Genomic DNA, 230,686 nt, shown 5'->3' with positions numbered 1-230,686 from the left:
CTCACTTTTCACAGCATCAGTCTCTCTCTGAAGAGATGCGTTCTTTATAAGAAGAACGATACTGAAAGTAAGCGTCATGATAGCGACAAGGCTCATAAAAATAATAGACAACGTATTACGGGCGCCGCTTGCTCCCTTTTTTTCTCTTGAATCCGGAAGGTTATTACTCATAATCTCTACATTCTCTCATCAAAATAGCTCTTATAGCCTTCTCCGAAAATCTCGCTAGCACTCGTAACGATCATGAATGCATTTGGATCTTCATCTCTGACGACATCTTCCGCCATAGGTGAAAGCCTTTTTTTAACTGCACACATAATAACTTTTTTCTTTTCTCCGCTATACGCTCCCTGTCCGAAAACGTGAGTCGCACCTATATCAAGTTCCTCCAAAAGCCTTGCCGTTATGGCATCCGGGTTGTCCGAAATAATATAGATAAGCTTTGCTCCGTCTCTTCCGTAAAGCACAATATCAAGAATAAAGGACGTGATCATTACAGAAAGGAAGGAGTACATAGCAGCGGCTACATCATTAAATACAATCGCCGCAACAAACAATACTCCGATATCTGTAAGAATATACAAAGCGCCCGTTTTGACATGCGGATACTTAAGTCTGAGAATCTTTATAATTACATCTGTGCCTCCGCTTGTTGCATGGCATTTAAAAATGAGGCCTATTGCAATTGCAGTCAAAGCACTTCCGAATGTAACACCAAGAATCTTATCTCGGATTACATAATCAAAAAAAAACTTCGTGCAAAAATCGGTGAAAATTGAGATCATCGACGTTGCATAGATTGTTGAAATCGTAAACCTCATTCCAAATTTCCAAATAGCAAGAATAAGGATCGGAATATTCATCAGCCAGAACCAAAGACCTGTTCCGATTCCCACAACTCGGTTAAGAACAATGGCAAGTCCCGTAAGACCACCCGGTGCTATATCGTTTGGATCGATAAGCATACTTGTTCCAACTCCGTAAAGCAAAGCCCCAAAGGTTATTATCAGATACTCAATGCACCTTCTTTTTGCACTAATTGTTTTACTCATTTCTTTATATATTTGTCCTTACAATTTTGGGTTTGAAGCCTTTCTCGGTAAGAGCACCAAGAATCTGCTCCTTATGCTCGCTTCCGAACGCTTCAAGTGTTATACGAAGCTCAACCGCAGCGTTTCTGTTTATTGAAACAAACTGGTTGTGCTCGAGTTTAATAACGTTTCCGTTCACCTCAGCGATAATACCGGATACTCTTGAAAGCTCACCCGGCTTGTCGGGAAGAAGTACAGAAACGGTAAAGATTCTGTCTCTCATGATAAGACCCTGCTGTACAACGGAAGACATTGTGATAATGTCCATATTTCCGCCTGAAAGAACGCAGGCAATTTTCTTATCCTTACAATCAAGCTGCTTAAGCGCTGCAACAGACAAAAGTCCGGAGTTCTCAACAACCATCTTGTGATTCTCGACCATATCAAGGAAAGAAACAACAAGATCTTCATCGGGAACAGTGATGATTTCATCGATATTCTTGGTAAGATAAGGGAATATCTTCTCTCCCGGTGTCTTAACCGCAGTACCGTCGGCAATAGTATTTACACCCGGAAGTGTAACGACATGTCCCGCCTTCATAGATTCCTGCATGCAATTTGCTCCCGCAGGCTCAACACCGATTACTTTAATCTTGGGATTAAGGAGCTTTGCAAGTGTTGAAACACCTGTTGCAAGTCCGCCTCCGCCAATGGGAACAAGAATATAATCAACTGTGGGAAGTTCTTTGATGATCTCCATTGCAATGGTTCCCTGACCTGTCGCAACATCAAGATCGTCAAAAGGATGCACCATTGTGTATCCATGTTCTTCCGCAAGCTTACAAGCATGCTCATAAGCTTCGTCATATACATTTCCATGAAGAACAACTTCCGCTCCAAGTGCCTTTGTTCTGTTAACTTTGATAAGAGGAGTCGAAGTCGGCATCACAATAGTAGCTTTTACACCATAGCATTTTGCAGCATATGCAACACCCTGCGCATGATTTCCGGCAGAAGCTGTTATAAGCCCTTTCTTTCTCTCTTCATCGGAAAGAGTCGTAATCTTATAATAAGCACCTCTTACCTTATATGCCCCGGTTCTTTGAAGGTTTTCGGGTTTTAAATAAACCTTGTTACCAGTACTGTTGCTCCAGTAATCACTGTAAATAAGCTTAGTTTCAAGTGTAACTTTTTTTACAGCTTCATACGCTTCTTCAAATTTTTCAAGTGTCATTTTTGATTCTTCAGCCATTTCTTCTATCTCCCAACTTAATATTTATGAAAATAATGCATCTACAAACTGATCGGAGTCAAATCTCTCCAGGTCGTCTATAGCCTCACCAACACCGATATACTTGACCGGAATGTTGAGCTCGGAAACTATAGCAACAGCAATTCCTCCCTTTGCAGTGCCATCAAGCTTGGTAAGTATAATACCCGTAAGGTCTGCGGCTTCGCCGAATTCCCTTGCTTGCATTATAGCGTTCTGACCTGTGGTTCCGTCAAGAACAATAAAGTTCTCCCTGCAAACATCACCGAGTTCCTTATCAAGGATTCTGTTCATCTTTGACAATTCATCCATAAGATTCTTCTTGTTGTGAAGTCTGCCGGCAGTATCAACTATCAGAATATCGCAATCCCTTGACTTAAAAGCGAAAGCGGCATCATAAATAACACTTCCCGGATCTCCGCCTTCTTTTCCGCAAATAATCGGAGTTCCTGCTCTGTCAGCCCACTCCTTTAACTGCTCTGTAGCGGCCGCCCTATATGTATCGGCAGCTGCGATAAGAACTTTTTTGCCCTTATTCTTATAAATAGCCGCAAGTTTTCCTACAGATGTAGTCTTTCCGACACCGTTTACGCCGATAACAAAAATAACCGTCTTCTTATCTTCAAAATCATAGGCATCTTCGCCGGTTCTCATCTGTTCTCTGATATTTTCCACAAGAAGCTTCTTACACTCCGCAGGATCTGAGACATGCTTTTCCTTAACCTGCTTGCGCAGGCTGTCAATGATCTTACTGGTTGCATCGATACCAATGTCACCCATGATAAGCGTCTCTTCAAGCTCCTCATAGAATTCATCGTCTATATTTGAAAATCCGTTAAAGACATTGTCTATACCCTTAGCGATATTTTCTCTTGTTTTGGACAATCCATGCTGTAATTTTGCAAAAAAACCATTAGCCATCAGTTACTGAGCTCCTTATCGATAAGATTTACGCTTACAAGTGTTGATACGCCTTTTTCCTGCATCGTAATACCGTAAAGTCTGTCGGCACTTTCCATTGTACCACGACGGTGCGTAATTACAATGAACTGTGTATTGGAAAGCTTGTGCAAATATTTTGCAAAACGTACAACGTTGTTTTCATCAAGTGCCGCTTCAATCTCATCAAGAAGACAGAATGGCGAAGGTTTGAGGTTCTGAATGGCAAAAAGAAGCGCAATAGCGGTAAGTGCTTTCTCTCCACCGGACATCTGCATCATGTTTACAAGCTTCTTTCCGGGCGGCTGAGCGTTGATCTTGATTCCCGCTTCAAGGATATCTTCATCCTCCGCAAGTTCAAGAGTTCCCTTTCCTCCACCAAACATTTCCTTAAATACCTGGTCGAACTCAGTATTTATGAGCTTAAACTGCTCCATAAACTGCTTTCTCATAGACTCATCAAGATCGTTGATGATCTCTTTGAGCTGTCTCTCAGCTTCGATAAGGTCATCGTGCTGAGTCTTCATAAATGTATATCTCTCCATGAGGTTCTTGTAATCCTCAATGGCATTTACATTGACATCGCCAAGTTTTCTGATCGAATCCTTCAAAGAGTGTATCTCTCGTCTCATAGAAGGAACATCATTCATTTCCTCATCGCGAAGTTCTGCTGCATCGGACAATGTGATCTCATACTCATTCCACATGTAATTGATCTGTGACTCGATCGCCTCTTCGCATTTTTCCTTCTTGGAAGTAAGTCTTATAACTTCTTTATCAAGATCGGACATCTGCTTATTCAGATCTTCCGTCTTTCCAAAGAACTCCTTCTGGGCCTCGGAAAGATTATTCTTGATTTCTTTCTTCTCCTCAAGTTCCTTGGTGGCATCCGACTGAACATCCAAAGATGCCTCGATCGTCAGCCTGATTTCTTCAATATCTTTCTTATTCTGCTCAAGAAGTCTTGCGTTCTCATTCATGGATTCAATGATCTCAGCAAGAGCTTTCTCTTCGGTCTCGATATCTTCATTTACACGATCGACATTCTGCTGATAGAACTCCTGCTTCTGATGACTCTTCTCGTATTCAATCTCTTTTACGGAGACAGCATCATTTTCACGTTCTTCAACAGCGTGCAACTCTTCAAGCATAGCCTTGAACTTCTCAACCTGTTCGGTACAGGTCTTCTCTGTATTCTCAGACTCTGTGAGAGCAGAAAGAGCTTCCTCTTTCTCAGCTTCAATCTCTGCAACCTTTGTCTCTATCTCATCGTTTTCAGCCTTAAGGTCGCTGTAGTTACCCTTTTGTTCTTCCTGTCTGGCTTCCTCGTTTTCAACGTTAAGTCTTGCCGTATTCTGAGCAATAAACTTACCCTGAAGTTCTGTACGAAGTTCCTCGGAAAGAGTACGAAGTTCATTTCTCTTTTCCTTGGCCTTGGCAATCTCAGCCTGGAGTCTGTCAATCTGTTCCTTATAATTCTTAACATTAAGCTCCATATCGTCCATCTCACGACGTCTTCCAAGGAGATTACTGTTATTCTTAAAAGCACCACCACTGATAGCTCCGCCGGGAACAAGAAGTTCACCCTCAAGAGTTACCATTCTGACAGTATATCTGTATTTTCTGGCTATCTTTACGGCATTGTCGATATTATCGACTGCGACGATTCTTCCAAGCATAGCCTTTGCCACACTCTTGTACTTGGGATCCGTGTTTACAAGTTCATCCGCCATACCAAGTACACCCTCTTCGTTAAGAGCTTCCTTAGCCTTTAATTCAGGGGGATTATCAAGAGATGTAAGAGGTAAAAATGTCGCTCTGCCTGCCCTTGATTCCTTAAGGTATGCAATCATCTTCTTCGCAGTCTCTTCATCGTCGGTAACAATATTCTGAATATTACCGCCAAGAGCAACCTCAATAGCGGTCTCGTATTTTGGCTCGGTTTTGATAATGTCGGCAACAACACCGATAATTCCGGGTACGGTGTCTTTCCTCTCCATTACCTTCTTAACGCTTCCGCCGTATCCTTCGTATCTCTCGGTAATATTGGCAAGAGCATCAAGTCTTGATTTTTCCTGCTGATAAAGTCCCTGTGTTTTTCTAAGCTCAGCATCCTTGCGGGACATTTCTTCTCTGATAGCCACGATTTCCTGATCCGTAGCTTTCTGTTTCATGTTCATCTCAGAAATCTCAGCGGTTATCGCATCGAACTCATCCCTTAATTTTTTGATTGTTTCTTCCTGTCTGGATTCATCGGACTGCGCACGAACAAGCTTTCCGGTAAGTTCAGCCTTTCTGATATTTACCTGTTCCTTCATTGTATCAAGGGAACTAAGCTTGGACTTAATGGTAGCTCTTGTATTAAGGGTTTCTATTATAGTGCTCTTGCACTCTTCAATCTGTTCGTTGATCTCGCCGATCTGATTAAGGACTTTATCAAGCTCTTTTCTTGCTTCATCCTTACTTTCAAGGAGTCTTGCAACTTCTGCGTCAATCTCCTCTTTTTCCTGTAAATACTTCTCTTTTTCTTTATTCTTATCAGCAATCTTAGCCTGCTCATCATTAATTCTCGTTTTGAAATGAGCATCGTTTGAGGATGCGGAATTGATCTTCTCATTAAGGATTCCGATCTGACCCTCAAGCTTTTCTTTTTTTACAGAAGAATCCGTGATCTTTGCCCTTGCTTCGTCTATCTCTGCATCAATCTGTTCAAGCTTCTTCTGGATATTTTCATATTCTTCCTTAGCCTTCTCATAATTGTTCTTTGACTCGCTCAAAGACTCTGTTGCTATAAGAAGGTTCTTTCCTGCTTCTTCAAGCTGTTCCTTCTGATTCTTATTCTCAACAAGGAACATATTCACATCGAGAGTCTTAAGTCTCTCTCTGTATTTCAAATACTCTTTGGCCTTTTCGGACTGTTTCTCCAAAGGCCCCGTCTGTTTCTCCAGCTCAGCGAGAATATCGCTTATTCTGGTAAGATTTATCTTTTCTTCGGCGAGCTTTTTAACCGCAGTTTCTTTTCTGGATTTAAACTTAACGATACCTGCAGCCTCGTCAAAAAGATTTCTTCTGTCCTCAGGCTTACTTGAGAGGATCTGATCGATCTGACCCTGTCCGATAATGGAATATCCCTCTTTACCGATACCGGTATCCATAAACAGCTCGTTTACGTCCTTAAGACGACATACAGAGCCGTTGATCATATATTCACTCTCTCCCGAACGGTATAAACGTCTGGAAACAGTAACTTCATCATAATCTATTGCAAGTGAATGGTCGGAATTATCAAGTGTGATGGCAACAAAAGCATAGCCCAGCGGTTTTCTGAGCTCTGTTCCCGAGAAAATAACGTCCTGCATGGATCCGCCTCGGAGCTGCTTGATACGCTGCTCACCAAGAACCCACCTTACGGCGTCCGCGACGTTACTCTTTCCTGAACCGTTAGGTCCGACGATTCCGGTAATGCCGTTGTGAAAATCGAATTTTATTTTATTGGCAAATGATTTAAAACCATGAATCTCAATACTTTTTAAATACATTATTTCTTTTTGTTCAAAGTAAGAACCGCCTGATATGCCGCCTGTTGTTCAGCACTTTTCTTGGTTCTACCAGTCCCTTCTCCCATATTCTTATCTGCTACAAAAACACGAACCTTGAACATTTTATCATGTTCAGGACCACTTTCGCCACAAGTTTCATATCTCACAGTGCCAAGCTTCTGACTCTGCACAAGCTCCTGCAAAGTAGACTTGTTGTCATTGTACATCTGATAGGATTCAGCATTGCTAAGAACATACTTATCAATAAACTTCTTTGACTCATCAAAACCGCCGTCCAGATAAAGAGCTCCGATAACAGCCTCCATAACATCGGCAATAATGGACTCCTTATTTCTTCCACCGGTCGCCTCTTCGCCTTTTCCAAACTGAATATAATTTTTAAGATCAATCTGAAGAGAATCATGATAAAGAGCAGGCTCGCAAACAAGTGCAGCCCTTATCTTAGACATCTCGCCCTCTTTCTTTTCCGGAAATGTCTTAAAGAGATATTCACTGGAGATCATCTCCAAAATGGCATCTCCCAAAAATTCAAGGCGTTCATAATCATGCTTCTTATTGATCTTGTGCTCATTCACGTAAGAGCTGTGTGTAAGAGCCTCGATAATAAGAGCTTTGTTGTTGAATTTATAACCGATAGTCTGTTCCAGTCTGCTGATGTCATTTTCCGTTAACATAGTCACCTCGAAAAGTGTTTAGAATAAAATAGAAAAGAGGCAGTTATAATGCTGCCTCAGATAATACAAACAAAAATCAATTGAGAATTACTTAGTTTCTATTGCAGCCTTCAAAAGCTCAACAGCTTCCCCAACAGTTTTGATATTTTCAGTCTTCTCAGGCTCTATCTGAACATCAAATTCGTCCTCAAGGCCCATAATAATCTGAAAAAGATCGAGAGAATCAGCTCCGAGATCCTCTGTGAATGTTGTCTCCATCTTGATTTCCTCAGGATCAACATTGAGTACGCTGGCAATAACTTCTTTCATTTTCTCAAATTCCATAAAACTTTTCCTCCACTGCATGGCAGCTTTTTTATTTCTTTTTTAAGCGACTTCACAACAATCTAAGCAGGTAAATATCATACCTGTGAAATCTTAGCGCTGATCTTCTCACTTATTTTTTGCTCTGTGAAAGTTACACACTGTAATATTGAATTCTTAATCTCAATATCACTTGAACTTCCGTGAGTCTTAACGACAAGCCCCTTTAATCCAAGCATGGGTGCTCCGCCGTGCTTCTCAAGACTGTAATTGCCAAGAGTCTTCTTAAGGTCGTCTTTGATAAGAAGTGCTCCTATCTTGCTCTTAAGACTTGACATAAGTCCCTTCTTAATAACGTTGACGAGAGATTTTGCAACGCCCTCGTACATCTTAAGAATAACATTTCCCGTAAAAGCTTCGCAGACAATAATATCGGCATAACCAGCAGGAATGTCTCTCGCCTCGATACTTCCGATAAAATTGATATCGGGACAATTTTTCAAAAGAGGGAATGTCTCCTTAACAAGTGCATTTCCCTTCTCCTCTTCAGCTCCGATATTGACGATTGCAACCGTGGGATTCTTGATTCCCATGATGTTCTCCATATAAACGGTTCCCATCTTAGCAAACTGAACAAGATGATTTGCTCTTGCATCAACATTTGCTCCGCAATCGATCAAAAGAGAATTACCCTTCTCTGTAGGAATAAGTGGAGCAAGGGGTGCTCTGTCTACTCCCTTAAGTCTTCCGACAATTATCTGGCCGCCAACTAGTGTGGCTCCGGTGCTTCCCGCAGATACATAAGCATCCGCTTCACCGTGATTCACCATATACATAGCCTTAACTATTGATGAATCTTTCTTGGTCCTGATAGCCAAAACCGGCGGTTCCGCCATCTCTATGACTTCTGTTGCATCAACGATTTCAATTCTGTTTTTATCGTAGCTGTATGCAGAAAGTTCTTTCTCCAGAACCTCTTTCTTACCGACAAGAAACACTTTGAGAGCATCGGATTCGGCTACTGCCTCAACCGCTCCCTTGACCGTTGCAACAGGTGCATTATCTCCACCCATAGCATCAACGGCAACACGTACAAGTTCCGACATATTCGGGACCTCCTATTAAATTGAACTTATTTTAATATACTAGAGTGAATGACAAAAATCAAGGCTTTCCGACATAGCCGGAAAGCCTTTAAATTCTGACTTTATGAGGTCATACCAAAAGTATATCAAGCCTCAGTCTCAACAATACTCTTCTTATTGTAGTAGCCACACTTCTTGCAAACCTGATGAGGCTGCATAAGAGCTCCACAATGACTGCACTTTACCAAAGTGGGAGCTGTCATTTTCCAGTTAGCTCTTCTCTGATCTCTATGGCCTTTTGATGACTTGTTCTTAGGGCAGATTGACATTTGAGTAACACCTCCTTACAGTAACCGTATAAGAAACTGCCTGTTTACAAAGGCAATTGTTTACGTTTATTCATTAGCATACCTATGTAGTATACTCATAGGTTTTTTATTTGTCAACAGTTTTTTATATGCTATCTATAGCAGTTTTGTGAGTATTTCTTCGGTGAAATTCCCACGGATTTTGTAAATGCCTTTAAGAAGTTGCTATAATCCGAAAAACCGCATTCCTCGCAGACTTCGCTGACACCTTTTCCCTCCGCCAAAAGCGACTTTGCGATAGAAATCCTTCTGGCTGTCATATATTTGTTTATCGTAGTTCCTGTAGCCGACTTGAAAATTCTGCAGATATAGGACTCACTTATGTAGAAATGCTTTGCAAGATCACCAATACTTACGGGGTTCTGAATATTGTTGTTAAGATACGAAAGAATTGCATCCACCTGCTCGTTATATGTGGCAACTTCCTCTTCCTGCTTATTGTTGTCTCTGTCGATCACAATCTTGTTTATCATCAAAAAGAGTTCTATAAATGTTGCCTTTTCAAGAAGATCATGTCCGTAACCGTTACTTGTAAGTATCTTATTTACAAAATAAAGAAATCTCTTCTGCTGTTCCTGATTGAGGCTGATCTTATGTGAGAATTCCTCTCCCCGATGCTCAAAACAAGCATTGAGATTAGTTTCTTCACTCGAAATGCTCTTCATAAACTCAGGATCTATCATTATAACAATTCTTTCATGAAGCTCTTTGTCTATCTGTGTAAGATAATGCGAATCATACTGGCTTATAAGAAAAATATCGCCAGGTGCCACATCGTAAAGCTTATTATCTATAAGAAATTGCTTTCCGCCCGAAATTGAATAATACAGTTCATAGCAATCATGGATATGCATATCCATTGCCTTTTCATCCTTGTAAAGATGTGCGATGGAGAAATATCTTTTCTCCATGCTTTCAGCCATAGCCTCTTTGCAAGAGTTTAGTTCTTTCATATCAAGTTCCCTCTCATTTAGAAAATCTCCAAACGGGCACCTCATAAACCTCATCAACCATTTCCATATTGATTCCCGGCCCGTATTTTTCATTCAAATAAACATATATATATCCGGCTTTTTCGCCCCCGCCGATAAAAAATACATCGTCTCTCTCAACAAGAGCTCTTGCAGGATTGGCAATTCCAACCAGATTAGCGTGATACAGCCCTATGGGTGAAGGCATTATCCAACCACCAAACTGACAAACATTGGCATAAAAATCGCGATATTTCGCATCAATATCGAAGATATTTCTCGCCCCGCACAGATTGCTGTACAAAGTATCAACATCTACGATATAAAATCCCTCTAACTCCGTTATCGCTTTTGCCTTGCCGTACATCCAGTCATCTTCAGGAATAACACGACAATGCTTTTGATTTACAAACGTATCAACCTTCCCCGCTCCAAAAATTATTGTAATAACAGTCGATAAACCGATTGCGCATATGCCAAGTGTTTTTTTCACTTTATCTGAGGTTACTTTGGCATAAATCTTATCAAAACATCCCTCATATATTAAAAACATCAGTGTGAAGAATAAAGCTGAAACCCAAATGCCACATTCTACCCTCCACATTATTCGTCTGAAACACGTCAAACCATAATACTCAGAAATCACAAAAAATGTCTGCAAAATCACGAAAAATTTGTATCTTTTCTCGAAAAAGATTAGCGCAAATACTACGATCAGCAGAAATGCAGCGGAATAAGCCCCGTGTTTCCAAGACTCTCCCATCTTTTCAAGTGAATCCGTAAGCACCCCTATGTCCAGTTTAAATCCATCAACTCTGGTGTTCTTACCGATTTCTTTCATCGTCTTAAGCCTGTCCAAAGTGAAATATTCGGTATCGTTCCAAAGCCACATATCCATCAGCTTAAAATCAATCTCGGTAAAGCCCGCAGCAAGATACTCATCTTTATTCCATGAAAAATTGAAATTTCCAAAGTCTCGTTTTTCCGACATTATATTGTTCCAGTCAGTGAAATATCTCCACTCCGGATTCATATAATATGCGTAAAAATTGGCCGCCAGCATCAGCACAGAGACAATTATAGGCATAAGGAAAAAGATTGCAACCTTTTTTATCTTATTTTTAAGATCACCTTTGTAAAAAAGAAACGCGGCTAAAACAAATGGTGCAACCATGCCTACGCCTACTACTCTCGCGCCGACACCCATGCCAATTATCGCGGTTGCAATAACCATGAGGATCACTGACTTCTTTTCATAAAAAAGCTGTGCCAGAATAAGTGCTACGCCTGCAACTCCATATAAAGTCGAACTCTGTGTAAATTGAATATTCGAGTAAAAATCATAAGCCAAAAGAAGATTAATAAGCACCGTAACAAGAATCGATGCTTTCATCGGAAGTCTGTCTGTGATAACGACACAGATAACGATAATACTCAAAAGATTAAAAAACAGATAAAGCCAGAGATACCAGTTCACAAACGGTATCACGGCATACATGAATTTCAGAAAATATCCGATGACAATATTATTAAAAATAAGGTACTGTGAAGGACTGCCAAAAGCTCCGGCAGCTATCAGATTCATGATAGCGTCATCGCTTGTAACATATTTCAAACAACCAATTACTATACACAGAATAAAGTACAGTATACTTATTCCGGACAGTACCGCCCATTTTTTTCTACTATACATAACCTCTCTCCATAAAATCGATCGCAGCGCCAAGTATAAAAAAACAGAAAAAGCCGACTAAAAAGCCGGCTTTAAAAGTCATTTGCAAAGAGCGTATGTGTCGCGAGCGATCGCAAGCTCTTCATTTGTAGGAACAACCATAAGTGTTACCTTGCTATCAGGATTAGAAATAATCTCTTCCTTACCACGTACAGTATTAGCCTCTTCATTTAATGATGCGCCGATAAATCCGAGGCCGTCAATTATGATTTTACGAGTAAAGCCACTATTCTCGCCCACACCGGCTGTAAAACAGATTGCATCAACTCCGCCCATAGCTGCAGTATAAGCGCCAATGTATTTTACAACTCTATAGGCGAATGTGTCAACTGCACGTTTAGCGCCTTCATTTCCGTTTAAGTATCCGTCCTCTAGATCTCTGAAGTCAGATGAGAGCTCATTTGAGAGGCCGAATACACCGGACTTCTTGTTGAGAATATTGTTTACTTCCGCAACGGAAAGATTCTCTTTTTTCATAATAAATTCTACGACAGATGGATCAATGTCACCTGTTCTTGTTCCCATGATAAGTCCTTCAAGAGGTGTAAGTCCCATTGAAGTATCGATGCACTTGCCGCCCTTTACAGCAGATACCGATGCACCGTTTCCAAGGTGACAAACGATAAGCTTAAGGTCCTTGATGTCCTTACCGAGGATCTCGGCAGCTCTCTTACTTACGTAAGAATGGCTTGTTCCGTGGAAACCGTATCTTCTGATTCCGTACTTCTCGTAATATGAATAATGAAGTCCGTAAAGGTAAGCGTTCTCAGGCATTGTCTGATGGAAAGCTGTATCAAATACGGCAACCATAGGTACGCCTGGCATTGCCTTCTGGCAAGCTTTGATTCCGATAAGGTTTGCAGGATTGTGCAAAGGAGCAAGATCGCTTACATCCTCAATAGCCTTGATTACTTCGTCATTTATAACAACAGACTTTGTAAACTTCTCACCACCGTGAACGATACGATGTCCTACGGCTCCGATCTCATCAAGAGAAACAACACCGTTCTCCTTGTTTGTAAGTGCTTCGATCACAAGCTCGATAGCCTTGTTGTGATCGGGCATCGGAGTTTCAACAGTAATCTTATTCTTTCCTTCGGGAGTGTATACTATTCTGCTTCCGTCAATACCGATTCTCTCGCAGAGACCTTTGCAGATAACCTGCTCGCTCTCTGAATCGATAAGCTGAAATTTAAGTGAAGAGCTTCCACAGTTAATAACTAAAATTTTCATATCAAATTGCCTCTTTTCAAATGTAATATAATATATCATGATACTTATAATACTATTTCATAACAATAGAAAAAGTGTACAAAATTTTTGAATTTTTGAAAGCGTTTACACCAAGATGAAAACTGTAGGAATCATTGCTGAGTTTAATCCGTTCCATAACGGCCATAAATATCTCATCGAAGAGAGCAAAAAAAGAACCGGTGCAGACTACTGTATAGTAGTTATGAGCGGTGATTTTGTGCAGCGCGGAGCACCCGCAATAACAGACAAATTCACAAGAGCCAAATCTGCCCTTGATTCAGGCGCTGACCTTGTTTTGGAACTTCCGTCCTACTACGCTTTGGGAAGTGCCGAATACTTTGCATCTGGCGCCGTTTTCCTTTTAAACAAATTAAATTCCGTGGATTATCTGTGCTTTGGAAATGAATCGGAAAACATAGATTTATTGTTCAATATTGCAGGCATTTTGAACGAAGAATCAGATTCATTCAAACGCAATATAAAAGAAAATATAAAAAGTGGAAAAAGCTACGCCGCTTCCCGTGAAAGTGCAGTATTTTCCGAGCTTTGCACGATCAATTCATCAATATGTGAATGTGACAAGAAAACTGATGTCAAAAAAGCGCTTACATTACCAAACAGCATTCTTGCAACCGAGTATCTGCGCGCATTAAGAAGAACAAACAGCCGCATCACACCGGTAATGATAAAAAGAATCGGTGAAAACTACCATTCAACAGATATCACCGAATACTCTTCCGCCACAGCTATAAGAAACAGCATCACAAAAGATACAGACGGCAGGCTCACTCTAGAGGGCTCTGTAAAAAATGCCATGCCCGAAACATCTTTTAACTTACTAAACGATAAACTTGTCCGCGGAGAATATGTAAAGGAAGACATCCTCGATAGCCTTCTTTATTACAAACTCATGCAGAACAAGGGCGATTTCACGGCTTTCCTTGATATAAACGAAAGCCTTTCAAACAAGATAAATAAAACCATAGATAAATACGAGACTTTTGACGGATTCTGCAACATCCTTAAGTCAAAAGACCTCTCCTACACGCGCATAAGCAGATGCCTTATGCACATTCTTCTTGATGTCAAAACCGGCAACATGCAGAAATACAAGGATGACGGCTTCACCTCATTTATCAGGATCCTCGGGCAAAAAAAGAGTTCTTTTCCCTTACTGGCTAAGATAGGCGAAAACTCAGATATCCCCGTGATCAACAGACTAAAAGATGCCGGGAAGATTCTTGATTCCCTGTCCATGCAGCTTCTAAGCGAAACTCTTGCAGCATCAAAGGTATATAATCTTTTATGCGGTCAGAAAAATGTCAGTGAATTCAGCCTTCCGCCGATCATACTCTAGGGGAAAAGCCTAAAAACGGCGTTTTTCGGATTGCAGATGCTATTTTATCGTGCTAACATATACATGTAGAATTTCATAGTTATATAGTTTTAGTGTTTTTCATGCTTTTCTTTAAAAATATTTTTCAGACCGGCTTTGAGGAGATTTTTAATGGGACTTGTTACATTAACCAAAGGACAGATCGTGCACAAAGCGATGTCCGATACTGTAGGTACTTTAGAAATTCTTGTAAAAGGAAAAATCAGGGCAACCGATCAATTCACTTCATTTGTAATAAATGTTGGAGGAATCATCGGTCTTGTTGAATCCCCTTCAAAAGAATACCAATACACATACGAAGCCCTGGAAGACGCTTCCGTCTACACTTATCCTTACGAAGGCACAGATGATATTCTCGCAATGCTTAAATGCAACGAAAAAATCACATCGGTTCTCGCCTCGCAATCCGTTTTTATAACTCACGAACTATTTTCAGAATACGAAAGACTTTTCGAATCGGCTCTTTTTGAATTCAAAAAAATAAAATCAGACTACGCAGACTATCCCGAACTTTGCATAAGGGCAGGCGAAGTCCCGACAAAATTCGAGATGCTCGATCTCATAGTTCCTCCCGTAAAAAATAATATGCTTTCAAGTTGGGAATACGGCTATTACAAGAGTCTTAAGGAACACGAAGCGGCTCTGGGAAAGTCCTATTACGCACTAAGCCAGGACATAGCTATCGGAACGATCATGATCGCGGAAAAGAACCAGAAACTCATTTCCGTTTCAACCAAGTTCCTCACCGCGTACAAAAAGCAGCTTGGCAGAAATACCGCAGATTTCACCACTACCTTAAAAATGATACACGCAAAGATTGAAAACAACGAAAAGACTGCGGAAGGAAATGAAAACGAGCCTGTAATCACCAACGCTCTTGCCGTTATTCTCACATACTCAGGCGTAGATTCTGAACTTTCCGCCAAATTTCAGGATGAGATTGCTGCATTTAAAGCAAGCGAAACCCGCTATGACACAGCTGACGAAGCGCGTCTTCTTAGAAAGAACATCTCATCGTCTTTTTATAAAATATACAAGAAAGTCTTCTTAAAGAGCCTGTCAGACAAAGACATACCGATAGAGGTCAGGATGTTACTAATGTTTGGCTTTGTCGATGAAGAACTCGCCGGCGAAAAGAACACTTCCATCCTCTGTAACATCGCAAGATCCTACGTTCCCGATCCCGAAGGCAATATTCTTCTTCTATCGGAATGGCTCAAAAAAGTCTACAAACTCCAGGCTAATCCTTCAAGAAACGAATTTGACCAGGACTGGGAAACATATCTTCGCGAGCAAAAGGCCACGGGAGTTCTTAAACAGGAACAGATCGACGCCATGATAAACAATCCGGATAGCCGACTTGATTTCGAGATTAACAATCTCTTTTCACTCGGAAACAGGATGACGTTCGGCAGGATTTCCGTATTCGTTCCCGTGTTCGATTCAATGAATGTGCTAAAGCCGCTCAATCTCGCATATATGACTTCGTCTAAAATCAAGGAGCACATCTCCAAGATTAAAAGCATCGACTTTGGTGTATTCTGCAGGCAGGCCGTGTATTCCAACACCGACATCGGGATCACGCAGGTTTATTACGCAGAAGAAGTCGAGCCCTATATCATACTTATGCCAAACGCAGGAACCAGAGCCACTTTGTGGCAGGAAATCGAGGGTAAAAAGAGAAACACAAAGGCCAGAATGCTCATCTCCATATTCAACCTCGAAAACACCGAAGACTGCATGATCAAGCTCCTTGGCGAGTTCAGATGGGAAATGTGCAAGACGGAACAAGGCGTACACTGGAACGATGTCACAGACCCGTCGTTAACTTCCATGTACTGCGACTATCTTCAGTTCTTTAAGAAAAACCAGACTCTTTCTTCCGAACAAAAAGATAAGCTTCGCCTTGATCTAAAGAAATATAACAATAATTACAAGAGCATTTTCATAAGCGACTACCTCGCATACCTGAAATATGAGGCTACAGGGTCACTGAGACTAAACAAGGTCGCAAGAGAGATTTTGTTTAACTCATGTCCTTTTTCAAAACAATATCGCGAAGCGGTTTATGACAATCCGCAGTACAAGGAGCTCATAAACCATTACACAGCGCACAACGCCAATGTCTCAAAGCCTCTTCAGAACCTTGAATTCAGGCTAAAAAAAGAAGGTCTGGAAGTTCCTCATGAACTCACAGACCAAATCGAATATCTTGCCAAATAAATACAGTAATTACAATGTAACGCCGCGCTTCCATATTGCCATATCGTGGAAGCCGGCTATTTCACTCTTAAGTTTCTCGCCGGATGCCGCATTGAGTATCATATCAAAGAGCTCCTCGGCAAGCTGGTCAAAGCTCTTTCCCTCAATAACATCTCCCGCAGAAAAATCTATCCAGTTATTCTTCTTGTCACGGATTCTGTTGTTACTTGAGATCTTAAGCGTAGGTACAGGGCATGCAAACGGAGTTCCTCTTCCTGTTGTAAAAAGAACTATCTGAGCGCCCGATGCTGCAAGTGCCGTAGCTGCGCAAAGATCGTTTCCGGGTGCACAAAGAAGGTTAAGCCCTGTAGTATCGGTGGTCTCACCGTAGTCAAGAACGTTCATAACAGGAAAACTTCCTGATTTCTGGGTACATCCAAGTGATTTATCCTCGAGCGTCGTAATTCCGCCTGCCTTATTTCCGGGCGATGGATTCTCATATATTGGCTCTCCGAGCTTGGTAAAATACTCTTTGAAATTATTTATCATATCAACGGTATCATGAAAAGTATTTTTATCCTTGCATCTGTTCATAAGGAGCGTCTCCGCCCCGAACATCTCGGGTACTTCGGTAAGGATCGATGTACCGCCGCGTTTAATTATCATATCGGAGATTCGTCCGACAAGAGGATTTGCCGTAATTCCCGAAAATCCGTCACTTCCACCGCACTTAAGCCCGATAACAAGCTTTGACGCGCTGACTTTCTCTCTTCTGTCTCCGGCTGTCGCATCGATTATTTCCTGCAAAAGCCTGATACCGTCTTCCATCTCATCATCCGATTCCTGACAAACAAGAAACTTGATCCTGTTCTCGTCAAAATCACCGAGATAAGGTTTTAATACATCTATATTGCTGTTCTCACAGCCAAGGCCTACTACAAGCACACCTCCTGCGTTGGGGTGTCTTATAAGATCTGACAAGATAGTCCTTGTATACTCCTGATCGTCACCCGTCTGCGAACAGCCGTAATTATGCGTGAAAGCAACAACTTCGTCGATGCTTCCCTTTATCATATGATTTCCCTCTTTTGCCAGAGCCGTCGCAATGTTATTTACGCAACCAACTGTAGGGATTATCCATATTTCGTTTCTGATTCCGACTCTTCCGTCGTCTCTTACATATCCGTGAAAAAAGCTCTTTTCTTTCCCCATCATCTTGAGCTTCTCGGATATATCCTCAGCGTCCGGCATATACTCATATTGAAGAATACCGTTAAGCTTAGTCCTTGTATTATGTGTATGGATCCATGTTCCGGGCTCAATATTCTCCGTGACACAACCTATCGGAAAACCGTATTTGACAACTTCCTGATCGTGTCCAATAGCTTTGACGGACATCTTGTGTCCCGAAGGAATGTCTTCTCTTGCCTTGATTACAGATCCGTCGGAAAGCACGATCTCATCCCCCGCCTTTACAGGCTCAAGACAAACAACAACATTGTCCTTCTCATTGATTTTAAGAAATTTATTCATTTGCTACCTCTTTTTACCCTCATCCTAATGTAAGCATTTACAAACTCATCATATATTCAATATGACCACTCGTCAACGAATTTTTTCTATTGTATTTAATATATGGCTCTTGTATAATACTTTTGAAAAATATGAAAAGGCTTACATATTTAAAGAATAAAAAATTACGTTTATAAACGGAGGGTATTTAATGAAAAAATTCATGGACAAAGATTTCCTCTTACAGAGTGAAACCGCTAAGACACTTTATCACGACTACGCTGCGAAAGTGCCCGTACTTGACTATCACTGCCACATCAATCCCAGAGAGATTGCCGAAGATAAGCATTTCGACAACATCACTCAGGTTTGGCTCGGCGGAGATCATTATAAATGGCGTCTCATGAGATCTTTCGGTATCGAAGAAAAATATATCACAGGAGATGCTTCCGACAAAGAAAAATTCCTTGCATTTGCAAAATGCCTCGGAAAAGCTGTTGGACACCCCATCTTCCACTGGGCACACCTTGAGCTTAAGAAGTACTTTGGATATGACGGAGTTCTCAACGAGAGCACAGCCGAGGAAGTTTACGATATCTGCAACAAGGTTCTTCAGGCTCCTGACATGGGCGCAAGAAAGCTCATCAAGATGTCAGACGTAACACTCATCTGTACAACAGACGATCCGGTTGATACTCTTGAATGGCATGATATGATAAAGAATGACGAGACATTCGATGTTAAGGTTCTTCCCGCTTGGCGTCCCGACAAGGCTAAGAACATCATCAAGCCCGAATTTGCTTCATATATCAATCAGTTATCTGAAGTAAGCGGCGTTAAGATTGATTCATTCAAGGCCTTGAAAGAAGCTCTTAAGGTTAGACACGATTACTTCGAGCAGAAGGGATGCAATGTTGCAGACTTCGCTCTTGAGTACGTTATGTACAAGCCTGTTTCTGAAGAAAAGATTGAGGAGATCTTCGCCAAGAAGATGAACGGCGGAGAAGTTTCTTACGAAGAGTACCTTCAGTACCAGACAGCATTCATGCTCTTTGAGGGTGAGGAATGTGCTAAGAGAGATTGGGTTATCCAGCTCCACTTCGGATGCAAGCGTGACAACAACACCGCTATGTTTAATAAGATCGGACCCGATACAGGATTTGATGCTATCGATGCTTACTATCCTATGGGCGAACTTGCAGACTTCCTTGATGCACTTAATTCAAAGGATGCTCTTCCCAAGACGATCATTTACAGCCTTAACCCCAACGATCTTATGATCATCAACACTATGCTTAACTGCTTCAACCAGGCTCCTACAGTTGCTAAAATCCAGCAGGGAAGCGCATGGTGGTTCAATGATACTAAGCTCGGCATGGAACAGCACTTAAAGGCAGTTGCAGAATCAAGTAACCTTTCAGGTTTCGTAGGAATGCTCACAGATTCAAGAAGCTTTACTTCTTACACAAGACACGAGTACTTCCGCAGAATCCTTTGCAACTTCCTTGGATCACTTGTTGAAAACGGCGAATATCCTGCAGAGTGCATCGATACACTCGGACAGATTGCCGCTGATATTTCATATAACAATGCAGTTAGATACTTCAAATTTCCTTTAGAAACGAGATAAGTATGAGCAACCAAATGACTATTTACGATATATCCAAAAAAGCCGGAGTTTCAATCGCTACAGTTTCCCGTGTACTTAACGGAAGCTCTAACGTTAAGCCCCGCACCCGAAAGAAGGTACTGGATATAATTGAACAATGCGGATACAAGCCAAATGCATTTGCAAGAGGACTCGGTCTCAATTCAATGAAAACCGTTGGTATTCTTTGCGCCGATGCATCCGATCTGTATCTTGCAAAGGCAATTTACTACATTGAGCAGAACCTTAGAGAAAACGGTTACAATTCAGTATTATGCTGTACCGGTTACGAGATTCCATCTCGTAAGAAATGCCTTAATCTCCTACTCTCTCAGCATGTAGATAGCGTAATAATGGTCGGTTCTAACTTTATTATGAACAATGCTGAAGATAACCAGTATGTTATTGATGGAGCTGCTTCGGTACCTATCATGCTTCTCAATGCAGACTTTGATTGCCCCAATGTATATTGCACACTCTGCGATGACTACAAGGCAACCCAGGATGCTACGGAATGCATGCTCGATGCAGGAATAAAGAATATTCTGTATCTCTACAACAGCACAACATATTCCGGATTAAAGAAGCTTGCCGGATTCCAAAATGCACTCTTAACACATGACATTCCTCTCAGAAAGGAATATCAGCAGTGCTTCCCCGGAAGTCGTGAGGATATCGACGGAGTAAGGGATTTTGTCGATAAGCTTTACAAAGAAGGTCTTAAGTTTGACGGAATTGTTACGAGTGAGGATTTCCTTGCTATCGGTGCCATGAATTTTGCGAAAGCAAATAAAATTGATGTACCGGACAAGCTTCAGATTGTAGGATATAACAATTCTATCCTGGCTCACTGTTCAGAACCCAACATATCTTCTGTCGACAATCGTCTTGAAGATATGTGCATTCAGCTTGTTAAAACACTTATCGGAACTCTCAGTCAGAATGAGATGCCTCAGAAGACAATCTTCTCGGGCGAGCTCATCAAGAGGGGATCGACAAACTTCTAAATATCAAAGGGCTATGCCGTGATTTACGGTATAGCCCTTTATTTACAAGGGGATGTGTGAGAATATACGGTGTTGCCCTTTATTTACAAGGGGATATGCGAGAATATACGGTGTTGCCCTTTATTTACAAGGGGATATGCGAGAATATACGGTGTTGCCCTTTATGTATACTTTCCATGCGGGACTTTGGTTATTTTTTGGTTGTCTGCGCAGTGATTTTCATTAATTTATAAAAAACAGGAGATGCTTCCTTTCACGTTGTTCAGAGAAGTCAGCATCTCCTGTTTTTATAAATTTTGAAAATCATCTTGCTCGTACAAATAAAAAATAGCCAAAGTCCCGCATGGAAAGTATATTATGAATCTCATACGGAAATTATTCGGCACGGATCTCCGCCTAATTATATAAAACTCTAAGCATACTTTTTCATTCTTTTGAAGTGCACAGAGATAGTCTGCAGGTTGAATTTATACGATTAACTTCAACTTTATCACACCATGCACCAGCAAAAATGGAATCCATAAAGTAGCGACATACTATGCTAATTCGATAAGCTCCATTTTACCGGTTTCATATGCAAATAATCATAAGTTTCGAGGCTCATTTAATACTATTTCACCTTCGAAAACATCTTCTATATTGCAATCTTCTCCAAGAGAAACTGTAATTCTGCTGTCGTAAGTCTTCCATTCAAACTGTGACCAATCGACGCCTTCTACATTTCTATCGGGTGTTTGATCATTATAATTATCTATTATAAACTCCTGTTTTTGATGATTTTTCTTCATCGCCAATGTGCTCATTGCCATGGCATATAATTGCGGATCATACTTCATGAGTTTTTGAGCTTCAACGGTTGTTATAGATCTTCCGCTTGATATTTTTGCGGCAATTTCAAAAGCATCCGATGCGTCTTTTGCAGCTTTCTTCCATGCTTCGCTTTGCTGCTGTGCAACAGCCAGTTCATGTTGCATGATATAATTATTAAACGCGCTCATCCTATCCGCTTCTGCTTTTTTATCAGTTTCTAGCAGTTTCTTTTTGATCTCAGCCGATAATTCTATATTGATTCCATTGACTGTAATATAGCCACGCGAAACAGCTCTGTTCACCATAGCCGAATCTGCAAAGTGAACTATAAATGTATTTTCCTTATCTCCCTTTGATGCTCCCAATATGTCTTTTCCGGAAGTCGCAGATATATTATTGTTCTGCTGCGCCGCATAAGCTTCATCAGATATCTCTACAGTGTCTTTCTTGCTTGATGCGCTTTGGGCAATATAAGAGCTTTGGCTTTTATTATCATTACCATAATATTCTATTTTGGCTCTTTTTTCTCCGAAAACACCTGCTATATTCATTAGATGCATCCCCCTATGAAGAATCCGTTGTCAAATACTTTTTCCTACATAGATTTTATCGGCATCAACAGATAAACATTTTACTAGAAAAACTATTTTATCTATGCAATCACTCATTTGTGATGATTCCGCCACCGAGGACGATGTCGCCATCGTAGAGAACTGCGGATTGACCGGCGGTGATGGCACGCTGAGGTTCGTCGAAAGTGATCTTGGCTTTGCCGTCACTGAGGGCCTCGAGGGTTGCGGGTTGTTCCTTATGGCGATAGCGGATTTTGGCGCTACAGCGCATTGGCTCAGCCGGAACATCGCCTGTTATCCAGTGAAAATCGCGGATTATAAGTTCTTTCTCGAAAAGTTCTTTGTTGTCGGCGAGGATGACTCTGTTGTTCTTTACGTCGAGTTGCTTTACGTAGAGTCTTCTGTCTGCGGGAATTCCGAGACCTCGGCGCTGGCCGATTGTGTAATTTATAATTCCTTCGTGGGTACCGAGAACGTTTCCTTCAGTATCTACAAAGTCGCCTTTTTCATACTCTTTGTCTCTGTAGCGTCTTATCATTGCAGCATAGTCGCCGTCAGGAACAAAGCAGATGTCCTGGCTCTCGCTTTTATGTGATGTTACAAACTGCTTCTTCTCTGCAATTGCTCTTACTTCGTTCTTTGTATATTCCCCGAGTGGGAAGAATGTATGCGCGAGCTGTTCCTGTGTAAGATCGTAGAGAACGTAGCTCTGGTCTTTATTGAGATCTTTGGCTTTGAGAAGGTAGTATTTGCCGTCTCTTTCCTCGATTCGCGCATAGTGTCCGGTTACGATATATTCGTAGCCAAGTTCTTTGGCCTTATTGTAGAGGCTGTCGAACTTAAGGTATCTGTTGCATCTGATACAAGGGTTTGGTGTCTCACCATTTTCATAGCTACAGATAAATGGCTCGATAACTTTCTCCCTGAATTCAGCTTCGTAATGGTAGATGTTATAAGGAATTCCAATCTTCTCGCAGACTGCTCTCGCATCCTGAGTATCGTTAAGACTGCAGCAGGTTCCGAAGAGATCCTCACCAATAACGTCATTTTCATATAATCTCATGGTGCATCCCATGCAATCATAACCTCTGTCCGCAATAAGTGCAGCCGCGACACTACTGTCAACGCCACCACTCATCGCTATCAAAGCTTTCTTATTTGATTTATTATTTAAAACACTTTCTGACATAAAAACTCCAAAAAAATGAACTACAATGTTATTTTAGCATCTTTAAGACACGAATACACATAATCCATATCCATGCTCTGCCTTATTGTATCAGCAAGTATATCATACTGGCTCTCTTTAAATTCTTCATAAGAAAATTTCTCTGAGTCCGATTTGCCCAGAGCCTTCAATATACATGCAGCAATATTCCCCTTATCAAAAAGACCGTGTACATAGCTTCCATAGACATTCTTTCCATTGCTGACCACAAGATTGCAACCATCACCTTCAATCGCATCATTTCCGTTATCTGCATCTCCGCCGGCTCCTGTGCCTACTTGATCTGCTCCGCCTCCGGCACTCTCGCCCATGTGGATCTCATATCCTGAAATCTCCATATCTTTAAGTGATTCAAATATTCCTTTCGGAAAAGAAATCTTAGCATCAACCTGTTTTCTGACCTTTTCCTCCCGAATCTGCGTATCGATATCAAGAAGTTCCATTCCCCTGATTGCTGAACCAATTCCGCTTTCGGCACCGGAAGGATCGATTATCTTATTTCCAAGCATCTGGAAACCTCCGCAGATTCCGAATACGGGCTTTTTCATTGAATAACGTTTTATCACAGCTTCAATGCCCGATTCCCTGAGCCATTTAAGGTCGGCTATCGTATTCTTGCTTCCGGGCAGGAAGATAATATCGGGGTCTCCGAGATCGTATACAGAATCAACGTATCTTACAACCGCATTACTTAGAGCGTCAAAGCAGTTAAAGTCTGTAAAATTGGAAATCCTGGGATACCTTATAACGACGATATCCGCAGCGTTTCCGCTCACTTCTGCTTTTGATTTGTCATTAAACTTATCGGTAAGTGAATCCTCGTCATCAACTTTGATGTTCATATATGGGATAACTCCGGCCGTCTTAATGCCTGTTTTCTCAGTGATCATATCAATTCCTGAATCAAGCAAAGAAACATCGCCTCTGAATTTGTTGATCACAAAGCCTTTTATCCTGTCTCTCTCCCCATCTTCAAGAAGCATTGTTGTTCCAAAGAGCTGGGCAAAAACTCCGCCCCTGTCTATATCACCGACAAGAAGAACAGGTGCATCGACCATCTTGGCCATTCCCATATTTACGATGTCATTTTCTTTTAGGTTTATTTCTGCGGGACTTCCCGCGCCTTCTATCACGATAATATCAGCTTTCTTGCTAAGCTGTTCAAATGCCTTGATTATATCGGGAACAAGTTTTTTCTTATATGCAAAGTATTCGCGTGCACTCATATTTCCGATTACTTCACCGTTAACGATAACCTGAGAGCCAACATCGCTTGTAGGTTTTAAAAGAATAGGATTCATGCAGACCAAAGGCTCAATGCCTGCGCACTCAGCCTGCATAACCTGTGCTCTTCCCATCTCAAGACCCTCTGAAGTAATAAAGGAATTAAGCGCCATATTCTGAGATTTGAAGGGTGCTGCCACATAGCCATCCTGCCTGAATATTCTGCACAAACCGGCTACAAGAAGGCTTTTTCCCGCCCCCGACATAGTTCCCTGAACCATGATTACTTTTGCCATCTTTTTATCCTATAAAAAGCTTTTTATTGAAAAAAGAGCCGCTCGCGACTCTTTTTCCAAAACTATTATAAACTAAAGAATAATATACTATCAACCCAATTCGGATGTACAATGAGGGCATCTTGTTGCCTCAATGTTGATCTCAGATTTGCAGTGAGGACAGATCTTTGTAGTAGCTGGTTCCTCTGCCTTTTCTTTTTCAAACTTGGAACTTACTGAGTTCATTACCTTAACAAGTGCAAAGATTACGATTGCCATCAAAAGGAAATTGATAACAACGGTAATAAATGTTCCGTAGTTAAGTGTTACGGCTCCAGCTTCTTTAGCCGCTTCAAGAGTTACATACGTGTTGCCGTCAAGGCATACAAACATATTGTTGAAATCAATGCCGCCTGTGATAATACTGATTACCGGCATGATTATGTCATCAACAAGAGATGAAATAATCTTCTGAAATGCTCCACCGATAATTACACCGACTGCCATGTCGAGAACATTGCCGCGCATAATAAACTCGCGGAATTCATTTGCAAGACCTTTGCCTTTACTAGTAACTGATTTAACTTTGTCTGTCATGCTTTTTCTCCCCTTATCAATATGAAATTGTATTGTTATCATTCAAGCATGAACAATAACAATTTGCCAACAATACAATGAGATTATATCATATTTCCCCAATAATTAAAGGATTACACATCAATAAAAACAGACTCACAGAGTAAAATCCATGAGCCTGTCTATATTTAATCCTATCTTTATCAGGTTTAATATTATCAAGTGTCTTTTCTGTTTCTTGTATTCTTCTTTTTGGTATCTTTACTGTCTTTAGAATCCTTATTGCCATCTTTATTCTTTTTTAGATTACCAAATAATTTATCGAGGAAATTTTTATCTTTAGCGTCCTTTCCCCGACTCCCTTCTACCGTCACGATAGTCTTCATCGGAGTACTCGTCTCCGTAGCCGTCATCGTATCCGGATTCATCCTCGTTATCAGTTACACTCTCCTGTTTTGTATGTTTCTCAGGATTAGCAATGTGCTCCTCATGCACAAACCAAGCAATATTGTTTAGTAGCATCACAACCACGCAAATTGCAAGCGCGATCAACATTCTTCTGTTGCCTCTTTCAAGCCTTGACAATGTTGCCTCATGGACAACGTAGGGTACATTTTCATTCATAATCTTCTTATCATCCATTTCTTCATTTTTCCTCCAGAATGTATTATATCACTCGGAAGAAAAAAACTCATTAATATTAATCCATAAAGATAAAATTAACCATATAACGTACCGGCTTTTACAGTTTTTAGTGACGCAAACTCACTGTTTTTCTGCGTTATAACGCTCACGATTTTGTAAGCTTGCAAATGTTTGCTGTAAACTCCGATCCACCGGGCATATCAGCAATAATCTCTTTATCGCTCACAATTACGGCGTGATTTAACACGATTCCTGCAACGTCGGGGCTCATTCCCGATCCGGGGAAATCTACAACCTTCACTGCTTTGCCAGCCTTGCTGTCATATCCGTAAAGTGCCTCGGTGTCTGCCGCATAGAAATCATAACCTTCTCCCGAGAAGAAATCATAATAATTGTCATTAAACACTCCGAGCGGATCGCTGAGTTTCTTATTATCAAGATCGACCTTGTAGCACATATATCCCTCACCTTCGACTCTGTATATCGAAGCAAAAAGCTGATCGTCCGCTCCCTTAAAGAGAGTGCAATATCCCTCGTATGAATCGCCAAAATCTCCGCGCTCCATAACAGTGTTAAGACCGCTGTTCTCATCAAATTTCATTATTCCTTTTGTAGTATTGAACAAAAGACCGTTCTTCTGAGTCCAGACAAGACCATTGACACTAAAGTTTTCTTCTCCCGAAAACGCATCAATGATATCTTTATTAAGCACTTCTTTTCCTGTAGTATCGAACTTCACAAGAAAAGCCTTGCTTACCTTGTAAGAAATATCTTCTACGCCTTCTTCGGTTGCAGGTGCTGAATCTCCGACGCTTGCATCATCATTCTCACCCTCACCGCTAGCCTCAAGGCTTCCGTCATTTTCGCCTGCGTGAGCAACACCTTCTTCGTCCTCTGCACCTCCTTTTTCTTCGGAGAATTCCTGATATTGCATATAGAGATTTCCGTCCTTGTCAGCAGTAAAAAGAGCTGACATGCTGTTTCCATCGCCTGCAATGTCAAAAGATTTTATATCGGATCCGTCAGGTTTAAAAGAAACACATCTGCGTTTTCCGTCTTGACCGTGAGCTACGGCAATTACCCGTCCGCTTTCATAATCAAAGAATTCCAGATACTCACCTTCTTTGGTGATTCCCTCAAGATTTGCCTGTTTATAAATGCCGCTGTCTGCCTGCTGTGGAACTTTTTCCTCCAAAACAGTCATACCGTCGGCTGCTTTTTTCCCGCATCCCGTAAAAGCTGTAGCACATAAAGCCGTTGCAAGGATGCCTGTTACAACTTTTTTTGATAGTTTTTCTTTTCTCATACACTAATCTCCACTTTTAATCTTTATTATAGCATAGGAGGATACGCAAATAGCGCGCACCCTCCTATAAAATCAGCTATTCTCATTAATGTATACATTAACTCTGTTCTGAATTATCTCATCATAGGAAAAAAGTGTCCTCCCCATGATGCAAAATGTATTTAAGTATTAGCTGTTTTCATTAAGATATGTTGTAACTCTGTTTTGTATAACTTCGGCAACCTGTTCGGCAGTCTTTTGCCCACCAAAGAATGCTCCCGTTTCTTCCTGAACAATATTGTTTATTTCTTCGTCATAGCAATCCAATTTGTTTATGGAAAGAATATAATCATGTAACTTCTTAGCTTCCTCTTCAGATAAAGGCTTTATTGTAACGTGCTTTCCGGTTACGGGATCTACCCAGTATGTCTGGTCATCCTTAGGTTTTTCCTTTGTCGCCTCCTGGAACTGCGCTTCAAACTTAGGCTTAATTGTCGGGAATCCATACCATGAATCCTTCTCATCTGTCAAAATACCCTTAATGAGATCCAAGATAACGTCCTTATGTTCTGTTTTGTTGTTTACAGCAAACATAGAACCATCAAGCGAAGCAAGATTCTCACCGGAGTTATTGGGAAGACCTACCATTTCAAAATCTTCTCTGAATGCCAGCTGTTTATAACGTGCATAATCACCGGGGTCCGAGAAAAATGTCCTGTAGAAAATAGTTTTATCCTCTGCTACAAATTTATCATCATCAACCCATTCACCGTTTTCCTTACCCTCATTTTGATGTTCCTCATCGGGAAACTTATTTACAAAATTCAGATATTCAATAAAATCAGGTGAGTTAAAATTACACTTCTTATTCTTCCAGTCAACAAATATATCGCCATAACTTGACCATAAAGTTGCGCCCATATTTTCTTTTGAATTATATGTTCCCATAGCAAGATCGTAGTTTGCTCCGCTATTTTCAATAATATCCTGCCACTCCTTAAATGTAAGAGTTGTTTTTCCATTAAGGAATTTTGATTTGGCAGCATATGAATTAACATAAAATGAAGGCATAAATGTGTATGTTTTGCCGTCGACCTTCATCATTTCAGCCACATTTGGAAGAAACTCAATATCACCGAGCGGTCCCCCCTTTTCAAATGCAGGTGTAAGATCCATCAAAATACCCTTATCAACATACTTACGAATAGCCGCTTCGCTTCCGGAAACACTTATGATATCGGCAGCTTTTCCTGACGTAATATCAAGATTAAACTGCTTTTCTATAGTCTCCCAATCATCAGAATATAATTCATTGTAGTTGATCATTTTAATCTGGTACTTATCATTTGACCTGTTGAACTTCATGATGGCAGTTCCGATCTCTGAATCATTCCACTCTGACATAAGCGTAATAACAGTCTTATCCGCTACATCTTCAGGATTGACTTTGGTAAGTCTTGCGAGAGAAACCTTGCTATACTGCTCATCCTCAGGAATGCTTGCAATAAACTCCGTATCACTTATCGCAACCATCTCAAGCCACATGTAACCACCTGTGCCGATATTGGAATCTTTAAAATCAAGAATTTTATTTAATTTAGAACCCTTGAAATCATACTTATATACTCCGCTATCATTCGATGCAAACAGGTTTCCTGCATTGTCCGAGAAAAATGTATAATTGCCATACTTATCAAAGCCTTCAAGCGGTTTTCCGACTTCTTTTTTGTCAAGGTCGAGTATAGCGTTAACTTCGCCATCATCTCCACCATAATAAGATATAATCATCTCATTCTCTGACAACTTGATAAGATTATCGATCCAACCGTCTTCACCGCAAATTTTCTTCTTTTCAATCAGCATCTGCGGACCGTTCTTCTCATCAAAGGTTTGAACTCCCTCTTCCGTAAGGCAAATAAGACCGTATTTCTCAGTCCATGTCAAATTATTAATATTGAACTCAACGCCTTCGTCCTGATTATCTTTAGGAGCAAACTGCGCAAGGTCAACCTTGGCAATTTCCTTTCCGCTTGGATCAAGCTTTACAAAATAATTTTTGCCATCCTCTGATGCTCTGTCTTCGCCATCACCGGAAGACTGGGATTCATCAGCCGGAGTTTCTTCTGCAGAAGTGCCTGCAGAAGAAGCATCTGTATTAGAAGAGTCTGCAGACGAAGCGTCCAAAGAAGCTTCATCTGCTGCACCTGATTCTGAATCCTCAGTATCATCGGGCATTCCTTCTATATTTCTCTTGCCTTCATAGACATCCAAATATGCATTTCCGTCTTTATCAAAAGAACCGTTAATTACATAAAAATTCTTTTCACTTCCGACATCGACAGATTGAACATCGGATCCATCCGGATTAAATGTAATTAATCTGCATTTTCCCATATCGGACCTTGTAAAGACCTTTATCTTATCACCGACACATTTGATAACAGCAGCTTCTTCGCCGGGTTCAAGAATGCCCTCCATGTCTTCCTGTTTAAAAATTACATTTTTATCAATTTTCTTGGCTTCTTCCAATGAGACGCCATTATTTTTCTTTTTACCGCAAGCGGTAATTGATGTTACACAAAGTAACAGAACAAGAATACTACAAACAGTACTCTTTACTGTACCAACTTTTCTCATTTCTCTTCTCCGTAAATCTTGACTGAACATTCAAGTCGTTAGCTGTTCTCATTCAGATATGTAGTAACTCTGTTCTGAATAACTTCAGCAACCTGTTCAGCCGTTTTCTGTCCACTGTAGAATGTTGCAGTCTCTTCTTCAACAATCTTGGACACTTCCTCGTCATAACATTCAAGCGACTTGATACCAAGGATATAATCCTTCACAAGCTGCGCTTCCTCCTGAGTAAGAGGTTTTGCCTTTACTTCCTTTCCGGTAACCTGATCCCACCAGGTCGATCTATAATCATCTTCAGGCTTTTCTTTTGTAGCCTCAGCAAATTGTTCTTCAAACTTAGCCTTAACCGGAGAGAATCCATAGAAAGCATCCTTTTCCGCAGTCAAAATACTCTTGATCAGATCATAAATAACATCCTTATGTTCTGTTTTGCTGTTTACGGCAAATGTAGAAGGATAAATTGCTGCCAGATTCTCACCGCTGTCATTAGGAAATCCTATAAATTCAAAATCTTCTTTAAAGGTGAGCTGCTTAATACGTCCATACTCCTCAAAGCTATTGAGGTATGTTCTGTAGAACAATGTTTTATCTTCCTGGACATATTTTTCTTCAGGAACCCACTCTCCGTTTTCTTCACTTTCGTGTTGATGTTCCTCATCAGGGAATTTACTTACAAAGTTCAGATATTCAATAAATTCCGGACTGTTAAAGTTACACTTCTTATTCTTCCAGTCAACGAACTTGTCGCCGTAATATGTCCATAAATATGATCCGACATTTTCTCTTGAGTTATACGTTCCGAATGCAAGATCATATTTTGCACCGTTGGCGTTAATAATATCATCCCAATCCTTAAATGAAAGAGTTGTTTTTCCATTAAGGAATTTTGTCTTCGCTGAACATGTTTCAACATAAAACGAAGGCATGAATGTATAGAATTTACCGTCAATTTTCATCATTTCAGCCACATTGGGAAGATACTCGATATCTCCAAGCGGACCGCCTTTTTCAAATGCAGGTGTAAGGTCGAGCAATATTCCCTTATCAACATACTTACGTAATGCAGCTTCATTATTTGAAACACAGATAATATCAGCAGCTTTTCCCGAAGTGATATCAAGATTAAACTGCTTTTGTGCAGCTTCCCAATCATCCTGATACAAAGTATCGTAATTGATCATCTTGATCATATACTTATCGTTTGATCTGTTAAATTTCATGATCGCATTTCCGATATCACCATTCATGTATTGTGACATCAGTGTAATAACGGTCTTATCAACTACATCTTCAGGATTAACCTTGGTAAGTCTTGCCAAAATCGAACCACTGCCTCTTTCATCATCCGATCCGGGAATATTTGCAATAAACTCCGTATCACTTAGTGCAACGGCATCAAACCACATATATCCACCGTTACCTATGTTGGAATCTCTAAGATCAAGAAGCTTGTTGAGCTTACCTGCGTTCATGTCATATTTAAAAATACCGTCTTCGTTTGATGCGTACAGATTTCCCTCGCCGCCTGTAAAGAAACTATAATTACTGTACTTACCGAAGCCATCAAGCTTCTTACCGATTTCTTTTTTATCAAGGTCAAAAATCGCGTTGATTTCGCCACCTTCTCCCGAACCATCATAATATGTCAAGAGAAGCTCATTCTCGGAAAGCTTAGACATATTGTTGATCCATCCGTCATCGCCGCAGATCTTCTTTTTCTCGATCAGAACCTGAGGTCCGTTTTTCTCATCAAAAGTTTGAATTGCTTCTTCCGAAAGACCGATAAGACCATATTTCTCAGTCCAAATCATATTGTAAAGATCGAATCCTTCATCTTCACCGGCTCCTTCTTTAGAAAACTGGTCAAGATCAACCTTTGCAAGCTCTTTTCCTGTAGGATCGAGCTTTACAAAATAAGATTTTCCTTCCTCCGACGCATCACCTTCAGACTTACTGTCTTCAGAAGCATTAGCTTCATCAGCTGATGTTTCTGCTACAGAAGCGTCTGCTGTAGCAGTATCAGCCACTGAAGCGTCTGACGCAGAAGAATCTGCAGATGAAACTTCTTCTGCAGAAGCATCTTCAGAATCATCAGCTTCTACGCTCCCACCGTACATCATATCTCTGTCACCTACGTAGACTCTCATATAAGCGTTTCCGTCTTTATCGAATACGCAATTATATACATAAGTATCTTTTCCGCTTCCGACATCTACTGATTGAACATCGGATCCATCAGAATTAAAAGAGATCAATCTGCACTTTCCATTTTCAGTATTTGCAACAACCTTGATCTTATCTCCGGCACTTGTAAGAACAGATACCTCTTCGCCCGGCTCAAGAATACCTTCAATGTCTTCCTGTTTAAAAATACAGTTTTTATCAATTTTCTTGGCATCTTCCAATGAAACGCCACTATTTTTCTTTTTACCGCATCCGGTCATCGATGTTGCCAAAAGTACGGATACAAGCAAACAACTTACTGCTCTCCCGACAAATTGTCTTTTTCCCATTTACTTATCCTCTTTTTCTTCTTCCTGTCATTAATTTTCACTTCAAGTTCATACTTCTTATCAGCCAGTTTTTCCATTAAGCCGTGAAGATCAGTCTCCCTATGCGTATAGCAATTCTTTACAAAAAGGATGACTGTCACAACAACGCTCACTTTCAAAAACAGTCCAATAATAAAAAGGACAGATAAAACATCTTCGTATCCTCTGGCAATGTTTTCCCAATAAGGGTAATATATTGCCTTTTGCCACATACTTCTTGTACCAAAAGAAGCTGCAACTTCGAGAAGCGACATAGGTTTAAACCTCTCTGAATTCTCGCAGATGTGCACCGATCCGCCATCCAGACCGCAACTCTCAGTTATATATTTGCAAACAATCCCTTCTACAGGATTGGGGCAAGCAATCTCATAACAATTAATCCCACCGAACTTCGCTTTCTGTCCGGTTTCGGAAATCTCTTTTTCTACTGTTCTGCCGCTGTAAATATCTCCAAATCTTGAAAGGCTTTCATAGGACATATAGATAACAGGTTCTTTAAGTCCCGCAGCATCACTAAACCTTCCCTCTTCTCTGTCTACAACACCTGCAATATAGTGCGGAAAATTATTGATATAAACAACTTCTCCACATATATCGCTGGATCCAAACATATCCCACGCTATCTGCTTATCCAACACAATATAATTGGACATCGTGGGATCATCTTTAAATGCATTACCCGTCACAAAATTAAGCGGGTGAAAAAGAAAAAACTCTCCTCCGACTCCTATGGCACGAGTCTTATACGGCTCCTTATCTTTATCGTAGCTAATGCCTACAGATCCCTGAGCACTGTAACAACTGCTGAAATTCAGCTTTTTTTCATTGATTCCGCCCTCGTCAACCATCTTATTCTTAAAATCATATTCAAGCTTCTTGATGGCATTTTCATCAATACACTGATTCTGGGCATAAAAAACACTCACATGCGTCCATTTATCATCAACAGATAACCTTCCTATAACATTCTGATCTGGCATACTCCCAACCATAAATCTTGTTATAATTCCCAGAATAAGATCTATCAAAAGCAGTATCGTAATGAGTATAAGCGGTACTTTTGCCTCGATTAAAAAAGTCTTTATTTTATTTTTTGCTTTTTCATTAAACTCTGATACTTTTTCTTTATCCATAATTATTTCTCTGCAAGTCTTACCTGATCTCCGGGCTCTATCGCTTTTGAAGCTGTTGTTATAATACTGCAATATTCGGGAAGATTACCCTCAATAGCTGTATTCTTCGAATCTGAATCAAGAGTATTTACTTCAACCTTTGTAGCAATATATCTGTTTCCAAGAGGGGAACTCTTCTCTGTAAGAACAAGTACGTAGTTCCTGTTATCTGCGCCTTTGATCGCATTATTGGGAACAATCAGATCATAATGCTTGGGCTTTTCACCCATCTTAAGAGATACTTCCTGTCCCGGAGTAACCTCGGAACTCTGGATCTTAAAAGTCAAAACCTTCATATTTGCAGGATCTTTTTTGTCATTTCTAATGGACTTAAGTATCGCCTTAAATTCCTCAGGTTTTTCAAAGCTGTACGGATTTGTAAGTTCGGCAACGTTTCCGACTTTTACTCTCTTTGCCTGCTCAACTTTTACGGAGCACTCAAGTGTCATGTCCTTTCCGTCAACCTGAATAACCGCAACGGGTTCTTCTGCATTTGTCTTTTCTCCGGCAACTTTATTTATGCTGGAGATTATTCCGTCAACGGGTGCCTTAATGGTTGCTCCTGTTGATTCAGCCTCAAGCTTTGCAAGTTTTGCCTTTGACTCAGCAATCTTATCCTTTAGATCCGTAAGACCTATCTCTGATCCCAGGCTTGCCAAAACTTTTTCCTTTTCCTTTGTAGCTGTCTCAAGTTCTGCAGCAGTCCTAGCCTTCTCCGCCGTAGCCGCAGCAAGTTTTTTCTGATTGTCCGCATCAAGCTGCGTTCCGAGATTAGTAAGTTGGCTCTGATCTTTTGTAAGTTCGTCTACCTTTTTCTGTAGATCCTCTACTCTGTCCTCATCTCCACGAGCCTGCGCATCAGCAAGATCTGCCTGAGCCTGTGCAAGAGTATATCCGGGAGTTGCTGCATTATAAGCACTGTCAGCGCTATCTGTAGATGCCTTCTGAGTAATTGCGTCAATCTGCGCCTGAGCCGCGCGGTCTGCATCAAGTGCCGCATCATATCTGTCAGTTGCCGCCTTCAATTCACTCTGAAGTTTATCATGTGATGACTTTTTTCCTTTACGAACATTTGTAATAACATCATCCGGAACATTTCCCGAAAAAAGCTCTTTATCATATGCAAGTTCAAGATCATCCAAATTCTTTTTTTCTGCAAGAAACTCTTCCGACTCTATATCATCAAGGTAAAAGAGAATGTCGTCTTTCTTTACGTGTGCGCCTTCCTTTACGGCAACACCTGAAATCTTTCTCGATTCTTTTACTGTAACTTCATACGGGTCTTCTGCGACAATTTCTCCGGATATAGGAATTTCCTTGATTATTTCTCCGCTATCCACCGCAGTGGTCGCAACCTGTGCAAGCGAATAATTCATGATGGTATTTGAAAAGAATGTCAGCGCAAGCATAATGCAAAGAAAAACAATTGCTACGTTCTTTACAATATCTTTTTTATCCCTCTTTTTGTCCTTCTCTTTGTCTGTATCCTTATCTTCAACGATAAGCTGATTTTCATTACTCATCCTTTGACTCCTCCTTGGTAGGAAATACCTTCCACCAAATAATCTTCGCCGTACAAGAACAATAACAACGGCGGAATTAAATATATTACCGCAACTGCAAACGCAAGACTTATCTCACCTTGATTGATCTTTGACAAAAATACCGACAGCGGATGTTTATCTACATCCTTTAGTAAGATAAGAGGTTGCTCAACCATATTCCAATAGTCGAAAAATACCAATATCATTATTGAAGCGATCCCGCCCTTGCACAGCGGAAATTGTATCCTTGAAAAAATCTCCCATTCACCGGCGCCGTCTATCTCTGCCGCTTCTGTAAGTTCCTTGGGAACTCGCTTCATAAATTTGGTTAGCAGATATATTGCGAACGGTGAAAAAAATCCGGGAAACCATATTGCCCACTTTGTATCCAGAATTCCCAGAAAATCCGAAACCAGATAGTTCGGAACAAGTGTGACCTGATATGGCATAAGCATCAGAATGACATAAACGAAAAATACCACATTTTTTATCCTGCTCTCATGCCGCGAAAAACCGTAAGCCGCAAAAGATGCAAGTGCAAGCTGTACTATAACTATCGGAACCGTATATATCATCGAATACCAGAACTTCAGAAGATACTCCGGACTCTTTAAAAGAACCGTGTAATACTGATCAAAAGTAACCATATCCGGAATAAACTTTAGATTTACAGTCTTTGAAATGTATGTCCTCGCTCCATTTTCGTTTTTGCCGTAATTATCAAAAATTGAACCGTAATTCGCATTTATCTCTGTCGCAGCCATAAACGAATTGGTAAGCGTAAGAAGTGTCGGCATTATGAAGAAAAATGCGAATATAATTGCCGAAACTGTTACTATGATCTTCTTTGTTCTATCTTCAAGTTCTTTTTTCTGTTTTATTCTTTTTCTGTATATTTTGCTAAACTCATTTTCCATAAAAGCTATTATCCTTCGACGTCTTTACCGTATGAGTCCTCAAACTTTATCAAAAAGTATATGAGTATCGAAACAATTATGAACATGATTATCGCCGCCGCAGAAAGCATCTGATAGTCGAGCGATGCGAATTTATTGTTCATGTAATGTTGCAGCATATAAAGCGTGTCATAAGGATAATCTCCGGTCAGCAGGTATATCTCCCTAAAAACCTTAAATGAATTGATAAGCGACATAATAGTCACAAACATTATCGTAGGTGATATAAACCTAAGCTTCACATGCCAAAATATCTGTAATTTACCGGCACTTTCTATTCTTGCAACCTCTATAAGTTCCTTTGGAATTCCTGCAAGCGCAGACATGAACAGGATCATGTTATATCCAAGGTTCTTCCATAAAAAAAGCGTAAGCAAAACAACATATGCTTTATCTGACTTAAGCCAGTCTGTCTTGGATGTATCCCCAAGCGCTGCAAGAACATTGTTTACAATTCCGTTCTGATGAAACATTACCTGCCAGATAAGTACTATCGATGCCGTCGGAACCATAAGCGGACTTAAGAACGACGACCTGAAAAAGCTCTTAAAAGGAATCCTTGATTCCATCACTGCAGCAAGTATCAGCGATAGTACAACCGCAAGCGGCACCGCGGTAAAGGAAAAATTAAGAGTATTAAGTCCCGCTTTCCTAAACGCGTCATTATTCCAAACATTCACAAAGTTACTAAATCCGACAAACTCTTTCTGTATCGGGTTATTCATAAATGAATAACCTATAATAACCATGAACGGTGCCACAAAAAATACAAATACTCCGATCAGCGAAGGGAGAAGAAAGAACCATGAAATAAGTTCTCTCTTTCCTACAGTCTTTACTCTTTGTTTCGGTTGTTTAGTTCTTTCAGTAATCAAAGACTTTATCTTCACTTATTAAAATCCTCATAAACAAATTTAGGAACAGATCCTTTCTTGAAGCTATAGTGATATGTAAAAGCATCTTGATATTTGTCATCAAATGATACATTAAACTTCTTGTCTACCTTATCAAACGGATTCTCCCACTCAACATAGTTCTCAAATATACAGTTTTCCATGATTTCTTTTATCTTGTCTTTATCGGTATATGTTTCTACGTTAAAACCAAAATCTTTTCCGTCATAATACCATTTGTCATAGACTTCTCTTTGTTCTTCCAAAGACATCTCATTAAAGTTATACCCGGGAAAATTATCAGTAACCGTAAGTTCCTGTATTTTGTCAACAGGATACTCTTTTCCTTTATAAAGACCATTCTTTGTCAGCACATCTATTACACGTGTAAAATTCTCAAATACAGGCATATAATAAGAAGTATAAGGATCATTATTAAAATCCACTTCTCCGATAGCACTGGTATCTTTTATATAAGAGAATTTGTAGTGTTCCAGAATATCCTGCTTGTATGCTTCTATAAAATCTCCCATAACCGATACATCTGTTGTAAATTCATCTCCCCCGGGGAAAGAACACGTCATTGACGCCTCTCCGGTTGATATCTGTTCTGCTCTAAAAAAGTCATCGCCAAAACACGGAACATGTCCCTTTATAAATTCTTCACTGCTTGTAAGCTTATCCATAAGCGCGGGATCAATATCATAAGGAATCACAACATCACGATAAACTTTTCTTCCGTCTTTAAGATTATAGAGAATTTTCTCTTCCCACCCGTATTTATAATAATCACCGTCAGCTTTTCTGGCACACTCCATACTCTTTTGGGCAATCGGAAGAAATGTATCCATATCCGTAATCTTCATATTTTTGAAGGAATAAGTGTGCCAATCTATTGAGGAATTAAAACCATGAATATATTCACTTTGATAATAGTATCCGAAATCATTATTAAAAAGAGCCACACTCTCAACAGATGACGCATTCGGGACATAACTGTCATAGCCAAGAAGGTCACCTCTGTATATAAAAAAAATCAGTAAAAGTATAGCCATTGCCATGAAAGTCTGACGTTTTCCTTTAGCAAAGCTCTTTACATCCGAGTCGAGACAGATTTCAATAATCGAACCAGTAAAAGCACATATTGTAAGCATTGCAATGCAGAGCAAAACATAAAGCTTACGATTCCATGTCATATCAAAAATCGTATGAAGAACAACCATTCCGCCAAGCGATGTTATTACACAAACAAGAACCTTACATGCCCATCTTACAAGTCTGAAGATAACAGTCTTTCCTACATGTTCTGCTCTTCTGTACTTGTACACAAATACAACCAACGCTGTTGCTATGATTGCAGTAACGATCATATCTATGTCATATCTGATTAAACGAAGATAATTACTCATAACGCTTGAAATATCAAAAGACTTATCTATCGAATAGTATTCATATCTGTGCATTATGTTATTTGCAAGGTTTTTTACATCGTTACAAGGTGACAAAATGGCCGTATTTTCCGACATATAACTTGCTGTTGAAAAGAATACTCGATTCAGATAATGGAATTCTTCACCGATTATATATGGGAAATACAGCATAATAGCTGTCAGTATAAGTGCAATAATCCTTGTTCCGCACAGCAATATGGCAAGTGTGGTTATAGTAAAGCATGTGTAGAAAAATATTATCATTCTGACTGTCTGAATAAGAACAGCAATGATAAGAGCGGCGTTTAACGCCCCAAATGCCAATGCGGTAAGAATTGCAACAACTTCTACGCCGAGGAATATGGTTATAAAATTGGTAACCGCAACGAAATAAGCACTCTGCATTCTTCTTGCACTTGTAGTAGGAAGGCTTAAATAAAAATCAAGCTTACTCATACTAAAGAGATAAGAAAACTTAGTAAATGCATATATTATTCCAAGAGCACCTATCAAAAAATAAAACATTGAGCCAAGTCCGATAGTATGCATAACTACTACCTGCTTTTCATACAGCATCCGAGCTGCTTCCTGCTCATGCTCAATTCCAAAGTGATGCGATCTGATGAACAAAAGCACCATCGGTACAACAAAAGCGATAAACATAACCGGAGCGACCATTACATATGACCACAAACTCTTGTTGCTCATTATATTTTTATTTGCTTTAACTTTATCAACCCATGATGAATTTGCGGATGTCATATCCAACCACCTCCGTCTCACTAATGAAGATCTCTTCCAATGTAAGAGCCAATATCTCAAAGAAAATCATATCTGCACGCTTAAATGCAGCCTCTATATCCGCCCTCTCACCCCTGACGGTAATAGTATGAAGTCTTCCGCGCCTGTCATGTATAAGCACATCAAGTCCTTCAAGTGCCTTTTTCTCATCTTCTTCAGTCTTAAATACACACTGAATTTTCTGCATATTAAGTTTCATGTCGGAAATATCTTCAGACAAAATAACACCGCCCTTATGAAGAAGTCCCACATGATCGCATATATCTTCAAGTTCTCTTAAATTATGTGAAGCGATTACGGGAGTCAAACCTCTGTCTTCCATCTCGGCTGCAAAAAGGCTCTTTACTCCCTGTCTGACAACAGGATCAAGTCCGTCGAATGTCTCATCACAAAGAAGGTACTTGGTTCCCGCACATAATCCCAACAGGATTGATACCTGCTTCTTCATACCTTTGGAAAAGGTATTTATCTTTCTGTCTTTATCAAGGCCAAAGCCTGTCAAAAACTTATAAAACTTTTCTTTATCAAAATTTTCATACACCGATGCATAAAAACCTGCCATATCATTAGGTGTACTGTTAGGGAAAAAGTACTGATCATCAGAAATATAAAACACATCCTTCTTTACGTCAGGATTGTCGTATACAGGTCTGTTATCAACACATACAACACCGGAATCCGGTTTGATAACTCCTGCAATAATCCTAAGCGTAGTACTCTTTCCTGCCCCATTTGTCCCAACAAGGCCAAAAACTTCACCGTCAGCAATCTTCAGTGAAACATGATTGACAGCTTTGATGTCATCAAACGCCTTGTTAAGTTCAATTAACTCAATCACGCCTTTCCTTCCTCCTTCTTAAGTTCGGCTAGCCTCTCTTCTATCTCCGATAATACTTCGTCATAGGCAATTCCTATAGCGTTGGCTTCAACAAACAGTTCCATGATTTCATCTATCACTTCCTGCTTCTTGGTTATTTTAAGAGTATCGTCTCCCTTGACAAAGTTTCCCCTACCTTTAACAGTATAAATAAACCCCTGCCGCTCCAGCTCCGTATATGCACGCTGAACCGTATTGGGATTAGTGGAAAGTTCCATTGCAAGACTTCTGACAGAAGGCATTTGCTCATCAGCCTGGAGTATACCTTTAAATATCTGTAATTTAAAACTCTCGACTATCTGCTCATAAATAGGTCTGCTGTCTTGGTAGTCTATAATTTTCATAGTTCTCCCATCCGTCATTTAATTTATGATATAACTTAGTAACAAACAATAAGTGTACTATTCAACTTAGTACACTAAAATAATATCATCTCGTATCCAATATTGCAACTACTTTTTTTCTACAAAAAAAGTCATAAAATCGACATTGATAAACCCACTTATAATACCGATTTTATGACTTTTTCTTTGTGATTTTCTGTCTGCAAAATATACGGTCAGAAGTTACCACCTAGTCTCCATATCGAAAACTTTTCACATCCGGCATCTTTGGCTGTATCAGTCCAAACTTTAAGCGTTTCCTGATCTGCGTACCACACCTCGTGCTTATGTCCCGCATCATCGGTGTATTCAAAATGTAACGCACTGCTGTCAGGATCTCTGGCAATTTCGCCATTATATTCTTCACAAAGAGTCACAGCATTTCTGTAATTAACCTGTTTTACCGATCCGTCTTCGGCAAAATCAAATCCTCCCGTGGCAAACGCCAAATTGATCTTACCTTTAAGGACAGTCATCTTTTCATACATATCCTTTATGAATGCCACATCCGCTTTTGGCCCCGGATCAGTACCGTAGCCCTTTAAGTTGTAACACATCATCACATATTCCGGATACTCAGGCCATTCATAGCTGCCTATTGGCGCTGAAGGCTCAAATACAACCCTGAGCAGGAGTCCCTCTTTTGAAGCCTTTTCTGACAACACCTTAATGAATTCGTTAAAGTGTCCCCATAGCTCAGTGTCTTTTTTAATAGCCTCATAATCAATCTCAACTCCACCAAGACCGGATTTCTTGGTAAGTTTTATTACATTGTCCGCATGCTTTTCCGCAAGGTCGCTACTCCCCAATATCTCATACAAAAGCTCAGTGTCTTTCAGGGATGAACCCTCATCAAGCAACTTATCATTAACTATTGTAAGAAATGTTGTCTTTCCTTTTAAATAACCCGACTTATCGAACTGTCCTATCTTGTCCGTGATATTATCGGGAATAAACATATTGCTGTTCTTGTCAAAGTACGCTGCAAAGAAGCAGATCGTACCAAGGTCATCGCCAATAGCGGCAAGTTCCTCATCAGCAGTTGCATTATCCCAATATGGATACCAGACAGATGCATCCTTGGCTTCTTCCCCATTTCCGCCGGTGATCACAGTAGCATATTCAGCTTCACTTCCTAAAGCGGTGTCTTTGTCATTATCTGTAGTGTCCCCACAGCCACAGAATGTTCCAATACATATTGCCGCCATCAAAAGCACTGTATAAGCTCTCTTCTTCATAGTATCCCCTATCTGTTGTCAGGCATCATCCAATCAAATATTTGTAATAAACCAGTTTATTACTGAATTAAATGTCTGCTCAGCTTTTCTCTGAACATTCTGTACACCTGTAAGGACGTTTGTGTACAGTACAGTGCCATTATCAAGGTCTTTAACGGTTAATTTTTCAAATACTCCGTCGTAAACATCATCAGCAATGTTTCTCTGGCTATAACCGTACTCAGTCCAGGCACTCTTCAAATAGATTGCTCCGTCACCGATCTTCTTAAGCTCGTAATTCTCAAAAACAACTTTGCCATCAAGCTTAACAGTGATCATGTTATCAATAAGCGTTATGTCAAGTTTCCTGTTTCCTTTATCCCCGATCTGGAAAACAGGTCTGTACTCTTCGCCGCCATCCTGCAAAGTCTTGACCTTAGCCTTTTTGGCTTCGTTCGAAAGCTTTGTGTATTCTTCGGCTTCCTTGTGGCTTGTAGCATATCTGGCAAATGCAGCATACTCACCGGCAAGTGAATTTCTCATGTCCTCTTCAACTGAAGTTTTTTCTCCGCCGTCAAAATCATAGAGATCGATATCCTCAAGAATATCCTTACCGTTTACAAGGTAAAGATGATTGTTCATGAGTCTTACTTCCACTCCGGCATCAAGCTTACTGTCAGCCTTAAGAAGAACCGACTGGCAACCAAGTACATTTCCTTTAAGCGTTGCAGACACTTCAACATTTTTACTGTTTTCACTGCCTTTTAATTTTAAGATACCCATTTCCTGAGGAAGTGATGTAAGCGCGATAGCTTCATCATTCTTCCTGTACTCGGCAGCTCCTTTTTCGAGCTCCCAGGCATTCTTTGAGTCACCATCCCCATTGATGAACTCTATATTTTTCTGATCCTCCTCCGGAAGATCAGCCTTTATCCTCATAAGAAGATGGTTTGTATACCAGTTCGGCTGAGGCTCAAGGCGTGTAAGATCGTAAATACTGCTCTTCTTGTTATTGAGTGCATATCCTTCTCTGTTAAAGTTCATAGCGAAGGTATTTCCGATAGCCCTCTCATTTACAGCACTTACTTTGTCGTTTTCACCAAACTTTCCTGTATTTGAGTGAAGAAGCACATAAGCACCGGGCACTTTGCCAAGTCCCTTTTGGTACTCTTGTTTCATGAGTCCGTACTCACCCAAGATTCTCTTTTGCATCTCGTTGTAGGATTCCTTCGGAACATCGTTCTCATCTCTTATGTAGTCCATAAGATAATGATTGTAATTTCTTCCGAAGTACTTACTCATGGAAGAATATTCTTCACTTGAAAGTTCTCCGATATATCTGTCGTATCTGTCAAATACATTTATGTATCCAAGTCTGTATCCGTTACTTCCCAGCTCCCAGTAGGTGCTCTCTTCAAGTCTCTTAAGCTCATCAGGCATAAGAAAAAACGCATCTTTGCTTCTGAACTTCTCGGCATAAGTAAACATCGTTGCCTTGAAGTTGTATTTTTCCATTAACTTCTGTGAAAAGATGGCCGTGTCATTTCTTCCATCCTCGTACATAAGGAAAAGAGCTTTGTCAGGAAGCGCAATACCCTTGTTGTAATAATTATCGATATCATTCTGCGTGATAGTAACATATCCGCACTTCTGAAGCGCATTCAGATGTTCATCAAGCCTGTCGACACCGATTCTTGAACTACTTCCATCTCTTGCCACACCGGAATATGAAACAGCGATAAATCCATGATCCATACGTGAAACCACATTTGTATCCAACGGATTGTACGGTCTGTACGTTGTAGAAGTAAGTAGTGCATTCAATACAAAAGCCAAAAGCGAAAGCAGAAGTACAAGCTCTAATATTGAACGTATCAACTTCTTTATATCTTTTGATGATTCAATCTTATACATATTTCCACCTTATTCCACGTTATTATTATCTGACGACTTATTTTTGCTATTCTTTTCCTTGCGAAGGCGCTTCTTTTCAGCTTCCTCCAGGTCACTTGGCGTCATTCTGGTTCCCCATGTGGTTTTCCAGAACGTGAACCATGCAATAGGCATCTGCCACAAAAGAATAAGCTCATAATAAATGCAGAATAAAAGGCCGTACGCCCATGTTGAGCTCTTTCTGAGAAGCATCTGCGACATACTCATCAAGAATGACATCAGGAACAATCCCAGTAAAAATGCGGTCGGGAAAATGTGTTGTGTCAAAGGTACATATACAAGGTTATAAAGAACAACCAGCGGAGCAACTACAGGAACCACAAGTCCCATATAGAATCCGATAACCGCAAACGGTTCCTTCTTCCACATAAAAGATGCTGCAATAAGTGATTCTCTAAGCCACGATCTCTTCCATCTCATCTGCTGTTTAAGAAAGACAGAATGTTTATTGGGAACAATCGTAGAACAAACCGCCGTATCCTGATATGTCGTCCTGTAATGCCTGAGGATGAAGTTTGTCATCGCTCTGTCATCACCAAATGTAGCCTTGTGTCCAAGAAATCTCTGATTCATCCACGCTTCTTTGTTTGCAAGGATTATCTCCTTCCTGTAGCAGGAAAGCGGTCCCGAAAGACATGTAACCGCATCAAAGAGCCCTTCAGAAGCTTTCATAACCCTGAAAGCAATGTAATATCTGACACTCTGCATCTTGGTAAGTGCATTTGTGTAAGTATTTGCAACATCGGTTCTTCCTGCAACGCCGCCCATCTTGGGATCTTTAAAGGGCTGAACCAGATGTCTTATGGCAAACGGATCGAGGAAGCTGTCCGAATCAACAAAGACAACAAGCTCATGTTTTGCAAGTTCCGCTCCCCTTACAAGAGCATCTCTCTTTCCGGCATTCTTTTCCTGTACGCAATAAGAAATTCTGCCTTCAAGATCATACTTACCGTTTGCTTCTTTCTTTAATCTTTCTATTGTCTCTTTTATCTTCTCAACAGAACCATCGGTTGAGCAGTCATCTATTATGATGACTTCAAGCTTTTCTATCGGATATTCCTGATTCACACAGCTCTCTATGGTTCTTCCTATCCATTCTTCCTCGTTGAAGCATGGAATAAGGATTGAAACACCCGGTGTAAAATCGGGATCAACTTTCTTTGGTCTGTAGAAAGCTCCGAAGATATATCTGCTCAAAAGATACACTGCTGTGACCATACTGTACAGATACAGGAGCTTATTAAACTTAAAGTAAATGATGCTCTCCGCTCTCATAAGGATGACGCATGCGATAGTAAACGCTATCAGAATGACCGAAGATACAAACATGAATCTGTCTTTATTTGCGGCAGCATAATTGTGAAGCTCTTTGCCAAAGTTTATTCCGATCATGAACTTTCCGTCGGAAGTAATGAAAGTACGGACTACTTTCACTTTCTGCTTAACCCGCATTTCATTACCTTCAGGCATACTTCCCGGAACAACCCTGAAGTCAACTTTGAGCATCGTCTTGGTGCTGAGAGCGCTAAATTCCTCTCTTCCAACTTCGACGAGCATACCGGTGTTTGATATATCAACTACCTTCCCGACTCCGCTGACTTTCGGGCCTTCTTTGGAGTAGCTTCTCATATGTACCGGGAAACCTGTAACATATCTTATGCCTGACTTACTCTCCTTAAGAAAAGCCTCATAATCATTATTTTTATTGTCGTTACTGTTTCCTCTTCGTTCTGCATTTGTTCTTTTATTTGAAGAATCCGGAACATGTGAAAGAACTCGTCTGTCTTTCTTTTCAACAGTCATCACGTCTTCTTTGTTTACAGAACCTTTTTTCTTTTTTATCTTATCCAGAAATTCCATCTTTTACCCCTCAATCATCTTAGGTAATCGTCAAGTCTGCCAAAATTGTAGCCCTGAGCTTTCCATTCCGGAATCATGATATCGAGTGCCTCGGCAGTATACTGTGCATTGGGCGACATATGCAATACGATACATGAACCATTTCCTATAGTTGCATTTCCGTACCATGCTTTCTTGCCGTTTCGTAATATGTTCACAACTTCATCAACAGAACTGCAATTGTAGTCCCCTGAGCTAAAGTCTCCGCTGACAATGTATGAGAATCCTACATCCAAAATATTTTCCATAGCGATTCGGCTCATTGCAAGGGTCGGTGGTCTGTAGATTGTTGAAAGCGCTCGTCTTCCGTCTACGACTACATCACCGCAGTATTTATTAAGTGTTGAGTAGCTGTTAACTACATCTGCTCTAAGTCTCTTTCCGGCATCCTCACTGATTGATTCGTAACTATATGTTCCGTCTTCGTTCTGGGTAGCATTCCATGCAACCATGTGTGAATTGGAATGTGATCCTATCATGTGTCCGTCAACCGCGATAGCTCTTAAAAGATTCGGGTTGTCGGCAACATTGTTTGTTCTTACAAAGAAGTTTCCTTTTACTTTGTACTTATCAAGGACATAAAGAAGTTCATTTATATCCTGCTCGTATCCCCAGTCATCAAAAGTAAGGAAAATAACCTTATTCTTTGATATCTTACCGGTCTTGTCATAAGCTTTCATCTCATCATCGGTAAATCCGGGAATGTATGTAACATCGGGATTTCCAATGTAATGTCCGGCCATATATGCATTCTTTGTTGCATTATCCGGAAGTGCTTCAACAATGTTGTTATTGTTTGAAACAATCTTCTGTGAATTCTTGATAGGTGCATATACATACTGTGAAGAAGCAAGTTCACTGAAAGTCTTAACCGTATATGATGTTGAAGGCTGTGACTTTCCGTAAACATCCTTATATGTAAGTGCATAAATCTTTGTCTCAATGAACTTATTCAAAAGTTCCGCAAGAAGTGTTGTTCCGTCACCGCTTGCAGCATCCTGGTCTGCGGTATAGTAATTCATATTAAAGTAAATAATGCTTCCTCTGTGTGCTTCAACCTTTTTGGCAAGTGTTGTGTAGAAGCTTAAGTCTACAGCACTTCTGTCCTTAGACTGAACCATTGAATACTCATATCCTGCAAGCGAGCATCCGCATGAAGCGACAGCTTCCTTGGTATCCTTGGAAGGAACGCCGTAAGGCTGCATTACAACAGAAATCTTGGCATCATATTTCCACTCTGCATACTGCTGGGCACCAAATATATATCCGGCAACTTCATCATAACTCTGATCGATCTGTGAATTGCTAACATATGCAATACCGATCTCATTTCCGCCGTTAAGGATCTTGGTAATTGACTCTCCGCATCTACTGAGTTCATCAGGTGTTACAAAGAAAGTTCCCTTGTATCCGTTCTGCTTAAGTATTGAAAGAACATCATTAAGAACCGCTTTATTTGAGATTCCGTAGAATGTCATGGTCACAGCTCTTTCAGATGTATATATATTCTTTCTCTCCTGAGCAAGTCTTGCATGATTTTCCATTCTAAGGTGCGCAAGTGTCTCTTTATCGGTAACAGGCTCACATGTAGATGATTTGACAAGTTCTGTGATATCTACAACTTGCTGATTTTTACCTGCCGTGGATGAAATATAAGCATTGAGCTTAGCCATATCGAACTCTCTTGTAAGATCGAAACAGCTGATGTAGCCCTTCTCAGGAACTGCTTCATTCTTGGGTGAAACAACATCAAGTCCCGCAACCTTTGCTGCGATTCTGAGGTTCTCCGTTATCTCGCTTGCATCTTCAGGCATGTAGTATTTTGCCTTAAGACCGTAGTTCTTCTGAATGCTTCTTACAGAAGTCTTGAGATCAACATATATATCATAGAATTCTTTGTTACTGATATTTCCACCCGTAGTGCCTCTTGTTGCGATTGAAAATCCTGAATTTACAATCTTCTCAACAGACTTGGGGTTCTTCTCTATATCCTCTGAGCTTACAAAGAAAGTGGCTTTTGCATTGGCTTTAATAAGCGCTTTTGTAATAGCATCAACGCTCTCGGCATTCTCGGGAATTCCGTAGAAGCAAAGACCGGTAACATCTTTCATTGTTGCTACTTCTTCATATACTTCGGCAGAATATCCGCCTGTCTCTTCATACAACTGTCTTACGTACTCTTCATCATTAAGAGCTTTAAGCTTATCAAGCTTAACGTTCTGAACATTCTGAGATTGCATTGCATCAAGAAGCCATCCAACCATGGTGACAACGTCTCTTTCATCTTCCTTCTCTTTGCTGTCGGCTGAAGGAACTATAGTCGGTTGTACGTCAATAGCAGGGTCCTTGTATTCAACCTTCGGATCAACCTCGAGAGATTCAACATACTCATCAAGCTTGATAACGAGGATCTTACCGCTTCCCTGTCTTAAAACATACTCAGAAGTATTCTGAGCATCTCTGAAACTCTTCTCATTAAGGTAGCTTCCGGAACTGGGTGAAACCAGTTTGTTGTAACCTGAAGCAGACGCTGCCATACATATCGTGTCATTATAATATGTAGTGTTAAGCATCATCTTATCGGGTGGAACATCCATTAATGTGGAAAAAACTTTTCTGGAATCAGAAAAATTGCTGACCATATCTTCATCTGACAATACATCTATAGAAGAATCGCCGTTAAGGCCATTGTCGATAATGTCATGTCCTTTTTCAATAATAAGGTCGATCAAAGCATCGTCTTCCGCAGCTGTTGCCGCAGTAATAGCGAATGTAGCCTTGATATTCTTCTCATCAAGGATCTGCAGTACCTTTTCTACGGTAACTGAATCCTTTGCGCCTTGAAAAATCAGACAAAAGTTCTTTTCAGGCTGTGACTTGTCGTCACGAATAATCTTGGCAGGTTCACAACCTTTATTGAATTTCTCCAACGCAATTTCGTGCTCGTCTGTTGCATCATAAGAAAGTCTCTGAATCTTGGTAAGATCGATATCAGAAACCGATTCGGTGTTATCTCCGCAGCCTACAAGACTTGTAGTGCCGATGACAGCAACGAGAGCGAATACAAACAGATTTTTTAATCTTCTAAACATAAGTGCCCCTCTTTGCATAAGTTTATCGCTCAAATTTAGTCAAACCGTTTGCCGTTGACGTATAAAATTTTATTGTCAACGCGATTTCGAAGCAATATTTATGTCATAAAATGTTTTTTTTTGGCATAAGATGCATTATAATATTATAATCTATTATGAAATATTTTTCAAAACGCTAATTTTATGACGGGGAATTATAGTTAAATGAATATTGCAATTGTTGACGATCTGCGTTCTGATGCGGATCAGCTGAGAACTATTCTGATGAGTTACGCTTATGAGAACTCACTCGATCTTTCTATCGAAGTCTTTTCGGGAGGCGAAGATTTTCTTTCCGAGTATAAAAAATATAATTACACTTTGATCTTCATGGATATTTATATGAATGGCATTTCAGGAATCGAAACTGCCCAAAAAATACGAGAAACCGATACCGATACCGCTATCATCTTTCTTACAAGCAGCAATGAATTCATGCCGGAAGCATTTAGTATCCATGCCTATGATTACATTTCAAAACCTGCCGAGATTGGCAAGCTCTATAAGGTTATGGATGATTTCCTTAAGAAAAAAACAATGGCCGAAGATGTTCCGTACCTTTTCTTTACTTATGAAAAAGATAAAGTATCCGTGCCCTATTCAGATATCGCACTTATAAGATCCATCGGCCACTACAACGAGATTGTCTTAAAGAATCAGAGGACATATAAAGTCAGAATGACTTTTTCAAGAATCTCGGACATTCTGACCGAAGACATCAGATTTCTTCCTGTCATGAGAGGAATCCTGGTAAATATGGACTATATCACTTCCTTAAAAAACGGAAGCTGTTTTATAGCCGGTGACATGCAGACTCCCATCACGCTCAGAAAAGAAAAACAGCTTGAGCAGATCTGGAAGAATTATATCTTTAATAAAATTAGAAATGAAAGTGAAGTTATCTGATGAACGCCTTTAATTTTTTGAATATGTTTTTTTCAAACCTCATTCTTATCCCGGCACTTATCATGTGCTACCTGCCGTTTAAGAATCATCTGAAGTACCGAACCAAACCGCTTTTTATCGGAATGAGCGCCATAATAGTAATCCTGTCCGCGCTGTTTTCGTTTATTACACTTACACTTGATGCAGATAAAGCTTTTACATTTCTTTTATTGGTTTTTATCTTGTATTTTATCTATGAGCAAACTCTTGTTGCAGATCTTGCAAAATCCCTTGCGATCTACCTTTGGATGTGTGCCTTGATGTCGATAATAATAAACGGAGTCTACGGATACGATGCAATTGTCAATCCCGCATCCAATTCCGACACATATAATATAGAAACAACATTTATCCGTGTTACCATAAGCTTCTTCATCGTTGCTATCTTCTGGTCTCCTCTTTACGATCACGGAAGCAACCTTGTTGATATGCTCACAATTCCTAAGATATGGATTATAACAATGCCCGTATCCATCATATTCGTGGCTATCAGTTTACTTATAATGCCCGGCAAATACAGTTCTCTCTACGTTGATGATATATTTGCCACTTATTGGGGACTTCTTATAGGAATGTTCTTTGTCTTCATTATTCTTACTATCATTTTTTACAACATAGTATTTGAGATAATGAACGCAGTTAAATATGAAGAGAAATATCATATCCTGCAGATGAAAGAAGCTCAGTACTTAAGTCAGCAGAGCTATATTGAGAATACAGCAAGGGTAAGACACGATTTCAAGCATACCATCTGCCTGCTCGATTCTCTTGCAAACAGCGGTGACATAAGGTCTATCAGAGAGTACCTCAGCAATTACATCAGTAATATGCCCGAAAGCGAGATCAGATATTACTGCAAGAACAATTCGCTCAACGCACTCCTCAATCACTATATGAGACAATGCAAAAGTGAAAAGATACAGTTTAACTGCAAAGTTACTCTTCCGGTAAAAGAAATATCGATATCAACCATAGATCTTTGCAATATAATAGGAAATCTTTTGGAAAATGCCGTTCTTGCCTGCAGGGAACTTCCCGAGGAAGACAGAAAGATAGATATCAAGATCCTTGAAAGAAACATGAGTAACCTTTATATAGTTACGACCAACAGCTTCAACGGCTTTGTTAAGCAAAAAAATAACACCTATATCACCACCAGACGCGCCGGCAGTGGTATAGGCTTAAAATCAATCAAGTCTGCAGCTGAAACCTATGGTGGTTCAGCAGATTTCAGAAACAGTGAAAACGAGTTTTACTCAAACATCACCATTCCGTTCAGTGCAGTCAAATAATTCTTAAAAATCATTAGTTCTTAAAGCTATGTACGGGGGCGGGAATTCTTCCGCCTCTGTTTACGAAAGCGTCGCAAGAGAATCCGTTTACAGGCATAATAGGTGCATATCCCAAAAGTCCGCCAAATTCAACAGTCTCTCCCACTCCCTTTCCGATAACGGGAATAAGTCTTACTGCAGTAGTCTTCTGGTTGATCATTCCGATTGCCATTTCATCCGCAATAACTCCGGCGATGGTTGTATCCTTTGTATCTCCGGGAATCGCGATCATATCAAGACCAACAGAGCATACGCATGTCATTGCTTCAAGCTTTTCAAGTGTAAGCGCTCCCGCTTCAACGGCGTTGATCATTCCCTGATCTTCACTTACAGGAATAAATGCTCCCGAAAGTCCGCCAACGTAAGAAGAAGCCATAACACCGCCTTTTTTAACCTGGTCGTTAAGAAGTGCAAGAGCTGCCGTTGTTCCGGGCGCACCTGCATGCTCAACTCCTATCTCATGAAGAATATCGGCAACGCTGTCTCCGATAGCAGGTGTGGGTGCAAGTGAAAGGTCGATTATTCCAAAAGGAACGCCAAGTCTCTTTGATGCTTCCCTTGCAACGAGCTGACCAACTCTTGTAACCTTAAATGCTGTCTTCTTTATAGTCTCGCAGAGAATCTCAAAATTCTCTCCTCTTACTTTTTCAAGTGCAGTCTTAACAACACCGGGTCCGCTGACACCGACATTGATAATTCTGTCTGCCTCCGTAACGCCGTGGAATGCTCCCGCCATGAACGGGTTGTCATCAGGCGCATTGCAGAATACTACGAGCTTTGCGCATCCAAGAGAATCATTCTCTTTGGTTGCTTCAGCAGTATCTTTTATAATTGTTCCCATAAGACGAACAGCATCCATGTTGATACCTGTCTTGGTTGAACCTACATTGATTGATGAACAAACAAGATCTGTCTGAGAAAGAGCAAGCGGAATTGACTCAATGAGAAGTCTGTCTGCCTGTGTCATTCCCTTACTTACAAGCGCTGAATATCCTCCGATAAAGTTTACTCCGATTTTCTTTGCAACTTCATCAAGAGTCTTTGCTATCTCCGCAAAATCTTCTTTTGTCTTACAAGCTGCCCCACCGACAAGAGCGATAGGTGTAACGGAAACTCTTTTGTTTACGATAGGAATACCGAACTCTCTTGAGATCTGGTCTCCGGTCCGAACAAGGTCTTTTGCAGACTCATAAATCTTATTGTATATATTCTTCTTGAGAGTTTCGAGATCTGAATCGATACAGTCAAGAAGGCTGATACCCATTGTAATTGTTCTTACATCGAGATTTTCCTTCTCGATCATTTCATTGGTCTCGATGACTTCTTTAGTGTTTATCATTAGGTTGTCTCCTTAAATTCTATGCATGGAATCAAAAATTTCTTCTCTCTGACATTTAATTACAACACCGATATCTTTACCAATTTTCTCAAGATCATCGGCAACAGTGTTGAAATCTTTTGATGTCCCTTCCATAGATGCGATCATCATCATATTAAAATATCCGCTTACGATAGTCTGAGAGATATCGAGGATATTGATCCCTGAATCTGCAAGATAAGTACATACCTTAGCAATAATTCCCACTGTGTCTTTACCAACAACTGTAATAATAATCTTGTTCATATTTCCTCCACTTATTTAAAATTCGATAACAGGCGAAAGCTCTGCTCTGTTTGCAACCATTAAAGGGAAATCTCCGCTTGAATACGGATTGTCTCCCATATCTATCTCGACGCTGACCGTCTTATAGGCAAGATCCGGATGATTATTATCCTTGGAAAGGTGCCCAAGGAACACACCTTTTATCTTATCGTTCAAGATCTTACAAAGAAGTTCTGCACTCTTTGCATTTGAAAGATGCCCCTTATCGCCCAAAATTCTTTTTTTGAGCATGTAAGGATAACGCCCCGCCTGAAGCATCCTCTCATCATGATTGGCTTCAATAAGGAGCGCATCACAACCGGAGAGGCTTTCAACGGTGTAATCCGTATAGCAGCCAAGATCGGTCGCAACTCCTATCTTTTTATCCCCGCAGTAAATTCTGTATCCGCAGGGATCAAGAGCATCGTGTGAAATTGTCATGGGATTGATTATCATATCTCCGACACACAGACTCTTATCCGCTTGAACCGGACAGAATACGGAACCTGTCATCTCATTCTTTTTATCACTGTTTCTTATTCCCTGTATTGTGCCTTCAGTGGCGTAAACCGGTATGTTATGCTTCTTAAGTATCGTATGAAGAGCAGCTATATGATCAACATGTTCATGTGTCACAAAAATCGCATCGAGGTCGTCAAAGCACAGATCAAGCTTATTAAGTCCTTCCCCTATTCTCTTCATACTGATTCCTGCATCGATCAGGATGTGAGTGTTGTCAGATCCGACATAGGTACAGTTACCACTGCTTCCACTGGCAATACTGGTAAAACGCATCAAATAGTCCCCTTACTTCCAATATACTTCTATCTTGTCGCCTTCATGGATAGACTGCAAGTAATCGGGAGTCTTTCCGTTTAAGGTCGTAACGATTGCCCTACCGTTTGGCTTGGTAAGGTCGAAATCAATGGAATCAAATATGTCAACAAACACGTACTCAGGCTTACCGTGAAGTGTAACGGCATCGTTGTTCACCATAATATGAAGGTCTCTTGCAAGAATATTTTTTACAGACTCTTCGCTTCTGTGGTACTCTCCGTCATCATCGGGAAGATCCTCATATCCCATCTCATCGCTTCTGCCTTCGAACTTCCTGATATCATAATCATCGCTTTCGTAGGCTTCTTCATTGGCCTGGCTTACAGCAACTTCATCTGCATCAGGGAAATCTCTGTAATATTCCATGATAGCTTCTTCTCTGTCCTTGAACTCCACTTTGAAATTCTCATAGACAGGAGTAGTCTTATCGCCGTGTTCATTATTTACGATTATATACGTATCTTCAGTAATTTCAATATCCATTAGAGCCGCAACCTGCTCAACGGTATTGTAATCAAGTATCTGAATGTCATCGCCGTTCTTAATGCTGTAAAGGGCAGTCTGAGGCTCTCCGTTTACAGTTGCGAATCTTGATGCCTCAACATTTACGCCATTTACATTCACCATGAATTTAGTCTTAAATTCAGGAATGTTCTCAATAACAGCTTTTCCTGGTTCACCCGCGGTTGAAGGTGTAACCTCTATGATATCGTTTGCACGAATCTTGGAGTGAATGTCCGCACTCTTTCCGTTAAGGCTGATAACTGCTGCCTCGCCGGGCTCACCTCTTGCAACTCTCTCTTTTCCGTTAACGAGATATCTAAGTTCCTGTCCTCTCTTGGGGAAAAGATCTTCATTCTGGAATGAAGCCTGCATAGCCGCATCAATGATCTGAAGTTTGCCGTTATCGTAGATTCTTGTCTGTTCGCCGTTGAATGAAACAAAGATAATATTGTTTGCTTCTTCATAGTAGCTGATACAGATACCAAGCGGTGTTACAAGGAGTGAATCTCTCTCGATACCGTCATTATTAAGGAAAGTAATGCTCTTCATTACCTCCTCACCACGAAGGGCAACACGCTCTTCGGGAATATCCATTTCTCTGGCAATAGCCTTGGTATATCCGGGCACGCATCCACCGCCACCTACTACGAATACAGCGCTTACGGGCTTATCACCGTTAAGTCTTTTGATCTCTTCTGCTGCCTTTTTTGCCATCATATCAACCTGAGGTCTTATGATCTTGGCAATGTCCTTGGCTGTTATGGTCTTACGAAGACCCATGATATCAATGAAATCAACTCTGTCGTTGTGACTTGCCGCGATCTTGATCTCGTCGGCCTGATTAAAGTCAACAAGGCAGTGCTGAGCTATAATCTCTGTAATATCATCACCGGCTATAGGAAGCATACCGTAAGCCGTGATAGAACCGTCGTTGGTTACACAGATATCGGATGTACCCGCACCAACGTCAACAAGTGCAAGATTGAGCATTCTGAATCTGTCGGGAATCGCAACCATCATAGCTGCAATAGGCTCCAGAGTCAGGTTTGCAACACTAAGCCCCGCTCTCTCGCACGCTTTGTAAAGTCCGTCTACGCAATCATCCGGAAGGAATGTAGCGATAAGCTCAACGCTTACCTTACCAGCATTATGACCTTCAAGATTAGCGATCTGATATCCATCAAGATAATAATGCATTACGGAATATCCAACCAGATAGAACTTAAGATCTGATGTGTTCTTCTGAAGGAATTCCGAATAAGCCTGCTGAACCGCAGCAGAATCAAGGTTATATATATCTTCATCCGTAATATCATGTGATTCCGGATACTCATACTCATATGTAGTTCTGACAGTACGAAGAACTCGTCCGGCAGCCGCTATGCAAACATCAGTAAGATGTATGTCGGTCTGCTGCTCAAGCTTTTCTTTGACAACTCTTATAGTAGCGCCAACCTTACCGATGTCGTGAATCTGTCCGTCAAGCATAGCTCTTGTTTGGTGTTTCTCAACCGCCTGCGCAATAACATTAAACTGTCCGTCATTCATGTATCCGACAGTTCCCACCACGCTTCTTGTTCCGATATCAAGACCAAATACTACTTTCTGATCTGTCTGTTCCAAACTTGCCATCATTCTCTCCACTCTCCAAGTTTCTTGTTAATTTGTTCCGATGCTGCTTCTAAATCTCTGCTATTATCAATCACAAAATCCGCATTTAGTCTGTATGTCTCATCATCAAGCTGCTGAGCAAATATTCCGTCAATCTTTTCGTCTGAATAGCTTCTTGTGTCTTTGAGCCTGTCTCTTCTGGTATCTTCATCGGCATAGATATACCAAAGCTCATCGACAATATTTTTATATCCGTTTTCGATCAAAAGAGCCGCTTCAACAAAAACAAAATCGATTCTGTTTCTGAGTTTCTCTTCATCTATTATATTAATAATAAATGTATTTACTGCAGGATGCAAAATTTTATTCACTTTTTCAAGTTTTTTTGCATCTTTAAAGATCGCATTTGCCATTTTGGCCTTATCAATCTCGCCGTCATCGCCAAGAATTTCCTGCCCGAGAACTCTCACAAGCTCGTCATATGCGGGATACCCCTTCTTCTTGATCTCATTTGCAACGTCATCCGAATAGACAACCTTGCAGTTATAGTTATCATTTATGTATTTAAGTACGGTGCTCTTGCCGGCTCCAACGCCGCCCGTAACACCTATAATATTTGTTTTTCCTTTTTGTAGTTTATTCTGCATCTTACTTTGATTCATACCAGTCGTTTCCGATATGGCAGTCAACTTCCATTGGAACCGAAAGATCTGCCGCACTCTCCATCTCTTGTGTAAGTATATTTGTTACTGTATCTTTCTCATCAGGTGCCGTCTCGATCACAAGTTCATCGTGAATCTGAAGTATCAGCCTTGATTTAAGCTTCTCTCTTTTTATCCTGAAAAAGACATTTATCATGGCTATCTTCATAATATCCGCAGCGGTTCCCTGAATAGGAGCATTCATCGCAACTCTCTCACCAAACTGTCTTAAGTTAAAGTTAGATGCTTTGAGCTCGGGGATAGGGCGCTTTCTTCCAAAGAGTGTGTCGCTCACGCCTGTTTCCTTGGCACTTGCGATCACTTTGTCCTGATATTCCTTCACACCGGGATAAGTCTCAAAATATTTGTCCATATACTCTTTTGCTTCGCTTCTTGAAATGGACAAGTCCTGGGACAAACCAAAAGAGCTGATTCCGTATACGATACCGAAGTTAACAGCCTTGGCGTTTCGCCTCTGAAGCGGTGTTACATCCTCAAACGGTACATGGAAGACCTTTGATGCCGTAATCCTGTGAATATCTTCGCCCTCGTGGTATGCCTCGATAAGCCCCTTATCTTCCGACATGTGAGCGAGTATCCTAAGCTCGATCTGGGAATAATCCGCATCTGCGAAAACATATCCGTCTTTCGGAACAAAGACCTTACGGATAAGCCTTCCCTCTTCAGTCCTCATGGGGATGTTCTGAAGGTTCGGTTCTGTAGAACTGATTCTTCCCGTCGCTGTAATTGTCTGATTAAAGCTTGTATGTATCCTTCCGTCGCTGTCGATATAAGCCGCAAGCCCGTCAGCGTATGTTGACTTTAATTTCGCAAGCCCTCTGTATTCGAGAATGTCCGCAACGATCTTATTATCGGGAGCCAGCTTCTCAAGTACGTCAGCCGCTGTTGAATATCCGGACTTTGTCTTCTTCTCAGCAGGAAGTCCGAGTTTTTCAAAAAGAACTTCTCCAAGCTGCTTGGGACTGTTTATATTAAACTCGCATCCCGCAGCCTCATATATTGCCTTTTCAAGCTCTGCAATCCTGACCGCAAGCTTGTCCGAATATGCTTTGAGCTCATCTTTCCTTGCTATGATACCTTCTTTTTCCATTGCAAAGAGTATGTATGAAAGAGGCATCTCAATATAGTAAAAGAGATTCTCCATGCCGGCTTTTGCAAGCTTTTCTCTTATAAGAGGAGCCGAAGCCTTGCATATATAAGCCGATTTGCATGCGTAGTCCGCAATTTTGTACGCATCCGCTTCTTTAACACTCATCTTACCGAACACGTCACTTCTTTTATCAAAAGGAATCTTTAAATATTCTTTGGAAATATCTTCGATTGCGTAGTCGTTCTTGATAGGATTACACAGATAAGCTCCTATCAGAGTATCAAAGCACTTCGGTGAAGTAAGATAGCTTGTATCTTCCGCATCATACCCTGATGTCCTGTCGCTTATCTCATAAGGTTCGAAAATGTCATATCCGTCCTTAATGTCAAATGTCACAAGCGCGCAGTCTTTACTCAGCTCTGCAAGCTTATTTCCGATATAAGACTCTGAAATGAAGTTCTCTACAGGAATATATACAGCACTCTTTTCATCAAAGCAAAGTGCGATACCGACTGTATCTTTTTTCTTGGAAGATGTATCTTTATTTCCCTCTCTCATGAGGAAATATCCGATATAATTATCCTTGCTCTTAGCGCCGTACTCATGCGCATTCTTGAAAATCTCCTCAACCTCGTTAAGATCCGAAGTCTTAATAATATTAAGTTCAAACTGTGGAGTCTTGATTACCTTACCTGTGGGCGACAGCTTTACAAGTTCGCTTTCAAGATATGCAATAAGTTCAGACGAGCCGGCCGCTCCCTTTGATACATCCAGAAGTTCGGGTACTCCGGCATTTGATAGAATATCTTTAAACCTGTCTGTCTGATAGAGAACCGCAGGTGTATATTCAGATTCATTATCTTTTTCAAAAGAAAAAGCAAAAAGAGCGTCTTCACTTCCGGGAAGCATGCTCTTTAACTTATATATTGCACCGTAAACGCCACTGATGCGATTTCCCTCAGCATCGGAAAAATCGGGCATGGCGTAGAATGCATCCTTTATAAAATTTGTAGCGTCAATAACGTGAATACTCAATGACTTTTTTCCCCAACATAGTGCTTATTTTGTGATCTTATAGTAAACCCGTTCCTATCTTTTTTCATAAAAACAGTGCGAGAAAAAGTGCTGTTCCTCCGAGAGCAAGAACCACAGCCTGCAAAAGATAGCTTGATAGCACCAGATATTTCCTGGTTGTCAGTCTTTTATTTGCATCAAGTAAAAGAGCATCAAGTTCATTTCGAAGATTGAAGGTATTACCGTCTTCAAGCCTCTTCATACCGACCTTAACCAAAAACTGAATGGTCAGTTCTTCCTTACATCCGGGACAAGTCTCAACATGACTGAGAAATTCGGAAAGTTCACGGTTATCAAGATCATCGTCTAAAAATAATGGAATAAGTTTATCCGCTTCTTTACAGTTCATGTTCGGCTCCGCATAACAAATATCAAAAATTCCAATATGTTGTATAACATAATGTACTCTCAACAGCCATTTCTACAACATAAAGAATACTACAAACAAATTTCATTTACAATGATTTAAATAACGGCAACAATAGACAGGCTCTTGTTTGATGAAAGATCTACATAGTTCTCTCCGCACTTTACAACAGGACGCGAAAGGTGCTCTGCGTTGACAAATATGATCTCGCCCGTCTGGCCCGTATTAAGCATAACTCTGTTGGCAATGAATGTATTTGCGATATTGCCAAGGAATGTCATGATTACGTTGGGATCGAATTTGTTGATTCCTTCTTTTTCAAACTGTGATATCACGGTAAACGGACATATCGGTGCTCTGTAGGTCCTGCGTGATGTCATCTCATCGTATATATTGGAAACTGTGACGATTGAAACCACCTCATCAATCTTGTCTCCGCTAAGATGAAGCGGATATCCCGATCCATCCTTGAACTCATGATGCATAAGAATGCAGTTCTTTATCCTCTGATCGATATCCTCGTTCTTAACAAGCTCATATCCCTTGGTTACGTGATCTCTCATAACGCGCTCTTCATATTCTGTAAGAGCCGCTTTCTTGTTAAGAAGTTCCGAAGGCATAAGCATCTTGCCTATGTCATGAAGAAGTCCGCCTGCTGTTACAACCTGAACCACATCCTCAGGAAGTCTCATCCATGTTGCAAGCGTGTTGCTTATAAGAGAGACATTCAAGCTGTGCATGAATACCGCATCGCTGTTATCTCTAAGATTATGGAGCATATCGAACACTCCTGCCGTGCCGCCAGCCTCAACAAAGAGATGGAAAACTGGTTCTGTAAGCTTCTCTACGTCAAGAGGCGCTCCGTCATTAGCGATCATCTTAAAAGATTCTTCGAGTTTTTTGGCTTTCTCTTCTATGTCGCGCTTAAATCTGATGAACCCTTCAGAATTCTTGAGTTTTTCTGAGTATGATAAAAAGTCCTCAGGATTTGTTTCTTCTTTTTCCGTACGTTCAACCGGCTTGTCGTCTTCAACAAAGATGTTATAAAGGGAATGCGACTTGATTCTGAGTATATCCTTCTCATCAAGAACGGTTCCCTTCGCCAGAACAAGTCTGTCGTCAATCGTATATATATTCTCCGAAACAATCAGTCCGGGCACAAGTTTATCAACTGCTAGTAGTTTCATATTATTACACCGCCTCATAAATAGAAATAACCATACCTACGAAATATTATATCAGTAAAAACCTGATTTGTGATAAAATACATTGCGTAAAATTTAGAAAAAAAGAGGTAATTTATGACCAATTTTGAGAAAAAACTATACTGGGAATTAAAAAATGAAGAACATATCATCCAGGATCAATGGATTGACTTTAGAAGAAACGAATACAAACTCCCCGACGGACAGACGATTTCACCCGTATATAACTACTCAAAGCACAGCTTTTCTCTTGTTGTAGCAACCGATAAAGACGGAAAATACATCTGTGTCCGCCAGTACAGACACGGAATCGATGAAATTACTACGGAGTTTCCTGCCGGCGGGATTGAGTATGCGAAGGAAGGGGAAGCTGCAAATATTGAGGATATGGCGAATGCGTCACACAACCGCATGTCTAAGCCACCCATTCAACAAGATAATAATAATAAAGAGCCTATCACCAAAGAAAATATTATCGCATCCGAAGACGAAGCCTTTGAAGCCGCAAAGCGAGAACTCCGCGAAGAGACAGGCTACACCTCAGATAACTGGACACACCTTCTCACAATTCCCGCAAATGCCACAATTTCTAACAGCAATGTGCACATCTACTGTGCCACAGATTGCACACTCTCCGCTTCCCAGGAACTTGACGCAACCGAGTTTCTGAATGTTGTGACTTTAAGTGAAACTGAGCTATTGTCAGCAATCAACGGCGGTGATTTCAAGCAAGCCCTGCACGTGCTTGCGTATTACTTATTCAAAGATAAAGTCATGAAATAAACTTAAAGAAACCATGTTGCACAAATAAAAACCGACAACCACGCGACTTTAAATCAAACTGCGTTGGTTATCGGTTTTAATAATTTAGTGCCGGCAGTGGGACTTGAACCCACACGTGGTTACCCACAACAGATTTTGAGTCTGCATCGTCTGCCATTCCGACATGCCGGCATTCTTTCTGTGCCTGTACTGACGTACAGCTTTATTACTATATCATAGAGAATATTTATAATCAAGAGGCTTATTCATTATTTGTCATAAAAAATCATTATCGATAAGTATCAAAAGCTTGCTCAAACACTAACTTTTTTATCAAAAACAAAAGAACCGCCACTTAAAGCGACGGCTCTCCGTATCATATATATTACTAACACAACTAACTCTCTGCACAACACGATCAGTTCTGAATCGCTTCAACAATCGCCGGAAGAAGCTGCTTCTTTCTCGAAACAACGCCGGGAAGTGTTGCTTTGTCGCCGGAGACGTTTATGCCAAAGGCGCTGTTGATGGTATACTGCGACTTTGCGCCGGTGAAAAGAACTTCAGAAGACTCGTCGATTATGTTGGTAAGCATGAAGAACAGCATGTCGAGGCCATCATCTTCCGCAGCTTTCTTAAGTTCAGGTTCAACCTTGTCTTTTATATCAAGAAGTTCTTCAGAGCTCATTGAGTTGATCTGGCCGATTCCGATGTTCATATCATCGACTGTAAACTTCTTAAAGTCTTGATGAAGAATCTCGCTTGCAGTCTTGCCGCTAAGATTGGATCCCGCATGGAACATCTCTTTTGCAAATCCCTCGTAATCAACGCCCGCTATCGAAGCAAGTTCCTCTCCCGCTTTCTTGTCAATATTAGTACAAGTCGGCGATCTGAACATAAGCGTATCGGAAAGGATTGCAGCAAGAAGAAGTCCCGCTGTAACCTTATCAACATCAACTCCGTACTCTTTGTACATCAGATAAATGATCGTACATGTTGAACCAAGGGGCTGGTTTCTGAAAAATACAGGTCCCGATGTTTCAATCGTGCGAAGCCTGTGATGATCGATAATCTCCAGAATATCCGCAGAATCCGCGCCGTTAACAGCCTGGTTCTTTTCATTGTGATCTACAAGAATGAGCTGCTTCTTTTTCGCACCAAGGAAATTTCTACGGCTGATCATTCCGACATAATGCTCATTCTTATCAAGCACAGGGAAATACCTGTGTCTCATGGAAGCCATAACTTCCTGAATATCTTCGATGTAGTCGTCCATATGGAAGCAGACGACATTATCTCTTTTCATAACGTAGCTTATAGGCATGCTCTGATTTATAAGCCTTGCCACAACAAATGTGTCATGCGGAGTTGTAATAATCTTGGTTCCGTGCTCTCTTGCCTGAGTCCTAATAGTCTTGGCAACATCCGCGCCCTCGCAGACTATGATACATCCGGCATTTAACTCAATCGCACAAAGCTGTGACTCATATCTGTTTCCGAGAATAACAACATCGCCCTCCTCAATGAAATTCTCCATCATATCAGGGCTCGCCGCAGCGATAACAACTTTTCCCTTATCAAGGGTATCTCCGATATCGCCCACGATCAGCTCACCGTCAAGAGTCTCGACAATATTCTGGTACGATGTTTTTGCAGAAGACAAAATCCCGGGATCTATAACATCCATATATGTCTCAACAATATCATTCGTCGTTATTATTCCGCTTACTTCATCATTTTCGGTAACGCACAAAGTCACAACCTCAGCGTCACGCATTTCAGCCCAGGCTTTCTTAAGAGAAAGATCCGCTCCGATTCCGTTGAGCATCCTGATCTCCATGTCTCTTACCTGAGTTCTGACATCCTTAATATAAACAGGAATCTGCACGCCAAAATGAGACAGCACAAACTGCGTCTCTTCGTTTAGGTGCCCCGCTCTTCCTGCAATATACTCATCACCTGTTATCTCGCTCTTAAGTTTCGCATATGTAATCGCAGCACATATAGAATCCGTATCGGGATTCTTGTGTCCGATAACAAAAACAGGTCTCTTTATTTTCTTTTTTGATTTCATATATTCCCCTCATATTTAAAGCATCTATACTAATTCTATTACATTGTTCGAAAAATAACTATAAAATATTGAACCATAGTAAATATGTGCTATTTCAGCTTCTTCGCACAACAATTCCGGTAACAAAACAAGTCATCATCGCAAATCATTGCATCAAACACCACATTTTACGCGAATTGGCTATTGTACAATTCATAATAAAAGCCCTTCTTACCCAGAAGTTCCTCGTGTTTACCCTGCTCAAGGATATGTCCGTCCTTCATAACAAGGATCACGTCCGCTTCGACTATGGTCGAGAGTCTGTGTGCAACGATGAAACTCGTCCTGCCCTTCATCATCTTATTAAACGCCCTCTGTATCCTCATCTCGGTATGCGTATCGATTGAAGAAGTCGCCTCGTCAAGAATCAGCATCGGAGGAATATTGAGCATAACTCTGGTAATGCAAAGAAGCTGTTTCTGACCCTGCGAAAGATTTCCGCCATTCTCCGAAATCACTGTATCATACCCATCAGGAAGCTTCTTTATAAAGCTGTGCGCATGAGTCGCTTTAGCCGCCGCGATTATATCATCATCACTAAAATCTTTTCTTCCGAGAGTAATATTATCCCTGACAGTTCCGTGCCGCAGCCACGTCTCCTGCAAAACCATTCCGAAATTATCTCTAAGATCAAGCCTCTTGATATCCCTGATATCATAGCCGTCAATCTTAACACTTCCCTTGTCAACATCATAGAATCTCATAAGGAGATTAATAAGCGTTGTCTTTCCGCTTCCGGTAGGTCCTACTATCGCAACTCTCTGCCCCTTAACGATACTAAGGTCAAGGTCTTCAATAAGCTTCTTTTTCTTATCGTAGGAAAAAGAAACATCACTTATATCCACAACACCCTCAGCGGTAAACTTCTCCGGAGCCGTCTCTTTATCCTTCTCCTCGCTTTTTTCCTCAATAAGGTCAAAGACACGTCTTGCGCAGGCAAGCGCATTCTGAAGTTCGGTAACAACGCCTGAAATCTCATTAAACGGCTTAGTATACTGATTTGCATAGCTCAAAAAGATCGTAAGTCCACCAACCGTCATTCCGCCGCTGATACAAGCAAACGCACCAAAAAGCGCAACGAAAGCATACACGAGGTTATTGATAAATCTGGTTCCCGGATTGGTTATTGCGGAAACAAAAACCGCTTTAACCGAAGCATCCTCAAGTTTTCCGTTCACCTCATCAAAATACTCCATATTCTCGTCTTCATGAGCAAACGCCTTAACAACCTGAAGATTGCCTATCATCTCGTCAACAAACGAAGTCTGATCTACTCTTGCTTCGCTCTGAAGTTTAAAGAGCTTGAACGACTTATCCGCAATTACTCTCGCAACAATAAGAGATAGCGGCGTAAGAGCAACTACAACTATAGCAATCCTGAAATTCAGATAGAACATGAATACAAGCGTAAAAAGAATAGTCACTATCCCCGTAAAGAGCTGCGTAAAGCCCATAAGAAGCCCGTCCGCAAAAAGATCTATGTCCGCCACTATTCTGCTCACTATTTCGCCCGTCTGTACTTTATCAAGATATTCGAAAGGAAGAATCTGAAGCTTATCGAAAGCCTCCGCCCTAACGTCTCTGACAACCTTAAAAGTGATCGCATTATTTGCTTTGTTCATCACCCACTGGCAGATTGCGGTAAATACGATAGCTGCAAGCATCTTCATAAGAACCGCCATCACTTTGCCAAAATCAACGTCCCCCTTTCCAACCAAAAGATCTATCGCCCCTCCGGCAAGAATAGGAATATAAAGCGCAAGTGCCGCCGTGATAACAGCAAGTATCATTGACAAAAAGACAAGTCCACGGTACTTTCCCGCGTAGTGAAGCACCTTTCTAAGCGTTCCTTTTTTCATACCGCTCCCTCCTTCTTGTACTGAGATTCATATATTTCCTTGTATAAGTCACAAGTTTCAAGGAGCATATCATGCGTTCCCATTCCGACAATCGCGCCATTTTCAAGAACAAGTATCTTGTCACAGTCGTGAACAGCGGACGTTCTCTGAGACACAATAAAAGTAGTCGGTGCATTTTTCATCTCGCCGATTGCTTTTCTCAAGTTCTTATCAGTAAGGAAATCAAGCGCAGAAGCCGAATCATCAAGAATAAGTATCTCAGGTTTTCTTACAAGCGCTCTCGCAATGGTAAGTCTCTGTTTCTGACCGCCTGAGAAGTTCTTTCCTCCCTGCGATACCATATGATCAAGTCCGTTTTCTTTTCCCTTAACAATCTCTTCAGCCTGCGCAATGCGAAGAGCCTCATAAATCTCTTCATCCGTCGCATCATTCTTGCCCCAGCGCATATTGTCCCTGACGGTTCCGTGGAAAAGAACCGCTTTCTGAGGAACGATACCGATTCTCTCTCTAAGGGCATCAAGCTTATATTCTTTGACATTTCTGCCGTCAATTACAACGCTTCCCTCGCGGGCATCATAGAATCTTGGAATAAGATTAATAAGCGTAGACTTTCCGCTACCTGTTCCTCCGATAATTCCGATTCTCTCACCTCTTTTTACCGTGAGATTTATCTTCTCAAGCGAATCCTCACTGTCACCCTCATATCTCATGTACACATCGTTAAACACAACGTGTTCATCCGTTTCATCAAATGTATCAACGTTTCCGTCAGCCATGGAAGACTTAAGCTCGATAAGCTCCTGAACTCTGTTCCCTGATGCGATCGACTTGGTGATGGTAAGAATAAGATTCGCAAGCTTAATAAGCTCTACGAGAATCTGGGACATATAGTTATAAAGCGCAACAACTTCACCCTTTGTCATCTCGCCCGCTTCAACATAAACTCCGCCCTTATAAATTAGGAACAAGAGCGCAATGTTAAGGATTGCAAAAGTAACGGGATTCATAAGCGAAGAAATTCCGCCGACAAAGCTCTGAAGCTCCATAAGCGAATCGTTGCTCTTATGAAATTTATCTTTTTCCTCGTTCTCAAGTCCAAATGCACGGATCACCCTGACTCCCGTATGATTCTCTCTTGTGAGCCTTAATACGGTATCAAGCCTACTCTGAATCTCGCCGTACTTCGGGATGCTCCAACCCATGATCGCGCCGACAACCGCAAAAAGCAGAATTATCGTCACAAGAAAAATAAGCGCCTGCCTGACATCGATCGTAAACGCCATTATCATTGCGCCAAAGACAATAAAAGGCGACCTCAGCAAAAGCCTAATAGTAAGATTAACGCCCTGCTGAACCTGATTTATGTCGCTTGTCATCCTCGTCATCATTGCAGATGTGCCGATCCTGTCCATATCTGAAAACGACAGCGATTGTATATTGTTAAAAAGAGCTCTTTTTACCTTCTTTGCAAAGCCGGCCGCAGCCTTAGCTGCATAGAACTGTGCAGTTATCGCACTTATACATCCGATAACGCACAAAAGGATAAGTATCATGCACATTTTAATTACATATGACTTATCCCCTAATTCAATACCTTTATCTATCATAGCTGCGATGACAAGAGGCACCATAAGTTCAAAAGATGCCTCCAACAGCTTAAACAAAGGTCCTAGCGCTATTTCTTTTTTGTAATCTCTAAGATATACAAGAAGTTTTTTCATTCTTAGATTATTCCTTCTGTTTTATTTTAGTAGTTAATGCGAAGCCCCTTCGGATAGTGGTTCTTGAGCATTCCGCCGGCTTCCTTCGCCCAGCCTATACTATATCCGTCCGTTGTGATAAGACACCATCCCTTATTACCCGTTCGCGATACGCGAAGTGTCTGGCCGTTCAGATACTGTTTGATATTGTCATCATCGGATGCGATCTCATATGACAGTTTAACATCTTCCGGCTTTGAAAACAGTGCCAAAGCATGTGAAGGCTCAAATCTATCCTTCTTAAGAGTTCCCAAATGAAGACCCGGACGTAATACTTTAAGCCCTTCAAAAGATGGCATATCTTTTGGAGCCGCATACATCTGATCTCCGAACATAAATATAACTTTGCCGTCAAAGAGCCTGTCTATAGCATCCTTCGTAATAGTCTCTCTAAGGAAATCATCAAGAATCTTTACCTGTTCTTTCCTTGCAGGCACTATCCTGCCTCCCGGAACATAGCCGTTCTTAACCGAAATATTCTCACCGTCTCTTTTAAGAACGCACAGAAAATGTCCTTCCCCCTTAACTTCATGAGGAAAGAGTCTCTTAGTAAGTTCGCACTTAAAATCATTATGCCTGTTCAAAAACGCTTCAATGTTATCCTCATTCTCTTCCCTTGAGAAAGTACACGTTGAATAGATAAGCGTACCTCCGGGGACAAGCATTGCAGCAGCATTATCAAGTATTTCCGCCTGCCTCTCAGCACAGAGAAGCACATTATCTACGCTCCATTCATCAGCCGCGTTATCATTCTTCCTAAACATACCTTCGCCGGAACATGGAGCATCCACCAATATTTTATCAAAATAACCGTAAAAATAGTCTGCTAAATGTTCAGACGTTTCATTTAAGACCATCGCATTGGAAATGCCAAGTCTCTCTATATTCAAAGACAGTATCTTCGCTCTGTCTTTATTTATCTCGTTTGTAATTAAAAGACCTTTGCCCTCAAGTTTGCATGCAATCTGAGTGGATTTACCACCGGGTGCAGCGCAAAGATCAAGGATTTTCTCCCCGGGCTTTGGGTCAAGGAAATGCACAGGAGCCATTGCACTTGGTTCCTGAATATAATAAAGCCCCGCCTCGTGATACGGATGTTTACCCGGCGCAAAGTCGGCACTGTAATAATACCCCGTTTCTTCCCACGGAACCTGCTCTGTTACACATTCGAGCTTATCAATAAAATCTTCCCGAGCCTTTAAAGTATTGAGCCTTAAAGCATGATATCTGTTATCAGCTTCAAACGCCTCAATAAAACGTTCATAATCTTCATCACCCAGAAGATCTTTCATTCTGTTTTTAAATTCAACAGGCAACATATATATTTAATTCTCCATAAGTGCTCTACTCAAAAAGAGGCTATCTTGCTTTCGCAAAATAGCCTCTCCACTACATTTACCCAATAATGTTCAGAAACAGCATTACTTAGCGTAATCAGTTGCTCTACTCTCTCTGATGATATTAACCTTAATCTGTCCGGGATATTCCATTTCATCCTCAATCTTCTTAGCAATATCACGAGCCATGAGTATCATGTCTGAATCTGAAACCTGCTCAGGAACAACCATTACTCTGACTTCTCTGCCGGCTTGAATAGCGAAGGAGTGATCAACACCCTTAAAGCTATTGGTAATATCTTCGAGTTCTTTAAGTCTAGATGTGTAAGTTTCAAGAGTCTCTCTTCTTGCGCCCGGTCTAGCTGACGAAATTGTATCGGCAGCCTGAACAAGGATAGCAATAAGTGACTGAGGCTCAACATCACCATGATGAGCTTCTACTGCGTTAATAACAGTCTGTGATTCCTTATACTTTTTACAGATATCTACACCAAGCTGAATGTGTGAGCCTTCAAGCTCATGATCAACAGCTTTACCGATATCATGCAAAAGTCCTGCTCTCTTAGCAACTCTGACATCGAGACCCAGTTCCGACGCCAAAAGTCCACATAACTGAGCAACCTCTACAGAATGTTTCAAGCAGTTCTGGCCGTAGCTTGTTCTAAATTTCATACGACCAAGAATCTTGATAACTTCCGGGTGGAGGCCGTGAACACCGGCTTCAATGGCAGCATTTTCACCTTCCTCTTTGATCTTGGCAGCAACTTCTTTCTGTGCCTTTTCAACCATCTCTTCAATCCTAGCGGGATGAATACGACCGTCAACGATCAATTTCTCCAGTGCAATGCGCGCAACCTCACGGCGGATGGGATCAAATCCCGAAATAACTACAGCTTCAGGTGTGTCATCAATAATAAGATCAACACCGGTCATTGTTTCAAGAGTTCTGATATTTCTTCCCTCTCTACCGATGATTCTACCCTTCATCTCATCATTGGGAAGCTGAACAACGGAAATTGTTGTTTCGGAGACGTGATCAGCGGCACAACGCTGAATCGCGTTAACAACGATTTCTTTCGCCTTTTTATCAGCTTCTTCCTTAGCCTCAGCTTCCATGGTTTTAATCATGACAGCTGATTCGTGTTTTACATCATCTTCGACAATTTTCAAAAGATACTCTTTAGCCTGCTCGGAGGTTAAGCCAGAGATTTTCTCAAGTTCCTGTACCCTCTGTTCGTTAAGCTTAGTAACCTCTTCATTCTTCTTGTTTAAAGCGTCCTCTCTCGCATTTAAACTTTGCTCTTTCCTTTCGATCGCTTCAGATCGTTTCTCGACGTTTTCCTCTTTCTGCTGAATACGCCTCTCTGTACGCTGGACTTCATTTCTTCTGTCTCGTACTTCTTTCTCGAGTTCATTACGTGTTTTAAGTGCCTCTTCCTTTACTTCAAGAAGTTTCTCACGCTTCGTTTCTTCGGCAGTCTTGAGTGCTTCGTCAATAATTTTTCTTGCCCTCTCTTCAGCGCTTCCGATTTTTCCCTCTGTTACCTTTTTCTGATAAGCAGAAGAAACAATCCAAGTTAAAATCGCAGAAAGAACAAGAGTTACTGCTGCAACTATAACAGTAGTCATTACAGGAGCACCTCCTTATTCAATTTTCATTGTACAATATTTTGTATAGTGCACAAAAAAAATGCACACTTAAATACAATTTTACAACACTTAAATTTTACATTCTATAAAACGCAGTGTCAAGTTATTCCGCTATCCATAGCCTTTTTAATCATAGAGAGGTCGTACCCTCGCCTCATTAGAAAGGCAATAAGTTTCTGCTTTTCTTTATGGTCAATCGTTTGCGCATCATATTTTTTCTTGATAAGAAGTTGTTTGATCTGAGAAATTTCAGCCTCATCTCCGCACTCAGAATACAGTTCTTCAAGCTTTTGCAGGATAATATCCTTGGAAATCCCCTTATTCATCAGGTCCATTATAATTCTGTTCCTGCTTCGCATTGACATATGATAAGTTATATAGTCACCCGTGTATCTCTCATCATCCACGTATCTGAATGACTTAACATAATCTATCGCAGTATCTATGCACTCCTCCGGATACATACCGTCAGAAAGCTTATCTCTTAGCTGTTTCTCCGTGTAGTCCTTTTTTTGCAATAAATTCATAGCACGGAGCTTCGCCCTTTTGGGCAGAAGTCCGCGCATAATCTCATTGTATTTTTCTTCGGAAAGTTCATTGCCGACTTTAATATCAAAGTCTCTGAGCTCACCGTTGTATAAGACAAAACCAAATTCACCGTCTAGGAATACTTTGGATCTCTTTTTATCCAATGCACATATATCTGAAACGATCATTATTTCGCTGCCTTAGTCTTCTTTGTTGCAGGTTCCTCAGCAGTTTTCTTTGCTGCCGATACATCTACGGGAAGATTGTAATATGCTCTTACCTTAGCATCGATATCTGCAAGAATCTCAGGGTTGTTCTCAAGATAGAGCTTTGCATTCTCACGTCCCTGTCCGATCTTCTCGCCATTGTACTGATACCAGGCACCGCTCTTGTTAACAATATCTACGCTTGCAGCAAGATCAAGGATATCTCCTGTAACAGATATTCCCTTACCGAACATAATGTCAAACTCTGCCTCTTTGAAAGGAGGAGCGATCTTATTCTTAACGACCTTAACCCTTGTTCTGTTACCTGTGTTCTCACCGTTCTGCTTGATTGCTTCAATACGGCGAACATCCATACGAACGGATGAATAGAACTTAAGGGCACGTCCACCTGTTGTAGTCTCGGGATTACCGAACATAATACCAACCTTCTCTCTGAGCTGGTTGATAAAGATTACTGTACAATTTGACTTGCTGATAACCGCAGTAAGCTTACGAAGTGCCTGAGACATAAGTCTTGCCTGAAGTCCGACATGAGAATCTCCCATATCACCATCAATTTCTGCCTTCGGAACAAGCGCAGCAACCGAGTCAACAACAACTATATCAATAGCACCCGAGCGAACCATGGTCTCTGTGATCTCAAGAGCCTGCTCTCCGCTGTCGGGCTGTGAAATATAAAGATTATCTACATCTACACCGATGTTCTTGGCATATACAGGATCAAGTGCATGCTCAGCATCGATAAATCCTGCGATACCGCCTCTCTTCTGAACTTCAGCGATCATGTGAAGAGTAACCGTAGTCTTACCACTTGATTCAGGTCCATATATCTCAACAATTCTTCCCTTGGGAATTCCACCAAGGCCAAGTGCAATATCAAGGCTGAGTGAGCCTGTGGGAATTGTTTCGATATTCATAGTATCTGATGAATCACCTAATTTCATTACAGCACCTTTACCAAACTGCTTCTCAATCTGACCAAGTGCTGCCTCAAGTGCTTTTTGTTTTTCTTCTCTCTCCATACGGGTCTCCTTTTCTAGAACATCTGTTCTAACTAAAATTTATAATAAAACAAACGTTCGTTCTTGTCAATAATTTAATTTTATAATTTTTTATTTTGGAATCTATGGCGAAAATGCCATCATATAAGCTTTTGTCCGGCACAAATACATGACGGAACAAAATATCCCCGAAAACATATACAAGCCATTGTTCACAGACTGAACAATGACTTGTTTACATTATCATATATTGTGATAACAAACAACTTAAGATTTTATGAAGACTATATTTAGTTAATCATGCTAACATCATAACGTCTGCACAATTCACTGTACTCCTGATTGATAAGCTGGACCATATCCTGGTCTCCGCTTATATTGTCAGGATGAAACATTTTCATCAGGTCTTTGTATCTCTTTTTAAGAGCAAGTGCGCTATTGACTCCTCTAAACAGACAATCAACCGCATCATACTCAATTTCACGCTGGTAAGTTCTCTCCCTCTCGAGTCTTACAAACTCACTCTGCAGCTTTTTCTTGTCGCTGTTAAGCTGATCAAAGCCATTATTAAGAATTTTGAGTCTCTGCTCAAACAGTGCCTGATCGTTATCAAGGCGCTTTGTAGCAGTTTCCAACTTTCTCTCTGCCGCATCGACTCTGTTCTTGAATGAAAGCTCATCGGCTTCAAGTCGTGCGTAACGGTCAGAAAGTGAGCTCTCCTGATTCTCGAGTCTTACGCTTTCTTTGAAAAGCCAAAGTCTGAGTTCCGAAAGTTCGTCCTTTGTCCCGTTAAGAATAATGTCTTCAATGTCTCTCTTTTTTTCCATTAGGACCCCCCTAGCCTAAGACTTACTCTCCCTTATTCTTGTTCTCGGGAAAAGCAATGTCTACTGCCGCGTTATCATCCATCATGTTCTCTTCTTTTTTGGAAAAACGATCCACAATATCGGGCACGAGATCCAGAACCTTTGTTACAGCATCTTGGTTCTTGATATTAACTAGTTTAGTAGATCCATCCTTGATCACCAATACGGCACTTGGCGACATCTTTGCACAAAATCCGCCTGCTCCACCGTTCTTCTTGTCCGCATCGCTGGAGCCTGCTCCAACACCGAAAGATACGTCGACAAGTGGTAAGATCACTGTGTCATCAACCTTAGTTGCCTCTCCCACGACAGTTTTTGTCGCAAGAATTGAATTCATACCTTTAAGCAGCGAGTCAACCACGCTGCCAAAATTATTGTCTCCCATTTACTCCTCCGGGTGATAAAGAATTGCCTTATGAATTCATTATCTTCTTGAATCTGTTTATTATTTTTTTTACATCCTTGTTGAAATAGCAAACAGCGACACAATATATAACCGTAAAAACAGTTATATGCCCCTTTAGATCCAGATCCGCACCGAGTGCCCTGTTCTCAAAATCGGGTGTAAACTTAAGCTTGTCATATAAAACAGGATACAAAATTCCGTAAACAGACATAAGTTCCGCCTCAGTAGCGGGATCCCCCATTCCCAGATACAGTTCAATACTGCTCTTGTCGGGAAGAATCATTTTTAAAAGTCGCGCAAGCTTTTCCTTAACAAGACTGTAAGCTCTCTTGAAAATATCATTTTCCAGAGTATTTTTTATCATTCTTATCTTATCACAAACTCTAGATATTGTATATCGATTTTTTTTAAACACATGTTTTGGCTTTTTTATCAGCTCCAAAGCCGTTTCCGCGACTTTTTTCAGTTTGTCGAAAAAAGTGTCTTTATCGTCATCTTCGATATTTTCTTCTGTTATTTCATTATCTTCTTGATAAAATTCCGAAACATTGTTTTCGATATGTTCACCTAAAGATGTATTTTCGTCATTAAAGTTCTCTTTTTTATTAACAAAATTCTCTTTAAAAATAATCTTCTCTTCATTCTTATTTTCTTTATCTTTATTTTTCTTCTCTTTTATCTTTTCCGGCTTTTCTTTTCGCGGAAAAAACTTTATCCCGAATATCCTTATGACAAACTCGGGCCTTTGGGGATACAGGAACTTTCCCGACAGCACATGCAAAAGCCAGGAAAAATTCACGGACAAATACGCTTTATCCTTATCAAATCCCTGCCCTTCCTCAAAGATACTCTTTGGATAATTCCCCTTTATTCTGTATCTGACAGGCACAAAAAGAACCAACAGAACCAGCAATACAGCTATAAGAAGCAGCACAAGCAACACGATGCCGACCACTTTCAATACCGATAAAAAAACCGCCAACATAAACTTCTCCGTTTAATTTATTTTTTGTCCAGATAATCCAAAAGATTCCCGGGCTTCCCCACTTTCTGCGCTTCATCCGAAATTCTTATAACAATATCGAGTGCCTCCGTATAACCTGATGCGATACCGTAGATGTACACCGGATGTTTTCTGTAATAGTCCTGAGATAAAAAAGCATTGTGAATAATCTCAAGCTGATCGATCCCGTTAGTAGCTCTCACAACGCAGAAAATCGTGAGTTGCTTTCTGTTATGGCACAGACGCCACTTAACTAAATTTCTGTTTTTAATGGTATCATCCCAATACAGATTCTTATAAAATTTACAGAATCCATTTTTTATCATAAATATCATAGCTCCCTAAGATAAATAAATTGACCTTAATAACATGAAAAAGTATATTATTATTAAGCGCTATAAATCCTTATTATTTTATCATAAGGGCGGCGTTTATGGAATTATGCACAGGAATGTGTGACGGGAGGTCACTAAAATGAAGTACGTTGCCAGGATGGAATTAAAACCCGGTATGGTAGCCGCAGAAAATATTTTGAATTATAGGAATGAGATAATTGTTGCCGCAAACACGAAGATAGATGCAACGATCATCGAAAGGCTCACCAGACAGTCCATTATGGCTGTACCGATAAAAGAAGAAGCCGACTTTGCTACAACGCACAATGATAAAGTTCGTATTTCAGAAGGTTTTAAAAAATTTGAATCAATATATAATGTTTATTTTCCTGTATTCAAGGGATATGTGATGGGGGCGATCACATCTCATCAGCCTATCATCATGCAGCAGCTCATAGATGTTTACAATTCGGTCATCTCTTCTGTTGCAAGCGGTGAGCAACTCCTTGAATATCTTTATAATCTGACACCTGCGAATGATGAGGATATGATTCTTCATCACTGTTTAAAATCAGCTCTTATTGCGGGCGTTTTCGGATCTTTTATAGACCTTTCCGCCGAAGATCAGCTGCTTTTTATTCAGTGCGCATTTGTTTATGACATAGGTAAATTCAGTATTCCCACTCAGATTCTGACAAAACCGCAGCGTCTTACAAGGGAAGAATATATGATAATCATCCAGCACACCGTTATCGGATATGATTTCCTTAAAAATATGGGGGATTTTAATGAACATGTTTTGAACGCTGCAATGCAACATCACGAAAGATGTGACGGAACAGGCTACCCTGCAGGTCTCCACAGTGACAGTATCGACAGATTTGCCAAGTACATCGCAATCGTCGATTCATATGTTGCGATGACTTCAAAAAGAAATTACAGAAGAAAATTAAATGCATTTCAGATTATTGCAAACTACGAAGCGCAAGGTTTTCATAAATTCGACTACGAAGCACTCAACGCGATTCTTTTGCGCATTGCAAATTCTCAGCTTGGATTTAGCATTAAATTAAATAATGGGAAGAGAGGAACCGTGATCCGTATAAATGAACACGCGCTCTCCCATCCCATAATACTTTTAAATGAAAATAATGCTCCACTCGATCTTTCGATGGATTACAGATTTGCAATTGAAGAAGTTTATTGATGAATTATCATCTTAATTTGAAATATGCATCAAAGATCTTTTTAGCGATAGGTACGGCAAAGCTTCCGCCGCTTCCCGCATCCTCAACAATGACGGTAACACATATCCGGGGATTCTCGGCAGGCGCAAATCCCGTAAACCAAGCATGCGAATCAGAACTTGATGAATTAAATTCAGCAGAACCGGTCTTTCCTGCCGCAGTGTAGGAAAGGCCTTTTAATTTGCTCGCAGTTCCCTTCTCAACAACCTGTGTCATCATCTCTGTAAGAATTTCCGTCTCTTCTTCGCTCATCATTCTCTTAACTTCTTCGCCGTCATAAGACTCCAAAACCTTGCCGTCGGCAGTTCTGACCTCTTTGACAAGATAAGGCTTCATAAGAATTCCTTTGTTAGCGATTGCAGAAGTTATCATGTTCATATGCATGGGAGTAACCGTTGTAGCACCCTGACCTATCGCAAGCTGCATAACATCTCCCTTTGACATTCCGTCCTTATACCTCGCTTTACTTCTTGAATATGTAAGGTCAAGAGGAAGCTTATCATTAAACATAAGACTTTTAAGAACATCATTAAACGTATGCTGATCGATATAATTAACTCCTATATTCGCATACGAAGAATTACATGATTTTGCAAAAGACGTATAAAGGTCAAGCTTTCCGTGCTTTTCTCCGTGGTAACACGATATCGTGTTCTCTCCCTCGGAAACCCTGCCTTTACAGGTAAACATATAATCATTGTAATCCTTGGGATGGTCCCTTAAATATGCAAGCGAAGTAACAATCTTAAAAGTGGAACCCGGAGGGTAAAGACCCTGAGTTGCCCTGTTTACTAAAGTTGCATCGCCTGAATCGTCTTCAAGATAACTCTTCCAATCATCCTGAATGTTATTTGGATCAAAGTCAGGCTTTGATACCATTGCAAGTATCTCACCGGTCCTTGGATCCGATACAACTATCGCACCCTTTCTAGGTGAAGGAATTGCATCACTGCAGATTTGCTGAAGCTCAACAGAAAGAGTCGTCGTAACATCGTTTCCGGGAAACTTCTTCTTTTTGGCATCATATATTGCCTTTTGAGAAAGATCTATCCCCGAATTTATCAGATAATAATTGGAAATAAGCTCAACACCGGCTTTTCCGTGTGATGAATACCCCACAACATGCGCAAAGTCTTTTCCGTAAGGGTACTCTCTTACTTCCTTGCCTTTTTTGTCCGTTTTGGTGGACGCAAGAACATCACCGTCTCTTGATAAGATCTTGCCTCGTGTATTCTGGGCAGTCAGTATCTTCTGTCTGGTATTAAAGTTGTTATTCATGTATTTCTGTTTATTTACAGTAGCGGAATACGCGATAAATACAAGCATTGACACGAACAACGCCAAATAGATAAATGAAAGTACAATTATCGAAGTCGGTTGCGACGCCCTTGTATCTCTAGTAGTCCTCTTCGTATCTCTCGTTTCTCTCATCGTAATAATAATCCCTCTTGTTTCCTCTTGATCTGTCGTGTCTCATGTAGTCTTCCGCTTCCTCGAAATTCCGCACAAGACAAATCCCCTCAAATATCATCACCATGATAACCGTAACCATTACGGACGATCCGCCGTAACTTACAAGAGGAAGTGTTACACCCGTAAGAGGAATGAATCTGGAGCCTCCTCCTATAGTTAAAAACGTCTGAAAAATGTATGACACGCCTATTCCGCATGACAAAAGTCTGTAATACTTGTCGTGCATCATGTAACCTTCGTACATGATATGCATAAATGTACTCAGGCATATAAGTGTCATTATAACCGCAAATACGATTCCGAATTCCTCCGCGATTGCCGAGAAAATGAAATCCTGCTCAACGAAAGGAATCGACTGTGGCGCTCCTCCGTATAGTCCAAGTCCGAAAGCACCGCCGCTGCTTATTCCGAAAAGTGACTGTGCCAGCTGGTATCCGGCACTTTCAATATTTCCGAACGGATCGAGCCATGCCTTAACTCTCACCTGTATATGTGAAAAGAGTCCGTAAGCAATAACGCTCGCCACCGACCCGAATCCAAGTCCCAGAATAAGATATCCGATATTATTCGTCGCAATATATATAAGTGCAAGAAAAACAATAAAGAACAAAAGCGCACTTCCAAGATCTTTTGACAGCACAAGGATAATTACATGGACTCCTGCAACCCCCGCGATCTTGATCAGATCCGTCAGTTCTTTTGCCCTAAATAACGCTCCCGCCAAAAAGAGCAGATAAATAATCTTCGTAAATTCCGAAGGCTGGAAGGTTATTCCCGCAATCGTATATGTGATCTTAGATCCGTTTGTTGCGGTTCCGAGAACCAGAACTATACCGATCATCGTAACGCCTATTGCCGCAAATACCCATGCGTAGCGCTTTATGACATTTAATCTGAAAATCAGTTCCGGAATAAAGAAGCCTAACACTATAGATGCCGCAACAACAACAAACTGCTTTATCGCTTTCTCATAAGAAAGCCTTGTAAGCATGATGATTCCGATCATCAAAAGCATACACATATTATTGATAACAAGCTTGTTTGCGTCCGGATAAATAATATAAAAAAGCATGATCACCGAAGCAAATATAACTATCTGAAACAGAAAGAACAAAAGATAGGATACTTTTCCCGTTCTTGCCAATATCTGTATAAAGCAGGTTATCTGAACTCCGAACATACAGCCTATCTGCCTGGTATATATAAACTTCCTGTCGCTCTCATACGGTTTTGCAAGCGCGCCGAAGGAATCGGCGGTATAAAAAAGAAGTAAAAGAGCTATCAAATATTTAGCTATCTCCGTAACAAAAAGTTTCATTAAATCATTCCACTCCGCGTTTATAGTGACCCGTGGTATAGTTCTTTTTTTCAAAAGCTTTATCATTGATAAAACTTTCAAGAACATCCCTCGTATCATTTCCGGATTCAATCGTAAAGTCAATCCTGTAATGATCGAAGATGCCTATATCATCAATAGTCTTCATTTTGCCCAAAAGAACTGTCGGATCCGTATTCCATATGACATTGTAGCAGTTCCTGCAATCAGTCGTAACTGTCATGTCATTTCCCATCCTGTCGATCATATGCATTTTCTCGCTATGTACGCTTCCGTTCTTGCCGCTGCATCTATCTGTAGTCTTCTTTACACAGCCGGCGCTTATCATCATGGGAACATGTCCGTAGATATTATACGTAACAGGAACATCACAAATAGACTTAACCGCTACTGTAACATCTTTTGCCTCATGAATAGTAAGTTCGTATGGAACAGAAATCTCATCAACACTGAAATCTCCCTTCGTACACTCAGAAAGGAGCTTAAAACTCTCAACATTCCATACATAAACTCCGTAATCGCAGATTACTTTCCCAAGATAATTATTATCTCTCAAATATCCCAATTGCTCAAGGTTTCTTACAAGCAAACCGCACAGATTACCTGCCTTGCAGATATTTATGAGCGTTATAATATCAAGTGTTCCGTCAATCTTCTCTTCTCTTGTGACATAAGGAAGAGCCGCGATCACCTCTGTGCCTGCATCTGCGGCGATCTTTAAATCTTTTAAAACACTGTCTTTTTCTTCTCCGAGAAGAAGTTTTGAATCAACATAAATTCTTTCGATTTTCTTTTTGTGCGAATCTCCTGCAAGATATCCGAGTGCAACGCCAAGCTGCTCTTTACTACTGACAAGCACATGTATATCCGCCTTTCTCTTTTGTACCTTCAGATGATTATCTGACGATTCAGCACTATCGATATTTTTATCCGCACTTCGATCATATGCTTTTTCCTTGGCATCACCCGAATCAAGGAGTATCTCAAGCATCTTATCGCAAAGACTGCGTCTGTACTCATTAAGCTCGCTCACAGGGATAAAGATTCCGCATCCTGCCCCGTTATCATCTATTGAAACAACAACATCATCCGCTTCAAAAGGTGTATTTCCGAGCTTTCTAAGCTGCTTTTCAATATTCTGCGCATCCATCGGTCTGTTAGAAGCCGTCTGAACTTCTTTTCCCGTAATCTCACAGACAACTCCGCTGTTATCCTTTAGAAGCATTGTAAGCTTTGCAGTGCTCCCCGCGGTAAGATCACAGTAAATATCACACTTTATCTTCTTCTCGTAGCCGAGATATTTTTCTTTTATCATCTTGGAAACTTCTTCAGAAGTTCCGTTATACGCAGGCGATGAAACGGTTACCATTTCTCTTCCGTTATGCCTGTGATAATATCCGTCGCTTATACCCGTTCTGAGATAAAGAGCCTTCAGAATATCCATATCCTCTTTGGATACCCTGTGTTCCTTATCGGGCTCTTTATAGTACAAGTCGATGTATTTTCTGTAAAGCGAAGTTACGCCTGCCGCATACTCAGGCTTTTTCATACGTCCTTCTATCTTAAAAGAATCGATTCCGGCGCTAATAAGTTCCGGAATCAGATCTATCGTGCACATGTCCTTAAGGCTGATAGGATATTCCTCTTTTCCGTTTGATCCGGCAGTCTTATAAGGAAGTCTGCACGGCTGCGCACAACGGCCTCTGTTACCGCTTCTCGTTCCAACCATACTGCTGAAAAGACAGGCCCCCGAATAGCAATAGCACATCGCTCCGTGAATAAATGCTTCAACTTCAATATCAGCCTTTTCGCGGATTGCCTTCATTTCAGAAAGGCTGAGCTCTCTTGCTGGAACAACTCTGCAACATCCAAGCTCTTTTAAAAGCTTTGCTCCGTAAACTCCCGTAACGGTCTGCTGCGTGCTTGCATGAACCTCCACATTCGGAAATTCGTCACGCAAAAACTTCATTACACCAAGATCCTGCACGATAACACCGTCAAGATTCTTTTCGGCATAAGGAAGCATAAAGTCATATACTTCGGAAAACTCTCGCTCTTTAACGAGAGTATTGACTGTCATATAAATTTTTTTATGGTGTAAATGGGCATAAGAAATAGCATCCAGAACCTGGGCCTCATCAAAATTGTCCGCATACGCCCTTGCTCCGAATTTAGAGCCACCAAGATAAACGGCATCGGCACCTGCATTGAAAGCGCCTACCATTGTTTCATAGCCCCCGGCGGGAGCCAAAAGTTCGACTTTTTTCATATTCATATAAAAGGCTGTCCCTAAAGACAGCCCCATTAAATCACCTTTTATTACCTTTAACCTGTGTTTCTAACTGAATTATCTTTTTGGAAGAATCATCAAGTTTACTCTGAAGACTCTTGCTGTTCTTCTCGGTATTCTCAAGCTTTATCTGCGTGGCGATAAGCTCATGCTTAAGATCATAGAGCTCTTTTTCCTTCTCGGTAAGCTGCTCTTCCATAAGTTCTATCTGCTTCTTCAACTTGAAATAGTCATCCGCAATATTAAGCTGTAACAAAACATTCTGCGTATCTACCGGCTGCCTCTTAAAGCTGTCTAACTTGTTATATTCCGCAATCTTATTGTTAATGTACGAAGCTACTTTCTGAAGATACTCCTCGCCTTCGTAGCCGCTTAAGGTGAATACTTTTCCCCCGATAATTACTTCAGTATCCGTTTTAGAAGCCATAGTTTTCTCCCTGCATAAAAAATCAACCAATAAGCAAATTTGTACTTTTAAATTATATATCGGTATCGACGGGGTTTTCAAGTCCCAAATGAGCATACGCAATATCAGTAACCACGCGTCCTCTGGGAGTTCTGTTTATAAAACCGTTTTTAATAAGATAAGGTTCGTAAACATCCTCGATGGTTCCGGGATCCTCTCCTATCGCAGCCGCCAAAGTATCGAGTCCGACAGGCTTTCCCGCAAATTTGTTTATCATGGTAAAAAGAAGATTTCTATCCGTATGGTCAAGTCCCATCTTATCAACATCCATAAGATCAAGAGCTGTCATTGCAACTTCGCCCGTAACTTTTCCGTCAAACTTAACCTGTGCAAAATCCCTGACGCGCTTAAGTATCCTGTTGGCAAGTCTCGGCGTTCCTCTGCTTCGCCTTGCCATCTCAACTGCGCCGCCTTTGTCTACATCGACATCAAGGAGCTTTGCAGACTGCAAAATGATACTGCAAAGTTCGTCAATATCATAAAACTCCATTCTGTGGATCATTCCAAATCTGTCTCTTAGAGGGGCAGAGAGCATTCCCGCTCTGGTTGTCGCTCCTATAAGCGTAAAATGAGGAAGATCCAGTCTTATAGATCTTGCAGTAGGCCCCTTTCCTATCATGATATCAATAGCATAATCCTCCATAGCAGGGTAAAGAACTTCCTCAACCTGCCTGTTGAGACGATGTATTTCATCCACAAAAAGGATATCACCTTCCTGAAGATTATTTAATATAGCCGCCATATCACCGGGCTTTTCGATAGCCGGTCCGCTTGTGATCTTGATATGTACGCCCATCTCATTTGCAATGATTCCTGCAAGAGTGGTCTTACCAAGTCCGGGCGGTCCATAAAAAAGAAGGTGATCGAGACAATCTCCTCTTTTCTTCGCAGCCTCAATATATATCTTAAGACTCTCCTTGATCTTCTTCTGTCCGATATACGAATCAAGGTTTTGAGGACGAAGAGATCCTTCGATCTTTATGTCTTCCCGATTTGCTTCCGGTGCCATTCCTCTGGCGTTTGTTACAATCTTTTTCTTTTCCATGGCTGTTTAAAACATCTCCTTAAGAGCAAGTTTAAGCAGATCTTCCGTATCTGCGGCTGCGCCTGCATCACTTCCGAGAACTTTTCTGACTGCTCTCATGGCATCGGATTGATTGTAACCAAGAGCCACAAGTGCAGCAACCGTCTCATCCTTTGCAGACGAGTTCTCACCCGAAAGTTCTTCTCCAAGTGAATCTCCGCCCTGTGAAAGCAATGAATCCTCCGTAACTTTTATCTTGTCTTTGAGTTCAAGAGTTATTCTCTCTGCAGTTTTTTTGCCGATTCCGGGAGCCTTTGCAATAGACGCACTGTCACCTGCTATAATTGCAAAACGAAGATCGTCCGGCGACATGACAGACAATATTGCAAGTCCGCCCTTAGGACCTATTCCGTTAACTGTAATAAGAAGTTTAAAAAGACCCAGCTCATCCCTTGAAAGGAATCCGAAAAGTGTAAACGCATCCTCTTTGACATTCGTATAAGTGTAAAGCTTTACCACTTCACCAATTCCGGGCATTCTGTCCATGGTAGAACCGGAAATATTTACGTTTATTCCAATGCCGTTAACGTCTACAACGGCATTTCCCTCCTCGATACTCTCAAGAATACCATTTACATAAGCAACCATATTTTCTGTTCTTTCCGTGTTTTTTATAGATAAACGCTGATCATATCAGTATTTATATAGATTAACAACCGTCACCCGATAACGGGTGACGGTGTTATGTCAATATTTTCGTATATATTACTTGTTCTGAAGATACTCATCAATACCCTTTGCGGCAGCTTTTCCTGCACCCATGGCAAGAATAACTGTAGCAGCGCCTGTAACAGCGTCACCGCCTGCAAATACACCGGGCTTTGATGTCTGTCCGTTGTCTTCTGCAACAATACATTTTCTCTTGTTGATATCAAGACCTGCTGTTGTTGAAGAAATAAGCGGATTAGGTGATGTTCCAAGTGACATGATAACCGCATCGCACTCAATCTCAAACTCAGAACCGGGCACCTCAACAGGACTTCTTCTTCCTGACTCATCAGGCTCACCAAGTTCCATTCTGATACATGTGATTCCTGTTACCCAGCCGTTCTCATCAGCGTGAATCTCAACAGGATTGCAAAGAAGATCGAATATGATTCCTTCTTCCTTAGCATGTCCTACTTCTTCCTTACGTGCAGGAAGCTCTTCCTCACCACGACGATATACAACATGAACTTCTGCTCCAAGACGAAGTGCTGTTCTTGCTGCATCCATAGCAACGTTACCGCCACCTACAACTACGCACTTCTTAGGTCTCATGATAGGAGTTCTTGAATTCTCATCAAAAGCTTTCATGAGGTTGCTTCTTGTAAGGAACTCATTTGCTGAGAATACACCCATAGCCTGCTCGCCGGGAATATTCATGAATCTGGGAAGTCCTGCTCCTGAGCCGATAAATACAGCCTCAAAGCCTTCCTTCTCCATAAGATCGTCTATAGTAACAGACTTGCCGATAACAACGTCTGTCTCAAGCTTAACGCCAAGTGACTTAACGTTCTCGATTTCCTTTTTAACAACAGCGTCCTTGGGAAGACGGAACTCAGGAATACCGTATACAAGAACACCGCCTGCTTCATGAAGTGCTTCGAATATAGTTACATCGTAGCCCATCTTTGCAAGATCGCCTGCGCATGTAAGACCTGAAGGGCCTGAACCGATGATGGCAACTTTCTTGCCCTTCTTCTCCTTTGCGCCCTCGGGCTTAATACCCATCTCTCTTGCTGTATCAGCAACATATCTCTCAAGCTTACCGATTGAAACGGCATCACCCTTTATACCTCTTACGCACTGGCCTTCGCACTGGCTCTCCTGAGGACATACACGTCCGCATACAGCGGGAAGTGCACTTGACTGGCTGATCACCTGATAAGCTTCCTCTACATTTCCCTGCTTAACCTGCTCGATAAATGCAGGAATATTGATTGATACAGGACATCCCTGTACACATTTGGGGTTCTTACAATTAAGACATCTGAGAGCTTCTTTCTCAGCTTCTTCTTTATTATATCCGAGACATACTTCTTTAAAATTAGTAGCACGTTCCTTAGCGTCCTGTTCGCGGACCGGAACTCTTACAAATCCATCCATCTTTTATTCTCCTATATAGTTATCGTAAATAGAATATATTTGCGAAACAAATCTTTTATATATCAGTTGCAGTTTCCGCATCCACCGTGATGTGTATCACCTTCCTGAGCCTTGAGAAGAAGTCTTCCCTCCTCAGTCTTGTAAAGCTTCATACGATTCATTGCCTGGTCAAAGTCAACCTTGTGTCCATCAAACTCAGGACCGTCAACGCAGGCAAACTTAACCTGTCCATCAACTGTAAGACGGCAAGCTCCGCACATTCCCGTTCCGTCAACCATAATAGGATTCATGCTGACAATTGTAGGAATTCCAAGCTCTTTTGTAAGCTTGCAAACAAACTTCATCATGATCATAGGTCCGATAGCTACGCAGTGATCATATTTATTTCCTTCATCCCAAAGATCCTGGAGAGCCTTTGTAACCATTCCGCTTCTTCCGTAAGAACCGTCATCTGTTGTGATGTGAAGGTTACATACTTTCTTAAATCTCTCCTCCATGATAACAAGATCTTTAGTCTTAGCACCGATAATAACATCGCAGTCAACACCCTGTTCTTTTAACCACTTTGCCTGAGGGTAAACAGGAGCTGTTCCTACGCCACCTGCGATAAATACGATTTTCTTTTTCTTTAAGTCTTCAATGCTCTCTTCGCAAAGATCTGAAGGCTTACCCAAAGGTCCGACAACGTCAGCCAAGCAATCGCCAGCCTTGAGTTTGGAAAGTTTATGTGTCTCAGCTCCTATAGCCTGAACAACAATCTCTACAGTCCCCTTTTCTCTGTCATAGTCGCATATTGTAAGAGGAATTCTTTCTCCCTCCTCATCAACACGGATAATCAAAAACTGTCCTGGTAAACATGCGTCCGAAACACGAGGAGCCTCAACGATCATCTGATAGATGTTCGTAGTAAGCTCATTTGCCTCTAAAATCTTGAACATAGTCATCCTCCTCCAATATCTGGTAATAGTATATAAAAATAAATTACTCTTTATTTGATGGTCTTTAATGTAAATCTGCCACCGGTATCATATCCGAGATGATTAAGCGTACCGTCATGCGTATTAACGGCAAACAATCTTCCCGTCTGAGTTCTTGTTCCGTCTCCTCGAACAAATTCTTCGATGATCTTATAGTACTCACCGGCGCCCGGAACCTCAATTACAGAATCATAAATATATTCATTATGTCCGCCGCCTCTTACACTTCCCTTTTCATCAAGAAGTACATCGAGAGCAAGAAGTTTACTCACAAGTCGTTGCACAGCCTGTTCTTTGGTAACTTTTCTGTCATACGCAAGAACATATTCACGTTCGACTATCTCACTCGGATTACCTTTTTCATTATATGCAATAAACTTAAAATTAGATGTTCCCATAGGCATAGGAATAGGCTCGGTATATTCCTGTGAGTCCATGGTCGGATCTGAACCGTCGGTTGTATAATAGATCCTGCATCCATCACCCGCTATGGCTACTATCATGGTGTTTTCTTTATAATCACCACTTGGTTCCATGATCTCGGGAGTAGGTGCCGTTCCGCCTTCTATTATAAAAGTTCTTTCAACGACAGAGCTTGATACACCATATTCATTGATAGCTATTGCTTTAATATTGTATTCGCCGTCTTTATCAATCTCAAATTCACTTCTGTACGCGTTGCTTCTCTTTGTAGGAGCGTCCTCATTTATTGTGTAATAAATGCTTGAACCGTCATCAACTGAAATTGAAACTGTGACTTTTTCCTCGTATGTTCCGTCTCCGGGAGTGAGTTCAGGGTCACTTGGAACATATTCTTTTCTAAGTGCCTCAGCAGATTCATTCTGACCTTCATTAAGAATCTCAGCTATTTTATCATATTCTCCCGCCTGTTTATATATCGAAATTATACTTTCGTACGCTGATGTAACAGAATCTTTTGGGTAAATTGACGAATCGGTTATTATTCTCAGCGTATCAACCGCATTTCCGGTTGACCCAAGTTCAAGATAACAATCCGCCAGTCCGAAAATAATATCTGTATTATAGGGATATCTCTTATTTCCTTCCGTGAGGTAGGCAACCGCCTCATACGTGTTGCCGTTACTCTTTGCCTTTTCGGCAAGTTTAAGATATTTAGCTCCTGTTCTGTCTTGAGACATAAAGATCAAAGTGACAAAAAGAACTAGGATCAGTATTCCTAAAAGGCTTCCAATGATGACATTCTTCTTTTGCTTAATATATTCAAAAACATCATCTTTATTTCTGTATTTGATCACAACTTTGGGCTTATCATCTTTAATGAGTCTATCTGCAATCGATGATAGCGTTGTATCTATTTCATTTTCTACTTCCGGCTCAAACTCCGGAACAATATTTATCTCCGCGCCACATTTATCACAGTACAGATGTCCATCGGGTATCTCGGCGCCGCAATTATGACATTTCATATCTTATACTCCACTATTATCTCTACTCTTTTTTCTACAATCATCTAAACATTGTAGCAGCTTCATAACAGTTGTTCATAAGCATAGCAATAGTCATGGGACCAACGCCACCGGGAACCGGTGTAATTGCCGAAGCAATCTCTTTTACCTCATCAAAGCATACATCTCCGCAAAGCTTACCGTCTTCATTTCGGTTAATTCCGACATCTATTACAACTGCACCTTCTTTTACATGATCTTTTGTGATCATACCGGCTTTTCCGACAGCTGCAATAAGAATATCCGCTCTCTTGCAGACTTCTTTAAGGTTCTTTGTTTTTGAATGCGCAACCGTAACGGTTGCATTTTCTCTCAACATCAGCATTGACATTGGTTTGCCGACAATATTGGATCTTCCTACGATAACACATTCTTTGCCGGCTATATCTATCTTGCCGTCGCACCCTCTCTTTAAAAGCTGGATGACTCCGGCAGGAGTGCAGGATACAAAGCCTTTCTCTCCTATGCAGAGTGCACCGACATTCATCGGATGGAATCCGTCTACATCCTTCCTCGGACTAATGGCATCGATAACCGTCTTCTCATCAATCTGTGAAGGAAGCGGCATCTGAACAAGTATTCCGTTAACGTCATCTCTGTTGTTGAGTTCATCGATAAGCTTAAGCAGCTCTTCCTGCGAAGTTTCCTTCGGAAGCTCATATGAAAGAGATCTGTAGCCAATATACTCACATGCCTTCTTCTTATTTCTTACATAAACCTGAGAAGCAGGATCTTCTCCGACAAGGATCACGGCAAGTGTAACCTCTATTCCCTGTTCCTTAAGACGGGCCGTTTTTTCTTTCAGTTCATCTTTTATAATCTGCGAAATCGCTTTTCCATCTATAATCTGTGCGCTCATGTGTACTCCTAAATGTAAATAGTTTTTATGATGATCAAATCAGTATTGCATCAGAACAATCCGGTAATCTTGCCGTTCTCGTCAACATCAATGTCGTAAGCGGCAGGATGCTTGGGAAGTCCGGGCATTGTCATGATGGCACCTGTGAGTGCAACCACAAATCCCGCGCCGGCGGAAACATAGACTTCTCTTACAGTTATATTGTATCCGGTAGGTCTTCCAAGGAGGCTCGGATCATCAGACAATGAATACTGAGTTTTTGCCATACATACCGGAAGTTTTGAAAATCCCATTTCTTCGATCTTAGCGATCTGTCTGCTTGCAGCAGGTGTATATGTTACTCCGTCTGCTCCGTAAATCTCTGTAGCAACCGTACCGATCTTATCCTTAATCGACATATCATCACTGTAGATAGGCGCATAGTTACTTGGCTTTGTATTAATTGTATCAATAACTTCTTTTGCAAGAGCTTCGCCGCCTTCGCCGCCTTTTGCCCAAACTTCGGCAAGAGCAAATCTGCAATCCTTTTTCTCGCAGAACTCTTTTACAAAATTAGTCTCTTCTTCTGTATCTGTAATAAAGGAGTTGAGTGTTACAACAACGGGAACGCCGTACTTCTGGATATTCTCGATGTGCTTCTCAAGGTTTACGATTCCCTTCTTAAGAGCTTCAAGGTTTTCTTTTCCAAGCTCTGTCTTAGGAACTCCTCCGTTATACTTAAGTGCTTTGATTGTTGCAACAAGAACAACCGCATCAGGCTTAAGTCCTGCTATTCTGCACTTGATATCAAGGAACTTCTCAGCTCCGAGATCCGCACCGAACCCGGCCTCGGTAACGGTGTAATCAGCAATAGAAAGAGCTGTCTTTGTAGCTCTTACCGAGTTACAACCGTGTGCGATATTTGCGAAAGGACCGCCGTGGACAATAACAGGTGTGTGCTCAAGTGTCTGAACAATATTGGGCTTAAGCGCATCTTTAAGAAGAGCTGCCATCGCTCCGACAGCCTGAAGGTCACCCGCTGTTACAGGCTCACCCTTAAAGTTATATGCAACAATTATGTTTGAAAGTCTCTTCTTGAGATCTTCAAGATCGCTTGAAAGGCAAAGAATAGCCATAATCTCAGAAGCAACCGTGATAACGAAATGATCTTCTCTCGGAACACCGTCTGCCTTTGCGCCAAGTCCCACAACGATATTTCTGAGCGCACGGTCGTTCATATCCTCAGCTCTTTTCCAGATGATCTGTCTTGTATCGATCATAAGCTCATTACCCTGCTGGATATGGTTATCAAGAAGTGCGGCAAGCAGGTTGTTTGCAGAAGTGATCGCATGGAAATCACCTGTGAAATGAAGGTTTAAGTCTTCCATGGGAACAACCTGAGCATATCCGCCACCTGCAGCTCCACCTTTTATTCCAAAGCAAGGTCCGAGTGAAGGCTCTCTGAGTGCGATAACAGTCTTATGTCCAAGTCTGTTAAGGGCATCTCCGAGTCCTACGGATACAGTTGTTTTTCCTTCTCCTGCGGGAGTGGGGTTGATCGCTGTAACAAGAATTAGTTTTCCTTTCTTGTTGTTTTCAGCCTTTTTAAGATATTCCTCAGTAAGTTTAGCCTTGTATTTTCCGTAAAACTCAAGGTCGTCCTCTTCAACACCTACCGACTTTGCAACTTCTTTGATATGAAGCATCTTAGCTTCCTGTGCAATTTCAATATCACTTTTTACTCCCATTTACTCTCCTCCTACCATTTGTTCAAATTCAACTTTTGTCATAAGGACTTTTCTTGGCTTAGTGCCTTCTTCATCACCTACAACACCGGCTTCACAAAGCTGATCCATGATCCTGGCCGCTCTGTTAAATCCAATCTTAAATACTCTCTGAAGCATTCCGATAGATGCTTTCTCTTTATCTATGATCATCTCTCCGGCTTGGACAAAATACTCGTCTCTGGCAGATGCCGCATCGCCCGAACCTGCTGATGTGCCGCCTCCGCCCTGGCTCTGAATGTTCTGAATCTGCTGTTCTATTTCCTCACCGTAAGATGATTCTATTCCCTGATTTCTCAGGAAATCTGTAACTGCCTGAACTTCCTTATCGGAAACAAATGCGCCCTGCATTCGTGCCGGCTTTGTATATCCCTGAGGATAAAAGAGCATGTCTCCCTTTCCAAGGAGCTTCTCCGCACCGGTTATATCAAGGATTGTTCTTGAGTCAACACCACTTGATACGGCAAATGCAACTCGGCTCGGCATATTGGCCTTGATAAGGCCTGTGATAACGTCAACCGAAGGTCTCTGAGTTGCTATGATCAAATGAATACCTGCTGCTCTCGCAAGCTGTGTAAGTCGGCAGATTGCATCCTCAACTTCATTTGCGGAAACCATCATAAGGTCTGCAAGCTCATCCACGATAACGACAAGCTGTGGAAGAACCTGTTTCTCCGGATCACCGCTGTTTTCAACAAATTTGTTATATCCCTTGAGATCTCGGACACCCGCCTCGGCAAACTTCTTATATCTGTTTGTCATCTCGGCAACAGCCCAGTTAAGCGCAGCCGCAGCTTTTTTAGGATCTGTCACAACAGGAATCATAAGGTGCGGGATTCCGTTGTAAACGCTGAGCTCAACGATCTTGGGATCGATCATGATCATCTGAACTTCTTCAGGTTTAGCCTTATAGATAAGGCTCATGATTATTGTATTTATACATACGGACTTACCAGATCCCGTAGCACCCGCGATAAGAAGGTGCGGCATCTTGGAAATATCCGTAACTACCGTTTTTCCTGCTATGTCTTTGCCGACAGCAAAGGCAAGCTTCGATGAGAACTCCTTAAACTCTCTTGACTCAAAAAGATCTCTTAATGCAACAGCCTGATTTTCCTTGTTCGGAACTTCGATTCCGACAGCAGCTTTACCCGGAATGGGCGCTTCTATTCGGATATCCCTTGCAGCAAGGTTCATCTTGATATCATCGGCAAGTCCGACGATTTTGTTGACCCTGACACCCGCTTCGGGCTGAAGTTCAAATCTTGTTACCGAAGGACCCTGACTTATATCAGTAACAGTTACATTTACGCCGAAAGTCTTAAGTGTCTCCTGCAATTTAAGTGCCGTCTCCTTAAGCTGTCTTGCAGTCTCAAGGTTTTTATTCTTAACACCCTTCTCCAAAAGACTTACAGGAGGGAATACGTATTTCTTGGCAATTGCACGTTTATGTGCCTCAATCTCTTTTTCCATTCCGACATTAACCGTATGCGGTCCGGGGCCTGAAGGAACATGCACAGCTTCAGCAGTCGATGTGATCTTGGACGAAGCGCCGGGCGATCTGGAAATATGGTCCTGAGCATGTATCGCATAATCGCCGTTCATGCCGTTTCCAAGATCTTCTGCATGTATCGGTACATCGGGAAGAATATCTTCCGGTGCTTCTTCAGGAGCAGCCTTTGCCACAAGCTTACCGTGATTATCAGGTAAAGCAACAGGCTCCTCTTCCTTTGATGAACCAAAATCCATGCTGTGAATTCTTGGCTCTGTGACAAGAACTCTTTGTCCGTCAGGTTCAATGTTTGTCTCTATCTCATGCTTATTGAGCATGATCTCATGAATATCGTCGTGGAACTCTTCCTCATCGGGAATAAATATGTTCCCAACATTTTCTTCTTTATTATCACCATAAATATGGATATTATCACTTTTTTCTTCTTCAACATCTTCTTTGGTAATGTTGGTATCAAGCATTACTCCCCGGACATTTTTCTCCATCCTGAGAATCTTTGCGTCTTCTTTTTGTTCAATGGCAAGGCGCTTTTCTTCTTTTATCTCAGCTCTGCGCTTCTCTGCCATCTCACGCCTTCTCTCGGCGTAGTCTCTGTAATTTGCAGCATCTTCTCTTGTTTTCTCAATAAGCTTCCTGCTACCGTTTCTGATACCACCGACAAAAGACTGTTCGGTAAATATCACCATGCTAACAATGCCTATGAGAAGCAGTACAAGAGCCGTTCCCGCAAATGAAAGGTGTTTGTACAATACATAAGCAAGGGTTCCGCCGAAGAATCCGCCTCCGTCTCTACCCGCTTTTGCTGAATTAAATATAAATGCAACATCGTAATTCTGCGCCTGCTGTGGTCTGTTCGTAAAAAGCTCCGCGATTATACCTATCATAAAGAAAAGTACAATTCCGGAAACGACCTTACGCTGTGCTGCACTTGAGCCGTAATTTGCCACTGAAATAAGAACAGCGCCCAATGCCACAAGTGGTGCAAAATACGCCGTAATACCGAAAAAGCCAAATAATATTCCGCTTACTGCACTACCAAGCTCTCCGCAAACACCGAAATTACATAAGAAAAGGAAAATTGTTAAAGCGACCATTGCAATAACCACAAGTTCGCTTCTTAAAGAATAGTCAATTTCTTCTGCTTTTCTGGCGGAAGTGTTTGCTCTGGAGTAGCTTCTACCCGTACTCCTCGAAGCGGTCTTTCTTGTCTGTTTTCTACCATTATTACTCTGTGCCATATTCTCCCCTTGATTTATACAAAACTCTTATAAGTATACCATTTTCTAACCCCATATGCTATACTAACGTTATTGTAGTTTTGCGTAAAGGAGATAAAAATGGAATTCACACAGGAGTTAGAAACAGGCACTTTTAAAATGGTCGGCGCAGCGGAAGCAACATTAAAACTTAAAGAAGTCGCCGAAAAGTGCAGACTTGTCAGAACAGACAACGGGGTTAAAGTAGAGCTTGCATACACAGGTCCTAACGCCGGTAAATATATGCAGTACATTGAAAAGCATAAAGAAGAGCTTACAAAGTATCTAATGAATCCCGACGAAACCGATCTTTACGAATGGATGGAATCATCACATCAAAGTCCCATCACTCTCAAGAAACATGAGAAAGAAAAGCTGCTTTTGTATGTAAATTTTGATCCTACTACAAGAATTATGTTAACAGGAATAGCCGACGAAAACGTAACTCTTAAACTCGGCGCTCCTCTTATGGAAATTAACATCGACGAACTCACAAGAGACGAGTTCAAGCTCAAGATCTACAACATGCTTTTACTCGCCGATGAAATTGCAGTTCTTATGGGAAATCTCGACCTCCGCAAGATGTCAAATATCCAGATTGTAAAAACATATCTCGCAGAAATTTACGACAAATATCATGAAAACCCTTGATTCAAAACTTAAAGCGGTGTAATGAGCTTCAATACTCTTTACACCGCTTTTCTATTGCAACAATCTATATATTCATAAAATAAGCATTCCGAGATTCTTTTCAAATGCTATTCCTTCATTTCCCGAAGTACCGTCTTTTTCAGCATCTTCAACAGACGCACGTATGAAATTCCCCGCAAGTTTTGAGGCTTCAAGAACATTCATACCGTTAAGGATTCCTCCAAAAAGAACTGCCGCAAAAAGATCTCCCGTCCCCGAATAATGAACACCGTTTGTATGAGACTTTATAAGGCCGTGGCCGTCTTCTGTTATCATAAGATTTCCGACTTCGCCCGCTTCAGGTACCGGTATTCCCGTAACGGCTATTATCTGCTTTCTTGCTCCTCTGACTTTTTCGGATACTTCAAGTATATAATTTATAAGCTCATCTCCCGAATACTTACGGTACTCACCGGAATCAACATCCGCAAGAAGACAAAGTTCCGTTATATTCGGTGTTATTATATCAGCCTCTTTAACCATCTCCTTAATCGCGCCGAGAAGCTCTTCCGAATAATTCATGTATCTCTCACCGTCATCTCCAAGCACGGGATCAACAAGTACACGTGTGCCTTTAGTCTTAAAAGCCTTTATGAACTCAAGCGCATTATTGGCCTGTACCTCGTTCAACATAAATCCGGTAATGATTCCGTCAAAACACGCTTTTTGCTCTTTGTATTTGGCTGTATACTCCGGTATAACTCCCGTAAGATCCTTACAATAATATGATGAAAAGCCCGTCTGAGCACTAAGTACCGCTGTCGGCACCGCACATGTTTCTATTCCCATTGCTGAAAAGACTGAAATATCTGCCACAAGTGAACATTTTCCCAAACCGGAAAGATCATTTATTGCTGCTACTCTCATTATGTTTCCTCTCTCGCCTGTTTATTTATAGCACTTTTCCAATATACTCCCATTCTGGTATCACATAAATATACAGCTCTATATAATTATTAAATACCAGATTCATCTGCACATCGATTGCATCCCTGCAGAACATATTTAATTGAATAGGGAATTTCGGAGAAATTTCAATTAAAAAGGCACGACCCAACAATGATATGAGCCATGCCTTATAAATCTAATCAAACAGCGATCCAAAGATCACAGATTAACGAACTGCTTTGTACTGTCAGAAAGCTGGTTTGTAACACGGTTATTGTTATCCATAGCCTCTCCGATACCCTGCATTTCTCCGACAATCTCTGTCGAGTTAGATGCTGAAGTATTGATTGCTACAGTACTTTCCTTAACAGACTCACTGATTGAAGTAACGGATGTTGCCATCTCAGCCATGATTGCATTGAGATTATCAGCCTTCGCATTGAACTTACTGAGCATATTGTCAATGATTACTGCTGTATTGCCGTACTTCTCACCGATTTCTACAAATGAATCATAATCGGAAAGAACTGTTGTGTTAATGAAATCAAGAACCTGAAGTGCATTATCCGAAAGGTCCTTAACTGCGCTTGTAACATTCTGGCTGATTGCCTGAATATTTCCGGCTGTCTGTCTGCTGTTTTCAGCAAGTGAACTGATTTCTTCAGCAACAACCGCAAAACCCTTACCTGCTTCGCCGGCTCTTGCCGCTTCAATACTTGCATTAAGCGCAAGAAGGTTAGTCTGTGATGCAATATCAAGAATGACATTTGTAAGTTCACCGATCTGGTTAACCTGCTCACTCTCTTTAACAGACATTTCAAGAACCTTACTGAGTTCTTCCATCTTAGCACCTGTATTGCTCTTTTTAAGATTAGCTTCATCACGAACGTTTGATGCCTCAACCTTGATCTCCGTTGCAGCTTCCTGTCCGCCGTATACTTCATCATTTATGCTCTGAGTAGCACGCTTAACATCTTCAAGCTTATCAAGCATACGATTTGCTGTATGTGATACATTCTCCATACTTGCAGAAAGTTCTTCGAGAGCTGCCGATGTATTTGAAACATTGTCATTTGCCTTCTGAATCTTCATGGAAACTTCTTCTTCAGAAGTAGCAAGTACCAATGTACCCTCTCTGATCTCACGCATGATTGTCTGAAGAGTTTCAATGAATCTGTTGAATCCCTTCTTAAAATATATAAGCTCAGAATCAACGCTTGTCGTAATTCTCGAAGTAAGGTCACCCTGACCGTTATCAATTTCATCAATGATCCTGTTAACTTCATTGGACATTGAAGAAATCTTACGGATAATAAGGAAATAGTTCATAAAGAATGTTGCAATAATGCAAAGGATAAAGATGCTAAGTCCGATAATAGTTTTTGCTACCGCACCGTTTCTCATATCTATCATGTCATAGATAGATCCTGTTGCAATCTGCTCCACAGCATAATTAAGCTCCTGCAAATTCTGCTCCACTACCCCGAGCTGATCCTTTACATCTGTTTCCATCATGTGTGCACATGAAGCACCTTGTGCCTTCTTCGCAAGCTCATATGCCTCATCAACGAGACTTACATACTTCTCAACACTTTCCGACAACTGCTGAGCTACACTCAAGGCTTTCACCGAATACTCACTTGTATTCTTTCCAAGCTCATCCATAAGATCTGTCAGATTCTTTTTGAGCTCCGCTCCGTTCTGCTGCACCACATTTTCAATATTCTTCTTCTGTTCTCTGTCTGTATATATATAACTAAAAGGCTGAGAATACAGGAAATAGACCTTGGCAGATATCTTGCCTTCGTAATTATTTACATTGGCAATATACGACATAAGGGAAGAAGACATATTAACAGAGTTGTCCAATGAGTCCATCGTTGTAAACATGACCAGTCCAAAAACAAGAGCCATAATAACGTTAACGGCAATAACCTGAGTTAGAATAGAATTAAACCACTTAATACCACTTTTTTTTCGTTTGTGTCCCATATAACCCTCCAGATGCTAGTTGTAATAAAGCGCATTAGTTTACTCAATAATAATATAATTGCATTATAATTTAAGCAAGCTGAGTTAATATAAATAGTAAAAATTTCATATATTTATCCAGTATTTGCAAGAAATTAGTTAAAAAAATGCTACTTTATCACTGTTCTTTAGCAACAAAAAGTGTTCCTACTTTCTTTTTTTCGATAATATCATATAATTTTTCCGGGTTTTTTCCGTTGGTAATAAGCACGTCTATTCCATGTGATGTAGCTAGTTCTGCCGCTTCCAGTTTAGTGATCATTCCGCCGGTTCCTCTGTTTGAGCCCGATCCGGACGCAACGCTCTTAAGCTCTTCAGTTATCTCTTCTACTCTGCTGATAACCTTGGCATTGGGATCCGTATTGGGATTGCCGTCGTAAAGCCCGTCAATATCAGAGAAAATAATTAGCTTACTTGCATTACAGAAAATAGCAACAAGCGCAGAAAGCATATCGTTGTCGGAAAAGAGCTTCTTATCCGACTCAATCTCCGTATGGCTAACCGAATCATTTTCATTAACTATGGGAATAATATGATTTTCCAAGAGTGCATCGAATGTATTCTTGAGATTTTCGCTTCTTACAGGATTACAGAAATCCGCATTATCAAGCAAAATCTGTCCGACCATTCTGTTATATTCACCAAAGAATTTATCATACAGATGCATGAGCTCTGTCTGTCCGACCGCTGCAGCCGCCTGCTTGAGCCTTATCTCCTTGGGCTTCTGCGCAAGGCGCATCTTTCCTGCGCCTACCGCAATCGCTCCCGAAGATACCAGTACCAGATCGTACCCCAGATTCTCAACACCGGACAGTGCTCTGCATAAATGATCAAGTGAACGAATATCAACATTTCCGCTGTCATTCGTTATAGTAGATGTTCCAACTTTTACAACTATTCTCTTCTTACTTACGCTCATATCAGTTCCTTCTTCACTTTATCAGAATAAATTGATTTTATATTGGCATAGTTAATTAGTCAAGAAGTTGCTAAATTGAGCCTGTGAAGTAAGATAATTAGTTACCTTTTTCAAGAAATGGTCTCGCAAATCTGACGTTAAAAAAATCGATGAGCGGTCCCATAAAGAATGCCGTTAATATGCCACTATTACGAAAACAACTTGTAAATCGCCGCGGTCACATTAATTCCCGGTCCGTAGCATGTCAGCAGCGCATCTGCGTTATTGTAGTTTGCAAGGTCATACGGAAGATTCGTACTAAGCACCACACTCTTTTTGCCACTTGTCTTTGCTTTTTCAATCAGCACATTTACCGAAGCAGTGTTTTTAAGATCCTCTCCCGTCGCGCAGGAAGATATGCATACGACCACATCCGCTTTTTGGATATCGGAATCTGCAGTAGCCGGCAAGCCGCCTTCAGTGCTAACATATGTAACAGACTTAGCTCCTGCCTTTTGAACACCTGACTTGATTGCAGATAATTCATCTTTCTTAGGATAAAAAATAACTACCTTCTTATCTTTTCCGACAGGACAAACGCCGTCATTTTTCTCTTCCTTAACGCCTGCTGTTGCAAGCTCCCATTCAACGGCTTTATGCTGCTTAGAGCCGACCAAGCTTGCAGCCTTCTGTGGAGAAGCTTCTACGGAAGTATCCAAAAGTCCGTATTTATCCTTAGCCTGCAAAATTCTCATCACAGAATCATACAGTCTTGCTTCGGAAATCTCTCCGCTTTTGACCTTTGCCGCAAGAGCTTCAATATACGCATCCACATCTTTCAAACTCTTGGACGAAGTAAGGCTTACAGGCATCAAAATGATATCCGCGCCGGCATTTATCGCTCTGGCCGATGCATCAACCTTGTCAAAATTCGTAGATATGGCATCCATCTCCATAGAATCGGTAATGATAAGTCCCTTATATCCAAGTTTTCCTCTTAGGATCTCCGTCAAAAATTTCTTTGACAAAGTCGCGGGTAAATATATCTTTTGTCCGGAAGACTTTGAAACGCACATTTCCTTTTCTATCTGCGGGTATTGAATATGCGCCGTCATTATAAAATCCGAAGCCGAAGCAAGAGAAGCATACGGAACGAGCTCTGTTTTCACCAGCTCCTCATAAGTCTTATTGACCTTTGGAAGTCCTGTATGGCTGTCAACATCCGTATCTCCGTGTCCCGGAAAATGCTTAAGACAAGTCATTACACTCTGTCCATGAAGGCCGTTTACATACTGCAATCCAAACTGCGTTACAACATTTGGATTTTCCGAAAAAGACCTGACACCTATAACGGGATTTGCCGGATTACTGTTCACATCCACAACCGGTGCAAAATCAAGATTAAATCCCTGCACAGCCAATTCCTCACCGATCACGTTTGCAGCTTTAAAAGCATTTGCAGCATCGCCCGTCGCCGCAACAGCCATGTTTCCCGGCAACTTCGTACCGGTCTTTAAACGTGTGACTCTTCCGCCTTCCTGATCTACAGCGACAAACATCTTGGATTTAAAACCACCACTTAAATGTGCTTTCTGAATGCTGTTTATCAGCTTCGTTGTCTGAGCCGCATCCTTAGTATTCTGCGAAAAAAGAATCACTCCGCCAAAATCATATTTCTTCAGAGCACCTGTAATCTCCGAATTTAAAGAAGTCAGCTCCTTATCGTTCCAGGTTCGCATCGACGGCATGATCATCTGAGCCAGCTTTTGTTCCACCGTCATTGATGAAGCAATAGCCTCAACCGACTCCTTCGCTTTTGCATAACTACCGTTATTGCAAGATACCCCTGTTGCCATCACGCATGCCAAAAGAATTGATGTAAATCGCCTCATATGATCACCTTTCTGTTGTACATTTATGAATATTGAAAAAGCGCGTAACCACGCGCTTTTTAAGTTATGGATTAGACGGGAGTCGAACCCGTGTCCAAAAATTCATCCCCTGTACTTCTACTATCATAGTCAATTATTGCGGGATTCTGCATCCCTGTTCCCTCATGCCTGCAGTAATTGACAACCGCAAACAATCGGTAGCTTCATGATACGACCACAACCGCAAAGCTTAAGCTGTGTCGTTTCCTACAAGTTTTGACGCCGATTACCGGATATGTAGGTGTACCCGGGTCGACGGGCTGCACTTAGGCAGCGTATGCTAAATTATCGTTAGCGTTTAATTTTAATTTGAGGTTTAACGCACCATCCTGCGGATAGCTTCTCCAGCTTCAAAATCCCTGTCGAAACCTTTACTAACCCTTATTAAATTATATGCAAAGAGCCTGTGGCTCTTATTGCTTATTAAGTATATCGTCTAAACAGCCATTTATCAACAGCTTTATCACTTAAATCTCATCTTGAATTCTTTTTCAGCTTCTCTCTGCTGGTCTTTCTTGGCCATATCCGCACGTTTATCATACAGCTTCTTACCTTTGGCAAGACCGATCTCGACCTTAACCCTGCCGTTCTTAAAGTACACTTCAAGTGGAACAAGTGTATATCCCTGAACCATCTTCTGCTGGTCGAGTTTTCTTATCTCAGTCTTGTGCAAAAGAAGTTTCTTAACCCTGAGCGGATCCTTATTAAAGATGTTTCCCTTCTCATACGGAGTGATATTCATTCCCATGATAAAAGCTTCACCTTTATCAATACTGATCCAGGCTTCTTTTATACTGCACTTTCCCTGGCGGATAGATTTAACTTCCGTTCCGAAAAGTTCAATACCTGCCTCGTATTTTTCTTCTATAAAATAATCGTGATAAGCCTTTTTGTTATTGGCTACCAGCTTTCTTGCCTTATCTTCTGCCATAATGATTCCTTTTTATTTTCTTCTTTTCCCTTTGCCCTGAGCGCTTCTTGCAGCCTTACTCGTGGCAGACTTCTTGTATTTATGCACCTTGTAAACTTTGCGGGTTGATTTCTTCTCGCCGTTATCATCAGTCTTTTTTCTTCCGGAACGTGATGATTTCGCCGTAGAACCTCTTCCGGCCTTAGCACTTTTTTTGCGCTTAGGCTTAGGCTCTCCCGTCCTCGGATCGGGCTCATACTCATTAAGATCTATCAGCCTGCCCGCATATTCAACAAGTCTTTTCCTGACAAGCTCTTTTGCAGAATCCTCCGAATCGTCAAACTCATCCTCTGAATAGTCTACACCCTCGTTTATATTTTCCGCAGCTTCACTGAGCTTTCTGATCTTCCTTGCCTTATCCTCGGCAATCTTTCTTGCTTTTGGAACAAAACGATCCCCAACAGGGTAAAAATCTCCATCATCGCTATCGGGATCTATCAACATAAAGTCTATCGTCTTGGTAATCCTGTCAGCTCCGAGAACACGTATCATGACTTTCATTCCGAGAGTATACTCTTTGTGATATCGCTCTCCCACAAGCTTCATCGAAGTTTCATCATACACGTAGAAATCATCTTCCATTGAAGCCGCTCTGATCATGCCCTCGCAGGAGTTTTCAAGTTCAACGAACATTCCCCACTGAGTAACGCCGGAAATAACACCTTCAAACTTCTCTCCGATATGATTTTCCATGTACTGGGCCTTCTTGAGCTTTTCAGTCTCACGCTCAGCCTCTTCCGCTCTTCGTTCCATCTCGGATGAATGCTTTGCAACTTCATCCAAAATTTCCTCATAGTGAGAAACCTTGGCCTCATTCATCCTTCCGCGAAGATGATCCTTGATTATTCTGTGTATCTGAAGATCGGGATATCTTCTTATCGGTGACGTAAAGTGGCAATAATAATCAAACGCAAGTCCGAAGTGTCCCGTGCAGTCTGTGCTGTACTTAGCCTGCATCATGCTGCGAAGAGTCATTCTGCTGACTACCGCTTCTTCTTTGGTTCCTTCTATGCCCTTTAAGAGTTTCTGTATCTCTTTTGGCTTAACTCCCTCATCTCTTCTGGTTTTGATATGGAACCCGAAGTTATTTACAAAAACAGAAAGAGTTGCGATCTTCTCAGGATCGGGCTGTTCATGAATACGATACACGAAAGGACTCTGCATGAAATAAAAATGCTCTGCAACAGTCTGATTGGCAGCAAGCATGAAATCTTCAATAAGCTTTGTTGCCGTATTTCTTTCACGCATAACTATATCTGTAGGATTTCCGTCCGCATCAAGAAGAATCTTTGATTCAGGAAAATCAAAGTCAATAGCACCTTTCTTCTCACGTCTTTTTCTGAGAATACCGGAAAGAACCGCCATATCCTTGAACATGGGAACAAGATCTTTGTACTTGGCAATTTCCTCTTCATCCTCATCTTCGAGAATCTTCGCAACCGAAGTATATGACATTCTCTCATTGACGTTAATGACCGACTCAACAATATTATGATCGACGATGCCGCCGTTTTTATCAACCGTCATAAGGCAGCTGAGCGCAAGCCTGTCTTCGCCGTGATTTAAAGAGCAAATGCCGTTAGAAAGCCTGTGCGGAAGCATTGGGATAACTCTGTCTACGAGGTACACGCTCGTTCCTCGCTTTAGCGCCTCTCTGTCAAGCGCAGAGCTTTCCTGCACATAGTTTGTAACATCGGCTATATGCACACCCAGATGATAAAGTCCCTCATCATCAACATAGAGACTAACCGCATCATCAAGATCCTTGGCATCCTCACCGTCAATAGTGACCATAGTGAGGTCTCTTAAGTCTTCTCTTCCGTACATATCAGCTTCGCTTATGGAATCGGGACACTTATTGGCCTGATTGATAACTTTCTCGGGAAATTCATAAGGTATTCCGTTATTTTTTACAATAGACAGGATATCTACACCCGGATCGTTTATATTTCCGATTATCTCAAGAACTTTGCCCTCGGGCTTCTGTCTCTTTGCGATATTTCCGTAATCCGTTATCTTAACAAGAACCTTATCGCCCGTAACAGCTTTATTATGATGTTCTATCGGGATAAAAATATCACTGGTAAACTTATCACTGTCGGGAATAACAAAGCCAAAATTCTTCTCAGCCTGGTACGTTCCGACAATCTCTTCAATACCTCTTACAAGAATATTTCTGATACGGCCTTCTTTTCTTTTACCCGTCTGTTCTTTCAGAAGCTCAACTTCAACAGTGTCGGAATGATAAGCCCCGTGCACGTATTCCTCGGGGATAAAAATATCCTCATCCATATCGTCAACGCTAACAAAGCCGAATCCTCTGGCGTTTGAGATAAATTTACCCACTATAAGCTCAGCGGATTTTTTCTTGCTTCCGCCATATACGCTGTCTTCTATTCTCTTAAGTTTTTTCCCCTTACTCATAATTAAGCTCCACGACATTATGTCAAATACGAAATAAGGCACTCTAAATTAATAGAGTGCCCGAAATCCATCAAAAACAAAGATCAAATAATATTCATATCAAGAAATACACTTAATAAGATGAAAAGAATAGCAAGGACAACTGTTAACTTCTTCATCATTCCTTCTGAAGAACGTCCCTTATTCTTACCCCAGTATGTATTCTCAACTGAACCTTGAATTGCCCCAAGTCCCTGGCTCTTGCCTTCCTGAAGAAGAACAAGAACTACCAGAACGGCACATATCAATATAAAAATTACACCTACTACGTAATTTAAAGCATTCACAAAAATAGCCCTCCCAGTACGTATTACTGAAAAAAATGTTTGTCGCAATTAGCGAACAAATAATACTTTAACATATTATCACTTTTTTATCAACAAAGACTTTCCTGTCATTTCCTCAGGCTGCTTCTCTCCCATGCACTCGATAAGTGTAGGAATGATATCTGCAAGGCATCCGCCCTCTCTGAGAGTGTACGCAGAATCGTAATTAACAAGGATGAAAGGAACAGGATTTGTTGTATGAGCTGTCCAAGGCTCGCCTGTCTCGTAATCGATCATCATATCTGCATTACCGTGATCTGCACAAATAAACATTGTTCCGTTTGTTGCCTTAATAGCTTCAACGATCTTGCCAACACACTCGTCAACTGTCTCGATAGCCTGAACAGCTGCAGGAATAACACCTGTGTGTCCAACCATGTCAGGGTTAGCGAAGTTAGCTACAACAACATCGTACTTCTGAGAATTGATAGCATCGAGAATCTTCTCGCATACTTCAGGAGCGCTCATCTGAGGCTTAAGGTCGTATGTGGGAACATCCTTAGGGCTGTTTACAAGTACTCTGTCCTCACCGTCGTTGGGCTTCTCAACACCGCCGTTAAAGAAGAATGTTACGTGAGCATATTTCTCTGTCTCAGCGATACGAGCCTGCTTAAGTCCCTTAGCTGCAAGCCACTCACCGAATGTATTTGTAAGAAGAACCTTCTTAAATGCAACTTCCTTATTAGGAATAAGAGGATCGTAATCTGTGAAGCAAACATAAGTAACGTCGGGTCTCTTACCTCTGTTAAACTTATCAAACTCATCATCACAGAAGCAGTGTGTGATCTCTCTTGCTCTGTCAGGACGGAAGTTAAAGAAGATGATTGAATCCTTATCCTTAACTGTAGCAACAGGCTCGCCGTTCTTCATGATAACTGTAGGAATAACGAACTCATCTGTCTTGCCATCCTTATATGTCTGAACCATGCACTCGTGTGCGCTGTCTGCCTTATTACCCTCGCCCTTTGTAAGCGCATTGTATGCAAACTCAACACGGTCATAGTTATTATCTCTGTCCATAGCATAGTAACGGCCGGAAATAGAAGCAATCTGACCTACGCCAAGTTCCTTCATCTTATCTTCAAGCTGCTGAACGAAATCAATTCCGCTCTCCGGAGGAGTATCTCTTCCGTCAAGGAAGCAATGTACATATACTTTGCTGAGACCGTTCTTCTTAGCAAGCTCAAGAAGTCCGTAAATATGTGTAATATGGCTGTGTACACCACCATCTGAAACAAGTCCGTACATGTGAAGTGCAGAATCATTTGCCTTACAATTATTAATTGCAACCATAAGCCCTTCATTTGTGAAGAAATCACCATCCTCGATAGACTTTGTGATTCTTGTGAGCTCCTGATACACAATTCTGCCGGCACCCATATTCATGTGTCCAACCTCTGAATTACCCATCTGTCCGTCAGGAAGACCTACCGCAAGTCCGCTGGCATTTCCCTGTACAAAAGGATATTCCTTCATAAGTGAATCCATCACAGGAGTCTTTGCCATTGCAATAGCATTTCCCTCAGGATTAGGGTTGATTCCGTATCCGTCAAGAATCAAAAGAACTGTTGGCTTTGAACCTTTCATTTATATATTCCTCCATATCTACGCTTAATGCGATTAAAATACTAATAAATTAATTTTTTCCTTGGATAGTATATCTCAAACAGTACCAAAATGACAAGATAAGTTTATTTTAGTACATAACCGTTTGAATCTACTCTTTTGACACGGCCGTCTTCCTCATTACAATCTATACTGATATAAGAAATAATAAGTTTTCCGCCGTCGTTAAGCGCAACAGGCTCCTCAATGACAGAATTAAGTTCCTCACTGCCTGCTCCCGCTTTTTCCAGATTAACAAGTTTTTTTATCAAATCTTCAAGATTGACAACACCTACCTTCTCTTCTCCGCAGGTAACGTCATACTCATAACGGCCTGAATCCCCATCCTCAGAACCGGAATATGCAATATCGACAATATATAGCTTCTCATATCCGCCGGAAATATCAAAACAATTATCATCATTTCTGTTTGCATAGATATATGTAGTTCCACCGGCCGGATGATATTCGGTTCCCGCAAGTTCGATCATTGCATTATTCTGCTCGTCGCTTAGCTTTTTATGTATATAATTTTTTCCCGCAGCTCCGCATGAATACGCAATGGTTCTGTATGACTCCGAAACGGCATGCGTGGAAATATTTTCTTTGTTATTCGCAAGATACTTCATCACGTTCCCCTTATGAGACGCAATAACCGCAGAATAAGCATTTATTCCGGGAGCCAAAAGAGCTACGTAAGAAACCGCAATTACTATGCAAAATACAACCGGCATAGCGTTCTTCTCTTTTTTCATGTTGTATATATACAAAACAAAATATGCGATCTCAAATACAATAGCTGCAATACCCGCGTATCTTGCAAGTGTAAGACCATATATGTAAATCTGCCTTCCAAGACTCACGATTTCCATGATGATGCAAGGAATAAAAAGAAGCGGCATAAATTTAAAAATTTTTCTCATGCTCTCTTCGCATATTCCCTGAGCCATCGTCCATATAAACACGCCAAAGCCAAAGAGCGATGTAAGAATACCAAACACCATATACATCGGAAACATCCATTTTACGATCACTTTGATTATATAGGCATAGATGATCACAAATGCAATTGCCAAAAGACCTGTAAGCACGTAGCTTAGCATCACTTTGCCAAACTTAGAGATTTCATCCTCAGTCTTGGAAATCCCCATAAGCATGCAAGGATACTGAACAAATCCGAGAAGCAATATCCACACGCGCTCATAAACGCTAAAATCAACTTCAAATATAAGTGCACTAAACGCCCCTATGATCATCATAAGACCGATAAGAACGACGCAAAAAACAATCTCCGCTTTCATAAGACCGCAAAAAGCCTTTGCAGTATATTCTTCAAACGTACAACCGCTCTTTTTTAAGAACAGGTATAAAGACACGCATATCACAGCGACCGCAAAACATGCCACGATCCTGTAATCGTATTCCTCCCAGAGATCTACAGTAAACTCCGAAACACCAATTTTTTCCGCAATTGTATTGTGCCCGTATGTAAAAAATAATGCCGTCAAAACACCAAGTATCGTGCTAAAAACCATGACCGCAGCACTGATGGCCAGATATCTCTTATTCTTAAAAATATGATTCTCACCGCTTTTTATTTTATATACACGAAAAGCTTCACAGGGAATCGCTCCCAAAGCAAATATCAAAAAGAATATGGCAAGGCATCTGACAATGCGCGTTGCATCATCACTTCCGCCATCGCAAATGAAGCTGTACAGAATTGTTGCTATCAGTACGCTTATAACTGAAACCGGATGTTCTTTTACAATTTCAACAAAACCGTTTTTGATTTTTCTAAGTCCCAACATACTTCCTCCTTAACTCTCTTTATGCCTTCTCTGTCTTATCTATGGTAATATCGCATTCGATATCGGGTTCCACCCTCTTTATTCTATCTTCGAGATATGCGGTTATTTCATCGTCTTTCATACTGTATTTGTATGGAACGCTCAGATCAAACGCAACCCTGTGCCCCTTATCATTTGAATGTTTAAGCCTGAAATCGTGAAATTTAAGCTCAGGATCAAGATTTTTTACAATGCAGCTCACTTTGCGCTTTAATCTGTCGGTGTCCTTATCTCCTATAACTACGGGATCCATATGTATAACAACCTCGCAGCTGTATTTGGCCCTGAGTTCATTCTCTATATCATCGATAAAATCATGAACGGTCACAAGATCGAGTCTTCCGTCAACTTCGGCATGAAGCGACATAAAAAGTCCCGTAGGACCGTAATTGTGTATCACAAGGTCATGCACTCCGAGAATATTTTCGTGTAAAAGAACCGTCTCTTCAATTTCTTTTACAAGCTCTTTACTGGGTGGCTCTCCCAAGAGCGGATTGATCGTATCTTTTGCGGCATCAAGTCCCGTTTTTACAATGAGTATTCCAACCAGTATTCCCACATAGCCATCAAGAACAATACCTGTTTTGCTCGTAATTATCGCACATACAAGTACGACGGTTGTTGTAAAAACATCGGAAATACTGTCAAGAGCCGTATTATTAAGCGCAGGGCTCTCTATCTTCTTTGCAGCTTTCTTATTTCCCATGTACATCAAAAATTTGACAAATATGGCAAAGATCAGAATACCTGCCACAACAGGATCAAAGCTTATCTCTCCGGGATTGAGTATTTTCCCAAATGATGTACGGATAAGCTCAACTCCCATGAGAATAATAAGAAGCGCAACTATAAGTCCCGCAATATATTCAATTCTTCCATGTCCGAAGGGATGTTCCTCGTCAGCTTCATGCCCCGAAAGCCTGAAGCCCACAAGAGTCACAACGGATGAACCAACATCCGAAAGATTATTTAAGGCATCTGCCATAATTGAAATCGATCCGGTAATAAATCCAGCGATCAATTTAGATACAAAAAGAATCAGATTCAAAAAAATTCCGACAGCCCCGGAAAGCACGCCGTATTGCTGCCTGACTTTCGCATTCTTAACCTGCGTATAGTCTTTTATGAAAAACTTTGCAAGAAAACAGATCATACATGTACAGAGTATTGCAAGCAGCCATTATCTGTTGTCTTCAAAAAAATGAATACATATCAGAAGTGTCCCTCTGCCCACAGATACCTCCGCCTCCTCATCAATGATAAACTCATTACTGACACCAAGCGGAAAATCACTTGTAAGAGTCCCCTTATCAAGCGTATACATTAGTCCTTTTAAAGTTACTTCGTAGGATTTTTCGGAAAGCGAAAAAACTGAAAGATACCCCGTATTTCCTCTGTTAAACTTAATAGTTTCGTTCTCCGCAATCATGAGCATCTTATCATGCTCCATGATATATCCCGTTCCGCCGTTATGTTTAATATACAACAAAGTCTGTACATTAGCAAAACTATGGTCGAAACGTGCCCCGCCCAGAGCACCGTACAGGTATATCTTTTTATAGCCTTTTGAAAGAGCTATCTTAACAGCTTTGATGGTATCGGTATCATCCTTTCTCACATCAAGGCGCAGGATTCTGTCCGGATCCGACTCGGCGATCTCTTCAAGGCTTCTAAGAGCCTGTGGACCAAGCTCAGCCGTCGAATCAAAGTCACCCACAATAAGATTGGGCAAAAGTCCCAGTTGCTCCGCATATGCAAAACCTGCGTCACATGCAATAAGATAATCACCTTCATTGAGTTTTATATCAACCGGAACAAAACTTCCGGCGGAAATTATTACACATTTAGGCTCAATTCTATTATTATTCACTACATTTCCCTCAGTTGTATGATATTTCGTAACTAAAACAATACTTTCATAACAGGTATTTTTAACTATATCATAAAGCTAATTTATTTTAAATAATATTGCGTGTTACGGAAAAGTACACACATTCCGCTTGCTTACTTTGATAGGCTAATTTTAGCCTACTAATTAATTTGTACACTAATATGAACGAAATCTTGCAAAAATTACACTTTGTGCTTATAGGCATAGACATAATCAAAAAAATTAAATAAAATCAGATTGTGGTTAAAAGTAATCACAACCACTGTTTAAGCTATCCTCAAAGTAAACCCCCACTTTTCTCTCTTTTCTAAACAGGGCAGAAATCGCAAGATTTCCGCCCTGTTTAACTTTTTATACAAATATTTATTACTCTGAAAGCAATTCTCCCATCTCTTTAATCGAAGCAAATACCACATCAGGTTGCACTTTAGATGTAGGAATATCCTCTTTTTTGGTCTCGCCCGTAAGAACCAGAACTCCCATTGCGCCGTTATTTACACCGGTCGCAACGTCCGTATATATTCTGTCCCCTACAAATGCAATTCTTTCAGCAGAAATTCCCGTAGATGCAACTATCATATCAACCGTTTCTTTAAAAGGCTTTCCGACAAATCTTGGCTTAACTCCAGTAGAAAGTTCAATCGCCGCACATATTGCGCCGCAATCGGGGATAAATCCGTTTTTCACAGGACAATTGATATCCAGATGTGTCGCAAGAAAAGTTGCTCCCTCTCGTATATATATGCACGCATTTGTAAGAGTCTCATAAGTAAGAGTCTTGTCAAATCCGACAACAACGATATCGGGACGCTCTGCTTTCCTTCCATCCGCAGATACTCCCGTCTTTGCATCATACAGATTTATTCCCGCATCGACAAAGCTCTTTCTGAGCGGCTCTGTACCGAGAAGATACACTGATTTTCCCTGATACTTTGTCTGCAAAAATTTTATCATCACATCTCCCGATGTCATGATCATATCACTCGTGATATGGCAGTTCATTCGCGCAAGTTTCTTGATGTACTCCTCAGAAGAAGTAGATGAATTATTGGTAAAAAAGATATATCTTTTGCCGGCTCTTTTCACCGCTTCCAGAAAGTCAAGTGAGCCATCCAATATGTCATTTTCAAGATAGAAGGTTCCGTCCATATCAAGTACAAACAGATCCGTGTTATTAAGTATTTTTTTCTTATTCTCCAAGCTAAACATTTTTACCTCGTCAGTCTTCTATATATTTTCATTATGCAGGTGCTTGTCATAAAGCAAAACAATATCACCTGCTTTTATAACAAGTTTACCGTTAGGAACCAGGGCTTTATTATCTCTTCTTACCATGAAGATATAACTTTGTCTAGAAATGTCTATATCCCTGATCGCAGTGTTATTCCATGAATGGCCTTCATTTATGACAATCTCTTTTATCGCAACAGGCTGAAGTTCCTTGGTCTTTTCGGCGCACAAAACAATAAGGTCGTTTGCACGAAGGACAGTGCCGCCCCTTGGAATTATCGTTTCATTGTTTCTCTGAACAGCTACCACCATGATATCCTTCGGAAGGCCTATATCGGCAATCTTCTTCCCCGTCCATGAATCATTACTCCCAAGCACGACCCTGATAAAGTGAATATTCTCTTCTTCCTCAAACTCTCCTATATCCTTAAGCCTCTGGAACTGTTCGACGAATCCCGCGGAAATGATACCTGTAGGGATTGCGACCATTCCGACGCCCAGAAATGCAATTATTATTGCAAGTATCTTACCCATAATCGTAACAGGGTATATATCGCCGTATCCTATGGTTAGAAGCGTCGATGCCGACCACCATATACCGGAAAAGGCATTTTTAAACACTTCCGGTTGCCTGTCATGCTCAACGCTGTACATACAAAGGCTTGCTGCCATCATAAGTATAAGTATTATAAACACAGAAGCCATGAGTTGCTGCTTCTTTCTGTTTATTACTTCCGTTATGACATTAAGTTGATCGTAATAGGAATTGATTCTGAACAGCCTGAGAATCCTTGCAACTCTGAAGAGTTTGAATACAGCTGTTCCTGCCGGAAAGAATACCGGGAAAAATACTGAAAGATAGTAGGGGAAAAACGATAAAAGATCAACAATACCCGTAAAAGACAAAATATATTTTCTGAGTGATGTAAGCTCACTATCCTTTGGATAAAGCTCATTAGCGGAAAGAAGCCGTAAGATATAGTCAATTGCAAAGAAAAATGTTGTCACAGCCTCAATCCCAAGAAGGAGCCCTTTATAATGCTCCTCCATGTAATTGTAGGTTATCGCAAATGCTGAAAAGAGATTTAGAACAAGTGCAACAATACTCAAAAAGTCATAGAATCTGTTGATAGGCTCATCTATCACACCGACACTGACCATATTAAATATCTTTGCTCTTAAGGTCTTGCCGATCAGAGTTTTTCTGTCTTTCACTGTTCCGCCTCCCTTACGCTCAGCCATAAATCTTTACTTTTTGCGTTTTCCAAAGCTTTCCATTACAAGATCGTCGACATCCTGAAGATAATCAATACTTCTCTTTTTATTCTCTGCTTTTATATTTTTGCGATCTGACTTTGATACATTCATTGTATCTCTATCTTCGCCCATATACCATGCTTTTGTAGATTTCTCATCCTTGATGTTGAGTCTTCCTACATTCTCAAACACAGATGCTCCGTCCTGATATGACTTGGATGAAGAACGTTCTCTTCTCGGCTTGGGAGAAGTGTTCTCTCTTTCAGGGAGCTCCGCATTCTTATAAGAGGATCTGCGCTTATCGCTTCCCCTTCTGTCTTCAAACTTTCTTCTGCCCGAAGATGAACCTCTCTTACCGTCTGTAGCGCGTCTGCCTTCAAACGCGCCTTTTTTCATATCGGAAGCTCTTCTTCCACCGTTAGGACCTCTTCTTCTGTCTCTCTTTCCGGTTCTCTCGTCATAACGGTAATCTCTTCCACCTCTGCGTCTGCGATCGCCGTAATCACGGTCTTTCTCAAAGAGAACAAGATCCTCGATATCGGCACCCATCTTGAGCTTCATGAATCCGGCAGCAAGCTGCTCCGCAGTATACTCGCCCTCTTCAATTTTCTGATTTACAAATTCAAGAGTAGAAGTAATATCGCCGTTCTCGATTATATCTATAACTTCACCGAATACCTTCTGTGACTTAACTCTTGTGATCTCTTTTGCAGAAGGAACTCTTCTTTCCTCAATCTTGGTATGACAAACTCTCTCGATCTCGCGGAGCTTGTACATCTCTCTTCCGCCGACAAGCGTAAATGACTTACCGCTTCTGCCCGCACGACCTGTTCTTCCGATTCTGTGAACATAATACTCGATATCCTCGGGAATATCGAAGTTAAATACAGCCTCAACACCGCTTACGTCAATTCCTCTTGCCGCAACATCCGTAGCGATAAGGATATTGATCTTATCGGTTCTAAAGAGCTTCATAACGGTGTCTCTCTGATTCTGTGAAAGATCGCCGTGAAGTCCGTCTGCAAGGAATCCCTTGCCCTTGAGCTTCTCTGAAAGCTCATCAACCATTCTCTTTGTATTACAGAAAATAAGTGTTCTTCCGGGATTGAAATAATCAAGAAGTCTTACAAGAACTTCTTCCTTCATTCTCTGTGGAACCCTGTAGTAAGTCTGCTCGATCGCTGCTACAGTGATCTCCTTGGGAGTCATCTTTATATATTCAGCATCTTTCTGATACTTTCTTGTTATCTGCAAAATAGGCTCGGGCATTGTTGCTGAAAAAAGAGCTGTCTGTCTCTCCTCGGGCATTCCTTCAAGGATAGTCTCAATATCCTCTCTAAAGCCCATATCAAGCATCTCATCCGCCTCATCAAGTACGAGAACCCTGACATCCTTCATCTTCATGGTATGTCTTCTCATGTGGTCCATAACACGTCCGGGTGTGCCGACAACAATCTGTACTCCGGCCGAAAGTGCTCTTATCTGTCTTGAAATATCCTGGCCTCCGTATACCGCAAGAACCTTGATTCCATGCATATACTTGGCAAAATCTCTTATATCGTCGGCAGCCTGCATTGCAAGCTCTCTTGTAGGGCAAAGCACAACTGCCTGTAAGTGTTTATTCTCGGGATCAACTTTCTCCAAAAGAGGAATACCAAACGCAGCGGTCTTACCTGTACCCGTCTGCGCCTGACCTATGATATCTTTACCTTCCATCATTACAGGAATTGCCGCTTTCTGGATGGGGGACATATACTCAAATCCCATCTCTGAAACAGCACGGATTATCTTCTCATTAAGACCTGATTCGTCATATCTGATCTTTATTTCTTCGTTGTTATTATTTACTTCCATTCATTACATCCTTATTTTTTACAAGGTAATCCACAAGAGAAATGATGGTGAGCGCAAGTGCTATCCACATAATTACCTGTGTAAGCATATAAAAAGCGTCGTTCTGTATATTTGCGATCATCAGGATTACCATAATCATTTGAAACGTTGTCTTAAATTTGCCCCAGTAGCTTGCGGCAATTACTCTTCCGTTGTCGGAAGCAATAAGTCTGAATCCGCTGATAACGAATTCTCTGGCGATGATAACTATAACTATCCATGAAGGAATTCTTCCAAGTTCTATAAGTCCTATCATCGCACTGCAAACAAGAAGTTTGTCTGCCAAAGGATCCATAAACTTACCAAAATCAGTGATAAGGTTATATTTTCTCGCAATCTTTCCATCAAGCATATCGGTAAGACTTGCTATTACAAATATTCCAAGCGCGATCCATTTAAATGAAACGCTGTTAGGATCAAATAAAAGAAAAAATACAAAAAAAGGAATCAATATTACTCTGCATACTGTTAATTTGTTCGGTAAATTCATATTTTTTCCTCCCCAATCAAGTCGTATTCGTTAGAGCCTGTTATATGTACCTTTATATAATCGCCTGTCATAAGCTCTCTCTGCACTCCGGTCACAAAAAGATAACCGTCTATATCAGGAGCATCCTTATATGTACGCGCAACATAGGACAGGCCGTCATCATCATCTGAATCTGTGATTCTGCCTTCGATAACCGCATCGACATCTCTTCCGACCATCTCACCGGCAGCTTCAAACGCAATTTCCTGCTGAAGCTTCATAAGTTTATTCCTTCTGGTCGTCTTAACCCTCTCAGATACCTGATCCGGCATAGTCGCAGCAGGTGTATCTTCTTCCTGTGAATATGTAAATACACCCAATCTGTCAAATCGAAGATCTCTCACAAGCGCCATCGTCTCATTGTGATCTTCCGCAGTTTCTCCGGGGAACCCGCTTATAAGCGTTGTTCTTATGCAAATATCCGGAATCTCTTTTCGAAGCTTGCCTACAAGCTCCCTAATCTCGGCATTGCTGGTTCTGCGCCCCATCTTCTTAAGGATCTTATCCGATCCGGACTGAATGGGTATATCAAGATAATTACATATCTTAGGCTCATTTTTTATAGTTTGAATAAGTTCATCGGTGATCTCTTCCGGATAACAATACAAAACCCTTATCCACTTAAAGCCCTCAATCTCGCAAAGCTTATGCAAGAGTTCAGGGAGTTTCTTCTCTCCGTAGAGATCCATTCCGTACAAGGTTGTTTCCTGTGCAACTATCAAAAGTTCAGAAACACCTTTTTCCGCAAGCTTATTGGCATCTTCCAAAAGCTGCTCCATCGGAACACTTCTGTAATTTCCTCTAACTTTGGGTATTATGCAATAAGTGCAATGTTTATCGCACCCTTCTGCAATCTTAAGATAATTAAAAAGACCGCCTGTAGTAATAATTCTGTCCATGCCTCCCACAGGCTTTTTATTGATATCATCAAAATAGTTCTTGTGAGAAAAAATCGTGTTTCTGGCTAAAGTCTCATCAATAGCTTCTATGATCTTATCAGAGGATGTTACACCAAGGATTTCATCGACTTCCGGAATCTCATCCTGAATCTCTTCCTTGTATCTCTGTGCAAGACAGCCCGTAACGATAAGCGCCTTCAGCTGTCCTGCCTTTCGAAGCTCCGCAAGTTCAAGTATTGCATCAATGCTTTCCTGCTTAGCATCATTTATAAAGCAGCAGGTGTTTACAACTGCTGCTTCTGCTTCCGATTCATCATCTGTAAAGTCATACCCACGGCTATGCAACATACCAAGCATAACCTCGGTATCAACTCTATTTTTGTCGCATCCAAGCGATACAAACAATATCTTCATATCAGTTTTCTTCTGTACTCTCAACTTCCTCAATTGCGTCTGCGCTATCAAGCTTTTCTTTTTCCTCTTCAGTAAGAATGCGAAGAGTATCCTGATTCATTTCCTCAACCGCAATTGAAAGAGGCTTCTGCTTATCCTTAACCTTAACCATAGGCTCGTCACCTGCAATAATCTGTCTTGCTCTCTTTGCAGTAGCCATAACTACTGAATATCTTGAGCTGATTACAGGCTCCTCACCCTCTTCAACTCCCTTGTTTACTACTTTCATCAGATCTACATATGAAGGATGTATCATGTTGTTCCTTTCCTGCGGATATCCGCAAATAACATTTATTTGATTAAATTAGTATTTTTCAAGCTGATGCCTTATGTCATCTATAAATTCAAGATTTCTGTCCGGACTGCAATGAGCTGCACTTATGATCCTGTGCACATTCTCAACGCACTCCTCGAGCTTATCATTGACAACAATATAGTCGTACTTCTCAATTCCAACCGATTCCTCTTTTGCCCTGCTAAGGCGTTTCTTTATGACTTCATCGGTCTCAGTTCCTCTTCCGCGAAGTCTCTTCTCGAGTTCCCCGGCTGAAGGAGGTGTTATGAATAAAAGAACTGCGTCCTTATACTGTTCTTTGATCTGAAGCGCTCCCTGAATCTCAATCTCAAGGATAACATCGATTCCGTTGGCAAGCTTATCCTCTACGTACTTTCTGGGAGTTCCGTAGTAGTGATTGACATATTTGGCGTGTTCGATAAGCCCGTCTTCATCGATCATCTTCTCAAATTCTTCGGTAGTTACAAAAAAGTACTCTCTTCCGTTGACCTCGCCCGTTCTGGGAGTTCTGGTCGTAGCCGATACAGACAGAGCATACTGATCGTACTTTGCTGTAAGTGCCTTCATTACTGTGCCTTTGCCCGCGCCTGAAAAGCCCGAGACAACAATTATAATACCTTTACGATTCATCTGTAATATTCTCACTCTCTGATTGTGCTCTTGCACTGATTGTTTCAGGCAAAAGAGCTGATAACACAAGCATACCGTTCTCCATGACTAAAACAGCCTTGGTCTTACGTCCTTGCGTTGCATCAACACCCGTCCCCTGTTCCTTGGCCTTCTGAACCATTCTCTTTATCGGAGCTGCGTCAGGACTGACTATACTGATAATCTTGTCGGCGTTGACAATGTTGCCAAATCCAATATGAATGAGTTTACTCAATGTTCTGAATCTGCTCCCTTACTTTTTCTATATTGGTCTTAAGTGAGATTCCCCTGTCGGAGATCTTAAGATCAGTTGATTTAGAAAGGATAGTATTGGCTTCCCTGTTCATTTCCTGCGCAAGGAAATCAAGTTTTCTTCCGATTCCATCCTTGTCATCACCGTTTCTGAGTGCATCTGATGTCGCTTCTATATGGCTTCTGAGTCTTGTAAGTTCCTCATCCACGCATACCTTATCGGCAAATATGGTAACTTCCATGGCGAGACGATTCTCATCGATCTGCTTATCTTCCATCAGATCCTGAATCTTCTCTCTGAGTTTAGCCTTATACTCTTTGATGATTTCAGGCGAACGCTCGGTAATATACTCGACATTCTCAAGCATCTCCTCAAGTTTTGCCGTGAGATCGGCGCAAAGGAATTCACCTTCCTTAGCTCTTGACTCCATGAACTGTTTGCCGGCTTCATTCAGAGCTCTCTTAAGCCCCGTCCAAACTTCTTCCTCATCAAGCTCCTCTTCTTCCATTGTGAAGACTTCGGGAAACTTGGATAAAAGAGGAAGTCTTATCTCATCATCAAGGTTAAAGTCCTTGATCATTTCCTGCAAAGCATCGTAGTATTCCTGCGCGATAGCCTTGTTATATTTAACCTTGGACTCGGACTCCGAAAAATCCTCGTAGCTGACAAACACATCAACTTTGCCACGTTTCATATAGCCTTTTAGTTCTGAACGAATTGCAGACTCAAATGCGTTGAATTTCTTAGGCATCTTGACATTTATATCAAGATAACGATTGTTAACAGATTTAAGCTCAACAATGTACTTGCGTTGACCTTCTGTGACTTCACTTCTGCCAAAACCAGTCATACTGCAGACCATCTGTAAATCCCCCTTATTTTTGGGCATAATAATACACAAGTTATTATAATATAACCCAAAATTAAGGTCAATGCAAATCAGAGACAGCTTGCATATGCTGCCTCGGCACCTTCTTTACGTATTTTCTCAAGATTTTTTATAACTGCGTCTGTAAGACCTTCTATTTCATTAAGGTCAGTATCCCACATATTCTTGTTTCCGAGAACTGCTTTAACAAGCGCTTCTTCGGAATCGGCTCTGTGCTCATAGTAGAACTCAAGAACCCATCTGTCATCGCTTACAGTGTAGGTATTGCCTGCAGGTCTTTTGCATAAAAGCCCTGCGTCCGTAAGCTCGGATATATCATTTGAATAAAAAGCAATATATGCCGCAAGTGACATTGTAAGACATACGGGAAGTTTGCCGTTCTTCTCAATATACTGAAGGAATGACGGCATATTTCTTGCCTTCCACTTACTTGTTGAGTTAAGCGATATCGACATAAGCTCATGATTTACGAAAGGATTGTTGAATCTGTCCTTAACCGCACTCGCGAACTCATCAAGATCGTCCTTATCAAGGTGATCCACAAGCGTCGGAATAACCTCGTCATTAAGCATCTTGTTCATGAAACCTGCGATTATATCATTCTGCATACAGTCTCTTACAATATCCTGTCCCGCAAGATACGCGCCAAGCACAAATCCCGTGTGTGCCCCGTTAAGAATGCGGACTTTGCGGTGTTTATACGGCATAACATCAGGAACAACATGAACATTTACTCCTGCCTTCTTAAAAGGAAGCCTGTCCTCAAGTTCCTTGGGGCCTTCGATTATCCAGACACCGAATATCTCACCGACATCAATGAGCTCATCGTGATAGCCGTTTTCAGCTTCGAGCTTCTCAACTTCTTTTGCATCGCGGATACGTCCCGGAACAATCCTGTCTACGAGAGTTGAACAAAAAATGTTGTCAGCATTCACCCAGTTCTTGAACTCCTCGCCGAGATTCCACTGATCGATATAACTGTTTACGCACTTAAGGAGCTCTTTTCCGTTATTATCGATAAGCTCGCAGGAAAGAATAACCACGCCCTTCTTGCCTGCCTTGAATCGTGTATAAAGAACCTGTGTGAGCTTTCCGGGGAAGCTGCTTGCAGGAACATCCTCAAACTTGCAGGAAGGATCGTAAGCAATTCCCGCCTCCGTTGTATTTGAAACGATGATATCGAGAGAATCGCTCGCGGCAATCTCCATCATCTTATCGAAATCGCTCTTTTCATAAGGATTAAGACAGCATTTGACCGCAGAAATAACTCTCTTAAGATCTACCTTCTCTCCGTTCTCGCTTCCTCTGAGATACAGAGTGTAAAGCCCCTCCTGATCGTTAATGAGCTTCGTAAGTCCCTGCGCGATTGGCTGAACCAGCGCAACCTTGCCGTCAAAACCTGCTTTTTCATTACTTATATCAAAAAAATAATCAACAAACGCGCGAAGAAAGTTGCCTTCTCCAAACTGAAGAACCTTAATCTGCGCATCTTTTTGTACAAATCCCTTGTAACCTGTATTCGCCAAAACATCGTAATTTAATAGCTGCATAACCCATACCCTCCGAATGTAACTTCTTACATTAATTTTTGAATAAAAATCTTTACTTTTACTGTTATAACAGATTATGTAAGCGTTTACAATAAAATAATTATAAATATCAAAAAATGCCATATTTTGGAAAGAGATTCGTAAGATTCATCCAAGTAATGACAACATGTAAGCTGTTCATTATAATTAAAAATGTACTGCTTTGGCATAAAACAAAAAAACATTAGGCGCCAGGCAGTTTGGGAGGTTATAGCAATGGTTTTTACAAATGAAGAATTAAAAAAGATTTATTTTGGGGCCTATGAATTTGAAGAGACCGAAGACGGATATCTTCAGGCTTTTCAGTATTCCAAAAAGCAAGTTGAATACTTTAAAGGCGCGTTTGAGATGTGGTATGACCGCTGCACCGCAACAACCGCCAAAACGCTTGAGTTTACTACATCCGCAAGTAAACTCTCATTTGATTACAAGATAATATGGAAGGGCTCTCCCGATTCTTTTGAGCTCTTGGTCGACGGATTTGTAACCGAAATCAAATATGTAAAAGACATCATGGATGTCGGCACAATTGAATGGGAACTTCCCGAAGGTAAAAAGAATGTAATCATCTATCTTCCGGCAGATGCCACGGTCTGGATCAAGAACTTCACGATAGATGCCGATGTAATTCCCGCTGTTAAAGGTGAAAAAGTATTGTGGCTCGGAGATTCCATCACTCAAGGCTACGGCCCCTTGCGATCATCCTGCACATATGTAAGCGTCGCCAACAGGATTCTTAATTATGACATACTTAACCAGGGCATCGGCGGATATATATACGATAAGAACTCACTCATGAAAATGGACGGATATATGCCGGACAAGATTATTGTTGCGCTCGGGACCAATCAATATGACAAAAAAAGTATGACCAAAGTAGAAAAATATTACCAGACTTTAACTGATATATATGGTAAAGATATACCAATTCTTTGTATAACACCTCTGTGGAGAGGAGATCATATCGACAAATTGCCGACACTTTATTCTTTCTGCGAAAAAGTCAGAGATATTGCCGGTCAATATAAAAACGTAAAAATAGTTGATGGAATGAAAATGGTACCTCACTTCCCCGAATACTTCCTGGACAATCTTCATCCCAATTGCTTCGGATGCGAGACATACGGAAGAAATCTCGCTGCGGAAATTGAGAGAATCGGATTCTGATTTTAAAAAGAAAGGCTATGCATAGATCACATATGCATAGCCTTTAACATTATAATCAATCATCCTCTGCTTACATAATCCGGCTTATCATCCATGATGATTGCTGCAATGATGTAAATCAATAATCCGCTTCCGTATGTAAGTGCAAGTATCGCATAAACGAGGCGAACTATTGTGGGATCAATTCCGAAAAACTCCGCAAGTCCTCCGCATACACCACAGATCTTTCTGTCATTACTTTTATAAATTCTTCTTTTTTCCATCTTACGCTTTCTCCTTACCCTTATGATATAACTAATTCTTTTTTAAAAAAACACTTCTTAACAGTTACAGAAACAGCTAAAAATGCTAAGCACAATACTGCGCAAGTGATATATCCCATATCTCCATGATATATTTTGGGAAGAAACACAGCAATAGAATTGTTTATAATGTGTGCCAATATTGTCGGAATTATTGAGTTATACCTATATGCAAAATAAGCAAATATCATTCCCATAGGGATCGCATAAATACCCTGTATCGGATTAAGATGCATAACACCAAATGCAATACCACTTAACACCATGCATCCTATAAGCCCAAATTCCTTCTTTGCATTCTTCACAAGCAGCCCTCTAAAAACAAGTTCCTCCGCTATAGGCCCCAACAGGGCAGTTGCAATAACACCAAATATATTGCCATCAACAAGAACTGAATCCATAACTGATTTAAACTTTTGGCCCGCTTCCGGAATAGCAGCCGATATAAATTGAGATATTATATTTGCCAAAAAGAATCCGGCAACAGTAAGTGTGATGATAAAAACAAGATCTTTGAAGTTTAAAATCTTCTTTAATCCCGATTCGTACACACCTTCATTTTTATCTTTTTTTACATACTTATTGAAATACCAGATTCCAAATACAATAATACACACTATCTCAGATACCAGCAAAGATATCGGGATAAGACTCTGTACATCTAAGCTTTTCCCCATAAATACTGTTACAAATGAAACAGCAGCACTTCCAAAAAAAGCTGCAACAAACTGAGTTACAAGCATAAGCACAATTAAAACAGCCGCAAATAAGATTGTTTTAATCTTGGGTTTAAGTGATTTATCCATAGCTTCCTCCGTCTTTAATTTTTTGTTAGATATCACTCTTTGTTATGAAGTAATTATATACAGCAAATGCTTAAAAATATACATCCTATGCAGTATATAAAAACCTTCTATTTCTCTTTTTTGACAAAATAAAACATTTTTGACAGACATTCCCGCGGCTAGTAGACTATACAATATATTATCAACTTTAATATACGGAGTAAAAAATGGCATTTGACGGTATAACCATAGCAAATATAACTAAAGATATGAGCGATCTTCTGACCGGAGGAAGGGTCTACAAGATTGCTCAAACAGAGAGTGACGAACTTCTCATCACGGTCAAGCTTTCCTACGAAAACACTGACAAATACGGAATAAAGCAGGCTAAGATGATCATGTCGGCCGACGCTTCTCTTCCGCTCATCTATATGACAGACGAAACGAAGCCATCACCCATGACTGCGCCGAATTTCTGCATGCTTTTAAGAAAACACATCCAGAACGGCCGCATCATTTCTGTAACTCAGCCCGGGCTTGAGCGAATTATCCGCTTTGAGATTGAGCACCTGGATGAAATGGGTGATCTTAGGCACAAAGTCCTCCTCATCGAGATCATGGGCAAATACAGCAATATCATCTTTACCGACGAGGACAATGTGATAATCGACAGTATCAAGCACATTCCCGCATCAGTCAGCTCAGTAAGAGAAGTTCTTCCGGGCCGCGAGTATTTCGTTCCTTCGCAGGATAAGATGAACCCTCTTTCGACAAGTGCAGACGAATTCTCAGCAGTTGTTCTGAGTAAGGGTGCACCTGTATTCAAGGCGATTTATCAAGGCTACACAGGTCTTTCGCCCGTTATTTCTCAGGAGATTTGTAAAAGAGCAAACATCGATTCCGACAAGTCCGCGATAGCGCTCGACACATCCGAATCCATAGCGCTTTACAGAGCTTTTTCCGAGATCGTTTATATGGTAAAAAACGGCGAATTTACGCCCGAGATCATCTATGAAGGAAACTCGCCCAAAGAGTACTCTTCCATCCCGCTTACCATGTACAAGGACGCACCGGGATTTTCCGCAGTTGCCCAGAACAGTATCTCTGAGCTTATCAGCAAGTACTATGCAGAAAAGAACGTCGTCACAAGAATCAGACAAAAGTCTGTCGACCTCAGAAAAATCGTTCAGACTGCACTTGAAAGAAACGTTCGTAAGTACGACCTTCAGACCAAGCAAATGCTCGACTGCGACAAAAAGGACAAGTACAGAATTTACGGCGAACTCCTTACAGTTTACGGCTACAGCGCGGAGCCGGGCGCCGATAAGATTACTGTCAACGATTACAACACGGGAAAAGACATAACGATCACACTTGACCCAACTCTGACTCCAAGCCAGAATGCCAAGAAGTATTTTGATAAATATACGAAACTTAAGAGAACCGCTGAGGCTCTTGAAGAGCAGCTAAAAGAATCAAAAGAAGCGATTGAGCAGCTTGAATCAATAGAGAGTGCTCTTGAAATTGCAGAAAAAGAAGCAGATCTTGCCCAGATAAGGCAAGAACTCCACGAGAGCGGCTACATAAAATCAGGCTTTGGAAAGAGCGGCCGCAAAGAAAAGATAACAAGCAAGCCCTTCCACTATCAGTCTAGCGACGGCTTTGATATCTATGTCGGAAAAAATAATATCCAGAACGATGAACTTACCTTCAAGACCGCCAACGGCGGAGACTGGTGGTTTCACGCAAAGAAGATACCGGGATCTCACGTTGTCCTCATAACAAAAGGCAAAGAAGTTCCCGACAGAACATTCGAGGAAGCTGCTGCCCTTGCAGCCTACTACTCAAAAGGAAAAGTTCAGGAGAAGGTCGAGATTGACTACTTAAAGCGCAAAGACGTAAAGAAACCGAACGGCTCAAAACCCGGCTTCGTAGTTTATTACACCAACTATTCGCTTTCGATCTCACCGGATATATCCGCTCTTAAACTTATAAGTGATTAAAGAAATAAGCACCTAAAGGCAGCCTTTTTTCAGTTCTATTCCTCGAAAAAGGCTGCCTTTCTATTATTCATTACATATCATCACATCTTACCGTCTGTCATGTATCTCAGATCCTGAATCAGGTTAATATCACGACCGCCTGTCAAAGCGACTGCTTCGCGCATGATGCGAATGCCTTCATCCTTCTGTCCGAGTCTGAACAAAGCAAGTGCTCGACCGCCCATGGCGTAAGTATTATTGCTGTCCATCTCGAGCGCCTTATTATTTGCTTCAAGGCAGGATTCATAGTTTCCGCACATGAATTCGCTGTAGCCTATTGCGCTATATACATCTGCATTCTCGGGATCCAGCTCTTTTGTCCGTTTAAGAGCAAAAGATGCTTCCTGATAATCCCCCTGCTGTATAAGCGAATCTGCCAGTCTGCGTAATGCAGCGGCATTGTCGCACTTGGAATACTTTGTTTCTTTTTTCTTGAGAGAAAGATTGTATGCGCAATACTCGTTCTCCTCGTATATACTGCCCTTCATTGTAAGCCTTGTATTCGGACAGCCTCCGAGGCACTTTGAGCCATAAACACAGGTCTTGCATGAGCCGGAAAGTTTTTCTTTTGTCAGCTGGCGCCTCCATAAGAATGCATTTTCATCTTCCCATATTTCACGCAGTTTTCTCTTACGGATATTTCCTTCAATAAACTCTTTTGAGCGAATTGAAGTACATCCCAAAATATCTCCGTTATGCAATATTCCAAAGCCGCGAACCCCCGCATTGCAGCCATCCCACAAAGAATGTCTGTCAAAACCGAAAGATATACGCCTTGTTTCAAGATCTTTTTTCGAATAATAACCGATACAATCGGCGGGGTATATTCGAATTCTTCCCTCTTTTGCCGTGTTGTAGCAAAAATCGATGACATCATTGACCTGTTTCGGCTCAAGCACCCAGTCAGGGCGTTCCTTAAGATTTCCCATGGGCAGACCAAGCTGTACCTGCCATGTCTTAACTCCCATGCCGATTAATTCTTCTTTAAGATCCGAAAGGATATCTATATTTTTCTTAGTTATGGTTGTGACAGCGCCGGTCTCTATCCCAAATTCCGTCATTGCATGAAATGCATTACGGGCGTGTTCAAAAGCTCCTTCTTTTCTTACACTGTCATGTATCTCCGGTGTACCATCAATACTTATTGCAACTGTAGATATCCCACTGTCTTTGAGTCTTTTTGCCATATCTGTATCAAGAAGCCAGCCGTTGGTAATGATATTTACCTTAACTCCGTTACCGGAAAGTCTTTTCACCAGATCCGGTGTATCCTTTCTTGTAAGCGGCTCTCCTCCTGACAAGGTTATCCATCTCAGCCCAAGCTCCGCGATCTGATCGCATAGGTCAAGAGCTTCCATTGTGCTAAGTTCTCCCGGGAGCGCGCCCGCGCAAGACGAGCCGCAATGGCCGCAACGCATGTTGCATCCCATCGTAACCTCCCAGACTGCTGTAACCGGTTTATATTCAATATGTGCCATTTCTTTTTCTTAACCTCCAAACCGCCGATGGGCATTATGTATTCAATTTGTTAGCAGAAATAACCATATTTCATCATTGCATTCTGCGCATTGCAGTTATATCCGTAAGCAACCGCTGAATTCTGAATATTGCACGGATAACCATATTTAAGCGTTGCATCCTGTGCGCCGCAAGGATATCCATATTTAAGTACCGGTGTATCTCCGCATGGATAACCATACTTGAGTACCGGAGCGTCTCCGCAAGGGTATCCATATTTAAGTGCGGGTGTGTCTCCGCATGGATAGCCATACTTAAGAACCGGTTCTCCGCATGGATAGCCGTATTTAACGCCGGTTGCCACATCTTCCGCTCCACACGGATATCCATACTTAAGCGTTGCATCTTCTACTCCGCATGGATAGCCGTACTTCATAAGTGTTGCATCCTGTGTACCGCAAGGGTATCCGTATTTTACAGCAGTCGCATCATTTGCACCGCATGTATAGCCATACTTCACATTGGTGTTAGTTGCATCCTGTATCCCACACGGATATCCATATTTAAGTGTAGGAGTATCGGCTACATCGCACGCATATCCGTACTTAAGAAGCGGATCCTGTGCTCCGAGCACATATCCGTAAGGAATTGCAGCATTGCTGATACTTCTTAGCATTGCATCATTATTTTCGCTATATTTAGCGAATTCATCTGAATCACTGGGAACAACTGAGATTGAAACATTATGTTTCTGATCTGTCGCAGACAAGTTAGTGAAATTCATCATTGTAAATTCAATTTCAGCTTTCTTATCTGTTTCAGAAACAGCAACGAACCAGAACTTCTGAATAATAGGCGCAACCGTGTTAGGTGACTGAACCTTTTCCGTTTCGATATTTAACAATACTACGCCTTTCGGTAGACCTGTCAGGCACCATCCGTATGCTGTAGAACCAAGCATTGACTGAAGCCCAACCGAGAATGATTTTCCCTGAAATACTACCATTTCGTTTGCCATAAGAACCCCCTTCCATCTAGTTGGAATTTTTAGTTGACGTTGCCGGCGTCTTGCCTTGACGCATTAAAAAGGCAACGTATTACACCAGTAAATACCTATACTTAAAATTATGGGGGATGCTCTTTTTTATGTCAATAAAAAGTCGGGATATAGACAACTTTATTGATCTACATCCCGACAACACTCACAGTACCGGATACTTCTCTATACCGTATTTTAGATAGCGCATGATTCTAAGCTCATCTACCGCATCCGTCAACGCGTTGTGAAACTCCTCATATCCTTCTTCTCCAAACATATGAAGAATATTCTCGACTCTATAGCCACTCTTAAGTCGCCCGGTCGAGCAACATGGTGCTTCAGGCGGAATCTTAGGATTATGCTGCTTATAAGCCGCAAGTTTTAATATATCACGCCAACTATACTCTTTTAACTCCGGTAACACTCTGGCATCGAACGATGCATTATATGCGAATATCGATTTTATGCCAAAAGAATTCAGATAATCCTTTATGACTTTAACAGCGCTTATGCGATCCAGCATCTGCGGAGTCTTTCCCTTGATATTAAGCGCGTATGAGTACATCCCGCCAACTTTGGCAGCTTCCTCAATGATAATGTATGTATTGTCCAAAGCCACAAAATGCTCATCTTCCGCAATTACTATCCCCACTGACATTACAACATTCTTCCAGTTTGTTTCCGTGTCTATTACTGCAAATCTTTCAGCCATTATAATTTGTCCAATCCTTATATGAAAAATCCTCATGGCATCTTAACAACGTCATAAGGATTTTTATTATCTTAGTTATAATAATTTGATTTTCTCAAGCGCCTTAACCAGGCTTCTTCCCTTGGGGAACTTGAGGATATCCTCTCTTGCTGCGCCTCCGATCTTTATGAGTACGGCAAAGTAAACAAATATTGCAACTAATATTGATACTCCCGCACACATAAGATTAAGCCAGTACTCTCCTGCAATAATTCCGCCCAAAAGTGCTGACAGCATTGCATATAAGAAATACGCCACAATTCCCATAACAGAAGCCGCAATGGCCGGTAATACATAAGTCTTCTTAATATCTATCGGTACAACGATATGTTTTTTCATAGAAATATTATTAAGAATACACATAAGGAGTGAATAAACAATAGTTACAATACAAAGCGCTTCACCTATCAAATCAGTAAAAGAAAGCAACAGAACAAGCATAACACCTTGAATCACAAGAGCTATAGCCGCATTGACAACAGGTGCCTTTAACTTACCTGTTCCTTGAAGTACAGCATTTGTAACAGTTGAAACAGAATAAAAAATAACAGTTATAGCCAAAAACGCTAAGTAAAATGATGCTATACCAAGCGAATCCTTCTGTGGAAATAATATCATCATTACAGGTCTGGCAAGAGCAAAAAGTCCAACACCACAAGGGATAGAAATCATCATCATTACTCTCATAACTCCCGCAACAGTCTCTGCTGCATCTTTTTTGTCGCCTTTTGCGAACGCTGTAGATATTTCAGGTATCATTGCAGAGGCAGCGGCTGCTGAAAATGCAATAGGAATATTGGTTATAACCATAGCCTTTCTTGTAAATATGCCATAATACCATTTTATGCCATATGCACCGGTAATTTTCATTTCCCTTACATATCTAAGCACACGACTGAAGATTGAAAAATTAAGAAATCCGGAAAGATTATAAATGCATGTACTTAAAATGAATGGTGTAACTATTGAAACGATAAGCTTAATAGCATCGCTGTTGGAAATTTCTCTTCCTTTATCACTATCAATTTTGCTTTTTATCTTATCTCTTTTAACAAAATAGACAACGCACATAAAAATAAGCGCAGTTATTACTCCCGAACCTGTGCCGAGCGAACTTCCTATAGCTCCGTAAACAGCCTTCTTTGAAGCTTTTTCTCCTGCAATGATCATTGTTTCATCACCAGCAAGTTTAGTAAGCCAAAGCGCACCAAATACACTTATTACAGCATTCAATATCTGTTCAAGAAGCTGAGAAATTGATGTAGGCGTCATCGTTCTGTGTGCCTGAAAATATCCTCTAAGCACACCCAAGAAGCCAAAAAGAAATACCGTTGGTGCAAAGAAACGAAGAACCAATGCCGTTCCCGCATCATCAGCAAATAAATCCGCTCCCATGAACAAAGCAAGACTTCCAATTCCACCAACAATAGCAACATAAATAAGCGCACACTTAAAAATTCTGTGTGCACTTCTATATTCTTCCAGTGCCAACTTTCCAGCTATTATCTTAGATATAGCAGATGGAATGCTAAACGCAGAAATCATAAGAACTATAGTATATGCCTGAAAAGCACCACTATAATAGCCATTACCTTCGTCACCGATAATTGCAGCAAGAGGACTGTTATATAAAAGACCTATTATTCTCGATATTATGCCGGCAATTGCCAATATGCCCGCCTGCTTAAATAAATTTTTCTTTGAATCTTCACTCATAACTATAAATCATGGCCTGAGCCAATCGTACATCTCCTGATATTTTTCCGCTGAAACCTTCCAAGAGAAATCAACAGCCATTGCACGGTCGATCATCTTGTTCCACTCGCGCTTTCCGTCGTAGAACACGCTCTCCGCTTCACGGATCGTGGCAAGCATCTCATGGGCGTTGTAATTAAGGAAACCAAAACCTGTACCCGTTCCCTCGAATTTATTGTAAGGCTCGACCGTATCAATAAGTCCGCCTGTCTGTCTTACAATGGGAATGGTTCCGTATCTGAGAGCCATGAGCTGTGAAAGTCCGCAGGGCTCAAAAAGTGACGGCATAAGGAATGCATCACAGGCCGCATAGATTTTGTGAGACATCGGCTCTGAATAGTAAATATTCGCAGAAACCTTGTCATCATACTTCCAGTCAAAATGACGGAACGAATTCTCATACTGCTCATCTCCCGTTCCCAGAACAACGAGCTCAACCGCATCCTGGCAGAGTTCGTCAAGAACGCAGTTAATAAGATCAAAGCCCTTCTGGTCGGTAAGTCTTGAAACGATACCGATCATCATGCACTTTTCATCCGCTTTAAGTCCGAGCTCTTTTTGAAGCTCTTTCTTGTTCTTATACTTCTCTTTGCGGAAATTGATCGAATTATATCTGTATGGAATAAATTCATCCGTCTCGGGATTGAATTCATCATAGTCTATTCCGTTTACAATGCCGCGAAGATCTCCTGCGCGTGCCCTTAAAAGCCCGTCAAGATTCTCGCCGTAGAACTCCGTCTTGATTTCTTCGGCATACGCATTACTAACCGTAGTGATGGCATCGGAATAAACAATACCGCCTTTAAGAAGATCGGCGTCCTTAAAGAGTCCGAGCTTATCGGGAGTGAAATAATAATCGGGAAGGCCTGTAATATCACGAACCGTCTTAATGTCCCATTTCCCCTGGAACTTAAGATTATGGATCGTCATAACAGCCTTGATTCCCCTATAGAACTCACTTCCCTGAAATCTCTCTTTGAGATAAACGGGAACAAGCCCCGTCTGCCAGTCATGGCAATGAATAATATCCGGTCTGAAATCGATGACCGGAAGGATTGAGAGCGCAGCCTTCGAAAAGAATGCGTACTTCTCAATCTCAAAAACAGTGTCGTCACTGTAAGGTTTCATTCCGTTGAAATAAAACTCATTGTCGACAAAATAATATTTTATCCCGTCAACCTCTGACCTGAATATGCCCACATACTCATTCTTCCAATGGAAATCCATATAGAAGTTGGAGACATATTCCATCCTATCCTTCATCTGCTGGCTTATACACTTATAGAGCGGCAAAATAACGCGAACATCAAAGTATCGCCTGTCGATATTTTTGGGCAAAGAGCCAACAACATCGGCAAGTCCACCGGTCTTGATAAAAGGTACTCCTTCAGATGCAATAAACAGGATATTTTTCATCAGTCACCAATCTCCTCATACTTTGCAGATTGCATAGCAATAAGTTCTTTATCATCAAAATAATTGATTCTCATTGCACTCTTTACGTCCTCAAGAGTCTTGGCAGCGGTCTCTTTTGCAATCTCACTGCCCTTTCTGAGAACATCATAAACATATGGGATATCCTTCTGGAATTCTTTTCTCCTGTTGCGAATAGGCTCAAGCTCTGCCTGAAGTACATTGTTGAGGAACTTCTTAACCTTAACGTCGCCAAGTCCGCCTCTTGAATAGTGATCCTTGAGTTCCTGAAGATTGTTGTACTCAGGAAGGAACTCAGCAAAGTGCTCATCCTTGGCAAATGCATCAAGATAGATAAATACAGGATTTCCTTCAACCTGTCCGGGATCTTCCACTCTCAAATGATTGGGATCCGTAAACATGCTCATAACCTTCTTCTTAATAGAATCGGGCTCCTCGGAAAGATAAATGCAGTTTCCGAGCGACTTACTCATCTTTGCCTTTCCGTCTATACCGGGAAGACGCAGACATGCAGCATTATCGGGCAAAAGAATCTCAGGCTCAACCAAAGCTTCTCCGTATGTTGAATTAAACTTTCTTACAATCTCTTTGCACTGCTCGATCATAGGCTCCTGGTCTTCTCCAACAGGAACAACCGTTGCCTTGAACGCAGTAATATCAGCAGCCTGGCTGATAGGATATGTAAAGAATCCAACAGGAATACTTGTTCCGAAATTCCTCATCTGAAGTTCGGTCTTAACCGTAGGATTTCTCTGAAGTCTTGATACGGTAACGAGGTTCATGTAATAAAATGAAAGCTCTGTAAGCTCCGGTATCTGTGACTGGATGAAAAGATTTGACTTTGCGGGATCAAGTCCCACAGAAAGGTAATCCAGCGCAACCTCTATAATATTCTGACGTACTTTTTCCGGATTGTCGGCGTTATCTGTAAGTGCCTGAGCATCCGCTATCATAATAAAAATCTTGTCGAATTCGCCGGAGTTCTGAAGTTCAACTCTTCTTCTAAGTGATCCCACATAGTGTCCTACGTGAAGCTTACCTGTCGGGCGATCTCCGGTCAAAATAATCTTGCTCATCAGTGTATTTCTCCTAAACCTCTAATTATTTTTGGATAAAAAATATGATACTCTATTTTAACTTAAGTGACAATGCATATTGCTCCTGCGAAACCTTTACAAGAACATTCCTTGTGTCGGCCGTCGCGCCTAAAAGCCCGAATTCCTCAGAAAAAAGAGCTACTCCGAACCTTATCCTACCGTTGCAACGTCTTGCAACAGCTTCGTTTATCTTGGCCATTATGCTTGCCATTACTCTGTCTCGAAGGCCCCATGTATTAAGAAGCGCCAAAATCTCATCACATGTGGTGCATCCCATAACCGTCCTAACCTGGCTTGATGTGCCTCCGACAATCGCCGTGTGTGCGGCAAAGATCTCTCTTCTTCCGTCAGATGCATATGAATTGGTATTCATGATACCGGCAGCCATTTTCACAAGCTTTCCCACATTTCCTACCAGAAGAAGATTTTCAACTCCCGCTTCGCATGCCGCATCTATGGCACTTCCGGGGAAATTGAAACAATTTATCGCAGTCTTAAGCGATACGTGTATTCCTTCATATATCTTGTCCGCACAGTAATCTCCGGGAGAAACAAGAATACTCTTAACTCCCATCTCGATCTGTTCACGGATCTGATTCTCAATAGAACCTGCAATATCCCTCTGATGAACGCTTGATATGGTTCCATAATTTCCCATTATACCGATACCGCCCATAAACGCGTTAAGCGCATTGTTCTGCTTTGCAGCTATCATCATTCCTTCGGGACAACTTACTGTTATTAAAAGAGGCTGTGCTCCATCCGAAATTTCGCACACACCCGCAACCGCATCAAAAATAAGCTTTCTTGCATCTTTTCCGATATTAGCCTGACCTTTTCTTGCAGGAAGGGCGTCGACAGACGCTATTCCGATACCATCGCCCGCATAAAGGAAAAGATTGCCGTATCTGACATCCATAAATGCCCTGCTGTCAACTTTTCTAAAATCGGTCACCTTCGAAACACTTACGTGTATATCAGCTTTTTCCCTGATATCAGGTGCCATGCCGCCTTCCATTACCGCATAGAAATTGGTCTCATTACGTGTGCATTTGTCAGCATCTTTATAAACCTCGATAGTTCTGGTATTCCCTTCATGCTGTATCGTCACATATTCATAGTCAAATTTAAACAAAAGACTCGCCGCTGCCGCTCTTGCCGCCGCTGCTGCGCAATCCCCCGTTGTCAACGGACTAATTATAAGTCCCGAATCTCTTGCATCAAACCTGTCCATATACACCTTCCTCACAAAAACTCTTAATCATCATTAATTATACATTATTTCGCTATATCATAAAGCAAATAATAATTTACAATATTCCGTATATTAATTATTTATTATTTCGACTTTCTTTATTTTAAATTTATAATTTGTCCATAATTTGTCCAAATTTTGAATTTACTATATATACTATCAGAAGAATAACTTCTGACTCCCCCAACAAAACTTTTTTCATACCGGGTCGATTGGCTCCCCACCGGTCGACCCCTCCTCCCAAAAATAAACCACCTTCTAACGAGGTGGTTTTCTTGTGTAGAGCACTTAACGAGGTATTGTCGAGTTTAGTGCGAACCACGCGAATTCACTTGGCAAGGTTCTTTCGCGCCTAGTGAATTTGCGTATCATTTTAAGCCGTCAGTTCTTTCTTCTCCTCAGCCTCTGAAGTTTCCTGTGCAAGCTGATCGCTCTTTCTGGGGCCTCTTAACCCGAAACTTCCGTTATATCTGAGTTCTTTCAACAACTTCTTGATATCCTTAAGTTCCTTGCTGATATCCTCAGCGCTTTTGCAGATAACTGTGGGAACACCGCTGGCACTGAATTCTGTCCTATATCCCGCATCCTTAAGCGCCTTAAATGCCTTGAGCTTATCTGTTGTACCTATCTGTTCAGGTTGCTTATCTTTAATAGCCATATATTGTGCCTTTCTAATTCTTTTAACACAATATACCATATTCCTTCGCCATTTTCAAAAGTATGTTCTCATAAACATACACAGTTACTTATTTTTTGTATATGCCTTGATAAAAAAGTCTTTATCTTTCTGACAGTTCAATGATTTTCCGTCATCCGAAATATAATAACTCTTACCGCTCGCAGAATTACTGTTGTGGATATTTCCCGTAAGATTATTCCACTCATCGTAGTTCTTTTCATAAGTAATATCGCCCGCAGTCTCGAATACAAGCTTGCCCGGAGTATGAGGCTTTATGAGGATAAAGAACTTGTCCCCTGCTTTAAGATTTATTTTTTCATCAAGATCGTATGTATGGAAACCTCCGCTTACAGAAGAAATCTTCTGAGTAAGAACAGGCTTTCCGAGATCCTTTAAGCTAAGCTCATCATCACCCTCAGTAGGATTAAGATAAATGCTGACCTCGTACTGTCTGTATGATTCAAGGCTCATAAGTCCGATCGCATCAAGCTCCTCATCGCCGATCGCAGTGTACAGTACACCGTAAGGATTGGAAGATTCAGTGTAGGCAGTTACCGTATTCTTGGTATCTTCAAGCGCACTGACCTCGTTTGTGATGAATCCGCCGACCTGATAATTGTTATCAAAATATCGTTCATCACCTTTGGCCTTTGCACTGTACGCAGCTGCGTTACTTACGGCAGCGGTCTCATCATAATATGACAGATAAAAGAATCCGTCGGAACCCGCCTTGTCTCCCCAGCTGTTCTTGCAAAGCCATGCACCGTTTTCCTTCGGACTTGAAGAAAAATTAGATGCGCTGTAATCATCGTCCCATCCTATTATAAGAACCTCGTGATTGGCTGTAGGAGGAAGTTCTCCATTAAAGTGAGAATAAAGATTTCCGTGATTCTTGTTCCAGAACTTCTCGTCAGAATTAACTCCGATAGTTGCTCCGCCGTGTTCCATCACCATCTGCTTGATAAGCATGTTGTTGTCATAGTTTCCGCAAACCTGGCTTACATCCTGAACGTGAAACTCAGACGCATACGCTTCAGACGGCTTATCCTTATTATCATTAAAGATATATTTGCTTCCGTAAATACTCTTAAAAGAATCCGTTCCCTTATCAAAAACAGGTCCCTTCCACGCTGTAAGAAGGCTTATGCAATAGTTCGTAACTCCGCCCATGGCAATATAGCCTGTGTCGTTATCTACAACCCAAGCGCCCTCTTCATTCTCGTTATTCACAAGTTCCCTGTAATCATCATCAATATTTCCGCCATGAGAACCTGCAGCCTTGTGAACATTGTAATAAGCAAGATGTTTCTCGGACAGATCAAGATCCAAAGATTTATATTCAGGATAATGCTTTAAAATATCGCACTCAACAGCACCTGCAGAAGCAAAAGCCCAGCACAGATACGAATATCCCTGGTCTCTGACTCCCGTAACGTACGATTTTCCATCAACATTTCTGGAATCATACTTTGCAGGTATCTCTGCAAGTTTCGTTTCATCGGCATCACCGGCAAAAGAATCTGCATCGGTAGGCACAACATCTTTGTACTCAGCATCATTATAGAAAGCGTCACGGTCGCCCGCATCTATAACAACAGCCTCGGAAATGGTCATTGTTCTGACTTCCTCAACATTATCGGAAACAGGACTGTTTGACACATCACCAACAAGTGTCTCCGCAGGCTTCTGTGTAGCATCCGGACCTTTGGTTGCTCCAAACTGCGCATCCGGATCGCCGCCTACAAGCAAAAGATCTTCATCACCTCCGCCTGAAACTGCCGCGCCGTCTCTTCTTGACGCATTCTCTGTCTTGGGTGCGCCTTTTTTAACGAAGACAACAGCCAAAACCGAAACAAGTACTACCGCTATTATTACCGCAAATGCGATTTTTTTCTTTTTCACTACTTTAAACCTCAACTTCTATTGTATTACCTTTATTGTATTAAACGATCCGAATATTGATTGACGTATATCTTTTGCGAACGCTTCATAATCAATATAGTGATAACCGCTCTTCCATCCGTCTATCACGCGGACCATGGGATATGTTTTTTCCCCAACCTGCCAGATGCTGTAACCTGAGACAACTACCGTATGATCTTTGTAAAAACCTCTGGCTATATTCAATATTACAGGTCTCCCCGCGCAGATTTCTCTGACTACCTGTTTCTCAAAGCTCCATATATAAATACCTCTGCACTTGACCTTCACGCCGTATCTTGCGAAAGCCTCCTTTGCAATTCCTGAGATAAAAAAAGGAAACGTTCCTATCTTATCGGTATATCCGTAGCTCTCAGCTATCTCTTCAACATCCTTATATATGTGCTTTATATCTTCGGGAATAGATGTGATCTTATTTCGTCGTCTGTAATAATCTATGATCCTTGCAACGGCAACCACGGAACAGTTCCTCGTCCGCCTGCCGCTTATGGCTTCCATTGATTTCGTATCCATCGGAACAGGCGGCCCCTGACGTATCATCCTGCCTCTGTCCCCATATTGTTCCAGAAGATATTTTGGAATATCGTTTATTCCTCCATATGGTTTCTTCTTCATGTATATCGTATTTCACCTTCAAAAAACAAAAAACTATTTGATTGTATCTATTAAATATACATAATTTTATAAACTAAAACAACGATAAAAAACAAGTTTATATCATATTAAAAAAAATATTTTTTTAATTGTGGCAGATAGCATCAAATACAGCTCAACCCCATATAAAACCTGGAATTAGAGTTTTTAGCTTAACGACGGGCAAAAAAGAAATTGTGATAAAATTGTGTTTTTTTTGCGAACTTTGTGTTTTTTTTGTAATTTGTATGTATAATTAATTAAACTAACTAGTATTACATAATAACGCAAAAGGGAGCGAGGAAAATAACTTTATGGACATATCGCCAAGATCTTCTGTAGAGTCGGTTAGCATCGGTATGACATCATATGGCGATCTAATCAATATTCCAACTGTCGATCCGTTGACAGGTCTTTGTTCCAAAGAGCAGTTTTTTATTCAGGCATATGATTACGACAGAAAGCACCCGTCCGAAGGTGTTGATGCAATTGTACTGAACTATAACAAGTTCCACCTTATAAATGAGCTTTATGGCAGAAGCTTCGGAGATAAGGTTTTGTGTGCAATCGGTGATTGTGTATCTCAAACTGCAAAGGAACATGGCGGAATCGCATGCAGATATGATGCGGATAAATTCTATATATATATAAAGCATCAAGATAATTACGATTTTCTTGTACATCAAATTTCCGATAAGCTTGCGCTTATGCTAAAAACTCCGGACATTCGCGTTAGAATCGGAATATATCCGGACATAACAAGAGAGGCTACTCTTGAACAGCGTTTTGATCGTGCTATTCAGGCCTGCAACTCCATTTCTAAAGTCAGGCACTCTACTTCTTATGAAGTATACGATGCCAAGATGCATGAAAAAGAAATGTTTGAAGCAAGGCTTCTTGATGGTATAAGCAAAGCGTTTTCCGAGCACCAGTTCAAATTGGTTTTCCAGCCCAAGTACAATGTACACGGTAAAACTCCCAAGCTTGCCAGTGCTGAAGTTCTTATCAGATGGAAACATCCTGAATTCGGCCTTGTTAAACCTGATTTCTTCATTCCTTTGCTTGAAGAGAACGGTCTTATCAGACAGCTCGACAGATATGTTTGGAGAGAGGCTGCCGCTCAGGTTCGTAAATGGAAAAAAGAATTCGGCTACTCCATTCCTGTTTCCGTAAACGTATCAAGAGTTGACATATTCGATCCCGACATTATCGATTTCCTTCAAAAGACAATCGAAGAAAACGAGATCAGCCCTTCAGACATCCACCTGGAGATTACAGAGACAGCTTATACGGATAATGTGGATCATATTGTATCTGTTGTAAAAAAGCTCCAGAAAGCCGGATTTATGGTTGAAATGGACGACTTCGGAAAAGGTTATTCATCAATAAATATGCTTACTACGCTTCCACTCGATGCACTTAAGCTCGATATCGAGTTTATAAAAGATATTGCCGAGAACAACAGAGGTAAAAATCTTCTCGGATGTATTCTTGAGATGGCAAAGCTCCTGGATCTTACAGTTATCGCTGAAGGTGTTGAGAACGCAAAGCAGTATTTCCTTTTAAAGAACGCAGGCTGCGACATGATTCAGGGCTATTACTTCTCTAAGCCCCTTGAAACAAAAGAATTTGAGAAATTGCTTGCTGTTGCAAATTGATTTTTATGAATAATAATATCGGGAAAGATGTGATAAACATCCTTCCCGATTTTCTTTCTATTCTGTTTCTTTCGTATGTTTAATCCGATTTTTAATTCGATGATGAAGAGGCAATCGATGCCGCTGAAGATGTGGCAATGATCACAAACATCGCTGCCTGCTGGGCAATAACTCTTGCAACGGTACTGCTTATCACTGATGCATCAGCTGTAGCAGAATTGTCCAGATAGCTCTCGGATACGAGCATTGCCGCAAACATAAGTCTTGTCTGCTTTGTCATATACCAGAATGTGAATCCTTTTTTCGTTCTGAGATATTCAGCAGTTCCGATAACTTCTGCAACAATATCTTTTGCATCCATAGGAATATCTATCAAAAGTGCAAGTGACGCAAGCTCATATTCCTTGCCGTACTTAGTTCCGGCTTCCTTAAATGCATCAAAAAGCGCGATCGTCTTCTCGCATTTCTTCTTATACGCACCGTCAAGAGTTGTAAGCACCTGGCAAAGAGAATATGCCGAATTGTTGTAAAGCATGAAATCATTCTTTATCTCAAGATATGTCGATTCAAGTTCGCTCAAAATATCTTCCGTGCTCTTCTCTGTCATTGCAAGCAAAACCGCAAGACATGTATCTTCATCATTTGTAAGAAAAGGATGTGCTGCTTTCATTCCGTCCAAAAGCGCTTCCGTCTTCTCTATTACCTTATCCGAATCATCTGCCTTGCCGGAATCGCAGATGATAACCGCAGATAAAACTCTGTATGTCGATCCAAGAAATTTACCTTTTTGAAGTTTCTCATATATTTCTGTAACATCATCAAGATACTTCTCAGGATCTTCGGAAAGAGCCATCTTTGTTGAAATAAAAAGTTCGTTGTTTCCGCGAAGATATGAAAACGCGCTGTGTTTCTTGCGTAAAATTTTTCTGCATCTCTTTATAGCCTTAACATCTGCCGTCTCTCCACGATCAATAAACGACAATGCCGCCAATATCTGCATAAGGCTGTCTTCCAACATAAAACCCTTGTAAATAATGTTTCTGTTCTCTACAAGTCTGTCACATTTTTCCATTACTTCGGTCTGCATCGTATCTCTCCTTCTATGATTATCCAAAATATCATATACAATATGATACAGCGCTGTCAATGAAGATAACATAGTATTTCTCGAACAAATTATTACTTTTTTCTTTATTATGCATAAACAAAGCGGTACATATTGTACCGCTCAAATAACGATGATTACTTATTTGCAAAAGAAACCTTGATTTCTCCTGTACTTGACTTAGCAGTTATACTTTTTCCGCTTCCATTATCTGACTTAAAAGAGCCTTCCGCCGTATTTCCTTCAACAATGATATCTTCTCCTGTAGATGATGTCAGATCCAATGAATAATCATTTTGTCCCACTATATCAATAACAATGTCATCAAGTGCTTTAAGATCTGCAGTATTTAACTTGACATTATTAAGTGTGATCTTATCGCTTGATGAATCTGCAGCGAGATCATTAATAGTACAATTCTCAACGATTATGTCATCAGTGGACGATTCAAGCTCAAGCTTGTCAAACTCAGAATAATCAAGCTTTATCTTTCCCGTGGAGCTCTTTACATAAAGATCGCTTGAGGACACATTACTTAATGTAATGCTATCCGTATCCGAAACAACCTTTCCATTCACATCAACACCGTCAATTACAACGTCGTCCGTGGAAGCTTTAACATCAACATTTATAGGTGCAGTATCTTTAGGTACCGTAATGGTATAACTTGATTCTTCCTTACACGCTGTTAAATCCATATCAAAAAATGTTATTTCCGCTTTAAGAGAAGGTTGTTTTACAGTCAAATTCTTACCGTCCTGACTGACCTCCGGAACATATTTTTCTTTTACATTATACTCAAGTTTGTACGCGTCTCCTTCCAAAATACGCACATCTACCGTACTCGCATCAATCGTAAGAGTATCAAATTCACTTATGTCTATATTACCACGTACCATATTTTGGCTTTCTTCTACGCTTTCTCCTCCAATCTTCACAACCGGAATCGCTCCCATCCCGATTGAAATTTTCACAGCCACTGCCCCGACAACAATAAGCGCACACGTTGCGATAAGTAATACTTTCTTTTTCATCTATATATCCTTCCATTATCTTTAAGTTTTTTCAAATAATATTATTCCAAGCAAAAATCCCGTTCCCATCATCGCAGCGGCAATGATAAGAATTGTTTTTCTATTCATATATGCTCCTGACTCTCTTTTTCTTAGTCATCGCACTAAACATCTTTTTCAAAACAGCCGACAAAACATACACCATTAAGATACCACCACCAAGGGACACAAGACCGTATCCCAATGTAAATATTTTTTGCGCCACCCCGTGAACAAATAGCGCATACGGGATTGCAATTGCTCCTGCAAATGCAACAACAATCATTACTAAAAAAAGAACTATAAATACAAAAATAAATGTAAGCACCACAATCGCAAGCGGTAGAGATAACGGAAGTGACAGTATTCCAAGAATAACAAGCCAGATTGTTGTGGCACCGCCTTTAACAGTCTTCTGTTCTGTCTCATTATCAATATGTCTCTGAGTACACTGACTTATGATATCTGACGCAACTTCTTTTGGTGTTCCGAGCTTAGTCGTAACATCCTCCTCATCGGAGAGTTCCATCTCCGAAATATATTCGTCATAAAAACGAATCGCATCATTCCTGTCAGCTTCGGGAAGATATTTAAGTTTTCCATTAAGCTCCCTCAAAAATTGTTCCTTATTCATCAGTCTTTTTCCTCCATTGCTCCCTCCGACGGCTCTAATCCTGTCCCCTTGATAAGGCCATCGATTTTCTCCTTATATTCATTCCATTCGCTCTCATAAAATTCGAGCATATTTCTGCCCTCATCTGTTATCGCGTAATACCGCCGATTTCTCCCCTGAAAAGGTGCATCATATGTTCTCAGGTAGTCTGACTTCTGCAAACGCCTAAGCACCGGATACAGCGTTGATTCAGATATATCAACAACCTGCCTGACTTTTTGTGTCAGAGTATATCCGTACGAATCTTCACTTCGGACTATTCCCAGAACGCAAGCATCAAGTAAGGGGGCTGTTAATTGATATGTCATGCACTCACCTCTCTTGCTTTGTTTTGATACAATATTATATAGCGTATAATATTACGACTGTCAAGTGTGATTTAAAAGATATCAAAGAATCATTTGCAAAATGCTTTCGCACGAGCGACTCTTTCAAATAAAAAAGTACACTGTCCAAGCCATATATCCTGCTTAAACAGTGTACTTTTTCATATCATCTCGTCTTTTTCTTCTGCTGCCCCGCGGTCATCTTGATCACAAAACTCTGGGTAACAAACCTGCTTCCGTAGAGTGCAACCTTCATCCTGAGCGTCGGTATGATAACCGCTTTCTTTTTTCTCATGCCCTTTAAGCACTCATCGACACATTTCTCCGCTGTAATACCTTTTAGAGAAAAAGAAACATCCGCATTCATGTTAAACTCGGTATCTACAGGCCCCGGACAAAGGCATGCGACATATACGCTGCTGCCGATCTCTTTTAGCTCACACGCAACAGCTTTGGTTAAAGATGTGACATAAGCCTTTGATGCATAATAGGTTGCCATATAAGGCCCCGCAGGCAAAAGACCTGCCGACGATGCGACATTTAAAATCGTTCCATGCCCCTGTTTTTGCATCTTTACAAGCACGCCTTTGAACAAAATGTGCATTGCAATGTCATTCACCTTTACAATTGAAATTTCTTTTTCAAGATCAGTCTCAAGGAAACTTCCCGCTGTGCCAAAACCCGCGTTGTTGATGAATACATCTATCTCTTCATCCGCTATTTCTTCAAGAAGCTTCTTGCAATTAGCCTCATCCGAAACATCCGCCGTTATGATAAGACACTCTGTACCAAGCTCCTCTTTAAGAGCGCATAAACGCCGCGTTCTTCTTCCCGTGAGAATAAGCCTATATCCTTCTTTTGCATATCTACGAGCAAACTCGGCGCCAAGTCCTGAGGTTGCTCCGGTTATAAAAGCTGTTTTCATATATCATTACCTTATCGCATTAGTTAGTTAGTTTTTCCGATATTGTTTATATTGCAAAATATCAATATTCATCGAGGAAGTTATGCCTTACGCCGTCCTTTTTGTACTCGATGATAGTATTAAGCTGCACATTCTCGACACTTCTGAAGATATTTGACTCAACGAAAGGATTGTCTTTCTTGAGCCTTTCGATAAGTTTCTTGGTCTCAAGCCTCTTTGACGATGTAGTTCCGTCCGTATGGCAGGTCGAGCATGTCTCCGTAAAGTGGCATGCACACTGAAGGAAATGAAGCTCGTTGTAATCTCTCCATGCGCAGATATCACTCTCACGGATAAAATACATAGGCCTTATAAGTTCCATACCTTCAAAGTTAGTGCTGTGGAGCTTTGGCATCATCGTCTGGATCTGGCCGCCCTGGAGCATTCCCATAAGAATGGTCTCGATAACATCATCGTAGTGGTGGCCGAGCGCGATCTTGTTGCATCCAAGCTCTTTTGCCTTGCTGTACAAAAAACCTCTGCGCATTCTCGCACAGATATAGCAAGGACTCTTTTCTATATTGTCGACGGAGTCAAATATGTTGCTCTCAAAAATCGTGATCGGTATGCCAAGCGCCTTGGCGTTACTTTCGATAAGCTGCCTGTTCTCTTTGTTGTAACCGGGATCCATGACAAGAAAAGTCACGTCGAACTTCACCTGTCTGTGCGTCTGAATCTCCTGAAAGAGCTTCGCCATCAGCATAGAATCTTTGCCGCCAGAAATGCATACCGCAATATGATCTCCTTCATTTATGAGTTTATAAGTCTTGCACGCCTTCGCAAATCTGGAAAAAAGCTGTTTATGGTATTTCTTTCTGATACTCATCTCAGCTTTCTTCTGCTTCTCGCCACCTTCTTCCATGTGGGCAAGCTCATCCTGAAGATAGCCCATATATCCGCCTTCAAGACCGTAATACTCGCGTCCGTTAAGAGCAGGAAGCTCCTCTGCTTCTTTAGTCTTTTTACCTATCTGGCAGTAAAGAATAATAGTCTTATCCTGCGGAATATCGCCGATTGCCGCGTTGTCTTCTTTTCCCAGTTCTTCCATATCAATATGAATCGCGCCCGGAAGCATACCATACGAAGCAAGAGCCTCATCGCGCACATCTATAAGCCTGTATGAACCCTCCGGAAGTTTACGAAGGTCGTTAAGTGATATTTCTTTCATTGCGTTTTTTCTTTCCTAACACATTTTTATCTCAATTTTTTCTCTATCTGATATAGCATTATAACAAAAATGGGAGCAGCAACAATAGCTACTCCCCAAAAAACTCCATATCACAGATCAGAAAGTCTCATCATAAATATAGAATACTCATCATTCTGAAAATCAAGATCCGGAGAATTCTCTCCGCCACCGTTGGTACTGCGCTTGATCTCCGCATAAAACTCCTCGCCCTGATTGACTATATCCATAACGGTAAGCTCCACACCTGCGCCTGCTGCCACCTTACAAAAAGCCGCAAGCGGATCTGCCTCATTTCTCGTATCAAGAAGATTCCGCTTAAGAGCCGAATCACTCTTTGCTTTTTCCAAAAGTATCTCAAGTTTATCTGCCGTATTCATAAGCTCTCCTCCTGTTCATTAAAACTTATAAGAATTATAACAAAAATAGGAGCAGCTACAATAGCCGCCCCTAAAATATACGCCACTTTAAAATCCCACCTTAAATTCTTCATCCTTCTGTCTATCGTAAATTACCGTGCACTTAATGAATTTACTTATAACTCCGTGCCTTGATAAAGAATCTGAGATTGCATCTCCGACATAGAATGTATACGGCCAGGTATTGTCTCTTTCTTCATTGGCCAAAACATGCAACTCCATAGTCTCTGTTCCGCTCTTATCCGCCGCAAAATACTGACTTAAGATATCTTGTCCGATCGAATAAACCTGTTCTTTTGACAAAGCAAAATCATTGTAATCCCTGTAAGATTTACAACTGTTGATTGTCTGGGCAACCGTTATAAAAGTAAGGAGCGGCAGAACAACACCTAGTCCCGACTCTTTTCCATCGGCGTTCTTAAGTGCCATACCAAATACGATCATAAAGAACAAGAACATATAAAAATAATAGCCAAGCGAAACATCACTTCTTTGAGCATAATTGATTCCGCTAACCCCTGACAAAAGAACCAGATATAAAACAGTAAAAAATCCCGAAACTATGATCTTAACGAGTATCGCAGCTTCTGAAGTCTTTACGACATTCTCACCTTTTTTGAAAACACCGATTACAAACAAAACCGTCATTACAGCAAAAATAAGTAAGCACATCTTATTTATCGAGGTAAAATTAGAAATAACCGACTTTGTTATTTCCATAATACCAATCTTATCTGTTATCTGCTTCTTGGCATCAGCGTTTCTAGGATCCATAAGCTGAATCACCAACGCAAATGCCCACATAATAAGCGTAGCCGGATAATACCATCTGCACATGATGAATTTTTTGATCGCATTCTTGTCTTTTCTGTTTTTGAAAAAGCCGCTGAGCATCTCAACTGCCACAAAAGAGACAAGAACAATGTTTGTAAACATGTTTGAAAAAACTGCAAAATAAATTGCAAGTAATATAACCCCGTCTTTTAGTCCGACAGGCTTTACTTCATAGGCATCGCCTTCTTTGTACGCCTTGTTCATAAACCACATGACCATAGTGATATTAAATACACCGGTCAGCACATAGTGGATGAAGCACGTCACATCTCCAGACCAGAACAAGTGCGTATTTGAAAACCAATCATTTTTATAAATAAGAAAATGAAATGACAAAAAGCAAACAGCCAAAAGGTCAGGTATGATGCTTTCTTTATCATCCATGATTGTTCTTATCAGTGAAACAAATACCGTGCAATAAACTGAAATAAACAATGCACCAGTCACTGCAAAAGCCAAAGCAAGTGACATAAGATAATCTTTCATTATAGGATAGACAAAATTCGCTGCTATCTCTGTTATGATTGGGAATAATGTTTCCGGAAAAACTTTAATTCCGTTATACCCACCCGGCATCGGAAGAGGTCTCCTGAAATAACTGCACATCTCCCAGTCATCCGAATCAAACAGAATCAAAGGATGAGCAACATAAAAGAATACAAACAGCACCAAAAAAATCCCTGAGAAAAGCAAAATATCTTTATGCTTAGACTTCATTTTTTCTATCCCACTCTTTCTTCACATATTCATTCACCCAATGATTATACCCATCTCCAAGGCCTTTGTATATAAAATTAAATTGCTATTCACATTTGAAATTCGCTCCAGAACCGGCTTTTTCCGGGATTAAGAATAATCTTGCCCGAAGCATCGAACTTTTCAGCCAAACGCATATCGAATCCACTCTTATCCTTCGCAAGCTACATAAGCTTTCTTATGTCTCTCAAAGCCTTTTGTACATGTAATATGCATGAGGATTCTTACTTGTTTTAAAACATCACTTTTCTTCATGTTTTACTCACCTTCCAAATCCTACCGTTTCTTTTCCTATAAACAGAATTACTCCTCAATAAATCTCTTTAATCTCTCATTAACATTTTGTCATGCAAAAAAATCTTTTTCAATGTTTTTTAACACCTTTTTTCTTTTCATTTTCGCACACAGCACTGGTAGATACTGCATCTTGCAACTTTTATGTAGCTCTCCTCACCTGACACCATCCTAAAAAATAATATTTTTAATAACATTTATATTGATTTTCTTTTAAGAATATGTTAACGTTATTTTGTTGTACGAATACCCAATTTTAGACTTATATATTTTTTCTTTCCATGAAATATATAAGCCCCCATAAGTTCTTGTACTGGTTTATATGCCATATAGAACTCAAGGACCTATTAGCTCCCCCTCATTTGCTAATAGGTCCATATTATTTAATCAGATTGGCGGAGAAATATTATTATTTTTTTCCATAAAAAGTCGGAGAAAGTTAATTCCAAATATAGAATCGTAAAAAACTATAGAAAAGACTCATATTGGCCCTGAAAGCCTTTCTTTTGAGTATTCCGATACAGACATAAGTATCCTTAAAGACGATATTGGACAAAAATATCTAAGAGTTTATAAGAAAAATTGTACGTCTGAAGCGAACGGCCGACCCATAACAACAATCAGCGACACATGTTAAAGCTATTGCGGAGTATAACACAGCGAAACTCTAAAATTCTCATTTCTCGCTGCAATAATCAAGACAAAAAACCGCTTTTCAACAGCGGATCATAATAAAAAAGATTTTCCGATGTAAGAATTAACGCACAAGCCCTATTTCAGGCGGCAAAATTCATATTTTTACCTATTTCCGCTGTTTTCACCCGAATCCTTCCTTAACCCGTTCCCATACCCCCGCGCGTTATCACATCTTATTCACGCAGCCCTTCCTTAGCCCGACGCCCATAAAACTCGTGCCTTATCACATCCTATACCCGCAGCCCTTCCTTAGCCCGGCGCCCATAAAGCCCGCTTCCAATCACATCTTATATCCGCATTCCTTCTTCACCGGTCCATCAATTCCCGACTCATAGTGCGCCCTAAACTCCATATTGATCTCACGAATTTCCTTAACGCCATCTATATATGGCTGATACATCTCGATCAGCCCCGCGCTGCAGCCGTCACAACTGCCATCGATATTACCGATCGATTCGGCAACAATGCGCTCTCTTTCTTCTCTTGTAGTGTCTTTAATCAAAATAGAATCCATATTTATCTCCGTATCTCCCGTAACGTAAATGCGTTTCCCGTTAACCCTCAGGATATAGCCGCCCCACTTTACATCAGGGCGAAGCTCACCCACTAATCGCCCGCAACACTTTCTGCTCAATAAATTCCACACGGTCAAAGATTCTCGGCTTAAATGTCCCCGTCATTCCCACAGATACATTTTCCTCTTTGTTTACATAAATGATATTTCCGCTGTCACCAATCGCAGCATATACACCCTTATCATCGTATGGCTTGTACCATAAATAGCCATAGTTCATGAAACCAAACCGCTCGCCAAGCTTAAGGTGCGGCGCCAGCATATCCTTTAAATATTCTTCAGAGATGATCCTCTTGCCGCCACAAAGTCCACCATCCAAAACAAGCTCACCGACAGTAGCCATATCTTTTGCCGACATACATAATCCCCAGCCTGCTGTAACGCAGCCCTTAGGGTCAGAATACCACTCGTATTTCCTGGGATTTTTGTTCATAAAAAAATCAAACTGATCCTCTTTAGAACTGTCTCCGTGAGGTATACGCTCGGGAAGTCCCAGTGGTTCAAAAAGATTCTTGTTAGCGAAATCAATACATTTTTCACCTGTTGCTCTCTCGATTATCCCCGCAAGAATCTGAATGCCAAGTGTTGCGTACCTGAATTCTCCGGTGATTCCGCTTCGGCCACCAAGATAATCAAGAATCGCAAGCGTAAAGTCTGCGGATGTACATACCTTCTTCCACGGCTCTGACTTGCCTTTATACGGGGCTGTCATCGTGAGCATATGCCTGATCGTAACGTCATAGATAGTTTTCTCCCCACGTTTTACATTGTAATCAGAAAAAAAATCCATCACCTTTTGATCCAAGTTTTTGATAAATCCCTTATCCAACGCGATTCCTGCCAGTAATGCCATAATGCCTTTAGTCACAGAATTGACATTCATCGCATCCAAAGTCTTGAATCCATGCCAACAATCATCAAGCACCACCTCACCATCTTTGATGGCATAAATCTGGCATATATTACTCTCATTCCCGGTGCTCTCAGAAATGTACCTGTGTAGTTGTTCTTTATTCATAGTAAAAAAGCCTCCTCTTAGGAAAGATTCGGACGTCCTAAGAAAAGGCTAATTGAATTTAAAATCTTTTTCAAGAAAAATCTTACGTTTGATATTGAACCTATTTGAGATTCTTTGCAAAGAAATCCTGCATTTTATCAAAAGGAATTACTTCCATGTTGTCGTAAAGATCTGTATGAACCGCACCGGGTATGATCATCAACTCCTTATTATCCGTATATTTACTGTTTCTTGTCATATCTGCGTAGGCATCCTTACTAAAGTAGCAAGAATGAGCTTCTTCTCCATGAATCATGAGAACCGCACTTCTTATCTCATTTGTGTATCTCAGTATCGGCTGATTGATAAAAGACATGCAGCCTACAGTATTCCATCCTTCATTGGAATTTAAAGACCTCTCATGATAGGCTCTTCCCTTGTAATATTCGCTATAGTCTTTTACATAAAAAGGGACATCTTCCGGCACGGGAAGCGGAAGGCATCCGCCCGCTCTTGTATATTCTCCGCTTCTGTAATTTTCTGTTCTTGCCTTGTTGAGCGCCACTTTATTATTGTATCTGGCTTCCTCGTTATTATCTGCGTCAAAATATCCGTTGGCATTAACTCTGGACATGTCGTACATTGTCGATGTTACCGTAGCTTTTACCCTGGTATCAAGAGCCGCGGTGTTAAGAGCCATTCCGCCCCATCCGCAGATTCCTATAATTCCTATTTTCTCAGGATCCACATTGTCCTGAACCGATAAAAAATCTACAGCAGCCATGAAATCTTCAGTATTTATATCAGGAGATGCCATATACCTAGGCTGACCTCCGCTCTCTCCTGTAAATGACGGATCAAAGGCAATTGTCAAAAAACCTCTCTCTGCCATTTCCTGTGCATACAATCCCGAACACTGTTCCTTAACCGCACCAAAAGGCCCCGCAACCGCAATTGCCGGAAGCTTTCCTTCCGCATTCTTTGGAACATACATGTCAGCAGCAAGTGTTATCCCATATCTGTTTGCAAATGTTACTTTGCTGTGATCAACTTTATCGCTCTTTTCAAAAGTCTTATCCCACTCTGTTGTCAGATTTAATTTCTCAGTTTTCATCATCGCTTTATTCTCCTTAGCCTCTACATTTTCCGGATTCCGACTCCCACATACTCCAATTGAAAGAGCAAGTGTTGATATTAATGATACTGCCAAAAGCTTTCCAATTCTTTTCATGATCATGTACTCCATTCTTACAGTCTTCTTTTCTACGACTCAACAGTTTCCAAGTTCATTTTTAGTACCATATTTATATTTTTTCCCTGACAATCTCACTATAATCCATATACATCGCTTTCGCTAATGGTTATAATGAATATCATGATATTCATTTTGGTTATATCACTGCCAGAAAGGAATCCATTATGGAAATAAGAAATTTAAGATATTTTCTTGCTGTTGCCAGAGAAGAGAACATGTCCAGAGCCGCTGAATTACTCCATGTAACGCAGCCCACCCTCTCCAAGTCATTAAAGAGTCTTGAAGAAGAGCTTGGAAAAAAACTATTCACACGCCACAGCTTTTCCATTAAGCTCACTGATGAAGGAATGCTCCTTCGCGACCGTGCCGAGGATCTGGTCCTTATGGCAGATAAAATCGAGCAGGAGTTTATCTCCTTAAATGACATCACCGGCGGTGATATATACTTTGGTCTGGCTGAATCCTATCAAATCTGCCACCTTGCTAAAGAAATAAAAAAACTCAAAGACAGCTATCCTTCCTTTACCTACCACATCACCAGCGGTGACACAGAACAGGTAACCGAAAAGCTTGATAAGGGATTGCTTGATTTCGGCGTAATCTGCGAGCTCCCAAACAAAGAAAAATACGATTCTATCACATTCCCTGATACCGACCGTTGGGGAGCTGTAATGTTAAAGAGCCACCCTCTTGCAAAGAAAAAGAGCATAAAGGCAACCGACCTTATCGGCCATCCACTCTTCTGCTCTGAACAAAGCTGGAATATTGAGATCCCACAGTGGGCAGGCAATCAATTCTCCAAACTCCACCTGGAAGGATCTTTTCGCCTTGCTTATAATGCTTCTATGTTTGCCAAAGAAGGTCTCGGAATACTTCTTACCTTTGAGCACCTCATTAACTGCTCCGAAGAAAGTGATCTTGTATTCCGCCCCCTCACACCCAAGCAGGAAACAAAGCTATATCTGATTTGGAACAAATACCAGACTTTCACACCTATTGCAGAGAAATTTCTGGCACAGATAAGGGAGTCATTTTGAGTTATAATTCCTTCAAGACTTAGTAATAACAGGATTTATCATGGGGAAAAGAAAAGGTCCCCTAGCCACCACTATAATTCTCTTCCTAACTCCTCGTATATAATCTATATCTCCTGCCGCGTAACTTTCACTTAAGTCTGAGCCTGAAATCACACAGCTCATCCCCATTGCCGATTGTCTTGGTTCTTATAAACTCAAGCCCCGGAATATTACCGTAACTGTAGATATCGTTATCACAAAACAGCTTATTTATCTCAGGACAGCCAAGTTCAGTGAGATAAGTGTGATATGGACACTGTGTAATATCCATGCAGAACTCACCTTTCTTTTTTGGGTAAAAGACATTTTTAAATCCCGAAGCTTCTCCAAAGCTCTTACGAGCTACGGGTCCCCACATGGCGAGAAAGAATCTTGTAAATCCCGGAAACTTTGCAGTTCTTGCCAAAGACGCTCCCGACTGCTCGCTTCTGTTTTTCATTGCTACTCTCATTACTTCAAATGCTTTATCCGCATCTTTTTCCTTCATAGAAAGATAAATTGCAGCTGAAGGAAATATTGCTCTGTCAGTGTGCGCCGCCACTCCCTTAGGAAGATTCGCATGATCTGCCATTATCTTCTCAAGTTTATCTGTAGCATTTTTCCAGATCTCATCTGCATCGCTTTGTGCAAATTCTTTGTAAACCTCGCCTTTTATGAACTCCATCCCCTTCATAGCCTTCTCTACTGTCTTCATACTTCTAGTCAATCTCCTTAATGTTATCATTCATTTCTAAATTAACAGTCACCTTTTTATTGGGTCATTTATTGGGTCATTTATCGGGTCAGCGTGACCCAATAAAAATTCAACTCCATAGTAGAATAAAAGAACAGCTTCTCCCGTAAATACAGAAAAAGCTGCTATTCAAGATTTGATATTATTTCTTTCACGTTGTAGCTATAGTCTTTTAAATCTCATCCTCTTTCTCAAGAAGTTTAACAGCTTCGTTATATTCAATTTTCTCTCTATCTCTCATCAGAAGTGTAATCTACTCCACCTTCCATCCTCATTGCGTTTAACAACATTAACTTCGTGTTGTAGACTATCCATAAATTCAATAACCTTATATGAATCATCTCCCTTTCAAAACGTACTTTCTGTTCTCATAAAATTCTAGAAGATAACCCATTTAAGGAAATACTCAGCTGATTTAAAACAAATTATACTCACTTACATTATTGTCCGCAACTTTCTAAAGTAATCATAAACTCGCCCAAACACAGCGAAACACTAAAAACTTCATTTCCCGCTGTCATAATCAAGACAAAAACTTGCTTTTCAACAGCGGCTTTTATAAAACCGTACTTCCCGCTGTCATAATTAAAACATAAGCTTCATTTTCAACAGCAAAAATCATAGATTCACCAGTTTTCGCTGTTTCATCTTCCAGTCCTATTAATTCTTTATTCATACTTCACCTCTTCAAACACCGCACTCAGCTTCCCCGGCTCATCACTTCCCCACGCCGAAAAATCAAACTGCGGATCTGAAACATGTTCCAGTTTCAGTACATATTTCAGCTTATTAGGTTCTGATGTCTCATCCTTTTTCACCGTGACTTTAACCTTGGTATCATCTCCATCGTCGTGCCAATAACTCTCGCATACCATCGGTTCTTCATTCTTTCCGTCCCACGGAACTTTTACAGAGAATGAAGCGGGAGTATCTTCTTCGGCAAAAAACACCAGATAACTTCCCGAGCACCTCGGGCTAAAATTTGCATATGCATCGCCATTCTCATATTTAAAATCACGTGTCCATATGCAGCCGTCAGTCATTCCGTTAAAAGCTTCTCCGTCATGGACATTATAAATTATGTAATATCCGTCAGGTACCACATCTGAAACCGAAGAACTAAGAGTTGTCCATGACATGCATTCTTCAGGTATTTCGGAAAGAGGCGCTCCCGGCGTATAGATAAGGAGCTCATCGGCATTTTCAAGTCCATAGGGCTCAGAATAAACATACTTAACTTCGTCTATGATTTCTTCTGTATTAAGCTTGTCCTTATCATCTATATTTAATTCCTGGAGCTTCATTGAATAGATATTCTGATATTCCGTAGGCTCGGGATCCGAGAATTTGCCCGAAAATCCGCATACGTAAATTGTTCCGTTCGGATAACCGTCGCCGCTGTCCCCCATATCCGAGTCGTGATAACCTCCGACAAATGAACCGTCCTCAGACAATTTAAGAGATGTAGCCCATGCACCCGCACCGCTTGCAAACGTGAAGTTCTTAGGCATTTGAGCAAAAATGTTTCCATCTTCAGGCGCTTCGCTCGTCGAACCGGCGCTTTCCGTCACCTCACTTGTACTCTCAATCGCCGCTTCCGAGCTTTCAACTGCTGCCTGTTCTACATTCTTTTCACCACATGCTACAAGCAAAGCAGATGAAACCAAAAGTCCCATGAATTTCAATTTATTTCGTGTCATGAACATACTCTCCCACTTCTATTATTTGTCCTCTTCTTCAACCGCAATTCCCAGCAGCTTTTTCTTAAATCCACTCATTAAGCTATCGTAATCCGTATAGTTTATGTCACACTTAAAGCGGCTGTTCCAGGTATCCCTAAGAGTGTCGCATATAGCCGAAGCTCTTTCTCCCTCATTCTTAAGAATAGCGGGAAAAATGTAGTAAATGAGGAAGCAGTTTAAGTCCATTAACGTTCCCGTGCGAACCTTGCCAAACTTCTTAAACTTCTCATGTACACCGTCGCAAAAAGCATTTGAAGCTACTGCCATATCCGTGGCCTCTGTAAGTTCACTAAGATAAGAGTATCTTTCAGCCTGAAAGGTGCTCATCCGGTTCTCGTACTCTTTTTTAGTAGTTATCCTGCTAAAAGGCTCATAGCTTTCAAAAATCTTATCAATGTTAAACGCCATAGCGTATACGCCTCCTGTTTCTTTTTATTAAATTATACTCTAATGATATAATTATAGGGAAGAAACGAATATGTAAGGATGGTCTGAGATGAACGAAAAGATTAAAGGAAATAATTACAGATGGATGTCGCTTCGTTTTGTTGTGGTGACTATTGCTTCTGTGGTATTTGCGCTTAATATCAAATCTTTTGTCAGAACAGGAGGTATCTTACCCGGAGGAGCGACCGGATTGACACTTCTGATACAGGAGATTGCTGATAGATTTATAGGAATCAAGATTCCCTATACTCCTATTAACGTCGCCATAAACGTTGTTCCCGTTTTTATAGGTTTTAAGTATATAGGAAAAAAGTTCACTTCGCTTTCATGCATTGTTATCTTGCTCACAGGTATTCTGGCCGATCTTATTCCCGGCTATGTGATAACCAACGACCTTATACTGATAAGTATATTCGGAGGCATCATAAACGGAGTGGCTATAAGCCTTTGCCTTTTGATGGATGCAACTAGCGGAGGAATAGACTTTATAGCTATTTATCTGTACAAAAAAGGTTTTGACGGCTTCAATGTTGCATTATATGTTAATGCCTGTATCCTCATTACCGCCGGCGCTTTGTTCGGCTGGGAAAGGGCTCTTTATTCCATTGTATTCCAATACGTATCTACGACAGTGATCCACGTACTGTACCGTAAATACCAGCAAACTACGCTGTTCATTGTAACGCGGTTCCCTGACGAGATAAGTGCCCTGATTTACAAAATGTCAAATCACGGCTCTACAATAATCTACGGCAGAGGCTCCCACGAGGGCGACGAAGATAAATCCGTTGTATACTCAGTTATCACCGCCACTCAGGTAACCCAGATAATCAATGCAATTAAGGAATTTGATCCCGCCTCATTTGTAAACGTATTCAAATCCGAGAGAGTCTCGGGACGCTTCTATCGTATTCCGGAAGACTAAAGCTTTAAAACTCCCCCCATCAGGAGATCGTAAGTGCAGTCTTTTTGCTGTATTTCATCGAAATTATATTGACTGTGGGTTTGGATACATGGTGCGGGAAGTTTTAGTAAATCAAAGAGAAGACAGCCATATTTAGCTGCCTTCTCTTTTAATATATATTTGTAACCTACCTGTTTATTTTTTCCCCATTTAATATATCAATATGTTGCTGACCAAATCTTGTACTCAACGTTAGGATTAACGCCCTTCTTCTGGAAAAGCTCACTTACTGTTACAAAAGTATAGCCCTGCTTCTGGAGTCCCTCGATGATCTGAGGAAGAGCCTGGACTGTCTTCGAATTTCCCTGGAAATCGTGAAGAAGAACAATCTGTCCGTCTCTTGCGCCGTTAAGTACCGACTGCGCTCTCTGCTGAGCTGATGTGTTATCAAGCCAGTCATTGTGCATTGTTCCCTGAATGAAAGGAACGTCAATGTTCTGATACATTGTGTTGCTGATTGCAATGTAAGGTGGTCTGAAGAACTTTACATCTGCGCCTACAGCATTCTTAATTGCAGTTGCTGTGCGCTGCTGCTCATCCTTTATCTGCTGAGCACTCATTCTTGACATATCCTGATGAGTGAAAGAATGGCTTGCAAGTTCACATCCCATGTTAACCTGTCTCTTCATTGTGTTTACAGTGTTCTGGTTAATATTCTGTCCGATAAGAAAGAATGTAGCCTTAACATTGTACTTCTGAAGAATATCAAGCACTTCGTTTGTTGTGCTTGTAGGGCCATCGTCAAATGTAAGAGCGATAAGCTTCTGGTTCTTGTTATTATTCTGGTTTGCGTTGCTGTTATTTGCTGCGTTGTTATTGTTGTTATTCTTTGCAGCATTGTTATTATTGTTATTATTATTGTTCTTATTCTGTCCGTTGTTGCTTGCGCCTGAATTTGAGCCCGCACCGCTGAACTTAAGGTAATCAACGTAAGCATCCCACTGATTGTTATCAGCTGTTACAACAAGCTCTACAGTCTGGTTTCCTGTGCCGTGCTTAACGTTCTTGATCGTATATTCAGCCGGATAAGGTCCGCCATAGTAGAATGTACCCTTGTTCTGGCCGCCGATCTTAAGATCAACTCTTGCCATGTTGTTGTTATTTGAGCATCCACGAAGTGTGAAATCACTTGTGTCGCTTGCAAAGTTCTGCGTAAAGCTGAGCTTATCATTATTTGCATAAAGAGCCATTCCGTTAAAAGGTGATCCGATGGTATCAGCGTACTGTCCGCTCTTAGTCATGGACTCACACTGAACTGTTGCGGAATTCTGAGCACTGCCGCCGTTGTTGCTGTTGTTGTTATTGTTTCCGCTGTTGTTTCCCCAGTTCCACCAGTTGCCCCAATTCCAGCCGTTGTTTCCGCCGTTATTGTTGCCACCATTGTTATTGTTATTGTTGTTATTATTCTTGTTATTGTTATTATTATTGTTGTTATTATTGTTATTATTATTGTTCTTGTTACTGTTGTTATTGTTATTATTACTTGAAGATGAGCCGCCAACCTTCATGTCATTCTTATAAACATTGGCAGATCCGCTACTCTGATATCCCTCGATATTAAGAGCTGCTTCATAAATCTTTCCAAGCCCCATTCCCATCTTTTCCCAAGCCTTGAAGTGCTCAGAAACGCTGATAGTTCCACTTGTTCTCTTTTGAGTACGAACACTGAAATACTGCTTGAAAGTCTTGTTACCTTCGATTGAAGGCTGATTTACACGAGTTGTCTCGTAAACATCATATGTTCCACCGTCAACCTGGATCTGACCCTTTGGTGATCCTCCGGGTGGACGCCATGAGCCCCAACTGTCTACGATGTAATACTCGATCATAGGGTCTTTTGTCCAACCATATACACAAAGATAAGAGTTTCCGTTCGGCTTGTAGTCACATCCATAATCAAAAGAAATATTGCCTAACTGCTGATATGTCTTTGTGCTGTCGAACTTCTTACCCTTTCTGAAAAGTGCATTTCCTATGTTACTCCACTGACAGCTGAATGTTCCACCTGAATTCAGCGTCATGCTAGTGTTTCCGCCATCTTTCCAAAGTTCGTAATCATATCCGTCTTGATTACCAGTTTTATTCTCAGTTATTGTCGTAGCCGCCTGAACTTTAAGCGCAGGGACGAATAACTGGGCACATAACGCAATGGAAAGCAGCGCTACTTTTAAACCGTTTTTCATCTACGATATCCTCCTCCATCTAAACCTCTTCTAAAACATTAATCATATTGTAACATATCGTTTACATACACGAAAGCTATATATCCGCACTGCTGTCGCATCAGATGCGATATGTGCGTTATAAAGTTAGAAAAAAAGCGCGGTTGCAAGAGTCTGTATATCTCAAGCAACCGCACTTTCTCATTTTTTCTTACCTTTGCCTTTTGGAGCCAGTGACTTAAGCGAGCTTAGGAGTTTACTACCTGCGCTTGTACCGCTCTTTTCTGACTTTTTCCTGTTCTTAAGCCATTTGAATATTGCGACCTCAACTATGATAAGAGCAAGCAATAAGCCCACAGCTGCTGCCACCAGCTTAAAATCGATAAGCATGAAATCGAGGTATATTCCGTCGGGATCGTCAAAGTTAAGAAGATCCCACTCATAGGTCTTTCCATCCCTCGAAACATGCGTGGCATTGTGTGCCCGGGCCTTCGCCGGAAGATTGACGGTAAGCTTCATATGCGCACCGCTCATCTTAACATAGCTTCTGTAATCGCCGGAGAAATCCCTGTCTCTCGCATCGCGGAATATATCCCACTCAAGCGAGTATTTAATGCCTTTTCTCGTAAGCTTAAGCGACTTGAATTCATCGGAAATATCGCTGAGTTCGTTCGCAGAGACGTTTTCTTTCCTGATAATATATCCGGAATATCCTCCGTCCTTGTAGCCTTCAACGTCCCAGCCGTCCTCTTTGTAATCCTCCATCTGCTCTTCCGATAGGATTTCTTCAAGGTCCCTGTCGCCCATATCTACCATTGCATAGCATATGGCCACGTCCATCTTGCCGTTTAGCTTAACATCCATTGTCGTCTCAAATCTGACACAACCGGAAAGCGCTAAAACGCTAAGCAAAGATAATAATATAACTTTTAATTTTTTCATACACATCCTATATATATTTTAAAACTAAATGTTACATAAAAATTATTATATAGCATTTTTATCATTTTAGCCATTTTATAAATCAATAAATATTTTTTATATAGAACTCCGTCATGCCAAAGAACTCCCTGACAACATAGTGAATTCCGCATGGAAAAAGAGTTTTCGCAGGGACTGAATAAACGTTCTTATACCCTTCTCTTTTGGCAATCGACATAGCTCTGAGCTCGTGAAAGCCGTTGGTCACTATACCTGTAGATATAGTAGGGTCACCTATTATCTCAAGGCTGTATCTAAGGTTCTCCTCCGTGTCGGTAGACTTTTCTTCCGGAATGATCCTGCTCTCATCGATTCCGTATTGGCTTACGAGCTTTCTCTTTGCGCACTCAGCCTCGCTTATCTCCTCATCGTTTCCCTGACCGCCCGATGCTATGATCTTTGTATTCTCATTTTCATCAAGGTACTCTGCTGCCTTTCTTATTCTTGCCTTGTACTGGTTGCTCGGCTCGGTCCCCTTAAGTCCGGCGCCGAGAACTATGATGTAATCAAGGTTTTCCTTTGGTCTTGCGCTCATTGCGCGGATTATCTTAACTTCGGTTACGGCGAAGTATGTCAGGAATACTGTGAAAACAACACGGTATATCCATTTAACCGCCGCAGGAAGCTTTTTCTTTTCCCTTCCGTCTATGCGGCGCTTTAGCATAAAAACTCTAAGTGCGGAAAATGCCGCTATTATAAGCCACAGCCATACCCACGAGAGCGTCAGCCCTCCGCCGTACGCAAGGCATGTGAAATAATACAGAACTGACCAGATAGTAAGTACAAAGTAGATATACATGAGGATCTTTGACGGCGTAGGTCGTCCCATTCCGGCATATCTGCTTGTTCTGCCTTTGTACTGCGTATATTCGCTTCCGTAGATTTTTTCAAGGAATTTCTCTTCACGTAAGATCTGCAGATGTAGCATCACCATCGCAAATACAGATATTACAAGAAGTATCGAATTAAAGAACATCAGAAGGATTCCGATGTACACGAGGTCGAATCCGAGAAATGCAGGGTTTCTTGAGTAGTTATATATCCCTATCGTCACAAGATTTCTTTTCTCTTTATCATCTTCCGCAACGCCCGCTCTCCAGCTGTCGCGCATCGTATAAACAGAAGTAAAAAAGACAATGTCTCCTACAAACGCAAAGTACATTCCAATGATCCTAAACATCAGTGGAAAGCCCACCGTTCCGAGGACAATCGATATAACCTCGGCAAACGGAGCGAGGTAAGTTGCGATCTTCATTGTAAGCTCAATATAGTAGCCTTTGTCGCGGCTTTTCCCCTTTGCGATCTGATCGGTGACAATGCCCTTCTTTTTCTGAAGCATCATCTTAGTAAAATATATGCCGTAGAACACAAGCATAAAAAATAAAGCAATAATCCTGTATGTCATCTTTACCATCCCATTAATCTTAAGTGCCATTAAGCTATTACACTTAATGGCACTTATAATGGTAAATTCTATCACTTTTTGAATAAAGTCTCAAAGTGGTAAATATTCATGTACTGATACAGATCATTGCTTACAAGCTTATTTGCGAAGTTGTGGAACTTCGGATTTATGAGGCAGTAGGAATTGGCGCCTTCTACATAAGCTATGGACCAGAGGTTATTCTTGTGAAGTTCATAGATGCTAGATGCTATCTCATCTCTCTTGGCGCTGTCCGCCGTGTTGATCCACTGTTCATAGTATTCGACGAGCTTTTCCATATCTCCCGTAGGCGCAACTCCCAGGCTGTGATCTGTATAATACGTTCCGTACTCTCCATACCACTCGGCAGCCTGTGCTATCGGTACAAAAGCAGCCGCTCTCTCACTTAACGAAAGTCCGCCGGCGTCCATATGAGGACACATCGATGCAATCCAGTCATTATCGTCAATAAGCTGATCATAGGTTTCCGCATCATAATCCGTAAGAGTTGTCTTAAGGTGTGCGGAATCAAAATATCTCTTTAATGCGCTGTATATGGTATCTGCATTTCCATCAAGAGATACAAAATCGATTGAAAGGTCCGAACCGTCCGCGAAGTGATAATATCCGTCGCCTCCAAGCTTAAGTCCGCAGCCCTCAAGGAGTTTCTGCGCTGAAGCAAAATCATAATCCGTCCACTTCTTGGACCACTCTTCGTCATATCCCATGCTTCCCGTTGACGGCGCACACTGTCCCGGTCTCATGAATCCTTCCGAGATACGAAGTGATATTTCCTGACGGTCAACGCACATAGAAACCGCCTGACGGAAATCGGGATTTGCAAAAAGATCTGCATAGTTCTTGTCTTTACATGTATAGTTAAATGTCAGCTGATCCGCTCCCCAGCTCGAGCCAAGCACCGTCTTAAGTATAGCTGCATCTCCAAGCTCCGAAAGCATTGAACCTATCTGCTCCATTCCTACATCCATATAATCAAGCTCGCCGTTCGCAAAAGCCGCCGTTTTATCTTCGAGTTCATTGAACATATAGATATTGTCAAAATACGGAAGCTGTTTGCCCTCCGCATCAACTTTCCAGTAATACGGATTTCTTTCAAGTATGCATATTTCCGAGCTTTTTGAGTTGTGCCCTTCCTCTGTACTCAAAACAAAGGAGTTTACTGTAGGAATTCCCGAAACGTTCCAGAAATAATAGCAGGCATTTTTTCCAAGATCGGCTACAGACTCAAAGGACATTCCCTTAGCTGCGGCGTTAGCCAATACCTGCCCGTCGGAAAGCCCCGTATTTTCCCAATATTCATTCTCTACGTATAGCGACGCAGGGATAAGATCTATCAGGTAATGTGAAGGCGCCCAGCACCACTTAAGATCACCGTTCTCGATAAAAGCACCGGGATACTTGGGCGTATCAAATTTCCAGGTCACGGTATAATCGTCAACTTTTTTAAGCACGGCGAATTCGCCCGTCTCATTGTCCTTGAGTGCTTCCCAGCTTGCCTTTGTATCATAATTGTTGATATGAACCATGTAGTACCAGAATGTAATGTCGTCCGCGTTGAAATCATCGCCGTCGGACCACTTCATTCCTTGTCTTAATTTGAACGTCCATTCTGTATAATCTTCATTTGCTTCATAGCTCTTAATTACGTTCGGAACGTAGCTACCGTCGCAGTTGTACCTGATAATACTCTCAAGCACAGGTCTTGCTATACCCCATGACCCGGAAAGTCCCTGCATATTACAATTTCCGCAGTACTCGCCAATCTCAAGGGCATTTCCTGTTGCATCCGTCTGTGCGATGAAGACATCTTCTTTAATAGGGAGCCTGCTATCAACAGCAGGAAGACTTCCGTCACCTACCTTTGCTGACAGTTCAGGTGCTTCCGAATAATTGAGGCTTCCTCTGTTTACTTCAGAGACTGCCTGCGACGTTGCAGCTTCCTCAGAAGCCGGTTGCTCATACGATGTATCGGTAAAAGACTCTGTTCTTTGATTTAATTTTACACTTCTGCTGCCGCATCCTGATACCGTCAAGACTATAACCACCGTAAGAGACAGCGCAATATGTTTTCTATTCATGCGTGTAATCCTCCTTATTGATCATTGTCCGCCGGTCATCATAACTTGAATCCCGTGAGCTCTGTTGTCAGTGAATCAGCTGCGCCTCTAAGATCCTTGATGACATCATTCAGATTCTTTGCCGCATTCTGTGCATCAAGAGCCGTATTTCCAACTTCCGAAGACGAAGCAGCCGCTTCTTCCGAAACTGCCGAGATACCGTCAATAGCAGAAAGTGTATTGACTTTCGCCTTTTCCATATCGGCCACCTGAAGTCCGATCTCTTTAAGATGATCCGCAATCGTCTTGAAGTTTTCATTTATTACATTGAATTCCGAAAGCGTTGCTTCTACCGCTTCTTCCTGCTGTTTTACGATTTCTTCCGCATGCTTGGCTGCGGTCGCCGTCTGCTCGGTCTTTGCCGTAACCGTTGTGATGATATTTCCAATCTCACCCGCAGAAACAGCACTCTGCTCGGCAAGCATTCTGATTTCCTCCGCAACTACGGAGAAACCTTTTCCCGCAGCTCCCGCTCTTGCAGCCTCAATTGATGCGTTAAGAGAAAGGAGATTTGTTCTTCTTGCAATCTCATCGATCGTAGCAATGATATTTCCGATAGATGATGTTTCTTTTGCGAGAGCTTCAATATCCTCTATAACGCCATTGGTAACTTCGCTGGTCTCATTCGCCTTTGTCTTAAGGTTTTCTACCGCTTCGATACCGTTCTTAACAGATTCGTCCGCATCTGATGCCATGTCTCCGATCGCTTGTACATTCTTTCTTACGACTTCGATCTTATCTGTCAGTACGTCGGCTTCATCAAGACATCCTTGCGCATCATGTGCCTGCTGATCAAGACCAAGCCTAATCTCATCGACAGATGACGTAATATTTTCGGACGCGATAACAAGCGACTCTGATGCTCCTCCGATATCATCCGAGGACTTCTTAAGAGAATCGGCGGTCGCTGATATCTTAAGAAGAAGTCGCTTGGTATTTTCTATCATTTTGCTTGCTGAACCTGAAAGTGCACCAAACTCATCACGGCGCTTTGAAGTAATTGAAACTGTAAGATCACCCTGTGCTGCCTGTTCGAATCCATCCGATATTCCCTTAACCGTGCTTCCGATGCTATTAGAAACGATAATTCCGACTATCGAAGAAACAACAGTTGCAAGAATCACTGCGATAACAGATGCAACTCTTATGTTATTTACGCTTCCGCTTATCACAGTCTCTGGAATACGGCCGCAAATAACCGCTCCGGACTCTCCTACTTTTGCATAGACATATAGATATACTTTTTTGTCCGTGGCATCTTTCATCCACTCAACTCCCGATGACTCGGAAGATGCTTTAATATCTTCAAAGAATGTTGTATTGGCAAAGATTGTTTCGTTTGCGTTACTCTTGCCGTTCATGTTGGTCTCAACGCCGTCGGAAGTTATAAAAGCAAATGTGCTTCCTTCGCCGAGGTTGATCCTTTCAAGCGCAACAAGAGATGTATCAAGTCTTATATCTGTGGAAATATAACCGAGTTTTTCACCGAGTGAATCATAAAACGGCTCTACATAGACCGCACAATAAGGAGTGCCCTCAATGGCATTGGCGCCCTGATAGGAATCGATGAATACTCTCGTTCCCATCCATGCACCTGCATTGGGACTTGCAGATAATAAAGAAGAATCACCTGTCTTATCAAATTCAGCTGCTGCCGATGATCCGCCATAATTAAACATCAGATAGTTTCCGTTTGCCACGGAAAACGATGTCTGTTTATAGGCCAAGATAGACATATCTCCGACTATATTGTCCGACTGTGCAAGGTTCCTTGCACTTCGGTATATCTCGGAAAGAGCATTCCTCGACTCCTCGGTATCCGTATATGCCCCGCCGTAATAGTTTTTGATCTCAGAAAGACCGGAAAGCTGCTCTGTCTTACCCTCAACAACCGAAAAGGTAAGCTCATAGTAATTTGCCATCTGCTGCAGCGCAGTCACGGCATTACTTTCATAAGTCTCCTGTGTTCCACTTGATGCTATAGAGTAAGCGGTATACCCGACAATAATTATAAAGATGACAGGTATCAGAAAGAATGCAGTCAGCTTAACCCTAAGGCTGTTCAGCTTTTTCATTGAGCGGCTCTCCTTTCATGTACAAAAGGTGGTGATCCCCCGTCCCCAAATCAGAGATTTGCAAATCTCTTAGTGCTGTTGCTTAGCTGATCTGTAACTTTGTTGTTCTCTCCCATTGCTTCGCTGATACCCTGAATCTGTCCGACAATCTCGGAAGAGTTGGCTGCCGAAAGGTTAATTGCCTGAGTACTCTCTTTTACAGACTCAGTAATGGATTCAACCGAGTCAGCCATCTTATCCATGATAATGTTAAGGTTATCGGCTTTTCTGTTGAATTTATCAAGGATATCATCCATGACTACCGCTGTATTCTCATACTTATCGCTGGTCTCAACGAATGTATCGTAATCATTAAGTACATCATTATTGATGAACTCGATAACATCCATAGCATTTGTTGAAAGAGTATTAACCGCTTCGGTAACTTCATTACTGATAGTCTGGATATTTCCGGCCGTCTGCCTACTGTTGTCGGCAAGTGCACTGATTTCTTCTGCAACAACCGCGAAGCCTTTACCGGCTTCACCTGCTCTTGCGGCCTCAATCGAAGCATTGAGAGCAAGAAGGTTTGTCTGCGATGCAATATCAAGGATAACCTTGGTAAGCTCATTGATCTGTGCAACCTTCTCACTGTCTTTAACTGATTTTTCAAGAACCGCGCTGAGTTCTTCAACCTTCACGCCGGTATTCTCTTTCTTCTTAAGAGCTTCGTTCTTGATCTCGTCAGCTTCTTTCTTGATATTCTCGGCGGTCTCCGCTCCGTTAGCAGCTTCCTGTCTGATTTCGGAAGTTGCCTCCTTAACTTCATCGAGCCTTCCTGAAATCTGGTCCGCAGTCGTCGATACGGTATCCATACTTGCGGACAGCTCTTCAAGAGCAGCCGATGTATTTGTGATATTATCGCTTGCTTTTTCAATCTTATCCGTCATTGAATCGGCAGATGTATTAAGAACAGTGGAACCATCCTTAACTTCTTTTATTATTCCCTGCAAAGTCTCAATAAAGTTGTTAATACCGCCCACAATAAAACTAAGCTCCGTAGTTGTCTTAGTTCCAATACGAGCCGTAAGGTCACCTTCATTATTGTTAATTCCTTTGATGATTCCCTGAAGTTCGGAAACGATACTTGCGATCTTCTTACTAATTCTAACCTCATTGAGAACAAGGCTCACAGCAATAATGATAACGAAGACAACTACGAGGACTATAGTCTTTGTAAGTGACTTGCCATACATCATATCAAGATATGCTTTAAGCTCATCTCCGAGGACGGCGATTGAAGCTTCCGCAGCATCATAAGCAGCATATACAGCGGCCTGCGCATCTATATACTGATTGATATATATATCCATCGCTTTTGCGGCATCCGCAGCACGAAGTTGAACAACCATGTCATCTGTAATAGCCAGAAACGCATTGGTAGTCTTATTTATCTCATCCATCTGGGCTGGTCCGTCCGCTGCCTGTGTGACAAGAATACTTCCCTGCAAGAACGCAAGAAGATCAGGCATCTCTTTTTCTACCGCATCAATATTGGTGAAATATACTTCATAGTTTGCGGGATCGTTGGTTCCCATTGATACGGCACCGAGCAAAGCAGAAAGATTACCGTCAATGGTTATAAGGTTTTCTCTGAGTCTTGCTTCCTTACTCAGAAGTTGTATCTCATCGTTACTTGCCCCAACAGAAATATTGATAATATTCTTCATATTGCTGTCCATGATCCCTATAGCGATTATGAACATTACAAGCATAACAACATTTACTGCCAAGTTCTGAAAACCGATTTTCTTAAAAAGATTAATCCCTTCTGTTCTGTTCTCTGCGTTATTATTCACTTACATGCACTCCTTTCCTCCAAAAAGAAAATACACATCGCCATATAAGCAATTATAACGCAATTAAAGCATATTAGCGCACTATATCTCGATAATTAAGAAATTGTTTATACTCTTATTATAATTGCCAAACAATTCCTCTATTCATGCGTTCTTAATAGTCTTCGCGTTCGCTAAAGAAATCCTGTCCGTACTGTGACTCGGCAACCGTATCTGATGCAGGCATTGAAGAGCTTGCAGTTCTGTTGTTCTTTAATGCCGCTCTCTTTTCAGCCTTCTTTTTGGCTTCTATCTGTCTGGTTGTTCTCTCACCCAGCTGCTGACGAATCTTCATAAGTTGCTCAAGTGCAGATAATTTCTTCTTTGTTTCAGAAATCTCATTTGCAAGTTCGTCCATACTCATCGTCAAAAAGTTTTGTGCATCCATTTTTTAGTCTCCTTCCAGTTATAAAAGTGTTATGTTTCATTAGTACAAAAAAGCGGTATCTATCAACAGTTTTTTTGATAAATACCACCTTGTATTGCTATTTCAAATTGCACGTTTGTCCACGCACATGTGATAACATATATGCGAACATGTTAATTATATCATCACATTTCGTTATAGTCTATACCCTATTTGTCCCATGACATTTCGGAGCTGAACCGCGCCCACAAAAGCTCACAGATCTGTATAAGATAGGTAAGTGTCATCTGGTATCGAACATCGGGCCCCGGACTTTCATTCCAGGAATCATCATCTTTATCATTCTTGCGTACTATCTTTTCCAGCTGTTCCAATTCGCCTACAAGTTGCTTACGTTCCGCTATAAGTTCATCGATTGAATCGGATTCATGCATGGACTTATAACCTTCAGCCGAGATCATCATAATTCAAACCTCCTACTTTATAACACACAAAAATCTTCAAAAAAAAATCTACTAATATCTTATCATATTTTTTTACGTTTTTTTCTAATCTAAATATTTATTTTTTGTTAATTTATATTTACAAATTGTTAATTATACAATAAAATATTTATAGTGATTATATGGATGTGGAGGACACACTGAAATGAACCAAAGAATTTATGATCCTATTACAGGACAACCAATTACAAATACTCAGCAATCATATGATGCTGCTCAGACTATAGAATTAGACAAATTTCAGTCAGAAAACCGCGCAGGACAGGATTTCAATCAGTTTTATCAGCAGGGTTATCAGCAGAATCCTTGGGGACAGGAAAATTTCTCATTTCAGCAGCCTTTTGGCAATCAAAACGGGCAACCTTTTGGTCAGGGATATCAGCAGCCTGCCATGAATCCATACGGACAATCATATCAGCAGCCTATGAACAATCAGTTCGGCCAGCCTATGTCAGGCGGATACGGTCAGCCCATGCAGGCCATGAACAGCATGTACGAACAGCCTTATCAGATGAATATGGGACAGAATCCATATCAGGGATACGTTCAGCCCAAAAAGAATAAGTTAACTCCCCAGTCAGTTGCACTGGGTTCATCTATAGCCGCAGTGATCGTTTTGACAGCGCTGTTTTTCAGCACTACTACATCTCGTGCCAACCCGTACGATCAGAACATTATTACAAAGCAGAGTCCGACTACCACAAGTAGCCAGAGCACACCGGGACAGACAATCACAAAGTCAACTCCCGCATCAGTTAACGAGTCTGCAATGTTCTCGAGTTTCAGCGTAGACGGCAAGCAGTATGCTCTTCCGATGAACATCGACGAACTTCTTGCCAACGGTTGGACATATGATGACAAGGAAGATGCGAACAAGACATTGTACGCCGGAGACTGTGAGACCGTAAAACTTAACTATTCGGGAAAAGGTAAGGATTCTCAATATTTTGGCGTGATCAATCATTCAATAGATGCTCAGCCGCTTTCAAAGTGCCTTGTCTATGACTGTGATTTTTCGGATTCATTTGTAAAGCAGACAGGCGCAGAAGTAAAATTCTACAATGATAAATTTACTTTACAGAAGACTACAGTTGACGAAGTAAAGAACGAACTCGGAGAGCCCAGCAGTACCAATACAAGCGGCAATTCGGTTACGCTTACATACAGAGGAAAAGGCAAGGAAGACGAATTTAACCTTTCCGCCACATACAGCTTTGAGAACAATGTACTGACATTTATCAGTATCCGTAACAAGACAATGCCTGCAGATTTCGTGCAGCCTGCCGTAAGTTCCAAAACACCTGATTATCTTGGTCTTTACAAAGCTCCTTTGACACTTGGAGATGACCTTTTATCCGGTAACTTCACTCTTGACGGAACAACCTACAATTTACCCGTTCCGTATAAGACACTTGCCGAGCAGGGTTGGACAAGCACAGGCGAATCAGAATCTGTTCCTTCAATGAACGGCGTGATTCTGACACTTAAAAAAGGCGATTTCAACATTACTGCAAAAGTGGTTAATCCCCTTCCGAACGCTGTGACACTTGATAATACAATAGTTGTGTTTATCTCAGCATTTAACAGCACACTTAATCCTCTCGACCTCACAATGGCGGGAGACATTAAGCTCGGAATGTCCAAGGCCGAACTTGAAAGTGCACTTAATGCAAAGGGAATCAAGAACTTCACATACAACGAGAAATTCAACACTTACAAGATTCCTTTCGATCAGGCTGATAAGTCGGAATTTCCCAAGGAAACCATCGAGATCTATTTAAGCGATGACAAAAATATCATCAGCAGTATCGACATCGAGCGCTACGACTGGCTCTCAGAAAAGTAAGAATTAAGTATCATAGGAAGCTATGATATAAAAGATAAATCCCCGTAAGCGTCATCATGCTTACGGGAATTTTTAATGTCTATTCTTTATTGAATTCTCCCGACATCGGAAGGCATCTTAGGTTGATGCATAATATACATGCACCTGCTGTCGCTACTTACTTTTACTGACTTGCGGGCAATTTCTCTTAATATTTTTGCAATAAACGTTTTCTCTCTTTTCATCTTGAATACCCTCCTTAATCCTTAAAAGTGTTATATTCCCGCAATAATTATACTTTATATTACGCAAATTATTCACTTCATGTAGAAAAAGCGGATATTCATGTAATTATTACAGATTATCACCTTCTTCTTTTCCGTACATTATTACATCAACGCCGAACTGATTTCCTTTGTCATCTATGATAACTTCTCCATCATATCCTGAAACCGCCTGTTTTATCGATGCAAGACCTATTCCGTGATGCTCCGCGTCATGTTTTGTCGAAAAGAATCTTCCGTATCTGTCTCGTCTGTTTTCATAGATACAGCTGTTCTTTATACTGATCTTGAGCATGTTCTTTTCAAAGTTCATATCAAGACGGATAAATCTGCCCTTCGGCTGAACCTTCATACATGCATCAAACGCGTTTTCCAAAAGGTTACCTAATATAATTACGAGATGTTCACTCTTAAACGGAAGAACCGACGGCACAAAAGTTGATGCCTCAAATGCGATTCCTTCTTTTTTGGCTATGGAATACTTGTAATTTACAAGCGAATCAATGACTATATTGCCGCTCTTTGATATCTCTTCGCCTGACCTGCCTAATCCGTCGGCAAGAAGCTGCTGTATATAATTTACCGCTTCATCTTTTTCCCCCGACTCGACCATTCCCAGGAGACTGGCCAGATGACTCTTCATGTCGTGCCTCGTCCTCTTTATCTCCATGTAGAGTTGTTCCTGCTCTGCCGCCTGTCTGCTGCACAGTTCAAGCTGCTGGCCGTAAAGCTTATTAAGTGACTTAAGCTCGGCATCCCTGCTCATCCACGTATATACCTCGAAAATTATGTAATTCATCATTAGGAGAAAAGCACTTGAAATAACCGCAAAGTCGTTGTATTCATTGTGATGCGTCGCTATCAGAAAAATGCGGTTTGTAAGAAAGATGCTGATAAGCGGTATAGAAAGAATCATTAAAAAATATTTGAGCGGAATTTCACCGTATTTCGGCCCCTTCCATGTCTTATCCAAAGCTACTACAAGAAGAAGCATTATCAGAAGTGAAACAAAGCACACAGCGTCCCTGTTTTCTACGAAATCAATGCCGTACATCTCAACTACGATCACGGCTCCGACTTCCACAAGCATCCAGACTGCACATACGATAAATGAGAAAAAGCAGGCAATCTTTACCGACGCCTTTCTGTCCAGCATCGCAAGTGTAAAGATAAAGAGAATATTCGTAGATATCAGAACGAGCGGTCTTACTATATCCGTCAGATTTGACGCCGAGGAAAAAGTAAAATACATTGCCCACACAACATATCTGACTATGTTGTTGCTGCGTTCAGGCAAGAAAACGTCCATACATTTCCGAACGATCATGATAAAAAGAAAAGCCAAGAAAACTCCAGTAATAATCGACATGTACTCACCCATTTATAAGCCCCTTCTTTCCTTATAAAACCACCTGTTATAAATCATAACATAAAAACAACGGGCTTTTTCCAATTTGTAATATTTACGGCCTTTCATGTAAGAATCGCGGTTTTTGCATATTTCAGAAAAAAAATGTATACTTTCTTAGACAATATTGAATAATGATTACCAATCCTGCACTTTTGTTACTTACTTTGAATTTTTACCCGATTTTTGGAGGTAGGATATGATTAAGATTGCAATTTGTGATGACGATGTAAAGCTTTCCGGCAAAATTGAAACGCTTTTAAACGGTGAGTGCCTTGCAAGAGGAATACGCCCCGAGATTGATGTTTTCTACGACGGTTCCCCACTTGCACGTAGCATCATTAAAGGCGACCGCTACAGCATAATCTTTCTCGACATCGAGATGAAAGAACTGGACGGAATAACCACAGCCCGCATGATCCGTACGATAGACAAGGACTCGCTCATAATCTACGTTTCAAACTACGAAAGCTATCTCAAGGAACTTTTTGAAGTCGAGCCTTTCAGATTTCTATCAAAACCGATAGACGAGAAAATATTCAAAAAGTACTTCTCTCAGGCTCTCACCAGAATCGACAAAGCCGAGGGCTATTTTCAGTACACCTATAACAGGAAGGTGAAAAAAACTTCAATAGGCAATATCGTTTACTTCGAAAGCAAGAATCGCGTGATAACGATTCATCTAAACGACGGTACAAGCGATATCTTCTACGGCAAATTAAACGATATCCAAAAAGAACTCGAAAGTTCAAGTCAGTATTTCTTTAGGATCCACCAGTCTTATCTTGTTAATTACAAATATGTATGCCGCATGAATTACAGCAGCATGACGATAAATTACGGCAATAACGAATTCTGTCTGAAGATCAGCGAAAACAGGCAAAAAGAAGTAAGACGAAAGATAGTCGAGATGATAGGCGACGGCAACTACACCGAATAAACCTGATTGGTTAATGGGATTTCTTTATGGACTACATATCAAAGAGACTCACAGATTATATATTAAATAAAGGCGTTATCGAAGAAAAAGATTATGATATATACAATTACGGCTTTGTGTGCTTCCTTGAAGTTGCACTGAGCACCCTGACAAGTATAATCATAGCTCTTTTTCTTGGTATGCTGCGCCCGTGTCTCTTCTTTTTTCTGATCTTCATCCCGATGCGTTCGTTTGGAGGGGGGCTTCATCTAAGTAGCTACTTCGCGTGCTACATAGCTTCCTGCCTTATCCTTACCGTAACACTCCTTGCGGTAAAATATGTTACTCTCCCGCTCTTTATATCTTTTTCGATCTACCATTTCTTTTCAGCCCTGATTCTCCTTACAGGTCCTGTAGATCACCCAAACAGGACTGTCGACGACTTTGAAAACGATATATTCAAAAAAAAGACGAATATAACGATCTTTGTTTCAACCGTTATATCCATCCTTCTTCTTTTTTATAAAAACAACTCCTATCTGATGCTCGAAGCCATTGTCTTCGTTTTTCTCGGCATTACTGCAATAGCCGGGAAACTTGCACACAGATAAGCACTCATTCTCATTATCAATATGTCATTATTCTGCGCACAACGTCCATATAATCACCACAATACTTCTCATAGACGTTTGCCATAGCATCTCTGAATTTCTTTCTCTCTTCGGGAGTAAGCTCGATAACCTGTGTTCCGTTGGAAACAGCGATCTTTCTTGAGCTTTCTTCTCTATCCTTCCAAAGCTGCCTCTCATACGCCGATGATTCAAGCGCACAATCGTGTATTATATTCCTGTCCTCTTCACTGAGCTTGTTCCAGATAACTTTGGAACACACCTGCAGCTCCGGAACTCTTATGTGTTCGTCGATCGTATAATACCCCGCAACCTTGTAGTGCTTCATACTCTCATACGACGGCCAGTTATTCTCTGCTCCGTCAACCAATCCCTGTTCAAACGCCGAATATACTTCAGAATATACAACCTCTACAGGCTTAGCACCGAGAGCCTCAACCATATCCGCCATCATCGAAGATTCCTGAACTCTTATCTTCATTCCGTTTATATCTTCAATGCAGGTGATTGGCTTTGTTTTACTGTAGAAATTTCTGGCGCCCGCATCATACCATGAAAGTCCGACAAGATCGTATTCATCTGCCTTTAAAAGAAACCTGTCTCCGATATCTCCTTCAAGCACTCTCCACATATGATCCGAATCATTATATAGAAAAGGCATAAGAAGAACGTTCATCGAAGGTATTCTCTCTGCCAGCTGTGAAAGTGATACTCTGGCAAAAGCAATTCCGCCGTATTTCATCTGGTTTATCGCTTCTGATTCGCTTCCCAGCTCCGCGTCATATTTTACAATTATCTTTATCCTTCCGTTTGTCCTCTCATATACAAGATCCGCAAATTTCTGTCCTCCGAGTGTAGTCGGATAATCTGCGGCCTGATTCTCTGCATACAATAGAACATATTCCGGAGAATTAGCTTTATCTTTTCTGTTATTAAAAAAGAATAAGACAGCGACCATAATCAAAATTATGCATGCTATCATCGCCACAATGGGCCATCTTTTTTTCATCAGTCAATGACTCCGTTTCTGTATTCACTGGGTGTCTGCCCCGTCATACGCTTAAAAACTCTCGCAAAATAATTGGCATCTCTGTAACCTGCTTCAGAACTGATATCTTTGATATTGATAGCAGGATTTGCCAAAAATTCTTTTGCCTTGCTGATTCTAAGTTCATTTAAATATACTATAAAGCTTTTACCGAAATTCTGCTTGAAAAGTTTGCAGAAATATACATCTGAGTACCCTAAAACTCCGGCAACGTCTTGTAGTGAAATATCTTCTTTATAGTGCTCGTCTATATATTTTTTTGCTTCACGCACTATCTCTCCCGACTTTGAGAAATCCTTTTCATCAAGATTAAAGCCTGAAGAAGGAGTGCTCTTTTTTATAGTATCTACGTTCTTTACCTCTGTTCCATATTTGTCCGCGATTGAAAATGCTTCTTCCAATACATTTATAAGTTCATTGTCCGCACCCGGTTTAAGTAAATAATCGAGCGCTCTTACTTCGATAGCTTTTTTGGCATAGCTGAATTCATCAAAAGCCGTGAGAAAGATAATACTGCATTTCTCATCAAAGGTTCTGATTTCTTCTGCGGCGTCAAGTCCATTCTTTCCGGGCATGGAAATATCAAGAAGCGCGATCTGACAATGCTTCTCTTTTACCAGCTCGACAGCCTCAACTCCGTTAGCCGCCAAAAATATCTCTATCTGATCTTTAAAAAATCCGTTTAATTTTTTTGATATAACCTGTCTCTCAATAGGCTCATCATCTGCAATCAGTACTCTATACATTCTTTAGTCTCCTCGAGTATAAATTGAATCTCCTGCACGGTAGGGAAGAATAATAATTACCTGTGTACCTTTTCCCAAGACGCTGTTAACTCTCATATCCGCGTCCTCATACATAGCCTTTATTCTCCTGAAAATGTTTCCCATGCCTATACCCATGGTACTGGTTTGTTTTCCGCCCAAGCTTCCACGTATCTCCCTAAGCTGGCTAAGTTCCATTCCCTTTCCCGTATCGGTGACGGAAATTATAAGCTTGTCAGCCTTTTTGCCAACCAAAACAGATACACTACCGCCCTCAACTTTCGGTGAAATTCCATGAATAATACAATTCTCGATTATGGGCTGCAATGTAAATGTAGGAACCATTACATTGTCTGCGTTCACCCTACAATCAACCGTATACTTAACTCTTTCCCCGAAACGCATTTTCTGCAAATACATGTAATCGGCTGCAACCTTAAGCTCCTGAGAAAGAAGTACTTCCTTCTCCTGATGCTTCAAATTATATCTAAAGAGCGAACTGAGTGCGCTTATCATCTCCTCAGTCGTCGATGCGCCCTCAAGGTTGGCCATTCCACCAATTACATTAAGAGTGTTAAAAAGAAAATGCGGATTGATCTGGTTCTTAAGAAGTTCCAGATTCATTGCATCAAGCTGCTTCTCTGCTTCAAGAGTCTCAACTTCTTTTGCGTGAAGCTTATCAAGAGCCTGTCTTCTCTCCTCCAAAGCACCTATGTACTCACCTGTCGCGTATTTCATCTTGTTAAAAGCAATGATCAGCTCACCAAGTTCATCCCTGTTGTTTGCGGCAACATCATCCACGTCGAAATCATTTGCCGCAATCCTTCTGGACGCATGCGCAAGCTTAAGCACAGGTTCAGTAATAGATTTATTCATCATCCTTGAAATCTCAAGTACCGTTGAAAACAGCAAAATCCCCATTATTACTGCAATCACCGGAACCATAAAAACTTTCGGTAACAGCTCATTATACTTGGCATTACCCTCTTTAAGCGTAAGGTCTATAAATCGCTGCGCGTAAGTATGCAGATAATTCTGCATATTATAAACGGCATACAATCTGCTCACATAGTCTCTTCTCGGTAATTTACCGCTAAGGACTTCATCTCTGTATCCGCAATAAACGTCATAACAGGTCTGAAGCGAAAAAAGCTGTGCATATCTGTTTTCTCCCAATCTGGAATAATTAAGCGGAATCGCATAGACAGCAGCCTTGGTCTGCTTCATCGCAAGCTTAAAAGCATCCTCGTTTTCACTGGTAGTACTGTTTACGTATTGATCGAACAATTCTTTCTCCCTGTCGATAACGGTAATTATCTCACCGCATCTGGAATTGTCCTCCATTATGTCATTAACGTCGATCATAAACAGCCTGATCAGGATCGCATCAAAGAATACTGCGACCAGGATTGTCAAAAATACACTTCCCGTGAAAAGTGATATTTTGTTTTTGATTGTGATCGTATACCAAAAGTTTTTTAAGTTTTTCATCTTTACAAAGACAGCAGCGTTATACTTACTCATAAAAGTATTATAGCGCTGCCGTCATCATTTTTCTAATATTCGTTAGTTTCTGATCTTTTTACAAAGAAAATCATAAAACTCATCTTTTTCATCACCGAGAATACGATTGGTCAACATGTATCCGTGGCTCTTGTCCGACATGACGATTATCATATTGGACTGTTTGATCGCATTTACGATCTTATTCCACATAATGTCTTCCTGCTTCCCGTCACTGCTGACATGAACTCCGTTATCATCAAACAAAAGCTCTACTCTTCCCGGAAGTGTCTCCAGCTGTTTAATGCTCCGTAAATAAACTAGAAAAGGCTGGATAATCGGGAACAGCATACATCCAAACATAAGCAGTGCTCTGATAAATGGTCCTGACGTTCCCCAAAACCTAATCGACAACATGATCATCGCAACTGTAAATACAACATTTACGACCCCCGCGAGTGATCTGTATGTACGAATCATGGCTATAAACCATAAATCCTTAGGCTTAACATCAGATATGTAACGATATTCCATAATTAATCACCTTATTTTGCTCCAAGAAGATTAGGTAAGAACATACTAATCTCAGGAATAAATGTAAGAAGGAGAAGTGTAACGATCATGCAAATGTAGAAAGGAAGTGTAGCCTTTACTACTTTCTCCATCTTAACCTTACCTACAGCAGAACCGATGAAAAGAACGGCTCCAACGGGAGGTGTCAAAAGTCCGATACCACAGTTAAGAACGATCATGATACCAAACTGTATGGGATCAATTCCGATTGACTGTGCAATAGGAAGAAGGATAGGTGTTGCGATCAAGATGATCGGAGCCATATCCATGATACATCCAAGTACAAGAAGAATCAGATCGATCAAAAGTGCAATAACAACAGGATTACTTGAGAATCCCACAATCATATTCGCTGCAATGGCAGGAACATGAAGCGTTGTAAGGCAATAGCCAAAAATACTTGATGTAGAAATAAGGATAAGTACGATTGAAAGTGTATCGATACAAGATTCCAATGTCTTCCAAACGCCCTTCCAGTTGAGTCCTTTATAGATGTAAACGCTTACAATCAAGCTGTAAAGAACAGCGATAGCGGCTGACTCAGTTGCTGTAAATACACCGCCTACAACACCAAATACTACGATAATAACTGCAGCAAGTGCCCAGAATGAAGTTCCAAGCTGCTTTAAGAGACCAACAATGCTGAACTTGTCTCCCTTGGGATAATGTCTCTTCTTAGAAATAATATATGATCCAACCATGAGTGATACTGCTAGAATCGCACCTGGTATATATCCTGCAAGGAACAAGCTTCCTATAGAGATACCGCCGGCACTCATGGCATAAATTACCATGTTATGACTGGGAGGAACAAGAAGTCCCTCACATGATGATGTAATTGTTACTGCTGTTGAGAAATCATCATCATATCCTTCTTCGACCATCATAGGAATGAGAATACTTCCGAGTGATGCAGTATCAGCAGCAGCTGATCCTGAAATACCACCAAAGAAATATGATGCAACGATATTAACCATTGCCATTCCACCGGTCATCCAACCTACACAAGCGTTGGCCAAAGCAATAAGCTTCTCTGAAATACCACCGGTACCCATAAGGCATCCCATTGTAATAAAGAACGGAATTGCCATCATACTAAACGAATTGATTCCCTTAACCATCTGCTGACAGATGCTTGTAAGAGGGAGTCCCTGATACATTAAACAAAAAAGTGAAGATAATGCCACTGCATAAGCAATCTGAAATCTGAGCATAATCATTACAAGAAAGCTCACAAGCAATACTGCAATAGCTGTTGAATTTACTGCCATTACTTATTTCCCTCCTTTAATACTATGCGTTTGATATCATTGTAAATTGCCTCAAGTTCAAATACAAACATAGCAATACCTGCTACAGGAATTGGGAAATACAACCAAAACTTTGAAAGTGAAGGCATACTAACATATGATCCCTTCGCTCCGATTGTTGAAGCATACCCCCATCCAATCACGATCATAACGATTGCAAGGCCAAGTACACAAATATCATTAAGGATATCGAGTGCCTGTATAAGTTTCTTAGGTAAGTAAACGTCCAATGCTGTCATTCTTATATGAGCACCGCGTCTGATGGCCAAAGCTGCAGATAATACAGCCATATAAGCCATAAGTGTAAGTACAATCTCCTCGCTCCATGCAGGATCCGGAATGAAAGAAATATATCTTCCTGCAACACTCATTGAGGTGATCAGGATATCTGCAATAAGCAAGAGTTTGCAGATAAAAAGCATAATCTTATATGTTACGTCATATAAAACCTTGAATTTATCTACCTGTTTAAAAAAGCCTTCCATAATTCCTCTTTTCTTCTAAAAAGGGCATGGGAAGGGATACCCTCCCCATGCCGGCGTTAAAAAATAAATTGATAAGTTACAACTAAAGGTGGTAAAAAATTACTGCATATCAAGGATCTGCTGGTAAACGTCTTCCTTGCCCTTTATGTTTTCTTCAACAACTTTCTTAACAGCGTCCTGCCAAGGCTTGATATCCTCAACTTCTGTGATCTTTGTTCCGTTAGCCTTAAGCTGCTCAAGTACTTCCTTCTCCTTCTCTTCTGAGATTGAACGGTTGTACTTAGAAGCCTCTTCACCGGCTGCCATAAGGATATCCTGCTGATCAGCTGAAAGCTTGTTCCAAGCGTCATCTGTGATGATAACCTGGATAGCACCAAGTGTGTGTCCATCAAGGATCATGTTGCCTGCAACTTCGTTGAATGAGTTTGATGCATAGTTTGCGATAGGCTGCTCAGCACCATCAACTACACCTGTCTGAAGTGCACCATAGAGCTCTGTGAAAGCAACTACTGTAGGAGAAGCACCAAGACCTTCTACAAGACCGTTCATAACAGGGTCGTTAGAAACACGAAGCTTTAATCCCTTAAGAGAATCGATACCTGAGATTTCCTTTGTTGTGAAGAAATGACGGAAACCTTCCTCACCATAGAAAAGTCCTCTTACACCGCTTCCGTTCTCTGAGGGCTCAAGCAAGAACTGCTTAGCAAGATCAGATGTAGCGAAGTTCCAGAAATGCTCACGGCTTACAAATGTGTAAGGAAGTGAAAGGAGCATTGATGACTCTCCGCCGTAGCTTGTAAGTGAGAAAGCGGAAATTCTTGCAAGATCGATTGTTCCGCCGCCACCAAGCATTGTATCAAGAACGTCCTGCTCAGCACCAAGAACCTGGTTAGCCTGAAGATCGATGATGATTGATCCGTTTGATCTCTTCTCAACTTCTTCTTTGAACTTTGCATCTGTCATACCTGAAATAGAATCAAGAGGGTTAACCTCAGCCATAACAAGTGTGATTGCATCCTTAGCAGGCTCTGCCGGAGCGTCAGCTGCCTGTGCATCAGATGCCTGTGCGTCAGCTGCAGGCTGTGCTGCGGGTGTCTCAGGTGCTGATACACCACAAGCTGTCATTGATACAACTGTTGCTACTGTTAATAGTGTCGAAATAAGTTTCTTCTTCATTTTTTACCTCCCTAAAATAAAAAAAATAATGACATAGTCTATTCGACAATGTCATTATAGTTGATTACTCGTATATAAAAAAGCGGATAATTTTAATATTATCTAGCACTTTTTTTACATTTTTGTTATCAATCGAAATCAGATACGGAAAATACGGGTGTCGGATTGGTCAATCCGTCACATATTCCATCACTTAACTTCTCTGTAGCGGGGCCGTTTTCATAACCCACATAACTCTGAATAACCTTGAAATCCTCAGAAGGTTGTACCTCTTCCTCCTGCACGGGACGTGCATTTATCGGCTGAATATTCCTTACAGACTGCTGCTCACGATAAAACTGCGGCTGCATGGGCTGTCCGTTTACAACCTGCCCCTGATAGAATTGTCCTTGTCCCTGCATAAACTGCCTGTTTCCGGCCATCTGCTGCCCCTGATAGAACTGAGGCTGCATAAACTGTCCGTTCGCTACCGGCTGCCGCATAGGATAAAATTGTCCTTGCATGGGATTCATACCGAAGTATCCGCCATTCATCATCTGCCCCGGCATCATGCCCGGTCTGAGCGGAAGATCCTTTGTTGAAATACGCTTAACATATAAAATAGCCTTTATGACCATGAACAGCTCAAGTCCGATAAATACAAGCATTGTAAGAGTATGTTCCGTCGAAAGACAAAAATCATACAGTCCGTGAAGTCCGACAGGTATCCAGAACGCCTTCTGTGTATTGGCATTTCTCTTGTCAAACCTGCCCCTGCACTCATATCCTTTGGCAAGTCCGTAATATGCGCCCATAAACACGCCGAATATGCAGTGTCCGGGAACCGAAAGTACCGCGCGCATAAGTCCCGTCATAAATCCAAACTGGAATACGTACATAACATTCTCAATCGTCGCAAAGCCCAGAGATGCGCACACTGAGTAAACTATTCCGTCGAAAGCAAAGTTAAACTCTTCATTATTCCAGGTACACTTCTTTAAAACGAAGTATTTACCTGCTTCTTCAGCCACACCGATCACAAGGAAATTTTCTATAAGATGATAAACAACGTTCTGCTTAGGAAAGACCATATCAAGGACAAGGATTCCAAAATATTCCAAAGCCACCGCACTTACCGTTGTCAGCGCCCCAAAAAAGAACACTGCCGCCATAAGTCCCAGAGGCTCTTTCTCGACTTTGTCCGCCTTGTAGATAATACATAACAAAACAGCTGCCGGTAAAACAGCCAGAATCGCCAAAACTATATCCATTAAAATCAATCCCCTTCTCTTATAAGCAAATGTTAAAAATAATTTTAAAGCTCTTTTAAAAAAAGTATTATATTTGCACCAGAATGTCAATAATTAATCGCAGAATTATACTATAATTATCAAAAAAATTATCATATGTAACAAATATCAGACAAAAAACCTCTTTGTCAGACTTTTTTCCGACAAAGAGGCATAAATCCTGTATCTATCCGTATTTCACAAAAACACAATTTACGTATTATAGTTTATATCATACTCTTCCCGCTTTTGCAATCTCCACAAACTCAATCTTTGATACAGCCGGTGACAGATAGTCGCCCAAAATATAGTCGGCGTAAATATCTTTCATCTTATCATAGTATTCAAAAGAATCCACTCCCGATACCACAACGGTCTTATTTATCTGCCTCAGCATATCCATTCTGTTCTTTAGTATAATGCCGCGCTTTGAGCCTCCGGTTGTCTCCATGAAGTGCTTGATATTTACTATAACTCCGTTAAATCCGCTAAGCATATCGTACCTTACGCCCATTGAGTCGTTCTTGTAATTTCCCATAAAGATCCTGACTCCATCCTCGCTTAGCCTCTCTATTACATAGTCCACGGAATCCGTCTCAACATACAGGACATTGTCATTTATATCAAGCGCAATCTTGGAAAGGTCGACATTGTACTGCTTCGCATACTCTCTCACCACTCCGACAAGTTCTTTACTGATAACCTTATCCGACACCGTATGCACCATGATGAAATTTATACAATCCGGATTTTCCTCAAGTAGCTCCCCCGCAAATCTAAGGATCGAACCTATCATCCTGTTCTCTATTTCTTCCGCAAATCCCGACTTCTCGGCAACTCCCATAAACTCTGAGAAAGATATCACGCCAAGCACCGCATCGTCCAGATTAAGAAGAGCTTCCGCTCCGCATACCTTGTTTCCGCTCTTATCAAAGATCGGCCTGTATTTAACCTTAAAATAATTCTCATTCATTCCGCGGACAATAGCTTTTTCAACCTCAATCTTCCTAAGAAGAAAATCAAGATCATGGTCGATCAAAAGATTTTTTCCCGTATCCTCGATATGCGCTTCCGACAGCATCAGAATATCCTCTTCGCTATTGAACATATCGGGTGTTCCCGCACACATTATGAGCGCATTGATATTCATCTGATTATCTTCAAGAAGCCAACCTCTGTCAAACCTGTCTCTTATCGCATACGCAAGCTTATTGCTCTCGCTCTCATTCCCGTCCAGACACAGAATATAAAAGCAGGCAACACCGCTTATATACACGTCGTACTTATCCGCCACATCAAAAAGATATTTAGATATCTGCTTTATTATCGAATCAAAATCCGCATATCCCGTAATATTTATATACGCATCCGCATTTTCTATACGAACGCAGATAGTCCTAAAGCTCCTGTTAAGACCAATATAATTCTTGATATCCTGCAACAGCGCCATTCTGTTATAAAGTCCCGTTCCCGAATCAACCCTGTCGTCGTCTTTTTCCAGAATTATCATGATTCCCATAAGTCCGATTGACTCGCACAAAAGCTCACATGTGATCGTAGGAAAAAGCATCTGTATGATGACTCCCATGATCGCAAGCGACAGAAAATACACCATTGCACCTTTTTTAAGGTGGTTTATACTCTTCCAGTATCTCACAAGCAAAAGAACACATAGGATAAAATAGAACGCACTCAGAATATAAGCCGCATAAACGACGGGTCCTCTGTGGAAAACAAGGTCGGATTGCGCCGTAAACGCAAGTTGTGTCATGGGATTAGAGAAAAGAACCGTCTCAAGAACAGCCATCGGAATTGCAAATGCAACTCGGAATCTCTTAGAAAAAAGATGCAAAATACCGCAAACTACGATTATGTAATACAAAAGTACGGGCATCATCAAGAAATGCGTCGCATAGTAAATATATTTACTCAGATAACACACAAAAAACTTGATCGCATAAGGAAAATCATAGTTATAGGCAATATAAGAAGCGATACCTGTACAGGAATCAAAAAGAACTATCAAAAGAAGCACAAGTAATAAAGTGTTCTTAAGACTTTTCTTTTTCCTGATCACTATCGCACAAAAAATACTTGTTAAACTGACTATCAGCGCCGCTATACAAAACGTAAGTCCGCCGTTTGGATTACCTTCAATCATAATGTTATTCCTTTGAATCAAAAAAGTTCCTAAGTGTTTCCAACAGTTTTTCTTTGTCTATAGTCTTCAAAAGATAATCGGCAGGTTTAAGAGCAATTACTTCGGTAACGCTCTTTTTATCATTTTTTCCCGTAAGGAACATAATGGGTATTCCACTTGAAAAAGACTCTTTCTTAAGCATCTCCATTACTTTCGGTCCGTCTATTACAGGCATATCATAATCAAGAAGTATCAGATCGGCCTTGTTGTTAGCAAGCCACGCAACCGCCTGCGCGCCTGAGTTTGCGACTCCGACTCTGAAGTCATCCTTAAGCCACTCCCTCAGCATCTGAAGATAAGTGAAATCATCATCTACAATAAGGATGCATTTTCTCTTCATCTGAATGTACTCATCGTCGGTAACGATAAATATCTTACCGAGCAGCTCATCCATATCGAGAGGTCTCGTAAGCTCACACGCAATGTCCTCTTTTGGTATAAACCTGTGGATAAACTTGAACGCATCGTTATCGCCTATTATTATGACGATCATATTCTCTTCAATGCAAAGATCCTTGAAGTATATGATCGCATCCTGATGCTCCACAAAATCAGAATCCGTATAAAGAATCGCAAGACTTGCCTCTTCCTTGTTGGCACTGATATCAGAGATTGAATATGATGACTCGGCCACAACAAAATGATTATCGGACAAGCTCTTCTTAATTGCATTCACCATGAACGTCTTATCATTTCTGACTAAAAGAATTTTTTTATCAAACATTCCTTTGCTCCCGTCTACAACTCATTCTGTGCAATTTTCTCTATACTTTCCCAATCAAGCTTTGTAAGATAGTCCTTTATCTTCCCGATATTTCCCATGTCTTTTTCGGAAAGATTGTAGTCCTTAAGTGAATCAAGTATCAGCTCCATCGTGTCATAGTTAAGTCCCTTGCAAGCTTCAACCATGCTTCCGTAAGCATCTTTCATTTCAGATTCCTTAATATCAATTTTTTCGCCTGTCTCTTCCTTCACTTCATCACCTGCAATCCCCGGCACTCCGGCTATTTCATACTCTGCAAGAAGGTACCTGTTAAGAAGCTCCGAATGATGTTCCTTGATATACATCGTATCGCCGATATTTCCGGCATTTTCAAGTTTTTCCGCAATATCAGATAATATAGTCGCTCCGATCGCTCTGCTCGTACTCTTAAGCGAATGTACAAAGCTCGTGTAATCCTTCCAGTTCTTATCTTCGTACGCCTTCTCAATATTTGCTTTCGTAAATTCAATTGAATCGTAGTACACTTTCAGAATATTAAAATAGCTCTCTTCGCTTCCGCTGTTCTTAAGCCCCACATCCGACTTTATCTGCGTAAGCCCCGAAACATAATCCTTAAACTCATTGTTTTCCGAAGTTTTTTCCTCACCCTCAGTCTTCTCGGGTTCTTCAGGGTTATATTCAATCTTTTCCTCGGGCAGATAATTTATGAGCGCTTCTTCCAACTTATCACTCTCAACAGGCTTACTCAGATAATCCGTAAATCCTTCGCTTATAAAAGTTTCTTTTGCCCCGGATATCGCATTGGCTGTAAGTACGACTATAGGAGTGAAGCTGTTCTTGCTCTCTTCGTCTTCCCTTATGAAATGAAGCGTTTCAACGCCGTCCATGCCGGGCATTCTGTAATCGAGGAAAATAATGTCGTATTCTTTCAGTTTCTGCATCTTAAGACACTCAGCGCCGCTCCTTGCTGTATCTATATTGACGAGCGTATTCTTAAGAAGCTCCTTCATAACCACGTGATTTACGGGCGTATCGTCAACAACAAGAATATTGGCATCTTTCGCCGTAAACTTAACTCTGTATTTCTTGTGTATCTTGTTAAGCTCCGCGATCTTGTTCTTGAAGTTTCCGATCTTCACATCTCCCACTTTCTTCTGCGGAAGAACAATCTTAAATACAGATCCTTTGCCATATTCACTCTCAACTTCTATAGAACCGTTCATCAGCTTAAGGAGATTGCTTGTGATTGCCAGCCCCAGTCCGCTTCCTTCGATAGTTCTGTTCTTATCAACATCAAGCCTCTTAAACTTAGCAAAAAGATCCTCAATATCCTCCTGTTTGATTCCTATTCCCGTATCGATGATATCTATGAAAAGATTTACTTTGTCCTCCGAGACCTCTTCTCCCCTGATTTTCAAAGTAACACTTCCTTCAGCGGTATATTTGACGGCGTTGTTAAGGACATTTACAATAATCTGTCTAAGTCTCATCTCATCGCCGCAAAGGCTGTCGGGAAGTTCCTCATTTACCTCAAATATCAGATTAAGCGCTTTCTGCATAGCCTTAAAATATATCATGTTATAAGCATCGTTGAGCACGGAGCTCAGCTCGTAGTTTCTCTCGTTGATCTCCATATTGCCCGCTTCGATCTTGGAGAAATCAAGGATATCATTTATAAGTGACAAAAGAGTCTTTCCCGCACTCTCGATATTTCTAGAATATTCAAGGATTTTCTCATCCGTACACTCTCTTAAGATAACCTCATTCATTCCAAGAACTGCATTGATGGGAGTTCTTATCTCGTGCGACATATTGGCAAGGAAGTTACTCTTTGCCTCATTGGCCGCCTTTGCTCGTCTCTCCTCCATTCTGGCTGTTTCCGTAGCCTTTAGGATAGCAATGAAGTCATTTTTACTTACCGCTCTCGAGTAATATTTACCCTGCACGTAATCTGCCTTTACGTTCTGGATGCGCTCTGCGAGCTCCTTTGAATTAACGGAAGCCATAACAATTTTTTTACCCGTCTGATTCATTGTGGAAAGACGGTTTTCGAGTATGAGTTTTCTCTGAGCCGATGAATCCGACTCGATCAGAAGTCCCGCATTGACCTTTATTCCCTCGAAGAGATACGAAGTCGACGATTGCATGCCAAAAAAACTGGTTCCGTACTCATCCATATAGAACCTGATTCCCATATCGCCAAGGTCTGAGATTACCTGATATATCAGATTTTTGTCCGTGACTGCCGCATTCTCCGTTATGCCAAACACTATGTTCTCGGGTTTAACCCCGTATCTGGAAAAGAGCTCTTTTACCTGAGCAACGAAATCTGTCTTGATTATCTGCGCCGACGTAAGTTTGATGCATATGAACTCAATCCCCATCTCCTCAATGATTCCGCCGCCGATGAAATACAGGACTTCTTCGATCATGAAAAGGCCGAGTTTTTCTATGGTTCCCGTCTGATTCGCGATGGGAATGAATTCATCCTTGGATATTTCACCAAGTTCCTTGTCATTGAACTTAAGAACAGCCTCAGCCGCACAGATAGACAGATCTTCCTTCGTATAGATAGGCTCATAAAAGACCCTGAAGCTCGAACTCTCAATTCCTCTTCTAACTGCCTTTTCAACGTCCGCCCTTCTTATAACAAAGCCAAGTTCATCACAGTAAATGGGCCTTCCCTTATCGGCCTCAATATCCGTGTCCGACAAAAGAAGCAGGTTATCGAGATTTTCAAACTTATCAGGTGAAGATGCCTGAATGACCAGTGTCTTTAACTGCACGCTGCTTCCGTCAAGCATAATGCTATTTCCGAGTTTAAAGAATACTTCGTCCGCGATCCCCCTTGCATAAGCATCCGTGATATCAGGGCACACAAGGAAAAAACACTCGATTCCGACGCGGTATACTTCGAATTTCTTATTCACATCACCAAGATAACCGGCGACATGTGAAAGTATCTTTTCATAGTTCTCATGACTCGATATCTTCCTCAGAATATCGCCGTTTAAGATTTTCACGCATATGGTGTTAAACTGTCTGCCATATCTGAAATAATTGCCGATATCGGTAATGAAAGCATTCCTGTTAAGCGCCTTCGTCGAAAAATCTTTTCTGTCATCATCACCTTCAAGCATGATCATAATGCCCATCGCGCCGATTGCTTCGCACATAAGCTCGCACGTGACATTGGGCCAGATCATCTGAACCGCTATTCCCACAATCGCAAGTATATAAAAATATATGATAGCTATTTTCTTGAGTTTATTAAGGACGCTCCAGTAGAGATACAGAACGATTATAGAAAAAACAGTGTAGAAACCTATTATTACATAAGCAACGTAGACGCCGCCTCTTCTTATGTAGCTCATGCTGTCATCTATCTCGTAAACGATATCAAAGAGCGGATTTATAAGAACCAGCAGCTCCATAAAAATAAAAGGTATGCCTAAATAAAGACGTACCTTCCCCGTAAACCTGTGCTGAACTCCGCACTCCATCACTATGTAATACACAAAAATAGGCGCCATTGCAAAATGTGTAAGAAAATACACGAAAAGATTTGCATGACCAATTATAAGCTTAGTTTCAAACGTAAGCCTACTGTATCTTAAAAACTGCTCCACGATCCCCGAAAAGGAATCAATGGCGATTATCATTATGAAGGCAATGAAAAGCCAATTCTTAAGCTTTACCTTACCTCTGATGATCAGTTTATAAACAATGCACGTAACGCTGATCACTAGGGCGGATAAATTGAAGGCACTACTGCCTATCACTTCAGTACCGACCATAAAGTCACCCCGTTGCACAAAGCTATCATCCGGTTACTGTCTTACAGGAAAAAGATCTCTATACCATCTGAGTGCTGACAGATAGGCATCGTAAACCTTTGTCATATCCATATTTCCAAGGACCATCAGTCTTGAAATCTCGGTCCAGTCCGCATCTTCATATCTCCTTATGAAATTGAGAACAGGTGCGAAATCTCCTTCATTATTAAGAAGCGCGAGCTTGACATCCTTTGGAACAAGTACCATATCAAGAGCTTCCTTCATTGTCTTGCCAAGCATTATATCTATAGCAGAGAACAATCCCATGATAAAGAGCTCCTGTCCCATCAGAGCCAGCTCAAAACTCTCTGCAAGATTCTCCGCAAACTTAGCCCTTATCATTACAAGCCTTGTTATCTCAGTCGGCCTGTCTGCGCAAAGCTCTTTTGTCACAGCGGTATTTATCCATCTCTTTAACTCTTTCTGACCAAGCATGGCTGTTGCGTGCCTGATGGATGTGATCTCGGAATTAAGTGCCATTCGGTTTACTATCTCAAGAAGTGAGATTGTAAGCGCGGGGTCTTTGCCGATAACATCCGCAGCGTCAGTAAGATCAAAGTCCGGAGCATTAACGACATTAAGAAGTTCTATGTAATTTACTTTGAGAGGATTAACCTCAGTCTCAGACTCACGCACGGGCATTCTGAAGAATCCACCCTCGTAAAGGTCATATCCTCCGTGCGAGATAAGCATGTCATACTGTTCCTGAGTATCGACGTTCACCGCGCACAGCTTGATTTTCGGATAAACTTTTCCAAAATAGATCTTGGCTTTCTCTATATCGATTTTTGCATGATTAAGCAAAATATAATCGCACTGATTAAGGATTTCTTTATAGGGTTCAAAACCGGAAATAGGAAGTTTTCTGATAGCAAGTTTGTATCCTTGCATTTTGAGTTCCTTCACCCTCTTAACGTAATGGGGCTCGGGTGTGATACTGTTATCCATAAGGAGAACAACTTTATTTGCGGGAACTGTGCACTGAAGCGATATTTCTGCGAACACAGAAAACTGATTGACCGGAACAAATACTTCTTTTCCCCCGGATAACATAGACATCCCCATACTACTTACAACTTCCAGTTCATGGACCGTTCCTGCACCGTCGTATCGCGCTCCACCCTCCATTTCAGGATTCAAAAAGTGGTTATCTTTACGCGCAAACACAGAATATGCACAAACAGACATTTTATCGTCGAACAGTGGAATTAAAGTAGCTAACATTGCCTGTCTCCTTTCTCCTCCAAAAAAGACATAATCCGCTCAATTACATTTTACCCTAAATAGCGGATTTTTACCAAGATTTTTTCAAAATTTCGTTTATTTTTCGTATGTGGTTTTATCAATTATGTAACGAGGCCTTCCCTTAACCTCATCGTAAATCTTGGAAATGTATATACCTATGATTCCGAGGCCTATCATGATCATGGCCGATGTAAAGCAAACCAGGACTATAAGTGTTGTAAATCCGGGCTGGTCATTGCCTATAAAAAAGTGTCTGTACAAAGCTTCAACACTGAAGCCAAATCCCAACAGGGCAACAATCCATCCTGATATTGTAATGAGATGAAGCGGTGCCGATGTAAAAGATGTTATATTCGTGATTGCGTATTTTATAAGAGATTTGGTGCTCCACTTTGATTCACCCGCTTCTCTTTCTCTGACATTATATTCTACTTCGGTGCTCTTAAATCCAATCCATGATGAAAGCGCTCTGAAAAAAGCATTCTTTTCATTCATATTAAGAAGTACGTTCATGGCCTTTCTGTCGAGGAGCTTGTAGTCAGAAGCTCTGGACATATCAAAACCGACAGATTCACTCATGATATTGTAGAAGCTCTTTGCCGCAAACTTATGCATGGCAGACTCTCTCCCCCTGCTTGCCTTAACGCCTTCGACTATCTCATAACCCTGTTCCCAGAGTCTGTACATATCAACGATTTTTTCCGGCGGATGTTGAAGATCGCAGTCAAGAACCACACAGCAATCTCCGCAAGCCTCGGCAATTCCCGCAAAGACAGCGGATTCTTTTCCAAAGTTTCTTGAAAAGCAAACACCCTTAACTCTTTTATTGCGGGCAGATTCTTCATCAATCGCTTTCCATGTGTTGTCACTTGAGCCGTCGTTAATAAAAAGAAGCTCAAAATCTATATTCTCCTCATCCAATATTCCTGATATTGTTTCGGATGTCTTTTTTATCATTTCCTCTTCATTGTATGCGGGAATTATTACAGATAGCATAAGCAAATTCCTCCAACTGACTATTACTAATTGCATATTATAGCATATTTCACGACTCAAAAAAACCGATTATCCAGATATACTGTAGGTTTTACTCTAGATATGCAAACGTTTTTGTGATAGAATCTTTCCATTGTTCTAAAAATTTATATCCATTTCTACGGAGGCATATCATGGACGCTCAGCAGTATAAGCGCGCAAACGCAAACAGTTTTTACGTAAGTATCATCACGGTAGTAACAGGAATCGTATTAACTCTGTTATCGCTAATCACCAAAGGTTTTGACATCGGAAAGGCGGTCATATTTGCAAGTGCCGTAGTCAGTTTGATCATCATCTTTATCGGTAATTTCAAGTTCTGCGAAGAAAAAACAGGTGCAGTCTTGATAATGTGCGGAGTTAGCGTATTCTATCTCACTCTTGTTCTTGCAGGAAACGATCTTGCATATTTTGCATTCGGACTTCCGATACTCATCTGCAGTACACTCTACTCAAACGTAGCTCTCTGCGGTACCGGAGTCGGTATTATCTCAGTTTCTTTTATAATATCGATAATCACCAACCTGCTCACATCGGGACTTCAGAATAACATTCTGGTTCCTGCGATAGCTACACTGATACTCTCATTTATATCATGCATCATGACGGTTTCTCTTCAGAAGAATTTTATCGATGAAAAAAGACTTTTAATGAGTCAGACCGCGAAAAAGACACTTGATGCCGGAAACAACATGGCAGACATTGCAAACAAGATTACCGAGCTGTTCAACGCTTCTCAGGACGATCTTGATTCACTTCAGAAAATCCTTGAATCACAGCAGTCGGGAATGCAGAACATCGCAACAAACATGGAGAACACATCGCAGTCCATTATCAAACAGGCCGAGAAGGTTCAGTCAATCCAGGAAAAGACATCTACAACAGAGCAAGACAGAATCGAAATGACCGAGGCTTCAGAAAGCACTCAGACAGTAATTGATGAAGGTATAAACATCATATCTGATCTTAAGCTCAAATCACAGGACGTATCAAAAGCAAGTCAGATAACGGTTGATGCAACACAGGCAGTTATTGATAAGGTCGAAGAAGTCAAAAACATCGTAAGTTCGATCATGGCGATCTCAACACAGACCAATCTCCTTGCCCTCAACGCAAGCATCGAAGCTGCTCGTGCAGGTGAAGCCGGAAAAGGTTTTGCAGTTGTCGCAAACAATGTCCGCGAACTTGCCGCAGAGACAAACAAGGCTTCCAACGAGATCACAAACATCATCAACGAGCTTAACGAAGATGTTCAGAAGGCAATGTTCAGTATAGATGACACTGTTACAACAGTTGATAAGCAGAACGCGATGATCGAGTCTGTAGGTGAAAGCTTCAACAGCATTAACAACAACGTATCGGGAATGATCACACGCTTCTCTCACATCGCAGAGGGAATGAAATCAATTGCCGATTCAACAAACGAGATCAACGATAGCATCTCTACTCTCTCGGCAACAAGCCAGGAGGTTGCTTCTCTTTCACATGAAGGTGCAAAGGCATCCGATGAAGCAACAGAGAAATTCAATGCATTTAAAGCAATTCTTGTTGATATCTCAGATCAGGCAAACAAGCTTCGCGAAATCAACGCAACAAGATAAAAAACTTGAAACGAGGGCAATTCCGGCAAAAAAAGGAATTGCCCTCATTTTATTAAATTTTCATACTTTTTAACACAAATTAATTAACTTTTTATACGTTTTTCCGATATAATATTTAGTAACAGATAGACACACCGATAAAATTATCTGACTATTTATGAAAGGAGGAATCACGTGTATGACAGCTACATTAGACTTAAGAAATGAAGTTCTGGACTGCATCAGAAAGGATTGTGAAGACGAGTTTTATCCGGATCCCGAGAAAGTAGCTCATATTACCGGCTTACCGTTAGGGGATGTTTTTGATCTGCTCATAGAACTGAAAAATCAGGGTTGTCTCGGAAAGAGATGATTCGCCATTAAAAATGGAGAATTATAATGGATGATTCTATAAAAGAATAAAAGTCCTATGCTCACTAAGCATAGGACTTTTATTTATATCACTTAATCAGTCAATTGAAAGATCTACTTCTTCTACATCAGTATTCTGAGCATCCCCCTCAGCTTCTGTGTTTGTTTCTTCCGGCTGAGCTTCTTCCGCGTTCTCTGCGTTCTCGTCCTCAGCAGGTGCTTCTTCATCTGCCGGCTGCTCTTCATCTTCCGATGTATCAACCTCTGTGTTTGTCTCAGCTATTACCTTGCCGTTTGCTGCACTGTCGTAATCCTGAATTTCAGTAATGGACCAATCATGTGAATCAGGGTCTTTTGTAATTGTGAATACAAAGATATAGGTTTCTTCTGAGCTCTCAGATATTACATCTTCATATGTTTCCAAAACAAGATTGATCAAATCATTATATGCCTGCTTGGCAATTTCAGGATCAGAATTATCGATCTTATCGGGATTTGCTTCCTTATAAGCATCAACTTTAACACCGATTCTTGCCGAAGCATCCTCACTGCCGATTACATTAAGCGGAAATCCTGTATCTACCGAAGCAATTACAGTACCTACACCCTTTTTAACGGTAGCAGACTTAATCTCATAACCTGTTATCATATTCGAAAGGCTGGCACAGAGATTATCAAGCCTTTGAGCTGTTGCTTCATCAAGCTTATCCGATTCAATACCCGACTTAAGATTATCTGTAAGAAAAGTAGAGTCAAAGGTACGAACAAACTCACCTTCCAAAACTCCCGCACTTGCATACGCTTCAATATTTTCAGTTGAACCACTCTGTACTATCTCCAAAAACTGTTCTGCGGTTTCTGTAATTGCCTTCTTAGAAGATGTACATCCTGTAAGAACAGTTGTACTCATTGTCAGAACAACAATCGCAGATACTAATTTTTTCCCTAAACGCATAAATGTCTATCTCCGTACCCTATAACAATTTCTATGTAAACACAACTTTAAGTATAACATATTTGGATAAATAATCAAAGAATATCGTATTTTCGTTAGTATAGTGGTAAAATATAGATTATAGCAAATGGCAACGCAGCCGCAATAAGGAGGGATTTTTAGATGTTAGTACTTTTTGGAGAAGGTGTAATCAAAGATGTATGTGCAGTAGAAGTAAAACCCATGGATATAGGAGAAGGCAAAATTGTAGGAACGCAGATAAATTTCACTCTTACAAGCGGTGACAGACTTGAATATGTCTACGACCAGAACATTCCTATCGAGAAGTCCGGCCAAAGAGCCATCGATTTCGTGCGCACTCTGTACAACGACGGAAAAGCCGATTTCTCCGGGGAGCCGGTTGAACTTATGTGAATAGGGGACGATAAAAAGGTCGATACTGCGGTAACGGCGGCAATATGTACAATTTTTGCGCAAATTGTGCCGGACACTGCGATGAAACCATAACATAAAAAATGGGTGCAGAGGCACCCTTTTTTTATTGGTTTCATCTCCGTGGCACAAAAAAGCGCAAAATATTGTACATGCTTCCCTTTGCATAATCTCAGCGCACAATATTAATTCACAATATTGCGAGGAGTTCCGGCCATGAAGGCTTGGATGTTCTTCTTTACCTCTTCCAAACATCTGCGTCTGGATTCTGTGCTGCCCCAGGCCATATGTGGAGTGATAAAAAGCTTTCCGCTATCATGAATCTTGAGGAGCGGTGAGTCTTTGGCCATGGGTTCGGGATTGAGAACGTCAAGGCCTGCTGCCTTTATTTCGCCGTTCTCAAGTGCTTCGCAGAGGTCAGCTTCGTTTACAACAGCGCCTCTTGCAACGTTGATGAGGATTGCGTTTTTCTTCATCTTTGCGAAAGCGTCTTTATTGAAGAGTTCTCTTGTCTTGTCACTCAAAGGACAGTGGAGAGAAATCACATCCGAACGTGATAATAACTCATCAAACGATACTCTCTCGTATTCCGTGCATGTGCTGTTTCCGGAAGCGGAATAGAAAATTACTTTTGCTCCGAAAGCAGTTGCGATCCGGGCAACTTTTCTTCCGATATTTCCCATTCCTACAATTCCGTATACTTTGCCGTCAAGTTCCTCAAATGGAATATCAAGACAGCAAAAATGCGGCTGGTTTGCATATCCGCCGCTTTTTACAAATTCATCATAATGGCGTGAGTTTTCCATAAGATAAAACAGTAATGCGAAGGTATGCTGGGCAACTGAAGCTGTTGAATAATTGACTACGTTTGCCACTTTTACGCCATGTCTTTTACATGCTTCAATATTTGCATTGTCAAAGCCTGTCGCAAACTCACATATAAGTTTAAGATTGGGAGCATCATTTAAAACCTTTTCGGTTATAGCACTCTTATTGATAAGCAGTATCTCCGCTCCCTCAAGTCTCTCCTTTGCATTCTCATCGGTAATCTTGTCCCCGTAGTAGGACACTTCTCCGAGTTCATCATAAATACTGTAGTCCATGTCAGATCCGACACTGTCTACATCTGCAACAACAATTTTCATATCCTGTGTAACTTATGCCTTTCTTTTGTGTTTTTATGTTCTAACAGCCTTCATATCTTTTTTATTCTGATACATCAGTCTGTCAGCTCTCTTAAGTACACTGTCCGCATCGTCATCCATAGATTCATCAAATATAGCAAGTCCGATGGCAGCCGACAGTCTCTCCCACGGTTGCAGGCTCTTATTGTTCTGAAGCTCTTCCATGTGACTCTTAAGCGAATCAATAAGCTCGTCTTTGTGGTTGAAATCTTTATTCTCAAGAAGCACAACGAACTCATCTCCGCCCACCCTGAATACAGGTGAATTTTCGAAGGTATCGCATATAAGTGTGCACATATTCTTGATATAAAGATCGCCTGCTTCGTGTCCGAAGGTGTCATTTATCTTTTTCAGATAGTTTATATCTATCATCAGCATACCAAACTGTGCAGTCTGAGTGATGATATCGGAGTTAAGTCTTACTTCTACTTTATCATATGCCGCTTTATTTTTTACACCGGTAAGAGCGTCTCTAAGTGCGAACTCATTAACCTTGGTCATCTCAAGCGACATGTTCTGGATCTTATTGGAAGACCTCATAAGATCCTCCGCATATTCCCTCATATCCTGGGACATGTAAAAAATTGTGTCGGCAAGCGATTCAAGCTCATCTCCCGTGTGTATGTCGGGATTCTCCATAAGAAGTAGTTCGGGACTTTTCTGTGAATGGCTGTTTTCTGCAAAATCGCGCGTTGTGCGTTCAATCTTCTGAAGAGGTACGATTACTCTTTCATTAAGCCAGAATATCATTCCGAAGATAAAGATAACGGCAAGAACAACACCGCACACCGCCATGGTTATGATGTATTTTCTAAGGTTATTCGAGATATCCATTGTGCTGAATCCGCAGCTAAAAAGAGCAATTCCTTCACCGGATGCATTTCTTATCGAAGCACTTGCGCTAAAATCTTCGCCGTACTCACTCTTAGCGGTAGTATAATTGATTCCCGTGTTATTCTTCATAACATTATATGAAATCTCACAAAGCTCTTCTCCGAGAAAAGATCCGATCATATCTCCGAGATACGGAACCGGAATATCTTCTTTAAGATCTTCGCCGCTCTTTTCACGCTCGGTAAGCCCGGATGCAAGCTGCATACAGTCATATCTGTCATCAATCTTGCAAGGAACCGTAAGCAGGATAAAATCAAGATCGTAGCTCTCTCTTACCCTGCCCATAAGATTCACAAGATTATTAAACGTATCAGAATACTCTTTTGTCTTAATACGTTCTTCAAGGTCCTCAATATCTATATTTTTCAATGTATAATCAACAACATAAGTAAGCCTTGTCCTATACTCATCAAGCATGGTATTTCTAAATATCATGAAGCTTATCGTGCCAAGTGCCACGCAAAGAATAACAATAAAAACAAGACATACCCAAATAACTCTGTATCTAAGTGAATTGTTATATTTTTTCTCCATCCAATGCACCTCACAGCTTTCTATTTACTTATGATAGCACACGAGTAAACAATTATACATTAAAAATATATCAATTTTTCATAACTTATTTTACTGAGTTAATAAGCGCAAAAACCTCTTCTTTTATGGCTTTGTTGACATTGAGTGCATTCTCTCTCGAGTCTGTGTTTGAATAGAAATAGAACTTTATCTTAGGCTCCGTTCCGCTTGGTCTTATCGCAAACCACGAACCGTTCTCAAGAAACAGCCTGATCGCATTCTGCGGTGGAATATCCTCATATCCCCCGAGATAATCTATAACTTTGCTAACCTTCGATTCCGCAACTTCTGTGGGGATGTTCTCTCTAAACCACTTCATCATGCGCTGTATTCTCTGCGCTCCGGGAATTCCCTCGAGTATAATATTGGGTTCATCCTCTGCAAAGAATCCGTATTTTGCATATATTTCCTGCAATACATCAAATAGTGTCTTGCCCTGTTTTCTATAATATGCCGCAGCCTCCGCAACGAGCATTCCGGCAGAGATACCGTCTTTATCCCTGATATCCTCACATGCCGCATATCCTACGGACTCCTCATATCCAAAAAGATATGTATATCCGTTTTCGTGCAGATACGGAATCTTTCCGCAAATATTCTTAAATCCTGTGAGAGTCTCAAACATTTCAACGCCGTATGCCTTGGCCATTACGGTTGAAAGAGTTGAAGTAACGATGCTCTTTACCATAGCGCCCTTCTTGGGAAGTGTGCCCGCGGTCTTGTGTCCCTCAAGGATGTAATTAACGAGAAGATATCCCGTCTGATTGCCGTTAAGAGGCACATAATTGCCGTTGTCATCTCTTATCTCAATAGCGAATCTGTCCGCATCAGGATCTGTCGCCATAAGAAGCTCGGCACCAAACTCGCGTCCATATTGTTCACTTAACTTGAACGCCTTTGGATCTTCCGGATTCGGATATCCCACGGTTGTAAAATCAGGATCCGGATGTTCCTGCTCGGGAACGATCTTCCAATTGGTAAATCCTCTGTCATTAAGCATCTGTCTGAACGGTATGGAACCGCAGCCGTTTAAAGGTGTGTAAACAAGAGGAATCGAAAGATCCAGCTCATCATGTTCATGAATTGCCATTCCTTCAATCTTATCAAGGTACTCTCTGTCGTACTCATCTCCGAGAACAACAATCTTTCCGCTTGCAACGCCCTCGTTAAAATCAGACTTCTTGATTCCGGTCCAGATGTCAACCTTGGAGATCATCTCAGTCATTCCGTCAGCGACCTCTGCTGAAACCTGGCATCCATCGTCCCAGTATGCCTTATATCCGTTGTATTCTCTCGGATTGTGAGACGCTGTAATATTGATTCCCGAAACTGTTTTAAGTCTTCTGATCATAAAAGCAAGCTCAGGTGTAGGTCTGAGATCGGGGAATGTATATACTTTTATTCCGTTTGCCGCAAAGATTCCCGCAGCAAGATGTGAAAACTCTTTTGAAAAATGTCTCGGATCGTGCGCGATAACTACGCCCTTATCCATAGCTTCTTTTCCACACTTTATTATATAATCGGCAATTCCCTGCGAGGCTTTTCCAACGGTAAGGAAGTTCATCATATTCGTTCCGGCACCGACTTTTCCACGTAGTCCCGCTGTTCCGAAAGAAAGATCCTGATAAAATCTTTCTTCCTTTTCTTTTTCATTGTCTTTTATCTTATAAAGTTCTTCCTTAAGTGGATCTTCCTCTGAAAGATGTGACATCCATTCATCATATCTCTTGTTGTAATCCATATTGCATCCTCCGTTATTTATTCTTTTGTAGCTCCCAAAAAGTAACGGCACTGCACGCCGCGACATTAAGAGAATCCACTCCGTGTGCCATCGGGATCTTAACGCAATAGTCCGAAGATCTGATAGTCTCAGGTTTCAGGCCGTAGCCTTCAGAGCCAAGAAATATCGCAAGTTTTTCTTCCTCAGCAAGTCTCTTGTCATCGATATCAAGCGTATTATCGTTAAGTGCCAGCGCAACGGTCTTAAATCCCATTCCGGCAATTTCCTCAAGCTCTTTTCCCTGCGAAAGAAATGTCCACGGAATCTGAAAAACAGTTCCCATGCTGACTCTTATAGCCCTCCTATATAGCGGATCGCTGCTTCCTTTTGTAAAAAGAACCGCATCCATGTTAAGTGCCGCCGCATTCCTCATTATCGCGCCGACATTGGTTGGATTTGAAACATTTTCAAGAACCGCGATGCGCTTCGCATCCTTGCAGATCTCTTGCGCACTCTTTAACTTTTTTCTCTTCATCGCGCAAAGAATGCCTCTTGTAATGTTATATCCCGTGATCTGCTTGAGGACTTCTTCCTTGGCAACATATATCTTTGAAAGGGGAAAATCATTTAATCTTGTTATTATGTCTTTTGCTTCCCTATCAAGTTCTTCCTCTGCAACCAGGAGGGAAAACGGCTCATATCCAGCATCAAGCGCGCGTCCTATGACGATCGCACTCTCCGCGATAAAAAGACCTTCATCCGGCTCATTTATGTGATACAGCCTGTTCTCCGACAGAACGTTGTAAATTTCAAGTTCCGGCACCTCAAGCGTATCAACAAACATCATATTTTCATGCATTCTTTATGTCCCAATTTCCGAATTTCACTTCACCGGGATTTCCTGTGTGATCTCCCAACATCTTCTCCATCCAGATCATGTCGTACCACTTTCCGAATTTGTAACCGGAGTCATGGAATGTTCCGACAAGATTGTATCCCAGCTTTTGGTGAAAATGGTAGCTGTCGTTTGTAAGATTGTCATCTTTTTTATCACCGGAAAGATACGCTATGCAGGCGTTCAGATTCAAAACGCCCATATCCTTCAAAGAGTTTTCAAGTGTGCTGTAAAGAAGCTTTCCCACTCCTTTTCTTTTCACATCCTCTCTGACATAAACGGTTGTCTCTACCGACCAGTCATACGCGCGTCTGCCCTTAAAGCTTGTCGCATAAGCGTATCCGAGAATTTCTCCGTTCTCAACTACTTTGATATACGGAAATTTTGAAGAAATGTTTTTTATCCTTCCCTCAAACTCCTCAAGTGAAGGTACTTCATATTCAAAAGAAATCGCTGTCTTTTCAACGTAAGGTGCATAAATCTTAAGCAGCTCAGCCGCATCTTCTACGCTTACTTTCTCAACTGTCATTACTTAAGAGCCTCTCTTTCCATTTCGCTTGCAAGTTTACTTATTGTTCCGTCCTTGAAGGGGCTCATCAGTCCAACCTGTGCGAGTTCATTTTCATAAAAATCCTTTGCCGATAATTTACACAACTCAAGATAATGCTTCCACGCATCATCAAAGTCCTTGTCCATCCATACCTTAAACTGCATTGCAACTACGCTTGCAAGCACATAATCGATGTAATAGAAAGGAAGTCCGAATATGTGAAGCTGTTTCTGCCAGAATCCGCCCTGTCCAAGGAACGGATCATCTTCATAATCCATCTCGGGTCTGTAGGTCTTTTCAAGCTCCATCCATACTTCTTTTCTCTGCTTCGGAGTCATATCGGGGTTGTCGTATACGATATGTTGGAACTCATCAACCATGCAGCCGTAAGGAACGAAACAGATTGAATCCGCAATATGCATCTTGAGATAATCTTTTTCCTTATCTCCGAAGAACTTCTTCATCCATCCGTATGTAAAATACTCCATGGCCATTGAATGAATCTCAGCTGTCTCCATAGTTATATCAAGGTTCTCAAGGATTTCTTCATTCCTTGTCACATAGCCCTGAAAAGCATGTCCGCACTCGTGTGTGATAACATCTACATCTCCGCTGGTGCCGTTAAAATTGGCAAATATGATCGGAGCCTTGTACTTTGGCAAATACTCCATGTATCCGCCCTGCTTCTTGTTCTTTCTTCCAAGCACGTCAAAAAACTCGTTCTCGATCATAAAGTCGATGAACTCTGCCGTCTCAGGCGAAAGCTCTCTGTACATCTCCTGTCCGGCTTTCATTATCTCTTCCGGAGTTCCGATAGGGCAAGGATTGCCGCCCTTGATATAAACTTCATGATCGTAGTATTTAAGCTTATCTACGCCAAGCTGCTTTCTTCTCTCTTCATGTATCTTCGATACAAGAGGAACAAAAGACTCTTTTATCTGCTTTCTGAAATTCTCAACTTCTTCTCTTCTGTAAGAATTTCTGATCATTCTGTTATAACCAAGCTCAACAAAAGACTCGTAGCCAAGTGCCTTTGCCTGCGCCGTTCTGTTTTTTACAAGCTTATCATAGATTTCGTCAAGCTCATCCGTAACGGTAAGGAAGTAATCGGAATAAGCCTTCCAAGCTTTCTTCCTGACTTCTCTGTCGTTGTCTGTAAGAAACTTTCTCAAAAGAGAAATGTTATAAATCTCTCCGTTAAAAGGAATCTTTGCAGCCGCGATGATATTGTCGTATCTGCTGACAAGAGCATTCTCCTCCTGCATAAGAGGCAGTATCTCATCGCTTATCGACTTTATAGAAAGTTCGATATTCTTAAATGCAACTTTGCCGATCTTCTCTTCAAGATAAGCTCTGTACGGAGAATTAAAAAGAACTTTCTTATACTCATTCTCAAGCTGTTCAATAACAGGAAGTTGCTCATCTATATATTTTTTCTCTGCAGCATAGAATTCATCCGCTGTATTGATGTCATGTCTGAAGTTTCCGATTCTTATAGTCGAAACTATATCGCTGCTGAGTTCATAGTACTTCTTATGAATCTCAAACTGTTCCTCACCGCTTGCAGCGTTCTTACTGCTCTCGATAAGGCTCTCATATTCTTTTTTTACTTCGTCCATATCAAAACGTTTGTATGGAATTTCAGAAAATTTCATAGATATTAATCCTTCTTTCAATTTCTATATCGTATTAATTCTACCATAAATATCGAAGATAGCATCTACAGAATTTTGGCATATCCTCACTTCCAGTATGCATCAATCTCCTTAGTATCATAGTCAATGAGCGAAACGCCGTCATATGTGTGAGCGATTGTGAATACAGCTTCAGCGCCGCGTTTGGTTTCTTCGCTCTGTGCCTGATCGGCACGGAAGTTTCCGAGGGAGTAATAAACAAGCATTTTGCCACCATCGGGTCTGTCCAATGCCTCGGTTTTCTGAACAACGTGGGGATGTGTGCCGATCACTACATCGGCGCAGCCTTGCGCAAAGAGATCTGCAATATGCTTCTGCTCCGAAGTCACTTCTTTGTTGTACTCTTCGCCCCAATGCACGAAGGCTATGATAAAGTCCGCCTCCTGTCGAGCACTTTGAATATCGCTTATCAATTTACTCTCTTGTTCGTTTGCTGCCGGATTCTTCATTTCATCTGGAGCAGTCTCATTTTTCCCTATCTCTTGCATAACTTTTCTTGGCAGGTAATGCACCACGTTAGGATAATCCCCGGATATATCCCCGACATTGGTTCCGTAGGTATAGGAAAAAAGTGCTATACGCATACCGTTACGGCTGATAAGCTCATATGGCTTATATTCGGCATCACCGCTACTCTGTATTCCAACGCAGGTAATCTCGGCGTCTTTATAAAAGTCCACTGTAGTATCGATTCCCTGGATTCCTCTGTCGAGGGCGTGATTGTTGGCGCAGGACACAACGTCAAAGCCGGCTCTTCTGATTGCCTCTCCGACTTTGACAGGCGAACCGAAGCTCGGATATCCTCCGACCATACTGTCCTTGTCGACGAGTACTGTCTCTGCATTAAGCGCGGCTATGTCCGCAGATTGTATCTCATCAAGAAAAGGTTCATACAAAAAGTCAAATTCTCCCTTTTCCTTGTTTCTTGCATATTCATAGATTGGCTCATGGATCAGGTTATCGCCAAATGCAACAACTCTGACTTTGTTGTCGATGGTCTTAACTCCCCAACCTTCCCACATCCATAGGGTGCAGTTTTTATCTTTGTCTTCCATCATGAAGATCGAGTTATTTTTCTCCATCAGCTTGATTCGGCCGGCAACCGAACCCATGTCCGACGCGCACCATTTCTCGGTGACTTTGCCATCCCTATCGACATCATAGATAAACACGTGCTGGGAATAGTTCTTTTCATCCTTCTCAACCCAGAACGGCTTGTGCATGCCATATTTTCCATGCTTCCACAAAAGAACTATCATCTCATTGTCGCCGTCTCTGTCTATATCGGTTACGAGAACGTCCTGAACCTTGAAATCTTTTTTGCTGACAAAGGTTGTCTCTCCGCCTGAATTGATGACTTCAAGTTTCTTTTTTCCAAGCTTTATTGAAGCCCCACCATCATATACATCTATCTCTTTATCATTCCAGCCAATCCACGCCGGAATATAATTATTTCTCGCAAAAACAAAAATAACGCAAACAGCTACCGCTATTCCTAAGAATAGCAGTAGCCTCATGAAAACTTTTTTAGCCTTGATTTTATCTGCAATCAATTTCATTTATCTTCCAATCTGTAGCTCTTTGTCCACTCGGGCTGAACAGGCTTATCCGTATTCTCAACCCAGTTCCAGTCATCGTCCATATGGCCGCCGTTGATCATGTCTCTCCACTGGCTGTCCGTAAGCCTGTTACTTAAAGGCTGCTCGAACTGATAGAACGAGTACACACTTCCGCTTCCGATGTGAAGCTCTCCGTCTATCGGGAACACCACGTAGATCGTATTTGCTTTGCCGGTTCCGACTTCAAGAACGCTTCCGTTTGGATCTGTCGCAATGTCCGCAATCACAGGGCAAGGAGCCTGATAGCTATCGGTAAGATTCTCAACTTCGGCATTTACTTCTCTCCAGAAATGCTCAAGGCTTCCTCCGTAGCAACGAATAAACTCATAATCATCATCGGTAAGCTTCTCGTTCTTAAGTTCTTTTTCGGATATTGTCAAAAGAGTTCCTGCGAGCTCCGAAAGCTTATCGAGGTTCTCTTTTTCTTTTGCATCAAGAACTCCGTATCTGTCGAGCCCTTCCTTGGTCTTCTCTGAAAGGAACTTGAATCTGCTAAACACAACAGGCTGCGTGTCCACAAACCCTCTGTCATCAGGCGTATCCTCATCTCCGCCGCCCATCTCGGCACCTATCTGCTTTGCATAAAGAATCGTATCATGTTTGAGCTCAGCAAAAGAACCCGCGAATGTCTCAAGGTTCTTTTTTACCCACTCATCATTCTGCATGTACTTGGGATATCCCGTTCCCTTCTTCTCAAAAAGAGGCCTCAAAGTATTGAGCCAGCCGGAATACAGACTGACATTCCATATTGAAGGCTCATTGTTATTAAAGTGCTCTTTTGCGCGCGCCATATTCTCCGAATAATTCTTAAACTCCGTAGCTCCCTGCGAAGTCAGTATTTCCATGGCTTTCTCGGAACCAAGTGCCGCAGCCGCATCGAGCGTATCGGGAAGCATACGCTTTTGTCCCGCGCCGTTTTCTTCAACAGCCCTATATACGAGCCTTTGCATGATCGCAGCATCAACCGTAAATCTCTGCCCCATAAATCTGTAAGAAGGAATCACGTTCTCCTCTTTTTCATTTACGGGAATCGAGTTTATCTCGGGAAGTTTAAGTTCCTTTATCGCACTCACAAATTTACCGAACGCATCCGCATTACCTGCGACCGCGCTTGCATCAACACTCTCTCCGTAGCAATTTTTTGCTATATTTGAGAATTCGTAATATCCCGGATCATCCGATGTTCCTGCAAAAAAGCTTGTTATACTGTAAATACGCTCCCAAGACTCTGCATTTTCCGCTATCGCAAGACTCTGAAGTAGTCCCGAGCGCACAAGATCCTCGTTATCAAATGCAAAAGCAATCCTTCCGTACCACATCATTGCCCTGAAGTATTTCTCAAGTTCGGCATCGCCCTCATAGTAGCCTCTGGGCTTATACTGGGAATAATCCTCTTCTTTATTTGTGATCCCGCATGTAGCGATAGATTCAGCTTTTGCTATCTTGGAAAGTTCGTCGTTTACGACTTGGTCAAAAGAGCTGTCATTTACAGGAGCGGCAACGCTGTCATCAAGGAGCTTACTTCCAATATAGAAAAACTCTACATTCCTAAGCGCCGCAGCTTCGAACTCAGTACCTTTAAGTGCATCATACTGCTTCTTGGAACTTTCAAGCATCTGATTACCAAGCTTTTTGAGTTCTCCTGTAATATGGTTCTTCTCTGTCTGCTTCATTAGATAGGAAAAATAGAGATGATACGTATGCATAAGAGAATCAACGGTCACGAAATTGGGCCTTAGATCGTATCTGTTGCTCTCATATTCATCAAAAAACTCATCAGATCCCGTCCCCTCAACTACAAAGCCATTCTTAATAAGAGCATTCCTCCTGCCCTGCACATCGTTGTACTCGCTTTGATTTTCAAGACTAAAGCGACCTTCCTGATGCGCATTATATACAACATTGGAAAAGTCTTCTTTTATGCTGTAATCCGGAATTGCCGGAACAAGATTCTCATCATAATACTTCTCTTCAGAATTGCCAAGAAGATAAACCTTCCCGCTCACAGCACCATCCGCCGCATTTTTCCCTTCATCGGTACTCTCCGCCGCAACACTGCCAGAAGCGACACTACCTGCATCCGAAGCCACATTACCTCCATTTTTGCCAAAAGAGCATCCCGACATCATCATCGAAAGTACCAAAACACATACCACAATTCTCTTCTTCATAATTTCTCCTAAAAAAAATTAATATTATCCTCTAGCACTAATTATACCCCTCGAACCTCCCACACGCAAAAAAGCCGCCGGTCGAAGCGACCAACGGCTTTTTGTGTCAATATCAAAGAAACTTAGTTCTATCAGTTCTTTACGATAAGCTTTCCACCACGCTTTGATACTACGTCGAAGATAACGGCTGCAAGAAGAACGCCACCTTTTACTACCTTCTGCATGTTAGCATCTACACCCATAAGTGACATACCAAGGTTAATAACACCCATAAGTACTGCACCTACAATAACTCCGGGAACAGTACCTGTTCCACCGTAAGCTGAAGCTCCACCGATGAAACATGATCCGATAGCATCCATCTCATAGTTCTGACCATATGTAGGCTGAGCTGATGTAAGACGAGCGATTGTGATCATTCCTGCAAGTGCTGCAAGGAATCCCATGTTTGCGTAAGCGATGAAGTAAACTTTGTTTGTGTTGATACCTGAAAGCTTTGTAGCCTTCTCGTTACCACCTACTGCGTAGAAGTAACGTCCAACAGTTGTGTTATTTGTGATGTAGCCATAGATAAGTACAACTACGAGAACCCAAACAAGAACTGTAGGAATACCTTTGTACTGAGCAAGCTTGTAGCAGAATGCCATAACAACTGCAACAATACCAACTGTCTTTACAAGGAATTTCCAGATGGGCTCAATCTCATAACCCTTTGTCTTTTTCTTGATGCGAGATGTGCCCTGTACAACAACGAAGATTGTAGCAGCTACAAGTCCACCAAGGAGACATGTAAGGTTAAGTGATCCGTTTCCGAAGAAATCATGGATATAGCAATCAGCACCGCCACCGAAAAGGTTAACGAATGAAGACTTATCCTTGATTGAAATTGTAAGACCGTTAAGTACTACGTTTGAAAGTCCTCTGAATGCAAGCATTCCTGCAAGTGTTACGATGAAAGGAGGAATTCTAACAAACGCGATCCAAAATCCCTGGAAAGCACCGATCATGATTCCTACAACGAACATGATAACAACTGAAAGCCAGATGGGAACGTTCTTATTAACCATAAGAGTTGCACCAACTGCACCAACGAAACATACAACCGATCCAACCGAAAGATCGATGTTACCACCTGTTAAGATACAGAGAAGCATACCAGTTGCAAGAACGAACACATAAGCGTTCTGTGAAATTAAGTTACTTACGTTCATAGGAAGAAGTATTGCTCCCTTTGTCTGCAAAGAGAAGAAAGCAACTACTGCTATAAGAACGAGTATCATTGTATTTTTCTTTATGAATCCGAGTACCGAATCGTTATTCATTATTTGACCTCCTTATTTCCGGATGACTGTAAAATATAAGTCATAATTTTTTCCTGAGTGGCTTCTTTGCCATCAAGTTCACCAACCATCCTACCTTCATTCATTACGTAGACTCTGTCACACATTCCCAATACTTCCGGAAGTTCGGAAGAGATCATGATAACTGATTTTCCTGCATCTACAAGCTGGTTGATAATGCAATAAATCTCGTATTTAGCTCCTACGTCAATACCTCTAGTAGGTTCATCCAAAATAAGTATGTCCGGATCAGCGAACATCCATTTTGCAAGAAGAACCTTCTGCTGGTTACCACCACTAAGGTTACCAACATTTTGCTCAACAGAAGGACATTTTGTCTTAAGCTTCTGTTTGTAATCAACTGCTACTTCATACTCTTTATCTTTGTCGATTACTGTATTCTTACTAACTGCATCAAGGTTTGCAAGTGTAGTGTTAATCTTAATAGGATTGGTTAAGATAAGTCCGTTACCCTTACGGTCCTCAGTTACATACGCAAGCTTATGCTTGATTGCATCCTGAACCGTCTTAAGTTTAACTTCTTTACCATTTATCTTAAGTGTTCCTGTAATGTTTTCGCCGTAACTTCTTCCAAAGATACTCATTGCAAGCTCTGTTCTGCCGGCACCCATAAGTCCGGAGATACCTACAACTTCTCCCTTTCTGACGTTCATGCTAACATTATTGACAACTTTTCTATCACTATATAAAGGATGATAAACATTCCAATCTTTGACTTCCATCATTACATCCCCAATCTTAGGTACTCTCTTGGGGAAACGATCTGATAATTCACGGCCTACCATGCCGTTGATGATACGTGCTTCCGAGAAATCATCCACACCCTTTGTAAGTGTCTCAATTGTTGATCCGTCACGGATAACCGTGATCTTATCAGCAACATAAGATACCTCATTAAGTTTATGTGAAATGATAATTGAAGTAAGATTCTGTTCTTTCTTCAGTTTAAGTAACAAATCAAGAAGCGCCTTTGAATCACTCTCGTTAAGTGATGAAGTCGGCTCATCGAGAATAAGAAGTCTTGCATTCTTTGAAAGTGCCTTCGCAATCTCAACAAGCTGCTGCTTACCAACACCAATATCCTTAATCAATGTCTGGGTACTATCTTTAAGTCCCACTGTATCCAAATACTTACGAGCAAGTACACCCGTCTCTGTCCAATTAATCTTGTACTTTGATCCTCTTTCATTACCAAGGAACATATTCTCAGCAATTGTCATATACGGAATAAGCGCAAGTTCCTGATGTATAATTACAATACCTTTTTGTTCACTATCCTTTATAGCGTTAAAATTGCAAACCTCGGAGTCATAAATGATATCACCTTCATAGCTTCCGTAAGGATACACGCCACTGAGTACATTCATCAGTGTGGATTTACCGGCGCCGTTTTCACCTACCAGCGCATGAATCTCGCCCTCTTCAACCTGAAGATTTACATTGTCCAAGGCTTTCACACCGGGGAATGTTTTGGTGATATTTTTCATTTCCAATAATATCTTCGCCAAGTTTACCCCTCCTTCTATCTCTTTTTTTCTAATTCTGTTATTTTTTCTATTAAAGAGGCGGGACAAAAGCCCGCCTCAGCTTTGTTACTAATTTAAATTATTTAAGATCGTCCTCTGTGTAGTATCCTGAATCGATAAGAAGTGTCTTATAGTTCTTAGCGTCAGCGAATACAGGCTCGCAGAGGTATGAAGGGATAACACCTGTTCCGTTGTTATAATCCTTCTCGTTGTTGATAGGAGCCTCGCCGCCCTTCATGATAGCGTCAACCATCTTAACTGTCTGTGCAGCAAGTTCACGTGTATCCTTGAAGATAGACATTGACTGCTTACCAGCGATCATGTTCTTAACGTTGGGCTTATCGCAATCCTGACCTGTGATGATCGGCCAATCACCTGTGTAGTTAGCCTCAAGTGAGTTTGTAACACCAAGTGCTGTTGAGTCATTTGAGCAAAGAACTGCATCAAGCTTTGTTCCATCTGCATAGTTAGCTGCGATGATAGCATCCATTCTTGACTGAGCATTCTCTGTCTTCCAACCCTGTGTAGCAACCTTATCGAACTCAACCTGTCCTGACTTAACAACAAGCTTGCCTTCCTTGATGTAAGGCTCGATTACATCGTAAGCACCCTGATAGAAGAACTTAGCGTTGTTATCACCGGGGTCACCTGTGAAGATCTCGATGTTGAAAGGTCCCTTTGCGTTCTCAAGATCAAGCTGATCTCTGATGTACTCACCCTGCTTTGTTCCTACCATGTAGTTATCGAATGTAGCATAGTAGTTAACTGCGTCTGAGTTCATGATCAAACGGTCATAAGCGATAACAGATACGCCTGCCTGCTTAGCCTGGTCAAGAACTGTTCCAAGTGAATCACCTTCGATAGCGGCGATAACAAGAACCTTAGCTCCTGAACTGATCATATTCTCGATCTGAGAAACCTGTGTAGGAACGTCATCTGAAGCGTACTGAAGGTCAACTTCGTATCCTGCTTCCTGGAGCTGTTTCTCCATGTTTGCACCGTCCTGGTTCCATCTCTGAAGATCCTTAGTAGGCATTGAAACACCAACTCTTCCGCCTTCGCCGGCAGGAGTCTCTGCTGCAGGTGCCTCGCCACCCTCTGCTGCTGTTGCATCAGCAGGTGCCTCTGCGCCACCTTCAGGTGCTGCGGGTGTTGATGATCCGCAACCTACAAGCATGGCTGCAACCATAGCTGCTGAAAGAACTGCACTAATGATTTTCTTCTTCATAAATGTATCCTCCCTTTTATTTTGGATTCCTGCAGAAATATTTCTGCGTTGTTTATATTCTAAAATTTACCACAAAATTAATAGGAATAAATTACGATGTTCTGTAAATTTTTACTATCGTTACAAAAAATTAACCGATTATGCTAGCATTATTTTGCACTGCATAATCGGTCGTGTCAATTTTGTGCTACTGTTCCAAACCCGCATGTTTACTGACTAATTCGGCATCTCATCCGGTACATTCAAGTAAACATCCTCTTTTAGGTGGAATCCGCTTTTTATTATCACTTCATCAATGTTATTTTTGGTCACACTTGTAGGTTCTATCTTAAGATAAGGCACCATTTTGGAACCATCGCTTATCTTAGAAATATCATATTCCGTTATTTCTTCTCCCTTAACAAGTTTGACTGCGCAAACAGCTGCTGCCTGCGCAAGTTTCTCGATTGGCTTGTAAACGGTCATAAGCTGAGTTCCCTCAACTATTCTCTGGCAGGCTTCAAGATCGGCATCCTGCCCCGCTACCATAAGCTCACCGGCAAGTCTTCTCTCTGAAAGAGCCCTTACCACATTACTTGCGATATCATCATTTCCGCACATTATCGCATCGCTTTCCCTGACAAGCCCTGTGTTCTTATATATATACTCACTTGCCTTCTCGGCGCGCCAGCCATCCGCATAGACTGTATCAACAATCTCATTTCTATACCGGGTCATTACAGATCTGAATCCTTTTTCGACAAAAGAAACGTTGCTGTCCGAAGGAGATCCGCATATCATTATCACCTTGCCGTCCGCAAGTCCGTTATCTACCATGGTCTGCGCCATCATCGCCCCTACTTTTTCATTGTCAAAAGATATGTAGAGATCGACTCCCGCATCGGAGATAAGCCTGTCATAGGCAATAACAACTATGCCTGCATCTTTGGCTTTTTTCACAGAATCGCCAAGCGAACTTGAATCTATGCAGACGATAACTATTGCATCCATTCCGTTCTTAATAAAGTAGTCAATCTGCTTTTTCTGTTCTTCAATATCGCCGTTCGCGTTCTGTACGTTAACTTCGGCGCCAAGATCTTTTGCCATGGAAACAAAAACATCCCTGTCCCTTTGCCATCTTTCTATTACGAAAGAATCAAAGCTCATTCCAATCTGAATCTTATCGGAACCGGAACTTTTCTTTTTCTCGCCTTCGCCGCTCTCTTTAGCACACCCCGTAACACTCAGCATCAGCAAAAGAGCTGCAAGCGCGCCGGCGAGCATTTTCCCCATATACCTTCTCATATGCGTCACCGTCCTTCTTTGTATTCGGTTGGCGTAACGCCTACATTCTTCTTGAAACTCCTGCTAAAATAATTCGGATCCGTGTATCCGCACGCTCCGCAGATTTCCTTCATGGACATATCAGACTGTGTAAGAAGCTCTTTTGCCTTTTCTATTCGCACACTCGTCAGGTATTCAATAAAGTTAAGCCCAAGCTCATCCTTGAATATCTTACTGAAATAATACGGTGAGATGTTAACCCTTCTGGATACGTCATCAAGCGATATGTCTTTTGCAAAATTATCATCTATATACTTTCTTGCTGTCTTTATGACATCGTTGGACTTCTCTTCTTTCTTGGCTATAACGTTTCTGCAGGCAGACGTAATCTTCCCCATAAACCACTCTCTGAGCCCGTCTGCGGTGCCAAGTCCCATAAGTTCAGGCAGATAGTCGTCACGGCCTGAGTACATATATTTCTTTCCGCTGCTGTTAAATGCAAGTCTCTCCGCATAAAGAGTCATCTCAAGAACCTTTATTCTCATGGACATGAGGTCGCCGTTCTTTGATCTATTGTACATCCAGTCGGCGTACTTTCCCGCCGTTACCATGGTCGCATTGAGATCTCCGTTGGAAACCGCATCAAACATTGGCTTCTCAAGCTCTACCGGATAATCTTCTTCATGGTCATCGCCAAGCGCAAGGTCATCTACATGCGCCACAGAACCGGTTGTCGCAATAAGCGCATTAAGCGCCTCTCTGTATGATTCTCCGAGCTCTCTGAGCGGCTTAACGCCTCCGATTCCTATTCTGAAACTTATATCGGTTTTTTTCTTAAGAATTCTTGTGAGCTGTCTTGCCTTATCGATAAGCTCCGTTCTGTCGTTGTACTCTATCTTTGAAGAATCAAGCGGTATCAGTACAGCGATCTTGTTGGCCATTACGTTACCAATCTTACAGTTAAAAAAGTCTTTTACCCCTTCACGGATTTCCTGATAACGTCCCGAAACCTTGACGGAACTTCCGATTGCGTTCGTCATGTGGTTTCCTTCCTGCGAATCACCGCAGACAATAGCCATCATGTAGCCGTAATCCTGCTCTATTCCAAGTATCGTCTTGTAACTGTCGATGTCTTCCTCAAAATGCTCCTGAAGAAGGATATCGTATATAAGTCCGTTCTCAATTATAGGCTCAATGGTTTCAAGCTTTTCTTTTATCATAAGCTCATTGCTTCGCTTTTCGCGTTCTCCGTCAATAAGCTCCATTGCCTTTTTGAGGACATTTACAACTTTCAGCTTGTCCATGGGTTTGTTGATATATTCAAGCACTCCAAGTTTTATCGCCTCTTTTGCATAATCAAATTTGTCGTATGCAGACATTACGATAAAGATTGTGTTTGCTGAGAATTGCTTAATCTCCTTGATTGCCTCTATTCCGTTTATTCCCGGCATATGGATATCCATCACCGCAATATCCGGTCTGAAACGCTCGGCAAGCTCTATAACACTTCTTCCTGTCTTGGCAAACTGCACTTCGCATTCGTTACCGAATTCTTTTTCAATTATAAACTTCATGGAATCGATGACTATACCCTCATCATCCGCGATCATTATCCTGTACATATTTTTCCCCTCGATATAATACTACTCTTCCTTTTCATCAAACGGCAAACGTATTATTACTTCGCACCCCTTGTTCTCACCTTCGCTCTTTATTTCAACGGCTTTGTCATTCTCCGTAAAGAGCCTCAGTCTTGAAATTACATTATCCATACCAATTCCGTTATTGTCATTCTGATCTTTTTTTCTTTCCCAATTTCCGCTCAGTATCTTATCAATGTTCTCACGGCTGATTCCCTTTCCGTTATCGCCGATACTGATGCAGATGTTGTCATCCTCTCTGTAGACCTTAAGAGTAATCTTACCCTTATCGCCCATTTCCCTGATGCCGTGATTTACAGCATTTTCAACTATAGGCTGCAATACCATGTTAGGCATCGAAGCGCTGAGAAGTCTTTTATCAACCTGCTTCTCATAACCGATATCACCGGAGAACCTAACGTTGAGGATCCTAATGTAGTTATCGACCAGCGTAACTTCCTCTCCGATCGTAACCTCAGTTTTCTTTCCCTTTACATTATACCTGAAAAAGTCGGCTACTGTCTGAACATACTCATATGTCTTATCCGCACCCTCCATCATTGCCAACTGTGCGCCCGCATTCAACGTATTAAAAAGAAAATGCGGATTGATCTGCGCCTGCAAATATTTAAGCCTTGCATCCTTAAGATGCGATTCCATCATAAGTTCCCTCTCCTGCATATAGCGCTCTTTTTCTATACTCATACGAAGTCGCTCGATATATTGCTTGATACTTATGACCATTTTGTTAAATGCGTTGCTCACTATGCCAATCTCGTCGTTATATGTGGTCTGCAAAAGCTCCGCATCAAAATTTCCCTCAGCGACTTCATTGGCAGAATCCGCAAGTTTTTTAAGCGGCTGAATGATCGTGCTGACAAGGTTCGTTATGATGATGATGTTTCCGCCCATAACGATGGTGATAACAATGAAACTGACAAACTCATACGTCCTGAACATTTCGGTAAGTTCCGAATAATGCGCCGAATTACTTACAAAAAGTTCCAGGTTAAGACTCGTAATATACTCACTTATATAATTATAAAGATCTGTCGTACTCTCATAATACGCGCGGTATTTCTCAACGTTTCTTCCACGCTTTGCTTCTATCGTCAGCGAAACCTCATTTAAATAATTCTGCGACATATTTTTAATATTTCTTTCCATTCGTCCGAAAGAAAGATCTGTAACTCTGTCGTCAAGTTCCTTCGTAAGATCGGAAAAAACACCTGCCGAGCTAAAATATGTCTTAAGCGAATCCGACGTCTTCGACCTAAGATATTCCGTCATGGAATCCTGAACATCGTTTAATGCATCCGAAAGCCTGTTAAGGTGCCTGTTATCCTGATACACCATCTCCATTTCCGTCGACATACTATTGATTCCAAGAAGCAAAAAGATATTTACGACAAAAATAATCACATTTGAAAAAACACAGATACTTACAATTTTATATTGAAGGGGACGGTCAAGGAATCTATTCATTCTGCTCTTCCTCCTTCTTCATATATTCCGCAACGTTGCTCTTATTGATCAGGCTCACGTCTGCGGCATAATACTCACTGGTATTACCTGATTCATAATAATCGGAAAGAGCTTTTATGCACTGCTCACCCAGCTGATTCGTATCTATGGCAATAGTAGCATAAACAACACCTATGTCTATGGCATTGATTATCGATTCGGAAGCATAACATCCCAGGATATTTACTTTACCTACTTCGTTAAAATCTACTACTGCCTGATAAGCGCACGTGGTATTTAGCTCATTAAGGCATACAATGACATCCGGCACTTGCTCCGTATGGAAAATGTCTCTGATCGATTCTTCCGCAGAAAAATCATTGGCATTATCAACAGTCTTGATAGAAATGGAAACATCAATGCCGTCCGCCTCTTCCTGCGCGATTCCTTCCTGCATTGCCGCGATTATTATATTCTGAATATTTTCACCGGAATTACCTGCATCCGAATTAACGAGCACAGTAACCTGCATAGTTTTATCCTGCTCGTTTTTTTCAGATTCTTCCGTATTATCAATTTTCTTTTCACGGATAATATTATTGATCTGCTTAGCATACTCACGACCTATTGCATATCCTCCGATACCAACGTAGCTAAGCCTCTTTGAACGGGTATTGTCTCCGTAAAGAGTAACAACCGGAATTCCTTCAGCAGCTGCCGCATCAATGAGCTGCGTCATCTCATCCGACTCATTTGCATAAAGAATTATCCCGTCAACCTTAGATGCCGTCGCAATCTTCATAAGTTCTTCCGTCTTATACTTGGTTGAAAAATTTTCTCCCAAAAGATCGACATATATATTGTCCTCTTTTGCAGCCGCGAAAGCACCACGGTAAACAGATTTCCAGAAATCTGACTTATAATTATCGGTTATCATGACATAGTACTTGTCGTACTCATGCGCTTCATCTTTTCGCTTAAATCCCTTGAGACTGATGCTGAAACTTACAGCGATAAGAAAAAGCGTAACAATAACGAAAGTCACTGTCGCTATCATGATAACTCTCTCTCTTTTATTAAGTTTACGCTTATTATTACTACGGGGAGTGTTCACAGTATTCATCACTTAATGATTATACCGTTTACACTCCCCATGTTTCAACACAATTTCTGTTTATAGCTATGTAAGATACCGCACTTTTATATATTCATTTACGATTGCAGTTACGGGCTTTGCTGCAATTTCCCGCAGAAGGACATCCTATGCAATGTGTGCCTTTTTTCTTTTCTTTATAAATGTAACCGATTGCCAAACCCAATATCAATACCAGTGCCAAAAAAGCAATTATATTTACCATAATACATATCTCCAAAAAACTATATTTGCAAAAGCCGATACTTCTTATCCTACTCTGAATTCAACCGGCATTTCTTTTTTATTCTTCTTTATCAAATATATTATAATACCTGCAAATACTAAGGTTGCAATAAGTCCGTAAGCAAATCCTTCTCCGGGCTTCCCGGTCGTGATAAGCGTCCCTATCTGATAAACAAGGAATCCTACCGTAAATCCCGTCGCAAGCTGAAAAGCAATTGCTCCCCAAAACCACTTCTTTGACTTCATCTCGGAATTCATCGCTCCAAGGGCCGCAAAGCAAGGCGGTGTATAAAGGTTAAACATAAGAAATGCTAGCGCTGCAACCCTTGTTATTCCCATTACTGCCGCAACCGCGTTTCCTTCTCCTATAAGCTCAAGTTCTTCCGTATCAATGAGATTTGAAACCGCAAATACAGTAGCTATGGTTCCTACAACATTTTCTTTTGCTATAAAACCTGAAATAGCCGCTGCCGCAAGCTGCCAGCTTACGATTCCGACAACAGGAACCAGTATGTATGCAAAAGGCCCTGCCACTCCTGCAAGGATTGAGGTATTTTCCATACCCTCTTCCACGGGTTGAAGTCTGAAGTTGAAGGTCTGCATGATCTGAACCGCAGTGTTGCAGACAAGTATGACTGTTCCCGCTTTTATGATGTATGACTTACCTCTCTCAAGCATTGACTTGACCGCAAACACAAGGCTCGGAACCTTATAATCGGGAAGCTCTATGATAAAAAAGCTCTTTCTATGCTTCGAAGTAGTGATTGCCCTGATGATAAGCGCCCCGAAAAGTATCAGTACAATGCCTCCGACATAGCAGATAAAGCTGACCCACTTTGATTCGGGGAAAAAAGCTCCTGCAAAAAGTGCTATAACCGGAAGCTTGGCACCACACGGCATGAATGTTGCAAGCATGGCCGTGGCACGTCTTTCTCTCTCATTTCTGATGGTACGGCACGCCATAACAGCGGGAATACCGCACCCTGTACCGATTATCATAGGAATAACGGATTTTCCCGAAAGACCTACTTTTTTGAAAATCGGATCAAGAACAACCGTTGCTCTTGCCATATATCCGCAGTCTTCAAGGAGTGCGATAAGAAAATACATTACCATTACAAGCGGAAGGAATCCTACAACCGCGCCTACACCTCCGATTATTCCATCCACAATAAGTGCGTAAAGAAGCGGATTTGCATCTGCCATCGCCTCTCCGACAAATCCCTTGAAAACATCAATCCATCCGGCAAGAATGTCCGCAAGCCATGTTCCCAAAGTTGTCTGTGATATATAGAATACAAACCACATGATCACTGCAAAAAGCAGAATACCGATTACCGGATGAGTAATGACATTATCTATCGAATCGGTGATATTGTGCTCTTTCGGGTTATCTCTGCGACTCTCGACTTGATCTACTATATTATTTACAAATTCAAAACGCTTTCTGTCGGCCGCTTCAACTGCTGCCTTATCATTAAGGTCAACATCTCCCTGATTGTAAGGCATCTCCTGCGCTTTACCTTCAAATGACATTGCAGTTTTTATAACTTCCTTAAGGCCTGTATCTGAAGTTGCTATCGTCTTGATCACAGGACAACCGAGCTTTTCCGATAAAAGCCTCTCGTCTATTTCGTTTCCTTTTTTATCGTTGGCATCATTCTTGTTAAGTGCGACAACAACAGGAATCCCAAGTTCCAAGAGCTGTGTTGTAAAGAAAAGACTTCTGCTCAGATTGGTCGAATCAACAATATTGATGATTGCATCGGGATGCTCGTTTTTTACATAATCACTTGTAACGCTCTCTTCCGAAGTAAATGGTGACATTGAGTAAGCGCCGGGAAGATCTACAGCGATCAGCTCCTTGTCACCATCATAGTAGTTTTTCTTTATAACACTCTCTTTTTTATCAACAGTAACCCCTGCCCAGTTGCCGATTTTCTCGCTTCTTCCTGTCAAAGCGTTAAACATGGTCGTTTTTCCGCTGTTGGGGTTGCCCGCCAGTGCGATTCTCATTACAGTTCCTCCAAAAAATATATGATCGGTATCCGCTACCAAAAATATCAGATATTGATAGCGTCAGCTAACTCAGGATCGATGTTGTATCTGGCATCCTTTATAGCGACCACCAGGTTGCGCTTCTTGTTCACAACAGTGATCTTCTCTCCGCTGTAGCATCCAAGCGAGAATAAAAAACTCTCCATCTCATCATCCCCATCTGTATTAACAGCATTGATCATATACTCTTTGCCAAGCTCTGCATTGTTAAGTGTCATATATGCCTCCTAAAAAACAGGTTAGTAATAGTTAATCATAATTAGTCATTGCTAACTTTCCTAACATAGAATATTCTTATTAAGAATTATTGTCAATAGGGGCACTGAATTTTTATGTTATTTTATCCTTTTTTCATACGTATAAATGGCCTTCTCAAAGTCCTCAAGCAAAGAAAAAAGCCGCACTGGCAAGATGCGGCTTTTCAGGTAGGAGATTTCTTATGACTATGTATGTCACGTGTTAGGTTATCTAACGATGTTAATGTTAGCACTCGCTAACACATATGTCAACCCTTAAATCAAATTATTGATTTTTTCTTTCTGTCATTTGGTTGTGTTTATGCATCTCTTGTAGTATTCTTAAAAGCAGAGAAAGTAGGTGAAAAAGCGATGGCGTTACAGGAATCAGGCGAGATGTATCTCGAAACAATTTATGTGCTTTCAAAAAGCCACACAAACGTTAGATCAGTCGATATAGGTGAGGAATTAGGCTATTCAAGACCATCTGTCAGCCGTGCCATGCACCTGTTAAAAGACGAAGGACTTGTCAAAATTGACGAGTATGGTTTTGTAAAGCTTACTGAAGCAGGAACTATACTTGCAAAGCGTATCTACGAAAGACACACAGTCCTTACAAAGCTTTTTGTCGATCTGGGAGTAGATGAAAAGATTGCCGCAGAAGATGCGTGCCGTATCGAGCACTACATCAGCGACGAATCCTTCGAAGCAATAAAGACCCATATGGCAAAACACTGATTAAAGAAAATAAACCGCCGAATCTCATTTTTTATTTTAAAGAGATTCGGCGGTATTTTTGTTTATATTTTCAGATCAATCATACTTCTTATCAAGTTCTCTGTAAGCTTTTTTTATATCTTGCGAATAATGCGTGAAGATCAGCGCTCCGCCAAGATCAAGGGTAACCAAAGCTTCATATCTGTTGACGCGAACAGGATGTCCGTCAATTATCTCCACCTCTGTTTCTCCGTCAATCGGAAAAATATCTTCCTTCTTGTTTTCCTTAAAATCTTCAAGGATCTGCTCCATTGGCTTGCGGTCTCCCATATACGTTACATATGACAGATTATCCATGTTGTATTTGTATACGTCGCATCCATCAATTTCTCCAAGCAGTGTCAGCCCTGATTCATCAATGTCTCCGCAAGAAGGTTGATGATATATCCCATTCCTGTACTGCGAATCCCATACCCTCCTTACAGCAACCGAAAATAATAAATAACATATTGCCACACCAAAAATTGCTATCACCATTATTGCTTTGCCGGTCTTACTCGTACACTCTTCTTCCAACATTTAAGCCTCCCTCAAAATGTAATGTATAACCGTTTTTTCAATATATTCAACATTTGGTACAAGATTTATTTTACACAAAAAAATTCTGTAGTTTACAACGACTGCGTAAACTACAGATTTCTTGAGCAAACAGCATGTACAAGATAGACTAAACGTTTGGTTATATCTTTTTTGCAAAGTATTTTTAAATAACTGCCGATTCAGAAAATCGTATTATTTTTTCATCAAGGTCCAGTTCATATTCTATCCCGAGCGGAAGAATTCCGATAGGAACAGCATGTCCGATATTAACGTTGTATATGATCGGTAAGTTCTCACAATTGAATTCTTTTAAAACAGACAAATAAACCGCCTTATATTCTTCATAGAATTCTTCATCTTGAGGTTTTCCGACGATTATTCCGTTGACTGCATTCAATATTCCCTGCGCGCCAAGGTTCCGCAAATAATATGTCACATAATCCGGATTTGGCTTTTCCTCGCTGGTTTCAAGAAGCAATATTTTTCCCTTCCACTCATCAACTTTTGGCCAAATATCAGTTCCGACAATCATAGGAAATACATCCAGGCAGCCTCCGAGTAACTGCCCCGAGACCTTACCCGTTCCGGATAACATCTCATAATGATGCGTTTCAGGAATAGTCTTGTACCGGGCATTGATATTCTCTTCAGCCCACTCTATATGGTCATTGGACCAATAATCGCAAGACGGAACTTCATATCCTTTTGTCTCGGAGAAAAGAATGTTTTTTACAGCCCGCTCGGTATAATCAAAAATCCGGCCATATTCTGCAAACTCTTTCATAATACAAGGACCGTAATACGATACGACACCTGCTTTGTTCATAATAAAATGAGTAACTGTTGTATCTGAATATCCCATAAAAATCTTAGGATTGTTATGAATAACATCATAATCGATATAAGGCAAGATTCGCACCGAATCATCACCGCCGATTGCACTGATAATGCCCTTGATTGTGGGATCTTTAAAAGCATCCATCAAATCTTTTGCCCTTAGCTCAGGGTTATTATATACAAACTCACTTCCTTTGAGCGCATGTGGCATAGTAACCACTTCCAGACCAAATATCTTCTCCAGACGCTCTTTTGCAATATAATATTTATGTATCAGCTCTTTATCGCCCAATCCTCCCCATGATAAGCTCACTATCGCAACCTTATCACCGGGGATTAATCTAGTTGGTTTTATCATCTTTTGCCTCCGCTACTTTAGATATTCTTTTTTTGCAATTGCTGTAAATTCTCCTGGGAGTCTTTCATCATCCCAAGAAGGATGCTCGTCAAACTTTTTCAATGTAAATCCGCGCTCAATTATAGAATTGATAATCTCACTGATAGTATATTTCCTATAGTGACATTTGGGAATTTGCTTACGAATTTCTTCATCATAAAATCTGGCATGTGCCATCTCGCCCTCGAAAATGTCAGTAGAAAAATAGCTCATAGTAGGCTGTTCAATCCTCAACATATCGGAAATCTTGGTAAAAGGATGGAAATCACTGCATATCATCTTCCCGCCCGGCTTAAGCAAGCCATTCATCACATCCATAAAGGCATTTATATCATGAAAATAGTGAAGGATCCCGCCTTCCATAAACACAACGTCAAAGTATTCGGTATACTTTTGCAAATCGATTTCCATGATGTCGCATACTTCAAAATCAATATGTACACCAGCCTCATCAGCCACTTCAAGCGCATATCTCTTGTTTTCTTCCGAAATATCAAAAACAGTAACTTCTGCTCCCAATAACGCCAGCGGAATTGCTTTCTTCCCGCATGATCCGCAGATATTCGCAATCTTTACTCCTTCATAAGATTCAAAGTAATCTGCATATTGTTTAAGCATTCCTATCGGATTCTCTTTATCCTCTTTTGCCCTCTCCTTGGGCGTCCCCAGTGTCTTTATCCAAAAATCATACGCATTGTATTCCCACGCTTTCTTATGCTGAACCGTGTAGTCTTTCATAGGTGGTCTCCTCTTAGTCGATTTAATTTTTCATCAATATCCACTGACAGCCTTTCTGTTCTATCATATATCCTTTAAATTTCATGGTATTACCTTATTTTTTCAAGAAGGCACTATATCCATGCTTTGCATTAATCATATCTATCTCTTCTTTAATGATATATCCACCGTACAATAGTATAACACCGCTACGAAGTAACAATAAAGAAGGTACGTTATTGCGTGGTTGCCTTAACTATAAAGGCACACACTACTCCTGATGGATTCTTTGTGTCAGGTTGTACTACCCTTATATACGAATGCGCTATTATCGTCCTTAATTCAAAAAGAAAGGTTCGATTATACTTTAAAACTAGGAGCTGCAAATGAACAATAGCAATATAAAAACTATCGTTAAACTGTATTCACTTTTAAAAATTGATAGGACCGCCGTCTCGACTCTAACACAGAAAATTTTTTACACTTTTAAAAAATCAAAAAATAACGGTCCGCTTTGACTAGCTAAAACTTTTTAACGTTAGCTGCAAAGCGCACCGTTGAGGCATCTGCGTTATTCTATTCAACTGTGTTCACTGCTTAGTAAGCAGAACCACCGTCTCAACATGCGTAATCATCTATGTTTGCATGTACATATACGGACTAATACTGTATCCCCCGTTGAGAAACGTAGAAATTATGGGTGTTAAAAATACTAGGTAAATACATTTTTCTGATATTTACTGTATATGCTACATCTTCCTTTGTACATTCAGATGTATTCTAACCCTCAGTATGTGCTAAAGCCAGAACCAGTCTGCGTTTGCATTAAGAGTTTATGCAGTGCGTAGGGATTTTATTACCTATAAAAGTTAATGGTTGTTTCTTTCGATAGCATTTAACAGTGCTAAAAAGTCTACATACTGATTATAATAACCTTGATTAAGGCCTGCTTCCATAAAATCTCGTATAGCACTTATAACATCCACTTTATCAAGGTTAGATTTAGCACCATCGGAAGCATTATCATGTGCATGATCGTAAGCGGTTAAAATATCATTAAGATTTGCTATCTCGCCTTTGTCTTTTAGATATATCCCATAAGCAAAAGTCTCAATCTCATTGGCATGTGTTAAATCCACGTCCTTAAGATGAATCTCTTTTACTATAGATTCCGAACCATCCCATGGATAAAGCCTTGCTATATATACTGGATCTTCTTCATTATAATCAACCGGCTTATAAAAATTGCAGGGCAAATTATTAGGATCACCCTCGCTTCCGGAAAGAGCGCAGTTAAGATATGTCTCTCCTACGCCACAATCTTCCTTACTGTGGAATACACTTGGGATAGGATCCTTATAATAGCTGGTTTGTGGAAGACTGGTAGGCGCTTCCATTTTTCTTATAGGTTTGTTAATGTTAGGACGATACATTGTTCCATAGTTAATCCCCGGATTAAATGCAACATTCATAAGATTGCTCCCTTTCAAGAAAAATGCGCATCATTTCATTGGATTTCATTCCGTTGAAAAGACACGCATACCATTGCTATCTTTATTATCGGCAAATATATTTAGAAATATTAGAGTTTAGGTTTTCTATCCTTATTTTTTAGGCGCTCAACTACTGCTTGGAAAATAATGAGTCTTGCCACTAATCATTCATTCTCGCCAAAGACATCCTCGTAAGCCATTGATTTAGCCTCCCCAGTTGCCATCTTGTGAGCATCATCCAGCATTTTCTCAACTGCAGGCTTTACTTTCGCCTGTCTGCTCTTAAATTCTTTTTGCAGTTCCTGTCCAGAATATCCCTCTTTGATGAGTTCTGAACGGATTTCTTCTACAAAATCGCCATTAGTATCAGTCATAGTAATGAGTCTCCAATCCTACAGGTTATGAATCTCATCTTCCAATTCATTAAGGAAGTTCAATATACTATCGAAATCAGGATAGGCACCATAAATCATATTCTTCATAGCTGAATAATCCGCTCTTACTTCTTCCATAATATAATCCGCAGGAATCAGCTTAATTTCTTTGAGTGTCGCTGTTTCATAATGCGCACTCTTGGCATAATAAAACTTCTGCTTGAATACAACGTCTTTCTGCAGTAATTCCTTACGAGCAAATGCAGATTCTTTCATCCAGCTATTTGCCATACTATAAACATCATATAAGTGCCTTGCATATCTTCTAGGCAGAACCTTTCCTTGCGGAAAATTAGCCATCTTATGAAGTATTGTAAGTTTCTCCCAGAAGGTTCTCTCAACATCTATTGTCAGAATATCTGTTGTTTTCTGTTCAAAAGCATTCGGATACTCTGTTGCTACAAAAGGCTCAACTTCGGTTACATGAGATGGCATCCATTCAGCCAGTGGACCGATCTCTAACCTGACTACAGGCACTAAATAATCCATAGAAAAATCTCTTGGATATTTAAAATTCACAACCATAGGATCATTGGCATCAACTTTCATCCAATCTCCCTTGCCAAGTTTTAATGCTAATTCTTTATTTAAAGTTGGAACCAGTTCTTCACTATAGAATAAAGCCGCATGAGCATTTATTTCCTTGTTATACTGGGCCTGTTTTGTCTTTGATCTCTCATCCCAAGGATTAGTATTGTCTGTCAGTTTTCTCCAATCCAATATCAGGTCGATATCTTCGGAAAATCGCTCTATAACATGGTAGGACTTTGAAAGGCTTGTCCCTCCCTTAAATACAAATGCATCCTTATAAATGCAATCATGAAATAAATGATCCAGCATAAAACACACCCAAAAATCCTTTTCAACAATAGAAGGATGCATTTTCATTTTCTCTGCTGTACGAGAAAAAAGGACCTCCCTGTCCTCTTTACTGAGTAATGCTACATTTCTCACCTAATACATATCTCCTTTATTACTTTATATATCCACGCTGTCGTTGTTATTGCCTCACAAAGTATAGTTTCCTTATCCGCCTTCGACAGCACATTTGATAATCTTTCTATATCTTCCTGCTGTATTTTATCTTTACCTATATACTTAATTGCCTGAATGACAGCTATCGTAATGAAACTTTTACCAGATATTTCCTTATTGGCACAATGCTTAAACTCAACCTGATACGAACCGATTTCATATTTACGATATGGGCCATCACTTATATAACTCCAGGTATTAGGTACCTGTGTAGATAAATGCAGATAATTTAAAGCCGTCTCTCCTGAAGGAGCAATAGTCCAGTTATATTTTCTGGCAATAGCTTCTGCTACTTTCTCAATATTAGGAGCACTATACTCTCCTAATAACTTACTGTAAGACGGCTTGTCATATATTCCCTTTATGACCCGCCTGATTGTTCCAGATTCACCAAGCCTCGATAATGCCTTGTTGGTAGGATCTGTTCCAGCAATATCAATAAAATCTATAGCCGAAAAAGCATAGCCAAAGCCGGAATTCTCTATTCTTTTTTCTATTTCAATCTGATATTTTTCTCTCATCTTACATTCCTTTCGTCAGATAAATTATATAGTTTATCTGACGAATTTGCAAGATTTCTCACTATTTTCGTCAGATATATTGTATAGTTTATCTGACGAATTATCACGTTTATTACATAAAAATCGTGACAATAATAGAAAAAACATACTTCAATTCAGTTATTCGGAATTTCCGAACAACTGCCAAAGAACTCAATAATCTGTTTCACCGACACAGGATAAAAGTTATTTGCATCCACTCCGACATCATACCTGAGCACACCTTCGTTCCTGTTCTGCATGGTTATGATGCCTTTATGCCCCAGATGTAAATCACTTGTAAAATATATCATTGGCGCCCCTTTACACTTCTATCTTCTCAAACTCCCTCGATACCGAATCAATCACTACCATCGCAGATTCGCCAATTTGCCTTCCGTCCCGATAAGTAGAAAACACATCTGTCGAGATGAATCCATTTTCCTCATATATCTTATCAACAGGAGTATGCCCTACAACCTGCGTATACATTTCTTTTCTGAAAGCATCAACATTCCTCTCATAAATTCTTTTCATAATCTTTACATATCTCTTCCAGCTTTTTAAAATCCAAAGCAGTTTTAACGTAGCCAACTTCTTCATTAGCAGCTTTTTGTTTATACAAAAGTCTTGCATTATTAGTAATTTTTGAAGCATTCTTACGTATAAATATTGCTTCAGCCTGAACTAGTGCCTTATAATCCTTATCTTCTTCATTTTCAAGGTCATACAAAATTAGTTCACTCTCAGGAACAGGAATCATATGACTAATCCTTAAAGTCCCCTTTAATTCCCTGACACCATTATTCTTTTCAATCATACGGATTATCGGAACAATGCTCTTCCTTATTACCCTATTTCCACCAGCCATCTGATAATCAGTATCCTTTGGCGATGACATTGGCACAAAATACTTATAACCATTCATCTCTAGAACTGTTCCTATATATTTTCTTGTATGAATCCTATTCTCCACTTTATTTGAATATACGTTTGGTTCTATTATTCTCAAATAATCTATATACTCATCCGTCACACTATAAATCTTAAAATTGTCCATATTACCTCACAAAAATAAGAGGACTGCAACAACAGTCCTCTTAGAGTTTAAGCTTTCCCACTTATATGGTAGGGACTCACCCGAGTTTAAACTTCTCCACTTATATGGCAGGAGCTCTCCCGATTAATTGTATTATAGCATCAGCATCTCAAAAGTCAATTAAATGCACATATACTCTATTAAGACCATGTTTTAAAATTATAATAAAAATATTAAGCAGCTTCTTTAGTTATCAAATTCACTATCAGTAACATGTTTTATGCTATCAAAAGGTATGTCACCCTCAATCAAAATCACATCTCTATACATATTTAGATTAAGAAGCTTTATTACTTCTGTTTGTGATATATAAAAATCAATTCCTGGTACATGACAGCACAATACTACTCTAGTCTTAAAAAGCTCTATTTTTCGCATCAGTTCCTCCCAGCTCTATGGGACACAGAAAATTTGCCTAACATAACAAGATACGTTATACTATCCAATGGATACTATTGTATATTATCCATCGGTTACCGTCAATAACTAAGAGGATACAAATATGACAAATCAACTTATACCTGAACGATTAAAATCAGCAAGAGAAAGCCTTGGAATATCTATGGCAGAAGCTGCCAGAAGACTGAATCTTTCTAAGATTGGATATTGCAGATACGAATATGGTGACAGAACACCTTCGCCTCAGACTGTCGAAGTAATAGCCAGAGTTTTAGGTACTTCCGTAGCTTATTTAACAGGTGAATCTGAAGACATGAAACCTGATTTTATCATGATTAGTAAAAAAGAAGCTCCTGAATTATTTGAACTAATAAAAACCCTTTCAACTTACAATTCTGCAACACAGAAACATTTATTGGCTTATGCTCAAAAGCTTAATTCCAAACAAAAAAAATAAAGTGTTCATATCCGAACACTTTAAAAAGAAAAAGAACGAGCAACCCGCTCCATGTTACATGACCTGCGGTATATATTCTAGTCAACTATATTTTTGTAAGCAAGCATACCGTCTCAACATGCGGTACTACTGCATAAAATCTAAACATACTGCGGAGAATAAGGCTCTTGGTATGTTTACCCCCTTTTTACATAGTTTGGTATGAGGGGGAAAAAAATAGCGAACAAGACTACTAGCTTTTTCTGCATTTCCATAATGCCATCGGATGCTCGGCGATTCTGCTTACTATGTTTTCATCATCAAAGAGTAGTTCTGGCCTATACTCTTTCTGTATAAATCTTTCCATATACTCTGTTTCTTTTTCAGTCGGAATCATGAGTTTTGCGATATACTCTTTTGCCTGTTTCTTCTTGCCTTCCAAATCGAAATTTGATTTCTCAGCAATCACAGGGAAAAGATCTGCTCGTATTCTCATGAATTTCAAGCCATCAATTGCTTTTGTATCAAAAGTCTTATTTACATTTTTAGCAGAGATAGTTGCATAAAATATGATACATTTCCTAAAAAGTTCCTCTCTATCAGCAAAAGTATCATAATCTATCATGTTGCAAAAATCATATAAATCTCGCGCTGCAGCTCTGCTCATAAGGGCATTGGTTTTAGCTGCAAATATTTCCATAGCAGCAACTGTCTTAATAAAAATCCTGTCTCCAAACGCATCCGTTATTATCACACGATTCTCAGGCTCAAGTACATGCGCTCTAAGGGAATAGTTTATTTCTATCTTAATCATATCTTTATTCCCTGCTGCATTTATATAGTTGTAGTGAAAAGCATCAAGACTATGGCTAAAACGTGAATCAGCGGAAAGCGTATACCCTTCTTCGTCCATGTACCGCTTAATAATACCAGTAACAATTTCTCTCGAATCAGCGGTCCCCTCACGAGACATATTGGGAACAAAATCAAGATCAATATCCACTGACAGCCTTGGCAAATCAAACACAGTAAGATTGATTGCTGTACCGCCTTTCAAGAGCAAATGCTCCTTTAGGTACTCATCTGTGTTAATAAATGTAAGTATTTGTTTAAGCCTGACCACTTTCTCAAAAGTATCCCTGTTAAAGCCGTATCCCCTTGCTTTATTATCAAGCTCTTGTCTATTAAATGTCGGCATCTAAAAATTCCCCATTCTTTATGTATTTAATATTTTCCGGATAAACGAGTTTCCATCTTCTTGAATATGCTACTTCTATTGCATCTTCAGTCAAATAACGTTTTGAATTTCCAATCATATCTTCGCATGCATTTAAGAAATCAGTGCTTATGCCAAGCTCCTCCTGAAATAATTCAGTTAGAAAACCTACCTTCTGACACAAAAATATGCTGTCGTATTTTCTAAGATATTTCAATATTTTTTCTTCATCAAGAAGTTTAAAAGAAGTCATGCAAGAAATAACCTCTTCCAGTCCTGCAATACGATTCATGTCTTTAATTGAATCAAGCATTGTCTGCTCTTTATCTGTTATCTTGATACCACCACTATATTCGGGAGTGTAAACGCCATCAGTGATTTTAGCGCGGATAAAATGATAGTTATATCCATCAAAATAGAAATCTTGAAATCGTGTCTGTGAACTAACATATACTTCATTAAAGACCTGATCTGATACTCCATAGTACTCAAACGCTGAATGATGCGATACATAGGATGTAGATGTTATAGCACTTGCAATCTGAAATCGATCAGCTACTGGTCCACCATTTTCTCCACTTACGCATGTATACAAGCCATTGCGTATTTTAAGCACCTTGCCACTTCCCATCATCTTTTCAAGAGAAACGCGGGCGGTGCGCGCATTTTCTATATACGTGCAAACATCTTCAATTGAAAACACTGGATGCTTTAGTAATTCAAAATAAATGTCCATGATATGGCTACTCCAAGTTTAATTTCAGTATATTTCTTCTTGTATTTCCTGTATTATCGTACCTATTCTAAACTTAACTCATCAAAATCATACTGTCAAGTTGATTTTGAGTATATTATTACAATATAATCGAGATATTTAATACTCATTTTCAACGCTCACTAAACATTGCCATCGTAAACTTATTTTCTTTCACCAACCTTCAAAAGCTTAAACGCTTTGACTGAAATGAAAATAGCATAAAGCGAAACAAAAAACATGCAAATATACAGGATAATTTTTATAGTTCTATCAGAGTCTTAGTCTCTCTTTTTCCGTGAGTTTTTATAACATTCAGGACAACCACTTCCATGATTCCTATTTAATATTTTCGCACTCCAAACATTATTGCAAATAGGACACGTCCAATAAACTTTCATTGCAGAATTTGGTGTGACATCACGTGGTGTAACTACCATTGCAAAAAGCATTATTACTCATATATGGGATAAATGAACAATAGGGCCCTGGCAAAATACCTAGTACATTTGTATACAATTCTATTTCTATTAAAATACTATTAAGATCTATTTATTTTTTCAGATGAACCGTACTACTTGTATTCTAGCTCCGTCCAAAAAAATAAAGCCCACCACAATATGGTGAGCTCTCAATCCTTTTTTCATGTCCGCCAATATCTATGCCTCTTCTCGATACCTCTCCGCGGAGTTATCTTCCTCAAAAGCCATCAAGATACATCTTGGCGTACGATGTAAAATCCTTATATATCTGCGTACAACAACATTGTCCGCAGATAGGTCTTTTTGCCTATCCCCCAAAGTTCATTGTCCGCTAAAAGTACATAATTTTTACTTCGATTTTAGTCGACATGTTTCCTTCTAAAATCGCCTCAAACCCGCATGGTTATGCGGTTGTCTTTGTCAGCAATACGACCGTCTCAACATGGCTCGTCCAGGGGAATTGATCGTGAGCGACAGCCCTGGTCATGACGTATCCATTCTCCTGAAGTATCTCAAGGTCTCGTGCAAGGCTTGTAGGCTTGCACGAAACGTAAATAATATATGGCACGCCGTAGCCGATAATCTTGGTGAGTGCCTTAGGATTGATTCCGTCGCGGGGCGGATCGAGAATAATAAGATCGGGCTTTTCTTCGATCTCATCAAGGACTTTGAGCACATCACCTGCGATGAAGTGGCAATTGTCCAGATGGTTGAGCCGCGCGTTCTCTTTGGCAGCCTCAACAGCTTCCTCGACAATCTCGACACCGATAACCTTGTTGGCAACGGGTGCAAGAAGCTGGGCAATTGTGCCGGTTCCGGAGTACAGGTCAAAGATAACCCCATCGTTTCCGATCTTGCCCTGATCGTACAGGCTCTTGATATATCCGCGGACGGTCTTGTACAGGACTTCCGCGCTCAGGCTGTTCGTCTGAAAGAACGAAAACGGACTGATCTTAAATTTAAGTCCCAAAAGGTATTCATAGAAATAATCCTGACCGAAAAGAATCTCGGTACCCTCGTCTATGACCGCATCCGCAAGACTGTCATTCTTAGTATGAAGAATGCCCACAATCCTGCCGTTTAAGCTAAGATTAAGAAGTGCGTCCTTAAATCCCTCAAGATTGTGTTCTTCCTTTGTCGTAGTGATAAGATCAACAAGAATATCTCCCGTCTTTACGGCACGTCTTACAAGCAGGTGCCTCAAATAGCCCTCCTGCTTCATTCTGTGATAAAAAGATATTTCCTTCCTCTCATACATGGGAGTGAAATAATCAAGCGTAGCGCTCAGAATTGCCTTGTAATCATCGTCAACAATACGGCATCCCGAGACAGTCACGATGTCATAAAAACTTCCTTTTTTGTGCATACCAAGACAAAGAGGTCCGCCTACGACTTCATCACCGAAGCTGAACTCCATCTTATTTCTGTATGCAAATTTTACGGGGCTGGTCTTTATGCCTTCCCAGGTAACTTTTGAGCTCTGTCTCTCAATGGCAGGCTTAAGTATACTTCTTACCTGCTGTTCCTTGAGTCCGAGCTGCTTTACGTAAGGCATGGTAAGATAACTACAGCCTCCGCATTTCCCGAAATGGATGCAGGGGCTTTCAACGTAGTCCGGAGATTCTTCCAAAACTTCGAGAAGTCTTCCCTCAGCTCTGTCTTTTCTCACTTTTTGAATTTGTACAGAGACCTTCTGATCGGGAAGGACGCCCTTAACGACGACCTTTCCCTCCGGGGTCTCAATTATTCCCTTATTGGGAAATTCCACTCTTTTAACTGTTCCTGATATAACTTCTTTTTTCTTCACGGCCTGTTCTTAGCTTTCTCTCATAAATTCTTCGTCATCGAAATCATCGTCGAAGTCATCAAAATCATCATCGTAGAAATCATCTTCGTAAGCCGGTGTCATGTAGCGGTATACCATATAAGCAATGATGGCAACTGCCGATACAGAGCCGATAACCGCAAGCACCCACAGAATCACGTTGGAAGGCTTCTTTGCATTTGCAGCCGCTCTCTTATCGAGAAGTTCGTTAATTCGTGTCATTTCAATAATATCGTCAATCTTAGATTTCACTTCCATAAGTGACCCCTTTCTCATAGGAAAATTAGTATATATATACGAATTGCTCCATGACATACGTCATTCTCGCAATTCTACAAACATTCGAAAAACGCTAATTTGCATAGCAAATTGCTATTTTCTCATGTTTGTTCGGCTATCAAAGTCATAATACTTAACATGCAAGCATGTACGTATTATTGACTTTGATACCCTATATCATTCAGTATACCACAATACCAAACCTTATTCAGATTTTCTTCAGCTTGGCGAATGCAGCGTACATAATCTTCTGTCCGCATTCATCAAAATTAACGGTAACCTTGTAATCTCTTGGTCCCTGTTCAAGCGAAGTAACAACGCCGACGCCATACTTTATATGACTGACCTTATCTCCCACGCCGTACTCAGGCTTTCCGCCCGTTGTAGGCATTCCCTTGGAAAGACCTGCAAGAGAACCTCTTGCATAAGTCTTCGCCGCAGATGCGATATAAGGCTTTTCTGACGGAACAGCCCTTTTCTCCTTCTTAGGCGGCTTAGGCACTGCCTTTATCCTGTATGTATTTGCAAGCTCCGACCTTCCGACAACATGCTTGCCCGAAGAACCTGCGCCAAATTCCTTGGCATAAGACGCCTTGATCCCGGAATTTGAACTTCCGAAAGTATCTTCAACACTCTCATAATCATCGATCGTATCACCGTCATCGAAAAGAAATTCCGGCTTACTCTCGGCACCCGATCTTTCGATCATCGTATAAGGAATCTCGGAAATAAATCTGCTGAGACGATTAAACTGCGTCTCTCCGCGAACCATCCTTCTCTTTGCTGCAGTGAGTGTCAAATGCCTCTTGGCTCTTGTAATTCCAACATAGCAAAGTCTTCTCTCTTCCTCGATACCCTCAGGATCCGCATCCTCGGTAGCAAGTGCCATATATGAAGGGAAAACTCCCTCTTCCATTCCGGCAAGATATACGTGCTCAAACTCAAGTCCCTTGGCACTGTGAAGAGTCATAAGAAGAACTTTCTCATTGTCCTCACCAATCCTGTCTATATCCGCAACAAGAGCAACCTCTTCAAGGAATCCCGAAAGAGTAGGTTCCTCTTCCTCCATATTTTCCTCATACGCAGCTATCTTGGAAATAAGCTCGTCCACGTTCTGCGCCCTGTCATTGTCTTCATTCTCATCGTCATCCAAAGTCTTAAGATAATCCATATACCCTATGACATCGATAACATCCTTTAAGAGCTCCTCAAGCGAATAAGTCTTCATCTTGGTTCTGAACGCTCTTATCATTGTAACAAAGTCACTAAGCTTACTTACGCTCCTCGAAACAGCCATTATCTGGTCCGCTTCGCAAAGAGCATCATAAAAGCTTATCTGCCTCTCATCGGCATAAGCCTGAACATAATCCACAGTGGTCTGACCGATGCCCCTCTTGGGAACATTGATGATTCTTCTTACCGCAACATCATCAAGACCGTTATCAATCGTTTTAAGGTATGCCAAAAGATCTTTTATCTCGCGTCTTGCATAGAAATTCGTTCCGCCTACTATATCATAAGGAATTCCTTCAACGACAAAACGCTCTTCTATAAGTCGTGACTGGGCATTTGTCCTATACAGGATTGCCGTATCACTGTAGTTAAGCTTCCCGTTTCTCTTAAGCTTACCAATGTCGCTCGCAATAAATTCAGCTTCATCATAAGCTGTATCAAACTGCTTTAATTTAACGATATCGCCGTCTTTAATTTCAGTCCAAAGAGCTTTCTCCTTGCGACCTCCGTTATTGCTGATAACCGCATTTGCCGCATCAAGGATCTGCTGCGTCGACCTGTAGTTCTGCTCTAATTTAATGACAACGGCGTCTTTATAAACCTTCTCAAAATCAAGAATATTCCTGATATTAGCGCCTCTGAAGCGATAGATACTCTGATCGTCGTCACCTACAACGCAAAGGTTTCTGTACTTATCGGCAAGTACACGGATAAGCTCAAACTGTGCATTGTTTGTATCCTGATACTCATCGACCATTATGTACTTAAAGCGCTCCTGATAACTGTCAAGAACATCCGGATTTGTCTTAAAGAGTTCGACCGTCTTCATGATAAGATCGTCAAAATCCATCGCATTGTTCTTTTTAAGAGCGTTTTGATACTCAGTGTATGCCTTGGATATCCTGACTTTAATAAAGTCATTCTGCGTATTGAGAGCATATTCCTCAGGCGTAACAAGATTGTCCTTGCATGTGGATATGCTTCCCATGATTCTCTTAAGCTTAAGCTGAGTGGTCTCGAGCTGATACTTTTTGCAGATATCCTTCATAAGGCTCTTGGAATCATCCGTATCATAGATTGTAAAATTGTTCCCGAAGCCGATCCTGTCAGCGTATCTTCTGAGTATCTTAACGCAGCTTGAATGGAAAGTTGAAACCCAGATACTCTCTGCGCCAAAGCCGACAATCTTATCGACCCTTTCTCTCATCTCTCCCGCTGCCTTATTTGTAAATGTGATTGCCATGATATTCCAGGGATTTACTCCGCACTCATCAATAAGATAAGCAACCCTGTGAGTCAAAACCCTGGTCTTACCCGATCCTGCTCCCGCAAGAATAAGCACAGGGCCGTCTGTCTGAAGAACAGCCTTTTTCTGCTGTGAATTAAGTGTATCGTATATTCCCATCTATAAATAAATCCTTACTTCTTTTTCTTTTCCTTTGGAGTTTTCTCTTTATCCTTGGATTCTTTGTCCATGGTGTTGTCTATTATCTTCTCGATCAGAAGCTTTTTTACATATACATCGTATGAAAGAAGAATAATAAAAGAAAACATCTGCATCCTTTTCTCTTCTTCTTCGGAAAGTCCTGCATCATCAAATGTCTCAAGCGATCTCTCGTACTTTTTCTTAAGATCTTCTATAACAGGTTCAAGTTCCTCTTCCTGAAGCGCAAAAGCACGCTCATAGATACTTCCGAGATTAAGCTCATCATCGCTTACATGAAATCTTTCTTTTAAAGGTTCAAGCAAAGTCTGTATGTCGTTTATCGACAAGATATTTTTAAGATAATAAATAAAAATAAGCAAAATGATATGATCTTTTGAATACTTCTTCCTAATGGGAGGCGGCAAAAGATCGTTCTTTGCATAGTTATTTATCATTGTCTTAGTAAGTATCTTATCCGTGTCGGGATGACGTGTTGACCTCTTAAGACGCTCATCCATAAATGTGGTGAGCTGATCCATATACAGGTCAATATTTGGGATGTCATCCAGCGAAATAGCATTTATTCTGCCAAGTGACGCTATCACACTGTTGATAAGGTCGTCATTATCTATAGTCATTATTTGTTCCTCATGCCTTTAATAAAGCTTTTTTCTCAAGAGCCATCTGTTTCATTTCACGTGCATTTAAAAGAGTCGCCTCGGTGAGTTCATCGCCTCCGAGAAGCCTTCCAAGTTCCTTCTCCGACAGCTTTTCGGAAAGAGCGTAAATGGATGTGACCGTCCTTCCACCGTCAAGTCCCTTTTCAATCATATAATGTGTATCCGCCATTGCCGCAATCTGCGGAAGATGCGTGATACAGATTATCTGATGATTTGCTGAAAGTTCTCCGAGCTTTTGTGACACCTTCCATGCCGTTCTTCCGCTTATACCCGCGTCAATCTCATCAAAGATGAGCGTGCTGATATCATCTCTGTCCGCAACAACAGTCTTAAGCGCAAGCATGATCCTAGAAAGCTCACCGCCGCTCGCTATCTGATCAAGCGGTCTGAGCGCCTCGCCGGGATTTGTTGAGATCATAAACTGCGCCTCATCATATCCCCTTGAAGAAATCTTGTCGTCGCTGCTCTCTATATCTATCTCGAATCTGACATCAAGGAAATTCAGGTCGATAAGCGCTTCCTTCAGTTTCTCCTGAAGACTCTTTGCGCCTTCCCTTCTTACCTTTGATATCTTTTCGCAAAGCTCTTTTACCTTGTCAAAACTCTCTTCATAATCCTTCTTAAGTCTGTCTCTGTGCGCATCAAGATCTGATATCGCCTTAAGCCTCTCCTCTTTTTCTTCAAGGCTCTTTAAGACCTGCTCAATGCTTCCGCCGTATTTATCCTTAAGATGATTTATTATGTTTAATCTGTCTTCCGTAGTCCTGAACTCTTCGTCGTCGAACTCAAGCCCGTCAAGATAGCCTGAAAGAGCATGATTAAAGTCGGTCAAAAGACTCTCCACATCCGAAAGTTGGGATAAAAGACCTTCCAGCTCGCTGTCATACGAAACAACGGATGTAAGTTCTCTTACAGCCCTTCCGACAGCATCCGAAGCACTCTCTTCCATTTCTCCCGATCCCGTAAGATTAAGAGCAATATTCGCAGCCTCTGATATCTTACGCCCGTTTACCATTTTCCTATAGGCAGTCTCAAGCTTCTCATCCTCGCCGATAACCGGCTCGGCCTCTGATATCTCTTTTACCTCATACTCAAGAAGTTCGGTCTCACGAAGTCTGGTATTTTCATCAATATCGGTCTCCGAAAGTTTCTTCTCAAGCTCCTTCATTTTGGAATATTCTTCTGAAAGAAGCTCAAAAAGTCCGTTCAGATCGTCCAAGCAATAATTATCAAGTATCTCTATATGCTTTTTCTTGTGAAGTAGTTCCTGATGGTCGTTTTGCCCGTGAATGTTTATAAGAATATTTGAAATGTCTTTGAGCTGCTTGGCTGTGACAGTTTCGCCGGATACTTTTGAAGTACTCCTGCCCTGCATGATCTTTCTCTGAATAACAAGTGTCCCGTCTTCCTCCACGGGAATCTCAAGTTCTTCCAGGAGTTTCCTCTGAAGATCGTTCTCTACGCCAAACACAAGCTCAACAAGTGCATATTCTTCGCCTGTTCTTATAAGTGAAGGATCCGCCTTTGCGCCAAGAGCAAGATTGACAGATCCGATGACAACAGACTTACCCGCACCTGTTTCTCCGGTCAAAATATTAAGCCCTTTGGAAAACTCAATTTCCTGTTCTTTGATAAGGGCAAGGTTCTTTACATGTAAACTATATAACATATTTCCCCACTCTGTGTTATTGCTGCATCATTTCATGAAGTCTTTCCATGACATTCATTGCTTCCGCTTTGCTCTTTATTGCGATCATAATGGTATCATCGCCCGCGATACATCCGACTATCTCCTTAAACTCCAATGAATCTATAGCCGTAGCAAGTGCCATAGCCATTCCGGAAACAGTCTTTACAACAAGGAGATTCTCCGCAACATCCATGCTCAAAAATCCGGCTCTCAAAACGCTGACATACTTGCTCTGCATAACTTCAGGTCCGGCAGTC

Annotated in this window: 194 protein-coding genes, 1 tRNA gene and 1 other RNA gene (2 of these 196 only partly in view); 22 read left to right on the top strand and 174 right to left on the bottom strand. The window is 41.0% G+C overall.

All coding sequences use genetic code 11. From position 1 onward, the window contains the following. The 12 genes from G628_RS17875 to G628_RS0101965 form a co-directional block, all read right to left on the bottom strand. On the bottom strand, positions 1-171 hold the 5' end (the start) of the coding sequence (locus tag G628_RS17875; protein ID WP_051198956.1) for a glycoside hydrolase family 25 protein. The gene continues 918 nt to the left of window position 1, outside the view; the window shows 171 of its 1,089 coding nt (coding positions 1-171); its start codon is at positions 169-171; the stop codon falls past the left edge of the window. 5 nt (positions 172-176) lie between these two features. Next, positions 177-1,052 (bottom strand): YitT family protein, encoded by an 876-nt coding sequence (locus G628_RS0102020; protein WP_027208321.1) that lies wholly within the window; start codon positions 1,050-1,052, stop codon positions 177-179. 4 nt (positions 1,053-1,056) lie between these two features. Beyond that, positions 1,057-2,283: a threonine ammonia-lyase gene (gene ilvA, locus G628_RS0102015; protein ID WP_027208320.1), complete on the bottom strand. Its 1,227-nt coding sequence runs from the start codon at positions 2,281-2,283 to the stop codon at positions 1,057-1,059. Between the two features lie 24 nt (positions 2,284-2,307). Continuing rightward, entirely contained in the window at positions 2,308-3,222 is a 915-nt protein-coding gene (ftsY, locus tag G628_RS0102010) for a signal recognition particle-docking protein FtsY (RefSeq protein ID WP_026666710.1), read from the bottom strand. Further along, positions 3,222-6,779, bottom strand: coding sequence for a chromosome segregation protein SMC (gene smc / locus G628_RS0102005; protein WP_026654969.1), 3,558 nt, complete (start codon positions 6,777-6,779; stop codon positions 3,222-3,224). Before smc ends, ftsY begins: the two co-directional genes overlap by 1 nt. Continuing rightward, a complete protein-coding gene (gene rnc, locus G628_RS0102000) occupies positions 6,779-7,474 on the bottom strand; it encodes a ribonuclease III (protein ID WP_026654970.1) in 696 nt (231 codons plus the stop codon). The genes smc and rnc overlap by 1 nt, the downstream gene beginning before the upstream one ends. Positions 7,475-7,561: 87 nt before the next feature. After that, complete coding sequence (gene acpP / locus G628_RS0101995) at positions 7,562-7,798, bottom strand: acyl carrier protein (protein WP_026654971.1); 237 nt, start codon at positions 7,796-7,798, stop codon at positions 7,562-7,564. A 77-nt stretch (positions 7,799-7,875) separates the two neighbouring features. Further along, positions 7,876-8,883 (bottom strand): phosphate acyltransferase PlsX, encoded by a 1,008-nt coding sequence (gene plsX / locus G628_RS0101990; protein WP_026666707.1) that lies wholly within the window; start codon positions 8,881-8,883, stop codon positions 7,876-7,878. A gap of 125 nt (positions 8,884-9,008) precedes the next feature. Beyond that, positions 9,009-9,191 (bottom strand): 50S ribosomal protein L32, encoded by a 183-nt coding sequence (rpmF, locus tag G628_RS0101985; protein ID WP_026512861.1) that lies wholly within the window; start codon positions 9,189-9,191, stop codon positions 9,009-9,011. 131 nt (positions 9,192-9,322) lie between these two features. After that, positions 9,323-10,183 (bottom strand): AraC family transcriptional regulator, encoded by an 861-nt coding sequence (locus tag G628_RS0101980; RefSeq protein WP_027208319.1) that lies wholly within the window; start codon positions 10,181-10,183, stop codon positions 9,323-9,325. 13 nt (positions 10,184-10,196) lie between these two features. Next, positions 10,197-11,894 (bottom strand): hypothetical protein, encoded by a 1,698-nt coding sequence (locus tag G628_RS0101975; RefSeq protein ID WP_026666706.1) that lies wholly within the window; start codon positions 11,892-11,894, stop codon positions 10,197-10,199. 78 nt (positions 11,895-11,972) lie between these two features. Further along, positions 11,973-13,166, bottom strand: coding sequence for an acetate/propionate family kinase (locus tag G628_RS0101965; RefSeq protein WP_026654975.1), 1,194 nt, complete (start codon positions 13,164-13,166; stop codon positions 11,973-11,975). A 115-nt stretch (positions 13,167-13,281) separates the two neighbouring features. On the opposite strand from G628_RS0101965, the gene G628_RS0101960 reads away from it, so the two are divergent. Together G628_RS0101960 and G628_RS0101955 are read left to right on the top strand one after the other, a co-directional pair. Further along, positions 13,282-14,544 (top strand): nucleotidyltransferase family protein, encoded by a 1,263-nt coding sequence (locus tag G628_RS0101960; protein ID WP_027208318.1) that lies wholly within the window; start codon positions 13,282-13,284, stop codon positions 14,542-14,544. A gap of 150 nt (positions 14,545-14,694) precedes the next feature. Further along, positions 14,695-16,806, top strand: a complete 2,112-nt coding sequence (locus G628_RS0101955) for a hypothetical protein (RefSeq protein ID WP_027208317.1) — start codon at positions 14,695-14,697, stop codon at positions 16,804-16,806. Between the two features lie 9 nt (positions 16,807-16,815). On the opposite strand, the gene G628_RS0101950 is transcribed toward G628_RS0101955, so the two are convergent. Then, entirely contained in the window at positions 16,816-18,318 is a 1,503-nt protein-coding gene (locus G628_RS0101950) for a UxaA family hydrolase (protein ID WP_027208316.1), read from the bottom strand. A 190-nt stretch (positions 18,319-18,508) separates the two neighbouring features. On the opposite strand from G628_RS0101950, the gene uxaC reads away from it, so the two are divergent. Both uxaC and G628_RS0101940 read left to right on the top strand, forming a co-directional pair. Further along, a complete protein-coding gene (gene uxaC / locus G628_RS0101945) occupies positions 18,509-19,927 on the top strand; it encodes a glucuronate isomerase (protein ID WP_026654980.1) in 1,419 nt (472 codons plus the stop codon). A 14-nt stretch (positions 19,928-19,941) separates the two neighbouring features. Then, positions 19,942-20,952 (top strand): LacI family DNA-binding transcriptional regulator, encoded by a 1,011-nt coding sequence (locus G628_RS0101940; RefSeq protein ID WP_026654981.1) that lies wholly within the window; start codon positions 19,942-19,944, stop codon positions 20,950-20,952. A gap of 584 nt (positions 20,953-21,536) precedes the next feature. Here G628_RS0101940 and G628_RS17870 read toward each other — a convergent pair. From G628_RS17870 to G628_RS0101840, 19 genes are all read right to left on the bottom strand, one after another. After that, positions 21,537-22,313 carry a hypothetical protein gene (locus G628_RS17870; RefSeq protein WP_051198955.1) on the bottom strand — a complete coding sequence of 259 codons (777 nt, stop codon included), beginning with the start codon at positions 22,311-22,313 and terminating at the stop codon, positions 21,537-21,539. A 109-nt stretch (positions 22,314-22,422) separates the two neighbouring features. After that, positions 22,423-23,523 carry a tRNA 2-thiouridine(34) synthase MnmA gene (gene mnmA, locus G628_RS0101930; RefSeq protein WP_027208315.1) on the bottom strand — a complete coding sequence of 367 codons (1,101 nt, stop codon included), beginning with the start codon at positions 23,521-23,523 and terminating at the stop codon, positions 22,423-22,425. A gap of 20 nt (positions 23,524-23,543) precedes the next feature. Beyond that, complete coding sequence (locus tag G628_RS0101925) at positions 23,544-25,082, bottom strand: cobyric acid synthase (protein WP_026654983.1); 1,539 nt, start codon at positions 25,080-25,082, stop codon at positions 23,544-23,546. A 90-nt stretch (positions 25,083-25,172) separates the two neighbouring features. Beyond that, positions 25,173-25,658 (bottom strand): large conductance mechanosensitive channel protein MscL, encoded by a 486-nt coding sequence (gene mscL, locus G628_RS0101920; protein WP_051198952.1) that lies wholly within the window; start codon positions 25,656-25,658, stop codon positions 25,173-25,175. 318 nt (positions 25,659-25,976) lie between these two features. After that, positions 25,977-26,279: a hypothetical protein gene (locus G628_RS0101910; protein WP_026666698.1), complete on the bottom strand. Its 303-nt coding sequence runs from the start codon at positions 26,277-26,279 to the stop codon at positions 25,977-25,979. 148 nt (positions 26,280-26,427) lie between these two features. Beyond that, on the bottom strand, positions 26,428-27,588 hold the full coding sequence (locus G628_RS0101905) for a hypothetical protein (RefSeq protein WP_027208314.1): 1,161 nt from the start codon (positions 27,586-27,588) through the stop codon (positions 26,428-26,430). Positions 27,589-27,756: 168 nt separating this feature from the next. Continuing rightward, the gene (locus G628_RS0101900; protein ID WP_027208313.1) at positions 27,757-30,204 is read right to left on the bottom strand and encodes an ABC transporter substrate-binding protein; all 2,448 of its coding nucleotides are present in this window, start codon (positions 30,202-30,204) and stop codon (positions 27,757-27,759) included. Between the two features lie 38 nt (positions 30,205-30,242). Then, the gene (locus tag G628_RS0101895; protein WP_026654990.1) at positions 30,243-32,714 is read right to left on the bottom strand and encodes an ABC transporter substrate-binding protein; all 2,472 of its coding nucleotides are present in this window, start codon (positions 32,712-32,714) and stop codon (positions 30,243-30,245) included. Further along, the gene (locus G628_RS0101890) at positions 32,681-33,886 is read right to left on the bottom strand and encodes an ABC transporter permease (RefSeq protein WP_027208312.1); all 1,206 of its coding nucleotides are present in this window, start codon (positions 33,884-33,886) and stop codon (positions 32,681-32,683) included. Before G628_RS0101890 ends, G628_RS0101895 begins: the two co-directional genes overlap by 34 nt. A gap of 2 nt (positions 33,887-33,888) precedes the next feature. Then, on the bottom strand, positions 33,889-35,448 hold the full coding sequence (locus tag G628_RS0101885) for an HlyD family efflux transporter periplasmic adaptor subunit (RefSeq protein ID WP_027208311.1): 1,560 nt from the start codon (positions 35,446-35,448) through the stop codon (positions 33,889-33,891). Next, entirely contained in the window at positions 35,445-36,386 is a 942-nt protein-coding gene (locus G628_RS0101880) for a carbohydrate ABC transporter permease (RefSeq protein WP_051198951.1), read from the bottom strand. Before G628_RS0101880 ends, G628_RS0101885 begins: the two co-directional genes overlap by 4 nt. Before the next feature lie 8 nt (positions 36,387-36,394). Then, positions 36,395-37,315 (bottom strand): carbohydrate ABC transporter permease, encoded by a 921-nt coding sequence (locus G628_RS0101875; protein WP_081670519.1) that lies wholly within the window; start codon positions 37,313-37,315, stop codon positions 36,395-36,397. Next, positions 37,312-39,510: a hypothetical protein gene (locus G628_RS0101870; protein ID WP_027208309.1), complete on the bottom strand. Its 2,199-nt coding sequence runs from the start codon at positions 39,508-39,510 to the stop codon at positions 37,312-37,314. Before G628_RS0101870 ends, G628_RS0101875 begins: the two co-directional genes overlap by 4 nt. Then, positions 39,482-40,387, bottom strand: a complete 906-nt coding sequence (locus G628_RS0101865) for an ABC transporter ATP-binding protein (protein WP_026666692.1) — start codon at positions 40,385-40,387, stop codon at positions 39,482-39,484. The genes G628_RS0101870 and G628_RS0101865 overlap by 29 nt, the downstream gene beginning before the upstream one ends. Beyond that, entirely contained in the window at positions 40,384-40,770 is a 387-nt protein-coding gene (locus G628_RS0101860; protein ID WP_026655000.1) for a GntR family transcriptional regulator, read from the bottom strand. Before G628_RS0101860 ends, G628_RS0101865 begins: the two co-directional genes overlap by 4 nt. A gap of 215 nt (positions 40,771-40,985) precedes the next feature. Further along, on the bottom strand, positions 40,986-42,047 hold the full coding sequence (locus G628_RS0101855; protein WP_027208308.1) for a glycosyl hydrolase family 18 protein: 1,062 nt from the start codon (positions 42,045-42,047) through the stop codon (positions 40,986-40,988). A 33-nt stretch (positions 42,048-42,080) separates the two neighbouring features. After that, on the bottom strand, positions 42,081-43,940 hold the full coding sequence (locus tag G628_RS0101850) for a polysaccharide deacetylase family protein (RefSeq protein WP_027208307.1): 1,860 nt from the start codon (positions 43,938-43,940) through the stop codon (positions 42,081-42,083). A gap of 9 nt (positions 43,941-43,949) precedes the next feature. Then, the gene (locus G628_RS0101845; protein WP_026666690.1) at positions 43,950-45,839 is read right to left on the bottom strand and encodes a glycosyltransferase family 2 protein; all 1,890 of its coding nucleotides are present in this window, start codon (positions 45,837-45,839) and stop codon (positions 43,950-43,952) included. A 14-nt stretch (positions 45,840-45,853) separates the two neighbouring features. Continuing rightward, positions 45,854-48,970: a polysaccharide deacetylase family protein gene (locus tag G628_RS0101840; protein WP_026655004.1), complete on the bottom strand. Its 3,117-nt coding sequence runs from the start codon at positions 48,968-48,970 to the stop codon at positions 45,854-45,856. A 204-nt stretch (positions 48,971-49,174) separates the two neighbouring features. On the opposite strand from G628_RS0101840, the gene G628_RS0101835 reads away from it, so the two are divergent. Both G628_RS0101835 and G628_RS0101830 read left to right on the top strand, forming a co-directional pair. Next, positions 49,175-49,915: a LytR/AlgR family response regulator transcription factor gene (locus tag G628_RS0101835; protein ID WP_026655005.1), complete on the top strand. Its 741-nt coding sequence runs from the start codon at positions 49,175-49,177 to the stop codon at positions 49,913-49,915. Between the two features lie 23 nt (positions 49,916-49,938). Next, positions 49,939-51,246, top strand: coding sequence for a sensor histidine kinase (locus tag G628_RS0101830; protein WP_207640452.1), 1,308 nt, complete (start codon positions 49,939-49,941; stop codon positions 51,244-51,246). 13 nt (positions 51,247-51,259) lie between these two features. Here G628_RS0101830 and G628_RS0101825 read toward each other — a convergent pair whose 3' ends face one another. The 8 genes from G628_RS0101825 to G628_RS17865 all read right to left on the bottom strand — a co-directional run bounded on the left by G628_RS0101825 (position 51,260) and on the right by G628_RS17865 (position 60,319). After that, positions 51,260-52,624, bottom strand: a complete 1,365-nt coding sequence (locus G628_RS0101825; protein WP_026655008.1) for a PFL family protein — start codon at positions 52,622-52,624, stop codon at positions 51,260-51,262. 12 nt (positions 52,625-52,636) lie between these two features. Then, the gene (locus tag G628_RS0101820) at positions 52,637-52,909 is read right to left on the bottom strand and encodes an ACT domain-containing protein (protein ID WP_026655009.1); all 273 of its coding nucleotides are present in this window, start codon (positions 52,907-52,909) and stop codon (positions 52,637-52,639) included. A 15-nt stretch (positions 52,910-52,924) separates the two neighbouring features. Continuing rightward, entirely contained in the window at positions 52,925-53,722 is a 798-nt protein-coding gene (locus G628_RS0101815; protein ID WP_026655010.1) for an MBL fold metallo-hydrolase, read from the bottom strand. A 12-nt stretch (positions 53,723-53,734) separates the two neighbouring features. Further along, a complete protein-coding gene (locus tag G628_RS0101810; protein ID WP_242827150.1) occupies positions 53,735-55,903 on the bottom strand; it encodes a cell division protein FtsA in 2,169 nt (722 codons plus the stop codon). Next, entirely contained in the window at positions 55,900-56,541 is a 642-nt protein-coding gene (gene coaE / locus G628_RS0101805; protein ID WP_242827149.1) for a dephospho-CoA kinase, read from the bottom strand. Before coaE ends, G628_RS0101810 begins: the two co-directional genes overlap by 4 nt. Further along, complete coding sequence (gene polA, locus G628_RS16125) at positions 56,528-58,726, bottom strand: DNA polymerase I (RefSeq protein WP_027208306.1); 2,199 nt, start codon at positions 58,724-58,726, stop codon at positions 56,528-56,530. The genes coaE and polA overlap by 14 nt, the downstream gene beginning before the upstream one ends. A 64-nt stretch (positions 58,727-58,790) precedes the next feature. Beyond that, on the bottom strand, positions 58,791-59,114 hold the full coding sequence (locus G628_RS0101795; RefSeq protein ID WP_027208305.1) for a zf-HC2 domain-containing protein: 324 nt from the start codon (positions 59,112-59,114) through the stop codon (positions 58,791-58,793). A 116-nt stretch (positions 59,115-59,230) separates the two neighbouring features. Continuing rightward, positions 59,231-60,319 (bottom strand): HD-GYP domain-containing protein, encoded by a 1,089-nt coding sequence (locus G628_RS17865; RefSeq protein WP_051198950.1) that lies wholly within the window; start codon positions 60,317-60,319, stop codon positions 59,231-59,233. A gap of 114 nt (positions 60,320-60,433) precedes the next feature. Between G628_RS17865 and G628_RS0101785 the strand changes: the two genes are divergently transcribed. After that, on the top strand, positions 60,434-61,120 hold the full coding sequence (locus G628_RS0101785; protein WP_027208304.1) for an NUDIX hydrolase: 687 nt from the start codon (positions 60,434-60,436) through the stop codon (positions 61,118-61,120). Positions 61,121-61,208: 88 nt separating this feature from the next. Here the strand turns inward: G628_RS0101785 and G628_RS0101780 are convergent. The 12 genes from G628_RS0101780 to G628_RS0101725 form a co-directional block, all read right to left on the bottom strand. Continuing rightward, positions 61,209-61,291, bottom strand: a tRNA-Leu gene (locus G628_RS0101780). Positions 61,292-61,517: 226 nt separating this feature from the next. Beyond that, the gene (locus G628_RS0101775; protein WP_027208303.1) at positions 61,518-63,173 is read right to left on the bottom strand and encodes a putative manganese-dependent inorganic diphosphatase; all 1,656 of its coding nucleotides are present in this window, start codon (positions 63,171-63,173) and stop codon (positions 61,518-61,520) included. Between the two features lie 167 nt (positions 63,174-63,340). After that, positions 63,341-65,071, bottom strand: a complete 1,731-nt coding sequence (locus G628_RS0101770) for an ABC transporter ATP-binding protein (protein WP_027208302.1) — start codon at positions 65,069-65,071, stop codon at positions 63,341-63,343. Next, positions 65,068-66,792 (bottom strand): ABC transporter ATP-binding protein, encoded by a 1,725-nt coding sequence (locus G628_RS0101765; RefSeq protein ID WP_027208301.1) that lies wholly within the window; start codon positions 66,790-66,792, stop codon positions 65,068-65,070. The genes G628_RS0101770 and G628_RS0101765 overlap by 4 nt, the downstream gene beginning before the upstream one ends. A 26-nt stretch (positions 66,793-66,818) precedes the next feature. Then, a complete protein-coding gene (locus tag G628_RS0101760) occupies positions 66,819-68,150 on the bottom strand; it encodes an RsmF rRNA methyltransferase first C-terminal domain-containing protein (RefSeq protein WP_027208300.1) in 1,332 nt (443 codons plus the stop codon). Between the two features lie 102 nt (positions 68,151-68,252). Beyond that, the gene (gene rny, locus G628_RS0101755) at positions 68,253-69,797 is read right to left on the bottom strand and encodes a ribonuclease Y (RefSeq protein WP_026655030.1); all 1,545 of its coding nucleotides are present in this window, start codon (positions 69,795-69,797) and stop codon (positions 68,253-68,255) included. A 119-nt stretch (positions 69,798-69,916) separates the two neighbouring features. Next, positions 69,917-70,534, bottom strand: coding sequence for a regulatory protein RecX (locus G628_RS0101750; protein ID WP_026666682.1), 618 nt, complete (start codon positions 70,532-70,534; stop codon positions 69,917-69,919). Further along, positions 70,534-71,595, bottom strand: a complete 1,062-nt coding sequence (gene recA / locus G628_RS0101745; RefSeq protein ID WP_034461987.1) for a recombinase RecA — start codon at positions 71,593-71,595, stop codon at positions 70,534-70,536. The genes G628_RS0101750 and recA overlap by 1 nt, the downstream gene beginning before the upstream one ends. 269 nt (positions 71,596-71,864) lie before the next feature. Continuing rightward, a complete protein-coding gene (locus tag G628_RS0101740) occupies positions 71,865-72,401 on the bottom strand; it encodes a J domain-containing protein (protein WP_026655032.1) in 537 nt (178 codons plus the stop codon). 22 nt (positions 72,402-72,423) lie between these two features. Further along, entirely contained in the window at positions 72,424-72,825 is a 402-nt protein-coding gene (locus tag G628_RS0101735; protein WP_026655033.1) for a GerW family sporulation protein, read from the bottom strand. 28 nt (positions 72,826-72,853) lie between these two features. Then, entirely contained in the window at positions 72,854-73,831 is a 978-nt protein-coding gene (locus G628_RS0101730) for a hypothetical protein (protein WP_026655034.1), read from the bottom strand. A gap of 17 nt (positions 73,832-73,848) precedes the next feature. Then, positions 73,849-74,175 carry a hypothetical protein gene (locus G628_RS0101725; protein WP_026655035.1) on the bottom strand — a complete coding sequence of 109 codons (327 nt, stop codon included), beginning with the start codon at positions 74,173-74,175 and terminating at the stop codon, positions 73,849-73,851. A 148-nt stretch (positions 74,176-74,323) separates the two neighbouring features. Here G628_RS0101725 and G628_RS17860 point away from each other — a divergent pair, with 148 nt between their 5' ends. Continuing rightward, on the top strand, positions 74,324-75,391 hold the full coding sequence (locus G628_RS17860) for an HD-GYP domain-containing protein (protein ID WP_051198947.1): 1,068 nt from the start codon (positions 74,324-74,326) through the stop codon (positions 75,389-75,391). A gap of 7 nt (positions 75,392-75,398) precedes the next feature. On the opposite strand, the gene G628_RS0101715 is transcribed toward G628_RS17860, so the two are convergent. The 12 genes from G628_RS0101715 to G628_RS0101660 form a co-directional block, all read right to left on the bottom strand. Next, positions 75,399-76,862 (bottom strand): peptidoglycan D,D-transpeptidase FtsI family protein, encoded by a 1,464-nt coding sequence (locus G628_RS0101715; protein ID WP_027208299.1) that lies wholly within the window; start codon positions 76,860-76,862, stop codon positions 75,399-75,401. Next, a complete protein-coding gene (locus G628_RS0101710; RefSeq protein WP_026655039.1) occupies positions 76,828-78,222 on the bottom strand; it encodes an FtsW/RodA/SpoVE family cell cycle protein in 1,395 nt (464 codons plus the stop codon). Before G628_RS0101710 ends, G628_RS0101715 begins: the two co-directional genes overlap by 35 nt. A 4-nt stretch (positions 78,223-78,226) precedes the next feature. Beyond that, the gene (locus G628_RS0101705; protein WP_027208298.1) at positions 78,227-80,515 is read right to left on the bottom strand and encodes a peptidase U32 family protein; all 2,289 of its coding nucleotides are present in this window, start codon (positions 80,513-80,515) and stop codon (positions 78,227-78,229) included. 34 nt (positions 80,516-80,549) lie between these two features. Next, a complete protein-coding gene (zapA, locus tag G628_RS0101700) occupies positions 80,550-80,957 on the bottom strand; it encodes a cell division protein ZapA (protein ID WP_026655041.1) in 408 nt (135 codons plus the stop codon). A 52-nt stretch (positions 80,958-81,009) separates the two neighbouring features. Further along, entirely contained in the window at positions 81,010-82,041 is a 1,032-nt protein-coding gene (gene ruvB / locus G628_RS0101695; RefSeq protein ID WP_034461988.1) for a Holliday junction branch migration DNA helicase RuvB, read from the bottom strand. Positions 82,042-82,047: 6 nt separating this feature from the next. Continuing rightward, the gene (gene ruvA / locus G628_RS0101690; protein WP_027208297.1) at positions 82,048-82,668 is read right to left on the bottom strand and encodes a Holliday junction branch migration protein RuvA; all 621 of its coding nucleotides are present in this window, start codon (positions 82,666-82,668) and stop codon (positions 82,048-82,050) included. A 117-nt stretch (positions 82,669-82,785) separates the two neighbouring features. Continuing rightward, entirely contained in the window at positions 82,786-84,168 is a 1,383-nt protein-coding gene (gene gltA, locus G628_RS0101685) for an NADPH-dependent glutamate synthase (RefSeq protein WP_026666678.1), read from the bottom strand. 62 nt (positions 84,169-84,230) lie between these two features. Continuing rightward, the gene (locus G628_RS0101680) at positions 84,231-85,106 is read right to left on the bottom strand and encodes a sulfide/dihydroorotate dehydrogenase-like FAD/NAD-binding protein (RefSeq protein WP_026655046.1); all 876 of its coding nucleotides are present in this window, start codon (positions 85,104-85,106) and stop codon (positions 84,231-84,233) included. Between the two features lie 50 nt (positions 85,107-85,156). Then, the gene (locus tag G628_RS0101675; RefSeq protein WP_026655047.1) at positions 85,157-86,593 is read right to left on the bottom strand and encodes a chitobiase/beta-hexosaminidase C-terminal domain-containing protein; all 1,437 of its coding nucleotides are present in this window, start codon (positions 86,591-86,593) and stop codon (positions 85,157-85,159) included. Positions 86,594-86,633: 40 nt separating this feature from the next. Continuing rightward, complete coding sequence (gene folD, locus G628_RS0101670) at positions 86,634-87,491, bottom strand: bifunctional methylenetetrahydrofolate dehydrogenase/methenyltetrahydrofolate cyclohydrolase FolD (RefSeq protein WP_026655048.1); 858 nt, start codon at positions 87,489-87,491, stop codon at positions 86,634-86,636. A gap of 50 nt (positions 87,492-87,541) precedes the next feature. Further along, positions 87,542-89,218 carry a formate--tetrahydrofolate ligase gene (locus G628_RS0101665; protein ID WP_026655049.1) on the bottom strand — a complete coding sequence of 559 codons (1,677 nt, stop codon included), beginning with the start codon at positions 89,216-89,218 and terminating at the stop codon, positions 87,542-87,544. Further along, entirely contained in the window at positions 89,219-92,005 is a 2,787-nt protein-coding gene (locus tag G628_RS0101660; RefSeq protein WP_027208296.1) for an FtsK/SpoIIIE family DNA translocase, read from the bottom strand. Positions 92,006-92,104: 99 nt separating this feature from the next. On the opposite strand from G628_RS0101660, the gene G628_RS0101655 reads away from it, so the two are divergent. Further along, entirely contained in the window at positions 92,105-92,674 is a 570-nt protein-coding gene (locus tag G628_RS0101655) for a hypothetical protein (protein ID WP_026655052.1), read from the top strand. Between the two features lie 72 nt (positions 92,675-92,746). Here the strand turns inward: G628_RS0101655 and G628_RS0101650 are convergent, their stop codons facing one another. The 22 genes from G628_RS0101650 to G628_RS0101550 form a co-directional block, all read right to left on the bottom strand. Continuing rightward, on the bottom strand, positions 92,747-93,580 hold the full coding sequence (locus G628_RS0101650; protein WP_034500504.1) for a bifunctional hydroxymethylpyrimidine kinase/phosphomethylpyrimidine kinase: 834 nt from the start codon (positions 93,578-93,580) through the stop codon (positions 92,747-92,749). A gap of 240 nt (positions 93,581-93,820) precedes the next feature. Next, entirely contained in the window at positions 93,821-95,593 is a 1,773-nt protein-coding gene (locus tag G628_RS0101645) for a methyl-accepting chemotaxis protein (RefSeq protein WP_026666675.1), read from the bottom strand. 157 nt (positions 95,594-95,750) lie between these two features. After that, positions 95,751-96,551 carry a glutamate 5-kinase gene (gene proB, locus G628_RS0101640; protein ID WP_026655055.1) on the bottom strand — a complete coding sequence of 267 codons (801 nt, stop codon included), beginning with the start codon at positions 96,549-96,551 and terminating at the stop codon, positions 95,751-95,753. Positions 96,552-96,739: 188 nt separating this feature from the next. Next, on the bottom strand, positions 96,740-98,422 hold the full coding sequence (locus G628_RS16110) for a glycoside hydrolase family 3 protein (protein ID WP_081670515.1): 1,683 nt from the start codon (positions 98,420-98,422) through the stop codon (positions 96,740-96,742). Positions 98,423-98,486: 64 nt separating this feature from the next. Further along, positions 98,487-98,842, bottom strand: a transfer-messenger RNA (tmRNA) gene (gene ssrA / locus G628_RS18370). A gap of 82 nt (positions 98,843-98,924) precedes the next feature. After that, positions 98,925-99,392: an SsrA-binding protein SmpB gene (smpB, locus tag G628_RS0101630; RefSeq protein WP_026512786.1), complete on the bottom strand. Its 468-nt coding sequence runs from the start codon at positions 99,390-99,392 to the stop codon at positions 98,925-98,927. A gap of 12 nt (positions 99,393-99,404) precedes the next feature. Then, on the bottom strand, positions 99,405-101,855 hold the full coding sequence (gene rnr, locus G628_RS16105; RefSeq protein ID WP_034500502.1) for a ribonuclease R: 2,451 nt from the start codon (positions 101,853-101,855) through the stop codon (positions 99,405-99,407). An 83-nt stretch (positions 101,856-101,938) separates the two neighbouring features. After that, positions 101,939-102,181, bottom strand: coding sequence for a preprotein translocase subunit SecG (gene secG, locus G628_RS0101620; RefSeq protein WP_026655058.1), 243 nt, complete (start codon positions 102,179-102,181; stop codon positions 101,939-101,941). Between the two features lie 78 nt (positions 102,182-102,259). Further along, positions 102,260-103,807 (bottom strand): 2,3-bisphosphoglycerate-independent phosphoglycerate mutase, encoded by a 1,548-nt coding sequence (gene gpmI, locus G628_RS0101615; RefSeq protein ID WP_026655059.1) that lies wholly within the window; start codon positions 103,805-103,807, stop codon positions 102,260-102,262. Positions 103,808-103,911: 104 nt separating this feature from the next. Then, the gene (locus G628_RS0101610) at positions 103,912-105,636 is read right to left on the bottom strand and encodes a DUF4153 domain-containing protein (RefSeq protein WP_026655061.1); all 1,725 of its coding nucleotides are present in this window, start codon (positions 105,634-105,636) and stop codon (positions 103,912-103,914) included. A gap of 19 nt (positions 105,637-105,655) precedes the next feature. Beyond that, positions 105,656-106,828 (bottom strand): cation diffusion facilitator family transporter, encoded by a 1,173-nt coding sequence (locus G628_RS0101605; protein WP_027208294.1) that lies wholly within the window; start codon positions 106,826-106,828, stop codon positions 105,656-105,658. Positions 106,829-106,855: 27 nt separating this feature from the next. Continuing rightward, a complete protein-coding gene (locus G628_RS16100) occupies positions 106,856-107,545 on the bottom strand; it encodes a thiamine diphosphokinase (protein WP_051198943.1) in 690 nt (229 codons plus the stop codon). A 387-nt stretch (positions 107,546-107,932) separates the two neighbouring features. Further along, positions 107,933-108,775 carry an HAD-IIA family hydrolase gene (locus G628_RS0101595; RefSeq protein WP_034461991.1) on the bottom strand — a complete coding sequence of 281 codons (843 nt, stop codon included), beginning with the start codon at positions 108,773-108,775 and terminating at the stop codon, positions 107,933-107,935. Positions 108,776-108,793: 18 nt separating this feature from the next. Beyond that, on the bottom strand, positions 108,794-110,038 hold the full coding sequence (locus tag G628_RS16095; RefSeq protein WP_081670513.1) for an ion transporter: 1,245 nt from the start codon (positions 110,036-110,038) through the stop codon (positions 108,794-108,796). 6 nt (positions 110,039-110,044) lie between these two features. Then, on the bottom strand, positions 110,045-111,907 hold the full coding sequence (locus G628_RS16090) for a DEAD/DEAH box helicase (RefSeq protein WP_051198941.1): 1,863 nt from the start codon (positions 111,905-111,907) through the stop codon (positions 110,045-110,047). Then, positions 111,894-112,436: a CDP-diacylglycerol--glycerol-3-phosphate 3-phosphatidyltransferase gene (gene pgsA, locus G628_RS0101580; protein WP_026655065.1), complete on the bottom strand. Its 543-nt coding sequence runs from the start codon at positions 112,434-112,436 to the stop codon at positions 111,894-111,896. Before pgsA ends, G628_RS16090 begins: the two co-directional genes overlap by 14 nt. Beyond that, positions 112,433-113,788 carry a 30S ribosomal protein S12 methylthiotransferase RimO gene (gene rimO / locus G628_RS0101575; RefSeq protein WP_026666672.1) on the bottom strand — a complete coding sequence of 452 codons (1,356 nt, stop codon included), beginning with the start codon at positions 113,786-113,788 and terminating at the stop codon, positions 112,433-112,435. The genes pgsA and rimO overlap by 4 nt, the downstream gene beginning before the upstream one ends. A gap of 1 nt (position 113,789) precedes the next feature. Continuing rightward, positions 113,790-114,056 (bottom strand): DNA-directed RNA polymerase subunit omega, encoded by a 267-nt coding sequence (gene rpoZ, locus G628_RS16085; protein WP_330365391.1) that lies wholly within the window; start codon positions 114,054-114,056, stop codon positions 113,790-113,792. A gap of 75 nt (positions 114,057-114,131) precedes the next feature. Then, positions 114,132-114,752, bottom strand: a complete 621-nt coding sequence (gmk, locus tag G628_RS0101565; protein ID WP_026655069.1) for a guanylate kinase — start codon at positions 114,750-114,752, stop codon at positions 114,132-114,134. Further along, positions 114,742-115,005 carry a DUF370 domain-containing protein gene (locus G628_RS0101560; RefSeq protein ID WP_026655070.1) on the bottom strand — a complete coding sequence of 88 codons (264 nt, stop codon included), beginning with the start codon at positions 115,003-115,005 and terminating at the stop codon, positions 114,742-114,744. Before G628_RS0101560 ends, gmk begins: the two co-directional genes overlap by 11 nt. Further along, positions 114,998-115,885 (bottom strand): YicC/YloC family endoribonuclease, encoded by an 888-nt coding sequence (locus tag G628_RS0101555; protein WP_026655071.1) that lies wholly within the window; start codon positions 115,883-115,885, stop codon positions 114,998-115,000. Before G628_RS0101555 ends, G628_RS0101560 begins: the two co-directional genes overlap by 8 nt. A gap of 77 nt (positions 115,886-115,962) precedes the next feature. Further along, positions 115,963-117,462, bottom strand: a complete 1,500-nt coding sequence (locus G628_RS0101550) for a tagaturonate reductase (RefSeq protein ID WP_027208293.1) — start codon at positions 117,460-117,462, stop codon at positions 115,963-115,965. 255 nt (positions 117,463-117,717) lie between these two features. Here G628_RS0101550 and G628_RS0101545 point away from each other — a divergent pair, with 255 nt between their 5' ends. Beyond that, on the top strand, positions 117,718-118,668 hold the full coding sequence (locus G628_RS0101545) for an SGNH/GDSL hydrolase family protein (protein WP_027208292.1): 951 nt from the start codon (positions 117,718-117,720) through the stop codon (positions 118,666-118,668). 59 nt (positions 118,669-118,727) lie between these two features. Here G628_RS0101545 and G628_RS0101540 read toward each other — a convergent pair whose 3' ends face one another. Together G628_RS0101540 and G628_RS17855 are read right to left on the bottom strand one after the other, a co-directional pair. Beyond that, complete coding sequence (locus tag G628_RS0101540; protein ID WP_026655074.1) at positions 118,728-118,931, bottom strand: PspC domain-containing protein; 204 nt, start codon at positions 118,929-118,931, stop codon at positions 118,728-118,730. Positions 118,932-118,951: 20 nt separating this feature from the next. Beyond that, positions 118,952-119,776: a CPBP family intramembrane glutamic endopeptidase gene (locus tag G628_RS17855; RefSeq protein ID WP_027208291.1), complete on the bottom strand. Its 825-nt coding sequence runs from the start codon at positions 119,774-119,776 to the stop codon at positions 118,952-118,954. 206 nt (positions 119,777-119,982) lie between these two features. On the opposite strand from G628_RS17855, the gene G628_RS0101530 reads away from it, so the two are divergent. Next, positions 119,983-121,758: an Rqc2 family fibronectin-binding protein gene (locus tag G628_RS0101530; protein ID WP_027208290.1), complete on the top strand. Its 1,776-nt coding sequence runs from the start codon at positions 119,983-119,985 to the stop codon at positions 121,756-121,758. Between the two features lie 80 nt (positions 121,759-121,838). Here G628_RS0101530 and G628_RS16075 read toward each other — a convergent pair whose 3' ends face one another. The 10 genes from G628_RS16075 to G628_RS17850 form a co-directional block, all read right to left on the bottom strand. Continuing rightward, complete coding sequence (locus G628_RS16075; RefSeq protein WP_051198938.1) at positions 121,839-123,275, bottom strand: radical SAM/SPASM domain-containing protein; 1,437 nt, start codon at positions 123,273-123,275, stop codon at positions 121,839-121,841. A 50-nt stretch (positions 123,276-123,325) separates the two neighbouring features. Further along, positions 123,326-124,273, bottom strand: coding sequence for a hypothetical protein (locus tag G628_RS0101520; protein ID WP_027208289.1), 948 nt, complete (start codon positions 124,271-124,273; stop codon positions 123,326-123,328). A 184-nt stretch (positions 124,274-124,457) separates the two neighbouring features. Continuing rightward, a complete protein-coding gene (locus tag G628_RS16070) occupies positions 124,458-125,006 on the bottom strand; it encodes a hypothetical protein (RefSeq protein WP_034500499.1) in 549 nt (182 codons plus the stop codon). 75 nt (positions 125,007-125,081) lie between these two features. Then, positions 125,082-126,761: a putative polysaccharide biosynthesis protein gene (locus G628_RS0101510; RefSeq protein ID WP_027208288.1), complete on the bottom strand. Its 1,680-nt coding sequence runs from the start codon at positions 126,759-126,761 to the stop codon at positions 125,082-125,084. Positions 126,762-126,770: 9 nt separating this feature from the next. Further along, complete coding sequence (gene glgA, locus G628_RS0101505) at positions 126,771-128,216, bottom strand: glycogen synthase GlgA (RefSeq protein WP_026655082.1); 1,446 nt, start codon at positions 128,214-128,216, stop codon at positions 126,771-126,773. Beyond that, positions 128,216-129,310: a tryptophan--tRNA ligase gene (gene trpS / locus G628_RS0101500; RefSeq protein ID WP_026655083.1), complete on the bottom strand. Its 1,095-nt coding sequence runs from the start codon at positions 129,308-129,310 to the stop codon at positions 128,216-128,218. The genes glgA and trpS overlap by 1 nt, the downstream gene beginning before the upstream one ends. A gap of 52 nt (positions 129,311-129,362) precedes the next feature. After that, on the bottom strand, positions 129,363-130,565 hold the full coding sequence (locus G628_RS0101495) for a cobalt-precorrin-5B (C(1))-methyltransferase (RefSeq protein ID WP_027208287.1): 1,203 nt from the start codon (positions 130,563-130,565) through the stop codon (positions 129,363-129,365). Between the two features lie 394 nt (positions 130,566-130,959). Next, on the bottom strand, positions 130,960-131,244 hold the full coding sequence (locus G628_RS0101485) for a hypothetical protein (RefSeq protein WP_155833750.1): 285 nt from the start codon (positions 131,242-131,244) through the stop codon (positions 130,960-130,962). 84 nt (positions 131,245-131,328) lie between these two features. Beyond that, the gene (locus G628_RS0101480; RefSeq protein WP_027208286.1) at positions 131,329-133,167 is read right to left on the bottom strand and encodes a C1 family peptidase; all 1,839 of its coding nucleotides are present in this window, start codon (positions 133,165-133,167) and stop codon (positions 131,329-131,331) included. Between the two features lie 18 nt (positions 133,168-133,185). Next, on the bottom strand, positions 133,186-133,821 hold the full coding sequence (locus tag G628_RS17850; protein ID WP_051198935.1) for a C39 family peptidase: 636 nt from the start codon (positions 133,819-133,821) through the stop codon (positions 133,186-133,188). A 332-nt stretch (positions 133,822-134,153) separates the two neighbouring features. On the opposite strand from G628_RS17850, the gene G628_RS16060 reads away from it, so the two are divergent. After that, positions 134,154-135,497, top strand: a complete 1,344-nt coding sequence (locus G628_RS16060) for a putative bifunctional diguanylate cyclase/phosphodiesterase (RefSeq protein WP_051198932.1) — start codon at positions 134,154-134,156, stop codon at positions 135,495-135,497. 91 nt (positions 135,498-135,588) lie between these two features. On the opposite strand, the gene G628_RS0101465 is transcribed toward G628_RS16060, so the two are convergent. The 11 genes from G628_RS0101465 to G628_RS0101400 form a co-directional block, all read right to left on the bottom strand. Continuing rightward, positions 135,589-136,584: a DUF4003 family protein gene (locus G628_RS0101465; RefSeq protein ID WP_027208285.1), complete on the bottom strand. Its 996-nt coding sequence runs from the start codon at positions 136,582-136,584 to the stop codon at positions 135,589-135,591. Positions 136,585-136,739: 155 nt separating this feature from the next. Then, positions 136,740-137,636, bottom strand: coding sequence for a DUF4097 family beta strand repeat-containing protein (locus tag G628_RS0101460; RefSeq protein WP_027208284.1), 897 nt, complete (start codon positions 137,634-137,636; stop codon positions 136,740-136,742). Between the two features lie 100 nt (positions 137,637-137,736). Further along, the gene (locus G628_RS0101450) at positions 137,737-138,288 is read right to left on the bottom strand and encodes a DUF1700 domain-containing protein (protein ID WP_027208283.1); all 552 of its coding nucleotides are present in this window, start codon (positions 138,286-138,288) and stop codon (positions 137,737-137,739) included. Beyond that, the gene (locus G628_RS0101445) at positions 138,288-138,635 is read right to left on the bottom strand and encodes a PadR family transcriptional regulator (protein ID WP_026666661.1); all 348 of its coding nucleotides are present in this window, start codon (positions 138,633-138,635) and stop codon (positions 138,288-138,290) included. Before G628_RS0101445 ends, G628_RS0101450 begins: the two co-directional genes overlap by 1 nt. A 184-nt stretch (positions 138,636-138,819) precedes the next feature. Continuing rightward, positions 138,820-139,578 (bottom strand): SDR family NAD(P)-dependent oxidoreductase, encoded by a 759-nt coding sequence (locus G628_RS0101440; protein WP_027208282.1) that lies wholly within the window; start codon positions 139,576-139,578, stop codon positions 138,820-138,822. A 61-nt stretch (positions 139,579-139,639) separates the two neighbouring features. Then, entirely contained in the window at positions 139,640-140,785 is a 1,146-nt protein-coding gene (locus G628_RS0101435; protein ID WP_026655092.1) for an ATP-binding protein, read from the bottom strand. Between the two features lie 110 nt (positions 140,786-140,895). After that, positions 140,896-141,183: a hypothetical protein gene (locus G628_RS0101430; protein ID WP_026655094.1), complete on the bottom strand. Its 288-nt coding sequence runs from the start codon at positions 141,181-141,183 to the stop codon at positions 140,896-140,898. Between the two features lie 87 nt (positions 141,184-141,270). Continuing rightward, entirely contained in the window at positions 141,271-142,773 is a 1,503-nt protein-coding gene (locus tag G628_RS0101420) for a hypothetical protein (RefSeq protein ID WP_027208281.1), read from the bottom strand. A gap of 1,309 nt (positions 142,774-144,082) precedes the next feature. Next, the gene (locus G628_RS0101410; RefSeq protein WP_026655096.1) at positions 144,083-144,316 is read right to left on the bottom strand and encodes a hypothetical protein; all 234 of its coding nucleotides are present in this window, start codon (positions 144,314-144,316) and stop codon (positions 144,083-144,085) included. 85 nt (positions 144,317-144,401) lie between these two features. Further along, positions 144,402-145,394 carry a serine hydrolase domain-containing protein gene (locus G628_RS0101405; protein ID WP_027208280.1) on the bottom strand — a complete coding sequence of 331 codons (993 nt, stop codon included), beginning with the start codon at positions 145,392-145,394 and terminating at the stop codon, positions 144,402-144,404. A gap of 100 nt (positions 145,395-145,494) precedes the next feature. Further along, positions 145,495-146,490, bottom strand: a complete 996-nt coding sequence (locus G628_RS0101400) for an alpha/beta hydrolase (RefSeq protein ID WP_034500562.1) — start codon at positions 146,488-146,490, stop codon at positions 145,495-145,497. A 302-nt stretch (positions 146,491-146,792) separates the two neighbouring features. On the opposite strand from G628_RS0101400, the gene G628_RS0101395 reads away from it, so the two are divergent. After that, on the top strand, positions 146,793-147,665 hold the full coding sequence (locus G628_RS0101395; protein ID WP_027208278.1) for a LysR family transcriptional regulator: 873 nt from the start codon (positions 146,793-146,795) through the stop codon (positions 147,663-147,665). Positions 147,666-147,792: 127 nt separating this feature from the next. On the opposite strand, the gene G628_RS0101390 is transcribed toward G628_RS0101395, so the two are convergent. From G628_RS0101390 to G628_RS16050, 3 genes are all read right to left on the bottom strand, one after another. Continuing rightward, positions 147,793-148,398 (bottom strand): L-2-amino-thiazoline-4-carboxylic acid hydrolase, encoded by a 606-nt coding sequence (locus tag G628_RS0101390; protein ID WP_027208277.1) that lies wholly within the window; start codon positions 148,396-148,398, stop codon positions 147,793-147,795. 707 nt (positions 148,399-149,105) lie between these two features. After that, positions 149,106-150,137 (bottom strand): hypothetical protein, encoded by a 1,032-nt coding sequence (locus tag G628_RS17845; protein WP_051198930.1) that lies wholly within the window; start codon positions 150,135-150,137, stop codon positions 149,106-149,108. A gap of 21 nt (positions 150,138-150,158) precedes the next feature. Continuing rightward, on the bottom strand, positions 150,159-150,587 hold the full coding sequence (locus G628_RS16050; protein WP_051198929.1) for a hypothetical protein: 429 nt from the start codon (positions 150,585-150,587) through the stop codon (positions 150,159-150,161). Between the two features lie 88 nt (positions 150,588-150,675). Between G628_RS16050 and G628_RS0101370 the strand changes: the two genes are divergently transcribed. Beyond that, on the top strand, positions 150,676-151,551 hold the full coding sequence (locus G628_RS0101370) for a YitT family protein (RefSeq protein WP_034461998.1): 876 nt from the start codon (positions 150,676-150,678) through the stop codon (positions 151,549-151,551). A gap of 197 nt (positions 151,552-151,748) precedes the next feature. Here the strand turns inward: G628_RS0101370 and G628_RS19280 are convergent, their stop codons facing one another. The 8 genes from G628_RS19280 to G628_RS0101330 form a co-directional block, all read right to left on the bottom strand. Next, positions 151,749-153,773: a glycoside hydrolase family 11 protein gene (locus tag G628_RS19280; protein ID WP_027208276.1), complete on the bottom strand. Its 2,025-nt coding sequence runs from the start codon at positions 153,771-153,773 to the stop codon at positions 151,749-151,751. A 180-nt stretch (positions 153,774-153,953) separates the two neighbouring features. After that, a complete protein-coding gene (locus G628_RS0101360; protein ID WP_196803686.1) occupies positions 153,954-154,664 on the bottom strand; it encodes an LppM family (lipo)protein in 711 nt (236 codons plus the stop codon). A gap of 112 nt (positions 154,665-154,776) precedes the next feature. Beyond that, on the bottom strand, positions 154,777-156,168 hold the full coding sequence (locus tag G628_RS19275; protein WP_196803685.1) for an ElyC/SanA/YdcF family protein: 1,392 nt from the start codon (positions 156,166-156,168) through the stop codon (positions 154,777-154,779). A gap of 41 nt (positions 156,169-156,209) precedes the next feature. Further along, positions 156,210-158,255, bottom strand: a complete 2,046-nt coding sequence (locus tag G628_RS0101350; protein WP_027208274.1) for an ABC transporter substrate-binding protein — start codon at positions 158,253-158,255, stop codon at positions 156,210-156,212. Between the two features lie 38 nt (positions 158,256-158,293). Further along, positions 158,294-160,369: a methyl-accepting chemotaxis protein gene (locus tag G628_RS0101345; protein ID WP_027208273.1), complete on the bottom strand. Its 2,076-nt coding sequence runs from the start codon at positions 160,367-160,369 to the stop codon at positions 158,294-158,296. Positions 160,370-160,419: 50 nt separating this feature from the next. Next, positions 160,420-162,207 (bottom strand): methyl-accepting chemotaxis protein, encoded by a 1,788-nt coding sequence (locus tag G628_RS0101340; RefSeq protein WP_027208272.1) that lies wholly within the window; start codon positions 162,205-162,207, stop codon positions 160,420-160,422. A 154-nt stretch (positions 162,208-162,361) separates the two neighbouring features. Continuing rightward, entirely contained in the window at positions 162,362-162,634 is a 273-nt protein-coding gene (locus G628_RS0101335; RefSeq protein ID WP_026655107.1) for a hypothetical protein, read from the bottom strand. 188 nt (positions 162,635-162,822) lie between these two features. Further along, positions 162,823-163,077 (bottom strand): hypothetical protein, encoded by a 255-nt coding sequence (locus G628_RS0101330; protein ID WP_026655108.1) that lies wholly within the window; start codon positions 163,075-163,077, stop codon positions 162,823-162,825. Positions 163,078-163,261: 184 nt separating this feature from the next. Here G628_RS0101330 and G628_RS0101325 point away from each other — a divergent pair, with 184 nt between their 5' ends. Continuing rightward, positions 163,262-164,962, top strand: a complete 1,701-nt coding sequence (locus G628_RS0101325; protein ID WP_027208271.1) for a hypothetical protein — start codon at positions 163,262-163,264, stop codon at positions 164,960-164,962. Between the two features lie 86 nt (positions 164,963-165,048). Here the strand turns inward: G628_RS0101325 and G628_RS0101320 are convergent, their stop codons facing one another. Both G628_RS0101320 and G628_RS0101315 read right to left on the bottom strand, forming a co-directional pair. Beyond that, a complete protein-coding gene (locus tag G628_RS0101320; RefSeq protein ID WP_026655111.1) occupies positions 165,049-165,186 on the bottom strand; it encodes a cyclic lactone autoinducer peptide in 138 nt (45 codons plus the stop codon). 109 nt (positions 165,187-165,295) lie between these two features. Next, positions 165,296-166,606 carry a sensor histidine kinase gene (locus G628_RS0101315; protein WP_027208270.1) on the bottom strand — a complete coding sequence of 437 codons (1,311 nt, stop codon included), beginning with the start codon at positions 166,604-166,606 and terminating at the stop codon, positions 165,296-165,298. Between the two features lie 226 nt (positions 166,607-166,832). Here G628_RS0101315 and G628_RS0101310 point away from each other — a divergent pair, with 226 nt between their 5' ends. Next, positions 166,833-167,573, top strand: a complete 741-nt coding sequence (locus tag G628_RS0101310) for a LytR/AlgR family response regulator transcription factor (RefSeq protein ID WP_026655113.1) — start codon at positions 166,833-166,835, stop codon at positions 167,571-167,573. 26 nt (positions 167,574-167,599) lie between these two features. Next, positions 167,600-168,163: an accessory gene regulator B family protein gene (locus G628_RS0101305; RefSeq protein WP_026655114.1), complete on the top strand. Its 564-nt coding sequence runs from the start codon at positions 167,600-167,602 to the stop codon at positions 168,161-168,163. Positions 168,164-168,179: 16 nt separating this feature from the next. On the opposite strand, the gene G628_RS0101300 is transcribed toward G628_RS0101305, so the two are convergent. The 13 genes from G628_RS0101300 to G628_RS0101240 form a co-directional block, all read right to left on the bottom strand. Further along, positions 168,180-169,190 (bottom strand): TRAP transporter substrate-binding protein, encoded by a 1,011-nt coding sequence (locus G628_RS0101300; protein ID WP_026655115.1) that lies wholly within the window; start codon positions 169,188-169,190, stop codon positions 168,180-168,182. Next, a complete protein-coding gene (locus tag G628_RS0101295) occupies positions 169,190-169,975 on the bottom strand; it encodes a response regulator transcription factor (protein ID WP_026655116.1) in 786 nt (261 codons plus the stop codon). The genes G628_RS0101300 and G628_RS0101295 overlap by 1 nt, the downstream gene beginning before the upstream one ends. A 3-nt stretch (positions 169,976-169,978) precedes the next feature. Then, positions 169,979-171,517, bottom strand: coding sequence for a sensor histidine kinase (locus tag G628_RS0101290; protein ID WP_242827147.1), 1,539 nt, complete (start codon positions 171,515-171,517; stop codon positions 169,979-169,981). A gap of 42 nt (positions 171,518-171,559) precedes the next feature. Next, positions 171,560-172,030, bottom strand: a complete 471-nt coding sequence (locus G628_RS0101285) for a YcxB family protein (RefSeq protein ID WP_026655118.1) — start codon at positions 172,028-172,030, stop codon at positions 171,560-171,562. A gap of 11 nt (positions 172,031-172,041) precedes the next feature. Beyond that, positions 172,042-173,340, bottom strand: a complete 1,299-nt coding sequence (locus G628_RS0101280) for a TRAP transporter large permease (protein ID WP_026655120.1) — start codon at positions 173,338-173,340, stop codon at positions 172,042-172,044. After that, positions 173,340-173,864, bottom strand: a complete 525-nt coding sequence (locus tag G628_RS0101275; RefSeq protein ID WP_026666649.1) for a TRAP transporter small permease — start codon at positions 173,862-173,864, stop codon at positions 173,340-173,342. The genes G628_RS0101280 and G628_RS0101275 overlap by 1 nt, the downstream gene beginning before the upstream one ends. 99 nt (positions 173,865-173,963) lie before the next feature. After that, on the bottom strand, positions 173,964-175,040 hold the full coding sequence (locus G628_RS0101270; RefSeq protein WP_026655121.1) for a TRAP transporter substrate-binding protein: 1,077 nt from the start codon (positions 175,038-175,040) through the stop codon (positions 173,964-173,966). A 128-nt stretch (positions 175,041-175,168) separates the two neighbouring features. After that, on the bottom strand, positions 175,169-176,290 hold the full coding sequence (locus G628_RS17835) for a PrsW family intramembrane metalloprotease (RefSeq protein ID WP_051198928.1): 1,122 nt from the start codon (positions 176,288-176,290) through the stop codon (positions 175,169-175,171). Between the two features lie 250 nt (positions 176,291-176,540). Beyond that, positions 176,541-178,469 (bottom strand): EAL domain-containing protein, encoded by a 1,929-nt coding sequence (locus tag G628_RS0101260; RefSeq protein ID WP_026666648.1) that lies wholly within the window; start codon positions 178,467-178,469, stop codon positions 176,541-176,543. Between the two features lie 4 nt (positions 178,470-178,473). Beyond that, positions 178,474-179,232: a response regulator gene (locus G628_RS17830; RefSeq protein WP_026666647.1), complete on the bottom strand. Its 759-nt coding sequence runs from the start codon at positions 179,230-179,232 to the stop codon at positions 178,474-178,476. Positions 179,233-179,246: 14 nt separating this feature from the next. Continuing rightward, positions 179,247-183,029 (bottom strand): EAL domain-containing protein, encoded by a 3,783-nt coding sequence (locus G628_RS17825; RefSeq protein WP_051198927.1) that lies wholly within the window; start codon positions 183,027-183,029, stop codon positions 179,247-179,249. 33 nt (positions 183,030-183,062) lie between these two features. Then, positions 183,063-184,292 (bottom strand): EAL and HDOD domain-containing protein, encoded by a 1,230-nt coding sequence (locus G628_RS0101245; RefSeq protein ID WP_027208269.1) that lies wholly within the window; start codon positions 184,290-184,292, stop codon positions 183,063-183,065. A 96-nt stretch (positions 184,293-184,388) separates the two neighbouring features. After that, the gene (locus G628_RS0101240) at positions 184,389-185,309 is read right to left on the bottom strand and encodes a glycosyltransferase family 2 protein (protein WP_034462001.1); all 921 of its coding nucleotides are present in this window, start codon (positions 185,307-185,309) and stop codon (positions 184,389-184,391) included. A 173-nt stretch (positions 185,310-185,482) separates the two neighbouring features. Here G628_RS0101240 and G628_RS0101235 point away from each other — a divergent pair, with 173 nt between their 5' ends. Further along, positions 185,483-186,949 carry a methyl-accepting chemotaxis protein gene (locus G628_RS0101235; RefSeq protein WP_026666645.1) on the top strand — a complete coding sequence of 489 codons (1,467 nt, stop codon included), beginning with the start codon at positions 185,483-185,485 and terminating at the stop codon, positions 186,947-186,949. A 178-nt stretch (positions 186,950-187,127) separates the two neighbouring features. Continuing rightward, positions 187,128-187,301 (top strand): hypothetical protein, encoded by a 174-nt coding sequence (locus tag G628_RS18635; RefSeq protein WP_155833748.1) that lies wholly within the window; start codon positions 187,128-187,130, stop codon positions 187,299-187,301. A 96-nt stretch (positions 187,302-187,397) separates the two neighbouring features. Here G628_RS18635 and G628_RS0101225 read toward each other — a convergent pair whose 3' ends face one another. Continuing rightward, a complete protein-coding gene (locus tag G628_RS0101225) occupies positions 187,398-188,255 on the bottom strand; it encodes a hypothetical protein (protein ID WP_026655129.1) in 858 nt (285 codons plus the stop codon). A 162-nt stretch (positions 188,256-188,417) separates the two neighbouring features. Between G628_RS0101225 and G628_RS0101220 the strand changes: the two genes are divergently transcribed. After that, complete coding sequence (locus G628_RS0101220) at positions 188,418-188,669, top strand: hypothetical protein (RefSeq protein WP_026666643.1); 252 nt, start codon at positions 188,418-188,420, stop codon at positions 188,667-188,669. Between the two features lie 203 nt (positions 188,670-188,872). Here the strand turns inward: G628_RS0101220 and G628_RS0101215 are convergent, their stop codons facing one another. From G628_RS0101215 to G628_RS0101130, 18 genes are all read right to left on the bottom strand, one after another. Next, the gene (locus G628_RS0101215; protein ID WP_026655131.1) at positions 188,873-189,832 is read right to left on the bottom strand and encodes a D-2-hydroxyacid dehydrogenase; all 960 of its coding nucleotides are present in this window, start codon (positions 189,830-189,832) and stop codon (positions 188,873-188,875) included. 33 nt (positions 189,833-189,865) lie between these two features. Next, positions 189,866-191,299, bottom strand: coding sequence for a GGDEF domain-containing protein (locus tag G628_RS0101210; RefSeq protein WP_026655132.1), 1,434 nt, complete (start codon positions 191,297-191,299; stop codon positions 189,866-189,868). Between the two features lie 85 nt (positions 191,300-191,384). After that, positions 191,385-193,079, bottom strand: a complete 1,695-nt coding sequence (locus G628_RS0101205) for a phospho-sugar mutase (RefSeq protein WP_026655134.1) — start codon at positions 193,077-193,079, stop codon at positions 191,385-191,387. A 13-nt stretch (positions 193,080-193,092) separates the two neighbouring features. Beyond that, entirely contained in the window at positions 193,093-193,905 is an 813-nt protein-coding gene (locus G628_RS0101200) for a TrmH family RNA methyltransferase (protein ID WP_242827146.1), read from the bottom strand. 4 nt (positions 193,906-193,909) lie between these two features. Continuing rightward, positions 193,910-194,482, bottom strand: coding sequence for a GNAT family N-acetyltransferase (locus G628_RS0101195; RefSeq protein WP_026655136.1), 573 nt, complete (start codon positions 194,480-194,482; stop codon positions 193,910-193,912). After that, a complete protein-coding gene (locus G628_RS0101190) occupies positions 194,482-196,158 on the bottom strand; it encodes a M3 family oligoendopeptidase (RefSeq protein WP_026655137.1) in 1,677 nt (558 codons plus the stop codon). The genes G628_RS0101195 and G628_RS0101190 overlap by 1 nt, the downstream gene beginning before the upstream one ends. Positions 196,159-196,244: 86 nt before the next feature. Continuing rightward, positions 196,245-197,756 (bottom strand): CapA family protein, encoded by a 1,512-nt coding sequence (locus G628_RS0101185; protein ID WP_027208268.1) that lies wholly within the window; start codon positions 197,754-197,756, stop codon positions 196,245-196,247. Further along, positions 197,753-199,987, bottom strand: coding sequence for a DUF3160 domain-containing protein (locus tag G628_RS16025; protein WP_051198926.1), 2,235 nt, complete (start codon positions 199,985-199,987; stop codon positions 197,753-197,755). The genes G628_RS0101185 and G628_RS16025 overlap by 4 nt, the downstream gene beginning before the upstream one ends. A 131-nt stretch (positions 199,988-200,118) precedes the next feature. Next, positions 200,119-201,309: a multiple monosaccharide ABC transporter permease gene (mmsB, locus tag G628_RS0101175; protein WP_027208267.1), complete on the bottom strand. Its 1,191-nt coding sequence runs from the start codon at positions 201,307-201,309 to the stop codon at positions 200,119-200,121. Continuing rightward, positions 201,309-202,856: a multiple monosaccharide ABC transporter ATP-binding protein gene (gene mmsA / locus G628_RS0101170; protein ID WP_026655139.1), complete on the bottom strand. Its 1,548-nt coding sequence runs from the start codon at positions 202,854-202,856 to the stop codon at positions 201,309-201,311. The genes mmsB and mmsA overlap by 1 nt, the downstream gene beginning before the upstream one ends. Positions 202,857-202,953: 97 nt before the next feature. Then, positions 202,954-204,102, bottom strand: a complete 1,149-nt coding sequence (gene chvE / locus G628_RS0101165) for a multiple monosaccharide ABC transporter substrate-binding protein (RefSeq protein ID WP_026655140.1) — start codon at positions 204,100-204,102, stop codon at positions 202,954-202,956. 216 nt (positions 204,103-204,318) lie between these two features. Beyond that, the gene (locus G628_RS0101160; RefSeq protein ID WP_027208266.1) at positions 204,319-205,386 is read right to left on the bottom strand and encodes a sugar ABC transporter substrate-binding protein; all 1,068 of its coding nucleotides are present in this window, start codon (positions 205,384-205,386) and stop codon (positions 204,319-204,321) included. Between the two features lie 5 nt (positions 205,387-205,391). Next, positions 205,392-206,987 (bottom strand): helix-turn-helix domain-containing protein, encoded by a 1,596-nt coding sequence (locus G628_RS0101155; protein WP_026666637.1) that lies wholly within the window; start codon positions 206,985-206,987, stop codon positions 205,392-205,394. Positions 206,988-207,008: 21 nt separating this feature from the next. After that, entirely contained in the window at positions 207,009-208,490 is a 1,482-nt protein-coding gene (locus G628_RS16020; RefSeq protein WP_034462002.1) for a sensor histidine kinase, read from the bottom strand. Continuing rightward, positions 208,483-209,526 (bottom strand): substrate-binding domain-containing protein, encoded by a 1,044-nt coding sequence (locus G628_RS0101145; RefSeq protein WP_026666636.1) that lies wholly within the window; start codon positions 209,524-209,526, stop codon positions 208,483-208,485. The genes G628_RS16020 and G628_RS0101145 overlap by 8 nt, the downstream gene beginning before the upstream one ends. A gap of 151 nt (positions 209,527-209,677) precedes the next feature. Next, positions 209,678-209,827, bottom strand: a complete 150-nt coding sequence (locus G628_RS18630; RefSeq protein WP_155833747.1) for a FeoB-associated Cys-rich membrane protein — start codon at positions 209,825-209,827, stop codon at positions 209,678-209,680. Between the two features lie 44 nt (positions 209,828-209,871). Further along, positions 209,872-211,863, bottom strand: coding sequence for a ferrous iron transporter B (gene feoB, locus G628_RS0101135; RefSeq protein ID WP_027208265.1), 1,992 nt, complete (start codon positions 211,861-211,863; stop codon positions 209,872-209,874). A gap of 47 nt (positions 211,864-211,910) precedes the next feature. Further along, positions 211,911-212,123, bottom strand: coding sequence for a FeoA family protein (locus G628_RS0101130; RefSeq protein ID WP_026655145.1), 213 nt, complete (start codon positions 212,121-212,123; stop codon positions 211,911-211,913). 390 nt (positions 212,124-212,513) lie between these two features. On the opposite strand from G628_RS0101130, the gene G628_RS0101125 reads away from it, so the two are divergent. After that, entirely contained in the window at positions 212,514-212,879 is a 366-nt protein-coding gene (locus G628_RS0101125) for a metal-dependent transcriptional regulator (protein ID WP_026512717.1), read from the top strand. Between the two features lie 75 nt (positions 212,880-212,954). On the opposite strand, the gene G628_RS0101120 is transcribed toward G628_RS0101125, so the two are convergent. The 11 genes from G628_RS0101120 to G628_RS0101065 all read right to left on the bottom strand — a co-directional run bounded on the left by G628_RS0101120 (position 212,955) and on the right by G628_RS0101065 (position 220,387). Further along, on the bottom strand, positions 212,955-213,437 hold the full coding sequence (locus tag G628_RS0101120) for a hypothetical protein (RefSeq protein ID WP_026655146.1): 483 nt from the start codon (positions 213,435-213,437) through the stop codon (positions 212,955-212,957). A 184-nt stretch (positions 213,438-213,621) separates the two neighbouring features. Then, positions 213,622-214,653 carry a S66 family peptidase gene (locus tag G628_RS0101115; protein WP_026666634.1) on the bottom strand — a complete coding sequence of 344 codons (1,032 nt, stop codon included), beginning with the start codon at positions 214,651-214,653 and terminating at the stop codon, positions 213,622-213,624. Between the two features lie 12 nt (positions 214,654-214,665). Continuing rightward, complete coding sequence (locus tag G628_RS0101110; RefSeq protein WP_027208264.1) at positions 214,666-215,430, bottom strand: class I SAM-dependent methyltransferase; 765 nt, start codon at positions 215,428-215,430, stop codon at positions 214,666-214,668. An 848-nt stretch (positions 215,431-216,278) separates the two neighbouring features. Beyond that, positions 216,279-216,881 (bottom strand): hypothetical protein, encoded by a 603-nt coding sequence (locus G628_RS0101100; RefSeq protein ID WP_027208263.1) that lies wholly within the window; start codon positions 216,879-216,881, stop codon positions 216,279-216,281. A gap of 185 nt (positions 216,882-217,066) precedes the next feature. Then, positions 217,067-217,276, bottom strand: coding sequence for an AbrB family transcriptional regulator (locus tag G628_RS16015; protein ID WP_034500494.1), 210 nt, complete (start codon positions 217,274-217,276; stop codon positions 217,067-217,069). Positions 217,277-217,294: 18 nt separating this feature from the next. Continuing rightward, positions 217,295-218,290 (bottom strand): nucleotidyl transferase AbiEii/AbiGii toxin family protein, encoded by a 996-nt coding sequence (locus G628_RS0101090; RefSeq protein ID WP_027208262.1) that lies wholly within the window; start codon positions 218,288-218,290, stop codon positions 217,295-217,297. Further along, entirely contained in the window at positions 218,287-218,892 is a 606-nt protein-coding gene (locus G628_RS0101085) for a DUF6088 family protein (protein WP_027208261.1), read from the bottom strand. The genes G628_RS0101090 and G628_RS0101085 overlap by 4 nt, the downstream gene beginning before the upstream one ends. A 155-nt stretch (positions 218,893-219,047) precedes the next feature. Next, a complete protein-coding gene (locus G628_RS18625) occupies positions 219,048-219,224 on the bottom strand; it encodes a hypothetical protein (RefSeq protein WP_155833746.1) in 177 nt (58 codons plus the stop codon). Between the two features lie 10 nt (positions 219,225-219,234). Next, positions 219,235-219,447, bottom strand: coding sequence for a hypothetical protein (locus G628_RS0101075; protein ID WP_026655150.1), 213 nt, complete (start codon positions 219,445-219,447; stop codon positions 219,235-219,237). Continuing rightward, a complete protein-coding gene (locus G628_RS0101070; RefSeq protein WP_027208260.1) occupies positions 219,431-219,970 on the bottom strand; it encodes a type III toxin-antitoxin system ToxN/AbiQ family toxin in 540 nt (179 codons plus the stop codon). Before G628_RS0101070 ends, G628_RS0101075 begins: the two co-directional genes overlap by 17 nt. A gap of 225 nt (positions 219,971-220,195) precedes the next feature. After that, complete coding sequence (locus G628_RS0101065; RefSeq protein ID WP_027208259.1) at positions 220,196-220,387, bottom strand: hypothetical protein; 192 nt, start codon at positions 220,385-220,387, stop codon at positions 220,196-220,198. Between the two features lie 124 nt (positions 220,388-220,511). Between G628_RS0101065 and G628_RS0101060 the strand changes: the two genes are divergently transcribed. Beyond that, positions 220,512-220,865 (top strand): helix-turn-helix domain-containing protein, encoded by a 354-nt coding sequence (locus G628_RS0101060; RefSeq protein ID WP_027208258.1) that lies wholly within the window; start codon positions 220,512-220,514, stop codon positions 220,863-220,865. A 232-nt stretch (positions 220,866-221,097) separates the two neighbouring features. Here the strand turns inward: G628_RS0101060 and G628_RS0101055 are convergent, their stop codons facing one another. The 9 genes from G628_RS0101055 to argR all read right to left on the bottom strand — a co-directional run. Continuing rightward, on the bottom strand, positions 221,098-222,042 hold the full coding sequence (locus tag G628_RS0101055; RefSeq protein ID WP_027208257.1) for a nucleotidyl transferase AbiEii/AbiGii toxin family protein: 945 nt from the start codon (positions 222,040-222,042) through the stop codon (positions 221,098-221,100). Then, positions 222,029-222,796 (bottom strand): type IV toxin-antitoxin system AbiEi family antitoxin domain-containing protein, encoded by a 768-nt coding sequence (locus G628_RS0101050; protein WP_027208256.1) that lies wholly within the window; start codon positions 222,794-222,796, stop codon positions 222,029-222,031. Before G628_RS0101050 ends, G628_RS0101055 begins: the two co-directional genes overlap by 14 nt. 299 nt (positions 222,797-223,095) lie before the next feature. Continuing rightward, positions 223,096-223,254 carry a zinc-ribbon domain-containing protein gene (locus G628_RS19390; protein ID WP_207637983.1) on the bottom strand — a complete coding sequence of 53 codons (159 nt, stop codon included), beginning with the start codon at positions 223,252-223,254 and terminating at the stop codon, positions 223,096-223,098. Positions 223,255-223,699: 445 nt separating this feature from the next. Then, a complete protein-coding gene (rlmD, locus tag G628_RS0101045) occupies positions 223,700-225,103 on the bottom strand; it encodes a 23S rRNA (uracil(1939)-C(5))-methyltransferase RlmD (RefSeq protein ID WP_027208255.1) in 1,404 nt (467 codons plus the stop codon). A gap of 9 nt (positions 225,104-225,112) precedes the next feature. Then, entirely contained in the window at positions 225,113-225,379 is a 267-nt protein-coding gene (locus G628_RS0101040) for a hypothetical protein (protein WP_051625188.1), read from the bottom strand. A 229-nt stretch (positions 225,380-225,608) separates the two neighbouring features. Next, complete coding sequence (locus G628_RS0101035; RefSeq protein WP_026655160.1) at positions 225,609-228,038, bottom strand: ATP-dependent helicase; 2,430 nt, start codon at positions 228,036-228,038, stop codon at positions 225,609-225,611. Between the two features lie 14 nt (positions 228,039-228,052). Next, on the bottom strand, positions 228,053-228,697 hold the full coding sequence (locus G628_RS0101030) for a DUF1836 domain-containing protein (RefSeq protein WP_026655161.1): 645 nt from the start codon (positions 228,695-228,697) through the stop codon (positions 228,053-228,055). Between the two features lie 10 nt (positions 228,698-228,707). After that, positions 228,708-230,408, bottom strand: a complete 1,701-nt coding sequence (gene recN / locus G628_RS0101025; protein WP_027208254.1) for a DNA repair protein RecN — start codon at positions 230,406-230,408, stop codon at positions 228,708-228,710. Between the two features lie 16 nt (positions 230,409-230,424). After that, positions 230,425-230,686, bottom strand: the 3' portion of a protein-coding gene (gene argR / locus G628_RS0101020; protein ID WP_026655163.1) for an arginine repressor. It continues 191 nt past the right edge of the window; only the last 262 of its 453 coding nucleotides appear in the window; its start codon lies beyond the right edge, outside the window; its stop codon occupies positions 230,425-230,427.

The organism is Butyrivibrio hungatei NK4A153, assembly GCF_000424465.1.
Classification (GTDB): Bacteria; Bacillota; Clostridia; order Lachnospirales; family Lachnospiraceae; genus Butyrivibrio; species Butyrivibrio hungatei_A.
This window is presented reverse-complemented; position numbering and strand designations above follow the sequence as displayed.

Bases quoted from the DNA above. Each gene is read 5' to 3' on its own strand.
- recA (WP_034461987.1), bottom strand. From the start codon at position 71,595: ATGGAGAGAGAAGAAAAACAAAAAGCACTTGAGGCAGCACTTGGTCAG.
- G628_RS0101225 (WP_026655129.1), bottom strand. From the start codon at position 188,255: ATGCGTTTAGGGAAAAAATTAGTATCTGCGATTGTTGTTCTGACAATG.
- G628_RS16025 (WP_051198926.1), bottom strand. From the start codon at position 199,987: ATGAAGAAGAGAATTGTGGTATGTGTTTTGGTACTTTCGATGATGATG.
- G628_RS0101650 (WP_034500504.1), bottom strand. From the start codon at position 93,580: ATGAGAGTAGCAGCAATAAATGATCTTTCCGGTTTGGGAAAATGTTCA.
- G628_RS19390 (WP_207637983.1), bottom strand. From the start codon at position 223,254: ATGGTAGTTACACCACGTGATGTCACACCAAATTCTGCAATGAAAGTT.
- rnr (WP_034500502.1), bottom strand. From the start codon at position 101,855: ATGAGTAAGGGGAAAAAACTTAAGAGAATAGAAGACAGCGTATATGGC.
- G628_RS0101345 (WP_027208273.1), bottom strand. From the start codon at position 160,369: ATGAAAAAGCTGAACAGCCTTAGGGTTAAGCTGACTGCATTCTTTCTG.
- G628_RS0101905 (WP_027208314.1), bottom strand. From the start codon at position 27,588: ATGAGAAAAGAAAAACTATCAAAAAAAGTTGTAACAGGCATCCTTGCA.
- G628_RS0101725 (WP_026655035.1), bottom strand. From the start codon at position 74,175: ATGATAAAAAATGGATTCTGTAAATTTTATAAGAATCTGTATTGGGAT.
- G628_RS0101980 (WP_027208319.1), bottom strand. From the start codon at position 10,183: ATGAAAGAACTAAACTCTTGCAAAGAGGCTATGGCTGAAAGCATGGAG.
- G628_RS17845 (WP_051198930.1), bottom strand. From the start codon at position 150,137: ATGACACGAAATAAATTGAAATTCATGGGACTTTTGGTTTCATCTGCT.
- G628_RS0101925 (WP_026654983.1), bottom strand. From the start codon at position 25,082: ATGGCAAAAGTAATCATGGTTCAGGGAACTATGTCGGGGGCGGGAAAA.
- G628_RS0101825 (WP_026655008.1), bottom strand. From the start codon at position 52,624: ATGATAAACACTAAAGAAGTCATCGAGACCAATGAAATGATCGAGAAG.
- G628_RS0101830 (WP_207640452.1), top strand. From the start codon at position 49,939: ATGTTTTTTTCAAACCTCATTCTTATCCCGGCACTTATCATGTGCTAC.
- ruvA (WP_027208297.1), bottom strand. From the start codon at position 82,668: ATGGTTGCTTATGTAAATGGTATTCTTGAGAGTATCGAGGAGGGAAAT.
- G628_RS0101335 (WP_026655107.1), bottom strand. From the start codon at position 162,634: ATGGATGCACAAAACTTTTTGACGATGAGTATGGACGAACTTGCAAAT.
- G628_RS0101855 (WP_027208308.1), bottom strand. From the start codon at position 42,047: ATGAAGAAGAGAGCTTATACAGTGCTTTTGATGGCGGCAATATGTATT.
- G628_RS0101840 (WP_026655004.1), bottom strand. From the start codon at position 48,970: ATGTTTAGAAGATTAAAAAATCTGTTTGTATTCGCTCTCGTTGCTGTC.
- G628_RS0101810 (WP_242827150.1), bottom strand. From the start codon at position 55,903: ATGATGGCAAGTTTGGAACAGACAGATCAGAAAGTAGTATTTGGTCTT.
- G628_RS0101550 (WP_027208293.1), bottom strand. From the start codon at position 117,462: ATGCAGCTATTAAATTACGATGTTTTGGCGAATACAGGTTACAAGGGA.
- G628_RS0101210 (WP_026655132.1), bottom strand. From the start codon at position 191,299: ATGGAGAAAAAATATAACAATTCACTTAGATACAGAGTTATTTGGGTA.
- G628_RS0101965 (WP_026654975.1), bottom strand. From the start codon at position 13,166: ATGAAAATTTTAGTTATTAACTGTGGAAGCTCTTCACTTAAATTTCAG.
- G628_RS0101420 (WP_027208281.1), bottom strand. From the start codon at position 142,773: ATGAAGTCTAAGCATAAAGATATTTTGCTTTTCTCAGGGATTTTTTTG.
- G628_RS0101770 (WP_027208302.1), bottom strand. From the start codon at position 65,071: ATGAAAAAAGGAACGCTTAGAAAGGTGCTTCACTACGCGGGAAAGTAC.
- G628_RS0101040 (WP_051625188.1), bottom strand. From the start codon at position 225,379: ATGGAAGTGAAATCTAAGATTGACGATATTATTGAAATGACACGAATT.
- feoB (WP_027208265.1), bottom strand. From the start codon at position 211,863: ATGAGAATCGCACTGGCGGGCAACCCCAACAGCGGAAAAACGACCATG.
- G628_RS19275 (WP_196803685.1), bottom strand. From the start codon at position 156,168: ATGGCACTTAAGATTAATGGGATGGTAAAGATGACATACAGGATTATT.
- G628_RS0101290 (WP_242827147.1), bottom strand. From the start codon at position 171,517: ATGAGTAAGTATAACGCTGCTGTCTTTGTAAAGATGAAAAACTTAAAA.
- rpoZ (WP_330365391.1), bottom strand. From the start codon at position 114,056: ATGAAAGTAGTAAACAAGGGAGTTGAAGAGGGTGAGGAGCCTGTAATC.
- G628_RS0101195 (WP_026655136.1), bottom strand. From the start codon at position 194,482: ATGACAGTTGAGAAAGTAAGCGTAGAAGATGCGGCTGAGCTGCTTAAG.
- G628_RS0101950 (WP_027208316.1), bottom strand. From the start codon at position 18,318: ATGAATAAATTTCTTAAAATCAATGAGAAGGACAATGTTGTTGTTTGT.
- coaE (WP_242827149.1), bottom strand. From the start codon at position 56,541: ATGAATCAAAGTAAGATGCAGAATAAACTACAAAAAGGAAAAACAAAT.
- G628_RS0101450 (WP_027208283.1), bottom strand. From the start codon at position 138,288: ATGAATAAGGAACAATTTTTGAGGGAGCTTAATGGAAAACTTAAATAT.
- G628_RS16060 (WP_051198932.1), top strand. From the start codon at position 134,154: ATGGACATATCGCCAAGATCTTCTGTAGAGTCGGTTAGCATCGGTATG.
- G628_RS16015 (WP_034500494.1), bottom strand. From the start codon at position 217,276: ATGACTGATACTAATGGCGATTTTGTAGAAGAAATCCGTTCAGAACTC.
- G628_RS0101320 (WP_026655111.1), bottom strand. From the start codon at position 165,186: ATGAAAAGAGAGAAAACGTTTATTGCAAAAATATTAAGAGAAATTGCC.
- G628_RS0101280 (WP_026655120.1), bottom strand. From the start codon at position 173,340: ATGGCAGTAAATTCAACAGCTATTGCAGTATTGCTTGTGAGCTTTCTT.
- G628_RS0101410 (WP_026655096.1), bottom strand. From the start codon at position 144,316: ATGGATTCTATTTTGATTAAAGACACTACAAGAGAAGAAAGAGAGCGC.
- G628_RS0101845 (WP_026666690.1), bottom strand. From the start codon at position 45,839: ATGGAATTTCTGGATAAGATAAAAAAGAAAAAAGGTTCTGTAAACAAA.
- smc (WP_026654969.1), bottom strand. From the start codon at position 6,779: ATGTATTTAAAAAGTATTGAGATTCATGGTTTTAAATCATTTGCCAAT.
- G628_RS0101145 (WP_026666636.1), bottom strand. From the start codon at position 209,526: ATGATAGCGACAGTGACTTTCGTTATTGTTACGCTTTTTCTTATCGCT.
- G628_RS0101465 (WP_027208285.1), bottom strand. From the start codon at position 136,584: ATGCAGACCGAAGTAATGGAAAAATGTGACAGACTTGTAGAGAACAGA.
- mmsB (WP_027208267.1), bottom strand. From the start codon at position 201,309: ATGAATAACGATTCGGTACTCGGATTCATAAAGAAAAATACAATGATA.
- G628_RS0101520 (WP_027208289.1), bottom strand. From the start codon at position 124,273: ATGGCAAACGAAATGGTAGTATTTCAGGGAAAATCATTCTCGGTTGGG.
- G628_RS0101900 (WP_027208313.1), bottom strand. From the start codon at position 30,204: ATGAGAAAAGTTGGTACAGTAAAGAGTACTGTTTGTAGTATTCTTGTT.
- G628_RS0101370 (WP_034461998.1), top strand. From the start codon at position 150,676: ATGAACGAAAAGATTAAAGGAAATAATTACAGATGGATGTCGCTTCGT.
- G628_RS16095 (WP_081670513.1), bottom strand. From the start codon at position 110,038: ATGGCTGAGCGTAAGGGAGGCGGAACAGTGAAAGACAGAAAAACTCTG.
- G628_RS17870 (WP_051198955.1), bottom strand. From the start codon at position 22,313: ATGAATATAGCAGGTGTTTTCGGAGAAAAAAGAGCCAAAATAGAATAT.
- G628_RS0101075 (WP_026655150.1), bottom strand. From the start codon at position 219,447: ATGAAAAGAATTTATGAGAGGAATGTTGATGCTTTCAGAAAAGAAATG.
- G628_RS0101160 (WP_027208266.1), bottom strand. From the start codon at position 205,386: ATGAGAAGGTATATGGGGAAAATGCTCGCCGGCGCGCTTGCAGCTCTT.
- G628_RS17855 (WP_027208291.1), bottom strand. From the start codon at position 119,776: ATGGATAAATCACTTAAACCCAAGATTAAAACAATCTTATTTGCGGCT.
- G628_RS0101760 (WP_027208300.1), bottom strand. From the start codon at position 68,150: ATGTTGCCTGTTGAATTTAAAAACAGAATGAAAGATCTTCTGGGTGAT.
- G628_RS0101605 (WP_027208294.1), bottom strand. From the start codon at position 106,828: ATGATCTGTTTTCTTGCAAAGTTTTTCATAAAAGACTATACGCAGGTT.
- G628_RS0101595 (WP_034461991.1), bottom strand. From the start codon at position 108,775: ATGTTTAGCTTGGAGAATAAGAAAAAAATACTTAATAACACGGATCTG.
- G628_RS0101330 (WP_026655108.1), bottom strand. From the start codon at position 163,077: ATGATGATCTCGGCTGAAGGTTATAAGTCCATGCATGAATCCGATTCA.
- G628_RS0101115 (WP_026666634.1), bottom strand. From the start codon at position 214,653: ATGATAAAACCAACTAGATTAATCCCCGGTGATAAGGTTGCGATAGTG.
- G628_RS0101055 (WP_027208257.1), bottom strand. From the start codon at position 222,042: ATGCCGACATTTAATAGACAAGAGCTTGATAATAAAGCAAGGGGATAC.
- G628_RS0101285 (WP_026655118.1), bottom strand. From the start codon at position 172,030: ATGGAATATCGTTACATATCTGATGTTAAGCCTAAGGATTTATGGTTT.
- G628_RS0101305 (WP_026655114.1), top strand. From the start codon at position 167,600: ATGGACTACATATCAAAGAGACTCACAGATTATATATTAAATAAAGGC.
- G628_RS0101035 (WP_026655160.1), bottom strand. From the start codon at position 228,038: ATGGGAATATACGATACACTTAATTCACAGCAGAAAAAGGCTGTTCTT.
- G628_RS0101705 (WP_027208298.1), bottom strand. From the start codon at position 80,515: ATGAATATGAAAAAAGTCGAACTTTTGGCTCCCGCCGGGGGCTATGAA.
- G628_RS0101530 (WP_027208290.1), top strand. From the start codon at position 119,983: ATGGCATTTGACGGTATAACCATAGCAAATATAACTAAAGATATGAGC.
- G628_RS0101200 (WP_242827146.1), bottom strand. From the start codon at position 193,905: ATGATGTTTGTTGATACGCTTGAGGTGCCGGAACTTGAAATTTACAAC.
- G628_RS17860 (WP_051198947.1), top strand. From the start codon at position 74,324: ATGAAGTACGTTGCCAGGATGGAATTAAAACCCGGTATGGTAGCCGCA.
- G628_RS0101110 (WP_027208264.1), bottom strand. From the start codon at position 215,430: ATGAAAGACTACACGGTTCAGCATAAGAAAGCGTGGGAATACAATGCG.
- G628_RS0101085 (WP_027208261.1), bottom strand. From the start codon at position 218,892: ATGAGAGAAAAATATCAGATTGAAATAGAAAAAAGAATAGAGAATTCC.
- G628_RS0101655 (WP_026655052.1), top strand. From the start codon at position 92,105: ATGGAATTCACACAGGAGTTAGAAACAGGCACTTTTAAAATGGTCGGC.
- G628_RS0101730 (WP_026655034.1), bottom strand. From the start codon at position 73,831: ATGTTGGCGGTTTTTTTATCGGTATTGAAAGTGGTCGGCATCGTGTTG.
- G628_RS0102020 (WP_027208321.1), bottom strand. From the start codon at position 1,052: ATGAGTAAAACAATTAGTGCAAAAAGAAGGTGCATTGAGTATCTGATA.
- gpmI (WP_026655059.1), bottom strand. From the start codon at position 103,807: ATGAAAGGTTCAAAGCCAACAGTTCTTTTGATTCTTGACGGATACGGA.
- mscL (WP_051198952.1), bottom strand. From the start codon at position 25,658: ATGACAGACAAAGTTAAATCAGTTACTAGTAAAGGCAAAGGTCTTGCA.
- rny (WP_026655030.1), bottom strand. From the start codon at position 69,797: ATGACTACTGTTATAGTTGCAGCAGTAACTCTTGTTCTTTCTGCGATT.
- G628_RS0101765 (WP_027208301.1), bottom strand. From the start codon at position 66,792: ATGAAAAAACTTCTTGTATATCTTAGAGATTACAAAAAAGAAATAGCG.
- G628_RS0101910 (WP_026666698.1), bottom strand. From the start codon at position 26,279: ATGGATGATAAGAAGATTATGAATGAAAATGTACCCTACGTTGTCCAT.
- G628_RS0101060 (WP_027208258.1), top strand. From the start codon at position 220,512: ATGACAAATCAACTTATACCTGAACGATTAAAATCAGCAAGAGAAAGC.
- G628_RS0101555 (WP_026655071.1), bottom strand. From the start codon at position 115,885: ATGGTCTGCAGTATGACTGGTTTTGGCAGAAGTGAAGTCACAGAAGGT.
- G628_RS0101835 (WP_026655005.1), top strand. From the start codon at position 49,175: ATGAATATTGCAATTGTTGACGATCTGCGTTCTGATGCGGATCAGCTG.
- G628_RS0101400 (WP_034500562.1), bottom strand. From the start codon at position 146,490: ATGATGAAAACTGAGAAATTAAATCTGACAACAGAGTGGGATAAGACT.
- G628_RS16070 (WP_034500499.1), bottom strand. From the start codon at position 125,006: ATGGCTGAAAGATTTGCAGTAATAGACACGGAAACAAACTGGAAGAAT.
- G628_RS0101495 (WP_027208287.1), bottom strand. From the start codon at position 130,565: ATGGACAGGTTTGATGCAAGAGATTCGGGACTTATAATTAGTCCGTTG.
- G628_RS0101785 (WP_027208304.1), top strand. From the start codon at position 60,434: ATGACCAATTTTGAGAAAAAACTATACTGGGAATTAAAAAATGAAGAA.
- G628_RS0101405 (WP_027208280.1), bottom strand. From the start codon at position 145,394: ATGAATAAAGAACAACTACACAGGTACATTTCTGAGAGCACCGGGAAT.
- G628_RS17835 (WP_051198928.1), bottom strand. From the start codon at position 176,290: ATGGATATAGTTTTGGCGATTCTGGCTGTTTTACCGGCAGCTGTTTTG.
- rimO (WP_026666672.1), bottom strand. From the start codon at position 113,788: ATGAAGATATTGTTTGTATCGCTTGGATGCGACAAAAATAGAGTTGAT.
- G628_RS0101660 (WP_027208296.1), bottom strand. From the start codon at position 92,005: ATGGCACAGAGTAATAATGGTAGAAAACAGACAAGAAAGACCGCTTCG.
- glgA (WP_026655082.1), bottom strand. From the start codon at position 128,216: ATGAAAAATATCCTGTTTATTGCATCTGAAGGAGTACCTTTTATCAAG.
- G628_RS18625 (WP_155833746.1), bottom strand. From the start codon at position 219,224: ATGATATATTTTACAAGTGATTTACATCTGGGGCATAAAGGCATCATA.
- G628_RS0101430 (WP_026655094.1), bottom strand. From the start codon at position 141,183: ATGAATACGGCAGATAAACTTGAGATACTTTTGGAAAAAGCAAAGAGT.
- pgsA (WP_026655065.1), bottom strand. From the start codon at position 112,436: ATGAATTTACCGAACAAATTAACAGTATGCAGAGTAATATTGATTCCT.
- G628_RS0101130 (WP_026655145.1), bottom strand. From the start codon at position 212,123: ATGACACTTAACAATGCAGAGCTTGGCAAAGAGTATATGATCAATGCT.
- G628_RS0101610 (WP_026655061.1), bottom strand. From the start codon at position 105,636: ATGTTGGGACTTAGAAAAATCAAAAACGGTTTTGTTGAAATTGTAAAA.
- proB (WP_026655055.1), bottom strand. From the start codon at position 96,551: ATGAGCGTAAGTAAGAAGAGAATAGTTGTAAAAGTTGGAACATCTACT.
- G628_RS0101680 (WP_026655046.1), bottom strand. From the start codon at position 85,106: ATGTTCAAGATTTTAGAGGCAAATGAGCTTACTACGAACATCTATCAG.
- G628_RS16075 (WP_051198938.1), bottom strand. From the start codon at position 123,275: ATGGCACATATTGAATATAAACCGGTTACAGCAGTCTGGGAGGTTACG.
- G628_RS18635 (WP_155833748.1), top strand. From the start codon at position 187,128: ATGACAGCTACATTAGACTTAAGAAATGAAGTTCTGGACTGCATCAGA.
- G628_RS17825 (WP_051198927.1), bottom strand. From the start codon at position 183,029: ATGGTCGGTACTGAAGTGATAGGCAGTAGTGCCTTCAATTTATCCGCC.
- G628_RS0101125 (WP_026512717.1), top strand. From the start codon at position 212,514: ATGGCGTTACAGGAATCAGGCGAGATGTATCTCGAAACAATTTATGTG.
- G628_RS0101940 (WP_026654981.1), top strand. From the start codon at position 19,942: ATGACTATTTACGATATATCCAAAAAAGCCGGAGTTTCAATCGCTACA.
- G628_RS16090 (WP_051198941.1), bottom strand. From the start codon at position 111,907: ATGGAAGTAAATAATAACAACGAAGAAATAAAGATCAGATATGACGAA.
- G628_RS0101750 (WP_026666682.1), bottom strand. From the start codon at position 70,534: ATGATCGTTTCAGATATATGTGCATTGGATAAAAAGAGATCCAAAGTA.
- G628_RS0101030 (WP_026655161.1), bottom strand. From the start codon at position 228,697: ATGACTATAGATAATGACGACCTTATCAACAGTGTGATAGCGTCACTT.
- G628_RS0101065 (WP_027208259.1), bottom strand. From the start codon at position 220,387: ATGCGAAAAATAGAGCTTTTTAAGACTAGAGTAGTATTGTGCTGTCAT.
- G628_RS0101895 (WP_026654990.1), bottom strand. From the start codon at position 32,714: ATGGGAAAAAGACAATTTGTCGGGAGAGCAGTAAGTTGTTTGCTTGTA.
- G628_RS17850 (WP_051198935.1), bottom strand. From the start codon at position 133,821: ATGAAGAAGAAACCATATGGAGGAATAAACGATATTCCAAAATATCTT.
- gmk (WP_026655069.1), bottom strand. From the start codon at position 114,752: ATGAATCGTAAAGGTATTATAATTGTTGTCTCGGGCTTTTCAGGCGCG.
- G628_RS0101870 (WP_027208309.1), bottom strand. From the start codon at position 39,510: ATGACATCCGCAAATTCATCATGGGTTGATAAAGTTAAAGCAAATAAA.
- G628_RS0101245 (WP_027208269.1), bottom strand. From the start codon at position 184,292: ATGTTAGCTACTTTAATTCCACTGTTCGACGATAAAATGTCTGTTTGT.
- G628_RS0101795 (WP_027208305.1), bottom strand. From the start codon at position 59,114: ATGAACTGTAAAGAAGCGGATAAACTTATTCCATTATTTTTAGACGAT.
- G628_RS0101460 (WP_027208284.1), bottom strand. From the start codon at position 137,636: ATGAAAAAGAAAGTATTACTTATCGCAACGTGTGCGCTTATTGTTGTC.
- G628_RS0101435 (WP_026655092.1), bottom strand. From the start codon at position 140,785: ATGAAAGAAATATCACTTAACGACCTTCGTAAACTTCCGGAGGGTTCA.
- G628_RS17865 (WP_051198950.1), bottom strand. From the start codon at position 60,319: ATGAAACTACTAGCAGTTGATAAACTTGTGCCCGGACTGATTGTTTCG.
- plsX (WP_026666707.1), bottom strand. From the start codon at position 8,883: ATGTCGGAACTTGTACGTGTTGCCGTTGATGCTATGGGTGGAGATAAT.
- G628_RS0101860 (WP_026655000.1), bottom strand. From the start codon at position 40,770: ATGAAAATTATAGACTACCAAGACAGCAGACCTATTTATGAGCAGATA.
- G628_RS0101885 (WP_027208311.1), bottom strand. From the start codon at position 35,448: ATGAGTAATGAAAATCAGCTTATCGTTGAAGATAAGGATACAGACAAA.
- G628_RS0101485 (WP_155833750.1), bottom strand. From the start codon at position 131,244: ATGGCTATTAAAGATAAGCAACCTGAACAGATAGGTACAACAGATAAG.
- G628_RS0101235 (WP_026666645.1), top strand. From the start codon at position 185,483: ATGGACGCTCAGCAGTATAAGCGCGCAAACGCAAACAGTTTTTACGTA.
- acpP (WP_026654971.1), bottom strand. From the start codon at position 7,798: ATGGAATTTGAGAAAATGAAAGAAGTTATTGCCAGCGTACTCAATGTT.
- G628_RS0101070 (WP_027208260.1), bottom strand. From the start codon at position 219,970: ATGGACAATTTTAAGATTTATAGTGTGACGGATGAGTATATAGATTAT.
- G628_RS0101270 (WP_026655121.1), bottom strand. From the start codon at position 175,040: ATGAAGAAGAAACTTATTTCGACACTATTAACAGTAGCAACAGTTGTA.
- ftsY (WP_026666710.1), bottom strand. From the start codon at position 3,222: ATGGCTAATGGTTTTTTTGCAAAATTACAGCATGGATTGTCCAAAACA.
- G628_RS0101815 (WP_026655010.1), bottom strand. From the start codon at position 53,722: ATGCGTTTTACCAGTATTGCCAGTGGAAGCAGTGGTAACTGTACCTAT.
- G628_RS16110 (WP_081670515.1), bottom strand. From the start codon at position 98,422: ATGAGGCGATTTACATCAATTCTTTTGGCATGCGTGATGGCAACAGGG.
- G628_RS16020 (WP_034462002.1), bottom strand. From the start codon at position 208,490: ATGAATAGATTCCTTGACCGTCCCCTTCAATATAAAATTGTAAGTATC.
- G628_RS0101155 (WP_026666637.1), bottom strand. From the start codon at position 206,987: ATGTACAGGATAATGATCGCGGATGATGAGGGTATAGTCATCGATTCC.
- G628_RS0101440 (WP_027208282.1), bottom strand. From the start codon at position 139,578: ATGAAAACAGCTTTTATAACCGGAGCAACCTCAGGACTTGGCGCCGAG.
- G628_RS0101190 (WP_026655137.1), bottom strand. From the start codon at position 196,158: ATGAAATTTTCTGAAATTCCATACAAACGTTTTGATATGGACGAAGTA.
- G628_RS0101960 (WP_027208318.1), top strand. From the start codon at position 13,282: ATGAAAACTGTAGGAATCATTGCTGAGTTTAATCCGTTCCATAACGGC.
- ruvB (WP_034461988.1), bottom strand. From the start codon at position 82,041: ATGGAAAAGAAAAAGATTGTAACAAACGCCAGAGGAATGGCACCGGAA.
- G628_RS0101295 (WP_026655116.1), bottom strand. From the start codon at position 169,975: ATGTATAGAGTACTGATTGCAGATGATGAGCCTATTGAGAGACAGGTT.
- G628_RS0101645 (WP_026666675.1), bottom strand. From the start codon at position 95,593: ATGGGACACAAACGAAAAAAAAGTGGTATTAAGTGGTTTAATTCTATT.
- G628_RS16050 (WP_051198929.1), bottom strand. From the start codon at position 150,587: ATGGCGTTTAACATTGATAAGATTTTTGAAAGCTATGAGCCTTTTAGC.
- smpB (WP_026512786.1), bottom strand. From the start codon at position 99,392: ATGGCAGAAGATAAGGCAAGAAAGCTGGTAGCCAATAACAAAAAGGCT.
- G628_RS0101215 (WP_026655131.1), bottom strand. From the start codon at position 189,832: ATGAAAATTGTTGTTGCAGATGTAGACAGTGTCGGATCTGACATGGAC.
- G628_RS0101715 (WP_027208299.1), bottom strand. From the start codon at position 76,862: ATGAGAGAAACGAGAGATACGAAGAGGACTACTAGAGATACAAGGGCG.
- G628_RS0101220 (WP_026666643.1), top strand. From the start codon at position 188,418: ATGTTAGTACTTTTTGGAGAAGGTGTAATCAAAGATGTATGTGCAGTA.
- G628_RS0101390 (WP_027208277.1), bottom strand. From the start codon at position 148,398: ATGAAGACAGTAGAGAAGGCTATGAAGGGGATGGAGTTCATAAAAGGC.
- trpS (WP_026655083.1), bottom strand. From the start codon at position 129,310: ATGAGCAAGATTATTTTGACCGGAGATCGCCCGACAGGTAAGCTTCAC.
- G628_RS0101315 (WP_027208270.1), bottom strand. From the start codon at position 166,606: ATGGGTGAGTACATGTCGATTATTACTGGAGTTTTCTTGGCTTTTCTT.
- G628_RS18630 (WP_155833747.1), bottom strand. From the start codon at position 209,827: ATGGTAAATATAATTGCTTTTTTGGCACTGGTATTGATATTGGGTTTG.
- G628_RS0101350 (WP_027208274.1), bottom strand. From the start codon at position 158,255: ATGAATAGAAAACATATTGCGCTGTCTCTTACGGTGGTTATAGTCTTG.
- G628_RS0101850 (WP_027208307.1), bottom strand. From the start codon at position 43,940: ATGTATAAGATTGAATCATCAAAAGATATAAAGAAGTTGATACGTTCA.
- G628_RS0101975 (WP_026666706.1), bottom strand. From the start codon at position 11,894: ATGTATAGTAGAAAAAAATGGGCGGTACTGTCCGGAATAAGTATACTG.
- G628_RS0101395 (WP_027208278.1), top strand. From the start codon at position 146,793: ATGGAAATAAGAAATTTAAGATATTTTCTTGCTGTTGCCAGAGAAGAG.
- G628_RS0101540 (WP_026655074.1), bottom strand. From the start codon at position 118,931: ATGGAAAAAAGAAGAATTTATAAAAGTAATGACAGAAAGATCTGTGGT.
- recN (WP_027208254.1), bottom strand. From the start codon at position 230,408: ATGTTATATAGTTTACATGTAAAGAACCTTGCCCTTATCAAAGAACAG.
- G628_RS0101545 (WP_027208292.1), top strand. From the start codon at position 117,718: ATGGTTTTTACAAATGAAGAATTAAAAAAGATTTATTTTGGGGCCTAT.
- chvE (WP_026655140.1), bottom strand. From the start codon at position 204,102: ATGAAGAAGAAAATCATTAGTGCAGTTCTTTCAGCAGCTATGGTTGCA.
- G628_RS0101665 (WP_026655049.1), bottom strand. From the start codon at position 89,218: ATGGGAGTAAAAAGTGATATTGAAATTGCACAGGAAGCTAAGATGCTT.
- G628_RS0101445 (WP_026666661.1), bottom strand. From the start codon at position 138,635: ATGACATATCAATTAACAGCCCCCTTACTTGATGCTTGCGTTCTGGGA.
- G628_RS0101240 (WP_034462001.1), bottom strand. From the start codon at position 185,309: ATGCTATCTGTAATAATTCCCGCATACAATGAAGAGGAAATGATAAAA.
- G628_RS0101275 (WP_026666649.1), bottom strand. From the start codon at position 173,864: ATGGAAGGCTTTTTTAAACAGGTAGATAAATTCAAGGTTTTATATGAC.
- G628_RS0101050 (WP_027208256.1), bottom strand. From the start codon at position 222,796: ATGGACATTTATTTTGAATTACTAAAGCATCCAGTGTTTTCAATTGAA.
- G628_RS0101185 (WP_027208268.1), bottom strand. From the start codon at position 197,756: ATGAAATTGATTGCAGATAAAATCAAGGCTAAAAAAGTTTTCATGAGG.
- G628_RS0101955 (WP_027208317.1), top strand. From the start codon at position 14,695: ATGGGACTTGTTACATTAACCAAAGGACAGATCGTGCACAAAGCGATG.
- G628_RS0101735 (WP_026655033.1), bottom strand. From the start codon at position 72,825: ATGGGAGACAATAATTTTGGCAGCGTGGTTGACTCGCTGCTTAAAGGT.
- G628_RS0101100 (WP_027208263.1), bottom strand. From the start codon at position 216,881: ATGAATGTTGCATTTAATCCGGGGATTAACTATGGAACAATGTATCGT.
- G628_RS0101205 (WP_026655134.1), bottom strand. From the start codon at position 193,079: ATGGATTACAACAAGAGATATGATGAATGGATGTCACATCTTTCAGAG.
- G628_RS0101675 (WP_026655047.1), bottom strand. From the start codon at position 86,593: ATGAAATGTCATAATTGCGGCGCCGAGATACCCGATGGACATCTGTAC.
- G628_RS17830 (WP_026666647.1), bottom strand. From the start codon at position 179,232: ATGTTTGATAAAAAAATTCTTTTAGTCAGAAATGATAAGACGTTCATG.
- G628_RS0101260 (WP_026666648.1), bottom strand. From the start codon at position 178,469: ATGATTGAAGGTAATCCAAACGGCGGACTTACGTTTTGTATAGCGGCG.
- ilvA (WP_027208320.1), bottom strand. From the start codon at position 2,283: ATGGCTGAAGAATCAAAAATGACACTTGAAAAATTTGAAGAAGCGTAT.
- G628_RS0101510 (WP_027208288.1), bottom strand. From the start codon at position 126,761: ATGAGTGAAGATTCAAAGAAAAATTTATTTAAGCAGGCGGGCATATTG.
- rnc (WP_026654970.1), bottom strand. From the start codon at position 7,474: ATGTTAACGGAAAATGACATCAGCAGACTGGAACAGACTATCGGTTAT.
- G628_RS0101820 (WP_026655009.1), bottom strand. From the start codon at position 52,909: ATGAACAAGATTATTATTACAGTTGTTGGTAAAGACACAGTGGGAATT.
- folD (WP_026655048.1), bottom strand. From the start codon at position 87,491: ATGAGCGCACAGATTATAGATGGAAAAGCGATTTCGCAGATTATAAAA.
- uxaC (WP_026654980.1), top strand. From the start codon at position 18,509: ATGAAAAAATTCATGGACAAAGATTTCCTCTTACAGAGTGAAACCGCT.
- G628_RS0101890 (WP_027208312.1), bottom strand. From the start codon at position 33,886: ATGGATAAAGAAAAAGTATCAGAGTTTAATGAAAAAGCAAAAAATAAA.
- G628_RS0101880 (WP_051198951.1), bottom strand. From the start codon at position 36,386: ATGGAAAATGAGTTTAGCAAAATATACAGAAAAAGAATAAAACAGAAA.
- G628_RS0101325 (WP_027208271.1), top strand. From the start codon at position 163,262: ATGAACCAAAGAATTTATGATCCTATTACAGGACAACCAATTACAAAT.
- G628_RS0101300 (WP_026655115.1), bottom strand. From the start codon at position 169,190: ATGAAAAAAAGATGGCCCATTGTGGCGATGATAGCATGCATAATTTTG.
- gltA (WP_026666678.1), bottom strand. From the start codon at position 84,168: ATGGATGGATTTGTAAGAGTTCCGGTCCGCGAACAGGACGCTAAGGAA.
- rpmF (WP_026512861.1), bottom strand. From the start codon at position 9,191: ATGTCAATCTGCCCTAAGAACAAGTCATCAAAAGGCCATAGAGATCAG.
- zapA (WP_026655041.1), bottom strand. From the start codon at position 80,957: ATGGCTTCTAAAACGGATACTGAAGTAATTATCGGGGGAAAAGTATTC.
- G628_RS19280 (WP_027208276.1), bottom strand. From the start codon at position 153,773: ATGAAAAACGGTTTAAAAGTAGCGCTGCTTTCCATTGCGTTATGTGCC.
- G628_RS0101740 (WP_026655032.1), bottom strand. From the start codon at position 72,401: ATGGAAAAAAAGAGAGACATTGAAGACATTATTCTTAACGGGACAAAG.
- mnmA (WP_027208315.1), bottom strand. From the start codon at position 23,523: ATGTCAGAAAGTGTTTTAAATAATAAATCAAATAAGAAAGCTTTGATA.
- G628_RS0101120 (WP_026655146.1), bottom strand. From the start codon at position 213,437: ATGTTGGAAGAAGAGTGTACGAGTAAGACCGGCAAAGCAATAATGGTG.
- G628_RS0101775 (WP_027208303.1), bottom strand. From the start codon at position 63,173: ATGAAATCAAAAAAGAAAATAAAGAGACCTGTTTTTGTTATCGGACAC.
- G628_RS0101310 (WP_026655113.1), top strand. From the start codon at position 166,833: ATGATTAAGATTGCAATTTGTGATGACGATGTAAAGCTTTCCGGCAAA.
- G628_RS0101710 (WP_026655039.1), bottom strand. From the start codon at position 78,222: ATGAAACTTTTTGTTACGGAGATAGCTAAATATTTGATAGCTCTTTTA.